This is a genomic window from Haloferax sp. SDI50, from assembly GCF_059802635.1.
Genome location: NZ_JBPULL010000001.1, coordinates 495,842 through 712,210, shown reverse-complemented (window position 1 = coordinate 712,210; position 216,369 = coordinate 495,842). Strand labels below are relative to the sequence as shown.

General features: G+C 67.7%; 236 protein-coding genes, 6 tRNA genes and 1 CRISPR repeat array (2 of these 243 only partly in view). Of the genes, 112 read left to right on the top strand and 130 right to left on the bottom strand.

The window, feature by feature from the left end:
- A protein-coding gene (locus ACSR87_RS03790) for a proton-conducting transporter transmembrane domain-containing protein (protein WP_498529558.1) crosses the window boundary here: on the bottom strand, positions 1-214 show its 5' portion. It extends 1,271 nt beyond the left edge of the window; only the first 214 of its 1,485 coding nucleotides appear in the window; the start codon lies at positions 212-214; its stop codon lies off the left edge, out of view.
- Positions 215-591: 377 nt separating this feature from the next.
- Positions 592-1,077, bottom strand: coding sequence for an Lrp/AsnC family transcriptional regulator (locus ACSR87_RS03785; RefSeq protein ID WP_498529557.1), 486 nt, complete (start codon positions 1,075-1,077; stop codon positions 592-594).
- 413 nt (positions 1,078-1,490) lie between these two features.
- Between ACSR87_RS03785 and tuf the strand changes: the two genes are divergently transcribed.
- Positions 1,491-2,753, top strand: coding sequence for a translation elongation factor EF-1 subunit alpha (tuf, locus tag ACSR87_RS03780; protein WP_498529556.1), 1,263 nt, complete (start codon positions 1,491-1,493; stop codon positions 2,751-2,753).
- Between the two features lie 120 nt (positions 2,754-2,873).
- Here tuf and ACSR87_RS03775 read toward each other — a convergent pair whose 3' ends face one another.
- From ACSR87_RS03775 to ACSR87_RS03765, 3 genes are all read right to left on the bottom strand, one after another.
- Positions 2,874-3,125: a DUF7999 family protein gene (locus ACSR87_RS03775; protein ID WP_498529555.1), complete on the bottom strand. Its 252-nt coding sequence runs from the start codon at positions 3,123-3,125 to the stop codon at positions 2,874-2,876.
- Positions 3,126-3,415: 290 nt separating this feature from the next.
- Positions 3,416-3,703 (bottom strand): hypothetical protein, encoded by a 288-nt coding sequence (locus ACSR87_RS03770; RefSeq protein WP_498529554.1) that lies wholly within the window; start codon positions 3,701-3,703, stop codon positions 3,416-3,418.
- 169 nt (positions 3,704-3,872) lie between these two features.
- Positions 3,873-5,441, bottom strand: coding sequence for a S8 family peptidase (locus ACSR87_RS03765; RefSeq protein WP_498529553.1), 1,569 nt, complete (start codon positions 5,439-5,441; stop codon positions 3,873-3,875).
- A 195-nt stretch (positions 5,442-5,636) separates the two neighbouring features.
- On the opposite strand from ACSR87_RS03765, the gene ACSR87_RS03760 reads away from it, so the two are divergent.
- The 5 genes from ACSR87_RS03760 to hmgB all read left to right on the top strand — a co-directional run bounded on the left by ACSR87_RS03760 (position 5,637) and on the right by hmgB (position 11,941).
- Entirely contained in the window at positions 5,637-6,113 is a 477-nt protein-coding gene (locus ACSR87_RS03760) for an NYN domain-containing protein (RefSeq protein WP_498529552.1), read from the top strand.
- A gap of 106 nt (positions 6,114-6,219) precedes the next feature.
- Positions 6,220-7,068, top strand: a complete 849-nt coding sequence (locus ACSR87_RS03755) for a TatD family hydrolase (protein WP_498529551.1) — start codon at positions 6,220-6,222, stop codon at positions 7,066-7,068.
- A gap of 152 nt (positions 7,069-7,220) precedes the next feature.
- Positions 7,221-7,808 carry a DUF2150 family protein gene (locus ACSR87_RS03750; protein WP_004042306.1) on the top strand — a complete coding sequence of 196 codons (588 nt, stop codon included), beginning with the start codon at positions 7,221-7,223 and terminating at the stop codon, positions 7,806-7,808.
- 57 nt (positions 7,809-7,865) lie between these two features.
- Positions 7,866-10,541, top strand: a complete 2,676-nt coding sequence (locus tag ACSR87_RS03745; RefSeq protein WP_498529550.1) for an Ig-like domain-containing protein — start codon at positions 7,866-7,868, stop codon at positions 10,539-10,541.
- A gap of 62 nt (positions 10,542-10,603) precedes the next feature.
- Complete coding sequence (gene hmgB, locus ACSR87_RS03740) at positions 10,604-11,941, top strand: hydroxymethylglutaryl-CoA synthase (protein WP_498529549.1); 1,338 nt, start codon at positions 10,604-10,606, stop codon at positions 11,939-11,941.
- 102 nt (positions 11,942-12,043) lie between these two features.
- On the opposite strand, the gene ACSR87_RS03735 is transcribed toward hmgB, so the two are convergent.
- Positions 12,044-12,346, bottom strand: coding sequence for a DUF5789 family protein (locus tag ACSR87_RS03735; RefSeq protein WP_115860857.1), 303 nt, complete (start codon positions 12,344-12,346; stop codon positions 12,044-12,046).
- Between the two features lie 134 nt (positions 12,347-12,480).
- Positions 12,481-13,188 (bottom strand): helix-turn-helix domain-containing protein, encoded by a 708-nt coding sequence (locus ACSR87_RS03730; RefSeq protein ID WP_498529548.1) that lies wholly within the window; start codon positions 13,186-13,188, stop codon positions 12,481-12,483.
- 140 nt (positions 13,189-13,328) lie between these two features.
- Between ACSR87_RS03730 and ACSR87_RS03725 the strand changes: the two genes are divergently transcribed.
- Positions 13,329-13,985: a metal-dependent hydrolase gene (locus tag ACSR87_RS03725; RefSeq protein WP_498529547.1), complete on the top strand. Its 657-nt coding sequence runs from the start codon at positions 13,329-13,331 to the stop codon at positions 13,983-13,985.
- Positions 13,986-14,072: 87 nt separating this feature from the next.
- Positions 14,073-14,612, top strand: coding sequence for a GNAT family N-acetyltransferase (locus tag ACSR87_RS03720; protein WP_498529546.1), 540 nt, complete (start codon positions 14,073-14,075; stop codon positions 14,610-14,612).
- A 48-nt stretch (positions 14,613-14,660) separates the two neighbouring features.
- Here the strand turns inward: ACSR87_RS03720 and ACSR87_RS03715 are convergent, their stop codons facing one another.
- From ACSR87_RS03715 to ACSR87_RS03705, 3 genes are all read right to left on the bottom strand, one after another.
- Positions 14,661-15,242 carry a DUF7978 family protein gene (locus tag ACSR87_RS03715; protein WP_498529545.1) on the bottom strand — a complete coding sequence of 194 codons (582 nt, stop codon included), beginning with the start codon at positions 15,240-15,242 and terminating at the stop codon, positions 14,661-14,663.
- A 127-nt stretch (positions 15,243-15,369) separates the two neighbouring features.
- Positions 15,370-16,014 (bottom strand): GNAT family N-acetyltransferase, encoded by a 645-nt coding sequence (locus ACSR87_RS03710; RefSeq protein ID WP_498529544.1) that lies wholly within the window; start codon positions 16,012-16,014, stop codon positions 15,370-15,372.
- Positions 16,011-16,649, bottom strand: a complete 639-nt coding sequence (locus ACSR87_RS03705; protein WP_498529543.1) for a GNAT family N-acetyltransferase — start codon at positions 16,647-16,649, stop codon at positions 16,011-16,013. The genes ACSR87_RS03710 and ACSR87_RS03705 overlap by 4 nt, the downstream gene beginning before the upstream one ends.
- Positions 16,650-16,854: 205 nt before the next feature.
- On the opposite strand from ACSR87_RS03705, the gene ACSR87_RS03700 reads away from it, so the two are divergent.
- The 3 genes from ACSR87_RS03700 to ACSR87_RS03690 all read left to right on the top strand — a co-directional run bounded on the left by ACSR87_RS03700 (position 16,855) and on the right by ACSR87_RS03690 (position 19,989).
- Positions 16,855-17,247 carry a DUF8058 family membrane protein gene (locus ACSR87_RS03700; RefSeq protein ID WP_498529542.1) on the top strand — a complete coding sequence of 131 codons (393 nt, stop codon included), beginning with the start codon at positions 16,855-16,857 and terminating at the stop codon, positions 17,245-17,247.
- A 136-nt stretch (positions 17,248-17,383) separates the two neighbouring features.
- The gene (locus tag ACSR87_RS03695; RefSeq protein WP_498529541.1) at positions 17,384-18,847 is read left to right on the top strand and encodes a replication factor C large subunit; all 1,464 of its coding nucleotides are present in this window, start codon (positions 17,384-17,386) and stop codon (positions 18,845-18,847) included.
- Between the two features lie 80 nt (positions 18,848-18,927).
- Positions 18,928-19,989, top strand: a complete 1,062-nt coding sequence (locus ACSR87_RS03690) for a zinc-binding dehydrogenase (RefSeq protein ID WP_498529540.1) — start codon at positions 18,928-18,930, stop codon at positions 19,987-19,989.
- A 49-nt stretch (positions 19,990-20,038) separates the two neighbouring features.
- Here the strand turns inward: ACSR87_RS03690 and ACSR87_RS03685 are convergent, their stop codons facing one another.
- The 5 genes from ACSR87_RS03685 to ACSR87_RS03665 form a co-directional block, all read right to left on the bottom strand.
- Positions 20,039-20,269 (bottom strand): DUF8106 domain-containing protein, encoded by a 231-nt coding sequence (locus ACSR87_RS03685; protein ID WP_498529539.1) that lies wholly within the window; start codon positions 20,267-20,269, stop codon positions 20,039-20,041.
- A gap of 70 nt (positions 20,270-20,339) precedes the next feature.
- Complete coding sequence (locus ACSR87_RS03680; RefSeq protein ID WP_498529538.1) at positions 20,340-21,068, bottom strand: amino acid ABC transporter ATP-binding protein; 729 nt, start codon at positions 21,066-21,068, stop codon at positions 20,340-20,342.
- Positions 21,065-21,895 (bottom strand): amino acid ABC transporter permease, encoded by an 831-nt coding sequence (locus ACSR87_RS03675; protein WP_498529537.1) that lies wholly within the window; start codon positions 21,893-21,895, stop codon positions 21,065-21,067. Before ACSR87_RS03675 ends, ACSR87_RS03680 begins: the two co-directional genes overlap by 4 nt.
- 44 nt (positions 21,896-21,939) lie before the next feature.
- Positions 21,940-22,857 (bottom strand): basic amino acid ABC transporter substrate-binding protein, encoded by a 918-nt coding sequence (locus tag ACSR87_RS03670; protein WP_498529536.1) that lies wholly within the window; start codon positions 22,855-22,857, stop codon positions 21,940-21,942.
- Positions 22,858-23,145: 288 nt separating this feature from the next.
- The gene (locus ACSR87_RS03665) at positions 23,146-23,937 is read right to left on the bottom strand and encodes a COX15/CtaA family protein (protein ID WP_188148678.1); all 792 of its coding nucleotides are present in this window, start codon (positions 23,935-23,937) and stop codon (positions 23,146-23,148) included.
- A gap of 234 nt (positions 23,938-24,171) precedes the next feature.
- On the opposite strand from ACSR87_RS03665, the gene ACSR87_RS03660 reads away from it, so the two are divergent.
- Together ACSR87_RS03660 and ACSR87_RS03655 are read left to right on the top strand one after the other, a co-directional pair.
- Complete coding sequence (locus ACSR87_RS03660; protein WP_498529535.1) at positions 24,172-25,278, top strand: M24 family metallopeptidase; 1,107 nt, start codon at positions 24,172-24,174, stop codon at positions 25,276-25,278.
- 131 nt (positions 25,279-25,409) lie between these two features.
- Positions 25,410-27,665 (top strand): NADP-dependent malic enzyme, encoded by a 2,256-nt coding sequence (locus ACSR87_RS03655; RefSeq protein WP_498529534.1) that lies wholly within the window; start codon positions 25,410-25,412, stop codon positions 27,663-27,665.
- A gap of 273 nt (positions 27,666-27,938) precedes the next feature.
- Here ACSR87_RS03655 and ACSR87_RS03650 read toward each other — a convergent pair whose 3' ends face one another.
- Complete coding sequence (locus tag ACSR87_RS03650) at positions 27,939-28,628, bottom strand: hypothetical protein (RefSeq protein WP_498529533.1); 690 nt, start codon at positions 28,626-28,628, stop codon at positions 27,939-27,941.
- 178 nt (positions 28,629-28,806) lie between these two features.
- Positions 28,807-29,445, bottom strand: a complete 639-nt coding sequence (locus ACSR87_RS03645; RefSeq protein ID WP_498529532.1) for a ribonuclease H family protein — start codon at positions 29,443-29,445, stop codon at positions 28,807-28,809.
- A gap of 219 nt (positions 29,446-29,664) precedes the next feature.
- Here ACSR87_RS03645 and ACSR87_RS03640 point away from each other — a divergent pair, with 219 nt between their 5' ends.
- The 6 genes from ACSR87_RS03640 to ACSR87_RS03615 all read left to right on the top strand — a co-directional run bounded on the left by ACSR87_RS03640 (position 29,665) and on the right by ACSR87_RS03615 (position 36,880).
- Positions 29,665-31,245, top strand: a complete 1,581-nt coding sequence (locus ACSR87_RS03640; RefSeq protein WP_498529531.1) for an ABC transporter substrate-binding protein — start codon at positions 29,665-29,667, stop codon at positions 31,243-31,245.
- 3 nt (positions 31,246-31,248) lie between these two features.
- Positions 31,249-32,247, top strand: coding sequence for an ABC transporter permease (locus ACSR87_RS03635; RefSeq protein WP_498529530.1), 999 nt, complete (start codon positions 31,249-31,251; stop codon positions 32,245-32,247).
- Positions 32,248-32,253: 6 nt separating this feature from the next.
- The gene (locus tag ACSR87_RS03630) at positions 32,254-33,318 is read left to right on the top strand and encodes an ABC transporter permease (RefSeq protein ID WP_008575652.1); all 1,065 of its coding nucleotides are present in this window, start codon (positions 32,254-32,256) and stop codon (positions 33,316-33,318) included.
- Between the two features lies 1 nt (position 33,319).
- Positions 33,320-34,510 carry an ABC transporter ATP-binding protein gene (locus tag ACSR87_RS03625; protein ID WP_498529529.1) on the top strand — a complete coding sequence of 397 codons (1,191 nt, stop codon included), beginning with the start codon at positions 33,320-33,322 and terminating at the stop codon, positions 34,508-34,510.
- Positions 34,503-35,834: an ABC transporter ATP-binding protein gene (locus tag ACSR87_RS03620; RefSeq protein ID WP_498529528.1), complete on the top strand. Its 1,332-nt coding sequence runs from the start codon at positions 34,503-34,505 to the stop codon at positions 35,832-35,834. The genes ACSR87_RS03625 and ACSR87_RS03620 overlap by 8 nt, the downstream gene beginning before the upstream one ends.
- Before the next feature lie 110 nt (positions 35,835-35,944).
- Positions 35,945-36,880, top strand: a complete 936-nt coding sequence (locus ACSR87_RS03615; protein WP_498529527.1) for a DMT family transporter — start codon at positions 35,945-35,947, stop codon at positions 36,878-36,880.
- Positions 36,881-36,892: 12 nt separating this feature from the next.
- Here ACSR87_RS03615 and ACSR87_RS03610 read toward each other — a convergent pair whose 3' ends face one another.
- Positions 36,893-37,183, bottom strand: a complete 291-nt coding sequence (locus ACSR87_RS03610; RefSeq protein WP_163489472.1) for a DUF8072 family protein — start codon at positions 37,181-37,183, stop codon at positions 36,893-36,895.
- A gap of 346 nt (positions 37,184-37,529) precedes the next feature.
- On the opposite strand from ACSR87_RS03610, the gene ACSR87_RS03605 reads away from it, so the two are divergent.
- From ACSR87_RS03605 to ACSR87_RS03590, 4 genes are all read left to right on the top strand, one after another.
- The gene (locus ACSR87_RS03605; RefSeq protein ID WP_008575661.1) at positions 37,530-37,796 is read left to right on the top strand and encodes a DUF8028 family protein; all 267 of its coding nucleotides are present in this window, start codon (positions 37,530-37,532) and stop codon (positions 37,794-37,796) included.
- A gap of 188 nt (positions 37,797-37,984) precedes the next feature.
- Complete coding sequence (locus ACSR87_RS03600) at positions 37,985-38,968, top strand: aldo/keto reductase (RefSeq protein WP_004042350.1); 984 nt, start codon at positions 37,985-37,987, stop codon at positions 38,966-38,968.
- A 91-nt stretch (positions 38,969-39,059) separates the two neighbouring features.
- Positions 39,060-39,620, top strand: a complete 561-nt coding sequence (locus ACSR87_RS03595; RefSeq protein WP_498529526.1) for a DUF1684 domain-containing protein — start codon at positions 39,060-39,062, stop codon at positions 39,618-39,620.
- Positions 39,621-39,673: 53 nt separating this feature from the next.
- A complete protein-coding gene (locus tag ACSR87_RS03590; RefSeq protein WP_498529525.1) occupies positions 39,674-39,862 on the top strand; it encodes a DUF8178 family membrane protein in 189 nt (62 codons plus the stop codon).
- A gap of 176 nt (positions 39,863-40,038) precedes the next feature.
- Here ACSR87_RS03590 and ACSR87_RS03585 read toward each other — a convergent pair whose 3' ends face one another.
- The 3 genes from ACSR87_RS03585 to ACSR87_RS03575 form a co-directional block, all read right to left on the bottom strand.
- On the bottom strand, positions 40,039-40,509 hold the full coding sequence (locus ACSR87_RS03585; protein ID WP_498529524.1) for a type IV pilin domain-containing protein: 471 nt from the start codon (positions 40,507-40,509) through the stop codon (positions 40,039-40,041).
- Entirely contained in the window at positions 40,510-40,938 is a 429-nt protein-coding gene (locus ACSR87_RS03580; RefSeq protein ID WP_498529523.1) for a type IV pilin domain-containing protein, read from the bottom strand.
- 455 nt (positions 40,939-41,393) lie between these two features.
- On the bottom strand, positions 41,394-44,498 hold the full coding sequence (locus tag ACSR87_RS03575) for an adenosylcobalamin-dependent ribonucleoside-diphosphate reductase (RefSeq protein ID WP_498529522.1): 3,105 nt from the start codon (positions 44,496-44,498) through the stop codon (positions 41,394-41,396).
- Between the two features lie 535 nt (positions 44,499-45,033).
- On the opposite strand from ACSR87_RS03575, the gene ACSR87_RS03570 reads away from it, so the two are divergent.
- The gene (locus tag ACSR87_RS03570; protein WP_004042362.1) at positions 45,034-45,246 is read left to right on the top strand and encodes a DUF8029 family protein; all 213 of its coding nucleotides are present in this window, start codon (positions 45,034-45,036) and stop codon (positions 45,244-45,246) included.
- A gap of 92 nt (positions 45,247-45,338) precedes the next feature.
- Here the strand turns inward: ACSR87_RS03570 and trpG are convergent, their stop codons facing one another.
- Genes trpG through trpD form a run of 4 tightly spaced genes read right to left on the bottom strand, consistent with a single transcriptional unit; the run spans position 45,339 to position 49,189 of the window.
- A complete protein-coding gene (trpG, locus tag ACSR87_RS03565; RefSeq protein WP_498529521.1) occupies positions 45,339-45,959 on the bottom strand; it encodes an anthranilate synthase component II in 621 nt (206 codons plus the stop codon).
- Positions 45,956-47,530 (bottom strand): anthranilate synthase component I, encoded by a 1,575-nt coding sequence (trpE, locus tag ACSR87_RS03560; protein WP_498529520.1) that lies wholly within the window; start codon positions 47,528-47,530, stop codon positions 45,956-45,958. Before trpE ends, trpG begins: the two co-directional genes overlap by 4 nt.
- The gene (trpF, locus tag ACSR87_RS03555) at positions 47,527-48,192 is read right to left on the bottom strand and encodes a phosphoribosylanthranilate isomerase (protein WP_498529519.1); all 666 of its coding nucleotides are present in this window, start codon (positions 48,190-48,192) and stop codon (positions 47,527-47,529) included. The genes trpE and trpF overlap by 4 nt, the downstream gene beginning before the upstream one ends.
- A 1-nt stretch (position 48,193) precedes the next feature.
- Positions 48,194-49,189: an anthranilate phosphoribosyltransferase gene (trpD, locus tag ACSR87_RS03550; RefSeq protein WP_498529518.1), complete on the bottom strand. Its 996-nt coding sequence runs from the start codon at positions 49,187-49,189 to the stop codon at positions 48,194-48,196.
- Between the two features lie 240 nt (positions 49,190-49,429).
- Between trpD and ACSR87_RS03545 the strand changes: the two genes are divergently transcribed.
- The 3 genes from ACSR87_RS03545 to ACSR87_RS03535 all read left to right on the top strand — a co-directional run bounded on the left by ACSR87_RS03545 (position 49,430) and on the right by ACSR87_RS03535 (position 49,969).
- Positions 49,430-49,504, top strand: a tRNA-Val gene (locus ACSR87_RS03545).
- A gap of 45 nt (positions 49,505-49,549) precedes the next feature.
- Positions 49,550-49,624 (top strand) — tRNA-Val (locus ACSR87_RS03540).
- Between the two features lie 195 nt (positions 49,625-49,819).
- Entirely contained in the window at positions 49,820-49,969 is a 150-nt protein-coding gene (locus ACSR87_RS03535) for a hypothetical protein (protein WP_498529517.1), read from the top strand.
- Here ACSR87_RS03535 and ACSR87_RS03530 read toward each other — a convergent pair whose 3' ends face one another.
- The 3 genes from ACSR87_RS03530 to ACSR87_RS03520 all read right to left on the bottom strand — a co-directional run bounded on the left by ACSR87_RS03530 (position 49,970) and on the right by ACSR87_RS03520 (position 53,313).
- Positions 49,970-50,479 (bottom strand): DUF2062 domain-containing protein, encoded by a 510-nt coding sequence (locus ACSR87_RS03530; protein ID WP_498529516.1) that lies wholly within the window; start codon positions 50,477-50,479, stop codon positions 49,970-49,972. It abuts the gene before it with no gap.
- Positions 50,480-50,570: 91 nt separating this feature from the next.
- Positions 50,571-51,008, bottom strand: a complete 438-nt coding sequence (locus ACSR87_RS03525; RefSeq protein ID WP_498529515.1) for a CBS domain-containing protein — start codon at positions 51,006-51,008, stop codon at positions 50,571-50,573.
- Position 51,009: 1 nt separating this feature from the next.
- A complete protein-coding gene (locus ACSR87_RS03520) occupies positions 51,010-53,313 on the bottom strand; it encodes a methyl-accepting chemotaxis protein (RefSeq protein ID WP_498529514.1) in 2,304 nt (767 codons plus the stop codon).
- Positions 53,314-53,473: 160 nt separating this feature from the next.
- On the opposite strand from ACSR87_RS03520, the gene ACSR87_RS03515 reads away from it, so the two are divergent.
- Entirely contained in the window at positions 53,474-53,767 is a 294-nt protein-coding gene (locus ACSR87_RS03515) for a zinc ribbon domain-containing protein (protein WP_498529513.1), read from the top strand.
- Between the two features lie 46 nt (positions 53,768-53,813).
- Here ACSR87_RS03515 and sucD read toward each other — a convergent pair whose 3' ends face one another.
- The 3 genes from sucD to ACSR87_RS03500 all read right to left on the bottom strand — a co-directional run bounded on the left by sucD (position 53,814) and on the right by ACSR87_RS03500 (position 56,134).
- Positions 53,814-54,683, bottom strand: a complete 870-nt coding sequence (sucD, locus tag ACSR87_RS03510) for a succinate--CoA ligase subunit alpha (protein WP_004062518.1) — start codon at positions 54,681-54,683, stop codon at positions 53,814-53,816.
- The gene (gene sucC, locus ACSR87_RS03505) at positions 54,680-55,825 is read right to left on the bottom strand and encodes an ADP-forming succinate--CoA ligase subunit beta (RefSeq protein WP_004042383.1); all 1,146 of its coding nucleotides are present in this window, start codon (positions 55,823-55,825) and stop codon (positions 54,680-54,682) included. Before sucC ends, sucD begins: the two co-directional genes overlap by 4 nt.
- A gap of 120 nt (positions 55,826-55,945) precedes the next feature.
- A complete protein-coding gene (locus tag ACSR87_RS03500) occupies positions 55,946-56,134 on the bottom strand; it encodes a hypothetical protein (protein WP_498529512.1) in 189 nt (62 codons plus the stop codon).
- Positions 56,135-56,290: 156 nt separating this feature from the next.
- On the opposite strand from ACSR87_RS03500, the gene ACSR87_RS03495 reads away from it, so the two are divergent.
- From ACSR87_RS03495 to ACSR87_RS03465, 7 genes are all read left to right on the top strand, one after another.
- A complete protein-coding gene (locus ACSR87_RS03495) occupies positions 56,291-57,256 on the top strand; it encodes an NADPH:quinone reductase (RefSeq protein ID WP_498529511.1) in 966 nt (321 codons plus the stop codon).
- A gap of 108 nt (positions 57,257-57,364) precedes the next feature.
- Positions 57,365-58,072: an SDR family oxidoreductase gene (locus ACSR87_RS03490; protein ID WP_498529510.1), complete on the top strand. Its 708-nt coding sequence runs from the start codon at positions 57,365-57,367 to the stop codon at positions 58,070-58,072.
- A gap of 258 nt (positions 58,073-58,330) precedes the next feature.
- Positions 58,331-59,668, top strand: coding sequence for a sodium-dependent transporter (locus ACSR87_RS03485; protein ID WP_498529509.1), 1,338 nt, complete (start codon positions 58,331-58,333; stop codon positions 59,666-59,668).
- A gap of 172 nt (positions 59,669-59,840) precedes the next feature.
- The gene (locus ACSR87_RS03480) at positions 59,841-61,259 is read left to right on the top strand and encodes a sodium-dependent transporter (protein WP_008575697.1); all 1,419 of its coding nucleotides are present in this window, start codon (positions 59,841-59,843) and stop codon (positions 61,257-61,259) included.
- 222 nt (positions 61,260-61,481) lie between these two features.
- On the top strand, positions 61,482-63,026 hold the full coding sequence (locus tag ACSR87_RS03475) for an acyl-CoA carboxylase subunit beta (RefSeq protein ID WP_163489478.1): 1,545 nt from the start codon (positions 61,482-61,484) through the stop codon (positions 63,024-63,026).
- Positions 63,023-63,292: a DUF8022 family protein gene (locus ACSR87_RS03470; RefSeq protein WP_498529508.1), complete on the top strand. Its 270-nt coding sequence runs from the start codon at positions 63,023-63,025 to the stop codon at positions 63,290-63,292. The genes ACSR87_RS03475 and ACSR87_RS03470 overlap by 4 nt, the downstream gene beginning before the upstream one ends.
- A 63-nt stretch (positions 63,293-63,355) precedes the next feature.
- On the top strand, positions 63,356-63,658 hold the full coding sequence (locus tag ACSR87_RS03465) for a hypothetical protein (RefSeq protein ID WP_498529507.1): 303 nt from the start codon (positions 63,356-63,358) through the stop codon (positions 63,656-63,658).
- Between the two features lie 15 nt (positions 63,659-63,673).
- Here ACSR87_RS03465 and ACSR87_RS03460 read toward each other — a convergent pair whose 3' ends face one another.
- The 7 genes from ACSR87_RS03460 to ACSR87_RS03430 all read right to left on the bottom strand — a co-directional run bounded on the left by ACSR87_RS03460 (position 63,674) and on the right by ACSR87_RS03430 (position 68,461).
- Positions 63,674-64,330, bottom strand: coding sequence for a glycerophosphodiester phosphodiesterase (locus tag ACSR87_RS03460; RefSeq protein ID WP_498529506.1), 657 nt, complete (start codon positions 64,328-64,330; stop codon positions 63,674-63,676).
- Positions 64,331-64,525: 195 nt separating this feature from the next.
- Positions 64,526-64,714, bottom strand: coding sequence for a 30S ribosomal protein S17e (locus tag ACSR87_RS03455; protein WP_004042417.1), 189 nt, complete (start codon positions 64,712-64,714; stop codon positions 64,526-64,528).
- 24 nt (positions 64,715-64,738) lie between these two features.
- Complete coding sequence (locus ACSR87_RS03450) at positions 64,739-65,455, bottom strand: DUF447 domain-containing protein (RefSeq protein ID WP_498529505.1); 717 nt, start codon at positions 65,453-65,455, stop codon at positions 64,739-64,741.
- Positions 65,452-66,312: a triphosphoribosyl-dephospho-CoA synthase gene (locus tag ACSR87_RS03445; RefSeq protein WP_498529504.1), complete on the bottom strand. Its 861-nt coding sequence runs from the start codon at positions 66,310-66,312 to the stop codon at positions 65,452-65,454. The genes ACSR87_RS03450 and ACSR87_RS03445 overlap by 4 nt, the downstream gene beginning before the upstream one ends.
- A complete protein-coding gene (locus ACSR87_RS03440; protein ID WP_498529503.1) occupies positions 66,312-67,103 on the bottom strand; it encodes a tRNA-dihydrouridine synthase in 792 nt (263 codons plus the stop codon). The genes ACSR87_RS03445 and ACSR87_RS03440 overlap by 1 nt, the downstream gene beginning before the upstream one ends.
- Positions 67,103-68,095 (bottom strand): 2-phospho-L-lactate transferase, encoded by a 993-nt coding sequence (gene cofD, locus ACSR87_RS03435; RefSeq protein ID WP_498529502.1) that lies wholly within the window; start codon positions 68,093-68,095, stop codon positions 67,103-67,105. The genes ACSR87_RS03440 and cofD overlap by 1 nt, the downstream gene beginning before the upstream one ends.
- Before the next feature lie 105 nt (positions 68,096-68,200).
- The gene (locus ACSR87_RS03430; protein WP_498529501.1) at positions 68,201-68,461 is read right to left on the bottom strand and encodes a hypothetical protein; all 261 of its coding nucleotides are present in this window, start codon (positions 68,459-68,461) and stop codon (positions 68,201-68,203) included.
- 125 nt (positions 68,462-68,586) lie between these two features.
- Between ACSR87_RS03430 and ACSR87_RS03425 the strand changes: the two genes are divergently transcribed.
- From ACSR87_RS03425 to ACSR87_RS03410, 4 genes are all read left to right on the top strand, one after another.
- Complete coding sequence (locus tag ACSR87_RS03425; RefSeq protein ID WP_498529500.1) at positions 68,587-69,759, top strand: HD domain-containing protein; 1,173 nt, start codon at positions 68,587-68,589, stop codon at positions 69,757-69,759.
- A 69-nt stretch (positions 69,760-69,828) separates the two neighbouring features.
- Entirely contained in the window at positions 69,829-71,052 is a 1,224-nt protein-coding gene (locus ACSR87_RS03420; protein ID WP_498529499.1) for an HD domain-containing protein, read from the top strand.
- 52 nt (positions 71,053-71,104) lie between these two features.
- On the top strand, positions 71,105-72,118 hold the full coding sequence (locus tag ACSR87_RS03415) for an amidohydrolase family protein (RefSeq protein ID WP_498529498.1): 1,014 nt from the start codon (positions 71,105-71,107) through the stop codon (positions 72,116-72,118).
- Positions 72,119-72,271: 153 nt separating this feature from the next.
- Entirely contained in the window at positions 72,272-72,841 is a 570-nt protein-coding gene (locus tag ACSR87_RS03410) for a universal stress protein (RefSeq protein ID WP_498531027.1), read from the top strand.
- Positions 72,842-72,881: 40 nt separating this feature from the next.
- Here the strand turns inward: ACSR87_RS03410 and ACSR87_RS03405 are convergent, their stop codons facing one another.
- Positions 72,882-74,123, bottom strand: coding sequence for a biotin--[acetyl-CoA-carboxylase] ligase (locus ACSR87_RS03405; protein WP_498529497.1), 1,242 nt, complete (start codon positions 74,121-74,123; stop codon positions 72,882-72,884).
- A 68-nt stretch (positions 74,124-74,191) separates the two neighbouring features.
- Positions 74,192-75,994, bottom strand: a complete 1,803-nt coding sequence (gene pccA / locus ACSR87_RS03400) for a propionyl-CoA carboxylase biotin carboxylase/biotin-carboxyl carrier subunit (protein ID WP_498529496.1) — start codon at positions 75,992-75,994, stop codon at positions 74,192-74,194.
- Between the two features lie 197 nt (positions 75,995-76,191).
- On the opposite strand from pccA, the gene asd reads away from it, so the two are divergent.
- The 3 genes from asd (at position 76,192) to ACSR87_RS03385 (ending at position 78,428) form a co-directional block, all read left to right on the top strand.
- Complete coding sequence (asd, locus tag ACSR87_RS03395; protein ID WP_498529495.1) at positions 76,192-77,226, top strand: aspartate-semialdehyde dehydrogenase; 1,035 nt, start codon at positions 76,192-76,194, stop codon at positions 77,224-77,226.
- Positions 77,227-77,337: 111 nt separating this feature from the next.
- A complete protein-coding gene (locus tag ACSR87_RS03390; protein WP_498529494.1) occupies positions 77,338-77,859 on the top strand; it encodes an HPP family protein in 522 nt (173 codons plus the stop codon).
- A 299-nt stretch (positions 77,860-78,158) separates the two neighbouring features.
- Positions 78,159-78,428 carry a DUF7571 family protein gene (locus tag ACSR87_RS03385; protein ID WP_004042445.1) on the top strand — a complete coding sequence of 90 codons (270 nt, stop codon included), beginning with the start codon at positions 78,159-78,161 and terminating at the stop codon, positions 78,426-78,428.
- A 263-nt stretch (positions 78,429-78,691) separates the two neighbouring features.
- Here the strand turns inward: ACSR87_RS03385 and ACSR87_RS03380 are convergent.
- Positions 78,692-78,762: transfer RNA gene (locus ACSR87_RS03380), tRNA-Pro, on the bottom strand.
- Between the two features lie 173 nt (positions 78,763-78,935).
- Between ACSR87_RS03380 and ACSR87_RS03375 the strand changes: the two genes are divergently transcribed.
- On the top strand, positions 78,936-79,217 hold the full coding sequence (locus ACSR87_RS03375) for a hypothetical protein (protein WP_498529493.1): 282 nt from the start codon (positions 78,936-78,938) through the stop codon (positions 79,215-79,217).
- A gap of 9 nt (positions 79,218-79,226) precedes the next feature.
- Here the strand turns inward: ACSR87_RS03375 and ACSR87_RS03370 are convergent, their stop codons facing one another.
- From ACSR87_RS03370 to ACSR87_RS03355, 4 genes are all read right to left on the bottom strand, one after another.
- Positions 79,227-80,096: an RNA-guided pseudouridylation complex pseudouridine synthase subunit Cbf5 gene (locus ACSR87_RS03370; RefSeq protein WP_498529492.1), complete on the bottom strand. Its 870-nt coding sequence runs from the start codon at positions 80,094-80,096 to the stop codon at positions 79,227-79,229.
- A 2-nt stretch (positions 80,097-80,098) separates the two neighbouring features.
- Positions 80,099-80,677, bottom strand: a complete 579-nt coding sequence (gene cmk, locus ACSR87_RS03365) for a (d)CMP kinase (RefSeq protein ID WP_050459938.1) — start codon at positions 80,675-80,677, stop codon at positions 80,099-80,101.
- 218 nt (positions 80,678-80,895) lie between these two features.
- Positions 80,896-81,813: a DUF106 domain-containing protein gene (locus ACSR87_RS03360; protein WP_498529491.1), complete on the bottom strand. Its 918-nt coding sequence runs from the start codon at positions 81,811-81,813 to the stop codon at positions 80,896-80,898.
- 150 nt (positions 81,814-81,963) lie between these two features.
- Positions 81,964-82,590 carry an adenylate kinase gene (locus tag ACSR87_RS03355; protein ID WP_498529490.1) on the bottom strand — a complete coding sequence of 209 codons (627 nt, stop codon included), beginning with the start codon at positions 82,588-82,590 and terminating at the stop codon, positions 81,964-81,966.
- A gap of 208 nt (positions 82,591-82,798) precedes the next feature.
- Between ACSR87_RS03355 and ACSR87_RS03350 the strand changes: the two genes are divergently transcribed.
- From ACSR87_RS03350 to kynU, 8 genes are all read left to right on the top strand, one after another.
- The gene (locus ACSR87_RS03350) at positions 82,799-82,945 is read left to right on the top strand and encodes a hypothetical protein (protein ID WP_160162996.1); all 147 of its coding nucleotides are present in this window, start codon (positions 82,799-82,801) and stop codon (positions 82,943-82,945) included.
- A complete protein-coding gene (locus ACSR87_RS03345) occupies positions 82,942-83,961 on the top strand; it encodes a YeiH family protein (RefSeq protein WP_498529489.1) in 1,020 nt (339 codons plus the stop codon). The genes ACSR87_RS03350 and ACSR87_RS03345 overlap by 4 nt, the downstream gene beginning before the upstream one ends.
- Positions 83,962-84,052: 91 nt before the next feature.
- Positions 84,053-84,448, top strand: coding sequence for a DUF7975 family protein (locus ACSR87_RS03340; RefSeq protein ID WP_498529488.1), 396 nt, complete (start codon positions 84,053-84,055; stop codon positions 84,446-84,448).
- Positions 84,449-84,639: 191 nt separating this feature from the next.
- Positions 84,640-85,110 carry a universal stress protein gene (locus ACSR87_RS03335; protein WP_498529487.1) on the top strand — a complete coding sequence of 157 codons (471 nt, stop codon included), beginning with the start codon at positions 84,640-84,642 and terminating at the stop codon, positions 85,108-85,110.
- Positions 85,107-87,353 (top strand): amino acid permease, encoded by a 2,247-nt coding sequence (locus tag ACSR87_RS03330; RefSeq protein ID WP_498529486.1) that lies wholly within the window; start codon positions 85,107-85,109, stop codon positions 87,351-87,353. The genes ACSR87_RS03335 and ACSR87_RS03330 overlap by 4 nt, the downstream gene beginning before the upstream one ends.
- A 148-nt stretch (positions 87,354-87,501) precedes the next feature.
- A complete protein-coding gene (locus tag ACSR87_RS03325) occupies positions 87,502-88,452 on the top strand; it encodes an alpha/beta fold hydrolase (protein WP_498529485.1) in 951 nt (316 codons plus the stop codon).
- Positions 88,453-88,790: 338 nt separating this feature from the next.
- Entirely contained in the window at positions 88,791-89,834 is a 1,044-nt protein-coding gene (locus tag ACSR87_RS03320) for an AIR synthase family protein (RefSeq protein WP_498529484.1), read from the top strand.
- A gap of 121 nt (positions 89,835-89,955) precedes the next feature.
- The gene (kynU, locus tag ACSR87_RS03315; protein WP_498531026.1) at positions 89,956-91,191 is read left to right on the top strand and encodes a kynureninase; all 1,236 of its coding nucleotides are present in this window, start codon (positions 89,956-89,958) and stop codon (positions 91,189-91,191) included.
- A gap of 27 nt (positions 91,192-91,218) precedes the next feature.
- Here kynU and ACSR87_RS03310 read toward each other — a convergent pair whose 3' ends face one another.
- From ACSR87_RS03310 to ACSR87_RS03295, 4 genes are all read right to left on the bottom strand, one after another.
- Positions 91,219-91,917: an SDR family NAD(P)-dependent oxidoreductase gene (locus ACSR87_RS03310; RefSeq protein ID WP_498529483.1), complete on the bottom strand. Its 699-nt coding sequence runs from the start codon at positions 91,915-91,917 to the stop codon at positions 91,219-91,221.
- Positions 91,918-92,006: 89 nt separating this feature from the next.
- On the bottom strand, positions 92,007-92,426 hold the full coding sequence (locus ACSR87_RS03305) for a desampylase (RefSeq protein ID WP_498529482.1): 420 nt from the start codon (positions 92,424-92,426) through the stop codon (positions 92,007-92,009).
- The gene (locus ACSR87_RS03300; protein WP_498529481.1) at positions 92,413-92,982 is read right to left on the bottom strand and encodes an NUDIX hydrolase; all 570 of its coding nucleotides are present in this window, start codon (positions 92,980-92,982) and stop codon (positions 92,413-92,415) included. The genes ACSR87_RS03305 and ACSR87_RS03300 overlap by 14 nt, the downstream gene beginning before the upstream one ends.
- Before the next feature lie 69 nt (positions 92,983-93,051).
- Complete coding sequence (locus ACSR87_RS03295) at positions 93,052-93,465, bottom strand: Lrp/AsnC family transcriptional regulator (protein ID WP_004042482.1); 414 nt, start codon at positions 93,463-93,465, stop codon at positions 93,052-93,054.
- Between the two features lie 97 nt (positions 93,466-93,562).
- Between ACSR87_RS03295 and carA the strand changes: the two genes are divergently transcribed.
- A complete protein-coding gene (carA, locus tag ACSR87_RS03290; protein ID WP_008578018.1) occupies positions 93,563-94,645 on the top strand; it encodes a glutamine-hydrolyzing carbamoyl-phosphate synthase small subunit in 1,083 nt (360 codons plus the stop codon).
- A gap of 193 nt (positions 94,646-94,838) precedes the next feature.
- Positions 94,839-95,876: a PAS domain-containing sensor histidine kinase gene (locus tag ACSR87_RS03285; protein WP_498529480.1), complete on the top strand. Its 1,038-nt coding sequence runs from the start codon at positions 94,839-94,841 to the stop codon at positions 95,874-95,876.
- A 48-nt stretch (positions 95,877-95,924) separates the two neighbouring features.
- On the opposite strand, the gene ACSR87_RS03280 is transcribed toward ACSR87_RS03285, so the two are convergent.
- Together ACSR87_RS03280 and gatD are read right to left on the bottom strand one after the other, a co-directional pair.
- Entirely contained in the window at positions 95,925-96,833 is a 909-nt protein-coding gene (locus tag ACSR87_RS03280) for a GNAT family N-acetyltransferase (RefSeq protein ID WP_498529479.1), read from the bottom strand.
- Positions 96,834-96,837: 4 nt separating this feature from the next.
- Positions 96,838-98,085 (bottom strand): Glu-tRNA(Gln) amidotransferase subunit GatD, encoded by a 1,248-nt coding sequence (gene gatD, locus ACSR87_RS03275; RefSeq protein WP_498529478.1) that lies wholly within the window; start codon positions 98,083-98,085, stop codon positions 96,838-96,840.
- A 203-nt stretch (positions 98,086-98,288) separates the two neighbouring features.
- Between gatD and ACSR87_RS03270 the strand changes: the two genes are divergently transcribed.
- Together ACSR87_RS03270 and ACSR87_RS03265 are read left to right on the top strand one after the other, a co-directional pair.
- Entirely contained in the window at positions 98,289-98,498 is a 210-nt protein-coding gene (locus ACSR87_RS03270) for a PLDc N-terminal domain-containing protein (protein WP_498529477.1), read from the top strand.
- Positions 98,499-98,630: 132 nt separating this feature from the next.
- The gene (locus ACSR87_RS03265) at positions 98,631-99,128 is read left to right on the top strand and encodes a DUF8526 domain-containing protein (protein WP_008575768.1); all 498 of its coding nucleotides are present in this window, start codon (positions 98,631-98,633) and stop codon (positions 99,126-99,128) included.
- A gap of 3 nt (positions 99,129-99,131) precedes the next feature.
- Here the strand turns inward: ACSR87_RS03265 and ACSR87_RS03260 are convergent, their stop codons facing one another.
- Together ACSR87_RS03260 and ACSR87_RS03255 are read right to left on the bottom strand one after the other, a co-directional pair.
- Positions 99,132-99,785, bottom strand: a complete 654-nt coding sequence (locus tag ACSR87_RS03260) for an ArsR/SmtB family transcription factor (protein ID WP_004042493.1) — start codon at positions 99,783-99,785, stop codon at positions 99,132-99,134.
- 90 nt (positions 99,786-99,875) lie between these two features.
- Entirely contained in the window at positions 99,876-100,553 is a 678-nt protein-coding gene (locus ACSR87_RS03255; protein ID WP_498529476.1) for a DUF1405 domain-containing protein, read from the bottom strand.
- 134 nt (positions 100,554-100,687) lie between these two features.
- Here ACSR87_RS03255 and gpmI point away from each other — a divergent pair, with 134 nt between their 5' ends.
- Positions 100,688-102,274, top strand: a complete 1,587-nt coding sequence (gene gpmI, locus ACSR87_RS03250) for a 2,3-bisphosphoglycerate-independent phosphoglycerate mutase (RefSeq protein WP_498529475.1) — start codon at positions 100,688-100,690, stop codon at positions 102,272-102,274.
- 55 nt (positions 102,275-102,329) lie between these two features.
- Here the strand turns inward: gpmI and ACSR87_RS03245 are convergent, their stop codons facing one another.
- Positions 102,330-102,962 carry a TVP38/TMEM64 family protein gene (locus ACSR87_RS03245; protein WP_498529474.1) on the bottom strand — a complete coding sequence of 211 codons (633 nt, stop codon included), beginning with the start codon at positions 102,960-102,962 and terminating at the stop codon, positions 102,330-102,332.
- Between the two features lie 90 nt (positions 102,963-103,052).
- Between ACSR87_RS03245 and ACSR87_RS03240 the strand changes: the two genes are divergently transcribed.
- Entirely contained in the window at positions 103,053-103,424 is a 372-nt protein-coding gene (locus tag ACSR87_RS03240; protein ID WP_498529473.1) for a DUF5830 family protein, read from the top strand.
- Positions 103,425-103,457: 33 nt separating this feature from the next.
- Here the strand turns inward: ACSR87_RS03240 and ACSR87_RS03235 are convergent, their stop codons facing one another.
- On the bottom strand, positions 103,458-104,606 hold the full coding sequence (locus ACSR87_RS03235) for a DUF7115 domain-containing protein (protein WP_498529472.1): 1,149 nt from the start codon (positions 104,604-104,606) through the stop codon (positions 103,458-103,460).
- A gap of 128 nt (positions 104,607-104,734) precedes the next feature.
- On the opposite strand from ACSR87_RS03235, the gene ACSR87_RS03230 reads away from it, so the two are divergent.
- Positions 104,735-104,883, top strand: a tRNA-Met gene (locus ACSR87_RS03230).
- A 123-nt stretch (positions 104,884-105,006) separates the two neighbouring features.
- A CRISPR array of direct repeats spans positions 105,007-106,557; the repeat unit is 30 nt; unit sequence GCTTCAACCCCACAAGGGTTCGTCTGAAAC.
- Between the two features lie 217 nt (positions 106,558-106,774).
- Here the strand turns inward: ACSR87_RS03230 and ACSR87_RS03225 are convergent.
- Positions 106,775-107,824: a CNNM domain-containing protein gene (locus ACSR87_RS03225; RefSeq protein ID WP_008575774.1), complete on the bottom strand. Its 1,050-nt coding sequence runs from the start codon at positions 107,822-107,824 to the stop codon at positions 106,775-106,777.
- Between the two features lie 164 nt (positions 107,825-107,988).
- On the opposite strand from ACSR87_RS03225, the gene ACSR87_RS03220 reads away from it, so the two are divergent.
- The gene (locus tag ACSR87_RS03220; protein WP_004042506.1) at positions 107,989-108,459 is read left to right on the top strand and encodes an Lrp/AsnC family transcriptional regulator; all 471 of its coding nucleotides are present in this window, start codon (positions 107,989-107,991) and stop codon (positions 108,457-108,459) included.
- Between the two features lie 416 nt (positions 108,460-108,875).
- On the opposite strand, the gene ACSR87_RS03215 is transcribed toward ACSR87_RS03220, so the two are convergent.
- The 3 genes from ACSR87_RS03215 to ACSR87_RS03205 all read right to left on the bottom strand — a co-directional run bounded on the left by ACSR87_RS03215 (position 108,876) and on the right by ACSR87_RS03205 (position 110,395).
- Positions 108,876-109,667 carry a spondin domain-containing protein gene (locus ACSR87_RS03215; protein ID WP_498529471.1) on the bottom strand — a complete coding sequence of 264 codons (792 nt, stop codon included), beginning with the start codon at positions 109,665-109,667 and terminating at the stop codon, positions 108,876-108,878.
- 153 nt (positions 109,668-109,820) lie between these two features.
- On the bottom strand, positions 109,821-110,117 hold the full coding sequence (locus ACSR87_RS03210; RefSeq protein ID WP_049905074.1) for a DUF8036 family membrane protein: 297 nt from the start codon (positions 110,115-110,117) through the stop codon (positions 109,821-109,823).
- A gap of 2 nt (positions 110,118-110,119) precedes the next feature.
- Entirely contained in the window at positions 110,120-110,395 is a 276-nt protein-coding gene (locus ACSR87_RS03205; RefSeq protein ID WP_498529470.1) for an ArsR/SmtB family transcription factor, read from the bottom strand.
- 285 nt (positions 110,396-110,680) lie between these two features.
- Here ACSR87_RS03205 and ACSR87_RS03200 point away from each other — a divergent pair, with 285 nt between their 5' ends.
- The 4 genes from ACSR87_RS03200 (at position 110,681) to ACSR87_RS03185 (ending at position 113,935) form a co-directional block, all read left to right on the top strand.
- Positions 110,681-110,833 (top strand): HVO_2523 family zinc finger protein, encoded by a 153-nt coding sequence (locus ACSR87_RS03200; RefSeq protein ID WP_390242754.1) that lies wholly within the window; start codon positions 110,681-110,683, stop codon positions 110,831-110,833.
- A gap of 168 nt (positions 110,834-111,001) precedes the next feature.
- The gene (locus ACSR87_RS03195) at positions 111,002-112,021 is read left to right on the top strand and encodes a phytoene/squalene synthase family protein (protein ID WP_498529469.1); all 1,020 of its coding nucleotides are present in this window, start codon (positions 111,002-111,004) and stop codon (positions 112,019-112,021) included.
- Between the two features lie 57 nt (positions 112,022-112,078).
- Positions 112,079-112,810 carry a helix-turn-helix domain-containing protein gene (locus tag ACSR87_RS03190; protein ID WP_498529468.1) on the top strand — a complete coding sequence of 244 codons (732 nt, stop codon included), beginning with the start codon at positions 112,079-112,081 and terminating at the stop codon, positions 112,808-112,810.
- Positions 112,811-112,987: 177 nt separating this feature from the next.
- Positions 112,988-113,935 carry a DMT family transporter gene (locus tag ACSR87_RS03185; protein ID WP_498529467.1) on the top strand — a complete coding sequence of 316 codons (948 nt, stop codon included), beginning with the start codon at positions 112,988-112,990 and terminating at the stop codon, positions 113,933-113,935.
- 52 nt (positions 113,936-113,987) lie between these two features.
- Here ACSR87_RS03185 and cruF read toward each other — a convergent pair whose 3' ends face one another.
- The 3 genes from cruF to crtID are packed head-to-tail and all read right to left on the bottom strand — an operon-like array spanning position 113,988 to position 117,343.
- Positions 113,988-114,869, bottom strand: coding sequence for a bisanhydrobacterioruberin hydratase (cruF, locus tag ACSR87_RS03180; RefSeq protein ID WP_498529466.1), 882 nt, complete (start codon positions 114,867-114,869; stop codon positions 113,988-113,990).
- Between the two features lie 24 nt (positions 114,870-114,893).
- The gene (locus ACSR87_RS03175; RefSeq protein ID WP_498529465.1) at positions 114,894-115,844 is read right to left on the bottom strand and encodes a prenyltransferase; all 951 of its coding nucleotides are present in this window, start codon (positions 115,842-115,844) and stop codon (positions 114,894-114,896) included.
- Positions 115,841-117,343, bottom strand: a complete 1,503-nt coding sequence (crtID, locus tag ACSR87_RS03170) for a bifunctional phytoene desaturase/3,4-desaturase (protein ID WP_498529464.1) — start codon at positions 117,341-117,343, stop codon at positions 115,841-115,843. Before crtID ends, ACSR87_RS03175 begins: the two co-directional genes overlap by 4 nt.
- A gap of 95 nt (positions 117,344-117,438) precedes the next feature.
- Between crtID and ACSR87_RS03165 the strand changes: the two genes are divergently transcribed.
- Together ACSR87_RS03165 and ACSR87_RS03160 are read left to right on the top strand one after the other, a co-directional pair.
- Complete coding sequence (locus tag ACSR87_RS03165; protein ID WP_498529463.1) at positions 117,439-118,131, top strand: SDR family NAD(P)-dependent oxidoreductase; 693 nt, start codon at positions 117,439-117,441, stop codon at positions 118,129-118,131.
- Positions 118,132-118,206: 75 nt separating this feature from the next.
- The gene (locus ACSR87_RS03160; RefSeq protein ID WP_498529462.1) at positions 118,207-119,028 is read left to right on the top strand and encodes a ZIP family metal transporter; all 822 of its coding nucleotides are present in this window, start codon (positions 118,207-118,209) and stop codon (positions 119,026-119,028) included.
- A gap of 34 nt (positions 119,029-119,062) precedes the next feature.
- Here the strand turns inward: ACSR87_RS03160 and ACSR87_RS03155 are convergent, their stop codons facing one another.
- The 3 genes from ACSR87_RS03155 to ACSR87_RS03145 all read right to left on the bottom strand — a co-directional run bounded on the left by ACSR87_RS03155 (position 119,063) and on the right by ACSR87_RS03145 (position 121,804).
- Complete coding sequence (locus tag ACSR87_RS03155) at positions 119,063-120,373, bottom strand: phosphoribosylamine--glycine ligase (protein WP_498529461.1); 1,311 nt, start codon at positions 120,371-120,373, stop codon at positions 119,063-119,065.
- A gap of 61 nt (positions 120,374-120,434) precedes the next feature.
- Positions 120,435-120,800 carry a DUF8060 family membrane protein gene (locus tag ACSR87_RS03150; protein ID WP_498529460.1) on the bottom strand — a complete coding sequence of 122 codons (366 nt, stop codon included), beginning with the start codon at positions 120,798-120,800 and terminating at the stop codon, positions 120,435-120,437.
- Positions 120,797-121,804: a DUF7490 domain-containing protein gene (locus ACSR87_RS03145; RefSeq protein ID WP_498529459.1), complete on the bottom strand. Its 1,008-nt coding sequence runs from the start codon at positions 121,802-121,804 to the stop codon at positions 120,797-120,799. Before ACSR87_RS03145 ends, ACSR87_RS03150 begins: the two co-directional genes overlap by 4 nt.
- Before the next feature lie 163 nt (positions 121,805-121,967).
- Between ACSR87_RS03145 and ACSR87_RS03140 the strand changes: the two genes are divergently transcribed.
- A complete protein-coding gene (locus tag ACSR87_RS03140; protein ID WP_158250835.1) occupies positions 121,968-122,126 on the top strand; it encodes a DUF1059 domain-containing protein in 159 nt (52 codons plus the stop codon).
- Positions 122,127-122,176: 50 nt separating this feature from the next.
- Positions 122,177-122,578, top strand: a complete 402-nt coding sequence (locus tag ACSR87_RS03135; protein WP_004062428.1) for a universal stress protein — start codon at positions 122,177-122,179, stop codon at positions 122,576-122,578.
- A 30-nt stretch (positions 122,579-122,608) separates the two neighbouring features.
- Here ACSR87_RS03135 and ACSR87_RS03130 read toward each other — a convergent pair whose 3' ends face one another.
- The 31 genes from ACSR87_RS03130 to ACSR87_RS02980 all read right to left on the bottom strand — a co-directional run bounded on the left by ACSR87_RS03130 (position 122,609) and on the right by ACSR87_RS02980 (position 141,898).
- Positions 122,609-123,310, bottom strand: a complete 702-nt coding sequence (locus ACSR87_RS03130; RefSeq protein ID WP_498531025.1) for a hypothetical protein — start codon at positions 123,308-123,310, stop codon at positions 122,609-122,611.
- A gap of 101 nt (positions 123,311-123,411) precedes the next feature.
- The gene (locus tag ACSR87_RS03125; protein WP_008575805.1) at positions 123,412-124,653 is read right to left on the bottom strand and encodes an ornithine cyclodeaminase, nickel-pincer nucleotide-dependent; all 1,242 of its coding nucleotides are present in this window, start codon (positions 124,651-124,653) and stop codon (positions 123,412-123,414) included.
- A gap of 100 nt (positions 124,654-124,753) precedes the next feature.
- The gene (locus ACSR87_RS03120; RefSeq protein ID WP_008575807.1) at positions 124,754-125,245 is read right to left on the bottom strand and encodes a hypothetical protein; all 492 of its coding nucleotides are present in this window, start codon (positions 125,243-125,245) and stop codon (positions 124,754-124,756) included.
- 69 nt (positions 125,246-125,314) lie between these two features.
- The gene (locus ACSR87_RS03115) at positions 125,315-126,256 is read right to left on the bottom strand and encodes an alpha/beta hydrolase (protein WP_498529458.1); all 942 of its coding nucleotides are present in this window, start codon (positions 126,254-126,256) and stop codon (positions 125,315-125,317) included.
- Complete coding sequence (locus tag ACSR87_RS03110; protein ID WP_498529457.1) at positions 126,253-126,609, bottom strand: DUF8159 domain-containing protein; 357 nt, start codon at positions 126,607-126,609, stop codon at positions 126,253-126,255. Before ACSR87_RS03110 ends, ACSR87_RS03115 begins: the two co-directional genes overlap by 4 nt.
- A 102-nt stretch (positions 126,610-126,711) precedes the next feature.
- On the bottom strand, positions 126,712-127,440 hold the full coding sequence (locus ACSR87_RS03105; RefSeq protein WP_498529456.1) for a hypothetical protein: 729 nt from the start codon (positions 127,438-127,440) through the stop codon (positions 126,712-126,714).
- A 170-nt stretch (positions 127,441-127,610) separates the two neighbouring features.
- Complete coding sequence (gene secY, locus ACSR87_RS03100) at positions 127,611-129,080, bottom strand: preprotein translocase subunit SecY (RefSeq protein ID WP_004062422.1); 1,470 nt, start codon at positions 129,078-129,080, stop codon at positions 127,611-127,613.
- Positions 129,081-129,083: 3 nt separating this feature from the next.
- Positions 129,084-129,581 carry an uL15m family ribosomal protein gene (locus ACSR87_RS03095; RefSeq protein ID WP_498529455.1) on the bottom strand — a complete coding sequence of 166 codons (498 nt, stop codon included), beginning with the start codon at positions 129,579-129,581 and terminating at the stop codon, positions 129,084-129,086.
- A complete protein-coding gene (locus ACSR87_RS03090; protein WP_498529454.1) occupies positions 129,578-130,042 on the bottom strand; it encodes a 50S ribosomal protein L30 in 465 nt (154 codons plus the stop codon). The genes ACSR87_RS03095 and ACSR87_RS03090 overlap by 4 nt, the downstream gene beginning before the upstream one ends.
- Positions 130,042-130,686, bottom strand: coding sequence for a 30S ribosomal protein S5 (locus ACSR87_RS03085; RefSeq protein ID WP_004042565.1), 645 nt, complete (start codon positions 130,684-130,686; stop codon positions 130,042-130,044). Before ACSR87_RS03085 ends, ACSR87_RS03090 begins: the two co-directional genes overlap by 1 nt.
- Positions 130,683-131,237: a 50S ribosomal protein L18 gene (locus tag ACSR87_RS03080; RefSeq protein WP_004062419.1), complete on the bottom strand. Its 555-nt coding sequence runs from the start codon at positions 131,235-131,237 to the stop codon at positions 130,683-130,685. The genes ACSR87_RS03085 and ACSR87_RS03080 overlap by 4 nt, the downstream gene beginning before the upstream one ends.
- Complete coding sequence (locus ACSR87_RS03075) at positions 131,237-131,692, bottom strand: 50S ribosomal protein L19e (RefSeq protein WP_004042571.1); 456 nt, start codon at positions 131,690-131,692, stop codon at positions 131,237-131,239. Before ACSR87_RS03075 ends, ACSR87_RS03080 begins: the two co-directional genes overlap by 1 nt.
- On the bottom strand, positions 131,692-132,399 hold the full coding sequence (locus ACSR87_RS03070; RefSeq protein ID WP_498529453.1) for a 50S ribosomal protein L32e: 708 nt from the start codon (positions 132,397-132,399) through the stop codon (positions 131,692-131,694). Before ACSR87_RS03070 ends, ACSR87_RS03075 begins: the two co-directional genes overlap by 1 nt.
- Positions 132,399-132,935 (bottom strand): 50S ribosomal protein L6, encoded by a 537-nt coding sequence (locus ACSR87_RS03065; protein ID WP_004042575.1) that lies wholly within the window; start codon positions 132,933-132,935, stop codon positions 132,399-132,401. Before ACSR87_RS03065 ends, ACSR87_RS03070 begins: the two co-directional genes overlap by 1 nt.
- 4 nt (positions 132,936-132,939) lie before the next feature.
- Positions 132,940-133,332 (bottom strand): 30S ribosomal protein S8, encoded by a 393-nt coding sequence (locus ACSR87_RS03060; RefSeq protein ID WP_004042581.1) that lies wholly within the window; start codon positions 133,330-133,332, stop codon positions 132,940-132,942.
- A 3-nt stretch (positions 133,333-133,335) separates the two neighbouring features.
- Entirely contained in the window at positions 133,336-133,512 is a 177-nt protein-coding gene (locus tag ACSR87_RS03055; protein WP_004042587.1) for a 30S ribosomal protein S14, read from the bottom strand.
- The gene (locus ACSR87_RS03050; RefSeq protein ID WP_498529452.1) at positions 133,509-134,027 is read right to left on the bottom strand and encodes a 50S ribosomal protein L5; all 519 of its coding nucleotides are present in this window, start codon (positions 134,025-134,027) and stop codon (positions 133,509-133,511) included. Before ACSR87_RS03050 ends, ACSR87_RS03055 begins: the two co-directional genes overlap by 4 nt.
- Positions 134,024-134,767 (bottom strand): 30S ribosomal protein S4e, encoded by a 744-nt coding sequence (locus ACSR87_RS03045; protein ID WP_008575832.1) that lies wholly within the window; start codon positions 134,765-134,767, stop codon positions 134,024-134,026. Before ACSR87_RS03045 ends, ACSR87_RS03050 begins: the two co-directional genes overlap by 4 nt.
- Positions 134,764-135,120: a 50S ribosomal protein L24 gene (gene rplX, locus ACSR87_RS03040; RefSeq protein WP_004042593.1), complete on the bottom strand. Its 357-nt coding sequence runs from the start codon at positions 135,118-135,120 to the stop codon at positions 134,764-134,766. Before rplX ends, ACSR87_RS03045 begins: the two co-directional genes overlap by 4 nt.
- A gap of 1 nt (position 135,121) precedes the next feature.
- Entirely contained in the window at positions 135,122-135,520 is a 399-nt protein-coding gene (locus ACSR87_RS03035) for a 50S ribosomal protein L14 (RefSeq protein ID WP_004042597.1), read from the bottom strand.
- Positions 135,520-135,864 carry a 30S ribosomal protein S17 gene (locus tag ACSR87_RS03030; RefSeq protein ID WP_013035359.1) on the bottom strand — a complete coding sequence of 115 codons (345 nt, stop codon included), beginning with the start codon at positions 135,862-135,864 and terminating at the stop codon, positions 135,520-135,522. Before ACSR87_RS03030 ends, ACSR87_RS03035 begins: the two co-directional genes overlap by 1 nt.
- The gene (locus ACSR87_RS03025; protein WP_498529451.1) at positions 135,855-136,286 is read right to left on the bottom strand and encodes a ribonuclease P protein component 1; all 432 of its coding nucleotides are present in this window, start codon (positions 136,284-136,286) and stop codon (positions 135,855-135,857) included. The genes ACSR87_RS03030 and ACSR87_RS03025 overlap by 10 nt, the downstream gene beginning before the upstream one ends.
- Positions 136,286-136,498 (bottom strand): 50S ribosomal protein L29, encoded by a 213-nt coding sequence (gene rpmC, locus ACSR87_RS03020; protein WP_004062417.1) that lies wholly within the window; start codon positions 136,496-136,498, stop codon positions 136,286-136,288. The genes ACSR87_RS03025 and rpmC overlap by 1 nt, the downstream gene beginning before the upstream one ends.
- Positions 136,499-137,419, bottom strand: coding sequence for a 30S ribosomal protein S3 (locus ACSR87_RS03015; protein ID WP_498529450.1), 921 nt, complete (start codon positions 137,417-137,419; stop codon positions 136,499-136,501). It lies immediately after the preceding gene.
- On the bottom strand, positions 137,419-137,880 hold the full coding sequence (locus tag ACSR87_RS03010) for a 50S ribosomal protein L22 (protein WP_004042608.1): 462 nt from the start codon (positions 137,878-137,880) through the stop codon (positions 137,419-137,421). The genes ACSR87_RS03015 and ACSR87_RS03010 overlap by 1 nt, the downstream gene beginning before the upstream one ends.
- Positions 137,881-137,883: 3 nt before the next feature.
- Positions 137,884-138,306 (bottom strand): 30S ribosomal protein S19, encoded by a 423-nt coding sequence (locus ACSR87_RS03005; protein ID WP_004042610.1) that lies wholly within the window; start codon positions 138,304-138,306, stop codon positions 137,884-137,886.
- A 2-nt stretch (positions 138,307-138,308) separates the two neighbouring features.
- Positions 138,309-139,034 (bottom strand): 50S ribosomal protein L2, encoded by a 726-nt coding sequence (locus tag ACSR87_RS03000; protein ID WP_004042612.1) that lies wholly within the window; start codon positions 139,032-139,034, stop codon positions 138,309-138,311.
- A 2-nt stretch (positions 139,035-139,036) separates the two neighbouring features.
- On the bottom strand, positions 139,037-139,288 hold the full coding sequence (locus ACSR87_RS02995; protein WP_008575837.1) for a 50S ribosomal protein L23: 252 nt from the start codon (positions 139,286-139,288) through the stop codon (positions 139,037-139,039).
- The gene (rpl4p, locus tag ACSR87_RS02990; RefSeq protein WP_042663554.1) at positions 139,285-140,031 is read right to left on the bottom strand and encodes a 50S ribosomal protein L4; all 747 of its coding nucleotides are present in this window, start codon (positions 140,029-140,031) and stop codon (positions 139,285-139,287) included. Before rpl4p ends, ACSR87_RS02995 begins: the two co-directional genes overlap by 4 nt.
- A gap of 3 nt (positions 140,032-140,034) precedes the next feature.
- Complete coding sequence (locus ACSR87_RS02985) at positions 140,035-141,051, bottom strand: 50S ribosomal protein L3 (protein WP_004062414.1); 1,017 nt, start codon at positions 141,049-141,051, stop codon at positions 140,035-140,037.
- A 4-nt stretch (positions 141,052-141,055) separates the two neighbouring features.
- Positions 141,056-141,898, bottom strand: a complete 843-nt coding sequence (locus tag ACSR87_RS02980) for a putative RNA uridine N3 methyltransferase (RefSeq protein WP_498531024.1) — start codon at positions 141,896-141,898, stop codon at positions 141,056-141,058.
- A gap of 289 nt (positions 141,899-142,187) precedes the next feature.
- Here ACSR87_RS02980 and ACSR87_RS02975 point away from each other — a divergent pair.
- Positions 142,188-142,258, top strand: a tRNA-Gly gene (locus tag ACSR87_RS02975).
- Between the two features lie 12 nt (positions 142,259-142,270).
- A tRNA-Gly gene (locus ACSR87_RS02970) sits at positions 142,271-142,341 on the top strand.
- A 175-nt stretch (positions 142,342-142,516) separates the two neighbouring features.
- Here ACSR87_RS02970 and ACSR87_RS02965 read toward each other — a convergent pair.
- From ACSR87_RS02965 to ACSR87_RS02945, 5 genes are all read right to left on the bottom strand, one after another.
- Positions 142,517-142,807 (bottom strand): hypothetical protein, encoded by a 291-nt coding sequence (locus ACSR87_RS02965; protein ID WP_498529449.1) that lies wholly within the window; start codon positions 142,805-142,807, stop codon positions 142,517-142,519.
- 170 nt (positions 142,808-142,977) lie between these two features.
- Positions 142,978-143,229, bottom strand: a complete 252-nt coding sequence (locus ACSR87_RS02960) for a hypothetical protein (RefSeq protein ID WP_498529448.1) — start codon at positions 143,227-143,229, stop codon at positions 142,978-142,980.
- A gap of 76 nt (positions 143,230-143,305) precedes the next feature.
- Positions 143,306-143,590 carry a DUF7130 family rubredoxin-like protein gene (locus ACSR87_RS02955; protein ID WP_498529447.1) on the bottom strand — a complete coding sequence of 95 codons (285 nt, stop codon included), beginning with the start codon at positions 143,588-143,590 and terminating at the stop codon, positions 143,306-143,308.
- Positions 143,591-143,629: 39 nt separating this feature from the next.
- Complete coding sequence (locus ACSR87_RS02950) at positions 143,630-144,688, bottom strand: YihY/virulence factor BrkB family protein (RefSeq protein WP_115802877.1); 1,059 nt, start codon at positions 144,686-144,688, stop codon at positions 143,630-143,632.
- 92 nt (positions 144,689-144,780) lie between these two features.
- Positions 144,781-144,948: a hypothetical protein gene (locus ACSR87_RS02945; RefSeq protein WP_155821754.1), complete on the bottom strand. Its 168-nt coding sequence runs from the start codon at positions 144,946-144,948 to the stop codon at positions 144,781-144,783.
- Positions 144,949-145,051: 103 nt separating this feature from the next.
- Between ACSR87_RS02945 and ACSR87_RS02940 the strand changes: the two genes are divergently transcribed.
- The 3 genes from ACSR87_RS02940 to ACSR87_RS02930 all read left to right on the top strand — a co-directional run bounded on the left by ACSR87_RS02940 (position 145,052) and on the right by ACSR87_RS02930 (position 146,919).
- Positions 145,052-145,366 carry an MTH1187 family thiamine-binding protein gene (locus tag ACSR87_RS02940; protein ID WP_004062408.1) on the top strand — a complete coding sequence of 105 codons (315 nt, stop codon included), beginning with the start codon at positions 145,052-145,054 and terminating at the stop codon, positions 145,364-145,366.
- 132 nt (positions 145,367-145,498) lie between these two features.
- Positions 145,499-146,431: a methenyltetrahydromethanopterin cyclohydrolase gene (gene mch, locus ACSR87_RS02935; RefSeq protein ID WP_498529446.1), complete on the top strand. Its 933-nt coding sequence runs from the start codon at positions 145,499-145,501 to the stop codon at positions 146,429-146,431.
- The gene (locus ACSR87_RS02930; RefSeq protein WP_498529445.1) at positions 146,428-146,919 is read left to right on the top strand and encodes a double winged helix-containing putative transcriptional regulator; all 492 of its coding nucleotides are present in this window, start codon (positions 146,428-146,430) and stop codon (positions 146,917-146,919) included. Before mch ends, ACSR87_RS02930 begins: the two co-directional genes overlap by 4 nt.
- A gap of 40 nt (positions 146,920-146,959) precedes the next feature.
- On the opposite strand, the gene ACSR87_RS02925 is transcribed toward ACSR87_RS02930, so the two are convergent.
- From ACSR87_RS02925 to ACSR87_RS02890, 8 genes are all read right to left on the bottom strand, one after another.
- The gene (locus ACSR87_RS02925; RefSeq protein WP_498529444.1) at positions 146,960-148,564 is read right to left on the bottom strand and encodes a GTPBP1 family GTP-binding protein; all 1,605 of its coding nucleotides are present in this window, start codon (positions 148,562-148,564) and stop codon (positions 146,960-146,962) included.
- A 142-nt stretch (positions 148,565-148,706) separates the two neighbouring features.
- Positions 148,707-149,297 (bottom strand): J domain-containing protein, encoded by a 591-nt coding sequence (locus tag ACSR87_RS02920; protein ID WP_498529443.1) that lies wholly within the window; start codon positions 149,295-149,297, stop codon positions 148,707-148,709.
- Positions 149,298-149,387: 90 nt separating this feature from the next.
- Positions 149,388-150,185 (bottom strand): orotidine-5'-phosphate decarboxylase, encoded by a 798-nt coding sequence (gene pyrF, locus ACSR87_RS02915; RefSeq protein ID WP_498529442.1) that lies wholly within the window; start codon positions 150,183-150,185, stop codon positions 149,388-149,390.
- Between the two features lie 99 nt (positions 150,186-150,284).
- Complete coding sequence (locus tag ACSR87_RS02910) at positions 150,285-151,481, bottom strand: MFS transporter (RefSeq protein ID WP_498529441.1); 1,197 nt, start codon at positions 151,479-151,481, stop codon at positions 150,285-150,287.
- 84 nt (positions 151,482-151,565) lie between these two features.
- Complete coding sequence (gene nadC, locus ACSR87_RS02905) at positions 151,566-152,372, bottom strand: carboxylating nicotinate-nucleotide diphosphorylase (RefSeq protein WP_498529440.1); 807 nt, start codon at positions 152,370-152,372, stop codon at positions 151,566-151,568.
- Positions 152,359-153,960, bottom strand: coding sequence for an L-aspartate oxidase (locus ACSR87_RS02900; RefSeq protein ID WP_498529439.1), 1,602 nt, complete (start codon positions 153,958-153,960; stop codon positions 152,359-152,361). Before ACSR87_RS02900 ends, nadC begins: the two co-directional genes overlap by 14 nt.
- Positions 153,957-155,114: a quinolinate synthase NadA gene (gene nadA, locus ACSR87_RS02895; RefSeq protein WP_498529438.1), complete on the bottom strand. Its 1,158-nt coding sequence runs from the start codon at positions 155,112-155,114 to the stop codon at positions 153,957-153,959. The genes ACSR87_RS02900 and nadA overlap by 4 nt, the downstream gene beginning before the upstream one ends.
- A gap of 210 nt (positions 155,115-155,324) precedes the next feature.
- Positions 155,325-156,992, bottom strand: coding sequence for an amidohydrolase (locus ACSR87_RS02890; protein ID WP_498529437.1), 1,668 nt, complete (start codon positions 156,990-156,992; stop codon positions 155,325-155,327).
- A 151-nt stretch (positions 156,993-157,143) separates the two neighbouring features.
- Between ACSR87_RS02890 and hmgA the strand changes: the two genes are divergently transcribed.
- Together hmgA and ACSR87_RS02880 are read left to right on the top strand one after the other, a co-directional pair.
- The gene (hmgA, locus tag ACSR87_RS02885) at positions 157,144-158,355 is read left to right on the top strand and encodes a hydroxymethylglutaryl-CoA reductase (NADPH) (RefSeq protein WP_498529436.1); all 1,212 of its coding nucleotides are present in this window, start codon (positions 157,144-157,146) and stop codon (positions 158,353-158,355) included.
- 209 nt (positions 158,356-158,564) lie between these two features.
- Entirely contained in the window at positions 158,565-158,714 is a 150-nt protein-coding gene (locus tag ACSR87_RS02880) for a hypothetical protein (RefSeq protein WP_167344103.1), read from the top strand.
- Between the two features lie 50 nt (positions 158,715-158,764).
- Here the strand turns inward: ACSR87_RS02880 and ACSR87_RS02875 are convergent, their stop codons facing one another.
- Entirely contained in the window at positions 158,765-159,304 is a 540-nt protein-coding gene (locus ACSR87_RS02875; protein ID WP_498529435.1) for a DUF5817 domain-containing protein, read from the bottom strand.
- 140 nt (positions 159,305-159,444) lie between these two features.
- Here ACSR87_RS02875 and ACSR87_RS02870 point away from each other — a divergent pair, with 140 nt between their 5' ends.
- The 3 genes from ACSR87_RS02870 (at position 159,445) to ACSR87_RS02860 (ending at position 161,175) form a co-directional block, all read left to right on the top strand.
- Positions 159,445-159,789, top strand: a complete 345-nt coding sequence (locus ACSR87_RS02870; RefSeq protein ID WP_498529434.1) for a cupin domain-containing protein — start codon at positions 159,445-159,447, stop codon at positions 159,787-159,789.
- 243 nt (positions 159,790-160,032) lie between these two features.
- Positions 160,033-160,536 (top strand): DUF2238 domain-containing protein, encoded by a 504-nt coding sequence (locus tag ACSR87_RS02865; protein ID WP_008575884.1) that lies wholly within the window; start codon positions 160,033-160,035, stop codon positions 160,534-160,536.
- Positions 160,537-160,719: 183 nt separating this feature from the next.
- Positions 160,720-161,175, top strand: a complete 456-nt coding sequence (locus tag ACSR87_RS02860) for a DUF2238 domain-containing protein (protein WP_008575886.1) — start codon at positions 160,720-160,722, stop codon at positions 161,173-161,175.
- A gap of 52 nt (positions 161,176-161,227) precedes the next feature.
- Here ACSR87_RS02860 and icd read toward each other — a convergent pair whose 3' ends face one another.
- Positions 161,228-162,487 carry an isocitrate dehydrogenase (NADP(+)) gene (icd, locus tag ACSR87_RS02855; protein ID WP_498529433.1) on the bottom strand — a complete coding sequence of 420 codons (1,260 nt, stop codon included), beginning with the start codon at positions 162,485-162,487 and terminating at the stop codon, positions 161,228-161,230.
- 118 nt (positions 162,488-162,605) lie between these two features.
- On the opposite strand from icd, the gene ACSR87_RS02850 reads away from it, so the two are divergent.
- The 3 genes from ACSR87_RS02850 to ACSR87_RS02840 all read left to right on the top strand — a co-directional run bounded on the left by ACSR87_RS02850 (position 162,606) and on the right by ACSR87_RS02840 (position 165,186).
- Entirely contained in the window at positions 162,606-163,625 is a 1,020-nt protein-coding gene (locus tag ACSR87_RS02850; protein WP_498529432.1) for an isoaspartyl peptidase/L-asparaginase, read from the top strand.
- An 85-nt stretch (positions 163,626-163,710) separates the two neighbouring features.
- Positions 163,711-164,646, top strand: coding sequence for an oxidoreductase (locus ACSR87_RS02845; protein ID WP_498529431.1), 936 nt, complete (start codon positions 163,711-163,713; stop codon positions 164,644-164,646).
- A gap of 111 nt (positions 164,647-164,757) precedes the next feature.
- Positions 164,758-165,186, top strand: coding sequence for a DUF7522 family protein (locus tag ACSR87_RS02840; RefSeq protein WP_498529430.1), 429 nt, complete (start codon positions 164,758-164,760; stop codon positions 165,184-165,186).
- 65 nt (positions 165,187-165,251) lie between these two features.
- On the opposite strand, the gene ACSR87_RS02835 is transcribed toward ACSR87_RS02840, so the two are convergent.
- The 3 genes from ACSR87_RS02835 to ACSR87_RS02825 form a co-directional block, all read right to left on the bottom strand.
- Positions 165,252-165,884 (bottom strand): DsbA family oxidoreductase, encoded by a 633-nt coding sequence (locus ACSR87_RS02835; protein ID WP_498529429.1) that lies wholly within the window; start codon positions 165,882-165,884, stop codon positions 165,252-165,254.
- Between the two features lie 129 nt (positions 165,885-166,013).
- Complete coding sequence (locus ACSR87_RS02830; protein WP_498529428.1) at positions 166,014-167,825, bottom strand: formate/nitrite transporter family protein; 1,812 nt, start codon at positions 167,823-167,825, stop codon at positions 166,014-166,016.
- A 131-nt stretch (positions 167,826-167,956) separates the two neighbouring features.
- Positions 167,957-168,598: a dienelactone hydrolase family protein gene (locus ACSR87_RS02825; protein WP_498529427.1), complete on the bottom strand. Its 642-nt coding sequence runs from the start codon at positions 168,596-168,598 to the stop codon at positions 167,957-167,959.
- Between the two features lie 166 nt (positions 168,599-168,764).
- On the opposite strand from ACSR87_RS02825, the gene ACSR87_RS02820 reads away from it, so the two are divergent.
- From ACSR87_RS02820 to ACSR87_RS02810, 3 genes are read left to right on the top strand one after another with little or no spacing between them, the layout of a single operon-like run.
- The gene (locus tag ACSR87_RS02820) at positions 168,765-169,799 is read left to right on the top strand and encodes a thiamine pyrophosphate-dependent dehydrogenase E1 component subunit alpha (RefSeq protein ID WP_498529426.1); all 1,035 of its coding nucleotides are present in this window, start codon (positions 168,765-168,767) and stop codon (positions 169,797-169,799) included.
- Positions 169,799-170,839 (top strand): alpha-ketoacid dehydrogenase subunit beta, encoded by a 1,041-nt coding sequence (locus ACSR87_RS02815; protein ID WP_498529425.1) that lies wholly within the window; start codon positions 169,799-169,801, stop codon positions 170,837-170,839. The genes ACSR87_RS02820 and ACSR87_RS02815 overlap by 1 nt, the downstream gene beginning before the upstream one ends.
- Before the next feature lie 31 nt (positions 170,840-170,870).
- Positions 170,871-171,131 (top strand): lipoyl domain-containing protein, encoded by a 261-nt coding sequence (locus ACSR87_RS02810; RefSeq protein ID WP_498529424.1) that lies wholly within the window; start codon positions 170,871-170,873, stop codon positions 171,129-171,131.
- A 36-nt stretch (positions 171,132-171,167) separates the two neighbouring features.
- On the opposite strand, the gene ACSR87_RS02805 is transcribed toward ACSR87_RS02810, so the two are convergent.
- From ACSR87_RS02805 to ACSR87_RS02795, 3 genes are all read right to left on the bottom strand, one after another.
- Complete coding sequence (locus ACSR87_RS02805; RefSeq protein ID WP_498529423.1) at positions 171,168-171,644, bottom strand: hypothetical protein; 477 nt, start codon at positions 171,642-171,644, stop codon at positions 171,168-171,170.
- 73 nt (positions 171,645-171,717) lie between these two features.
- Positions 171,718-173,982 carry a polyphosphate kinase 1 gene (gene ppk1 / locus ACSR87_RS02800; RefSeq protein ID WP_498529422.1) on the bottom strand — a complete coding sequence of 755 codons (2,265 nt, stop codon included), beginning with the start codon at positions 173,980-173,982 and terminating at the stop codon, positions 171,718-171,720.
- A gap of 76 nt (positions 173,983-174,058) precedes the next feature.
- The gene (locus ACSR87_RS02795) at positions 174,059-174,760 is read right to left on the bottom strand and encodes a metallophosphoesterase family protein (protein WP_498529421.1); all 702 of its coding nucleotides are present in this window, start codon (positions 174,758-174,760) and stop codon (positions 174,059-174,061) included.
- A gap of 183 nt (positions 174,761-174,943) precedes the next feature.
- Here ACSR87_RS02795 and map point away from each other — a divergent pair, with 183 nt between their 5' ends.
- The 3 genes from map (at position 174,944) to ACSR87_RS02780 (ending at position 177,510) form a co-directional block, all read left to right on the top strand.
- Positions 174,944-175,834: a type II methionyl aminopeptidase gene (gene map / locus ACSR87_RS02790; RefSeq protein WP_498529420.1), complete on the top strand. Its 891-nt coding sequence runs from the start codon at positions 174,944-174,946 to the stop codon at positions 175,832-175,834.
- A 92-nt stretch (positions 175,835-175,926) separates the two neighbouring features.
- Positions 175,927-176,493 carry an HIT family protein gene (locus tag ACSR87_RS02785; RefSeq protein ID WP_498529419.1) on the top strand — a complete coding sequence of 189 codons (567 nt, stop codon included), beginning with the start codon at positions 175,927-175,929 and terminating at the stop codon, positions 176,491-176,493.
- Between the two features lie 81 nt (positions 176,494-176,574).
- The gene (locus ACSR87_RS02780; protein ID WP_004042686.1) at positions 176,575-177,510 is read left to right on the top strand and encodes a cation diffusion facilitator family transporter; all 936 of its coding nucleotides are present in this window, start codon (positions 176,575-176,577) and stop codon (positions 177,508-177,510) included.
- A 53-nt stretch (positions 177,511-177,563) separates the two neighbouring features.
- On the opposite strand, the gene ACSR87_RS02775 is transcribed toward ACSR87_RS02780, so the two are convergent.
- The gene (locus ACSR87_RS02775) at positions 177,564-178,154 is read right to left on the bottom strand and encodes a S26 family signal peptidase (protein ID WP_498529418.1); all 591 of its coding nucleotides are present in this window, start codon (positions 178,152-178,154) and stop codon (positions 177,564-177,566) included.
- Between the two features lie 91 nt (positions 178,155-178,245).
- Between ACSR87_RS02775 and ACSR87_RS02770 the strand changes: the two genes are divergently transcribed.
- Complete coding sequence (locus ACSR87_RS02770; protein ID WP_498529417.1) at positions 178,246-178,695, top strand: GNAT family N-acetyltransferase; 450 nt, start codon at positions 178,246-178,248, stop codon at positions 178,693-178,695.
- Between the two features lie 57 nt (positions 178,696-178,752).
- Here ACSR87_RS02770 and ACSR87_RS02765 read toward each other — a convergent pair whose 3' ends face one another.
- Entirely contained in the window at positions 178,753-180,042 is a 1,290-nt protein-coding gene (locus tag ACSR87_RS02765; protein ID WP_498529416.1) for a tRNA (N(6)-L-threonylcarbamoyladenosine(37)-C(2))-methylthiotransferase, read from the bottom strand.
- A gap of 276 nt (positions 180,043-180,318) precedes the next feature.
- On the opposite strand from ACSR87_RS02765, the gene ACSR87_RS02760 reads away from it, so the two are divergent.
- The 3 genes from ACSR87_RS02760 (at position 180,319) to ACSR87_RS02750 (ending at position 183,420) form a co-directional block, all read left to right on the top strand.
- Entirely contained in the window at positions 180,319-180,720 is a 402-nt protein-coding gene (locus tag ACSR87_RS02760) for a DUF5518 domain-containing protein (protein ID WP_498529415.1), read from the top strand.
- Positions 180,721-180,877: 157 nt separating this feature from the next.
- On the top strand, positions 180,878-182,203 hold the full coding sequence (locus ACSR87_RS02755) for an outer membrane protein assembly factor BamB family protein (protein ID WP_498529414.1): 1,326 nt from the start codon (positions 180,878-180,880) through the stop codon (positions 182,201-182,203).
- Positions 182,200-183,420: an outer membrane protein assembly factor BamB family protein gene (locus ACSR87_RS02750; RefSeq protein ID WP_498529413.1), complete on the top strand. Its 1,221-nt coding sequence runs from the start codon at positions 182,200-182,202 to the stop codon at positions 183,418-183,420. Before ACSR87_RS02755 ends, ACSR87_RS02750 begins: the two co-directional genes overlap by 4 nt.
- A 51-nt stretch (positions 183,421-183,471) precedes the next feature.
- Here ACSR87_RS02750 and ACSR87_RS02745 read toward each other — a convergent pair whose 3' ends face one another.
- Both ACSR87_RS02745 and deoC read right to left on the bottom strand, forming a co-directional pair.
- Complete coding sequence (locus ACSR87_RS02745) at positions 183,472-184,470, bottom strand: sodium:calcium antiporter (RefSeq protein ID WP_498529412.1); 999 nt, start codon at positions 184,468-184,470, stop codon at positions 183,472-183,474.
- A gap of 105 nt (positions 184,471-184,575) precedes the next feature.
- Positions 184,576-185,214 (bottom strand): deoxyribose-phosphate aldolase, encoded by a 639-nt coding sequence (deoC, locus tag ACSR87_RS02740; protein WP_498529411.1) that lies wholly within the window; start codon positions 185,212-185,214, stop codon positions 184,576-184,578.
- Positions 185,215-185,280: 66 nt separating this feature from the next.
- Between deoC and ACSR87_RS02735 the strand changes: the two genes are divergently transcribed.
- From ACSR87_RS02735 to ACSR87_RS02715, 5 genes are all read left to right on the top strand, one after another.
- Positions 185,281-186,090, top strand: a complete 810-nt coding sequence (locus ACSR87_RS02735) for a DUF63 family protein (RefSeq protein ID WP_498529410.1) — start codon at positions 185,281-185,283, stop codon at positions 186,088-186,090.
- Between the two features lie 120 nt (positions 186,091-186,210).
- Complete coding sequence (locus ACSR87_RS02730) at positions 186,211-187,128, top strand: ATP-dependent ribose-1-phosphate kinase (RefSeq protein WP_498529409.1); 918 nt, start codon at positions 186,211-186,213, stop codon at positions 187,126-187,128.
- Positions 187,129-187,196: 68 nt separating this feature from the next.
- Positions 187,197-187,721, top strand: coding sequence for a hypothetical protein (locus tag ACSR87_RS02725; protein WP_498529408.1), 525 nt, complete (start codon positions 187,197-187,199; stop codon positions 187,719-187,721).
- A gap of 95 nt (positions 187,722-187,816) precedes the next feature.
- Positions 187,817-188,545, top strand: coding sequence for a guanosine phosphorylase (locus tag ACSR87_RS02720; protein ID WP_498529407.1), 729 nt, complete (start codon positions 187,817-187,819; stop codon positions 188,543-188,545).
- Between the two features lie 9 nt (positions 188,546-188,554).
- Positions 188,555-189,979: a universal stress protein gene (locus ACSR87_RS02715; RefSeq protein WP_498529406.1), complete on the top strand. Its 1,425-nt coding sequence runs from the start codon at positions 188,555-188,557 to the stop codon at positions 189,977-189,979.
- A 76-nt stretch (positions 189,980-190,055) separates the two neighbouring features.
- On the opposite strand, the gene ACSR87_RS02710 is transcribed toward ACSR87_RS02715, so the two are convergent.
- Positions 190,056-191,285, bottom strand: a complete 1,230-nt coding sequence (locus ACSR87_RS02710) for an NAD-binding protein (RefSeq protein ID WP_498529405.1) — start codon at positions 191,283-191,285, stop codon at positions 190,056-190,058.
- A 100-nt stretch (positions 191,286-191,385) separates the two neighbouring features.
- Here ACSR87_RS02710 and ACSR87_RS02705 point away from each other — a divergent pair, with 100 nt between their 5' ends.
- From ACSR87_RS02705 to samp1, 3 genes are read left to right on the top strand one after another with little or no spacing between them, the layout of a single operon-like run.
- Positions 191,386-192,597, top strand: a complete 1,212-nt coding sequence (locus ACSR87_RS02705) for a potassium channel family protein (protein ID WP_498529404.1) — start codon at positions 191,386-191,388, stop codon at positions 192,595-192,597.
- Positions 192,597-194,108: a cation:proton antiporter regulatory subunit gene (locus ACSR87_RS02700; protein ID WP_498529403.1), complete on the top strand. Its 1,512-nt coding sequence runs from the start codon at positions 192,597-192,599 to the stop codon at positions 194,106-194,108. The genes ACSR87_RS02705 and ACSR87_RS02700 overlap by 1 nt, the downstream gene beginning before the upstream one ends.
- Before the next feature lie 23 nt (positions 194,109-194,131).
- A complete protein-coding gene (gene samp1 / locus ACSR87_RS02695; protein WP_008575926.1) occupies positions 194,132-194,395 on the top strand; it encodes a ubiquitin-like modifier protein SAMP1 in 264 nt (87 codons plus the stop codon).
- A gap of 258 nt (positions 194,396-194,653) precedes the next feature.
- Here the strand turns inward: samp1 and ACSR87_RS02690 are convergent, their stop codons facing one another.
- Positions 194,654-195,499 (bottom strand): Rieske (2Fe-2S) protein, encoded by an 846-nt coding sequence (locus ACSR87_RS02690; protein WP_008575927.1) that lies wholly within the window; start codon positions 195,497-195,499, stop codon positions 194,654-194,656.
- 212 nt (positions 195,500-195,711) lie between these two features.
- Between ACSR87_RS02690 and ppc the strand changes: the two genes are divergently transcribed.
- The gene (ppc, locus tag ACSR87_RS02685; RefSeq protein ID WP_498529402.1) at positions 195,712-198,405 is read left to right on the top strand and encodes a phosphoenolpyruvate carboxylase; all 2,694 of its coding nucleotides are present in this window, start codon (positions 195,712-195,714) and stop codon (positions 198,403-198,405) included.
- Between the two features lie 67 nt (positions 198,406-198,472).
- On the opposite strand, the gene ACSR87_RS02680 is transcribed toward ppc, so the two are convergent.
- Complete coding sequence (locus tag ACSR87_RS02680) at positions 198,473-198,640, bottom strand: hypothetical protein (RefSeq protein ID WP_155821702.1); 168 nt, start codon at positions 198,638-198,640, stop codon at positions 198,473-198,475.
- A 174-nt stretch (positions 198,641-198,814) separates the two neighbouring features.
- Positions 198,815-199,615 carry an aldo/keto reductase gene (locus ACSR87_RS02675; RefSeq protein WP_498529401.1) on the bottom strand — a complete coding sequence of 267 codons (801 nt, stop codon included), beginning with the start codon at positions 199,613-199,615 and terminating at the stop codon, positions 198,815-198,817.
- A gap of 87 nt (positions 199,616-199,702) precedes the next feature.
- Here ACSR87_RS02675 and ACSR87_RS02670 point away from each other — a divergent pair, with 87 nt between their 5' ends.
- The 11 genes from ACSR87_RS02670 (at position 199,703) to ACSR87_RS02620 (ending at position 209,417) form a co-directional block, all read left to right on the top strand.
- The gene (locus tag ACSR87_RS02670; protein WP_498529400.1) at positions 199,703-200,260 is read left to right on the top strand and encodes a sugar O-acetyltransferase; all 558 of its coding nucleotides are present in this window, start codon (positions 199,703-199,705) and stop codon (positions 200,258-200,260) included.
- Between the two features lie 135 nt (positions 200,261-200,395).
- The gene (gene pyrG / locus ACSR87_RS02665) at positions 200,396-202,045 is read left to right on the top strand and encodes a glutamine hydrolyzing CTP synthase (protein WP_498529399.1); all 1,650 of its coding nucleotides are present in this window, start codon (positions 200,396-200,398) and stop codon (positions 202,043-202,045) included.
- Positions 202,045-202,962 (top strand): glutamine-hydrolyzing GMP synthase, encoded by a 918-nt coding sequence (gene guaA / locus ACSR87_RS02660; RefSeq protein ID WP_004042733.1) that lies wholly within the window; start codon positions 202,045-202,047, stop codon positions 202,960-202,962. Before pyrG ends, guaA begins: the two co-directional genes overlap by 1 nt.
- Positions 202,959-203,279 (top strand): DUF7126 family protein, encoded by a 321-nt coding sequence (locus ACSR87_RS02655; protein WP_008575934.1) that lies wholly within the window; start codon positions 202,959-202,961, stop codon positions 203,277-203,279. Before guaA ends, ACSR87_RS02655 begins: the two co-directional genes overlap by 4 nt.
- 124 nt (positions 203,280-203,403) lie before the next feature.
- On the top strand, positions 203,404-204,138 hold the full coding sequence (locus ACSR87_RS02650; protein WP_498531023.1) for a DUF4397 domain-containing protein: 735 nt from the start codon (positions 203,404-203,406) through the stop codon (positions 204,136-204,138).
- 118 nt (positions 204,139-204,256) lie between these two features.
- Positions 204,257-205,219, top strand: a complete 963-nt coding sequence (locus ACSR87_RS02645) for a beta-ribofuranosylaminobenzene 5'-phosphate synthase family protein (RefSeq protein WP_498529398.1) — start codon at positions 204,257-204,259, stop codon at positions 205,217-205,219.
- A gap of 86 nt (positions 205,220-205,305) precedes the next feature.
- Entirely contained in the window at positions 205,306-206,142 is an 837-nt protein-coding gene (locus ACSR87_RS02640) for an RAD55 family ATPase (RefSeq protein ID WP_498529397.1), read from the top strand.
- 84 nt (positions 206,143-206,226) lie between these two features.
- Positions 206,227-207,150: a hypothetical protein gene (locus ACSR87_RS02635; protein WP_498529396.1), complete on the top strand. Its 924-nt coding sequence runs from the start codon at positions 206,227-206,229 to the stop codon at positions 207,148-207,150.
- Positions 207,151-207,165: 15 nt separating this feature from the next.
- Positions 207,166-207,720 carry a DUF8135 domain-containing protein gene (locus tag ACSR87_RS02630; RefSeq protein WP_498529395.1) on the top strand — a complete coding sequence of 185 codons (555 nt, stop codon included), beginning with the start codon at positions 207,166-207,168 and terminating at the stop codon, positions 207,718-207,720.
- A gap of 87 nt (positions 207,721-207,807) precedes the next feature.
- Complete coding sequence (locus tag ACSR87_RS02625; RefSeq protein ID WP_004062350.1) at positions 207,808-208,137, top strand: transcription factor S; 330 nt, start codon at positions 207,808-207,810, stop codon at positions 208,135-208,137.
- Between the two features lie 629 nt (positions 208,138-208,766).
- Complete coding sequence (locus ACSR87_RS02620) at positions 208,767-209,417, top strand: hypothetical protein (protein ID WP_498529394.1); 651 nt, start codon at positions 208,767-208,769, stop codon at positions 209,415-209,417.
- 286 nt (positions 209,418-209,703) lie between these two features.
- Here ACSR87_RS02620 and ACSR87_RS02615 read toward each other — a convergent pair whose 3' ends face one another.
- Both ACSR87_RS02615 and ACSR87_RS02610 read right to left on the bottom strand, forming a co-directional pair.
- Complete coding sequence (locus ACSR87_RS02615) at positions 209,704-210,789, bottom strand: DUF8127 domain-containing protein (protein ID WP_498529393.1); 1,086 nt, start codon at positions 210,787-210,789, stop codon at positions 209,704-209,706.
- Between the two features lie 105 nt (positions 210,790-210,894).
- On the bottom strand, positions 210,895-211,551 hold the full coding sequence (locus ACSR87_RS02610; RefSeq protein WP_498529392.1) for a dienelactone hydrolase family protein: 657 nt from the start codon (positions 211,549-211,551) through the stop codon (positions 210,895-210,897).
- A 54-nt stretch (positions 211,552-211,605) separates the two neighbouring features.
- Between ACSR87_RS02610 and ACSR87_RS02605 the strand changes: the two genes are divergently transcribed.
- Together ACSR87_RS02605 and ACSR87_RS02600 are read left to right on the top strand one after the other, a co-directional pair.
- Positions 211,606-212,436 (top strand): PspA/IM30 family protein, encoded by an 831-nt coding sequence (locus ACSR87_RS02605; protein WP_498529391.1) that lies wholly within the window; start codon positions 211,606-211,608, stop codon positions 212,434-212,436.
- A gap of 103 nt (positions 212,437-212,539) precedes the next feature.
- Complete coding sequence (locus ACSR87_RS02600) at positions 212,540-213,634, top strand: DUF7972 family membrane protein (protein WP_498529390.1); 1,095 nt, start codon at positions 212,540-212,542, stop codon at positions 213,632-213,634.
- Positions 213,635-213,684: 50 nt separating this feature from the next.
- On the opposite strand, the gene ACSR87_RS02595 is transcribed toward ACSR87_RS02600, so the two are convergent.
- From ACSR87_RS02595 to ACSR87_RS02585, 3 genes are all read right to left on the bottom strand, one after another.
- A complete protein-coding gene (locus tag ACSR87_RS02595; protein ID WP_498529389.1) occupies positions 213,685-214,722 on the bottom strand; it encodes a dipeptide epimerase in 1,038 nt (345 codons plus the stop codon).
- The gene (locus ACSR87_RS02590) at positions 214,723-215,748 is read right to left on the bottom strand and encodes an N-acetyltransferase DgcN family protein (protein WP_498529388.1); all 1,026 of its coding nucleotides are present in this window, start codon (positions 215,746-215,748) and stop codon (positions 214,723-214,725) included.
- A 135-nt stretch (positions 215,749-215,883) separates the two neighbouring features.
- On the bottom strand, positions 215,884-216,369 hold the 3' portion of the coding sequence (locus tag ACSR87_RS02585) for a Vms1/Ankzf1 family peptidyl-tRNA hydrolase (protein WP_498529387.1). The gene runs 444 nt beyond the window's last position; the window shows 486 of its 930 coding nt (coding positions 445-930); its start codon lies off the right edge, out of view; it ends in the stop codon at positions 215,884-215,886.

Sequence of the window (216,369 nt, the reverse complement as noted above, 5' to 3'; positions counted from 1 at the left end):
TCACGACCACCCACAGCAGCACGGTCAGGCCGTCGACGGCGACGACGCCGGGGACCTCCCACGCGCCGCCGAGTCGGAGTCGGGCGAAGAGCACGGCGACGCTCGCGGCGAACAGCGCCCACACGAGCCGCGTTAGTGCGACGGGCGCGAACGGCGAATCCGCCGTCGCGTCCGGGAGTGCTCCGACCGTCGGTTTCGGGCTGTGTCCTGACATCGTTCGGTTCGTCGTTGACCAGACCGGTCACCGAAACGCACTCGGCGTCCGATATTGGTCGTCCTTACGCCTATCCGAGAACAGATTGTCTATTAAATCTACCTACATTCACAAATCGTTCGAAAATTAGCCATTATAGAACATTATGGTTCTGCGGGTACGGGGCGGCGGAGACTGTCGACTCTGAACGGTCGTATCCGCGTCGAACAACTCGTTCGAGGTCTGACGCCCGACAACGTGGCGTGAGCGACCGAATCCGTGCGCCGGCCCGGTCGGTGTCGTCTCGCCGCGGCGACCGGCGACTGCGGTCGCTCGTCGGTCTCAGTGAGCGGTTCGTGAACGCTCCGTTCGTCGGAGGATATCGAGCGCGCGCCCGTTCAGGAGTCGTTTTCGGTGTGCCTCTCGGCATCGAACTCGCCGAACGGTGTCGTCTCGTGCGTGCGGACGAGAACCTCGTCGGCGACGGTGACGCCCATGTCGAGGAGTTCCTGTGCGATAGCCGTGATGTCGTCGTCCGTCTCGCAGACGGCGGTCACGAGAAGGTTCTGTTCGCCGGTGACTAACTCCTGGACCGCCACGACGCCATCCATCTTCAGAATCTCGGGGACGAGTTCGCCCCGCTTGGGAATCGAGGCGGTGCAGTACAGCAGCATTCGGAGCGGATACCCCGACTTCTGATAGTCGACGCTCGCGCTGTATCCCTTGACCACGCCCTCGGATTCGAGCCGCTGGATGCGCTTGCGGACGGTGCTGTCCGAGGTTCCCGTTCGCTTTGCGATGTCGCCGGACGACATGTTCCGGGCGTCCTCCTGGAGTGCGTACAGAATCGCCCTGTCGACGTCGTCGATATCCTCGCCGGACATACCACTCCCTCCGCGAGGAGGACACTTTAGCCTTTGATATCGCGCGACACCCGCTCGCGGCTCGCCCTCGGCGGCAGGTTTATTACCCAAACGATAAAATTAGTTACTATGATTGTTGTAAAATCTAACGCCGATACGTCCGACGCTCACGAGCAGTCCGTTCGCCGCACGGCTACCTTCGCCGACATGGCCGCGACGATGTGCGGGTTCTGAGCCGTCTGCTACCGCTTCGATTCTCCGTCCGATTCGCCCGACGGCGTCGTAACGTGACGGCGTTCCTGAGTTTTCGTGTTTCCTGACAACCCGTTTCAGCGACTCGTCCGAACCGGCGCGAGACGCGTTTCTCGCCGGGAAAACGGATTTACCTTTGGGTGTCATATTTTACCAAACTGGGCGACACCGCCCTGATAGCCATGGCAGACAAACCACACCAGAACCTAGCCATCATCGGACACGTCGACCACGGGAAATCCACGCTCGTCGGCCGGCTCCTGTTCGAGACAGGTAGCGTCCCGGAACACATCATCGAACAGCACCGCGAGGAGGCGGCGTCCAAGGGGAAGTCGGGCTTCGAGTTCGCCTACGTGATGGACAATCTCGCCGAGGAGCGCGAACGCGGCGTCACCATCGACATCGCCCACCAGCGCTTCGACACGGAGAAGTACTACTTCACCATCGTGGACACGCCCGGCCACCGCGACTTCGTGAAGAACATGATTACGGGCGCGTCGCAGGCCGACCACGCGATTCTCGTCGTCGCCGCCGACGACGGCGTCGCGCCGCAGACCCGCGAGCACGTCTTCCTCGCCCGAACGCTCGGCATCGAGGAACTCATCATCGCGGTCAACAAGATGGACGTCGTCGATTACAGCGAAGACTCCTACAAACAGGTCAAAGAGGAGGTCCAACAGCTCCTGAACCAGGTACGGTTCAACTCCGACGACGCGGGCTTCATCCCCATCTCGGCGTTCGAGGGCGACAACATCGCCGAACCCTCGGAGAACATGACGTGGTTCGACGGGCCGACGGTCCTGGAGTCGCTGAACAATCTCCCGGAGCCGTCGCCGCCGACCGACGCCCCGCTTCGCGTCCCGATTCAGGACGTGTACACCATCTCCGGCATCGGGACGGTCCCGGTCGGCCGCGTCGAGACGGGGATGCTCAGGACGGGCGACAACGTCCGGTTCATGCCCTCTGACGCCGGTGGCGAAGTGAAGACCATCGAGATGCACCACGAGGAGGTTCCGGAAGCCGGTCCCGGCGACAACGTCGGCTTCAACGTCCGCGGCGTCGGCAAAGACGACATCCGCCGCGGCGACGTCTGCGGCCCGGCCGACGACCCGCCGTCGGTCGCCAAGACGTTCACGGCGCAAATCGTCGTGATGCAACACCCCTCGGTCATCACGGCGGGCTACACGCCGGTCATCCACGCCCACACCGCGCAGGTCGCCTGCACGTTCGAGTCGCTCGACCAGAAGCTCGACCCCGCGTCGGGCGAGGTCGCAGAAGAGGAGCCGGACTTCATCAAGGCCGGCGACGCCGCCGTCGTCACGCTGCGTCCGCAGAAGCCGCTCAGCATCGAGCCGTCCTCAGAAATCGCCGAACTCGGGAGCTTCGCCATCCGCGACATGGGACAGACGATCGCGGCCGGCAAAGTGCTCGAAGTCAACGAGTAGCGCCCGGTCCCGACCTCGGATTTTCCACGTCGCCGCCGCGACAGCGACCGCGCCGTCCTCGGGGACGGTCGGCGCGACCGACGGTCGCACACGGCGCGCGAGCGTACGTCGCGTCCGGCGTCACTCGTCAGCGCCGGGGTAGAGCGCCGACACCTGCCAGACGTTCGCGCGGACGCCCGCCCTGACGATATCCATCCGGACGCGGTCGCCGGCGTGGTGATTCGCGAGGTAGTCGCGGAAGCTGCTGTTCTCGTAGGAAGTGACGTGGTACGTCGAGCCGTTGTCGCCGCGGAGCGTCGCCGCACCGTGGTCGTTTACCTCGTTTACGATTGTAAACGTATCCGTGCTATTTCTGGACGCTGTCTGAGACATATCCGAATATATGTTAATCAGACACATAAAACCTAGCGTTGCGTTTAGTAAATCATTATAAACTGTATCGTGATTGTCCCCCACGGGAAACTGTCCGTTCGCAGTCGGTCGGTTTTCGGAGAATGGCCCGCGTCCGGTGGTCGATTCGACGCGCCGTGCGCCGGCGGTTGGGTTGCGACCGGCGTGGGACGTGACGCGACGCGGCCACGCTGTCGAGCGCGGCTGGGTCGTCGAAACGAACTGCATCGCGTAAGTACGGCCTCTCGAATCGGGGACGGGGCGCAGTCACCCTAGGCGGTGGAGCCAATTAACCGAATGGCTTGATATATCCGGCTCATTAGTGGCCCGCGGCGGCCAGCCTGCTCGCCGTCGCGTGCTTGTGGACGGTGGAGAGGACGCTTCGCGGGTTTGGGGTCGGGCGCGACGCTCGACGCCAACACCTCGATGCCGTCGCCCCCCTCGTGGGGCCAGAGGGCCTCGTGGCCGAGCGCCGTGACTGCGTTGCTGATGGCCTTCGTCTCGCCGTCGTCGTGGAATCCCAGAATCCTCACCGTGACCGTCGGTTCGTCCCCACCCATGGGTGAGCTACGCGTCTCGGTCGCACCAGCGCATCGCGAGGTCCCGCAGAACCAGAATGTGACACCGCGCGACGCGTCACGGGAGCGTCGCGGACGCGGCGGTCACGTGCTCATGAAGTCGGCTGTCGGCTCGGTCGCGAGGCGGCCTCGCGGGCGGTCGAGGCCCTCGTTACTCCTTTTCGGTGACGGTCACGGTGTAACTGCCACTGCCGGAGTAGCTGTCGACCAGCACCGAGAGGTCGGCCGACGTGTCGGGGTTGTCGATGACGACCTGCTCTTGGCTGTCCGTGCTCCACGAGCGGTAGTCGTACGACCCGGTCGTGGGGCACGTCCCCGAGCCCTCGTTGACGTAGAGGTCGAAGTCGGTACTCGACGGCCCGCTGAGGTCGACGACGACCTGCGACGGCGACCCGTACTCCCACGTGTAGCTCCAGCAGTCGGAGTCGGCCGACGACGACAGCGAGTCGTCGATGGTCGAAGTGGTCGAGTCGCCGCCGTCGCCGCCACCGCCGCCACCGCCGCTTCCCGGCTCGGTCGTGACGGCGTTCGCGGCGTCCACGCGGCCCGCGCCTTGTTCGTTCTCGGAGAGACCGATATCGACCGCGGTATTTTTGAGTTGGCTCCGCAGGTCGGTCGGCGAGAGGTCGTAGACGGCGAGCGCGAGTCCGGCGACGCCCGAGACGACCGGCGTCGCCATCGACGTGCCGGATATCTCTTTGTACTCGGTGTCGGTCGTCCAACACGACAGCACGTTCGTCCCCGGCGCGGCGAGGTCGATGTCGGGGCCGTAGTTGGAGTACGACGCCAGCGTCTCGTCGGGGTCGAGCGCGGAGACGGCGACGCATTCGCCGTAGGCGGCGGGGTACGACACGCTCCCGCTCCCGTCGTTGCCGGCGGCGGCGACGACGAGACTCCCCTGCTGGGTCGCGTACGACACGGCGTTTTTCATCGTGGACGTGTAGCCGCCCCCGCCGAGCGAGAGATTGATGACGTCCGCGCCCTGGTCCGCGGCCCACTCGATAGCGTCGGCGATGTCGCTCGTCGAACCGCTGCCGGACTCGGAGAGCGCCCGCCCCGAGAGGAGCGAGGAGTCGCTGATACCGCCGATACCCTCGCTGTTGTCGGTGGAGCCGGCCGCGATGCCGGCGACGTGGGTGCCGTGGTACTCGTCGGCGAGCACGTCCGGGTACGGGTCGCCGTCGGCGTCGACGAAGTCCTGGCCCTTGTCGGAGCCGAACTGCGCCGAGAGGTCGGGGTGGTCGTACTTGACCCCCTGGTCGACCACGGCGACGGTCACGTCGGAACTGCCGAGCGTGGTGTCCCACGCGGTGTCGGCGTTCACCTGCTGTGGCGCGTACTGACTGCCGTACTGCGGGTCGTTCGTCGTATAGAGCGCCTGATGGGTGACGTTCTTCTCCGCGTACTTCACCTCGTCGCGCTTCGTGACCGCCGAAATGAAGTTCTCGCGGGCGCGGTCGGCGGCGACCGACGGGAACTTGATGGCCACGTAACTGAGGGTCTTGTTCTCGTGGACGACCCTTGCGTTGCCGGGGACGTGCTTCTCGACGGCCTTGCGCGGGCTGTCGGCGGTCTTCGAGACGCCGACGAGAATCTCGTCTTTCTTCGGACCGGGGGACCGTCCGGGCGTCGCGGAGGTCACGCCGGCCGCGCCGGTCAGTCCGGCGGCCGCGGCGAGTTTCAGGAAGGTTCGTCTGTCGAAGTTTGGCGTGCCTGTCATAGGCACACATATCTCGGGAGGCCGTGGCAATATTTGTTATCTTGACTGAAATTTCAATTTCAGCCTGTTCTTCAACGACAGTCCAGAGAAAATCCGTAAACCAAAATAAATCTTCGACAGATTCCAGAATCCTCGTTCGTACTTCGGCCGCACCTCCCTCGAAATTTATAAACCCGAAACCGGGCGAGGTGGTGTATGGACCTCCTGCGGCGGTTGGTCGGCCCCGACGGGCTTCCCTCGGGCCGAGTGGCGCTCTTCGTGGACGGGCCGAACGTCCTCCGCGACGAGTTCGACGTGGACTTAGACGACATCCGGGCGGCGGCTCGCTCGCTCGGCGGGCAGTTGAGCGCGGCGCGGCTCTACCTCGACGAGCACGCCACGCCGGGGCTGATTCAGGCCGCGGAAGCGCGCGGGTTCGAGGTCGTCGTCACGAGCGGCGACGTGGACGTGAAGCTCGCGGTCGACCTCACGCGCTACGCCGTCGAGGACCGCGCCGACGTTATCGCGGTCGCCTCGCGGGACACCGACTTCAAGCCCGCCTTGGAGACGGCCAACGCCTACGGCCTGCGGACGGTCGCCATCGCGCCGGGGAGCTACGGCCGCTCGGACGCGCTTCAGAACGCGGCGACCCACGGGATGACGCTCGACGACCTCGCCGACGGCGACGACTGAACCGGGCGGCGACTGAGTCGGCGGCGACCTGCCCTCTCCGACCCAACCCGACGCCGCACCGACCGCGAACGGTTCGCTTTTTCCTCCCCCGGCCGACCACACGTCCATGCAGGAGTTCGACACGCCGGTCGTGGACAACCATCTCCACCTCGACCCGGACCACGGGCGCGGGCTGGAGGCGGTGAAGGATTTCGCCCGGAGCGGCGGCACGCACCTCCTCGTCGTCAACAAGCCCTCGTGGCTCCTCGGCCACGAGGTCGAGACCGGCGAGGACTTCCGCCCGGTGTTCGAGACGACCGTCGAGGTCGTCCGCGAAGCCTCCGAGATTCTCCCCGGGCGCGCGTGGCCGGTCCTCGGCGTCCACCCCGGCCTCGTCTCGAAACTCGTCGACGACCGCGGCTACGACCCCGAGGCCGCCCGCGACCTGATGTGCGCCGGCCTCGACACCGCCGCCGAGTTCGTCCGCGAGGGCGACGCGCTCGCGCTCAAGTCCGGCCGCCCGCACTACGAGGTCACCGACGCCGTCCGGGAGGCCTCGAACGCCGTCCTCAGACGCGGTCTCGACCTCGCCGCCGACTGCGACTGCGCGCTCCAACTCCACACGGAGTCGACGACCGACCTCTCGGACGTGGCCGAGTGGGCCGACGAGCGCGGCGTCCCCGGCGAGCGCGTGGTCAAACACTACGCGCAGGGCCACCTGACCGGCGGCACGCCGAGCGTCATGAGCGACAAGGACCGCCTCGAAGACGCCGCCGAGCGGGGCGACCCGTTCCTCATGGAGACCGACTTCATCGACGACCCCGACCGCCCCGGCGCGGTGATGGGGCCGAAGACCGTCCCCCGGCGCGTCGACTGGCTCCTCGACGCGGGCCGCGACGACGCCGTCAGGAACGCTCACGTCGAGACGCCCGCGCTGGTCTACGGCATCGACACCGAAGCGACGCTCGACCGATAGCTGGGTGAGGCGGAACAGTCGACGGGTGAGCCGGACCGGCCGCCGAGACCGACGCACGAGCCGAATCGCGCCGTCTCCTCCCACGTCGTCGTCTCACACGGTTACAGGCAGGATAAGAAAGGCATTTGAGTCCGGCACGGGAGGGTGTAGGTATGACCGAGGCCGAGGAACGATACTACTCGCCGGAACGCTGGCAGAACTGGTTGACGCGCGTCGAAGAAGAGGACCTGGACCTCGAAAGCGAGGAGACCGGCCGTCTCCTGATGAACATCCAGAACGACGCGGCCATCGCCATCGCCAAGATTCTGACCGCCTACGACGACGACACGCTGGGCGAAGAAGAGGCGCTCGACGAGCTGTCGACCGTCCACGACATCGTCATGGCCGAACCCGAGTTCGAGACGGAGAACGAGGAGGCCGAAATCCTCGTCGGGAGCGTCCAGACGAGCCTCTCGTGCGCCTTCTTCGCCGCCGAGGAGTTCATCGTCGCCGGCCCCGCCGAACTCGAAGATGACATGGACGCCTACATCCGCGCCGCCGCGGACGCCGAGGCCGCCGACGACCTCGACAGCGCGCTCGGCTACATCGTCCAGGTCGGCACCCGCGTCATCGACGGCGAGGACCTCGACATCGAGGTGCTCGACGAACTCGAATTCGGGCTCGTCACCGAGTGGGTCAACGGTCTCGACAGCCTCCAGAGCGGCCTTTCGGAGCCCGAAGTCGTCGAAGAAGAAGACTGAATCCGGCCTCTCGCTCTTGTAGGAGTCTTTTTCCCGTTTCGGATATCTTCACGTCATATGGACTTTCGGGGGGACGAGAGAGCGGTCACTGTCCAAATCGGCGCAGTGCTGCTGTTCGGTATCATCATCATCTCGATGTCGATGTACCAAGCGACCGTCGTCCCGAATCAGAACGAACAGGTCGAGTTCCTACACAACCAGGAGGTTCACGACCAGTTCGAATCGCTTCGCGGTGCCATCATCGAAAGCTCGTCGGAGACGACCCCCCGTCCGTCGACGGTCTCTCTCGGAACGCGGTATCCGAGTCGGACGCTGTTCGTCAACCCCGGCCCCGTCTCGGGGACGTTGCAGACGCGTGAACTCGGCAGTCTCACCGTCACGAACGTCGAGACGACGGAAGCCGAGACGAGCGACTACGTTAACGGCGGCCTCTCGTACGAGACCAAATCGCTCGAATACCGGCCGGACTACAACGTTTTGCAGTCGGCCCCGACGACCGTGTACGAAAACACCGTCTCGTACAATCGGTTCGACACCGGGTACGAGGGGACGCTCAACGACAGGCAATCACTCATCAACGGCCGGACGATTTCGCTCGTTCTCCTCCAAGGCAACTACTCCGAAAACGGCGTCGGCTCCGCGACCGTCGACGCGCAGGCGGTCAGCCCCGCGACGCGGACCGTTCCGGTGACGGGGGATGCGTCGGGGAACGTGACCATCTCCGTGCCGACGGAGTTGTCCGAGGACGCGTGGCGTGAGCTTCTCGCAGAGGGGAACGACGACTACGTCCACAGCGTGGACCGTTCCGGCGACAGGGTCGAAATCGAGATGCAAGGGGAGGAAGATGGCGACAGCGTGACGTACGACCTCCGCGTCGGAGCGGTCGAAGTGGGGTCGGGAGTCGACGAACCGGCCGCGTATTACCTGACGGTCGTCGACGGAGCCTCGCCTCGAAGCGTCGGGTCGGGAGACACCGAGACGCTCACCTTCGAAGTTCGGGACCGATACAACAACCCCGTCTCCGGAGTCTCGGTGAACTTCTCTGCGAGCGGTGGTTCGGTCTCAATCGACCCGGAGGGACCGACGACCGATTCCGAGGGTCGAATCCGCGTGACAGTGACGGGTGAGTCGGCGGGAACCGCCGAGGTGCTCGGTAGCTTCGACGACGAGACGTTCACCCCGAGTACGCGGCAGGACGCGGCTGTCGAAGTCAGCGTGTCGAGCGGGGAGGCCGCCGAGGGCGGCGTCGCCGGACTCCTCTACGAGAACGACGCGGTCGCCCGCGACGGCGACGACGACTTCTCGACGCCCGGCGGCGTTGAGTTCTCGCTGCGGAACGTCGGTTCCGACTCCGTCGAGCTGTTGAACGTCGTGGTGAACCCGCACGACGACAGCATCGATGGACTCTCCGACAGGGTCGACGCCGGGGACGACGACCCCGGTGAGACGGAGCTGTACGTCGAGTCGCCGAGCGGTGACGCCCTCGTCGACTACCAGATTACGCAGAACGAGTTCGTGGCCGTGCCAGAAGACGGACTCGCGATCGATATCGACGAGGACGGCGATATTGGCGGGTCCAATCCCGTCGTCGGCAGCGGCGAATCCGCGCGGTTCTACGTCTACGAGTTCTACGACACAGGTGGGTTCGGCGGCACGAACGTCGACATGACCGGCGAGTGGCTCTCCGTTCGCGTGACTTACCGCCTCCCGTCGGGCCTCGTCGACGCCAAGACGTTCTCGTTCGAAGCCAACGCCCAGCCGGAAGGCGGCGTGAACGCCCCGCCGACTCCCCGGACGACGGGGCCGTATAGCGTCCCCGAAGGCGAGTCGATACAGCTCGACGGCTCCGGGAGTTCGGACAGCGACGGGTCGATTACCAGTTACAGTTGGTCCATCACCGACGACCCCACGGGGCGGGCGAGCCTGTCGAACCCCAGTTCCGCCCAGCCGACGTTCAACGCGCCCGACAGCGTCTCGGGCGACACCGACGTGACCGTCGAACTAACGGTGACCGACGACGACGGGGCGACGAGTAGGAGAACGACGACCGTGACCGTCACGGATACGGACGGCACGCCGTCCCCCTCTGTCTCGATGCGTGTCGACGACCTCACGGACATCCAAACGAACAACCCCGACTTCGTCGTCTCCTACGACATCGGGGACACGAACGCGTCGTTCGAGCGCGTCGAGGTCAGGGCCGATTCGATGGAGGGTTCCGCTTCGGGCTTCGCACAGCAGTCGACATCGCGCGGCAGCGTTCGGTTCCAGCCCGGATACGGAGTCAGACAGACGTTCGAGGTCACGATTGACGTGATTTACGACGGGCCGAACGGCGAATACGTCGAGAGCTCACGGACCGTGACCGACGTGGCCGACGCGCGGAACCGGAACGGAAACGCCGACCTGTCGCTCGGAAGTAGCGCATCCATCGACGCGTTCGACGTCGAAGACCGGACCAACACCGGGACGAACGCGGTCTGGTACCGCGCCGACTACGCCGTGTCGTCCGGCGACTTCAGTCGGGTCGAACTGGTGGCGCTCAATCTCAACGGCAACGGGGCGACGACCACGACCCAACGTACCGACCGGAGCCGTAACAACGTCGACATCATCGAGCGGCGGGACGGCGCACAGACCGACTATCGGGTCGGAATACTGGTGTACGACGACACCGGTGCCGTCGTCGATATCCAGACCGTCGACGACGTCGCGGACGGGAACGGCCCGTAGTTCGACAACCGACGTAACTCCCCATCGACAAAACCTTATCCCTCGGTTCTGTAACATCGACCATGACTTCCGTCGGCATCGACGCCATGGAGATTTGGACGGGCAAACTCGTGTTAGACCTCCCCAACACCTTCGCGCCGGTGAAGGGCGAAGACCCGGAGAAGTACACGAAGGGGCTGGGTCTCCACACGTCGTCGTTCCCGGACGTGTACGAGGACATCGTCACGATGGGGGCGAACGCCGCCAAGCAACTGATGGACCGAAAGGGCCTGACGCCCGCGGACATCGGCCGCATCGACGTGGCGACCGAGTCCGCGTTCGACAACTCCAAACCGGTGTCGACGTACATCGCCGGCTGTCTCGAGCAGGTGTACGACGGCGACTTCCGCCACGCCAACAAGGGCGAGCGCAAGTTCGCCTGCATCGCCGGAACCCAGAGCCTGGACGACGCCTACAACTGGATTAAGGCGGGTCGCAACCGCGGGCGCGCGGCGCTCGTCATCGCCACCGACACCGCCCTCTACGAGCGGGGCGACCCCGGCGAGGCGACGCAGGGCGCGGGCGCGGTGGCGATGCTCATCGACGAGGACCCGGACCTCGTCGAACTCTCGACCGAGCAGGGCTACGGCAGCATGGACGAGACGGACTTCCTCAAGCCGAACCAGCAGTTCCCCTCGGTGGACGGCAAGCGCTCCATGCAGGTGTATCTCGCTCGGATGCGCGAGGCGCTCGAAGATTACGAGAGCGTCGCGGGTCGCACCCACCCCGACCTGTTCGAGTACATCCCGTTCCACACGCCGTTCCCCGGCATGGTCCGGAAGGCGGCGCTTCTGGGCTTCCGCCACATGACCCGCGACACCGACATCGAAGACGACCTCGAAAGCGAAATCGGCCGCCAGCCCCGCGAGGAGGACTTCGAGACGTGGGACGACTACGAGGAGGCCATCCGCGGCTACATGGACGAACTGAAGACGACCGAGCAGTACCGCGACTGGTACGGTCGCGTCATCGAGCCGACGCTCGACATCTCCAGCCGCGTCGGCAACTGGTACACCGGCTCGGTCCACATCGCCCGGCTGTCGGCCCTGAAGGCCGCCGCGGACGACGGGAAAGACATGACCGGCAAGCAGCTGCTCGTCGGCTCCTACGGCTCCGGCGCGCAGGCCGAGATTCACGCCGAACGGGTCCAAGAGACGTGGCTCGACGAAATCGAGGCCGTGGACGTGGACGACCAGCTCGCGGCCCGCACCGAGATTTCCTTCGACGACTACGAACTCATCCACGACGTGCACAACCACGAAAAGGAAATCGAGGTCGAGGAGTTCACCCAACCCGAAGCCGAGTTCGTCTTCACGGGCTGGGGGCGGATGAACGAGCGCCGCTACGAATACGTGGAGTAGCGGGGACCGTCCGCGAGAGCGAAGCGAGCGCGGAGACGAAGCGCCGTTCGGCGCTTCGGAAGTACGAATACGTGGAGTAGCGGGGAGACGAAGCGCCTCGCGTCAGAACGACCGGGCTTGGTCGGGCAGTATCGACCACGAATCCGCCGGGTCAGCGCCCCGGTCGTCGTAGAACTTTCTGCCGATGTAGTCGTCGCTCACGCTGCCGAGTATCGTGTTGTACAGGTCGGCAGCCGACTCGTAGGTCTCGGTTCCGAGCGGGGCGAGGATGGTCTCGACGGTCTCCGCGTCGTCGACGTTCGGCGCGGTCACCTCGACGTCGCCGGCGCGTTCCAGCACGCGCTCGGTCGTGACCGGGTACTCGAACGCCGTTTCGAGGTGCGATTGGAGGGCGCGAATGTCCATATGGTCGGACATGGTCGCGGCCGCCCTTCGGCTTTTTTCGCCCTCAGGCGGACACTCTGGAAATGCGAATCGAAGGGAGCGAAACGAATCGACCGAATCGGGTCAGACGGACCGAAACGGGTACTACGGCGTTCTCAGGGAAGCGTCCGCAGGTCTTCGAGCATCTCGTCTAAATCGCGGTCGGTCACGGCGAGGGCGAAGCCGTCGATGGTGGCGAGCGCGGGCGCGTGCTCCCAGAGGTCGTCCTCCGAGAGGCCGTGGAGGACGACGGCGTTCGGCGTCGGCGTGACGACGCGCATGGCGACCAGCGGCGACTCGCCGCGGGTGACGCCGGTGAACACGAGCGCCCGACTCGTCGACTGCCCGTAGAGCCGGTAGAACTCCTCGGAGGAGAGCCGCGTGATTGCCTGAATGCTGTTGATGACGGTGTGGCCGCTGATGCGGTCTTGGTCGCCGTCGACGATGGGGGTCGCGCCGATGGCGTCGTAGAAGCTATCGAGCGGAATCGACGTGGGGTACTCCCGGAGGTCCTGGACGATGTCGCTCTCGAAGCCGGCCGAGAGGACGCGGGCGTACTGCCGGATGCGACTGCCGCCGCGGGCCTCGTCGATATCGAGGAGCGCTTCGACCATCCGGCGGATGACGCCGATGCCGGGGCTCTCGCGGCGGCCGCTCTCGTAGTCGGAGACGACCGACGACGACACGTCCAACTGCTCGGCGAGCGCCGTCTGGGAGATGTCGAAGTCGGTCCGCCACTTCCGGAGCGTCGCGCCGGGGTCGTCCGAGAGGGTAATCTCGCCCGCGATGCGGCGGGCGAGGTCGTCGCGCGGTGCCGCGGTCATCGCGAACACCTCGGCCCGACCGACGAGTGAGTCATGGGACAACCTGCGTGAGTATCCCGCAAAAGGATGTCGAAAGTGGTAGTCGTCGCGTGACGAACCCCGTGAGAACTCTGAAGGTCGTCGGCCGACCACTACGCGGTATGCCATCGACCCTCGTCCACGTCGCCGTCGGCGGACTCGTCGGTGCCGCCCTCCTCGGTCGCTGGTTCGACGCCCGGTCGGTCGGCGTCGCGCTCGTCGCCGCCGCGGTTCCCGACCTCGATTCGTTCACCAGCACGCTCCTGCCCGGGAGCCACCGCGCGCTCCTCCACACGCTGTTGCTCCCGTTCGCGCTCGCCGCGCTCGTGGCCTACGACACGCGGATGCGGGACCCCGAACGTTCCGCGATTCGCGGTCGCTGGGGCGCTCGGGGGGTCGCAGTCGCGTGGGTCGGCGTCGCTGCGCTCCTCTGCGGCGGCATCTTCCCCGACCTGTTCACCAACGGCGTCAACGCCTTCTACCCGCTTCACGACGCGTTCTACTCGATTAGCGGGCGCGCCGAGTGGTCGAGCACGCGCGGGTTCGTCCAGACGTTCGTCGAGCTACGGCCCGCGTCGCCGCCGCCGACGACGGAGACGCTCCATTACAGCACCGTGGTCGACCCGTCGCCGGGCGCGGAACCCGAGAACGTCGAGCGGGTCGCCCCGCTCGCTTCGTCGGGGACGGAACTGATGCTCGTCGTGCTCGGGGCGGGCGTAGTCGGCGGACGGCTCCTGTCGGAGCGGCTTCGTGGGCCGGCGGGCGAACCGGCTGAGTGACGGGGTGAGCCGACGCCGAATTGGGGTGAGCCGGGAACGCGGCCGCGACTCCGAGCGTTCATAACCGACGGCGACCCATCCGCGTGCATGAGCGAGACACCGGACGGCGTCGAGGTGCGACCGTACGAACCGGGCGATGCGGCCGCGTTCTGGGAACTGAAACGCGGATTCGAACTCGGTCTCGGCGCGGGGACCGGCGGCGACGACAAGCTTTCGACGTACGAGGCGAAACTCACGGACGACTACCGCGAGCGATATCTCTCGTGGGTCGAGCGCTGTGCGACCGACGACCCCGGCTGCGTCGTCGTTGCCGAAGCGGTGTCGGACGGCGGACAGAGCGGCAAGAGCGAGGATGCAACGCTCGTCGGCTACGCCTTCGTGCTCCCCGAGGAGATGACGTTCATCTGGGACGCGGCCGTGCTCAACGAACTGTTTCTCGACGCCGACTACCGCGGCACGGGCGCCGCCGACGAACTCATGGACGCTGTGTTGGACCACGCGCGCTCGCAGGACCTGCCCTTGGACCGAATCGTCCTCGACGTGGACGAGGCGAACGGTCGGGCGCGGGCGTTCTACGAGCGCTACGGCTTCGACCGCTGGGGCGAGCTGGTCGCGCGCGACCTCTGAGTCGGAAACAGCGCGGAACCGATGAACCGAGCGAGTGGACGCCGTCGCCTACCGGAGCGCCGTGGCTGCGACGCCGCCGACGGTACCGAGAACGGCGGGGTATGCGACGCCCGCGAGGAGCGCTGACGTGACCGGGTCGGGGCTGACGGCCGCGTCGCCGACGGAGACGGTGAAAAGCGCGATACCGGCGAGCGCGAAGACGAGGTAGCCGACCGTGGTTCCCGCGCCGGCCAGCGCGCCATCCCGCGTCGAGGACGCGCCGCTGACGACGGCCGCGAGCGCGCCCGCAGCGAGCAGCGCGACCACGGGCACGACGTAGAGCACCGGCGAGAACGCCTCGACGCCTTCGATGAGGTTCGCGCTGGAGGTCGTTCCGAACAGGCCGGGGAACCGGGTCGTCACGCCGTGGGCGCTCATGAACACCCAACCGACGACCTTCCACGTCGAGATGTCGGAGCCGAGGGCTTCGAGCACCTGACTGGCCGTCGAGTTCTCGATGGTCGAGGAGGAAAGCAGGTAGGTCACGAGGTAGCCGAACAGGGCCGCCCCGAAACCGGCGACGCCGCCGCTGCCGACCGACCGAAGCGTCGATGGTGTGGAACCGGGCGTCGATTCGGGTGTCGTTGACATCGTGTCGGAACCGATTGTCGTTCTCCCGTAAATGTCTCGTGGCCGCCGTGCGTGGGTGTCTCGCGGTACGATGTGGCGAGGGAGGCCGCGAGTCGTCCCGACGAGCAGCGGTGCGGAAGAGCGCGACTCAGCGAACGTCGTCTGGGTCGAGTTCCCAGCGGAACTCGGCGTCGTAGTCGCCGCTCGTCGCCAGCCAATCCCGGCGGGAGACGCTGTAGCGGAGTTCGTCGGCCGGCTCGCCGTCGATGACGATGCTGTTTCGCTCGCGACCGTCGCGGCCGCCGCCGAGCGCCGCCATGTACTTCTCGATAGCGCGCTGGGACTTCCCGTTCGCCGCGACGTGCGACACCGAGACGACTTCGAGGTCGAGTACGTCGAACGCGAGCGCCGCCAGCGCCGCGGCGCGCTCGCCGGAGTAGCCGCGGCCCCAGTAGCGCGGGCGGAGCCACAGGCCGAGTTCTCCGACGCGGCGGTCCCACTCGGTGTGGAGGCCGCCGAACCCCGCAATCTCGCCCGCGCCAGTTTCGCCCTCGCGCGGGATAATCGCGTAGTCGGCGCTCTCCGCGTCGGACCAACTCGACTCCCCGCGGTCGAGAAAGTCCTTCGTCACGTTCGGCGTCTCGTGGCGCGACCACGGCATGTACCGGGTCACGTCGTCCATCTCGGGGGCTGAACAGAGGCCGTAGGCCTCGTGAACGCCGACGTGCTTCGGGCGGCGGGAAACCAGCCTGAGCCGCGGCGTCTCGACGACCGCGGGGTAGAGGTCGCTCACTCACGGCCCTCCCAGCGGAACTCGGCGTCGTAGTCGCCGCTCGTCGCGTCTTCCCACTGCTCGCGGGTCACGGACCAGCCGCGAACGTCGCGCGGGGTTCCGTCGCCGCCGACGGTCTCGTTGGGGAACAGGCCGTCTTCCTGCCCGCCGAAGCGGTCGGTGTACTTCTGGATGGCGCGGCAGGACGCCTCGTTTTCGGGCATGGCGTACGCGAGCGCCACGTCGAGGTCGAGCACGTCGAAGACCGCGGCGAAGAACGCGGCCGCGCGCTCGCCGGAGTAGCCGCGGCCCCAGAACTCCTTGCGGAGCCACATCCCGAAGACGGCCCGGCGCTTGTCCCACTCGGGGTTGAAGCCGGCGGTGCCGGCGAATTCGCCCGCGCCGTCCTCGCCCTCGCGCGGGAAGACGGCGTAGATAGCGTTTTCCGCGGATTCGTGGCCCTCCTCGGCCTGTTCGAGGAACTCCAGCGTCTCCTTGGGCGTCTCGTGGGGGCTCCACGTGACGAACTCGGTCTCCTCCTCGATGGTGTCAGACCGCGAGGCGGCGAACTGCTCGTAGGCGTCCAACGGGTCGACGACCGCCCGCGACAGGGCGCGGAGCCTGAGCCGCGGGGTGACGATTTCGTCGGGGAACATGGAACGGAGTCCACTCGGAGGGCGCTAATAAGTTTTCTGAACATTGACATATGATTGCGTGGAACACGTCCGGGGCGGTCGCCGCTCTCGAACCCGTCGGATTCGAACACGTTCCGGGCGCACACACGTTCTCCCGCGCGAGAACCCGGAGATGCGTATTTGTGGCGGGAGCGCGTCTAGCGAGGACGGAACGGAGTGCAACGAGATGGACTGGGAGCGAACGGTGGGCGGCTACGCGCTCGTCATGGGAGCCGTGACGCTGGCCATCTGGGTGCTGACCGTCGACGGTGGTCCGGTGATGGAACCGCGGACCGACCCGTTTTCGCTGTTCGCGTCGCTCGTGTTGGGCGGTCTGACCGGCGTGTCGCTTCTGGCGACGGGCGTGGGACTCGTTCGAAGCCAGTTGTGGGCGCGGCCGCTCAGTCTCGTCGCCTTCGGCCTGCTTTTCGCCGGCGTCATCGACAGCGCCGGCTACTACGCCGGCGTCGGGCGGGTCGGCGTCGTCGTGGCGCTGTTCGTCGTCTGCCTCGCCACGCTGGCGGCGCTCGGCTGGTCGCTCCTCGACGCCCGGAACCGGGCGCGGCGGTCGGCGTGGTGAGGTGGCGCGGTGAGACGGCGCGGTGGGGCGCCTGAGCCGGTGAGCCGCCCCGGTAGTTCGGGCGCTTCCGGTGGAGCGTCCGACCGGCGCGCGGCGCTCCGCAACCACTAAACGCGCCTCGGTCCTCCTTCCGGTAATGGTAGACTGGACGGAGAAGTACCGCCCATCGACGCTCTCCGAGGTCCGCGGCAACAACAAGGCCCGCGACGCCCTCGCGGAGTGGGCCAAGACGTGGGACGACCACCGGGAGGCCGTCGTCGTCCACGGGAGCCCGGGCATCGGAAAGACCTCCGCGGCCCACGCGCTCGCCGCCGACATGGGCTGGGAGACGGTCGAGTTGAACGCGTCGGACCAGCGGACCGGCGACGTCATCGAACGCTTCGCCGGCCGCGCCGCGAAGAACGCGACGCTCGCCGGCTCCTCCGCGGGCACGTCCACCCGGCAGTTGGTCATCCTCGACGAAGCCGACAACATCCACGGCAACTACGACCGCGGCGGGGCCAGCGCCGTCACCCGCCTCGTCAAGTCGTCGAGCCAGCCCATCGTCCTCATCGCAAACGAGTTCTACGACATGAGCCGCGGGCTTCGGAACGCCTGTCAGGAAATCGAGTTCCGCGACGTGTCCGCCCGCTCTATCGTCCCCGTCCTCCGCGACATCTGCCGCAAGGAGGGGTTGGAGTTCGAGTCCGACGCGCTCGACCGCATCGCCGAGATGAACAGCGGCGACCTGCGGTCGGCCGTCAACGACCTCCAGGCCATCGCCGAGGGCCGCGAGAAAATCACCGAAGAGGACGTGGTCATGGGCGACCGCGACCGCTCCGTCGGCCTGTTCGAGTTCCTCGACGCCGTCCTCAAAGAGGAGTCCGCGCAGGACGCGCTGTACACCGCCTACGACGTGGACGAGACGCCGGACGACCTCACGAAGTGGGTCGAGGACAAGGTGTCGCTCGTCTACGAACCCGACGAACTCGCCCGCGCCTACGACTTCCTCGCCAACGCCGACCGCTGGCTCGGCCGCGTGCGCGCCACGCAGAACTACTCCTACTGGCGCTACGCGACCGACAACCTCGCCGCCGGCGTCGCGGCCTCCCGCGACCGAACCCGCGGCGGGTGGACCCGCTACGGCGGCGCGCCCTACCGCTCGACCCGCGACAAGACCCGCGACACGGTCGTCCGAAAAATCGCGCAGAACGGCGGCTTCAGCATGGCGACCGCCCGTCGCGAGGTCCTGCCGTACCTCTCGGCCATCACCCACCACTGCAAGCCCCGCGAACTGACCGTCGCCATGGCCGCCTACTACGAGTTCGACGAGTCCCACGTCTCTTTCGTCACCGGGAGCGGCGAGACGACGAACAAGGTCCAGTCAATCGTCGAGGACGCGGGCGAACTCCGCGAGGAACTGGTCGAGGAACACGCCGCCGGCGCGTTCGCCGGCATGGAAGACGTCTCCGTCGAGGGCGACGCCGCGGCCGCCGACGGCGACGGTGGCGGCTCCGACGACGTGCTCGACCGGGACACCGACGCCGACGAGTCGGGCGACAGCGACGAGGACGACGCCTCGACCGACGACGGGCAGTCCGGCCTCGACGACTTCTTCTGAGCGGGGCCGAACGCCGCGTTTCCGCCGCCCGCGATTGACGCCACGCGGGGGTTTTTGGGGCCGCCCGACGAACCGCGCGTATGAGAGCCGCAGTCCTCCGCGAACACGGTGAACCGCTCGACGTGACGGAAGTACCCGACCCGACGTGTGACGCCGACGGCGTCGTCGTCGAAGTCGAGGCCTGCGGTATCTGCCGGAGCGACTGGCACTCGTGGATGGGCCACGGCGAGTGGGCCGACGACGCGGTCCCGTCCGGGCAGATTCTCGGCCACGAGCCCGCCGGCCGCGTCGTCGAGGCCGGCGACCGCGTCGAGACGATTCGGGAGGGCGACCGCGTCGCCTTGCCGTTCAACCTCGCCTGCGGTTCGTGCGGCTACTGCCGGACCGGCCACGGCAACGTCTGTACGGGCGACCACCCCCACGCCCTCGGCTTCGAACCCGCCGCGCAGGGCGCGTTCGCGGAGTTGGTACATCTCCCGTCTGCCGATTACAACGCGATTCGACTCCCCGAGAGCGTCTCTCCGACCGACGTGGCCGCGCTCGGCTGTCGGTTCATGACGGCCTACAACGCCCTCGACGCCCGGGCCGGCCTCCGCGCCGGTCAGTGGGTCGCCGTCCACGGCTGCGGCGGCGTCGGCCTCTCGGCGATTCAGGTGGCGAACGTCCTCGGCGCGCGCGTCGTCGCGGTCGACGTGCGCGAGTCCGCGCTCGACGCCGCGGCCGACCTCGGCGCTGACGCGGTCGTCGACGGCTCCGCGGAGGACCCGGTGGACGCCATCCGCGGGCTGACCGACGGCGGGGCGCACGTCTCGCTCGACGCGCTCGGCGTCGCGGAGACCTGCCGGAACTCGGTTCGTTCGGTCCGGCCGCGGGGCTCGCACGTACAGGTCGGCCTGACGACCGAGGCCGAAAAGGGGAACGTGTCGCTGCCGACCGACTGGATGACGAGACACGAGGTGTCGTTCCTCGGCGCGCGCGGGATGCCGCCGACGAACGCCGACGACCTGCTCTCGCTGCTCGCGTCGGACGCGGTCGACCCCGGGTCGCTCGTGACGAAGACCGTCTCGCTCGACGAGGTGCCCGAGCGACTGGCCGCGATGACCGACTACGACACCGTCGGCGTCGAAGTGATGGTTCCGTAAAATCGGGGTTGGGCGGTTCGGACGCTCGTTGACTCGGCTCGGTACCGGGTCAGGGTGTCGGCGTCGGCGCTCGACGCTCTTCAGAGGCCTCATCATCCAGCCCGCGCCAGACGACCGCGCCGCAGTCCGGGCAGTCGAGTCGGACCGTGCGGCCGCCGCGCGTCCGTTCGGGCCACTCGTCGATGCCGGCGGCGCGGCCGCAGGTCTGACAGAAGAGGACGGCTTTGGTGCGTTCGCTATCGGGCGGCTCGTGACTGAATTCGCGGGGAACGTAGTTCATGCCGCAGGAAGCGGCGTTTCGGGGGATAAGCTTGTTGGAAGATTCCGGGTGTGTGCCCGGCTACCCCGGCTCAGAGCAGCTTCGAGAGGAACTGCTTGCCGCGGTCGGTCTTCGGGTTCTCGAAGAACACTTCGGGCGGCGAGTCCTCGACGACCTCGCCGTCGGCCATGAGGACGATGCGGTCCCCGACCTCGCGGGCGAACCCCATCTCGTGGGTGACGACGAGCATCGTCATCCCCTCCTCTGCGAGGTCGTGCATCACGTCGAGCACCTCCCCGACGAGTTCGGGGTCGAGGGCGCTCGTGACCTCGTCGAACAGCATCACGTGGGGGTCCATCGCGAGCGCGCGAGCGATGGCGACGCGCTGTTGCTGGCCGCCGGACAGTTGGTTCGGGTAGGAGTTCGACTGCGCGCCGAGGCCGACGCGGTCGAGTAGGTCGTCGGCGCGGCGCGTGGCGTCTCCTTTCTTGAGCCCTTTCACTTTCGTCGGCGCGAGCGTCACGTTCTCCCGCGCCGTCTTGTGGGGAAAGAGGTTGAAGCTCTGGAACACCATGCCGATGCGCTGGCGCAGGCGGTTGATGTCCGCGTCCTCGGCGGAGATGGACTGGCCTTCGAGGCGAATCTCCCCGCCCTGAATCTCTTCGAGGCGGTTCGCACAGCGGAGCAGCGTCGACTTCCCGGACCCCGAGGGACCGATGACGACGCACACTTCGCCCTCCTCGACGTTCAGGTCGATGTCCTTCAGGACGTGCGTCTCGCCGAAGTACTTGTCAACCCCGTCGAATTCGAGGAGACTCATCGGCGGTCACCTCCCCAGTCGGAGCGCTCCTCCAAGTAGGTCACGAGTCGCATCAGCGGCAGCGTGATCGAGAGGTACGCGATGGCGACGAGGACGAGCGGCGTCCACGGGTCGAACGTCGCGCTGTTGACGCTCCGGAACGCCTGCATCAGTTCGGGGATGGCGATGATGGTGAGCAGCGAGGTGTCCTTCACGAGGATGACCTGGTCGTTACCGATGGCCGCGAGGGCGTTGCGCCACGCCTGCGGGACGACCACCTCGCGCATTCCCTGGATGTAGCCCATGCCGAGCGACCGGGCCGCCTCCATCTGCCCGTCAGGGACGGCCCCGATACCACCGCGGACCGCCTCGCCGACGTAGGCGGCGTGGTTCAGCGTCAGCGCGATGATGGCCGTCGGGAACCCCCAGTTCTGTACCGGGAACGTCCCCGGCCACAGCGTCGGGATGCCGAAGTAGATAACGAATATCTGGAAAAGAAGCGGCGTCCCGCGGAAGAACTGGACGTACGCCGTCGCAATGCCGTTCGTTATCGCCGTCTTCGAGACGCGCGCGAGGCCGACGAACACGCCGGCGGTCACCGAGAGGATACCGCCGATGACGACGATTTGGAGCACCAAGAGGTACGCATCAACGAACTGCGGAAGGATGGTCCGCATCAGCGCGAAGTCGACCTGCGTGGCGACGATGTAGGCGACGAGCGCCAAGACGGCGAGCGCGAACAGACTCGACAGCCCCACGCCGAGCCACTTCAGGCTCGTGTCGTCGATGAACCCGCCGCTCCCGCGGTCGCCATCTTCGGCGGTCGCCCCTGAGTATGTGTCTGCCATGAGTTCGAGTGTCTCTGTCAGTCGATAAAAAAAGGAGGCCGCGTTCAGCCCTCGAAGTACTCGGCGTATATCTCGTCGTACGTCCCGTTCTCCTTGATAGCGGCGAGCGCCTCGTTCACCCGCTGGCGGAACTCGTCGTCTTCCTGACGGAACGCGATCCCGTAGTTCTCGACGGAGAGCGTGAGGTAGTCGGGAGCGTTCTCGCCGGACTCGGCGGCCGCGCCCTCGCCTTGGAGGAAGCGGACCTCTCCTTCGCCTTGGTTGTTAACGAACTCCGCGTTGACGGTGTTGTCGTTGATGACGGCGACGACCTGCCCGTTGACGAGGGCCTGGAACGCGCCGGTGACCTGGTCGTACTGGTTGAGTTCCAGTTCGCCGTCGAACTCCTCCTGTAACTCCTGGGCGGCGTCGGCGCCGGTGGTGCCCTTCTGGACGCCGACGGTCGTCCCGCGGAGGTCCTCTCTGGACTGGATGTCGCTGTCCTGCCGGACGATGACCGTCTGGTACGCGGTGAAGTAGGGGTCCGAGAAGTCGACCTCCTGCGCGCGTTGGTCGTTGATGGTCATCGCGGACATGATGATGCGGAAGTTGTTGTTGTTCAGCGAGGGGATTATGGAGTCGAAGCTCGTCGGCTTGAACTCGTAGTCGATGCCGAGTTGACCCTCGAAGACGGCCTCTGCGATGTCGACGTCGAACCCGGTGAGGTCGCCTTCGGGCGTCTCGTACTCGAACGGACGGTACGGGATGTCCGAACCGATAGTGATCATCTCGGGCATCTCGCTCGCCTCGCCGGACTCGGTAGTTTCGGCCTCGGTCGTCTCGGCCGATTCGGTCGATTCGGTGGTTTCGGACTCGGTCGTCTCGGTCGATCCACTCTCGCCTTCGCCGCCGCCGAGACAGCCGGCCAGCGTGAACGCGGCCGCGGCTCCGGCGGAGCCCTTCAGAAAGGTGCGACGTTCCATAACAGCCCTCAGGTAGCACAGCACCATATAACACTTCTTCGGTCCGCTCCTCAATTCGTATCGATATTGACGAAAAATATCCGGAAATTGTGTGGATAGGTGAGATATATGTCTAACTGAAAAATCTTCACTACACTATCGTTTTCTCGGATTAATCTACAACTATTACGTGTGATGTTGTCTCTGCTGGGGTCGACGGCGGAACCGTTGCCGACGGAACCAACCGAGCTGCCCAAAGAGTGACCGCGAGGAGCCGCGAGGAGCAGTGAGGCGCGCCGATACCCGTCGTCAGTCGGCGTCGTTCAACTCGCCAGCCTGCGGCACGGGGAGGCCGCCGCGGACGAGGACCGCCGCGCCGACGACGAGGACGAGCGCGAGGACGGTTCCGCCGAGGTGGGCGAGTTCGAGCACCGGCCCGTACACCTGCCGGCCGGCGATGAGGAGCGCGACGACCACGACGCTCGCGGGCGCGGTGACGAACCTGAGTCGGCCGTAGGCGTCCGCCCGCGGGCCGTGGGCGGCGTTCGCCCAGAGCGTGACGGCGAGGAGCGCGGCGTAGGTGGCGAGGCCGACGACGTAGTAGACGGCCTGCGTCGTCGGGCCGAAGGAGACGAACGCGTGGGGTGCGAGGACGAGCATGACGGGCGCGCCGACGAGCGCGAGCCTGACCGCGTCGGCGATGCGGGGGACGCCGCGGTCGACGAGTCCCCACGCGGCGGCGGCGACGACGGCGGTGAAGATGGAGGTTGCGACCACGTAGTGGGCGGTGAGGATGACCCACTCGTACTCGGTGACGGTGAGCGCCCCGAGGACGATTTGGAACGGGAGGATGACCGTGGCGACGACGAGCGCGTAGCGGACGCCTTTCGCGACGCCCTCGCGCCACGCCTGTACGGTCGTCCCGAGGATGAGGAAGCCGGTGAGCATGGCGACGAGGCGGTGGAACCATTCGAGGAAGCTGCCCCAGTTGGCCGGGAACAGGCCGAGGAAGCCGTCGCAGAACGGCCAGCGCCCGGCGCAGGTGAGACCCGCGCCCGCGGCGGCGGTGTACACGCCGAGGACCATCAGGACGCCGGTCATCGCGGCGGCCCCCGCGAGGAGGCGGCGAAGCCGAGGTGTCATACGCGTGGGTCAGGACCGCGCGAACTTATATCTCGTCGGTATGGTCCTCGAAGAAGTCTCCGTGCTATCTCCTCGCACGACAGGCCCGGCCGCTTGGCTCGTATCGGACCAGTTCGCCTCGGTCGCGTTGGACCGGTCCGCTCGGGTCGTCCGAGCCGTCCCATTCAAGTCGATTCGGTTGGACGCGCGAACATGGACGAGCGACTCGACTCCCGAGCGGACCGACTCGACGCGTATCTCGCAGACCGCGACCTCGAAGCGGTCTGGTTCGCCCGACCGAACTCCTTCGCGTGGCTCCTCGGCGGCGACAACGTCGTCGACCGCGACTCGCCGTTGGGCGTCGCCGCCGCGGGCTACGACGGCGACGAGTTCCACGTCGTGACTGACAACATCGAAGCGACCCGCCTGCTCCACGAGGAACTGCCCCACGAGGACGTTCGCGTCCACCGCTTCCAGTGGTACGAGGGCTCGCTGGCGTCCGGCGTCGAGTCGGTCTCACCGACCCCCGCCGCCGCCGACTTCGACGTGCCCGGCTTCGCTGACGTGGATGCCTCGGCGGTCCGCCAGCCGCTTTCCGACGCCGACATCGAGGCCTACCGCGAACTCGGCCGCGACGCGGCGAGCGCGGTCGAGCGGGTCTGTCGCGAACTCGCGCCGGGCGACACCGAACACGAGGTCGCCTCCGGTCTGAAAGTCACGCTCAGCGCGATGGGTATCGAAGCGCCGGTCGTGCTCGTCGGGGGCGGACGACGCGCCCAGAACTACCGCCACTACACGCCCAAACAGGAGGAACTCGGTGACTACGCGCTCGTCTCGGTGACGGCTCAGCGCGGCGGCCTCTACGCGAGTTGCACGCGGACCGTCGCGTTCGACGCGCCCGAGTGGCTCGAAAACCGCCACGAGGGGGCGATGCAGGTCGAGACAGAGGCGCTTGCGGCGACCCGAAAAGCGGCCGTCGAGGGCGGCACCGCGGGCGACGTGTTCGACGCCATCCGCGACGCCTACGACGCGGTCGGGGAGTCCGAAGAGTGGCTGAACCACCATCAGGGCGGCGCGGCCGGATTCGCGGGCCGCGAGTGGTTCGCCACGCCCGACGCCGACGACGAAGTCCGCGCGCCGATGGGCTACGCCTACAACCCGACCATTCAGGGGGCGAAAAGCGAGGGCACCGCGCTCGTCACCGAAGGCGGCGTCGAACCGCTGACCGCGACCGGCCGCTGGCCGACCCAAACCGTGACCGACGCCGACGAGACAATCGAACTCGAACGGCCGGAAATTCTTCACATCGAACCGGAGTAATTTTTCGAGCGGGGCAGCGTCGATTCGTCGCCGCGACCTCGCCGCCGTCCGCCGGAGGTTCGACTATTGTCGAAGTCAAAATTCGACGTTGTTGAATAGCTTTTTGCCCCCTGCGTGAGGACGTGTGGTTCATGGGACTGGACGACGACTCACGGGAATATCACAGACAGGACCCGCCCGGAAAAATCGAGATTGCGACGACGAAGCCGACGAACACCCAGCGCGACCTGAGTCTGGCGTACTCGCCGGGCGTGGCCGCGCCGTGCCGCGACATCGCGGAGGACGAGAACGCCGCCTACGAGTACACCGCGAAGGGTAATCTGGTCGGCGTCGTTTCCAACGGCTCCGCCGTCCTCGGGCTGGGGGACATCGGGGCGCAGGCGTCGAAGCCGGTGATGGAGGGCAAGGGCGTGCTGTTCAAGCGCTTTGCCGACATCGACGTGTTCGACGTCGAACTCGACATCGCCGACGTGGACGACTTCGTGGCGGCGACGAAGGCGATGGAGCCGACGTTCGGCGGCATCAACTTGGAGGACATCAAGGCCCCGGAGTGCTTCGAAATCGAACGACAGCTCCGCGAGCAGATGGATATCCCCGTGTTCCACGACGACCAGCACGGCACGGCCATCATCTCCGGGGCGGCGCTTTTGAACGCCGCCGACATCGTGGACAAGGACCTCGACGAACTCGACATCGTCTTTTCGGGGGCGGGCGCGTCCGCGCTCGCGACGGCGCGGTTCTACGTCTCCCTCGGCGCGAAAAAGGAGAACATCACGATGTGCGACTCCTCGGGCATCATCACCGAGTCGCGCGTCGAGGACGGCGACGTGAACAAGTACAAAGCCGAGTTCGCCAAGCCGGTCGACGAGGGCTCGCTGTCGGACGCGATGGAGGGTGCGGACGTGCTCGCGGGGCTCTCGGTCGGCGGCATCGTCAGTCAGGAGATGGTGCGGTCGATGGCCGACAACCCGGTCATCTTCGCCATGGCGAACCCGGACCCCGAAATCACCTACGAGGACGCGAAGGAGGCCCGCGAGGACACCGTCATCATGGCCACGGGCCGCTCTGACTACCCGAATCAGGTGAACAACGTGCTCGGGTTCCCCTTCATCTTCCGCGGCGCGCTCGACGTGCGCGCGACCGAAATCAACGAGGCGATGAAGCGCGCGGCCGCCGAGGCGCTCGCTGAACTCGCCCGACAGGACGTGCCCGACGCGGTCGTCAAGGCCTACGGCGACCACCCGCTCCAGTTCGGTGCCGACTACGTCATCCCCAAACCGTTGGACCCCCGCGTGCTGTTCGAAGTCGCCCCCGCGGTCGCGCAGGCGGCGATGACCTCCGGCGCGGCCCGCGAGCGCCTCGACATGAACGCGTACCGCGAGCGCCTCGAAGCCCGCCTCGGGAAGTCCCGCGAGATGATGCGCGTCGTCCTCAACAAGGCGAAGTCGAACCCCAAGCGGGTCGCCCTCGCGGAGGGCGAAGACGAGAAGATGATTCGCGCCGCCTACCAGATGCAGGAGGAGGGCATCGCCGAACCCATCCTCGTCGGAGAGACGACGACGATTCTGCGCAAGGCCGAAGAGCTGGGTCTCGACTTCGACCCGACTATCGCCAACCCCCGCGACGGCGAGTGGGACCACTACGTCGACCGTCTCTACGAGCTTCGACAGCGGAAGGGCGTCACGAGCTCCGAAGCCGAGGAGCTCGTCCGCCGCGACTCGAACTACTTCGCCAGCGTGATGGTCGAAGTCGGTGACGCGGACGCGATGCTGACCGGCCTCACGCACCACTACCCGTCGGCGCTGCGCCCGCCGCTCCAGATTATCGGCACGGCCGACGACGCCGACTACGCCGCCGGCGTCTACATGATGACGTTCAAGAACCGCGTCGTCTTCTGCGCCGACACGACGGTCAACCTCGACCCCGACGAGGAGGTTCTCGCGGAGATTACGAAGCACACCGCGGACCTCGCCCGTCAGTTCAACGTCGAGCCTCGGGCGGCGCTGCTCTCGTACTCCAACTTCGGGAGCGTCACGAACGAGGGCACGCGAAAGCCCCGCGACGCCGCGGCGCTCCTGCAGGACGACCCCGAGGTCGACTTCCCGGTCGACGGCGAGATGCAGGCCGACACCGCCCTCGTCGAGGACATCCTCGAAGGAACCTACGACTTCGCTGAGCTCGACGGCCCCGCGAACGTCCTCGTGTTCCCGAACCTCGAAGCGGGTAACATCGGCTACAAACTGCTCCAGCGGCTCGGCGGCGCGGAGGCCATCGGCCCGATGCTCGTCGGCATGGACAAACCCGTCCACGTCCTCCAGCGCGGCGACGAGGTCAAAGACATCGTCAATCTGGCGGCGACGGCGGTCGTGGACGCGCAGGAAGAGTAACGGACCCGAGCGGAGCGAGGGCTTTTTTTGGTCCAGCTTTTTGCGGAGAGGGCGAGCGGAGCGACCCCGAACCGCAAAAAGGTGGTCGTTCGATCTGGCGGCGACAGCGGTCGTAGACGCGCAGGAAGAGTAACGGACCCGAGCGGAGCGAGGGGTTTTTTGGCCCAGCTTTTTGCGGAGAGGGTGAGCGGAGCGAACCCGAACCGAAAAAAGGTGGTCGTGGACGCGCAGGAAGAGTAACGCGAAGTTCGCCGTCGGTTTTTCTTCGAATCCCTACCCGAACTCGGCCCACGCGACGGCGACGCCCAGCCCGACCGCCGGCGGGGTCGCGTAGAGCGCGAACGTCGTCGAATCCGGCGGCGAGAAGCACGCGGCGAAGGCGACGAGACAGAGGAGCGACAGCCCTCTCGTCCGCCCGGCGAGTCGCCGCGAGAGCGCGCCGGCGCGGCGTAACCCGAGCAGAAGCGGGGCGACGGCCGCGCCGCCGCCGACCGCGACCGGGAAGAACAGTTCGAGTTCGAGCGCCGACTGGCGGGAGTCGGCCGCGACGCGGCCCCAGCCGACCAGCACGTCGACGAGGCCCGGCGCGAACTGCCGCGCGGCGACGGTTCCGACGAGGAAGCCCGCGGCGGCGAGTGCGAGCCACCCCGAGGCGGCGCGGAGGTCGACCGCCGGGTCACGGTCGACGAGGGCGACGAGCGAGACGCCGGCGGCGAGAGCGCCGGCGAGCGCGCCCAGTTCGAGCCGGACGAGAAAGTTCGGGCCGACGACGCCGACGACAGTTGTCGAAACACCGGCGGTCGGTGAGAGGAGCCCCGGGTCGCGGACGGCGGCGACGACGACGACGGCCGTCAAGAGTGCGGTGATGACCAGTCGGCGCGCGTGGCGGCGCGCGGTCGCACCGAGCGGCGAGAGCCCGCGTCTCCGAGGGTCGAACGCGCCGACGGTCTCCGCGGGGTCCATACGTCCGGCGTCGTCGCTCCGTGTTGTCAACTTTTTGATGGAGAAGTGACCGGCCGGCGACGGGACGGTCGCCCCGATGGTAGCGGCCCGGAACGGCGACGCTCCGGTGGGACTGCTCGCGCTCGGCGGCCCACTCGATGGACGGGGCGAACAGGGGGTCGTCGGCGACGGCCTGCGTTCAGTCGCTCGCGCGCCCTTCGAACCGCGAGGGCGGGAGGTAGCTCACGTCGGTGCCGGAGTCGGCTTCGAACTCCGGGGGTTCGGGAAGCACGCAGCGGTCTGCCCGCCGGTTGACGTGTTCGTACTCGTTCGGCGCGTTCGCCAGCGGGTGTGCGGGGTTCTCTCGGCTGTCGATTCGCGCGGCGCGAAGCTCTCCGAAGCCGGCGATACGGGCCTGAATCCCCCGCCAGTGGTGTTCGCTGCCGGCGGGGACGACGATTCGCTTCGGTGACTTCCAGTCGGGGTGGTCGCCGGCGAGGACGGCGTTGTTGACGTTCGCGGCGAGGTCGTCGTGGTCGACGAGGACGCCGACCCGAGCGCCGGGCGGCGCGCGATGGGCGAGCACGTCCAGTCCGAGGTGAAGTGCGCGATACTCCGAGACGTTGTTGTCCGGCGGCACGTCAGGGAGTGCGATACGGGCGACTCGCTCGCCGTCGCGGGTCTCTATCACCGCACCGAGTCCACCGCCGTTCGGGCGATACGACCCGTCCGTCGCGACGTAGAAGTGCCGTTGATGCGTGCGCGGCGGGTGTGCGATGTGAGGCGTCGGCGACTCGTCGAACAAGTCCCGAAGTGTGGGACGGCCGGTCACGGCCATACGAACGTTTCGGAGATGGGTCGTAATAAACGTACCCCGTATCTGGGGGGCGATGCACCCGTGTCAGAAGTCGATGCCTCAGCGGGATAACTATCTGTAATATATTCTCAGAACGCTATACGAAGTCGGGGGACAGGCAATGGATATAAGAACGGTCAACTCAATGTGCCTTCGATGGCTGACAACACTTCGCATACTAGTCGGCGTTCATACATTAAGTTGGCAGGCGGCGCGGCGGCGGCAGCGGCGCTCGCGGGCTGTACCGGTAACGGCGGGGAGGAGTCGGAGACCACGGAGACGACGACCGGCGGAGACGAGACGGAGACCGCCGAGACGACGACCGAGGACAGCGGTTCGTTCGACGTGACTATCACGCAGGGCCAGATGCCCTCCGGCCTCGACCCCCAAGACCACCGCGAGACGTCGACGGATATCGTCGTCCTCCACGCGTACGAGGGCGTGTTGACCCGCGACGCGGCGGGGTCGATTCAGACCGCGCTCGCGACGAACTACGAGCGCATCGACGGGGAGAACGCGGTCCGCTTCGACCTCCGCGAGGGCGTCACGTTCCACAACGGCGACGAACTCACCCCCGAAGACGTCGCGTACAGCATCAACCGCGTCGTCGACGAGGAGGTCGGCTTCGCCAGCCCGCAGAGCGACCAACTCGCCGGCGTCTCCGGCGCGGAGGTCATCGAGGGCGAGAACGCCGTCAGGGTCAACAACGCGTCTCTCAACCCCATCGTGTTCTCCGAGTTCGCGACCTACCTCGACGTGATGCAGCGGTCGTGGGTCGAGGAGAACGACAAGGCGTACATCAGTCAGCACATGAACGGTACGGGGCCGTTCCAACTCGACTCGTACACCGAAGACGAGGAGGTCGTCCTCACGGCGTACGAGGACTACTGGCGAGAGCCCGCGGCGGTCGACACGCTCACCTTCCGCGCCGCGTCCGAGGCCAGCACGCGCGTCAACCAACTCTTGCAGGGCGAGACGGACCTCGTCGTCAACGTCCCGCCGCAGGAGGTCCAGCGCGTCACTAACTCCGACAACGCCCGCGTCGCCGCGTCCCCGTCGACCCGCATCATCTACAACGGGATGCGCTACGACGTTGAGCCGTTCGACTCGATGGAGTTCCGGCAGGCGATGAACTACGCAATCGACCTCGAAAGTATCGTCCAGAACGTCCTTGAGGGCTTCGGCACGCAGACGGGCCAGCCCACCCTCCCCGAGTTCGTCGGGCACAACCCCGACCTCGACCCCTACCCGTACGACCCGGACCAAGCCGAACAGCTGGTCGAAGACTCCGGCTACGCCGGCGCGGAAATCGAGCTTCACACGCCGGTCGGCCGCTACCTGAAGGACCTCGAAGTGGCGCAGGCGGTCGCGGGCTACATCGACGAACTCCCGAACGTCACGGCGACGGTCCGCCAGCGCGACTTCGGCTCGCTCGTCGACGAACTGCTCGCGGGCAGTATCGAGGCCCGTCCGCCGTGGTTCCTCATCGGCTGGGGCGAGGCGACGTTCGACGGCGGCCTCGTCATGGAGGCGCTTCTCTCCTCCGACGGGACGCTCACGACGTGGCAAAACGAGGAGTTCGACGCGCTGCTCGAACAGGCCGGCAACCAGTCCGGCGAGGAGCGCGAGGCGACCCTCCAGGAGGCGAACGCGATGGCCCACGAGCAGTGCCCGTGGATATTCCTGAACCAGCAGTACAGCGTCTACGGCGTCAACGACGCCATCGCGTGGGAGGCCCGCTCCGACGAGCGCATCGACGCGTACGCGATGAGCCAGCAGTAGTCGATGTCGCTGTCGAGGTTCCTCATCAAACGCTCGCTCCAGGGGCTGTTCGTCATCTGGGGGGTCATCACGGTCGTCTTCGGCCTCCGGTTCATCTCGCCGGGGGACCCGGCGAACGTGCTGTTGCCGCCCGATGTCGACCCGGAGGTCAGAGCGCAGGTCATCGCCGAACTCGGGCTGAACGAGCCCCTGTACGTGCAGTATTGGGAGTTCATCTCGGGCATCCCGTTCGGTGACCTCGGCCTGTCGCTCGTCACCCGGACGCCGGTTTCGGCCCGCGTCGTGGCGAGGCTCCCGGCGACGCTGGAACTCGCCATCGCGGCGACAGTCGTCGCCGTCGTCATCGCGATTCCGCTCGGCGTCCTCTCTGCCACGCGGCGTCACGAGCCGGCGGACTACGGCGCGACCGTGTTCTCGCTGGTCGGCATCAGCACGCCAAACTTCTGGCTGGGCGTGATGCTCATCCTCGTGCTCGCGGTGCAGTTGGACGCGTTCCCGACCAGTCAGCGCCCCATCGGCCTCGACGGCGTCGCGGTGCTTCTCGCCGGCGGCGACGTGGGCGCGGCGATACGCGGCTTCGGGACGTGGCTGTGGCATATCACGCTCCCCGCAATCACGCTCGGGACGTACTTCACCGCGCTCATCACGCGGCTCACCCGCAGCGGAATGCTCGACCAACTCGGACAGACCTACGTCCGCGCGACGCGGGCGAAGGGGCTCCCGGAGACGCTGGTCCGCTACAAGCACGCGCTTCGGAACACGCTCATCCCGGTCATCACCGTCATCGGACTCCAGCTCGGCACCCTCATCGGTGGGGCCGTCATCACGGAGGCCGTCTTCGCGTGGCCGGGACTCGGGTCGCTCATCATCAACAGCATCAACGCCCGCGACTGGCCGGTCTTACAGGGCTCGCTCATCGTCGTCGCGGTCGGGTTCGTCCTCGTGAACATCCTCGTTGACGCCCTGTACGCCTACGTCAACCCGCAGGTGGCCTACGATTAACGCTCTATGATATCGGAACGCACACGCAGAAACCTTCGCCGGGAACTCAGACGGAGTCTCCTCGCGAAACTCGGCATCGTCGTCGTCGTCCTCATGGTGGCGATGGCCATTTTTGCCCCGTTTATCTCGCCGTATAGCCCGTCTCAACAGGACCTCGACAACGCCCGGCAACCGCCGCTCGGATTCAGCACGACGGAGACCAGAGAGGTGACGCAGATGGAAAACGGGAGCGTCGTCATCGAAGACGGGCAGGTCGTCACCGAGACGCAGACCGTCTACACGAACGCGACGCTCGCCCACCCGCTCGGCACCGACGGCAACGGGCGGGACATCCTCTCGCGCATCATCTACGGCGCGAGAACGTCCATCCTCGTCGGCCTGTTCGGCACGTCGCTCGCGGCGCTCATCGGCGTCCTCGTCGGGCTGTCGGCGGGGTTCTATCGCGGCCGCGTGGACGACGTGCTGATGCGGAGCGCGGACATCATGCTCGCGTTCCCCTCGCTCGTCCTCGCAATCGCCCTCGTGGGCGTCTGGGGGCAGGCGCAAGCGCCAATCCCCGACCCGTTCGTCGCCACCGGGCTCGCCCCGGCGTTCCGCTCGGCGGTCGGGTTACCGACGGGAATGCCGGGAACGGTCGTCCTCCCGGGGACGGTCATCGTCGTCGTCGCGCTCGTCAACTGGGTGTGGTTCGCCCGCGTCGCCCGCGGCGAGGCGCTCTCCATCCGCGAGGAGGAGTACGTGAAAGCCGCGAAGGCGCTCGGCGCGAGCGACGGGCGGACCGTGCTCAGACACGTCCTCCCCAACGCCATCACGCCCATCCTCGTGCTGGCGACGATTCAGGTGGCCGCCATCATCCTGCTCGAATCGGCGCTGTCGTTCCTCGGCTTCTCCGGGGCCGACGTGTCGTGGGGCTTCGACATCGCCCTCGGCCGGCAGTACCAGTCCACCGCGTGGTGGATTTCGACGATGCCCGGCCTCGCCATCGTCGTGACGGTCATCGGGCTGAACCTCGTCGGCGACTGGCTCAGAGACGCGCTCGACCCCGGCATCGAAGGGGAGGGGGGCGTCTGAGATGGCCGACACGATTCTCAGCGTCCGCGACCTCTCAACCCGGTTTTTCACCGAGGAAGGGCAAGTCAACGCGGTCGAAAACGTCTCGTTCGACGTCGAAGACGGCGAGATATTCGGCATCGTCGGCGAGTCGGGGTCCGGCAAGTCCGTGACCGCGCTGTCGGTCATCGACCTCATCGAGTCGCCCGGTCGCGTGACCCAAGGCGAGATATGGTACCGCAACGCCGACCTCGCCGAGGAGTTCCGCAAGTCGAAACCGGACGCCGTCGACGGCGACCTCGTCGACATCCGGCGGCTCCCGGAGGGCGTCCGCCGGTCGCTCCGCGGGCCGTCGTTCAGCATGGTGTTTCAGGACCCGATGAGCAGTTTTAACCCCTCGATAACCGTCGGCGAGCAGATAGCCGAGGCGGTCGAGGTCCAGCGCCGCGCCCGGTCGAACCCGCGGAGCACGCGCTCGCGCACCCAGGGCTACGGGCTCGCGTCGCTCATCAGGGACTCGCTTCTCCCCTCGAAGAGCTACGTCGACGACGAGAGCATGGACCGCGCGGTCGAACTGCTCGACCAAGTCGGCATCCCCGACCCCGAGGACCGCGCCGAGGAGTACCCCCACCAGTTCTCCGGCGGAATGCTCCAGCGCGCGATGATTGCGCAGGCGCTCGCCGGCGAACCGGACGTACTCATCGCCGACGAACCGACCACCGCGCTCGACGTGACAATTCAGGCGCAGATTCTCAACCTCCTGCGCGACTTGCAGGAACAGGAGGGGATGAGCATCCTGATGATAACCCACGACTTGGGCGTCATCGCCCGGATGTGCGACCGCGTCGGCGTCATGTACGCCGGCGAGGTCGTCGAGCGCGGCCCCCTCGCCGACATCTTCGACGACCCCGTCCACCCGTACACGCAGGGACTGTTGGGGTCGATTCCGGACGTTGACGACCCCTCGGGCCGCCTCGAACCCATCTCGGGCAACGTCCCGAGCCTGCTCGACTCGGAGATGCCCGACGCGTGTTACTTCGCCGACCGGTGTCCCAAAGCCATGACCGACTGTCTGACCCGCATCCCAGAGTACGAACTGGACGGCCGACACAGCGTCCGGTGCGTCCTCGCCGAACAGGAGTACGACCCCGCCGACGCCGTCGATTCGGTCGACGGGGGCGAGGCGGCCGGGGAGGTGAGCGCCGATGACTGAGCCGCTCCTCGCGGTTCGGGACCTCCAGAAGTACTACTTCGAACAGGATTCGTTCGTCGACAGCCTCCTCGGGCGCGACCCGACGAGCGTCAAGGCCGTCGACGGCATCTCCTTCGAGGTCGAACGCGGCGAGACGCTCGGCCTCGTCGGCGAATCCGGCTGCGGGAAGTCCACGACCGGAGAGACGCTGCTCCGACTCCGTGAGGCGACCGGCGGCGCGGTCACGTTTGACGGAAAGAACGTCTTCGAGATGGACGACGACGAACTCAAGACGTTCCGCCGGGACGCCCAAATCGTCTTCCAGGACCCGTTTTCGAGTCTCGACCCGCGGATGACCGTCGGCGACATCGTCGCCGAACCGCTGAAGATTCACGGGATTCCCGAGTCCGCCGGCGACGAGTCCAAACGCGAGTGGCGGCGCGACAGGGTCACGGACCTGTTAGAGCGGGTCGGCCTCTCAGCGAACCACTTCGACCGCTACCCCCACGAGTTCTCCGGCGGCCAGCGCCAGCGCGTCGGCATCGCTCGCGCGCTCGCGCTCGAACCGGAGTTCATCGTCCTCGACGAGCCGGTGTCGGCGCTCGACGTGTCCGTGCAGGCGCAGGTGTTGAATCTGCTCGACGATTTGCAGGAGGAGTTCGGGCTGACGTATCTGTTTATCGCTCACGACCTCTCCGTCGTCCGCCACATCTGCGACCGCGTCGCCGTGATGTACCTCGGCAACATCGTCGAACTCGGTCCGACCGACGACCTGTTCGAGTCGCCGAAACACCCCTACACGAAGGCGCTGTTGGAGAGCGTTCCCCGACCCTCCACGGCCGAACACGGCCGACGGGTCGAGGCGCTGCCGGGTGACGTACCGTCGCCGCGAAACCCGCCGTCCGGCTGTCGCTTCCGGACTCGGTGTCCGGAGGTCATCCCCCCGGACGACCTCGCCATCGAACAGGGGAGCTACCGCGCCGTGATGGACCTTCGGGACGCTCTCGCGGTCGGTGACGTGAACCAAGACCATATCTGGGACGCTGCCGACCCCGACCGGGAGGACACGGAGGCGTTCATCGAGGAGGCCCGCGCGCGACACGTCGACGACGAACTCCGCGACGAGGTCGCGAGCGTCGTCGACACGGCGCTCGGCCACCTCGCGGAGGGCGAGGTCGACCGCGCCGGCGAGACGCTTCGGAACCGCTTCGAGAGCCCCTGTGAGACGCGACGCCCCGGCGTCGGTGACGTGCTGCATCCCGCGGCCTGCCACCTCTACGAGGGTTCGGACGAGGTGATAGTCGTCGAGACGAACGCCGGCACGGCCGCCGAGGCCGACGACTGACACGGGTCCAGCGGGCGACGAGTGCTGGCCTCGGCCGACGCCACCCTCGCGGCACCGGCGAAACCGCCCCGTAACGAAACGTTCAGGCCCCTACCGGGCGCACCATCGCTGTGACACGGTATCGAAACGTCGGTCTGTTCGTCGTCCTCGCCGCCGTCTGGGGGTCCGCGTTCATGGCGATCAAAGCCGGGCTGGAGTTCTTCCCGCCGGTGCTGTTCGCGGCGCTCCGGTACGACGTGGCGGGGGTCGTGATGCTCGCCTACGCGCTGTACGCCACCGACTCGCCGCTCCCGCGCGGCAGAGCCGAGTGGACCGAAGTCGCCATCGGCGCGGTGTTCCTTATCGCCGCGTACCACGCGCTCCTGTTTATCGGCGAGACCGACCCCACCGTGACGAGCGCCGCCGCCGCCGTCATCGTGAGCCTCAGTCCGGTGCTCACGACCGGATTCGCGCGACTCCTGCTCCCGAGCGAGCGACTCACCGCCCTCGGCGTCGTCGGCCTCCTCCTCGGACTCGTCGGCGTCGCGGTCCTCTCGGAACTCGACCCGAGCAACCTCCTCGCCGGCGGTACGGTCGCGAAACTCCTCATCTTCGGCGCGGCCGCGGCCTTCGCCCTCGGCTCCGTCCTGACACGTCGGGTCGACTCGGAGCTGCCTATCGAGACGATGGAGGCGTGGTCGATGCTCCTCGGCGCGGGTCTGATGCACGTCGCGTCCGTCGGCCTCGGCGAGCGCCCCGGGGCGGTCGTCCTTAACGTCCAGTCGGTCGCGGCGCTCGCGTATCTCTCACTCGCGGCGAGCGCGCTCGGCTTCCTCATCTACTTCGACCTGCTCGCCCGCCTCGGTCCCATCGAAATCAACCTCGTCTCGTACGTCGCCCCCGTCTTCGCGGCGCTCTCCGGCTGGGCGTTCCTGAGCGAGGTTCCGACACCGTCCACGGTCGGCGGGTTCTCCCTCATCTTCCTCGGGTTCGTCCTCCTGAAGCGCGGGGCGATTCGGCGCGAACTCCGCTATCGGTTCGGTGACGGTGCCCGCGCGACCGACTGAATGGGCGCGCGGCTACGCGTCCGTCGCGTCAACCCGCTCGACCGTCTCCACTTCTCCGATCATCGTCCAGCCGTCTTCGCCGGGACGCTGTCGACCGACGACGACCGCGTCGTTGTGCTCCGTCGTCGCGAACCGATAGACTGCGTCGTCGCCGTCGAGTCCGCCTTCGGCCTGAAAGTCGGTCTGGAAGAACTCCGCGCTCTCCAGCGTGAACGTGCCGTCTATCTCCTCGCCGACGACGAGGCGCATAGCGTTCGGGTGGATGTTGTACATGCGCTTTGCGACGCGATTGAGGTCAGGCATACCCCGACAGTTGCGCCCGCGGGCTAAATCCCTGCGGGAGCGACGCCGACCGAACCATCCGTCGGACCGCGGGCGACGTGTCGGGCTCCCGACCGTATCGAGCGCCGCGTTCGAACCGGAGAAAACCCGCGGAAATTCAGGGTTCGACGACCGTTCAAGAACGCACGACTATTCCGTGAATAAAAGAGTTAGAGGAACTTATGAAGAATTAGACGGCCGCTCGTCTATCGATGAAACTTCACATTTACCGGATAGTCGTGGGTAAACGAGTATGAAACGAGTCGAATTCTCGCACCTAATTATGACCCCTCCGCTCCATGTTGTAGTCGTAGGTGCCCCCCAACCAATGTCGAACTCCCCATCCACGGTCCCCCGTGAACGCCTCTCCCAACTCCGTGAGGTCGTAACGGAAGAACGGCCGCTCCGCCTCGGCTTCGAACTCGTCGCCGCACCGCTTCGGTTCGTCGGCTTCTGGGCCGCAGTCGCCCTCCCGTTCCTGTATCTCCCCTTGCTGTTCGGCGGCCTCGAAGCCAGCGAGTTCACCGTCTTCGGAGCGCTTCTCGCACTCAACGCGCTCGCGCTCGTGATTGGCCACAACTACGCCCGTTCGTAGACGCGGTCGTACACCGGCGCGGGTCGTGGTTTGCGACAACGAACTGCGTTTTCCCTCCATCTCCGCGGCCGTCCTCTCGTTTCCCGTCTCTCGGGCTCTGTGCGGCCATCCGGTCACTGCCGCATGTCCCTCACGTTCGACCATCGGGAACCGAGTTGCTTTACCGCGGTCCGGTCTTCGGAGTCAGTATGTCGCTTTCGATGGTTCCACTGGGACGGACCGGAACGACGGTCTCCGAGCTCGCGTTCGGGACGTGGCGGTTCGGTCGGCAGAACGACGACGGCGCGGTCGAGGTCGGACGCGACCGCGCCCACGAGCTGCTCGACGCCTACGCCGCCGCCGGCGGGAACTTCATCGACACCGCCGATATGTACGGCGATGGGGCCAGCGAGACGTACATCGGCGAGTGGCTCGGGGAGCGCGACCGCGAGGAGTTCGTCGTCGCGTCCAAGGTTTTCTGGCCCACCCGCGAGGACGCCAACGGCCGCGGGCTCAACCGGAAGCATCTCCGCCGCCAGATAGACCGCATTCTCGACCGGCTCGGCACCGACTACGTCGACCTGCTGTACATCCATCGGTGGGACGACGAGACGCCGGTCGAGGAGTTCATGCGGACGCTCGACGGGTTCGTCCGCGACGGGAAGGTGAACTACCTCGGCACCTCGACGCTCGAACCCAACGCCTGGAAAGTCGTCAAGGCGAACGAACTCGCCGACAAGCGCGGCTACGAGCCGTTCAAAGTCGCCCAGCCGCGGTACAACGCCGTCAACCGCGAGATAGAGGGGAACTACCTCGATATGTGCGCCGACTACGACATCGGCATCGTCCCGTGGTCGCCGCTGGCCGGCGGCTTCCTCACGGGCAAGTACGCCCGCGACGAGCGCCCGCCCGCGGACTCTCGCGCGGCGAACGACCAGCGATTCGCCGACTCGTATCTCACACCGGCGAACTTCGACGCGCTCGAACAGGTCGAGGAGGTCGCCGAGGCGGTCGGCGCGTCGCCCGCGCAGGTCAGCCTCGCGTGGCTCATGCATCACCCGCAGGTCACCGCGCCGATTGTCGGCGCGCGAACGGTCGACCAGCTCGGCGAGAACGTCGTGGCCGCGGACATCGACCTCACGCCCGACCAGTTCGAACGCATCTCGGTCGCCAAGCGTCACTTGTCCGCGTAACAGCTTCGGAACCGACCCCGAACCGTCAGGTGTAGGTCAGAAGCGGCCCCGAACCGTCAGGTGTAGGTGTCGTCGGTGGGTATCGGCGCGTATGACCGACGACGCGTTCGACGCCGACGCCTACGTCTCCGAGCTCCGGGCGAAACGCGAGGAGAAAGACGACTTCTTCGGGTCGCACCCGCAGTCACCGATTCCGCCGGAGGAACGGGACGACTTCGACGGCCTCGACTACTTCGACCCCGACCCCGAATACCGCGTGACCGCGTCGGTCGAGACGCACGCCGACCCCGAGCCGGTGACGATGGACACCTCGACCGACGGCGAGGTCCGGTATCTCCGCGTCGCCACGTTCCACTTCGCACTCCGCGACACCGACCTCACTCTCGGCGCGTATCGTCAGGAACACGACGACTCGCCGACGCTGTTCGTCCCCTTCCGCGACAAGACGACGGGACAGCAGACCTACAACGGCGGTCGGTACATGGAACTCACGCCCGACGCGCCCCTCGACGAGTTGGAGGAGGTCGTCGTCGACTTCAACCTCGCGTACAACCCGTTTTGCGCGTTCACCGAGGCCTTCGAATGTCCGCTTCCGCCGGAGGAGAACTGGCTCGACGTGGTCGTTCCTGCTGGCGAACGGGACTACGAGTAACCCGGCGAATCAAAAGCGCAAGTTCCATATCGGACGCTTCCGGAGAGACCGACATGGGACTGCTCAGTTCGAAGAAAGCCGTCATCGGGATGGTGCTGATGATCGTCGGGACGCTCGCTATGCTGCCGGGAACGCTGCCGAACTCCGCGCAGGTGATGTCCTACGCACTCGTCGTCGGTGCCGGCGCGCTCACCCTCGGAACGTGGATGGTCGGCACGTCCGAGGACGGCCGCCCGGTCTGAGACCGGCGCGTTCCCCGTTGTAACGGCGAAGAATCGTCTGTTCTCGCGACGGCGTAGTTTGTCCGTCTGATCGGGTGTCAGCGACGCGGCCGGACACGCCCGCAGGAGTCGAGTCAGCCGCGGCTCGGTGGGTCGGACAGTCGGAAGAAAACGATGCCGCGAAGGCTGTGTCGCGTTCAGGCGTCGGGGCCGGACCAGCTCTGGAGGGTGGCAGAGTTACTGCCACTCTCGGAGGTCCAGATGACTCGAACAGTCGCGGTCGAGAGGTCGTCGGCGTTCTGCTCGACAACCGTCACTTGGCTCCCGGCGGTAATCTCCGAATCCGAAGATATCGACTCCCAAGTGCCGGTCGTCCCGCTCGACCCGGCGAGTTCAGTTCCCGTGGAGTCGTTCAGGGCAACCGAAGAGGAGATGTTGACCTGCCCGGCGTCAATGGACGAACCGCTCTCGTGGGTAACCGTGAGGGCGGTACCGTTGTAGTCGAAGCCGAAGCTCGCCTGCGGAGCAGTGTCGCCGACCTGGTCGCCGAGGCCGAGGACGAACGTCCCGATGACGGCCGCGAGAATCACCGTGATTGCGACCATGAGGATGACGCCGATGACCGGCGACACCGCGTCGTCCTCGGAGAGGAGGTGTTTGCAATTCATCTATCCGTTGTAGGTCCACTGCTGGAGCGTAGAGGAGGTACTGCCGCTCTGCGAGTTCCAGACGACGCGAACGGTATCGCCGTCAGCGAATCCACCGGAGTTGTTTACCACGGCGGACCCACCTGCGGTGATCGGGTCGGAGCCACCGTAACTGGTCCAGTTATCACCGGAACTGGAGAAGTTACCGGTTATCGTGACTTGGTTCGCGGCAATCTGTTCGCCGCTCTCGTGGGTGATGGTCAGGTTGTCGGTGCCGTCGTAATCGAAGCTAAAGCTCGCCTGCGGCGACGTTTCGCTGACTTGGTCGCCGAGACCGAGGACGAACGTCCCGATGACGGCCGCGAGAATCACTGTAATCGCCACCATCAGGATAACCCCGATGACGGGACTGACTGCACGGTCTTCCGTGAAGAGATGTTTGAGTTGCATGCGTTATGTCCGACACCCGGACGGTATCGCTCGCCGAAGACGCCGGTGGCGCGGTCGTCGCTGCGCGACCAGCATCCCTGCCCGGCACCCGTCGCGGTGTGTCCACCCGACTCGTATCCCCGGGATAACTTAAATCTACGTACCAGATTAATGGTCAATTTCGCCCTCCAATTTGAGCATTAATATAGTGTTTATATTGTGTTTAAGTTCCTAACCATACCCTTCGAGAGAGAATTTTAAAGAACATCTGACACGTTCTCGGGGGTTTCTTTTCTATCCCGGTGTTCGTCGTCGTGCTGACCGGTCGGTCACGACCGCGGCTGTCCCCGTTCACGACCGCGTCGAACACGGCGACGAGAGACGGGATAGTACGAACTCGCGGAGCGGAGAACACAAAAGAAAAACGCGGAAGGAACGTGACGAGACCGCGACTGCGGCGAGGTACTACCTCGCGTTCAGCACTCGGACCAGCCGCAGTTCTGGCAGGTCTTACAGCCTTCGGAGTAGTAGAGGTCCATCTCGCCGCACTCGGGACACTCGGGGCTCTCGCCCGCCGCGAGCAGGTCCGCGACGGCGTCGGAGTTGTCGGAGCCGTCGTCGACGGCGACGCCGCCGTCGGTGTCCGCGTTGGCGTCCTCGGCCGCGACGGCCTCGGCTTCGACCTCGGTCAGGTTCTGCTGTTGCGGGTAGCCCTTGTCGATGTCGCCGTCGAGATACCGCCGCATGGCGGTGCCGATGGCGTCCGGGATGGAGTTAATCTGCTCTCCTTTGTCCCAGGCGACCTTCGGGCTCCGGATACCCTTGAGTTCGTTCGCAATCTCCTCGGGGTCGACGCCCGAGCGGAGCGACGTCGAGACGGTCTTGGCGAGCGCCTCGGTGAAGGAGGCGGTGAAGCCGCCGGAGTTACCGATGTTGGCGAACAGCTCGAACGGCTCGCCGTGTTCGTCCTCGTTGATGTTGACGTAGAGCTTCCCGTAGCCGGTGTCGATGCGCTGGGTGACGCCGTACAGCACGTCCGGGCGGGGGCGCTTCTTGCCGACGTCGCTCGGGGAGTCGGCAAAGGCGAGTTCGAGTTCGCTGCCGATGAGGTCCGAGACCTCCTCGGATTCGAGGAACGCCTCCACGTCGCCGAACACGTCGCGAATCTGCGAGACGATGGCCTCGGCGGCCTCCTCGTCGTCGGAGAACTCGGTGTTCTTCGCGCGCGTGGTGAGCACCTGCTTCGAGCGGGTGCCGTCGCGGTAGACGGTGACGCCCTTGCCGCCGTGGTCGTAGATGTAGCGGTAGACCTCGTCCATGTCCTCTTTCGAGGCGCTGTTCGGGAAGTTACAGGTCTTCGAGATGGCGGAGTCGACGCCGCTCTGGAGGGCGCACTGGACGCCCGCGTGCTCGATACCCGCGAGGTCCGAGGTCACGACGAACAGTTCGGAGATAGCGTCCGGAACCGTCGACAGCGAGGAGAGGCCGTCGAACTGGTTGCTCGCCATCTGCTCCTGTGCCTCCTCCTTTACGGCCTCGACGTCGATGTCGTTGGCCTCCAGCACGCGGAGGAAGTAGTCGTCGAACTCGACGAGCATCTCGTCGCCCTGCACGTCGTCGGAGACGTTCTTGTAGTAGGCGACGTTGTAGATGGGCTCACAGCCGCCGGTGGTGTTCGACACCATCGACGTGGTGCCCGTCGGGGCGATGGTCGTCGTGTTGTGGTTGCGGATGGGGTAGCCGTCTTCCCAGTCGTCTGCCGACTCGCCGGTGTGGTGTTCGAACCACTCGCGGTACTCGGTCGGGTTCGCGTACTTCGAGTCCTCCCACGCTTCGAACGGGCCGCGTTCTTCGGCGAGTTCGTGGGACGCCCGCTTGGACCCGTGGTTGATGTGGGTCATGAGCTGCTGGGCGATTTCGTTGCCCTCGTCGGAGCCGTAGCGGACGCCGAGCTGGATGTACAGCTGAGCGAGGCCCATGATGCCGAGCCCGATTTTGCGGAGTTCGCGGACCTTCTCCTCGATTTTCTCGACCGGGAAGTCCGACATCGTGACGACGTTTTCGAGGAAGCGCGTGCCGCTTTCGATGCGGTGGTTGAACTCCTCCCAGTCGACGGCGTCTTCCAGGAACGCCTCCGTCGCGGCCTCCAGCGAGTCGTACTCGTCGCCGTGGGCGTCGTACCAGACGCGCCAGTCGGGGGAATCCTCCGCGACGAGCGTCGAGAGGTTGATGTGACCGAGGTTACACGCCTCGTACTCCTCCAGCGGCTGTTCGCCGCAGGGGTTGGTGGCGAGAATCTGGTGGTCGGGGTGTTTCTCGACGTCGAAGGAGTGCTGCTTGTTCGCGCGTTCGAGGTAGACGACGCCGGGTTCGCCGTTCTCCCACGCGCCCTCGATAATCTGGTCCCAGAGTTCCTTCGCGGGGACCGAAAGCACCTCGCCGACCTCGACGTACTCGCCGAGACCGAACATGTCGTAGATTTCCTTCGTCTGCGGCGTGGCGACGTGCGGCTCTTCGGTGCGGGGGTTCGTGAAGACGAACTCCTCGTCGTTGTACAGCGCCTCCATGAAGCCGTCGGTGATGCCGACGGAGATGTTGAAGTTCGAGAGGTGGCCCTCGACGGCGTTACGGAGGTGCTTGGGGACGCGGCCGTCCTCGTCGATGAGTTCGCGCGCCTCGTCGAGCGCGTCGACGAACTTGGTGTGGGTGAAGTCGTCGGGGTCGTTCAGGCGGAGCGTGTGCGCGAGCGACACGTCCTTGTTCTTCGCGTGGAGGAACTGGATGACGTCGGGGTGGCTGACGCGCATGACACCCATCTGTGCGCCGCGGCGCGCGCCGCCCTGCGCGATGGTCTCGCACATCTGGTCGAACGTCCGCATGAACGTGATGGGGCCGGAGGCGATGCCGCCGGTCGAGCCGACCGCGTCGCCGTAGGGGCGGAGCTTCCAGAAGGCGTAGCCCATGCCGCCGCCGGACTGGAACACCTCGGCGGCCTCCTTGGCCGTCTGGTGGATGTCCGTGATGTCGTCGGCGGGTGAGTCGACGAAACAGGCCGAGAGCTGTTGGAGTTCGTCGCCGGCGTTCATGAGCGTCGGCGAGTTCGGCATGAAGGAGAGCTGTTCCATCAGCTCCTCGAACGTCTCGCGCTTCTCGACGACGACCTCGCGTACCTCCTCGGGGAGTTCGGGGACGAGGGTGTCGTAGGCGAACTTGTTGACGTTGTAGACCGAAAGCGTCGTCTCGGCCTCGTCGTCGTCGGCCGTGACGCCCTTGCCGAAGACCTCCGCGGCGAGTTCGTCGCGGCGCGGGTGGTCCGGCTTGATGAGGTCGGGCGTGACTGTGAGCTCGATATCGCGTTTTTCGGCCTCGAAGACGGCTTCCGCGAGCGCGATGTTCTTCGCGACGCGGGGGAACAGGTCCTCCTGCGTCTCGACGAGGTCGCCGTCGGCGTCCTTGCGGAGGTAGCGGGCGGGGAGAATGTTGTTGTAGGCGTTGCCCGTCATCCGCGCTTCGAGGGTCTCGCCTTCGGTCCGCTTGACCGGCAGCACGAGTTCGTCCGTCGAGAGGTTCGCGTCGCTCATCTTACTGTCCCTCCCGCCCGAGCCGCGTTCGGGCGAGGTCGCGTCGATAGTGTCCGAAAATTCCGCTCATTGGTAACGATATTGGTGTGTGTTGCGTGGTTGGTTAAGGGCTTCGAACTCGGAGGTTCGACCGCCGAACGTATCATAATTAGTTCAATTACGACGACGGCCGACGACCGGGTCCGAACTGCACGGATTCATAGGACGGACGGAAACCACATAACCGTAGGTAGAGCGGAGTGGAAGTGAAATTGTGACGCCAAAAATCGCAAGACATAGCGGTGATATCCAGTAGAACGTGAGGGGGGAGCCAGGGCGTCTGAAACCGTCACATGGTGAACTGTCCCGCATCACCGGAGAGGATATAAAGGAATCCCGGACAGTCGACAGCCACACAACTATCAGAATTCGTATGTTCAAATTTCGCAGTCGCTCAGGGGTGCCGAAATCGGTCGTTTCGGCGGGAAAATCACACCGGAACCGCGCGACGAGACCGCCCACAAGCTTATCCGCTCTACGGATGTCATATCGGGGTATGGTGCTGACTCCCCTCGCGCTCACCCCGTTACAGCTCGGCGGCCTGCTGTCCGGGCCGCTCGGTCAGATGCTCGTGGTGCTCGCGGCCGTCGCCGTCGTCATCCTCGTCGGCCGGCTGTTCCTCAAAATCGCGTGGCGACTGGTCACTATCGCCGCCATCGTCGTGGGCGCGCTGCTGTTGCTCTCGTTTTTCGGCATCAACGTCCTGTAATCCGAGCGTGCGACCGTCGCCGCGGCCGACACGGAGTGGTCGCGGGCGCGGCGCACGCCTCGCTCGGCGCGTCTGACCCGACCCGACCCGACTCAGGCCACGTCGAAGCCGGCGACCGCCGTGAGGAAGTTTCTGACGACACCGTGTCCCGACCCCGTGAGCACGCTCTCGGGGTGGAACTGGACGCACTCGATGGGGTAGTCGCGGTGGCGGACGCCCATCACCAGCGCCTCGCCGTCGTGGTCGGTCGTCGCAGAGACGTCGAAGCAGTCGGGGACGTCCGTGGCGACGAGCGAGTGGTAGCGTCCGGCCGGGAAGCCGTCTTCGAGGCCGGCGAAGACGCCCGCGCCGTCGTGGTCGACGGGGAACGCCTTCCCGTGAATCGGCTCCGGCGCGTGGCCGATGGTCCCGCCGTAGGCGTACACCGCGGCTTCGAGGCCGAGACAGACGCCGAGGGTCGGAATGTCGGTCGACAGCTCCGTGAGAACGTCGTTGGTCACGCCCACGTCGCGGTCGTTCTTCGGGTGGCCCGGCCCCGGCGAGACGACGATGGCGTCGGGGTCGAGGTCGCGTATCTCGTCGAGCGACGCGGTGTTCTTGCGCACCTCGATGTCGAGCGGTTCGCCCTCGACGGTCTGCTCGGAGAAGTACTCCACGAGGTTGTACGTGAACGAATCGAAGTTGTCGACGACGACGAGCCGAATCGCCGTCATTGCGACGCCTCCTCGGTCCCGTACTCGATGCGGCGGACGGCGTCGAGCACCCCGCCCATCTTCTGTTCCGTCTCCTCGTACTCCGCGGTCGGGTCGGAGTCTGCGACGATGCCGGCACCCGCGCGGACGGTGATGGCGTCGTCCGCGCCGCCGGAGTCGACCGTCGCGGTTCGGATGACGATGGCCATGTCGGCGTCGCCGGTCCACGAGTAGTAGCCGACGCCGCCGCCGTAGACGCCCCGGGGCTCGTCTTCGAGGTCGTCGATAATCTCCATCGCGCGGACCTTCGGCGCGCCGGTGAGCGTTCCCGCGGGGAACGTCGCTCGCGTGGCGTCGAAGGCGTCGGCGTCGGGGTCGAGCGTCCCCGAGACGGTCGATTCGATGTGCTGGACGTGGCTGTACTTGATGATGCTCATGAAGTCCTCGACGCGGACGCTCCCGGGCGTCGAGACCCGGCGCACGTCGTTGCGGCCGAGGTCGACGAGCATCGTGTGCTCTGCGCGCTCTTTTCCGTCCGCGAGGAGTTCGCCGGCGAGGCGGCGGTCCTCGACCGGGCCGGAGCCGCGCTGGCACGTCCCCGCGATGGGGTTGACGACGACGCGGTCGCCCCTGACGGAGACGAGCGTCTCGGGGCTCGCGCCGACGACGCGCCGGTCGCCGTGCCGGAGCAGGTACATGTACGGCGAGGGGTTCACCTCGCGGAGCGAGGCGTACAGGCCGACCGGGTCGACCTGCCCGTGGAGCGTCCGCGTGCGCGAGATGACGCCCTGATAGATGTCGCCGTCGCGGACGTGTTCTTTCGTCTGTCTGACCGCGGCCTCGTAGTCCTCGCGGGAGCCGGCGTCCTCGCCGGTCCGCTCGAAGCCGCCGGGGGCGGGGTCGTCCGCCGCGCGGAGCTTTTCCGCGACGCGCTCGGCTTCGGCGACGACGCCGTCGTACACCTCGCCGGGGTCGTCGTCGGGCGAGACGACGGGGGTACAGACGAGGCGGACGGCGTCCTCGCGGTGGTCGAACGAGAGCGTCCGCGTCGTGAGGACGAACTCGGCGTCCGGGTCGTCCGTGTCGGGGCGCTCGCGGCCGACCTCGTCGAGCCAGAGGTCGTAGACGGCCTCGTAGGCGAGAAAGCCGACCAGCCCGCCGGTGAGCGTCTGGCGGTCCGTCTCGGGGAAGTTGACCCGCGGGAGGTCGGGGAGCGCGCCGCGCAGGGAGTCGAGCACGTCGCCGTCGCCCGCGCCGACGAACTCCGCGGCGGGGCCGCCGAGGTCGGTCACGTCGACGCCGTCGGGGCCGACCGTCACGACCGCTTCTGGGTCGTAGCCGACGAACGAGAAGCGCGCGTGGGAGTCGGCGGCCGTCGCGGGCGCGGAGAACGCGCCCTGCGGGTTGCTGGAGGAGACCTTCTCGGCGCTCTCCAGGAGGAAGCCGTAGTCGCTTCGGTCCGCGAGCGTCGTGTACGCGGCCAGCGGGTCGACGGACACGTCGAGGTCGGTCACGAGGTGGGTCACGACCGGTCCGTCCGCGTCGCCGACGAGGGAGACGAACTCCTCGCGGTCGGTGTCGGGGGCCGTCACGAGACGACCTCCTCGTGGTCGTCGACCGCTCCGCGAGCCGTCTCCGCCGCGGCGACGAACGCGCGGACCGCGTCGTGGTCCTTGACGCCGCCGGACGACTCGACGCCGCTCGCGACATCGACGCCGTAAGGTTCGACGGTTCGAACCGCCTCGACGACGTTGTCTGGCGTCAGACCCCCCGCGAGAATCACGGGCGCGTCGACCGCCGCGACGAGGCCGCGCGAGGCGTCCCAGTCGTGGGTCTCGCCGGTACCACCCGCGCCGGAGTCGGAGGGCGTGTCGACGAGGATAGCGTCGACGACGGGCGCGAGGTCGCGTGCGCGGTCGAGGCCGGTTGCATCGACGACCGGGACGACGCCGACGCCCGTCGCGCGGAGCGAGTCGAGGTCGTCGGCCGCGAAGTCGCCGTGGAGTTGGAGCACGTCGGGGCCGACCTCGCGGGCGAGGTCGCGGGCGTGGTCGATGGAGTCGGGCATCGTCACGAGGGTGGTCGTGAGGAACGGCGGCGCGGCGGCGAACAGTTCGCGGGCGCGCTCGCGGGAAATCTCGCGGGGCGTGTCCACGGGCACGTCGCAGATGGCACCGACCGCGTCGGCACCGGCCGCGTCGACGGCGGCGAGGTCGGTTTCGTCGGTGACGCCGCACACTTTGACGCGGGTCATCTCACGCCTCCCGAAGCGCGTCGAGTTTGGCTTTCGCAGCGCCGGAGTCGATGGCGTCGCGGGCGACGTCGACGCCCTCCTCCAGCGAGTCCGCGAGGCCGGCGACGTAGATTGCCGCGCCGGCGTTGGCGAGGATGAGGTCGCGCTTGGGTCCGGTCACGTCGCCGGTGAGGATGCCTTCGAGGTCGTCGGCGTTCTCCCGCGGCGTGCCGCCGGCGACCGCCTCGATGGGGGCCCGTTCGAGGCCGAGGTCGGCGGGCGTGAGGGTGTACTCGGTGATTTCGTCGCCGTCGATTTCGGCGACCGTGGTCGCGTCGTGGAGCGCGATTTCGTCCATGCCGGAGCCGTGGACGACGAGGGCGCGCTCGACGGGCATGTGCGACAGCGACTCGGCGATGACGGGGACGAGGTCGGCGTCGTAGACGCCGAGGACCTGCGCGTCGGCCCCGGCGGGGTTCGTCAGCGGGCCGAGGACGTTGAAGACCGTCCGCATGCCGAGTTCCTTCCGCGGGCCGATGACGGCCTTCATCGCGGGGTGGAACACGGGCGCGAGCATGAATCCGACGCCGTTGTCCTCGATACAGGCCTCGACGGACTCGGGTTCCGCCTCGACGTTCACGCCGGCGACCTCCAGCACGTCGGCGCTCCCAGAAGACGAAGAGACGGAGTAGTTGCCGTGCTTGGCCACCGCCGCGCCCGCGCCGGCCGCGACGAGCGCGCTCGTGGTCGAGACGTTGATGGTGTTGTAGTCGTCGCCGCCGGTGCCGCAGGTGTCGACGAGCGGCCCGCGGTCGGGCTCGATGGTCAGGGCGGCGTCGCGCATCCCCTGCGCGAACCCCGCGATTTCGGCCTCGGTCTCGCCTTTCGCCCGGAGCGCGGCGAGGAGCGCGCCGATTTGCGCCTCGGTCGCGCCCTCGAAGACCGCCCGCGCGGCGTCGCGCGCCTCCTCGACAGTCAGGTCCGCACCGCCGGTCACACGTTCGATATAATCCTGCATTGGTAATCACCGATGTACTTCTTCGGGTTACGATGTACAAATTCGTACATCGGCTTAAGCGTGTCGGGCTGGCGAAAATCGCCGGCATCGGACGGTCGGCGCGCGGGGCGAATCGACCGCCTCGGACGGCGGGACCGCGCTGTGACCCGAATCGCCGCACGTAGTCCGATTCGAAAGCTTAAATTGTAACCCCGGACAACGGAGAGATACGTCCGAACGGACGCGGGAAGCACCGTAACCGGGTTGGTGGTCTAGTCTGGTTATGACACCTCCTTGACATGGAGGAGGCCGGCAGTTCAAATCTGCCCCAACCCACTCCTCTTCCCGCGTTTCGACGTTCGACGATGTTCGCAACACACCGGGTTGGTGGTCTAGTCTGGTTATGACACCTCCTTGACATGGAGGAGGCCGGCAGTTCAAATCTGCCCCAACCCACTTCTCTCCGACGCCACGACCGCGAGAGACCTCTGTGTCTCTCGCGTCGGCGTCGTGTACGTGGTTCCGGGCAGATTTGAACCAGCGAGCGAACGCAGTGAGCGGGTGAGGTTCACGCGAGCGAAGCGAGCGTGTCTCCTGATACAGCCTCCCGCACCACCCAACCACTATGCCGTCCGCCCGCGAATCCCGCCCATGGCCCTCCTGCAAATTCCCGGCGGCCCCGAACTCGTTATCTTGGCGTTATTGCTCCTCATCCCGCTCGCGGCCGTCTATCTCGGCTACAAGCTCATCCAGTCGCTCCGGGCGTTCGAGGATGGCAGAAACGAGCGCTCACAGCGGTAGTCACGACGACGCGTCGGACCGGGCGTCGTCGCTCCGGGCGTCCGTGGCGCGAACGGGCGTCGCCGACCGCTGTCGTCGGTGGTGCAGACGCGCCAGTTGGAGCGTCACCGCGTAGCCGACGACGGCGAGGACGGCGGCGAGAATCGTGTTGCCGACGAGCTGTCGGAGGAGGATATCGAGGCCGGAACTGAGCGACACGTCCGCGACCGAGGCCCCCGAAACCGGCCCGAGCAGATGCGAGCCGAGCCAGAAGCTCGCGCCGTAGACCGCCCACTTGACGGGCGGGTTGAACACGACGAGCGTGGCGACGAGCGCGAGTCGGCTCGCCCGCTCGACGAAGTAACCGACGAGGGCGAACAGCGCGAGGGCGGTCCCTGCGGTCGGCATGGCCACGAAGAAGACGCCGAACGCGAAGCTGGCGGCCACCTCGTGAGGTGTGTGGTCCGCCGCGAACGCTCGTTCGAGGCCGGACCTGACGCGGGGACGAATCGACGCGAGACGGTCGTACACTCGACGTGACTAGATGCGAGACGGCGTAATCAACGCTTCGCCGGTACCTGTTCGATGCTACCAGTCACCGCGGGAGAGCGGCCAGCGACGGTCAGCGGAACCGGCGGTCCGACTCCCACTTGTCCTTGAGTTCTACCATCTGGCCGACGCCGCGGGCCACGTCCGAGAGGTGGAAGGCGATGTCCGTGGCGGTCACGATGCCGACCATCTCCGAGCCGTCGACGACGACGAGCTTTTTCACCCGCGTTTCGCGCATCTTCTCGGCGGCCACGCGCGTCGTGGAGTCCGGTCGAATCCACTTGATGGGACTCGACATGACCGCGCGGGTCGGGACCGCCGAAAGCGGCTTCCCGCTCGCCACGCCGGCGCGGAGCGCGTCCGATTCGGTGACGATACCCGCGGGACCGCCGTCGGCCATCACGACGACGCTCCCCGCGCCCTCGCGGAGCATGGTCTGCGCGCAGTCCGCGACGCTCGACCCAAGTTCGACGGTCGCCACCTCCTCGGTCATGATGTCGTCGACGCGCATCTCAGTCGTCCGCGGGCGAAGGTTCTCGCTCGGGGCGCGGCTCGGATGCGGTGCGGGCCCGGTCCGAGTCGGTGGCCGCCTCCGCGTCCGCCTCGTCGCCGAGCACGTCGTCGACGGTCGCGGCCACGTCGCCGCCGTCGTCGACCTCGAACGCGTCGAGGAGGTTGTCGAGGTGACTCACGTGCGACGAGAGTTCGCGCACGTCCCCGTTGACGTCGACGAGCGCGGCGCTCTGTTCTTGTGCGGTCGCGGAGACGTTCTCGGCCTCCGCGGCGGTTTCCTCGGAGATGCCCGCGATTTCGTCGGTCATCGAGAGCACCTCTTGGGAGGAGTCGGCCTGACTGCCCGTGGCGTCGGAAATCTCGTGGACGCTCGCGGTCGTCTCCTCGACGCGCTCGACGATGCCGTCGAAGGAGGACAGCGCCTCGTCGACCGAGGTGGCGCTCTCTTCGACCTGCGCCCGCATGCGCTCGATGCGGGAGACGACGGCGTCGCGCTGGGTTTCGATTTCGACGACGAGCGACTCGATGTCGCCCGCCGAGGATTTCGTCTCCTGTGCGAGCTGTTTGACCTCGTTGGAGACGACGGCGAACCCCTCGCCGGCCTCGCCCGCGCGGGCGGCCTCGATGTTGGCATTGAGCGCGAGGATGTCGGTCTGCTCCGCGATGTCGGTGATGACCTCGACGATGTCCTCGATTTGGGCGAGGCGGTCGTCGAGTTCGCGGACCTCGTTGACGGTCGCCTCCGTCTCGGCGCGCACGGCGTCGATGTCGTCGAGGGCGTCGGTGGCGGCGGTCTGTCCGTCGAGCGAGCGGGCCTCGGCCTCCTCGGTGAGTCGGACGAGTTCGTCGGCCGACGAGGCAATTTGCTGGATGGACGCCGAGAGGTCGTTTATCTCGTCGGCGGCGGCGACGAGACTGTCGGTCTGCTCGCTCGCGCCCTCGGAAATCTGCTGGACCGACGCCGACACCTCCTCGCTCGCGGCGGACACGTCGTCGGCGCGGTCGGCCACGCGGTCGGCGAGCGTCGCCACGTCCTCGCCGAAGGTCTTGACCGTGCCGACGGTCCGTTCGATGTCGTCCATCATCTCGTTGTACGCGGCGGCGACGGTCGCCATGTCGCGGCTCTCGGAGTCGGTCGGGAGGCGGACGCGCAGGTCGCCGTCGGCCGCGCGGGTCATCGCCTCGCTGTAAGCGCGAGCGTCGGCGCGCTGGTCGCGGAGGTCGTCCCGGAGGTTGTCGATGCCGCGGACGACCTGTCCGAACTCGTCGGTGCGGTCGGTCTCGAGTGCCACGTCGAGGTCGCCGTCGCGGAGCGCGGAGACGGTCGACGCGAGGTCGACGAGCGGGCGCGCGGTGTTCCCGCGGACGATGAGCGCGAAGACGACGAATCCGAGCATCGAAAGCGCGAGCAGCGTCGCAATCCCGAGACCGACGCTTCGGGAGAGCGCGAAGACGCTGCTCGCGGGGGCGTGCAGGAGGAGCACGCCGCCGGAGACGGGGACGTGCGCGACGACGTGCGGCGAGGAGACGAAGCCCTCGACGGGGGCGAGGCGGGTGACGCCCGTCTCGCCGGCGAAGGCGGCGTCGAGTTCGGACGCCTCGGCGGCGGGATAGGCGACGTTCGACCGGCCGCCGCCGCCGTCGTAGAGGACGTTCCCGTCGGTCGTGACGAGTTGGGTGAAGCCGCCGTCGATGTGGTTCCCGTCGAGCGCGGCCCCGAGCGAGGACGCCTCGGCGACGAGGACGATTGCGCGGGGCTCGATGGACGGGAGCGGCGCGACGAAGCCCATGTAGGCGACGCCGTCTTCGACGTAGACGGTCGTTCGTTCGACGCCGTCGTCCGAGAGGTCGGCGCTCGCGGGGAGCGGAAGCGACCCGTCGTCGAACAGCGTCGTCCCGACCGCGCCCTCCTCGGACGAGCCGATGACGGTCGTCGTCTCGGTGTTGACGAAGTGGAGCGCGGCCACGTCCGCGGGCATATCTTCTTTCGCGGCCGTCAGCGTCGTCGAGGAGCGCCCGTCGAGCGTGCTGCCGGCGGAGGGGTCGTCGGCGACGATGCCCACGAGGCGTTCGCGCTCGTCGAACCAGGTGTTCACCTGCAAGGCCTCGCGTTCGGCCTCGGTGAGCAGATCGGCGCGGGCGTCCGCGTCTATCGTGGATGCCGTCTGTTGATACTGGACGATTCCGACGCCGGCGACGAGGACTGAAACGAGCAGCATCGCGGCGACGAGTCGCCGCGTGTAGCTCTCCGTAATCGCATCAGGAAGCCGTGATTCGACCTCCAAAACGAGATTCTCGGCCATTACCGTACCGACCCGAATGCGATGCATAAATCCGCGCGTCCGAGTATCAAACGGGATAATAGACCGTCGCGGCGCGGCCGAACAGACGCCGGCGGCCGCGGACTGGGGGCCGGGTCAGCCCGAGCGTCAACCATACGACTGTTGGACGCTAACAACCCGCATGGAAACCGAGTTCCGCCTGCTCGTGGCGGGCTTCTGCATCGTCGCGCCGTCGCTGTTGTTCGTCGGCTTCGTCAGACTGCTCGACGCCATGCGCGAGGACGCCCTCGTCGAGCGCGTCCTCGACAGGGTCGACGAGGGCGGCGAGTCGGCGGGGACGGCGCTCGACCCGACGACGTTCCTGCGGTCCGCACGGGAGCAGTCGCGTCGGCGGATGGCGGTCTGCCGGGAGTGCGGCGCGCCGACCGCGACCGACGGCGGACGCTGTGGGCTGTGCGGCGCGGCGTTGCGATAGCGCGCGAAAACGAACTAAAAGGCCGAAACCCGCGTTCGCGGCGGGCTTAGAGGAAGTCTTCGATGTGGTCGGCGACCTCGTTGGGGGTGTCGCCGACGGGGACGCCCGCGTCGTTGAGGGCGGAAATCTTGGACTCTGCGGTGCCCGTGCCCGACCCGGAGACGATAGCGCCGGCGTGACCCATGCGCTTGCCCGGCGGTGCCGTGCGGCCGGCGATGAAGCCGGCGACGGGCGTGTCCATGTTCTCCGCGATGTACTTCGCGGCCTGCTCTTCGTCCTCGCCGCCGATTTCGCCGCACATGACGACGGCGTGCGTGTCGGGGTCGTTCTCGAACGCTTCGAGGGCGTCGACGAACGACGTGCCGATGATGGGGTCGCCGCCGATGCCGATGGCGGTGGTCTGGCCGATACCGCGCTCGGTCAGGTTCGAGACGACCTGGTACGTGAGCGTGCCGGAGCGGGAGACGAGGCCGACGTTACCCTCCTCGAAGATGTTGCCGGGGAGGATGCCGAGTTTGGCCTCGCCGGGCGTGATGATGCCCGGGCAGTTGGGGCCGATGAGGCGCGTATCGGTCTCAGACAGGCGCTTGTTCACCTTGGCCATGTCCTGCGTCGGGACGCCCTCGGTGATGGCGACGACGAGGTCGAGGTCCGTGTCGAGCGCCTCGAAGATGGCGTCGCCGGCGAACGCCGGCGGGACGAACACGACGGAGGCGTTGGCGTCTTCCTCGTCGACCGCTTCCTCGACGGTGTCGTAGACGGGGATACCGTCCACGTCCTGACCGCCCTTCCCGGGGGAGGTTCCGGCGACGACGTTCGTGCCGTATTCGACCATCTGCCGGGTGTGGAACTTGCCTTCGCCACCCGTGATACCCTGTACAACTACTCGCGTGTCGTCGTCGACGAAAATGCTCATTGGGACACCTCCTGTGCGTTCTCGACGGCACGCTGGACGGCGTCCTCCAGCGTCCCTTCGACCTGTACGAGGTCCGTGTTCAGAATCTCCATGCCCTCCTCGGCGTTCGTGCCCGCGAGGCGGACGACGACCGGCTTGGGAATCTCGTCGAAGCTCTCCAGCGCCTCGTTGATACCCTTGGCGACCTCGTCGCCGCGGGTGATGCCGCCGAAGATGTTGAACACGACGGAGTCGACGTTCTCGTCGGAGAACACCATGTCCAGCGCGTTCGCCACGCGCTCGGCCTTCGCGCCGCCGCCGATGTCGAGGAAGTTGGCGGGTTCGCCGCCGAAGTAGTCCACGAGGTCGAGCGTCGTCATGACGAGCCCGGCACCGTTGCCGATGATGCCGACGTTACCCGACAGACGGACGTAGTCGAAGCCGTACTCGCCGGCCTTGGCTTCGAGGTCGTTCTCGTAGGCGTCCTCTTCCATCGCCGCGAGGTCGTCGTGACGGAACAGGGCGTCGTCGTCGATGTTCATGACCGCGTCCGCGGCGACGATGTCGCGGTCGGACGTAATCATGACGGGGTTGATTTCGATGTCCGAGGCGTCGTTCGACTCGTAGAGGTCGTACAGCGTCGTGAGGAACGAGGCCACGTCGAAGGCCACGTCGCGGGGGATGCCCGCCTCGAAGACGACCTTGCGGGCCTGATAGGGGTGCAGACCGAACGCGGGGTCGATGTGCTCGCGGGCGATTGCGTCCGGGTTCTCCTCTGCGACTTCCTCGATGTTGACGCCGCCTTCCGTCGAGACCATCGCGACGGGCTTGCCCTCGCTGCGGTCCATCGTGACGCCGACGTACAGTTCGTTCTCGAAGTCGACGCCGGCCTCGACGAGCACCCGGTCGACCGTGTAGCCCTTGAGGTCCATCCCGAGGATGTCCTCTGCGGCCTGTCGCGCCTCGTCCTCGTCCGTGGCGATTTTGATGCCACCGGCCTTGCCACGCCCACCGACGTGTACCTGCGCCTTGATGGCGGCGGGGTATCCGATCTCCTCGACCGCCTCCATGACCTCCTCTACCGACGACGCGAGACGGGACTCTGGCACCGGAATCCCAGCCTCTGCGAAGATATCCTTCGCCTGGTATTCGTGAAGCTTCATTACCATGCGTGGGAGGGAAAGGCACGCGCTTAAATCCCATTCATCTACGTTCAGGCACAACCGGGAACACTCGCCGCGGGACGTTTACTCGCGGTTGAATTAACGATTCTGCGCGGTCGCTCACTCGGCGTAAAACCGGATGAGTCCGCAGGACTCGCAGACGTACGCCTGCACGTACGACCCGCGGAGGTCGAGCGCGCCGAGCAGTCCGCCGTCGGTGTCGACGCGGAGGCCGTCGCCGTTGTACGTCGTCTTGTGGCCGACCGACACCATCGACACGTCGCAGTCGGGGCACGTTCTGGAGGGCACGAGGCGACGTTGCCCCGGGCGGCGAATGTGTGTTTCGGTACCCGCGAGGGCCGTTTCGGCACCCGCGAGGACTGACCGACCCGGCCGCCGCGTCGAAACGCTGCGATTCTCTCCGAGGCGTCCGAATTTATCACCCGCCCGAACCCATCGTTCGCCATGCGCGCTGTCAGATTCCACGACCACGGCGGACGCGACGTGCTTCAGGTAGACGACATCGACACGCCCGACCCGGCGGCGGGCGAGGTCCTCGTCGAAGTCGCGGCCGCGGGCGTCAACCCCGTAGACACGTACTTCCGCGAGGGCTCGTACCAGCCGTTCGCGATGCCGATGATTCCCGGCGTCGACGTGGCCGGGACGGTCGCGGCGGTCGGGGCCGACGTGACAGGCTTCGCGGAGGGCGACTGCGTCGTCGGCACCGGCATCGGCAAGGACCACTACGGCGGCTACGCCGAGTTCGCGGCCGTCCCGACCGACCGGCTCGCGGTCCTCTCGGACGACGTGGACCTCGTCGCGGCCGGCGGCGCGGGCGTCGCCGGCGTCACCGCGTGGCGCGCCCTCGTCGACCACGGCGGGATGCAGCTCGGAGACACGGTGCTGATTCACGGCGGCTCCGGCGGCGTCGGCCACGCCGCGGTCCAACTCGCCGCCGCGTCCGGGGCCCGCGTCATCGCCACCGCCGCGCCCGACTACCACGACCGGGTGGCCGAACTCGGCGCGGACGTGGTCCTCGACTACGACCGCGACGACCTCGCGGACGCCGTCGTTGCCGCGGCGACGGGCGACGGCGTGGACCTGACGCTCGACCACCGAATGGACGACTACCTCCAGTTCGACGCCGACGTGGCCGCCCACGGCGGTCGCATCGTCGGCATCGGTGAGAACGACCCCGAAGTCGGCTTCGACCTGTCGTCGTCGGCCCGGGGGAAGGACCTCTCGCTGACGATGATGAGCATGTTCAACACGCCGGACCTGTCGGCCCCGCTGCGCGAACTCGCCGGCCAGATGGGCGCAGGCGAGTTCGAGATCGACGTGGCGCGGACCTACGACCTCGACGAGGCCGCCGAGGCCCACCGCGCCGTCATGGAAGACAGCGTCCTCGGCAAACTGGTCATCACGCCCTGACGCGGCCGCCGACGCGGAAAGTGAGGACGAAGCCCACCACCGCGCCCGGTCGCCGGCGGGCGCACAGCCGCGACCGAATTATGTCCCGCGCGAACCTATTGCACGCTCATGGACGTGACATTCGATTTCGACGGAACCGTCGCTCTCGTGACCGGCGCGAGCGGCGCGCTCGGCGGCGCAATCGCTCGCGCGTTCCACGAAGCGGGCGCGTCGGTCGCGGCCGCGGACGTGGTCGAGCCCGACGACGAAGACGACTTTTTCGAGACCGAAGGAGTGCGGTTCTACGAGGGCGATTTCACCGACGAGGACGACGTGGCGCGCGTCGTCGACGAGGTCGTCTCTGACTTCGGCCGCCTCGACTACCTCGCCAACATCGCCGGGACGTGGCGCGGCGGGACGCCCATCGACGAGACCGACGCCGACACCTTCGACTTCCTGTTCGACGTGAACCTCAAGACGATGTTCCTCGCGTCGAAACACGCGATTCCGCACCTCCGCGAGGCCGAGGGCTCCGTCGTGAGCGTCTCGGCCCGCTCGTCGCTTTCGGGCGGCGAGGGCGACGGCGTCTACCGGGCGTCGAAGGCTGGCGTCCGCCTGCTCACCGAAACCATCGCCGAGGAGAACCGCGGCGACGTGCGCGCGAACGCGGTGATGCCGAGCGTCATCGACACGCCGATGAACCGCGAGATGATGGCCGACGCCGACTTCGAGAAGTGGGTAAAACCCGAAGAAATCGCCCGGACCGTCCTCGCGCTCTGTTCGGACGCGACGCCCGTGACGAGCGGTGCGGCCGTCCCGGTGTACGGCGAGGCCTGACCCGACTCCTCTCTGATTCGTGGCAACATCCGCCACGATAAGGGGTGGCATTCGTTTCGGTGCGCACGAATTTTTACACGGTACGCAAGTGATTCACGAACACGACACTCGTTAGAAAAATGAGGCTATTCGGGGGTCAAATTCGGACGAACGAACCATATATTATAGTTGGTTAGAGAATTGTGTCGATTTTTGCTCCGATATGCGACGGCATACCGCGTCATTTATCACACCCACATCGGCAACAGGGTGATAGACATGACCGAACGTGAAACGTGGGCAACCAGGGCAGGGTTCATCCTCGCGGCCGTCGGCAGCGCTGTCGGCCTCGGGAACATCTGGCAGTTCCCGTTCAAGACCGCCCAGTTCGGCGGTGCCTCCTTCCTGATCGTCTACATCGTCGCGGCGCTCGGCATCGGTCTCCCGGCCATCCTCGCCGAGTTCGTCATCGGACGCAAAGCCAACCTGAACACCATCAGCGCCTTCGAGAAGCTCGGCTACAAGGAGTGGCGCGTCGTCGGCGCTATCGGCCTGTTCACCGGCTTCTGGATTCTGTCGTATTACAGCGTCGTCGGCGGCTGGGTCCTCCGGTACATCGGTGGCAGTCTGACGGGCGCGTACTTCGCCGCCCCCGCGGAGTACTTCGGACAGGTGTCCGCCGGCATGGAGGCGCTCGCGCTCCACGCCGTCTTTATGGCGCTCGTCGTCGGCATCGTCGCCGCCGGCATCGAAGACGGCATCGAGAAGGCGACGAAGCTCATGGTACCGAGCATCGTCGTCATCCTCGCCGCGCTCGCCGTCTTCGCCTTCACGCTCCCCGGCGCGTCGGCGGGCTATGCGTACTTCCTCTCGCCCGACTTCAACGCGCTGTCGGAGAACTTCGCTGAAATCGTCCCCTTCGCCGTCGGGCAGGCGTTCTTCTCGCTGTCGCTCGGCATGGGCGCGATGATTACCTACGCCTCCTACATCGACGGCGACCAGAGCCTGTTCGGCGACGGCATCACCATCGTCTTCCTGAACAGCTTCGTCGGCATCCTCGCCGGCCTCGTCGTCCTTCCGCTCCTGTTCGCGCAGGGCATCGACCCCAACACGAGCGGCGCGGGCACGGTGTTCATCAGCGTCGCCGGCGCGTTCGGTGACATCCCCGGCGGCCAGATAATCGGCTTCGTCTTCTTCGCGGTCGTGCTCATCGCGGCGCTCTCGTCGGCCATCAGCCTGCTCGAAGTCGTCGTCTCGTGGGCCATCGACAACTACGACGTGTCCCGCCCGCAGATGGCCATCGGCCTCGGCGGGATCATCTTCCTGCTCGGCGTCCCGTCGGCTATCGACTCCGCGTGGCTCGGCTGGTTCGACACGCTCGCCTACCAGCTGCTCCTCCCGCTTTCGGTCCTCGGCATCCTCGTCTTCGCGGCGTGGGTCTACGGCGCGCCCGCCATCGACGAACTGATGAAGGGCAGCGGACTCGGTGAGGGCGTCGGGTTGACGTGGCTCTGGCTCGCCCGCACGCTCGTCATCGTCGCCGTCGTGGCGACGCTCGCCCTCGGCCTCCAGACGCTGTTCCTCGGCGAGAGCCCGGCCATCGTCCCGCCCCTCTGAGGCGGCGAACGCTCCCGCTTTTCGAGCGGTTAGGAATCGTCGGTAGCGACGCATTTTCCTCGACTATTCGACGGCAATTTTCACGCGTAGACCACTCAAAACCGTTAAATTGCTCCGATGACGTATCGTCGGTTCGAAAGCCCTTTTACCGGTGGGCTGCCAATGGGTGGCAATGACACGAGAAACATGGGCAACACGGCTCGGGTTCATCCTCGCGGCCGTCGGCAGCGCGGTCGGCCTCGGGAACATCTGGCGGTTCCCGTGGCAGACCGCCGAAAACGGCGGCAGCGCGTTCCTCGTCGTATATCTCGGTATCGTCCTTCTCGTCGGCGTCCCCGGACTGCTCGGCGAGTTCGTCATCGGCCGCCGCGCGAAGAAGTCGCCGGTCGGCGCGCTCCGTGACCTCTCCGGGTCGAAAAAATGGGGCGTCGTCGGCGCGTTCTCGGTCGTCACCGGCATCTCGCTGCTCTCGTTTTACAGCGTCGTCGGCGGGTGGATTATCCGCTATCTCCTCGAAAGCGCGGCCGCGCTCGCCGGCGGCAACCCCGCGTACTTCACGAATCCGGGGCAGTACTTCGGCGGCGTCTCCGCCGGCGTCGACGCGGCGCTCTACCACCTCCTGTTCCTCGGCTTGACCGCGCTCATCGTCTTCGCGGGCGTCCGCAAGGGCATCGAACTCGGCACGAAAGTCATGATGCCCGCCGTGCTCGTTCTCCTCGTCGGCCTCGCCGGCTGGGCCGCGACCCAGCCCAACGCGGCCGCGGGCTACGCCTTCTTCCTCCGATTCGACCCCTCGGTCATCACCGAGAACTTCTTCGCCATTCTCGGTCCCGCCGCCGGACAGGCGCTGTTTACCCTCTCGCTCGGCGCGGGCACGATGATAACGTACTCCTCGTACCTCGGTGAGGACCGCTCGCTTCCCTTCGACGGGAGCGCCATCGCGGTCCTCAACACGAGCGTCGGCGTCATCACCGGCCTCGTCGTCTTCCCGCTTCTGTTCTCGCAGGGCATCAACCCGACTGAGACCGGAACCGGCCCGGGCGCGCTGTTCGTCGGCCTCGCCGGGGCGTTCTCGCAACTCCCCGCGGGGACGCTCATCGCCACCGCGTTCTTCGGCGTCGTGACGCTCGCGGCGCTGTCGAGTTCCATCAGCATGCTCGAAATCCCCGTCGCGTTCCTCGTCGACGAGTACGGCGTCTCGCGCCGACGCGCCGTTGCCGGGATGACTGCGTTCGTCGCCGTCACCGGGACCGTCTGCGCGTTCAACCCGGGCATCTTCGGCTTCGTCGCCGGGCCGCTCGTGAACGTCCTCCTGACCGCCGGCCTCGCCGCGTTCCTCCTGTTCGTCGGCTGGGTCATGGGCCGCGAGGCGCTCGAAGAGTTCGCCGCCGGCGCGGGCGAGTTCTCGAAGTCCCTCGGCACGCCGTGGCTCTTCGCCGTCGGAGTCGTCCTCCCGCTGTTCCTCGTCTTCACGCTCCTCACGCACTTCGGCGTGGACACGACCATCGGCTTCTGGCCGACCGTCGGCGTCGCCGTCGTCGGGTCCGCCGCCGCCTTCTTCGGCCTTCGACAGCCCGATTCGGTCGTCTAACCGGCGACCGCCCCGACGCATTCGAGCGGTGAACCGACCCCGTTTCCTCCGTTTTCGGCCGACTCGACCGTCACGAGTCGTTCCACTCCACGCCGCTGTCTATGATGATTGTTCCATCTATTATTCGACAACTGTCGAAGTAAGGGTTGCCGGATTGCGGAACTCCTTTGACCGAGGACTGCGGACCGACGAGTCAATGAGCGAAGGTGGTCTGGCATGACGATGGAAGACCGGATCGACGAACTCCGCGAGAAGCGCGAGAAAGCCCTGAAGGGCGGCGGCGAGGACCGAATCGCCTCGCAGCACGACAAGGGCAAGATGACCGCCCGCGAGCGCATCGACTACTTCCTCGACGACGGCACCTTCCGGGAGTTCGACCAGTTCCGAACCCACCGCAACCACAAGTTCGGGATGGAGGAGACGAAGCTCCCCGGCGACGGCGTCATCACCGGCTACGGCGAGGTCGACGGCCGAACCGTCTTCGTCTTCGCCCACGACTTCACCGTTTTCGGCGGCTCGCTCGGTGAGGTGTTCGCCGAGAAAGTGTGTAAGGTGATGGACAAGGCGATGGAGGTCGGCGCGCCCGTCGTCGGCCTCAACGACTCCGCCGGCGCGCGGATTCAGGAGGGCGTCCAGTCGCTCGGCGGCTTCGGAGAAATCTTCCGCCGCAACACCGAGGCGTCGGGCGTCATCCCGCAGATTTCGGCCATCATGGGGCCCTGCGCGGGCGGCGCGGTGTACTCCCCCGCGCTGACGGACTTCACGTTCATGGTCCGCGACACGAGCCACATGTTCATCACCGGCCCGGACGTCATCAAGACGGTCACGGGCGAGGAGGTCACCTTCGACGAACTCGGCGGCGCGACGACCCACACCTCGACGAGCGGGGTCGCCCACTTCGCCACCGACACCGAAGAGCAGGCGCTCGACGACATCCGCCACCTGCTTTCGTACCTCCCGCAGAACAACGTCGAAGACCCGCCGCGCGTCGAGCCGTGGGACGACCCCGAGCGCGTCGACGACGACCTCGCCGAGGTCGTGCCCGACCAGCCCCGCAAGCCTTACGACATCCACGACGTGCTCGACGGCGTCCTCGACGAGGGCTCCTTCTTCGGCGTCCAGGAGGACTTCGCCAAGAACATCGTCGTCGGCTTCGGCCGCCTCGACGGCCGCTCGGTCGGCATCGTCGCCAACCAGCCCCGCGTGAACGCCGGCACCCTCAACATCGAGGCCTCCGAGAAGGGCGCGCGCTTCATCCGCTTTTGCGACTCGTTCAACATCCCCATCCTCTCGTTCGTGGACGTGCCCGGCTTCCTGCCCGGTACGGACCAAGAGCACAACGGCATCATCCGCCACGGTGCGAAGCTCCTCTATGCCTACTCCGAGGCGACGGTCCCCCTCATGACCGTCATCACGCGCAAGGCCTACGGCGGCGCGTACGACGTGATGGCCTCGAAGCACCTCGGCGCGGACGTGAACTACGCGTGGCCGACCGCCGAAATCGCCGTGATGGGGCCGCAGGGCGCGGTCAACATCCTCTACCGCGACGAACTCGAAGCCGCGGACGACCCCGACGCCCGCCGCGACGAACTCATCGAGGAGTACCGCGAGGAGTTCGCCAACCCGTACACCGCCGCGGACCGCGGCTTCATCGACGACGTTATCGAACCCGGCGAGACCCGCGAGCGCCTCATCTCCGACCTCCGGATGCTGAATTCCAAGCGCAAGTCCCAACCCGACAAGAAACACGGCAACATCCCGCTATGAGCGGAGAGTTGCTGTCTGGGCTGTCGATTCCGGACGACGCCGACGACGAGGAGGCCGCGGCCATCGCCGCCGCCGTCGGCGCGCACCTCCACGACCAGTCGGTCGCCGCGGCCGCCGCGGCCGCAGACGACGGCGAGGAGACGTGGAACGAGGAGCGCTGGCGGTACGCCGGCCGCCTCGAATCCGTCACGGGCTGTGGCCGCCGCGTCCCCGCCGGCGCGCCGACCGACGCGTGGGCCGCTTCGGGGCGTACCGACCGGTTCTAAATCGGAGGCCTGCGGTTTCACGACAGAACGCTTACATTCTCGCCCGGCGTCAGTCGGTCCAACATGGGCCAATCTGCGCTCGTCTGGCTGTTTCTCAACGCCATTCTCGCCGGCTTCGCCGCCATCGCTGTCGCGGCACACTACGCCGACGAGGGCGAACCCGACTTCGTCTCCGCGGCGCTGGCCGCCGTCTTCGCCGGGACCTGCGTCGAACTCGGGATGGCGAACGGCTACTTCCCGAATGGGGTTCTCCCGACCGCCGTCGTCGGGGGCTGCGTCGTCGTCGCGCTCGTCTCGTTCGCACTCGGCGTGACACGGGACCAGACGGCGTTTCAGGCGTTTCGCGGCGGCGCTCGGACTCGGTAGCCGGAGGTCGGTTGCTCACTCCGCGAGTGCCGGGTCGTCGACGACGACGCCGTCGACGCCGTACTCCCGGAGCCGCCGAACTATCTCGCGGTCGGGGACCGTCCACGCGTTGACCTCGAAGCCGCGGTCGTGCGCCTCCTCGACCCGCGACGACGAGAGCAGGTCGTAGTGCGGGTGGACGGCCGCGCAGTCGAGGTCGACGGCGACCGATAGTGACTCGTCCCAGTCGGCCGCGAAGAGGAAGGCGACCGGGAGCGCGGTCGTCTCGCGTACCTCACGGAGCGCGTCGGCGTCGAACGACGAGACGAGTATCTCGTGTTCCGCCTCGCCGGCGACGGCCGCGAGGTCGTCTGCGAGCCGGGTCTCTTTCAGTTCGACGTTGACCGAAACGCGGTCCGGCAGGGCGTCGAACACCGCGGTGAGCGTCGGAATCGACTCGTCGGAGCCGCCGACCGTGAGTGCCTGCAACTCCGCGAGTCTCGTCTCGTCGACGCGGCCGGTCGCGCCGGTCACGCGGTCAAGCGTCTCGTCGTGGACGACGACGAGTTCGCCGGAGCCGCAGCGTCGAACGTCGAGTTCGACCCAGTCGAGTCGCTTCGCGGCCGCGTCGAAGGCGGCGAGCGTGTTTTCGGGGGCGAGGGCGGGACAGCCGCGGTGACCGATGACGCGCATGTCGGTACGTCGCGGGAGGGCGGCCTAAACGCTTCCTCCGGACCGGTCGAAAGCGCTCGGGAGCGGTTCGTTCGGGTATAGTGGACTGGGGACCGAGCCGCGCGGGGGTCGCGCGCTCGTCGCGCACGAACCGGCGCGGCCGCTCCGCGCGGGCTGGAGAAGATGTGTTCGCAGAGAGAATCGACTGACTCGAACTTACGCGCCCTGGCCGCCCTTCTTGCGCGTGATGTAGCCGGCGATGCGGTTACGGACGCCCTTCGACTCGACCGTGGTCAGTTCCTCGACGCTGTCCTTGTTCGTCTCGAAGTCCGTGTTGAACGCCTGCGGGTACCGCTCCAGCAGGATGTTACCAAGCTGCTTGACGTACTTGGGCTTGATTGCCATGTCGGAAGATTCCCCGGACGAACACTAAAACGATTCGTTCCGTCTCGCGGCCGCCCGCTCGCGCCAGCCCGTCAACTCGTCGATTCGCGCGAACGCCTCGCGCTCTCGTTCCCCGCCGCATTTCTCGACCGTCTCGGCGAAGTAGTCGAGTCGGGCCAACAGGTCGTCGGTGTCGAAGGCGGGCACGTCGAGCCGCGAGGCCGCAACCGTCGCGTCGATGACCGCGCCGAAGCCTCGGTTGATAGTGAACGGCCGGGTCCGCTCGACCGCGGCATCGACGGGCCGGAGTTCCCACGATTCCCACTCGGTTCCGCCGTCCTCGCCTGAATCGACCGGCGTCGCCTCGACTTCGGCCCACGCGTCGGCCGCATCGAGGACCGGCGACTCCCGTTCGTAAATCGTCATCGCGGCTTCGACGAACGCCCGCGGGTCGGAGACGAACTGGACCACCCCGCCGCCCTGTCGGTGGAAGTTCCGGCGGGTTCGGGTGTTGCCCCACGTCGTCGCGGTCGCTGGGGGCGAGGGCGTGCTGGCGGGTGCATCGCCATCTTCGTCGCCGTCGCCATCGCTGTCGTCATCGCCGCCGGCCGCCGGCGCGTGGACGCCGAGCGCCGCGAAGTTCCACCGGTCGTTCGGCCCGAGCGTGGCGACGACTGACTCGGTGACGCCGCGGAGTTCGACGGGCCAGTCGGTCGCGGATTCCGGTTCGGATTCGGGCTCACGCTCGCGCTCGTCGCTCACAGCGGCACCCCCCGCTCCAGCGCGACGAACGTCGCCGCGCAGACGATGTCGGCGGTCGTCCCGGGGTTGATGCCCTCTGCGACGAACGCCTCGGCCAGCTCCTCGGCCCCGTCGAGGTCCGAAACGTCGGCCGCGCGGGCCATCACGTCGCGGGCGACGGCTTCGCCGTGGTTCGTCGCGACGAGCGTGTCAGGTTCCTCCGCGAGGAGGTCGAGGAACGCGCGAGCGACGCGGTCGGTGACGGGGCCGTCGTCGTCGAGGATGGCTTCGGCCGCGCGGAACGTCCGGGCGAAGCCGCCGGTCCACTCGCGGGCGTTGGCGTCGCGGTCGGCGCTCAGGTCCATCACGTCGTACAGCGTGCATCCGCGGTCTCGGAGCGCGTCCGCCGCGTCGCCGCCGCGCCGAACGTCGAGGTCCGGGGCGTCGTCGGGCACGTCGCCGACGGCCACGTCGACGTGTTCGAACGCGCGGTAGAACCCGACCGCGTCGGCGACGGTGGTCGACTCGACCACGGCGGTCGCTCCGGCGGGCGAGAGGCCGCGGCCGTCGTCGGCCGCCGCCCGGACGAGCGGGACGAGAAGCAGGAGACAGCCGAACTGGGTGTTGCCGCCGCCCTGTCGGCTCATGCCGGCGACCGCCTCCTCGAACGCCTCGCCGACCGGCGCGCCCGACGCGGCGCGTTCGAGGCCAGTCGCGGAGCCGACCGCACCCGTGAGGAACTGTTCGAAGCGCAGGTCCGAGAGGTCGCGCCGGCGGTCGACGTTGCCCGGCTTGGGCGTGCCGGCGACTTCGAGCAGGAGCGCGAGTTCGGCGTGTCGCGCGGGGCCGAACCCGCGGTCGGAGACGGGCCCGACCATCAGGCGGACACCTCGCTTTCGTCGCCCGACTCGGCGGCGTTCTCGCGCCCGGCGAACCAGTCGTCCACGGCGGTTCGGACCCGGCGGAGGACCCTCGGATTGTCGCTCGGCCGCCCGACGCTCACGGCGTCGGCCCCGTAGTCGAGGTACTCGGTCGCCGTCTCGCGGTCGCGGACGCCGTTGTTGGCGACGAGAAAGAGGTCGGGCGCGGCGGCGGCCACGTCGGCAATCACGGCCTCGGAGTCCATCGCGTCGACGTGGAGCCAGTCGGCCCCCGCGTCAGCGAGCGCGACTGCGAGACTCGGGAGGTCAACGCCGTCGATTTCGGCGCGGACTTTCGCGCCGACGGATGCGCCCGACTCGGTGGCCGCGGCGACGTAGGCAGCCAGCCGGTCGGTATCGCGCAAGAGCGTCTCGCCGCAGCCGACGGCGCAGAGTTCGTCCTGTCGACAGTGGGCGTTTATCTCCACGCCCGCGCCGCGGTCGGCGCAGACGGCCGCGACTCCCCGAATCGGGTCGGGCGAGGTCGCTCTGACGTTGACGGCGACGAACCGGTCTCCCCCGCCGAACTCGTCGAGGGAATCCAGTTGGGCGGCGACGAAGGCGACCGGGTCGTCGGCGAGGAACTCCGAGCGTCCGCGGGCGACGAGGTCGCGGGCCGCCGCCTGTGCGGGCTCGTCGAGGGCGACGCCGCCGAGGAACGCCGCGCCGACGTGGGGGGCCGCGGCGTCCGCCCACGCGGCGTCGGACTCGCCGCTGAGGCTCGCAACGGCGACCCGCGGGGCGAACATCACGACACCTCGCTGAGCGCCTCGGAGACGGCGCGGGCGACGCGTTCCGCGTCCTCGGGCCCGTCGATTTGGGTGTCGGTTCGGACCACCGGGCGGTCGAGGTCGGTTCCGTCGTCAGTGTCGAGGACGAACGCGTCGGCGAAGGGGTAGGCCTCCGCAACGCCCGCGGTCGAGGGGTCGTAGCCGACGCCCGCCATGAGGTCGGCGGCGGGCCCGGAGAACACGGTGTCCTCGACGAACGGCGAGACGGCGACGACCGGCGTGTCGTCGAGGGCGTCCGCGAAGCCGTCGATGGCGAGCATCGGCCCGATGCTCGTGACGGGGTTCGAAGGGCCGACGACGACGGGTTCTGCGAGGGCGTCGGCGACTTCGTCGGTGATGTCCGCATCGTCTGCGCCGCGGAACTCCACGTCGCGGACGGCGGGGTCGGCGCGGCGGTGGACCCAGTACTCTTGGAAGTGCATCATCCCCTCGTCGGTGTGAATCAGGGTCGCAACGGGGTCGTCGCTCATCGGGAGGAGCGACACGTCGAGGTCGAAGGCGGCGGCGAGGGTTCGCGTGACCTCGGTGAGCGTGTCGCCCTCGTCGAGGAGCGAGGTGCGGGTGATGTGGACCGCGCGGTCGCGGTCGCCGATTTCCATGAACTCCGCGACGCCGGAGAAGCGCCGCCAGCGGGTGATGTCGCGGCCGGCCGTCTGGGCCGACTCGGGGAGGTAGCGCGGGCCGGATTCGAGGCCGGCCGCGTCGGCGAGGCGGTGGAGTTCGTCGTCGGTCGCGGTGGTGTCGCCGGCGACGCCCCACCAGCGGTCGGTGTCGAGGACGCCGCCGCCGGCGAAGAGGACGGTGTCCACGTCGGGACAGACGAGGTGGCCGCCGAGTTCCACGTCGTCGCCGGTGTTGGCGACGACGGTCGTCTCGGCGGGGTCGAACACCCCGGCGGCCCCGTCGAGGAGTTTGGGGGTGCCCGTCCCCCCGGCGAGAAACGTAACCATGGTGCGCCGTACGGCGAGTGTCCGTTTGAAAGTTCCTTCACCGGAGACGCCGGCCGGTCGCGGACCACGAGCGCGGTACGGCCGCGGAAACCGGCGAAACCCCCGTCAGCGACCGCCGCGATAGGCCACCGATACGTCGAACGCCGACGGCATCACCTGTCCGGCGACCGCCTTCCTGACGAAGTAGCCCGAAAAACCGGTCGTCACAGCCGCACCGAGGCCGGAGACGACGAACATCGCGCGCCCGGCGGTCGCGCCGGTCAGGGCGCTCACGGCGGCCCAGTACCCCGCGAAAGCCACGGAGAGACAGGCGAAGCCGAGGAGCGCGTAGCCGACGGCGTTTCCGAGGACCGACCGGAGAGTCATATCGGCGTCTCGTCTCCCCCGCGTGAAACGGTTTGTGGGCGGTCGAACGCGAGTCGGTCCACCTCTCGCGCCCCCGCGGCGACCCGAATGCTCGGCTATTTGATGCCTCTCGCACAACACCCGCTATGACCGCCGTCAAGGACAGCGTCCACGACTACATCTCGCTCGACCCCGTGGCCGCCGAACTGGTCGATACGCCCGCGTTCCAGCGGCTTCGGCACATCAAACAGCTCTCGACGGTCCGGCTCGTCTACCCCTCCGCGAGCCACACGCGGTTCGAACACAGCCTCGGCGTCTACCACCTCGCCTCCCGCGCTCTCTCGCATCTCGGCGTCGACGGCGACCGCGCCGCCCACGTCCGCGCCGCCGCGCTCCTCCACGACATCGGTCACGGCCCCTACGGCCACCAGACCGAGGACCTCATCCGCCGGCGGACCGGCCGCGACCACGACGAGATTCACCACCTGCTCGACGGGACCGCGGTCGGAGACGTGCTGACCGACCACGGTCTCGACCCGGACCGCGTCGCCGACATGGTCGGCGGCGCGGGCGGCCTCGGGCAGTTGGTCTCCGGGGAGTTGGACGTCGACCGGATGGACTACCTCGTCCGCGACGCCCACCACACCGGCGTCCCCTACGGAACCATCGACCACGGCCGCCTCGTCCGCGAACTCCGGTACCGGGACGGCGAACTCGTGTTGGCCGAGGGGAACGTCCAGACGGCCGAATCCCTGCTTCTCGCCCGGGCGCTGATGAACGCGACCGTCTACCGTCACCACGTCTCCCGCATCGCGGGCGCGATGCTCGAACGCGCCTCCGAGCGCCTCGTCGACGACGGCGTGCCCATCGAGTCGTTCGTCCGGATGGCCGACCACGACCTGCTCGTTGCCCTCGGCGGGCGCGTGCCCGACCTCGGCCGCCGAATCGAGCGCCGCGACCTCTACAAGCGGGCCGTCTGGGCACCAATCGACGCCGTGCCGACCGACGTGGTCGAACTCGACTTCGAGGCGACGCGGGCGGCCGAGCGCGACATCGCCGACGCCGCCGACGTGCCGCCCGAGTCGGTCATCGTGGACGCGCCGTCGCGGCCGCGAATCAAGGAGTCCCGGTCGCGCGTCGTCGTCAACGGCGTCGTCCGACGCCTCGAAGACGCCTCCGAACTCGTGGGCGCGCTCCGGTCGGCCGAGCGGACGCAGTGGCGACTCGGCGTCTACGCGCCCGAGGCAGTCCGCGACGAGGTGGCCGCGGCCGCCGTGGACGTGCTCGGACTTCCGGTTCGCGTGACGACGCCCGTCTGAGGCGCGAGAGCGCCGGCGACCCGTCGGCCGCCCGACCCTTTTTCACCGCTGGCGGTCGATTCACCCACGATGACGACCATCAAGGACAGCGTCCACGACCACATCGAGGTCGAGGGCGCGGCCGAAGCCCTCCTCGATACGCCGGAGATGCAGCGGCTCCGGCACATCAAGCAGTTGGGAACCGTCCAGCTGGTCTACCCCTCCGCGAACCACACGCGGTTCGAACACAGCCTCGGCGTCTACCACCTCGCCTCCCGCGCCCTCTCGCACCTCGGTATCGAGGGCGACGCCGCCGCCCACGTCGAGGCCGCGGCACTCCTTCACGACGTCGGCCACGGCCCGTACAGCCACAACATCGAGGACGTGACCCATCGCCACACCGGCAAGTACCACGACGACGTGGAGGAACTCGTCGCCCGCGGGACCGTCGGCGAGACGCTGGAGGACGAGGGGCTGGACCCCGAACGCGTCGCCGCCTTGGTCGAGGGCGACGGCGAGTTCGGCCAACTCGTCTCCGGTGAGTTGGACGTCGACCGGATGGACTACCTCGTCCGCGACGCCCACCACACCGGCGTCCCCTACGGCACCATCGACCACGAGCGCCTGATTCGAGAGCTGACGTTCGTCGACGGCGAGTTGGTCCTCGCGGAGGGGAACGTCCAGACCGCCGAGTCGCTGCTTCTCGCCCGCGCACTCATGAACCCGACCGTCTACCAGCACCACGTCGCGCGCATCTCGAAGGCGATGCTCCGGCGCGCGTCGGAGCGACTGCTCGACGAGCCCGACATCGACGCCGAGGAGCTACGCCGGATGGACGACCCCGACCTGCTCGTCGCGCTCCGCCTCACCGATTCGACGAGCGCCTTCGCCGAGCGGCTGGCCACCCGCGACCTCTACAAGCGGGCCGTCTGGGCGGAGCTGCCGAACGTCCCCGACTCGATTATCGACGCCGAACACGACGCGCTCGCGGCGTTCGAGCGGGATATCGCCGCCGCCGCCGACGTGTCGCCCGAATCGGTCATCCTCGACGTGCCCTCGCGCCCGTCGATGACCGAGTCGTCGTCGCGGGTGATGGTCAACGGCGAGATTCGGCAGTTGGAGCGCGAATCGCCGCTCGTGCAGGCGCTGCGGACCGCACAGGAACAGCAGTGGCGACTGGGCGTCTACGCCCCGCGCGAGGAGACGGAGCGGGTCGGTCGCGCGGCCGCCGACGTGCTCGGCCTCGACGTGGACGGCGCGCTCGTCGCCGAGGTCAGAAGCGGCCTCAACGCGACGCTCGACGAGTTCGAGTAGCCGCCGTCCCGAGACGGGAGGTTCAAGCACCGCCGAGACGCAGTCGAGAGCGATGCAACTCGAGGGTACGATACTCCGCGGCCGCGACTTCGACCCGGTCGAGGGGCGGGTCGTCGTCGAAGAGGGCACGATAACCGCAATCGAGGAGACGGCGACCGAGTCGACGGACATCATCCTGCCCGCGTTCGTCAACGCCCACACCCACCTCGGTGACTCCATCGCCAAGGAGGCCGGCGAGGGGCTGTCGCTCGACGACCTCGTCGCGCCGCCGGACGGGCTGAAACACCGGCTCCTCCGCGCGGCCAGCACCGAGGAGAAAGCCGCCGCGATGCACCGGTCGCTCCGCATGATGGAGGCCGGCGGCACGGCGGCCTGTCTGGAGTTCCGCGAGGGCGGCGTCGAGGGCGTCGACGTCATCCGGCGGGCGCTCGACGGCCGCGACATCGAAGCGGTCGTCTTCGGCCGCGAGACGGCGGACGCGATGGAAATCGCAGACGGATTCGGCGCGTCGGGCGCGCGAGACGGCGAGTTCGGCGCGCTTCGGAACGCGACCGAGGCCGCCGGAAAGCTGTTCGGCATCCACGCGGGCGAGCGCGACGCCCACGACATCAACGCCGCGTTGGACCTCGACCCGGACTTCCTCGTCCACATGGTCCACCCCGAAGCGCTCCACCTCGAACGCGTCGAGGACAGCGAGATACCCATCGTCATCTGCCCGCGGTCGAACCTCGTCACCGACGCGGGCGTCGCGCCGATTCGCGACCTAGTCGACCGCACGACCGTCGCGCTCGGCACGGACAACGTGATGCTCAACAGCCCCTCGATGTTCCGCGAGATGGAGTTCACCTCCAAGCTGGCGGACGTGTCGGCCGCCGAAGTCCTCCGCATGGCGACCGTCAACGGGGCCGACATCGCCGGGCTGAACTACGGCCTCGTCGAGGAGGGCCGCGACGCCAAGCTTCTGGTCCTCGACGGCGACACGGACAACCTCGCGGGCGTCGAGGACGTGGCCCGCGCCGTCGTCCGCCGCGCCGGGCAGGCGGACGTGAAAGACGTGTATCTCTGAGTCGGGCGGCGGACACATCGCCGGCTCGCGACCGCCGACCCGCGACCGTCGGCCGTCGGGCCGCGGAACGCTCACGAACGCCGACCTATTCTCGCAGTACTCCTCCCGTAGCAAAGGGTTATTACCGACCCCGGGAATATGTTATCAAGTGTCATGGTGTTGTACGACCGAATCATCGTTCCCATCGACGGTTCCGCCGGCTCCGAGCGCGTCGCGGTCCACGCGGCGGCGTTAGCGGCCGTCCACGATGCGGAACTCCACGGGGTGTACGTGGTGAACGCCGGGAGCTTCGCGGGGCTCCCGATGGAATCGTCGTGGGAGGGGCTCGACGACATGCTGCGCGCCGACGCCGAATCGGCGCTCGATAAAATCGAGCGCGCGGCCGAGTCGCAGGGGGTCCCCGTCGAGACGCACGTCCTCGAAGGGACGCCGAGCCGCGAAATCGTCGAGTTCGCCGAGCGCGGCGAGTGCGACCTCATCGTGATGGGGACCCACGGTCGCGGCGGCATCGACCGCCTCCTCCTCGGCTCGGTCGCAGAAAAGGTCGTCCGCGCGTCGAAAGTTCCCGTCCTGACCGTCCGCATCGAGGGCGGCGACGACGCGGGCGAGCACGCCGTCGAGGTACCGGGCGAGACCGCGGCGGAGACGCCCATCGATTCGCCCGCAGAGGCGGAGGCGGACGCGCCCGCCGATTCGACGGCGACCGCCGACGGCGGAGAGTAGCGGAACAGCAGAAACAGCGGTGCGCGGCTTCGGTCGCGTTTCAGCGCCCGTCGTCGGCCGGGCGCAGGTGTTCGCAGTCGCCGGCGTGGACTCGTTTTTCGCCCGCGTCGGTGCTGACGACGAGCGTGCCGGGGTGTTCGATATCGACGGCGTCGCCCTCGATGACGCCGCTCGCGGTGTGGACGCGGACCCGCCTGCCGAGCGTGTCCGCCCGCTCGCGCCACGCGGGGAGGACGGCGTCGAGGTCGCCGCGCAGTTCGTCGAAGCGTTCGAGCACCCGCTGGACGAACACGCGACGCTCGACGGGGCCGGCCTCCGCGGCGACGCTCGTCGCGCCCTCGGGGAGCTCCGCGGGGTCGAGGTTGACGTTGATTCCGGGGCCGATGACGAGCCACGAAACGCGGTCGGCCTCGCCTTCCATCTCGGTGAGGATGCCGCAGAGCTTTCGGTAGCCGCGGTCGTCGGGCGCGTCGGTGTCTACGGGCGTGTCGGATTTCGAACTGCCACTCGCTTCGCTCGCGGGGATACCGTCTGCATTCGCAGACGAACCACCACTCGCTTCGCTCGTGGCAACGCCACCGGCGTGAGCCGGTGAACCTCCGCTCGCTTCGCTCGCGGGGATACCGTCTGCATTCGCAGACGAACTGCCACTCGCTTCGCTCGTGGCAACGCCACCGGCGTGAGCCGGTGAACCTCCGCTCGCTTCGCTCGCGGAGACACCGTCGGACGCTGACGCGCCCGACGGGTTATCGTTCGCTTCGCTCACGATAACGTCGTTCGGCCACTTGATGCTCGCGTCAACCCCGGCCTCGCGCGCCGCGTCGCAGACGGCGACGGCCATCGCCAGCGTGTACAGCGGGGCGTACGCCGGCGGTTCGTCGGGGCGCACGAGCAGGCTCATCCAGACGCCGCCGTCGGGCGCGGACCACTCGCGGTTCTTCCTCCCCCGGCTGGCGGTCTGCTCGCGGGCGACGACGACCACGTCGCTCGCGCCCTCGGCGGCGAGTTCGCGGGCGCGGTCGTTCGAGGAGTCGAGCGTCTCGTGGAACTCCACGTCGTAGTCGGCGTCGAGGCCGTACTCGATTGCCGGGCCGCCGTACTCCGGCACGTCGGTGACGACGTAACCGTCGCCGGCGCTCTCGACGCCGAACCCCTCGTCGCGGAGCGCTTCGACGTGCTTCCAGACCGCGGCGCGGGAGACGCCCAGTCGGTCGGCAAGATCGGGCCCGGAGACGGGACCCGCAGCGAGTGCGTCGAGGAGGGTGCGTCGCGTGTCGCTCATGGTGGTCGGTACCGGCGCACGGGAAAAGAGGTTCGCGGTTCAGCGTTGGGTTCGATGCCCCGAGCCGACTAGTCGAGGACGAGCAGCACGTCGCCCATGTCGACGCTGTCGCCCTCGGAGACGAGCACCTGCGAGACGGTGCCGCCGCGCTCGGCGACCACGTCGTTTTCCATCTTCATGGCTTCGAGGATGCAGACGGTGTCGCCGGGTTCGACCTCGTCGCCCTCTTCGACTTCGACGGAGAGGATAGTCCCCTGCATCTCGGCGGTGATGGACTCGCCGTCGCCCTCGATAATCTGCTGGGAGTCGTCGTTTCCGCCGTCGTCGCGGCGCTTGCGCGGGCCGGAGGAGTTGGATGTGCCCGCGGAGGCGTTGCCGACCGGGATGGCGGGCGCGCCGCGCTCTTCGAGGCTGACCTCGAAGCGCTTGCCGTTGACCTCGACGGTGAAGGTCCGCTCCGTGACCTCGTCGTCGTCGTCATCGTCGGCGACGGCCTCGGGCGACCAGCGCTCGACGGCGGCCTGGATGCGGTCGGGGTCGAGCACCTCGTCGAGATACTTCGTCGTGTGGCTCCCCTCGCGGAACGCCTCGTCGGTGAGCATGAGGCGGTGGAACGGGATGACCGTGCGGAGCCCCTCGATGTCGAACTCGGCGAGCGCGCGCTCGGCGCGGGCGAGGACCTCCTCGCGGTCCGAGGCGGTGACGATGAGCTTGGCAATCATCGAGTCGTAGTCGCCGCCGATTTCGTCGCCCTGGCGGACGGCGTCGTCCATGCGGACGCCGATGCCGCCCGGCGGGTCGTAGGTCGCGAGCGTGCCCGTCGCGGGCGCGAACTCCTTTTCGGGGGCCTCCGCGTTGATGCGGAACTCCATCGAGTGGCCCTCGATTTCCACGTCGTCCTGCGAGAAGTCGAGTTCCTCGCCGGCGGCGACGCGCAGCTGCCATTTCACCACGTCGAGGCCCGTCACTTCCTCGGTGACGGTGTGTTCGACTTGGATGCGCGTGTTGACCTCCATGAAGTAGAACTCGCCGTCTTCGACGAGGAACTCCACGGTGCCGGCGTTGGTGTAGTCGGCGGCGCGGACGCCGCGGCGGGCGGCCTCGCCGATGCGCTCGCGGAGGTCGTCGGAGAGCGCCGGCGACGGGGCTTCCTCGATGACCTTCTGGTGGCGGCGCTGGAGCGAGCAGTCGCGCTCGCCGAGATGGCGGACGTTGCCGTGCTCGTCAGCGAGAATCTGCACCTCGATGTGGCGCGGCGATTCGAGGTATTTCTCGACGTAGACGGAGGCGTTATCGAAGTACGCCTCGCCCTCGCGCTTTGCCGTCTCGAACTGCTCGTCGACCTCGTCCTCGGAGTGGACGACCTTCAGGCCGCGGCCGCCGCCGCCGCCCTCGGCCTTGATGGCGACCGGGTAGCCGAACTCGTCGGCGACGGCCTTCACGTCGTCGGCGGAGTCGGCGGGCTCGGTCGTGCCGGGGACGACCGGCACGTCGGCGTCCTGCATGAGCGCGCGGGCCTTCGTCTTCTCGCCGAGGCGCTCCATGGCGTCGGCCGACGGGCCGACCCACGTGAACTCGGACTCCTCGACCTTCCGGGCGAATTCGGCGTTCTCCGCGAGGAAGCCGTAGCCAGGGTGGATGGCGTCGGCGTCAGCCTTTCTCGCGGCCTCGATGACCGACTCGTGGTCGAGGTAGGAATCGGCCGCGCGGGCGGGACCGATGTTGTACGCCTCGTCGGCGTACCGCACGTGCCCGCCGTGTTTGTCCGCCTCGCTGTACACGGCGACGGTCCGGACTCCGAGCTCCTCGCAGGCGCGCATGACGCGCACCGCGATCTCGCCTCGGTTGGCGACGAGAACCTTGCTGAACATTTGCGGTAGTCTTTCAGGGAACCGCACGTTATTCTATCGATTTTCCCAACGCACGTCGGTGGCCGATTCGACAGACGACGATTTACGTGTTCGACCGTGAAGGAACGGCCGAGCTTACAGTTCTCTGGCACTATACGCCGCGAATACTGGTTCAAATCCAAACGGCCTTATGCGTGTGCCACACTACGACACGGGTAATGGCAGTACGAGTCGGCATCCTCGGTGCAACCGGCGCAGTCGGACAGCGATTCATCCAGCTTCTCGACGACCACCCGACGTTCGAACTCGCGGCGCTGACCGCGAGCGAAGAGAGCGCGGGCAAGCGATACGACGAGGCCGCGAAGTGGCGCGTCAACACGCCCATCCCGGACGACGTGGCCGCGATGGAAGTCGGCAGCACCGACCCCGCGGCCGTGCCCGACGACATCGACCTCCTGTTTTCGTCGCTCCCGTCGTCGGTCGCCGCCGAGGTCGAGCCCGCGTTCCTCGAAGCGGGCTACGTCGTCTCCTCGAACTCCTCGAACGACCGCATGGCCCCCGACGTGCCGCTCACGATTCCGGAGATAAATCCGGAGCACCTCGATCTCATCGAGGTCCAGCGCGACGAGCGCGGCTGGGACGGCGCGCTCGTGAAGAACCCGAACTGCTCGACCATCACGATGGTCCCGACGCTCGCCGCGCTCGACCAGTTCGGCCTCGAACGCGTCGACGTCACGACTCTCCAAGCCGTCTCCGGCGCGGGCTACGACGGCGTCACCTCGATGGAGATTATCGACAACGCCATCCCGCACATCGGCGGCGAAGACGAGAAGATGGAGACGGAGTCCCGCAAGCTTCTGGGCTCGTTCGACGGCGCGGAGGTCGCGCTCCACGGCGCGGAAGTCAACGCCTCGTGTAACCGCATTCCGACGCTCGACGGCCACCTCGAAAGCGTCTTCGCCGACCTGGCCGACGACGCCGCTCCCGAGGACGTCGCCGCCGCGATGCGCGAGTACCCCGGCGTCGACCTCCCGAGCGCGCCCGAACAGCTCATCCACGTCTTCGAGGACGAGTTCCGCCCGCAGCCCCGCCTCGACCGCGACCGCGGCGACGGGATGCAGATTTCCGCCGGCGGCATCCAGTCGACCGACCACGGCGTGAAGTACAACTGCCTCGCGCACAACACGATTCGCGGCGCGGCCGGCGCGTCGGTCCTCAACGGCGAACTGCTCGCCCAAGAGGGCTGGATTTAGGCTCTCCTCGCCCGTCGGCGTCGCTCCCGGGCCAGCGCTCGGCGTCGCCGCCGACGCTGTTCCCGCTCGAATTAGACAGCGTTTTCACGCGACGCCGACAGAGCGTGTCGCATGTCTCGTCGCGGCCTCGAAACGGGGCTCTCCGCCGGCCTGCTCGTCGCCGCACTCGGCGGTGTCGCGTGGGCCACCGGCCAGCCGTTCGTCTTTCCGAGCCTCGGCCCCACGGCGTTCGCGCTGGCGTTTCGGCGGCGCGGCACGCGGCCCCGCTCGACTCGCATCGTCGGCGGCCACGTCGTCGGTGCCGTCGTCGGCTTCGCGGCCTACGCGCTCATCGCCTCCGGCGTGACGATTAGCCCGTCACTGTCGGTCGCGTCGACCGACACGTTGCGGCTTGTCACGAGCGGTGCCATCTCGGTTGCCGCGACGAGTTGGGGGATGGTCGAACTCGACGCGGTCCACCCGCCGGCGTGCGCGACGACGCTCATCGTCTCGCTCGGCCTGCTCTCGACGCCGCAGGCGGTCGCGACCATCGTCGCGAGCGTCGTGATTCTCGTGGGGACACATCAGGTGGCGGACGCGATGCTCGCCGAGATGTACGGAGACCACCCCAGCGACATGGGCGCGAGGAGTTGAACTTCGGTCCTCGGAGCCGGTACGCGAACCAGTAGATGCGGGAGAATGGGTGTGTGGTGGGTGACTGATTCCGTTCGCCACTCCTGATGTGCCTCTGACAGCAGCAAATAGTAACTCGTCACCGAGTTACTTATGAATTCTGTGAAACACGTTCGCACCGGGCGCGCTAGCGTCGCTCGCGCGTACTCGTGACAGTATCCGGACTCGGAGACGTTCTCTCACGACCGACGTTCCGCGACAAGAGACACCGGCGACGACAGGTATATGTGTCATGGTCTCAATTGACACGCTGTATCGCTATGAAGCCGTGCCACAGTTGTCAGGCGGTTATCGACGAGTACATCTTGGACAAAAAGCTCGAAGTGCTGCGCGACCTCACGGTTGACGACTTCAACCTCTGTGCGGACTGCACCACAGTCGTCGCCGATGCGTGCGTGGAATGCGGCGGCGGCGTCTATGTCCCGCGAGGCGAAACGACGGTCCCCGACTACTGTCCGGCGTGCCGCGCGGACCTCATCCGGCGGACGGGGAGCGACCCCGGCTGGACCTGCGATGCCGTCTCGACCTGATTAACGGTTCTCGGCCGATTTTTTGCGGTTGTTGCTGGGTGTAACAGGAAGTCACACCGTGTCAAGCCTGGAGTCACCACGAGATTTTTGTCCGCCGCCGTTTGGTTACTGCACCGCAAGGCGAGCGAAGCGAACCCTCGTGGGACGTTTTTGGTCCAGATTTTTGCGGGGAGACTGTCGCTCTCCGAGCGACCCGACGCGGTGACTTCGCCCGCCGGAGTCCTGACGGACTCACGGCTCGTCGTGTTGCGTCGGGAAAAGTATGGGACCGCTGAGAGTCGAACTCAGGTCCTACCGACCCCATCGGCAGAGGATACCACTACCCCACGGTCCCGGGGTGCATTCAAAGCGATGCGTGTCTCGCTGTTAAGCCCTTCGTTTCGTCGCGGCGACGCGACGGACTGGCGTGCCACGGTATCGCACCGTCGTCGTGCGGTTCGGACACCGCCGAGAGGCCGACACCCGGCGGCGAGTACACTTTTGCCGCCTCGTGAGTAATGACAACGTGTGCTCACGTCTCTCCAGAGCGTCCTGCTCGTCCTCCCGTTCGTCGCGATGCTCCTCGTCCTCATCGCGTTAGGCGTTGCGGCCGCCCGATGGTGGTCGATACGCCGCGGGAGCGAGTCCGAACCGACTGCGGACCGCTCCGAGGAGTCGCACGGCTACCCGCTGGCGTCGTGGCGCTACGTCTACGACCTCGACAAATCGGACGCCAAACGGGAGGTCGCGTCGGTCAACGAGCAGGCGGAGACGCTCGCGAACGCGGAGCAAAAGCGCCGGAGAAAGTAGTATTCCGCTTCAGGCTACCACGGCTTCGAGCGAGACGACCTCGCCGGAGTCGGCGTCGACGTCGCCGACGAGTTCGCCCAGACAGACGGCCGAACCGTCGTCGGTGAAACAGGCGACGAGGTCGCCGCGGGAGGCGTCGGCGTCGACATCGAAGATGCCGGGGGCGTAGACGGGTGCGCCGTTGGCGACCTCGCGGGCCGCGCTGTTGGCGATGGTCACGGACGGGAGGTGCGACAGCGCTCGCTCGGCGGGCGAGACCACGTCGCGCAGCCACGACTCGTCGCCCTCCGCGGCGAACGCGAGGGCGTCTTTGAGGTCGTGGAGCGTCACGAGGTCCGCATCGTCGAAGGGGTCGGTCGCGGTCCGGCGGAGGTGGCCCATGTGGCCGCCGGTGCCGAGCGCGAGGCCGAGGTCGTGACACAGCTTGCGGATGTACGTGCCCGACTCACAGCGGATGCGCAGGAGCGCCTGTCTGTCTTTCACTTCGAGGAGGTCGAGGTCGTAGATTTCGCGGACGCGAAGGCGGCGCGAGACGGCGGACTTCCGCGGGGGCTTCTGGTAGAGCTTCGATTCGAACTCGGTGACGGTCGAGTCGATGTCGGCCGGCGCGGGGCCGTGGAGTTCGAGCACGGAGACGTACTCCTTCGAGCCTTCGAGGAACACTTGCGCCATGCGGGTCGCGTCGCCGAGGAGCGTGGGCAGACAGCCGGTCACCTTCGGGTCGAGCGTCCCCGAGTGGGCGGCGCGGTCGACGTCGGCCATGTCGCGGACCCAGCCGGTGACCTGGTGGGCCGACGGCCCCGGCGGCTTGTCGAGATTGACGACGCCGAACGAGAGCAGGTCGTCGACGCTGCGGTGTTCGGGCGGGTCTCGGAGCATGGTCAGAAGTCGTAGCGGACGCCGTCGACCGGGTATTTGCCCTCGTCGGCTTCGGGGTCGTAGGAGTCGACCGCGGCGATGCAGACGGCCGTCACCTCGTCGGGGCCCCAGCGGGCGGTGTTGAGCGCGATATCGTAGATAGAGAGGTCCGTGATGTCGATGTCGTAGTAGGCGTCGTACCGCTTGGCCTCGCTCGCTTCGCGGGTCGTCGTCTCCTCGCGGGCGATGTCGGGCGCTTTGTCCTCGCGGTCGGCGATGCGCTCGGCGCGAACGTCGACGGGAGCGTCGAGCCAAAAGCGGAGGTCGGCGGCGTCGCCGGCGAGCCAGCCGGCGAGTCGGGATTCGAGGAGCACGTCGTCGCGGTCGAGGGCGATGTCGCGGAGGCGACGGTCGAGGTCGCGGTCGATTTGGTCGTCCTCCTCGGCGAGTTTGTTGAACTCGACCGCGGTCATGTCGCGTTCGGCGGCGAGCTCGCGGAAGATGTCTCCGCCGCTTATGTGTTCGAGGTCGAACGCCTCGGCGAGCGCGGCGGCGGTCGTACTCTTTCCGCTGCCCGGTGGTCCGGAGACGGTCAGTAACATATCCATGCTGGGTGCGGTCGGCTAAAAGGTGTTATCGTTGCCGACGACCCCTGCGGAGAGTTCTCACGGGTTCGGGCGGAGCCTCGCGGCGGCGCACCGAGGGAGCATCCCGCGGCTGATGCGCGGCTGGCGAGCGTCGGAAACGGAGAGAGAAACGAGGTTGCTTCGAAGCGGGTCGATTCGACTCGAATCGCCCGGGTCTACTGTCGCCCAGTTGCTTACGACGCCGACGGCGACATGTCGATGTTCAGGCTCTTGCGGATGATCTGGGTGAAGCCCATCGAACAGAGGAAGTACCAGACAATCCACGCCTGCATCGGCCCGATGACGCCCTGCTTCCACTCGACGGAGCCGACGAGCGGGAGCACGATGCTGTCAGTGATGATGTGCGCTTCGGAGCCGCCGCCGACGCCGATGGCCCAGTACATCCAGAGGAACACCGGGATGGTGAGGAACATGATCCAGACCATCGGGCGGAACTGCTCTTTGAACATGCCCATCTGGTCGCCCATCGCCTCCATCTGTTCTTCCTGAATCTTTTCGAGCTCCGCGTCGTCGCCGCGCTCCTTGGCGTCTTTCTGTCGCTGTTGGATGTCCTTCATCCGCTCTTGGTACTTCCCCATCTTCTCCATGTCCATGAGGTTCGCCTGCAAGAGCGTGGAGTAGAGGCCGGTCGCGAGCGCGAGGACCATCACGACGGCGTAGAACGGGAGCATCTCGGCCAGCGGGCCGAGCGCCGCGTCCATCACGCCGCCGATGAGGTTCCGAACCTCGGAGACGGAGTAGCCGAGGAACAGGCCGACGGTGACGACGGCCGCGCCCTTGTCGTACTTCGACCACGACGAGTCGCCGGTGTCGACGTCGGTCGACGAGGACGACGAGCCGCCGGAGCCGGACGTGTCGTCTTCGAGGCCGGCGCGGGTCTCCGCCGCGTCGGCGAGCCGGAACCCCTCGTCGCCGTCGACGAGGATACCCTTCTCGATGAGGCGACCCCACTGGCCGCTCGTGAGCTCGTCGCGAACGTCGGCCCACTCGACTTCTCCGTCGTCCGCCCGGTCGAGGACGGTTTCGACGGCGGCGCGCATGTCGGCGTCTGAGCCGACGAGGTCGCGCACCCGAGATTCGATTCGTGCCATTACCGGCTCTTTAGCAACCGGCTGTTATCAAGGTTTTACTCTGCGGACGACAGCGAGCGCGCCGGCGGCGACGCTGGCGCTCCCGTTTCGTCGGTGAAAAACGTCGCACCGAACTGCGTCGATGAGGCGGTTCGCGCGTCGAGTCCGCGTTTACGCGTCGTCGACGACGGACTGAATGTCCTCGAAGACCTCGTCGGGGGTCTGTTCGCCGTCGACTTCGACGAGGACGCCTTCGTCGCGGTAGTGCTCGATGACCGGCTCGGTGTTCTCCTCGAACACCGACAGCCGCTCGCGGACGGTCTCTTCGGTGTCGTCGTCGCGCTGGACGAGTTCGCCGCCGCAGTCGTCGCAGACGCCCTCTTCGTCGGGCTGGTTGAACTTCACGTGGAAGTTCGTGCCGCAGTCGTCGCAGACGCGGCGGCCGGTGAGGCGCTCGACGAGTTCGGACTCGGCGACGCTCAGGTAGATGACCGCGTCGAGGTCGGTGATTTCGGTGAGGTACTCCGCCTGCGAGAGGTTCCGCGGGTAGCCGTCGAGGACGTAGCCGTCGGCGTCTTCCAGCGCGGCCTCGACGATTTCGTTGACGACCGCGTCGGGGACGAGTTCGCCCTTCTCCATGAACGAGCGGGGCGTCCCGTACTCGGTCTCCATGTCCTTGTTCGCGCGCAGCGCGTCGCCGGTAGTGACGTGTTCGACGCCGTAGGTCTCGGCGAGTCGCTTCGACTGTGTGCCCTTACCTGCGCCCGGCGCTCCGAGCAAGAGGATGCGCTTTGCCATATCTGACCCCATCCGGCGAGAGCATATAGTGTTGAAGATACGTACTGAGTTCTGCGACGGCGACGGTCAGAGGAACAAGAAAATGTTGCTCGTTGTTAGCCGGTTTACAACACACAGGGCCAGACTATCTCCGTTTTTGGAGAATTTGTTGCCGGTTTCGCAGACGGAAGCGACACGTTCAACGGCGCGGCCCTCGTGACTCCGGCAAATGCGCGATTCGTCCCTCATGCGCGACGCGCTCGGCGCGACCGCCGTCGAGCGCGCGTACAGGCTGTGGTGTACGCTCGAACGCGGCTGGCGCGCGACCGCCCTCGGACTCGTCGTCGTGACCGTCCTCGCGGCGCTCGGGCCGTGAGCGCCGGGGAGAACTCGGCCGCCGGCGTCGGCCGGCTCGCGCGACTCGCCCCCGGCGTCGGCGTCCTCGTCGCCCTCGCGGGGGCGGCCACGCTCGTCGCCGGCTTCGTCCCCGGCGTCAACGCGCTCCTGCTCGGAGTACTGTTCGGGGCCGTCGTCGCCAACACGGTCGGCGTCCCCGACTGGGCGCGCCCCGGCGTCGACACGCAGAAACTCCTCCTCGAAACGGGTATCGTCCTGCTCGGCGCTCGCATCGCCATCGACGAACTCGTCGCCTCGGGGCCGGTGCTCGTCGCGCTCGTCGTCGTCACCGTCGCCGCGGGCGTGCTCCTCGTGGAGGCCGTCGCCGGGCGGGTGTTCGGCCTCGCCGACAAGACCGGGTCGCTCCTCGCGGCCGGCGCGAGCGTCTGCGGCGTCTCCGCAGCCACCGCCATCGCCGGCACCATCGACGCCGACGGCGAGTCGCTCGCCCACGTCGTCGCCGCGGTCCTCCTGTTCGACGCGCTCACGCTCGCCGTGTTCCCCATCGCCGGCGACCTGCTCCCTCTGTCCGGCCGCCAGTTCGGCATCTGGGCCGGCCTGAGCATGTTCAGTACCGGCCCCGTCACCGCGGCGGGCTTCGTCCACTCCGACGTTGCGGGCCGCTGGGCGACCGTCACCAAACTCGCGCGCAACTCCATGCTCGGCTTCGTCGCCGTCGCCTACGCGGTTCGCTACGCCGGCCGCGCCGAGGAGGCCGCGACCGGTCTACGGGCCGTCTTCGACGGTGTCCCGCGGTTCCTCGTCGGCTTCGTCGCCGTCGCCGCCGTCGCCAACCTCGGCCTGCTCTCGGACGCGACGCTCGCCACCGTCGGCACCGCCAGCGACGCCCTGTTCGCGCTCGCGTTCGTCGGCCTCGGCCTCGACGTTCGACTCGACGCGATGCGGCGGACGGGCGCGGCCCCGCTCGCCGTCCTCGGCGTGCAACTACTGACCGTCAGCGCCCTCGCGCTCGCCGCGGTCCTCGTGCTGTTCTGATGCGCCGGTGGCCGTCTCGGTCGCCGTCCGACTGACGCCGCACCCGCCCCGACGCGGGTCGCTTTTGTACCGCGCGGCTGTATCGACCCGCATGACTCGATTCGAGGCCGACACCGCCCGCGAGCGCCGGAAACTCTTCGCCGACGCCGTGTCGGCGCACCGCGACCGCGGCAGCGCCTTTCTCACCATCGAGGCCGAGCGCCTCGACGACGTCGACGGCGAGGGTCCCGGCCCGTGGATTCAGTTCGCGGACCAGACGTTCAACATGGACGTAACGGAAGGCGAACTCGACCGCCTCAAGACGCTCCTCTCGGAGTTCCCCGAGTTCCGCATCGACCAGTTGGAGAGCCCCGAGGAGGCCGAGGGGACGAACGTCCGCATCACCGCCCGCTCGGACGCCAACCGCCTCGCCGGCTTCGCTGACCGCGTCTTTCAGGCGGTCTACGGCCGCGACGAGGGCTACCGGGCGTGGGTCACCGCCGTCTGAGGCCTCCGTCTCTCCCGCGTCGGTTCGCCCGACACCGTACCCCGGTTTGCGAACTTCTAAACCGATTGGCGCACAATCCCGGCACATGAATTCCCGACGGTCACGTTGTGAATCGGGCGCAGCCGTCCCCGCACAATCCCGTTCCGCCGGGCGGAACCGCTTTTGTCACACCACACCCGTGGATTCGACAGATGACTGAACACGTCGAACCGCTGTTTTCGCGTCCCCTGCTGCCGATTGCGAACGCGGACGACGCCGAACTCACCTGCGCCGCGGCGTTCCCGCGCATCGCCGCGGCCGGCGGTCGGGCCTCCGTCGTCCACGTCATCGAGAAGGCGGGCGGCGCGCCGGACAAAGCCAGCGTCGAACAGCGCGAGGAGGTCGCCGACGAACTGTTCGACGTCGCCCGCCGCGCCGCGGACGACGCCGGCATCGACCTCCACACCGACCTCCGGTTTGCGACCGATGTCGGCGACGCCATCCTCGACGCCGCCGCCGAGGCCGACGCGACGGCAATCGTCTTCACCCCGCGCGGCGGTCGCTCGTGGTGGGACCTGTTTTCGGGCGCGGTCCGCGACCAACTGGTCCGGCACAGCGACCGGCCCGTGGTCGTCCTGCCGGCCGGAGCGGACGACGACGGCGACGCCGGGGGTGAAACATGACCGACGAGGAACTCGCCAAAGACCTCGGTCCCGTCGCCGCGCTCACCATCGGCGTCGGGACGATGATCGGCGCGGGCATCTTCGTCCTCCCCCGCGAGGCGTACGGCATCGCCGGTCCGGCCGTCGCGCTCTCGTTCGTCGTCGGCGGCGTCATCTCGCTTTTCACGGCGCTGTCGGCGTCCGAACTCGGCACCGCGATGCCGAAAGCAGGCGGGAGCTACTACTACGTCAACCACGCCCTCGGCCCGCTTTTCGGCTCCATCGCGGGCATGGGGAACTGGATGGGGCTGGCGTTCGCCTCGGCGTTCTACGTCATCGGCTTCGGTGACTTCCTCGTCAGCGTCGTATCGATACCGGCGGTGAGCCTCGGCGTCGTCTCCCTGTCTGCGGTGCAGGTGGCCGCGATACTCGCCGGCCTCCTGTTCATCGGCGTCAACTACGTCGGCGCGAAGGAGACCGGCGCGCTCCAGGTCGTCATCGTCATCACGCTCGTCGTCATCCTGACCGCCTTCTCGATACTCGGCTTCCTCGAAGCCGACCTCACGACGCTCCGCCCGTTCGCGCCGAGCGAACTCGGCGGCTACGGCGCGGTGCTCCCCGGCACGGCGCTCGTCTTCGTCTCCTTCCTCGGCTTCGCGAAAATCACGACCGTCGCCGAGGAGATAAAGAACCCCGGCCGCAACCTCCCGCTCGCGGTCGTCGGCTCGGTCGTCATCGTCACGACGATGTACGCCATCCTGATGATCGTCATGGCGTCGGTCAAGCCGTGGCAGGAGCTGTCGGCCGCCGGTGCCGACCCCGTCGTCGAGGTCGCGCAACTCTCGTTCGAGTCCGCGCTCGGCCTCGGCGGGCTCGGGGCGGGGCTCATCATCTTCGGCGGCCTCCTCGCCACCGCGTCGAGCGCGAACGCCTCTATCCTCGCGTCGTCGCGCATCAACTTCGCCATGGGTCGCGATAAACTCGTCACGGCGTGGCTCAACGAGATTCACCCCCGGTTCGCGACGCCCTATCGCTCCATCGCGGTCACGGGCTTCATCATCGTCTTCTCGCTCGTCGCCGTCGACGACATCAAGGTGCTGGCGAAGGCCGGTAGCGCCCTCCACCTCATCGTCTACGGCCTTCTCAACCTCGCGCTCATCGTGATGCGCGAGTCCGACGCGCCCGAGTACGACCCCGAGTTCACGGTTCCGCTCTACCCGATTACGCCGATTCTCGGTGCGGTGTTCTCCTTCGGACTCATCGCCTTCCTCGACCCCATCGAAATCGGGCTGTCGGTGCTGTTCGTCGTCTTCGGCATCGTCTGGTACCTGTTCTACGCCCGCGAGCGCACCGACAAGCGGGGCATCCTCTCGCGGTACGTGCTCTCTCGGTCGGGCGAGATGCCCGACGCCGCGGTGTCGGCGGCTTCGACGGTCCAGCCCGACGGCGGCTACCGCGTCATGGTCCCGCTTGCGAACCCCGAAAGCGAGCGCGACCTCGTGTCGCTGGCCGGGTCGGTCGCCAAGGCAAACGGCGGGACGCTCGTCGGCGTCCACATCGTGAAGGTGCCGGACCAGACCGCCCTCGAATCGGCCCGCGAGGAGTACGACTTCGCGGAGGCCGACCGCCTGCTCGAACAGGCCCGCGTCGACGCCGACGAACTCGACGTGGACATCGAGACCCACACCGTCCTCTCCCACCGGTCGTTCGAGGAGGTGTTCGACGCGGCGGAGACCTACAACGCCGACCTCGTCGTCATGGGTTGGGGCCCCGACAGCCACGGGTCGCCCGGCCGCGCCGAGAGCGCGGTCGAGGAGATGACCAACGCGCTCCCCTACGACGTGTTGGTGCTGAAGGACCGCGGCTTCGACCCCTCGCACGTGCTCGTGCCGACCGCCGGCGGCCCGGACTCCGACCTCTCGGCGTCCATCGCCTCGGTCCTCCGCGAGTTCTGCGACGCGGAAATCGAACTCCTGCACGTCGCCGACGACGCGGCCGAGGGCGAGCGTTTCCTCCGGGAGTGGGCCGACGAACGCGGCCTCGGCGACGCCACGCTCACCGTCGAGACCGGCGACGTCGAGGCGGCCATCGAGTCCCACGCGACCGACGCGTCGCTGCTCGTCGTCGGCGCGACGGAACGCGGCCTCCTCTCGCGGCTCGTCGGTGGAACCGTCGTCATGGACGTCGTCGACGACGTGGAGTGTTCGGTGCTCATGGCCGAACAGAGTCGCACTCGGAGCATCAGAAAGCGCCTGTTCGGGTAGTCCGCTCCGCTCCGCCCCGCCCCGTTCCGCACCCCTCTCACCGCCCTTCGCCGCCCCGTCAGCCCCACGGAACCGACTCGCTTCTCGCGGACGACGGCGGTCACCAGTCGCCGCGGTACATTTGTCCCTCGCCGCCGTAGCGAGGGGTATGGCGAAGCAATCGGGATTGTCGTGGGACGACGTGGAGCCGTCCGTCGAGGCGACGAGCCGCCGCATCGACGCGGGCGAAGTCACGCTCCACGCGGTCGAAGCCGGGCCGGAAGACGGCGAACTCGTCGTCCTCCTCCACGGCTTCCCAGAGTGTTGGTACGCGTGGGCGGACTACCTCCGCCCGCTCTCGGAGGCGGGCTACCGGGTCGTCGCGCTCGACCAGCGCGGCTACAACCTGAGCGACCGTCCCCCGGGGGTCGAGTGGTACAGCATCGACGAACTCGCCGGCGACGTGGTCGGCGTCGCGGACGCGCTCGGTCACGAGACGGTCCACGTCATCGGCCACGACTGGGGGGGCGCGGTGGCGTGGTGGACCGCGCTGCACCACCCGGACCGGGTAAGCTCGCTCACCGCGATGAACCTCCCGCATCCGACGGTGCTCGCCCGACACCTCAGACGCGACCCGGCCCAACAGCTTCGGAGCTGGTACGTCCTGTTCTTCCAACTGCCGAAGCTCCCCGAACTCGTCGCCCCCGTCGGCGACTGGGCCGTTTTGGAGCGGGCGATGACCGGCTCCGCGCTCCCCGGCACGTTCTCGGCGACTGACCTCGACCGCTACCGCGCCGCGTGGTCGGTGCCCGGAGCCTACGGCTCGATGGTCGATTGGTACCGGGCGGTCGTCCGCGAGCGCCCGCGACCCCGGGCGGAGACGGTCGACGCGCCGACGCTCGTCGTCTGGGGGAGCAGAGACCGGTTCCTCCGGCCGAAGATGGCGCGCGAGAGCCTCGCGTTCTGCGAAGACGGCCACCTCAAGGCGTTCGAGGAGGCGACCCACTGGGTCCACCACGAGGAGCCGGTCGCCGTCGCCCGCGCGGTCGTCGAACACCTCGACGACGCGTGGCGGACCCCGAACAACACCCCCGACGAGGCGGGCCACCGACCGGTCTGACCGCCGGAAGGCGATGTTCCTAAAGCGGCTATATTCTCCGCATCCTCAATGGAGCTATATAGGTCCATCGAGGGAACTTAGCGAGGTTCTTGTACGTCCGGCGTTCAGGTCGAACCGACGCGGGAGCAGTCCGGTGGTGGGACTTTCCATGCCCCTTCGAACCGTCTCCGCGTCTCTTCATGAGCAGGGACGGGGGACCGTCCCACCTTTCGACCGGCGAGCGGCCGCGCCGACCAACCGGGCGAGCGCGACCCGCGCCGAGACCGAAACCGCAATTCGTCCCGGCCCCGCCGGCGACGGATGAGTACGTTCTTACTCGCGGCCCCCGGAGGTCGCGTATGACCGACCTCGGAAAGGTCGACCGCGAGTTCTTCGACGAGTACATCTACCCGCGGTTGGGCGCGGCCCGCGACGACGTGGCGCTCGGCCCGACCCACGGCGTCGACTTCGGTCTCCTCGATATCGACGGCACCGCGGTCGCCATCGCGACCGACCCGCTCTCCGTGCTCCCCGCGCTCGGCTTCGAGCGCGCGGGGCGGTTCGCCATCGACATCGTTCTCTCGGACATCGCCGTCTCCGGGCTGGACCCCTCGCATCTCGCCGTCTCCTTTACGCTCCCGCCCGAGATGACCGACGACCAGTTCGCCGAACTCTGGGGGGCGATGCACGACGAGGCCGACGACCTCGGCGTCAGCATCGTCACCGGCCACACCGCCCGCTACGCCGGCTGTTCGTACCCGTGGGTCGGCGGCGCGACCGCCCTCGCCGTCGGCGACCACGACGACGTGGTCCGCCCGGACGGCGCGAAACCCGGCGACGACGTGCTCGTGACGAAGGGGCCGGGCGTCGAGGCGACCGGCCTCCTGACGACGCTGTTTCCCGACGCCTTTTCCGACCTCGACGCCGACGTGCTCGCCGCGGCGCAGGACCGACTCGACGAGACCGACGCCGTCCGCGACGCGATGACCGTCTCGGCCGCCGGCGGCCGCGGCGTCCACGCCATGCACGACGCCACCGAGTGCGGCGTCCACGGCGCGCTCAACGAAGTCGCCGAGAGCGCGGGCGTCCAACTCGAAATCGACGAGTCGAGCGTCCCGTTCCGTCCCGGCGTCCGCGAGACCTGCGAGTACCTCGGCATCGACCCGTGGCGCTCGACCACCGCGGGGTCGCTCGTCGTCGCCACGGACCCCGCCGTCACGGACGACGTGGTCGCCGCGCTCGACGCCCGCGGCACCCCCGTCGGCGTCGCCGGCACCGTCGTCGCGGGCGAGGGCGTCGTGGTCGACGGCGAGCGCATCGCACACCCCGACGTGGACCCCTCGTGGGCCGCCTACGAGCGACTCGCCCGCGAGGCCGAGCAGTCGGACTCGGCCAGCGAATAAGGGGCCGGTCCAGTCCTCACACTACTTGTCGCGCGGGCGCTTCAGGTCGCGTGTGACTAACCCCGGCGACTCCGACGCCCCCAGCGACTCCAGCGACCCCGCCGTCGACGCCGCCCGCGAGATGGACGCGGCGGACCCGCTTTCGGACCTCCGCGACCGCTTTTTCGTCCCCGCGGGCGAACTGTACTTGGACGGCAACTCGCTCGGCCCGCTCTCGGTCGATGCGGAGGCGGCGCTCGACCGCGTCGTCGACGAGTGGCGCGACCTCGCCATCCGCGGGTGGACCGACGCCGACCCCGAGTGGTTCAGCTACGGCGAGCGACTGGGCGACCGACTCGCCCCGCTCGTCGGCGCGAACCCCGAGGAGGTCGTCGTCGCCAACTCCACCACCGTCAACATCCACGCGCTCGTCGGCACGTTCTACGACCCCGCCCGCGGCGAGAAAATCGTCGTCGACGACCTCGATTTCCCGACCGACCACTACGCGATTCGCGCGCAACTCCGGCGAGCCGGCCGCGACCCCGACGAGGCGCTCCGCGTGGTCGAGAGCCGCGACGGGCGGACCATCGAGACCGAGGACGTGCTCGACGCCGTCGACGACGACGTGGGGATGGTGTTTCTCCCCTCGGTCCTCTATCGGAGCGGCCAACTGTTCGACATCGAGGCCATCACCGAAGCCGCTCACGAGGCCGGTGCGCTGGCCGGTTTCGACCTCGCGCACTCGGTCGGCGCGGTCCCGCACCGACTCTCCGAGGTCGGCGTCGACTTCGCCGTCTGGTGTCACTACAAGTATCTCAACGCCGGCCCCGGCTCCATCGCGGGGCTCTACGTCAACGAGCGCCACTTCGGCGTCACGCCCGCGCTCGCCGGTTGGTGGGGCAACGACAAGGAGACGCAGTTCGACATGGCGATGACGTACGAACCGGCCCAGTCGGCCGGCGCGTTCCAGTCGGGGACGGTCCCGGTGCTGTCCGCGGCTCCCCTCGACGGCGCGCTCGACGTCGTCGAGGACGCCGGCGGCGTGGCCGCCCTCCGCGAGAAGTCGCTGGCGCTCACGGACTATCTCATCGACCTCGTGGACGACAGACTGCCCGAGTGCGAGGTCGGCACGCCGCGAGACCCCGCGGCCCGCGGCGGCCACGTCGCGGTCGAACACCCCGAGGCCTACCGCGTCAGCCTCGCGCTCAAAGAACGGGGCGTCGTCGTGGACTTCCGCCAGCCCAACGTCGTTCGCGTGGCTCCCGCGCCGGCCTACGTCGGCTTCGAGGACGTGTACCGGGCGGTCGAGCACTTCCGCGAGATTCTGGACAGTGGCGAGTACGAGGCGTTCGAAAAGCAGCGCGGCGGCGTGACGTGAGAGTCGCTTCGGCGGGGCGTCGGTCGCTTACCAGTCGATGACTTCCTTGTCGCGCCAGAACTTCCCCGAGGGCGCGCCGGGCTTGAACGTCGCGAGCCACGTCGGCGTCTCCGCGCCCTTCTCGACCGGTCGGTTCGCCTCCTCGCCGCCCATGTCGGTGCGGACCCAGCCGGGACACACCGAGTTGGCGATGAGGCCGTCGTCGCCGTACTGGCCGTCGAGGTAGGCCGTGAGGCCGTTGAGGCCGGTCTTCGAAACGCGGTACGCGGGCGACCCGCCGGACTGCTCCTCGCCGAGCGCGCCCATGCCGGACGAGACGTTGACGACGCGGCCGCCGTCGGACTGGAGGAGCAGGGGAACCGCGTGCTTGCACAGGAGCATCGGCCCGCGGAGGTTGACGCCGAGCGTGCGGTCGATTCGCTCGGTCGGTTCGGCGACGATGTCCTCGCCCTCGCCGCCGACGCCGGCGTTGTTGACGAGGACGTCGAGGCGGTTCTGGTCGGCGAAGATGCCGTCGACGACCTCCTCGATGTCGCCCTCTTGGGTCACGTCGAGGAGGACGCGTTCCGTGCCCTCGGGCGTCTCGTTCGTCACGCTGCGCGACCCGGCGTACACCGTCGCGCCGCGGTCGCGGAGGTTTTCGGCTATCCGGCGGCCGATGCCGCGGTTCGCGCCGGTGACGAGCGCGACCTGTCCGTCGAGGTCGTCGTAGCGGTCGGGTTCCATGGCTGCGTCTGTGAACTGAGAAAGGATATTCTCACCGAAGCGTGTCGGCCGCGGGTTGCGCGCGAGCGACCGGTCGGAGGGGCCGCAGGTCACTCGACGGCGACGGAGAGTTCGCGGAACTCGTCGCCGGTCCACTCGTGGGCGGACAGCCGGCCGTCGGGCGAGCAGATGAGATAGACGTACCCCGGCCACGAGGCCTGTTCCCGGTCGGTCGCGCTCGGCACGGGGTCGGACTCGGGATGCGAGTGGTAGAAGCCGACCGCGTCGTCGCCGGCGGCCTCGACCGCTTCGAGAATCGAAACCGTCTCCTCGGGGTCGAGTTCGTAGGCGACCCGCGGCTCGGCGGCGACGTTCGAAACGGGGTGGACGACGGTGACGGTGCGCGCGTCGCTGTCGCCGGCGAGGACGCCGCAGACCTCCGCGGGCGGGTCGCGGGCGGCACCCTCGCGGGCGTGCGAGAGCATCGCCGCTCGCGCGTCGGCTGCGAGCGAGAGCCTACTCGAAGTCACGGCGCATGGCGATTTCGAACCACGGGCAGAGACGCAGTTGGCGGTACCACTCGGGGTTGTCGTGGAGGTGCTCGTAGTCCGCCCAGAGCATGCCCGCGATTTCCTCTTCGTCGGGGTCGAGGGAGGTGTCTTCGAGCGTGACCTTCAGGACGGCACAGACCTCCCATTCGAGGCCGGCGCTCTCGTAGTAGCGCTTGTACTCGAACTTGTCCGTGACGCGGAGGTCGGAGTACTGGTCGGGCGAGATGCCGAGTTCCTCTTCGAGGCGCTCTCGGGTGGCTTCCTCTTGGGTCTGTCCCTCGACGGGGTGGGAGGCGACGGTGCCGTCCCAGGAGGTGTCCCACAGGCGCTTGTTGGGGGCGCGCTGGGCGAGGAGAATCTGGCCCTCCTCGTTGAACACGAGGCAGGTGAAGGCGCGGTGGCGGATGCCGTCGCCCGTGTGGGCGTCGAGTCGGTTGACCGTCCCCTCCGCGTTGTCGTCGGAGTCGACGGCGATGACGTCCTGCGCTGCGTTCTCGTGGAGTTCAGTAGCCTCGTCGGCCGCTGCGTTGCTCATGTGCCTTCCGTCGGAGTCGGGGGTCAACTAAGCTTCGATGCGAATCGCGGACCACGCGGCGGCGCGGCGTCAGCCGAGGCGCTCGTCGAGAATCAGGCGGGTTTTCGTGCTCTTCACGTCGTCGTGCTCGCGGGCGCGGGTGATGAGGTCGTTGACGGCGCGGGTGTCGGCGGCGTCGACGACGAGGACGATGTCCTCCTCGCCGGAGACCTGCCAGACGAAGTCGACGTCCTTCCAGTCGGCCATCAGCTCGGACACGTCGTTGGTGTCGACGTCGACCGCGACGGTCACCTCTATCATCGCCTTCAGGTTCCCCGTGCGGGTCGAAATGGTAAAGCGCTCGATGACGCCCTCCTCGACCAACCGCTCGACGCGGTTTCTGACGGTCCCCTCGGAGGTCCCGACCTCGGCCGCAATCTCCGTGTTGGGGGTCCGAGCGTCCCGTCGAAGGATATCGAGAATGCGTCGGTCAAGCTCGTCCATACACCACGTGCCCACCCCAGCGACTTACCGATTACGAATTTCGTAACTCGACTTCGAAAGTAACACTTATGCACCCGTGTTCCGTTCGTTTCTCGTAATGTCGGACGCCTATCTGGCGCTGGAAGACGGACGCGTGGTCGAAGCGCGTGGCCGTGTTCCGGGGCGCACACGCGGTGAACTGGTGTTCACAACCGCATATACGGGATACGAAGAGAGTCTGACCGACCCCTCGTACGAAGAGCAAGTTCTCACCTTCTCGTACCCCCTCATCGGGAACTACGGCGTCCGAGCCGAGCGATTCGAGTCCGACCGGGTCCACCCTCGGGCGGCCGTCGCACGCGAGTTCACCGAGGAGGTCGTCGAGTGGCTCGCAGACGAGGGCGTTCCGGCGGTCGACCACCTCGACACGCGCGACCTCGTCACGTCCATCCGCGAGGAGGGCGCGATGAAGGTCGGCATCGCCGTCGGCGAGGACGTGACGCCGGAGGACGCGAAGGAGGAACTCGCGCAGTGTAAGGGTATGAGCGAGCACGTCGACATCGGCGCGCAGGTCACCACGACCGAACTGACGACGTTCGAGGGCGACGGCGACACCACCGTCGCGCTCGTCGACTGCGGCGCGAAGGGCTCCATCGTGGACTCCCTCGTCGACCGCGGCGCGACGGTTCACGTGCTCCCCTACGACGCGGACGCCGAGGACGTGGCCGCGCTCGACCCCGACGTGCTGTTCATCTCGAACGGCCCCGGCGACCCCGAGAACTACACCGCGACGCGCGACCTCGTCGAGGAGTTCGCCGGCGAGGTCCCGCTGGCGGGCATCTGCCTCGGCCAGCAGATCGTCGCCAGCGCGCTCGGCGGCACCACGGAAAAGATGGCCTTCGGCCACCGCGGCGTCAACCAGCCCGTCCGCGACCTCCAGACCGGCAAGGTCGTCATGACGACCCAAAATCACGGCTACACCGTCGCCGACCCCGGCGACAAACTCGACGTGACGCAGGTCAACGTCAACGACGACACCGCCGAGGGCCTCGCCAGCGAGGAGCTGAGCGTCATCACGCGCCAGTACCACCCCGAAGCCCACCCCGGCCCCCACGACTCGCTCGGCTTCTTCGACGACGTGCTCGCCATGGCGGGTACGGAGGGAAACGAGCATAAGCCCCGAGCCGTCGCCTCGGACTGACCACCGCGACCGCAACCGCGACTGCGACCACAAGCGCAACCGCAACTGACCCGATTCCAGACGCCCGGTCGACTGCACCACGACCGCCGGCGGCCGAACACCGCTTTTCGAATATCTCACGCCGCGAGCGGGCTGTTCGTCGTTCCCCGACGTGGTAGAAACTGTCAAACGGTTTCCCGGCGTACGCTCTGTGATGGACGACGTATCGCTCATCGAACGCGGCTTCGAGGAGTTCCCGGCGACGATTGCGCTCCTCGACAGCCACGGCGACATCGTCTACACGAACCGGTCGTGGCGGGCGTTCGCCGACGCGAACGACTACGCGGACGACCCCGATTCGACGGGCGTCAACTACCTTGCAGTGTGCGACGCGGCCCGCGAGACCGACGAAATCGCGGGCGTCGTCGCCGACGGCATCCGCGCGGTTCTCAGGGGTGACCGCGACCTCTTTACCGCCGAGTATCCGTGTCACTCGCCCGCAGTCTACCGGTGGTTCGCGCTCCGGGTCGTCCCGATAGACACGCCGAGACACGGGAGCTTCGCGCTCGTCTCCCACTTCGACATCACCGACAGGCGGCTCGCGGAGCTGCAGGTCAACGAGAAAAACGAGCACCTCGCGGCGCTCGTCAGCGTGCTCGCCTCGGAGCTCAAAGCCCGGCTCGCGTCGGCCACCGCGTCCGCCGAGCGACTCGCCGCGGTCGACGGCGACGACGCGGTGGCGCTCTCCGAAAGCCTCTCGCGCATCGACTCGCTCGTCGAGTGGGGTATCGCCGTCGCCGGGCAACCGAGCACGCTCGACCTCGGGGCGGTGGAGTTCCGCCCGCACGTCGCGCAAGCGCGGGCCCTCGCGTCGCCCGATGGCGGGGACGGCGCTTCGCTCCGGGTCGTCGGCGACGGGTCGCTCTTGGCCGACACCCACCTGTTCGGCCTGTTTCTGGTCGCGGTGCTCACGAACTGCTACGAGCGGAACGCGTCGTCCGGTCCGTCGTCCAGCGTCGTCGTCGGGACGACCACCGACGGGTTCTACGTCGACGACGACGGCCCCCGCCCGTCACCGGAAGAGCTCGCGGCGGTGACCGCGGAGTCGAACCAGCTGCTCGGCGTCGATTACGACGCCACGCATCTCTCGACGGCGCGGCGAATAGCTGACCTGCACGGCTGGCAGTTCGACGTGGGCGACTCGGAGCTCGGCGGGGCGCGCTTCGAAGTCCGCGGCGTCGACTGGAGCTGACCGGCGTCGGCGGTCGGCGGTCGTCGAAAGCGCGCACTTGCGCGCCCGTCAGGAGAGGTCGGCTTCCATGACGAACGTCGGCTCCTCGGCGAGGTCGCTCCGAGCGAGTGCGGCGTCGGTAATCCAGTCGATGCGCTCGGGGAACAGGACACGCGTCCGGTCTGCGCCGACCGAAGCGGCGTCGCGTCGAATCGCGTCCAACAGCGACTCGCAGGCCGACGGGTCGTCCCACGCGGCGACCGCGTACTCGGCCCACGTCACCTGACCCTCGCCGTCGCGTTCGCGCGAGTAGGTCCGGTTGCGATAGGTGAATCCGGTCGCGCGGTCGTCCCCGACGACGAACAGTCGGTCGTCGGCCGCGGCGTCGTGGAGGCGGTCGCGGGTCAGCTCGGAGAGCGCCCACGACTCGACTGGGTCGAGCGCGAGTCCCGACAGCGCGGTTCGTGCCTCGCTCCCGCTCCAGTAGGTCCACGCGGCGTCGGCGTCGTCGCGAATGGCTGCCGCCGGGTCGGCGGTCGCGTCCGGGTCGGGCGTCGCCCAGCGGAACTCGATGCCGGGGTCGAACCCGACCGTGCGGGCGTTGGCGAGGCTCGGGACGTTCCACGAGTGAATCATGTTGCGGACGCGGCGCGCCCCCCGCTCGCGCGCCCAGTCGAGAAGCGCGCGCGACAGTCGGCTCGCGAGACCCTGTTCGCGGTAGTCGGGCGCGACGCGCATACCCTGCGCCCACCCCTCGTACTCCGACAGCATGACGACTTGCGCGATGGCGGCCACCTCGTCGGAGGGCGTCTCCTCGCCCATGTCCACGAGGAGCGTCGCCTGCGCTAACTCGCCGGGGGAAATCCAGTCGTGGTAGATGTCGGGGATGTAGTCCGACCCGCCGCGGTCGGCCCACGTGTCGCGGGTGAACGCGGCGACCGCGTCGTAGTCCTCGGGTCGGGCGGGTCGAATCTCCATCAGTTCACTCCCACGGGACCGAGCGCTGGGTCAGTTCGCCTTCGAGGTTCCGACCCATCGCGTCGGTCGGGTCCGCGACGTTGGCGAGCGCCCACATGAGCTTCACCTTCGCGGTGCCGGGGAGCGTGTCGCCGGCCTCGACGACGCCGGCGTCGAGCAGGTCGCGGCCGGTGTCGTAGACGCGGTCGCAGACGCGGCCTTCGAGACACTGCGAGGTCATGGCGACGACCGTGCCGCCCTCGACGAGTTCCTCGAACCGCGGGATGAGGTCGGTGTGGACGTGGCCGAGGCCCGTCCCCTCGATGACGACGCCGGCTTTCTCGTCGAGGTAGTCGAGCGCCGCGGGGTCCATCCCCGGCGTGAACTTCACGAGTTCAACCTCGGACTCGATGTCGGCGCGGAGCGCGAGGTCGGCCTCGCCGCGGGGGGCGTAGTCGCGGCGGAACGTGACCTCCTCGGCCTCGTAGTCGACCTCGCCGAGCGGCTTCGCGCCGACGGTCTCGAACGCGTCGCGCCGGGAGGTGTGGTTCTTGCGGACGCGCGTCCCCTCGTGGAGCGCGCAGACGTCGTCGGACTCCGAGGCGTGCATGCAGATCATGACCTCGGCGGCGTCGGCCTTCGCGGCCTCGACGGCGCAGACGGCGTTCATCACGTTGTCCGAGGAGGGACGGTCCGCCGAGCGCTGACTGCCCGTGAAGACGATGGGGACGGGCGTGTCGAGCATGAACGACATCGCCGACGCGGAGAACTGCATCGTGTCGGTGCCGTGCATGACGACGACGCCGTCGGCTCCGGCCTCGATTTCCTCGGCGACGGCCTCGGCGAGGTCGACCCACACGTCGGTCGTCATGTTCTCCGAGAGGATGTTGGCGACGACGCGGCCGCGGTAGTTCGCCCGCCCCGCGAGGTCGGGGACGGCCCGGAGCACGTCCTCGGCGTCGAACTGCGCGGTCACCGCGCCCGTGCGGTAGTCGACCGTCGAGGCGATGGTCCCGCCGGTCGAGATGAGCGAGATGGTCGGGAGGTCGTCGTCGAACTCTATTTCCGAGGTGCCGTCGCCCTCGGACTGCGCGTCTTCGATGTCGTACACGTCGGTTTCGAGCACGTCCACGTCGGCCCCCTCGCGGGCGATACCAACGTTGTACCCGCCGTCGAGCTTGACGACGAGGTGGTCCTCGGTGGAAGACGGCATGAGCACGCCTTCGTTCGTGACGTCCGCGCGGGTGACGCGGACGCGGTCCCCTGCGTTCATATCGCGGGATACCGCGGGGGCAGACTTCAAACCCACCATTCCACCTTTTTCCTCCTCGGGGTCGCGTAGCGAACCGCTCGGTGCGATTGCCGGCCACGATTAGCACAGATTTATCCCCGATTCACGAGCGTGACTGAGTGGATGTTAGCTCCACCGACATAACGAACACAAGACATTTTACCCGACCGTCCGTCGGCCAGCGTGTGTTCCCCACGATACTCCTCCAGTCGGGCGGTGCAGGCGCGCTCGTAATCGGCCTGCTGTTTTTCCTCCTGTTCCTCGGGATGGTAGTGTGGACGTACAGCGACGCGCGGCAAAACAGCAGTCACCCGGCGTTCCTCTGGGCCGTCGTCGTCTTCCTCGCGCCACTTCTGGGACTCGTGTTGTACTTCATCCTCGGCCGCAACGCGTAGGACCGAGACGACCGGCGCACCGTCGCGCGCCGGAGCACTCACCACGACCGGCTCACCGTCGCGCGCCGGAGCACTCACCACGACCGGCTCACCGGCACAAGAGCCATCAGGCTCGCCCGCGACCCTGTACGCATGCAACGGTCGGACCAACGGGAGTCTGAGCAGTCCGTCGACGACCTGCTCTCCGGAGTGAACCGCGAGCGCGACGAGGCGATGCAGGCGGAGCGTTCCGCCTCGTCCGGCGGCGGCGGTCGCCTCGGCGGGCTGTTCTCCCCGCGCGTGTTCCTCGCGGCGCTCGTGCTCTCCATCGGCGGACTGCTCGTCGGCGGTGCGATTCCCCTTGTCGGCTTCATCGGTCGGTTCGTCGGCATCGCCGCCGCCGGCTTCGTCCTCGGCGCCGTCGGCTCGAAGCGATACTACACGGAGGTCGTCCTCGCCGGTGCAATCGCCGCGGGCCTCGCGTTCGTCCTCTCGACGCTGTTCGCCGTGTTCGCGCCCTTCGCGGTCCAACTGCTCGCGGACTACGGCGTCGCTATCGCGGGCGTCGGCGCGGCGAGCGGCGGGCTCGCGGGGTTGGTCGGTCACTACTTCGGCCGCGACCTCAGAAACGGGCTGACCCAGGAGCTGTAAGCGTCAGTCGATTCGCCAGCGGTCGCCGTTGTGGGCGACGAGGCCGCCTTCGGCGAGGTGGTGAAGCGCGCTGTCGACGACCGCGGGGTCCGCGTTGAGTTCCTTTGCGATGCCGCGGACGGTGTTCGACCCGTTGGCGAGCGCGGCCAGAATCTCCGCGTAAAAGCGGCTGTCGGCGTCGACGCCGAGGCGGTCGTTGAGGCGGTCGAGCACGTCGGTGATGCGGCCCTGCACCCACCGCTGGGCCAAGGAGAGTTCGTTGTCGAGCTCCTCCAGTTTCCCGAGTTCGCGCGCCAACTCGGAGACGTCGTCGGTGCCGGCGTTCTCGACTTCGAGCGTCACGTGCGGACAGCGCCCGGCCATGTCGAGGCTCGGACTCGGCGGGTAGGCGCTCTTCGCGCCGAAGCCGTACGGCGAGACGTTCACCTCCAGTCGGAGATTTCGAGAGATGTGGAAGTACTTGCGCCGCTGGTCGTCGGTGCGCGACTCGATGAGCCCCGCGTCCTCCAGCTTTCGGAGGTGGTCGATGACGGCCTTGGGGCTGACGCCGAGGTACTCGCTGATCTCGGTGACGTAGCACGGTTTGTGCGAGAGCAACCGCAGGATGCGCCGGCGGTTTTCGTTCCCGAGTAGGTCGAGCAGTACCGCGGAGTCCATTACGAGGTCATAGACTGCCGGTGGGGAAAAGCCTGACTCATGTGATACTCCGCGCCGTCGTGCGATTAGCGATTGTGACTCGCGGGGCCCTCACGGGGCGGTCTCTCGCGACTCCGGGAGCCGGTCGAACGCCCGCGACGCGAGGACCACCGCGAGGAACGAGAGGGCGACGGTGATACCCGCGAGGAGCGCCCCCGCCTCGTACTTCAGCGGCGGGTAGTAGCCGAGGCCGTAGTCGAACACGTCGTTGACGAGCGCGAGCGTGAGGGCGAATCCGAGCGCGCCCTTCGTGGTCGCGCCGTACCGCGGCACGACGAGCGCGAGCGCGAGAAAGCCCGCGTGAGTGAGCATGATGCCCCAGTAGTCCCACAGCGCGGCCCCGGAGAAACCGACGTAGAGGTCGGGTCGGAGGTTGAGCGCGACGACCGTCCAGACGCCGTATTTGACGAGCCAGACGAACGCGAGCGTGTGGAGGTACGCGAGCGGTCGGTTGACGGGTGCGTCGGCGACGCGGCGACCGAGGTTCGGAAGCAGCGTCGCGGCCGACAGCGTCATCAGCGCGAGGGCGGCCGGCGAGTCACCGAAAAGCGGGTAGAGAAACGTCGGCAGGTCCGACAGCGCGGGGTCGGAGTGGACGTAGAAGCTCACCCCGACGAGGAACGCGGCGGCGTTGAGGACGAGGAAGACGACGAGGCTCGGGCCGTTTCCGAGGTAGTACTCCGTCCAGTCGTCGACCGCCGCGTCGAGGTCGAAGTCGCGCAGACCCATCGCCGAGTCGGACGGCGCGCCGAAAGAAAAGACCGTCGGGGTGACACCCCGGGGTCGATGGCTCCGTACGCGACACGTTGTCATCCCATGTCGGGAGCAAAGGACAGTTAGCCCGGCGCGCCGAACGGCGACGTATGGACGCAGCACTCATCATCCTCGACGGGTGGGGACTCGGCGACCACGACCGCCGCGACGCAATCAAGGCGGCGGACACGCCGAACTTCGACCGCTACCGCGACGCGGGAGCCTTCGGGACGCTCATCGTCGACGGCCGGCGCGTCGGTCTCCCGGACGGCCAGATGGGCAACAGCGAGGTCGGCCACCTCAACATCGGGGCCGGCCGCGTCGTCAAGCAGGCGTACACCCGCATCGGCGACAGCATCGACGACGGCTCGTTCTACGAGAACGACGCCATCACGGCCGCCTACGACCACGCCGACGAACACGACGGGCGCGTCCACCTCATGGGCCTCGTCTCCGACGGCGGCGTCCACTCCGACCAACAGCACCTCCACGCGCTCATCGAACTCGCCGCCGACCGCGGCGTCGAGGCCGTCACCCACGCCTTCACCGACGGCCGCGACACCAGCCCCACCGGCGGCGAGGAATACCTCTCGGACCTCGAAGCCGTCGCCGACGAGCAGGGTACCGGCGGGGTCGCCACCGTCTCCGGGCGCTACTACGCGATGGACCGCGACCAGAACTGGGAGCGCACCAAGCGCGCCTACGACGCCATCGTGGAGCGCGAGGCGGAGTGGACCGCCGAGACGGCCGTCGACGCCGTCACCGAGTCGTACGACCGCGGCGACACCGACGAGTTCGTCGAGCCGACCGTCGTCGACGACGCGCCCGCGCTCGACGACGGCGACTCGGTCGTCTTCTTCAACTTCCGCGCCGACCGCGCGCGACAGCTCGTGCGGATGCTCTGCGACATCGAGCCCGTCTGGGAGTTCGAGACGACGCCGCCGGAGCTTCTCATGACGACGATGACGCAGTACGACAAGACGTTCGACGTGTCCGTGGCCTACCCGCCGGAACAGCCCGAAGACACGCTCGGGGAGGTGCTCGCCGGGGCGGACATGACGCAGTTGCGCATGGCCGAATCGGAGAAGTACCCCCACGTCACCTACTTCCTCAACGGCGGCCGCGAGGTCGAGTTCGACGGCGAGATTCGGAACATCGTCGAGAGCCCGGACGTGCCGACCTACGACCTCCAGCCCGAGATGTCCGCGAGAGAGCTCACCGACACGGCCATCGGTATCATCGAGTCCGACGACCCGAACGTGATGGTGCTCAACTACGCCAACCCCGACATGGTCGGCCACACCGGCGACTACGAGGCCGCCATCGAAGCGGTCGAGGCCGTCGACGAACAGCTCGGGCGGCTCGTCGAGAGCGTCCGCGCCCACGGCGGCCACGTCTGCATCACGGCTGACCACGGCAACGCCGACGACATGGGCACCGAAGACGACCCGCACACGGCGCACACGTTCAACCCCGTTCCGTTCGTCTACCTCGCGGCCGACGGCGACGACGAGGCGGCCGCGGAGAACGGCGGCGAGGGCGAGCACGCCGACCTCGACCTCGACCCCGACCACCCGCTTTCGGGCGGCCGGACCGTCCGCGAGGGCGGCTCGCTGTGCGACATCGCGCCGACTATCCTCGAACTCGTCGGCGTCGACCAGCCGGCGGCGATGACCGGCGAGTCGCTGTTAGAATAGGTCGCAGTCGGTCGCGCTCGCCCGCTCGCGCGCCCCGCTCGATTCGCATGTTCTCCTACGCGCCCGACCCGCTTCGGTAGCGACGGTACGCGGTCGGGACGAGCATCGACACGCCTGCGATAGCGGCGAGGACGACGAACTCCGGGCGAACGGCCGCCGCGAGCGAGTCCGTCGTGAGCGTCTCGACGGACGCGCCGGCGACGACGCCCGCGACGGCCCACGGAAGCTCCCCAGCGGCGGTCCCGAGCGCGAACGCGCCGAGTCGGACGTTGGCGACGCCCGCCGCCACCGACACCACGTCGGAGGGAATCGGCAGCAGACGGCTCGCGGCCACGCCCTTCACCGACCCCGTCTGTTCGACCGTTCGCTGGCCGACGTCGGCAAATCTGGTCGCCCCGCGGTAGCGCCGCGCGAAGAGGAACGGCGGGACGCTCGTGAGGACGATAAGCGCCAGCGCCAACGGCACGCCGACCGGCCCGAGCCCGTAGCCGACGACGAGCGCGAGGAGCGTCGTCGGCCACGCGAGAAGCGGGCGCACGAGCGCGAGCGCGCTCACGACGACGACGAGTCGGACGGGGTCGGCGGCGACCCACGTCGCGTGCGCGATGACGGCGTCTGGCGACGCGAACAGGAGACCGGCGATGACGGCCGCGAGCGCGAGGCCGGCGGCGAGGCGCGGACGGGGCACGGAAGCTCTGCGGTCCGTCGTCGCGCCGCGACCAAACGCTTTGTGCTTCGGAGGGCTTTAGCCCGCGCCGGTTCGATTGGCTTCCGAACCGTGACCGAGCCCACACGCGACGAGCGCGTCGAACTCGCGCTCGACCTCCTCGCGCACCTCGAAGCCGACGAACTCTCCCTCGCCGAGGTCGTCGACCGCATCGAGACGGTCACCACGGACCCGACGCTCACCCGCGACATCCTCGACGCGGCGGAGCTTCGCGGCATCATCGAGCGCGAGGGCGGCCGCATCCGTCACAACCGCGGCGGCACGTTCGTCAGGTTCGAGAGTCAGGTCGTCCAGCGCGAGGGAGACTTCGACTGCCGCCGCTGCGGCGCGTCCATCTCGACGGGCCACTTCGTGCGGTTCGAGTCGGGCGAACTCGGGCCGTTCGGCTCGTCGTGTGTGAGAAAAGTACTCGGGCGGGAGTAGGTCGCCGCGGTCGCCGTCGGTCGCGCGACCGCGTTACCGCCCGCGGCGGAGTTCTTCGATGAGCTGTTCGACCAGCTCCTGCTGGTGGCGAATCTGCTCGCTTTGGGCCTCGACGACCTCGCGGAGCGACTCGACTTCGGCAGCGAGAGCGGCGTAGTCAGCGTCCGAACCGGCACCTCCGGCCGCCTCGGACTCGGCGGCCGATTCGAAGCCCGACCCTTCGAATCCGAGGTCGTCGGCGCCGGCGACGTTGCCGGACGACTGCTCGGCGGCCGGCGATTCGGCGGCCGACTGGGTCGTCGCGGCCTCGGCCGCCTTCGCTTCCGCCACCGCGCCGGTCGCGGCGGCAGCCTCGGCGGACCCGGTGGACTGGTTCCGAGCAGCCTGCTGGGTCGGCTCGGCGGACGCGGCGTCCTCGGAGCGGGTGGCGTTCGCCGGCTCGTCGGATAGCTCGCCGGGGTTCGCGCTCAGCGGGTCCGGCCCCGCACCGAAGTCGGTGTTGTCGCGCTCCGTGTCGGCGCCCTCGGCGGCCGCCTGTGCCTGCTCCATCTGGACGCGGAACTCTTCGAGACTGCCGACGCTGTGGTAGTCACACAGCGCCCGCGCGAGTTTCTCGCGAACGAGCCGCGCCTGTTCGTTGGGAATCTTGAACCGCTCTTGGCGGCCGCTGACGGTGAGTACGACCGTCGTGGCGACGCTTCCCGACTCGAATTCGAGGTCGGTCACGTCAGCGAAGCGGTACGCCTCGTAGTCTTCGTCCCAGACTGCGCTCCCGATGTGTCGGACGACGCGGGCGTCGGTGATGACGAACGTGAGTTCGCTGAACCGGAACGCCTGAACCAGACGCTCGCCGTCTTCGTCGGTCACGCCGGCGGCCGACAGGACGCCCTCGACGATGGGCTGGAGCGCGTCGTCGAGGCGCTTCGTCGACAGCGAGAACGTCTCGCTCCCGTCGAGACCGTAGTCCAGCGATATCTTCGCTTTTCGTCGCCCCTCCTTGACGGACAGTTGCTCGGCAGCGTGCGAGAACTCGTCGACGGACTCGTCCGAGAGGAGGCCTTCGGCCCGATAGACGAGCGTCCGCGTCGGAGTTACAAACAGTTCGTCCTCGCCCCCGAGGTGGACGCGGGTCACCACGTCTTCCTCTCCGAGGACGGACTGGACGATCTCCGGTTGGCTCATGCGTGTGTGCACCCGGTGTTGGGACATAAATCCGCGGGTGATGACTCGAATCGAGTGCCGTGGTGACTCGTCCCGCGGTCGTCGGAGATGAGAAGCTTAAATACAACCAGCACACAACGGGAAGTTGAGCCCGGGTGGCTTAGCTGGACATAGCGCCGCACTCATAGGGTTTCACAATCGGTGCGGAACGCCTTGGAAGCCTCCGCCCCTCGCGAGGTCATGCCGGCCTCGCACCTGGGACATGCGGAGATCGTGGGTTCGGAGCCCACCCCGGGCATTCTTCGATTTCAGTACGTGATTGACTAATACGTGCATCGCAATGCCGTCGCCTGATTCTTCACTTCGATACGGGTTCGTCTGAAACCAAGTAGCTTATCGCGACTACCAGCGCCAAGATCGCGCTTCAACCCCACAAGGGTTCGTCTGAAACCATAGATGCCGTCCTCGCCGTCCTCGATTTCGCCGGTGCTTCAACCCCACAAGGGTTCGTCTGAAACATCTACTGCCGCAGCTGCATGAGCGCGTATGACAAGCTTCAACCCCACAAGGGTTCGTCTGAAACACGACTGCACCAGAGGTCCGACCGGGATCTTTCCAGCTTCAACCCCACAAGGGTTCGTCTGAAACTTGGAGGCTCATGTCCTCCTGCGTGACTTTCGAGCCGCTTCAACCCCACAAGGGTTCGTCTGAAACTCCACGACATCAAGGAAGCGTTCGACTTCATCTCGGAGCTTCAACCCCACAAGGGTTCGTCTGAAACGGTTACCCCCGCAGACCACCCGGCACCGCTACCGACGGCTTCAACCCCACAAGGGTTCGTCTGAAACTCGGCGACATCGTCGGCGACGGCTTGGACCTCCGTCGGCTTCAACCCCACAAGGGTTCGTCTGAAACGGTCGTCGTCGGCCTCCTCAAGCCACTCCTGGTCGCTTCAACCCCACAAGGGTTCGTCTGAAACTCGTCTGGGGGTCATCGGCCGGGCCGGGGGAGGTCAGCTTCAACCCCACAAGGGTTCGTCTGAAACGCGTGAGAGACGGCGGCCGCCAAATCGACCAAGGCGCGCTTCAACCCCACAAGGGTTCGTCTGAAACTCTCCGTCGGAGAGATTTGGGACCGCTTCGAGGAGGCTTCAATCCCACAAGGGTTCGTCTGAAACCCCTCCACGCGCGTCGAGTTCGTGGACAAGCGCGTCGCTTCAACCCCACAAGGGTTCGTCTGAAACAGTTGGGACACGAGGGGCGGTCGGCGTTCCCCGTGTAGCTTCAACCCCACAAGGGTTCGTCTGAAACCCGCCGACGACGTCGACAACTGAGTTCATTTTACCTCCGCTTCAACCCCACAAGGGTTCGTCTGAAACACCGCCTCTTTCCACGAGAGGGGCATGTTGAATCCGCTTCAACCCCACAAGGGTTCGTCTGAAACACATCTGCGAGAACGGCCACGAGCGCGACACGCACCGCTTCAACCCCACAAGGGTTCGTCTGAAACGACCGCTACCACGTCGTCGTCGTCGGAGACAGCGGGCTTCAACCCCACAAGGGTTCGTCTGAAACGTGCATTCAGCGGGGGAGACGGCATCGTTGTCATGTCGCTTCAACCCCACAAGGGTTCGTCTGAAACTGCCTGACCAAAGGATAGCGCCACGTCCATGACCTCCGCTTCAACCCCACAAGGGTTCGTCTGAAACCGTCAGCACGGAACGGTTCGTCGTCCTCCTGCTCGCGCTTCAACCCCACAAGGGTTCGTCTGAAACCCAGAGGGTCGAGCCTCCGATGAGACCGACCACAAGGCTTCAACCCCACAAGGGTTCGTCTGAAACATTGACATCGACGGCGGAGAGATGACGCTCACGGTTGCTTCAACCCCACAAGGGTTCGTCTGAAACGGCGTTCATATGACCGACTACGTGCGGACGACCGACGCTTCAACCCCACAAGGGTTCGTCTGAAACCATCCCGAATTCACGGGTACAATGACGTGCATCACCCGAATTCAAAAGAGTGTTTCCGTCGACCCTCAATTCACCCGCAACCCCCGGGGGGTCGACGAAAACGTCGGTTCGTCACTAGCGGTGTCGAGAACCACTCTCTCGGGCAGTCGTCACGCGGTCGGCCCGTCCGCGGGGCGCGGCCGCACGCCGAAAAATTCGAGGGGGAGCGTCGAGAGCGCTAGTCGAGCGGGTCGTCGAGTTCGCCCATGACCGCTTCGAGGGCGTCGGTCGCGGTGAGGAGGCCGACGACCTCCCCGTCCCGCAGGACGAGCGCGAGTTCCTGGTCCTCGGCTTGGAACTGGTCGAACGCGTCGCTGACGTTCGTGTCGGCGGCGAGCGTCATCGTCGGCGCGGCAATCTCGTCGAACGAGCGCTCGCCGGCGCGGAGCGCCTCGAAGTTGTCGATGATGGAGGGCGCGTAGACGACGCCTCGGAAGTCGGTGAGCGACTCACCGACGAGCGGGAAGCGGGTGTGGGGGGTGTTCCGAATCCGCTCGAAGTTCTCGCCGGGCGTCGCGGTCGTCGAGAGCGCGACGATGTCGTCGCTTGGAATCATGATTTCGCTGATGGAGAGTTCGTCCACGTCGAGCGCGTTGAGCACCTCGTCGCGGCGCTCCTCGGGGAGTTCGCCCTCCTGAAGCAGCGAGTCCAGGCGCTCGCGGAGTTGGCCGCGGGATTCGATGACGTCGGTCTCGGTTTCGAGCCACGCGCCCGTCATCTCGATGCCGAAGAGCTTGAGCGTCCATTTGGCGACCCAGTCGCCGAACTTGATGAGCGGCGAGATGGCGACGTAGAACCAGTGCAGCGGCGTCGCACCGTAGCGACAGACCATCCGGGAGCGCTCGACGCCGAGGTACGTCGGCGTCTGCTCGCCGTGGGTGAGGTGCAGGAGGTTGATAATCAGGTAGGCGATGAGCGCGCCGGCCCCGATGGTCGCGAGCGTCGTGCCGGCGAACAGCGGCTCGAACAGCGCCGCCAGGGCGGGCTCGGCGACGATACCGACGGCGATGCTCGACGCCGTAATCCCGACCTGACAGGTCGTGAGATACAGTTCGAGCTCTTGGGTCATCTCCCAGGCGCGTTCGAGCCGAGAGTCGCCGTCGACGAACTCGGACTCGGTGAACTGTCGGGCGCGCGTCAGCGCGAACTCGATGGCCACGAAGAAACCGTTCGCGAGGATGAGGAGTACCCCCGCGACGAGTCGTATACCGATCTCTGTTGGGTTCATCTGTGTCGGTGTCCCGTCCGTTCGAGCGCGACCGGTTAGAAAGCATCGGTCGTCCGAATATATATGTAACCAGTTGTCGGGAGTTGGTTATACGTTGAGAAAAACTGCTGTTCTGATAATCTTGTCGGGAAGGTTAATGTCGCGGCCGACAGACGACCACGTGAATGACGAGTCGAGAACTCGACGCGCTGGACAGGCGGATACTGTACACGTTGCAGGCGGAGGCGCGCCGCACGTCGTCGACCGACATCGCTGACTCGCTCGACGCCTCGGCGAGCACCGTCCGGAACCGCATCCAGCGGCTCGAAGCCGACGGGGTGCTCCGCGGCTATCACGCCGACGTGGACTACGAGCGGGCGGGCTACCAGCTGTACACACTTATCGTCTGTACGGCACCGATTCCGGAGCGCGAGGAACTAGCCGAGGCCGCCGCCGCGGTTCCGGGCGTCGTCGAAGTACAGGAGGTGATGACCGGCGAGCGGAACGTCATGGTCCGGGCCATCGGCGTCGACGGCGACGACCTCAGCCGCATCGGCGAGGAGTTAGACGAACTGGGCCTCCGCGTCTCCGACGAGGATCTGATTCGGAACACCCACCGGAGCCCGTACGCGAAGTTCGGGGATGGCGACGAGTGACCGACTGCACGAGCGGCGACACGCCGTCTCACGGGGGAGTTCGCCTCGTTTCGTCTCCGGTGACGCGGTTCCCGAACCACCGGTACAGCTTTGATAGGTGATAACGAACTGGTAATCGCCGTTGTCAGAGACCCTCCCGTTCGCGTCGGTCTCTCGCCGACCGAATGCCCCCCACCACCACCATCACCACCAGAGCGGTTCAACGCGCTCCGACAACGGGTAGACGCAGCTGCAACAGCATCGCGCGGTTGAGGTCCCCGCACTCGCCGCGTGGTACGCTACGTGGTTTCACCGGACGACCGCCCCCGGTCGTTCGCTTCCGACGGCGTCCACGCCTCGGATTTTCGTTCTCTAACGCCGTTTGTGACTCGTGAGCGACAGCGTTTCAGCGGTCGAGAAGTCAGGTCGCGACCGACTCAGTCGAGTCGCTCGACCTGAACCAGCGCGACGGGGTCGTCCCAGCCGTAGACGGCGGGGTCGAGGTCGCCGTCGCCGATGATACCGGCGTGGGGCGTGACGACGCCGTTCTCGGCGAGGTCCGGGTCGCTCATTCCGGTTCCGTCGGTCCCGGAGTCGATGCCGTAGAGGGCCTGTGCAGGGGGGACCATGTCGCCGTACGCCTCGGTGTTGACCTCGGTTCCGGCGTCGTAGCTGGCCGCGAAGTACGACCGCGACTCGTTGACCCGCTCCGGGAGCGGAACGGTGTCGAGGCCGGCGAAGCCGTCGTTCGTGCCGATGAGCATGCTGACGAACGAGAGGTACGCGCCGCTGGCGTCGGTCTCCAGTTCGAGCGTCGCGGCCGCGGGGAACATCTCGCTCGCCGGGAGTTCGTCGGGGACGAGCGGCGTGTCGCCGACCGCGACGCCGCGAACGTCGTCGGTCTCCTCGGCCAACTCGCCGAGCGGGCCGAGGTTCCCGTTCTCGGCGACCTCCCTGATGGCGTCGCTCGCCGGGTCGCCGACGGCGAACAGTTCCACGCTGGCGCGGTGGGCGACCACCGCGGGTGGGGTGAACGGCTGGCCGGTCGTGAGGTTCGCCACCGTCACGCGGTAGGTCCGTGCGGACTGTCCGTTCCCGTCAGTCCCGTTTCCGGCCGATTGGCCCGGCAGGCTCGCACTACCCAAACAGCCGGCGAGGGCGGCCAGCGCGCCCGCGCCGGTCAGTCCGAGTACGGTTCGTCGCGTCGTCGGAGTCGTCGTGTCTCTCATTGGTCTCACGTGTGGTCGGTTCCACGAGAACCAAGACGCGAGACCGGCTAAAGGCGGTTTTTCGAGATTCGGGGTGACTCCGTGACGAATCGGGGTCGACTCTGTACCAAATTCGGACCGGGCGAGGGCCGAAGGTCGAGACCGCCGGGCCGCTCACCGGACCGTCACGTAGGTCAGGAACGCCAGCGCGACGAGTTGGAGGCCGCGGAGGACCAACACGGCCTGCTGGACGTGGGGGTCCCCGGAGTAGAGGCTCTGCATGGTGAAAAAGAAGTAGAGCGCGACGGCGTTCTCGACGAGCATGACGACGGCGAACGCGAGCAGGCCGAGGACGAGCGAGGTGCGGAACGTCCGGTAGTTGCGAATCCACACGGCGGTCAGCGCCGCGAGGAAGACGATGTTCGCGCCCGAGAGGGCGCTCGCCGCCATAATTTGGGTGTCCATTGCCATGGTCAATCGAGGTGTGTCGCGATTTCTTCGAAGGTGTCGCGGTACCGTTCGAACTGGTCGGTGAGGAAGTACAGCCGTCCGTACTTGTCGCCGCCGGCCTCGACGACCCCGTGGGATTCGAGGGCGTCGAGGTGGTGTCTGACGGTCTTGTAGCCCACGTCGAGCTCGTCGGCGAGGCGGTTCGCGTTCTGCGGGCGCTCCGAGAGGGCGCGGATGATGCGGACGCGGTTCTCACCGCCGCGAGTCGCCGTGAGCAGATACCAAAGCGCCTTCTCCATCGACTGTTCGTTTGGTTGATTGGTCGAGCGCGGTAATATTCTCGCGGGTGCCGTTCGACGCGACGAGTTCGACTCGGCGACGACCGTACATGAGCGTTGTTCCAGTTCCGTACCAAATTCGGGTGGAGTGTCCGGACGCGTCGAGTCGGTCGGTGCCGCCGCCCCGACGGCGCTCGCCGGTGTCCGAGACGGAATCGACTCGGCCTCACCAGCGGACCGATTCGAACCGGCGGGACCCCCCGACGGCAGTAAGGGATATGTCGGTCGCGTCCTACGAACCCTCGTATGGACGACGACGCCGGACGGAACGCGTGCGCTATCGAATCCCCGAAGGGCAGACCCTGCCCCCTCTGCGGCACGTCGATGGACCACCGCCACTGCAAGTACGTCTGCCCGGAACACGGGGTCGTCTACGATTGCAGCGACACGTTCTGGTAACGAAAACTGACAGAAGCCGCCTGAGATGGAACCGTCGCGAAGTCGGGGGATTCGTGGGTTGATTTCACGACGGCACGAAGCGTTATGTCGGCGGCGGCCTAACAAACGGCCGTCCTCCCCGGTCAGTTCAGTTGGTCCCGAGTCGGACGCGCCCACGCACACGAAACGATGCTCAACGAATCACAGGTCGAGGCGGGAAAAGACATCCAACAGCGGACGGGAAAGACGTTTTACTTCGCGACGCGGCTCCTCCCGGAGCGCGTCAGACACGCCACGTACGTCCTGTACGCGTTCTTCCGCGTCGCCGACGAGGTCGTCGACGCCGAGGAGACCGCGCCGCCGGCACAGCAACGCGACCGGCTCGAACGCCTCCGCGCCGAGGCGCTCGGCGAGGTTGAGACCGACGACCCCGTCCTGTCGGCGTTTGCCGAACTCAGAGCGCGCTACGGTATCGACCCCGACGACGTGAACGTCTTCATCGACGCGATGGAGTCGGACATCGAGAAGGACCGCTACGAGACGTACGCGGAGTTAGAGACGTACATGGACGGGTCGGCCTCGGCGGTCGGCCGGATGATGACCGCCGTCATGCGGCCCGACGACCCCGAGGCGGCGCTCCCGCACGCGACGGCGCTCGGGCAGGCGTTCCAGATGTCGAACTTCCTCCGCGACGTGGGCGAAGACGTGGTCGAGCGCGACCGGGTCTACCTCCCGCAGACGACGCTGGACCGCCACGGCGTCGACACCGAACAGATTCTCGACCTCGACTTCGACGAGCGCGTCGCCGACGTGATGCGCGACGAACTCCGCCGCACGGAGTCGCTGTACCGCGACGGCGTCGCCGGCATCGAGTACCTCCCGGCGGACTGCCAGTTCCCGGTGTTGCTGTCGGCGGTGCTGTACGCCGACCACCACCGGTCGATTCGAAAGCTCGACTACGACACCCTCACGACGACGCCCGAACTCGGCTTCGGCCGGAAGCTCGCGCTCCTCGCGAAGACCGCGGCGTACTGGGCCGTCTGGCGCGACCCCGTGGCCGTGTTCAAAGCCGTCAGCGTCGTCCCGTACCCCGACGACGACGAACTCGACGCGGAGTTCGGCCCCGGCTCGACGCCGGTCGATCACTCGCGGCGGAGCGGGCGCGTCTCGGGGTGGCTTCGGTCGCTGAGCCGCTGGGGCTCGGACTGACGGCGTAATTTCTCCGCGAGTGAAACGATTTACTGGCTGGCCGACAGAGCCCACGACATGCATCGCGTCACCCTCGACACCCGGTTAGACGACTGTCCGCTGGGACGGGTGACCGCCGCGCACGACGTGACGCTGACCACGCCGTACTGGAACCTCTCGCCGGAGACGGGTCGCTGTGACCTCTGGGTCGAAGCCTCGTCGCCGGGGCGGCCGCAGTTGGAGTCCAGCATGCGCGCGCTCAGAGACGCCGACGGCGTCGACCGCTTCGAACTGAAGCGGAAGCGCGGGTCGAACGCGACGGCCCACGTCGTACTCGAAGAGACGGCCGCCATCGAGACGGTCATGGCCAACGGCGGCGCGGTCATCGCTCCGTTTCGCGACAGAGACGGCTGGGAGCGGTGGCACCTCGGCTTCGCCGAGCCTCACGCCGCGGCCGCAACCCTCGACTCGCTCGACCGCCGCTACGAACTCGCCGTCGTCGAGCAAGCGCCGCTTGGCGGGTCGGTCGCGGCCGACGTCTTCCGGAACTTCGACGAGGCCGCGACGCTTCTCGACGGCTGTGCCCGGCTCACCGAGACCGAGTCGCGGGTGCTCCGAACGGCGGTCGAACACGGCTACTACGAGACGCCGCGAGGGGAGTCGCTCGCATCCCTCGGCGACCGATGCGGCGTCTCCGACGTGGCCATCTCGAAGACGCTCCGGCGCGCGGAGCGAAAGCTCCTCGGGGCCGCCGTCTCCGCGCTCGCCGACCTCGACACCGACCGGCTGAACGTCGGGGGCGGCGACTGACGTTAGCATACTAACCGTCGGCTACTCCGGGGTCGCAGGCGTCGGTTTCGGTGATGAGCGCACACGCTGACGCACCGCGTTCGACCGCTGACGTGCCGAGAGTGATTCCCGACGCGCCGCCACGAACCGCCGACTCGACCGCGTCCGCAACTCCGGTGTGTCCCAGTCGCCCGCGCCATGGTCGGTGAGTCGCTCCTCGCCGGTCGGTATCGGGACGCCGCCCTGTTCGTGCTCTTGGCGGCGATTTGGGGCGGGACCTACCCCGCGGTGACGGTCGGGTTGGCGTCGTTCCCCCCGATTCTGTACGCCGCACTCCGACTCGACCTCGGCGCGGCGCTCCTGTTGCTGTACGCGGGGTGGCGCACCGACTACTGGCGACCCCGCACGCGACGCGACTGGGCGGTCGTCGCGGCGGCCGGTCTCCTGACGCTCGGCGGGTACGGCATCCTCCAGAACATCGGCCAGCAGACCGTCCCGAGCGCGGTCGCGTCGGTGCTCGCGGGGCTGATTCCGATACTGACTATCGGGTTCGCGAAACTGTGGCTCCCCGACGAGCGGTTCGGGGCGGTCGAACTGCTCGGCGTCGGCGTCGGCTTCCTCGGGCTGGTCGTCATCACCGACCCGGACCCGTCGAACCTTCTCGGCGGGAACGCCGCGGGGCAGGCGATACTGGTGCTCGCCGCGGCGTCCTTCGCGCTCGGCGGCGTGCTCACCCAGCGAATCGAGAGCGAGCTACCGTTCGCCGCGCAGACCGCGTGGGCGATGGTTGTCGGGGCCGCTTTGAGCCACCTCGCCAGCGCCGCGAGTCCGACGGAGTCGCTGGCGCAGGTTGACGTGTCGCTCGCGGGCGTCGCCGGTCTCGTCTACCTCGGCGTGTTCGTGAGCGCGGTCGGCTATCTGCTGTACTTCTCGCTTCTCCCCAGACTCGGCTCCGTCGAACTCAACCTCATCACCTACGTCGTCGCCGGTTTCGGGACCGTCTACAGCTGGTTCCTGTTTACCGAACCCGTGACCGCGACCACGCTTCTCGGGTTCGGCCTCGTCCTCCTCGGGTTCGGCCTGCTCAAGTGGGAGCGAATCGGGGCCGTCTATCGAGGCCGTCGTCGCGGCGTCGAGTCGGACTGAGAACAGAACAGAACAGAACAGAACAGCCGCTGGAGAACACCGACGCTCAGAATCAGGAGCGCCACGGCAACCGCCGCGGAAGCCGCAGGAGCCGCGAGTCGAACCGGTCCGTCTTGAGGAGTCCGACGCCGAACAGCGCCGCGACCCCGACGGGTATCCAGTTGCCGAACCACGCGTTGATGCCGCCCCAGAGGATGACGAAGCTCACCAGGTCGTCGAGCATGAACTCCGTGCGGTCGAGTCGGGCGAGAAGCGCCTCGCGGTCGAACGACCGGTCGAGCGCGACGACGGCGACGGTCGCGCTGACGACCCAGCCGGCGTAGTTCGAAAGCGGGACGCCGTAGAACAGGCGCGCGTCGTCGGCGAGGCGGTAGTACTCCCAGAAGCCGAGCGCGACCGCGCCGGGGTCGAGCACCACGTCCATGGCGAGGACGGCCGCGATGACGACGCCGAGGCGGACGGCCCCGTTGCGGGCGCGGTCGCCCAGCAAGAGCAGACACAGCAGGTAGGCGTTCATCACGAGCGGGATGAAAAACACCGGTAGCCCGACGGGAACCCCGGCGACCGTCGGCCCGAGGTCGACGCCGTAGTGGAACCAGCCGTAGGGCCAGCCCGTGGTGACGCCGGTGTACTCGATGGCGTAGGCGTAGGCGGTGAGCGCGCCGACGCCGAGGGCGGCCCGGCGCGTCACGAGCGGGAGGACGCCAACGACGAGCGGCGAGCGCATCACGAGCGTCCCGAGGAGGATGAGAAACGCGTTGAACGCCAGCGGGTCGGGGAGCCACCCCATCGCGCTGGCGACGAGGAGCACCGCGCCGTTCAGCGGGAAGAACACTGAGATGGTAAAGCGGTTGTCGCGCACCAGCCGGTCGAGCGCCGCCTCCGCCTCGCCGCGGGTGGATGGCAGCCGTGCTCGCAGGTCGCTCTCGCTCACGGACGCACCTCCGGGAACTCGCCTTCACCCATTGACGAGCCTCCAGAGCGCCCCGAGGGTGATGAGCATACCGACGACAGTGTTGATGACGGGGTACCACCAGTACGCCCGGTCCACGTCGACGCCGGCGGCGACGATGCCGAGGACGACGACCGGATAGGCCGCCAAGAGCGCGCCGAGTCGGAGGTCGACCGCGGCGAAGGCGAGCGCGGCGAGGCCCCACGTCGCGGCGCAGTACCAGTAGGTCCGGCGCTCGCCGAGGGCCGTCGCGGTCGTCCGAATCCCGGCCTCGCGGTCGGGTTCGATGTCGGGAATCGCGGAGAACGTGTGCATCCCCATCGTCCAGAGCCACGCGCCCGCGACGGCGAGCATCGGTGGGTTCGACCCCGAGACGGCCGCGTAGGCGGCGACGCCCGGCAGGACGTACAGGCCGTTCGACACCGAGTCGAGAAGCGGCGTCGTCTTGAACCGAAGCGGCGGCGCGCTGTACTCGACGGCGAGGAAGAAGTGCGCGGCCAGCCACGGCCACGCGACCCGCGGGACGAGGACGAACAGGCCGAGTCCGAGCAGGCCGCTCGCGGCGACGACGGCGGTGTTCACCGGGTCGCCGCGCCAGCGGGCCTCGCGGTCGTCCTTCTTCGGGTTCGCCTCGTCCACGTCGGCGTCGAACACGTCGTTGACGCCGTAGAGAAAGACGTTCGCGGGGACGAGGAAGTACGCGAACAGTGCGACCGGTTCGAGGGCGAACAGGTCGGCCGGGGTGCTCGCGGCGGCCGCGACGCCGACGACGACGGGGCCGGCGAGGTAGAGCCAAAACCGGGGCCGCGAGAGGACCGCGAGGTAGACGAGCCGGTCGCGGAGCCCGCCGTTCTCGGGTCCGCTACCGCCGGGTGCGCCTCCCTGGCGGTCCTCGCGGTCCTCGCGGTCCTCACCGCCTTCACCGGCCTCGGTCCCTGCGGCCATGTCGGCGCTCACCTCGCGTCGTCGGCCATCTCCTCGGCGGTGAGCTGGCCGCTGATGAGACACATCGGGACGCCGATGCCCGGGGTGGTGAACGAGCCGGTGAAGTAGAGGCCGTCGACCGCGTCGGAGCCGTGCGGCGGGCGGAGCAGCGCCGTCTGGAACAGTGTGTGCGCGAGACCGAGCGCGGTCCCCTGCGTGCTGTTGTAGCGCTCCTTGAAGTCGTTCACGCAGAACGACTCCTCGACGACGATTCTGTCGCGGAGGTCGACGCCGGTATTCTCGGCGATGTCGTCGAGGACGAGGTCGCGGTAGCGCTCGCGCTGTTCGGGCGTGTCCTCCAACCCGGCCGCGATGGGGACGAGCGCGAACAGATTGCTGTGGCCCTCGGGTGCGACCGAGTCATCCGTCTTCGACGGCACACAGAGGTAGTACGCGGGGTCGTCGGGCCACGCGGGGTCGTCGAATATCGTCTCGAAGTGGTCGTCCCAGTCGGTGGGCAAGACGAGCGTGTGGTGGGCGAGTTCGTCCACGTCGCCCTCGACGCCGAGGTAGAGCAGGAACGCCGAGGGGGCGTACGTCCGTGAGTCCCAGTAGTCGGCGTCGTACTGGCGCTTTTTCTCCGGGAGGAGTTCCTGTTCGGTGTGGGCGTAGTCGGCGTCGGAGACGACCTGGTCGCAGAGGAACTCGCGGCCGTCTTCGGTGCGGACGGCGAACCCGCCGCGGCGACCGGCGATTTCGGCCACGGGCGAGTCGGTGTGGAACTCGACGCCCAACTCCTCGGCGAGGTCGACGATGGCGTCGACGACGCCCGCGAGGCCGCCGTCGGGGTAGTAGACGCCCATGTTGAAATCGACGTGGCTCATGAGGTTGTAGAGCGCCGGCGTGTTGTTCGGCGCGCCGCCGAGAAAGACCAGCGTGTACTGCATTATCTGCTGGAGCTTCGGGTGGTCGAAGTAGTTCTCGACGTGGTCCTGCATCGACCCGACGAGCGACAGTCCCCACGAGTACCGGAACACGTCGAGGTCGATGTAGTCGGTGAGGTCCGGGCGGTCGGTGTAGACGAAGTGCTCCATCCCGATGCGGTAGTTCCGCTCGGCCTTCCGGAGGTAGTCGTCGAGCCTGTCGCCCGCGCCGGGCTCGTAGGACTCGAAGGTGGCCTTGTTGGCCGCCACGTCGGGGAGCATATCGACCCGGTCGCCGTCCTTGAAGAAGATGCGGTAGTGGGGGTCCAGCTGCGTCAGTTCGTAGTAGTCCTCGGGCCGCTTGCCGAAGTAGGCGAAAAAGCGCTCGAACACGTCGGGCATGAGATACCACGACGGCCCCATGTCGAACCGGAAGCCGTCGCGTTCGAGCGTGCTGGCTCGGCCGCCGAGCTGTTCGTTCTTCTCCAACAGCGTCACGTCGGCACCGGCGTCCGCGAGATAGCACGCCGTCGAGAGGCCGCCGAAGCCGCCGCCGATGACGACGACGGACTCGCCGGCGAGAGAGTCGAGAGCCGAGACAGAATTCATGTCCGTTCGTACGGACGTTGAGGGCATAAATCGACTGACCGAATCGACCGCAGTCGGGGGGTAGCTTTAGGCTCGGGCCCTCCCTACGGCCCCGCATGAACGACACCACCGCGGTGGTCACGGGTGCGAGTTCCGGCATCGGCGCGGCGGTCGCGCGCGCCCTCGGTCGCGCCGGCGCGACGGTCGTCGTCTGCGCCCGCGACGGCGACGCCCTCCGGGCTGTCGTCGACGATATCGAACGCGGCGGCGGCAGCGCCAGCGCGGTCCGCGCCGACGTGCGCGACGAACTTGACATGGAGCGCCTGATGGAGACGGCGGCCCGCGCCGGCGGACGCATCGACGTACTCGTCGCCAACGCCGCCGTCGCCCACGGGACGCCCGGCGAGATGCCCGCGCCCGAGGACTCGTACGCGGCGTTCGACGACACCCTCAGGACCAACGTCCGCGGCGTCTTCGCGGCGGTCAAAGAGGCGCTCCCGCACATGGCCGACGACGGGCGAATCCTCGTCCCCTCCGGCTCCGTCGCCCGCGAGGCGAAGCCCGGAATGGGCGCGTACGCCGTCTCCAAGGCGGCCGCCGAGGCGCTCGTCCGACAGTTCGCCGCCGACTGCGACCGGACCGTGACGGTCGTCGACCCGGGCCTCGTCGCCACCGACCTCACCGGCGGGCAGGGCCGCGACCCCGACGACGTGGCCGACCTGTTCGTCTGGGCGGCGACCGACGCCGACCCCGCCGAGTTCGACGGCGACATCGCGGACCTCAAGGCGTGGAAACGGGCGACGCGCTGAGGCCTCCCACCGTTTCGACCCACCCGTTCCGCCGGAACCGCGACCCTTATTAATACCAATCGGTTCGTTCACAATATGAACCGTTCGACGGCCATCGGCGCGGGGAGCGTCGCGGCGCTCGTCGCGCTCTCCGCGTACGCCGCGAGCGTCGAGGCGTGGAATCTCCTCGTCGTCTCGTGGGCCGCCTTCGGCGCGATGGCGTTCGCCGCCCCCCTCGGCGCGCGGAGTCGGACCGAACACGCCGAGGGCCTCGTCTGGGGCTACGGCCTCGCCAGCGGCGCGATGGTGACGAGCGCCGCGGTGTTTCTGGTCCCGCAGGCGCTCGGCCATCACCCCCAGTTCGGCGGCTTCGGCATCGCCTTCGGCATCCTCGCGGGCTTCGCCGCCCACACCGTCGGCCACCGCTTCGCCCACATGGAGTTCCCCGTGGACCGCACCGTGACCGAACTCTCGGCGCACGCCATCTCCGCGGGCGCGATTATCGGTATCGTCTACGGGAACATCGACGTGGGCGTCGGCCTCGGCCTCGCTATCGTCTCGCACAAGGGACCGGCCGGGTACGCGGCCGCCCGCCGGCTTTCGGGTCGGGGCGAGTCGGTCGCGCCGTTGCTCCTCCCCGCGGCGGGCCTCGGTATTGCCGCCATCATCTCCAGCGCGGTGTCGCTCCCCGCGACCGACGCCTTCCGCGGGGTCGTCTTCGGCTTCGCCTCCGGCGTCTTCCTCCACGTCGCCATGGACTTCCTCCCGCGCTGTGAAATCGGCAGCGAGATTCACGAACTGCTGTCGGTCGAAGACGGCCACGCCCACGCGATTCTCGACCGCCTCCGGGTCCACGCCGCGCTGAGCACCGGCGTCGGCGGCCTCGCCGTCTTCGCCGCGTGGCTGGTGCTCACCTAACCGACTCCCGACGAACCGACGCCCGACGGCTCCACTATTCGCCGGCCGGCCCGAGGTAGCCCCACGCGAGCAGTCGGTCGCCGTCGCCGGCTATCCAGCGCTCGCCGATGTCGTCGCGGTAGTACAGGTTCGGGATGACGATGTCGTCGACGCGGTCGTACGCCTGTTTTCTCGCCTCCTGCATCGTCTCGCCCTTCCCGGTGACGACGAGCGGGATACCGCTTTCGCCGGCGGCGCGCCACTGTCCGTCGACGAGTTTCGCGTCCTCGATGTGGACGCCTTCGCGGCTGTCGGTCTCGAAGACGACCGCCGCGTTGCGGGAGTTCTCGTCGTAGGTTTTCTCGTCGGTGAAGGGGAACGGCGGCAGGACGATGCGGACCGCGATTTGGTAGCCGCCGTGGACCGAAAGCTCGGGGTTGTTGCCGTGGGCGAGGTCGAAGAAGAACTGCGCGGTCGACGACTCGAACGACTCCTCTTGGAGCGTAATCGTCGGGTAACCGAACCGCGGCGTGAACTCCAGCGGGTAGATACCGTGTTCGTTGACGATGCAGTTGATGTCGATGCTCCCGACGTAGCCCTCCGCGGCGAGCCACGGTTCGAGCCGGCCCAGCGTCTCCTCGAACAGTCGGTTCCGCCCGGCCCAGAACATCGACGTGCCCATCTCGCCGGTCGAGGGACCGATGTTGCCCGGAAACAGCTTCTTGTGCTCGAAGTTGAAGTTCACCGGGTCGACGAACGACTTCCCGTTGAAGAAGCCGCAGACGGCGATTTCGACGCCTTCGACCTTCCGCTGGAGCTGAAAGCCCTTCATCCGGTGGCCCCACGCCTGCTTGTACGCGCGGAGCACCTCGACCACGTCGCTGCCGTCGTCCTCGTTGCCGACGTAGAGGAGGCGCTTGACGTTCTGCACCTCGCCGAGCGGCTTTATGACGTAGGGCGCGCGGTTCCGCCGGACGTACTCGATTCCCTCGTCGAAGTCGCGGAAGACGCGCTGTTCGACCGTGTTGACGCCGTGTTCTTCGAGCACGTCCATCGCGTAGCCGCGGTCCTCTTCGAGGCGGTCGGTGTTCGGCGTCCCGCCGACCACGGCGTGGCCCTCCTCGCGGAGCTCCTGAGCGAGCGCGCCGGTGCCGATGTCGGAGCCGACCCAGATGTCGTCGAAGACGATGACGTCGGCCCAGTCGACCTCCGCGCGCCAGTCGTCGGTCTTCGGGACGAAGCCGTCGCCGATTTCCGCGTCCTGCCCGGCCTCGATGTAGTACCGTACGTCGTGGCCCTCTCTGCGGACCTGCCACGCGAGGTCGGTGATGAGCGCGGCGTCCGCCGACACGAAGAGGAAGTTCATATCTCTCGACTCGGGCGGCGGCCTGAAAACTGTGTTCGTGGTGAGAGGTAGCGCGGGCCGCTCAGTCGCTCGCCAGCCGGCGAAGCTGAACGGAGACGCCGAGCGCCGCCCCGAGGAGCAACACGAGGTTGAACGCCATCTGGAACGGCGCGCGGTACTCGGGGTTCACCCACGTCGTGATAGTCTGGCTGGCGTTGAGGTAGAACTGTAACGCCGCGATAAGCGCGAGCAACAGCAGTCCCGCGAGGACGGCGTAGTCGAGGAAGCGGCGCATCCGCTCCGCGAACTCGCGGTTCTCGCTTTCTTCCTCGTCGGTCGGCTCCGGGGTGGGCTCTCGAAGCCTGTCGGCCCCGGGCGCGTCGTCGTCGGCCGTCGGTGGCTCGTCGGTCGTCGACTGCGCTGTCTCCGTCGGCGTCTCGTCGCTCATTTCGACCACCTCCGTGCGGCGAAGACGGCCGCGAGCAGTCCCACGACCGCCACTATCGGTCCGAATCCGGGTGCCTGCGAGGAAGTCTCGGTCTGCTCGTAGTCGGTTCGCTGCGGCACGTCGCCGTCGCCGTTCTCGAAGTCTTCGACGCGGAGTTCCACGTCCTCTCTGGTCTGGTTCACGCTAATCGTCCTCGTTGGGTTCAGGTTCGCCGCGCCGCGGGCGGTGTCGATGACGACTCCGTCGCGGAGCAACACGGCGTCGATGTAGTAGTTGTAGTCGTTCGGGACGCTCGCCGACGCGTCCACCGTCTCGGTTCGCCCGGCTTCGATGGTCCCCGCGTCGACCGTCGTCCGAGAGGCCACGATGTTGGACTCGGCCTGCCGGAGGACGAACAGCACCGAGAGGTCCTCGGCCGGGTCGTCGCCGGCGTTCGCCAGCGTCGCCGTCAGGTCGAGCGTCGTCCGGTCCTCGCCGGTCTCCGCGATGGCGAAGGAGACGGGCGGAAGCGCCTCGCTGTCGGTGAACGAGGTGGTCGACTGGAGGTACGGCGGCTTGATAGCCGAGACGCCGCGGACGCTCTTTCGCGCCTCGTCGACCCGCTCGTCGTCGCTGTATAGGACGACCTCGACGTCGTAGCCGCCTTCGCGGGGGACCGTGAGGTTGGTCGTCGTCGCCGTCTCACCGTCCTTCGAGAGCGTCCCCACGTCGAGTTCCTGCGTCGTCGTCAACAGCCCCGACTCGGCGTCGACGGCGCGGACGAGGACGCTCACGTTCTGCGTGGGATTGCCTCGGTGGTCGATTCGTGTCTCGATTTCGAGGGTGACCGTCTCCCCCGTCGCCTCCCCGGCCGCGATGGAGACGCCGGCGACGTCCACCGGACCGGGACGGACGGGCCCGTCGTCGGTGGGGTCCGCGATGACCCCCGGAACGACGGCGGCGGCGACGAGCGCCACGACCACGACGCCGACCGCTCCGGCGGTAAGGAGGGCGTTTCTTTCCATACCCGACTGACATTTACGATTGGGTAAATGTTTTGTCCCCGACAGGGTGACGGCGCGGGCGACGCGACGGAGACGCCGCGGCCGCGGGAACCGCCCCGCCACCGAGAGTGTCATGGTGAGTGTGAACACAGGCTTTGCCATCGGAGCGCGTATCTGTACTGCTATGTCGAAGGCGATGCAGCAGGCGACGTGTTCGTGCGGGTTCAGCGTGACATCCGAGAACAGAAACGAGGTGGTGAAAGTGATTCAGGAACACGCCCACGACGAACACGGAAAAGAGATGACGAGAGACGACGTGCTGGCGATGATGAAGCAGGCCTGACGAGCGCGGTCGGGCGTGGATTTTTATAGGACGGCGTAGCGATATGGGACATGGCAACATACGTTATCGGGACGAACTCGGTCCACACGAGCGCCGAAGTCTGCGACTACCTCTCACGGCGCATCGACGCCGGCGACGTGGTCCACGTCGTCAACTCCCACCCCGGCGGCGACGACACCGACAGCGAGGACGTCCGCGACGGCGAAGACGCGCTGAACGTCGTCGTCTCCCGACTCGGTGACCTCGTGGACGTAGAGACCCACCAGTACATCCGCGGCAACGACGCCGCCGACGACGTCCTCCAGTGCGCCGACGAACACGACGCTGACGAAATCGTCATCGGCATCCGAAAGCGCAATCCGACCTCGAAAATCGTCTTCGGGAGCACGGCACAGGACGTGCTGTTACACTCGAACATCCCGATGGCGGTCGTCCCGCTCGAAAAAGTCTGAGTGGCGCGCCCGAGACTGGCCGCGGCCGGCTCAGTCGCCGGCCCGGTACTCGACGAGTTCCATCTCGAACGCCGGCGTGTCGTCGCCTTCCTCCTCGTAGAACGCCACGTAGCCCGGCAGCGGGCTCTCCGGGGTGACGCAACTCTCCCAGAAGACGCTCCCGTTCGTCCGGACGACGAACGCTGCACACTCTAAGCCGGCGTAGGTCGATAGCGCTTCGACTTCGAAGCTGACGGTCCCGTTGGGGCCCGAGGACTCCCAGCTGTCGCCGACGCTGAGGGTCTCGCCGTCGACGCCGTTGTAGTACGGCGAGTCGAATCCGAGGGTGGCGACCGACCCCGACGGTGTCCCGGCGAGTTCGCCGTACACCTCGTCCGGCGGCGCGGTCACGGTCTGTTCGGTCGTCCCGTTGGGCGTGACCAGTTTCGTCCGAACCGTCACCTCGTCGTCGGTCGCGGAGACGACCTCCCACTCGTAGGTCGCGGTGCCGTCGATACTCCGACTCTCGATATCGTAGCGGTAGTACTGCCCGGCCCGGTACCGCTGGTCCCACGTTTCGTTGAACGTGACTGAGGTGCGTTCGGCGGCGTTGCCGCTCTGGTTGGCCGACTCGCCGTCGGCGGTCGTCGTCGCGTCTGTCGCGTCTGTCGTCGGTTCGGTCGCGGCCGTGGCGTCGCCGCCGACGCCGCCCCCGCACCCGGCGAGGAGAACCATGACCGCGGCGAGGAGCACTCGCGCTGCTTTGGGTTGCATACAGGACACGAGAGACCACCCGGGGTCATAATAGACACGTCAGACGGCGCGCCGCGGCGGAACGGGCGGGGGCGACCCGGTCAGTTGTCGTCGTCGGCTTCGAGCACCTTCTCGGCGAGCGTCGGCACGAACGTCCCGATGTCCGTGACCATCCCGATGGCCTGCGAGGAGCCGCGGTCGAGCAGTTGCGTGACGGTCGCGGGGTTGATGTCCACGCAGACGGTCTTGGCCGTCGACGGCAGGCAGTTGCCGACGGCGACCGAGTGCAGGAGCGTCGAGAGCATCAGCACCATGTCGGCGCGGTGGGCCTGCTCGCGGATGGCGTTCTGGGCCTCGATGGTGTCGGTGATGGTGTCCGGCAGCGGGCCGTCGTCCCGAATCGACCCCGCGAGGACGTACGGCACGTCGTGTTTCACGCACTCGTACATCACGCCTGACTCGATGAGTCCCTCCTCGACGGCCTCGGCGATGCCGCCGGCGCGGATGACCTCGCTGATGGTGTAGATGTGGTGTTTGTGGCCCTTTCGGGGGTGTTCCATCGTCTCCATGTCCATCCCGAGGGAGGTGCCGTACAGCCCGCGTTCGATGTCGTGGGTGGCGAAGCCGTTGCCGGCCGAAATCATGTCCACGTAGCCCTCGCGGACGAGTTCGGCGAGGGCGTCGCCGCCGCCGGAGTGGATGAGCGCCGGCCCGGCGACGACGAGGACGTTCCCGCCGTCGGCTTTGGTCTCGCGGAGCGCCTCGGCGACCTCGCCGATGAGCGACTCCGAGGGGCGCTCCGAGGAGACGCCGCCCTGCATGAACCCGAAGGGACCGGAGGCGTCGCGGGGGCGCTCCGGCGGCTTGACGCGAATCCCCGCCTCGTCGGTGACGACGAGGTCGCCCTCCTCGATGCCGTTGAGGACCTTCGTGTAGGCCCGCGGGCCGTCGTCGGTCTCCTCGACGACTATCGCACAATCCATCTCGATGTCCTCGACCGGGAGCCACTCGCCTTGATACCGAACGTCGGTCGGGTGGTTCGTCGTCGAGTAAAAGCCCACGGGGACGACCCGGTCGGCCGGCGAGGCCTCGACGCGGGCGTCGACGGGGTCCGTGAGGTTCGCGCCGATTTGGTGGAGTTCGTGCAGTATCTCCTGGAGCGTCTCGCGGTCGTCCGCGGACACCGACATCCGGCAGTAGGAGGGCTCGTCTTTCTGCCGGCCGACGTCGAACTGCTCGACGTCGAAGTCGCCGCCGAGGTCCATCACGATGCCCATGGCCTGTTGCATCATCCCCGAGTCGATGATGTGACCGTCGAGTTCGACCGTGCGCGTGAACGTCATCGATAGAGAGACGGGGAAGGCGGCAAAGTGGGTTACGGACGCGCGGACGGGGCGACGCTGAGAAAAGCCGGGGTCGGTCGGCGTTCAGTTCGGGTCGGGCTCAGAGGAAGAAGCTCTTGAACGTGTTGGCGACGGTCCAGACGACCTGGTCGACGGGGTGGCCCCGCTCGCCGTTGACGCGGATGCGGTCGTCGGAGAGGGCGCTTCGCACCTCGGCCATCGGCTCGGGCGACTCGGCGATGGTTTCGAGCGTCTCTCGGTCCGTCGTGATTCGGGTCGACGCCTCGCTGTCGGGGCCGGTCGACAGGTCCTCGATTCGCATGTCGTCTCGCACCGACGCGGAGAACACCCGAGTCTCGCCCCCGTCTTCGACGTAGACGTTCACCGTTCGCCCCGCGACGAGACTCCGGGCGAACGAGACGTCTAACTCTTCGACGTTGTCGTTGTACAGCGCGACCCCCTCTTCGAGGAGCCGTTGTGTGTCGGCGTCGCTCGGCGTCTCCGACTCCTGTGCGACCACCGGCGCGGACGCGGCCACCGTGACGAGCGCGACGGCGAGGAACAACGAGACGAGACGGGTGGATGTGGACATTTCTGTGTGGTATAGGCCTGCCGAGGTCATAATGGTTCGCGCGAGCGTTCAACGGATTGACGACTTCCGTCAGCGAACCGTTCGGAGGAACGACAGGAGATGGCCGAACGTCTGTTCGAACGCCCGGTCGTAGTGGTCGAAGTGACCCACGGGGAGTTCGACGAGCGTCGCGTCCGGAAGTTCGTCCGCGAGGGCGGCGACCGCGTCGGCGGGCGCGAGGTCGTCGCGAGTTCCCGAAACGAGGAGCGCCGGGCAGGTGACCGCGTCCGGGTCGGGAAGCGCTCGGTAGCGAAGGAACGAGAGGAACAGCCGAGCGGGCGTCTCGTCGCGCCACGCGCTCCCCGGGGGCACGAGGTCGCGGTAGGCGGCGCGCACGCCGGGGTCCTCGAAGACGGCCATCGACGAGCCGTCGCCGACGACCGGGACGCGATACGGACCCAAAAGCCGCGACTGGAGTCTGTCGCGGACGCCGGCCGCGAGTGCGGCGAGCGCGCCTTTGACGCCGCGTCCCCGCGTGACGGCTTTCCCGTCGAGCATCGGATTCTGGGCGACGACGGCGGCGACGCGACCGTCTTCGGCCGCTGCGCGGAGGGCGTAGCCGCCGGAGAGCCCCGCACCCCAGAGGACGAGCGAGCGGGAGTCGATTTCGTCGCGCCCGCGGAGCCCCGAGAGCGCGGCGTGCCAGTCGGCAATCTGCGAGTCGGGGTCGACGAGGTTCCGGGGCTCGCCGTCGGAGTCGCCGGTGTGTCGGTAGTCGAAGAGGAACGCCGCGTAGCCAGCCTCGGCCAGTCGCTCGGCGTAGGGTCGAAGTCCGAAGCGACGCTCCGCGGCGAGTTCGCCAGCCATGACGACTACCGGCGGCGACTCGACGCCGTCGGGTCGGTAGAGCCAGCCCGCGCAGTTCGTCCCCTCGCTCTCGAACGTCAGCGCGACGCGCGAGTACTCGAAGTGCGAGGGCCGACGCGGGCCGCGCGCGGCTGGCGGCTCGCCGCGGTGACGCCACGCGCTCACGCGTCGCCCTCCTCGTAGAGGCTGTCGAGGACGCGCTGGGACAACTCCTCGTCGTCGAGCGCGTAGCCATTGTACGCTCGAATCCAGTCGGCTTCGAGCGTCCACGTCGCCTGCACGTCGCCCTCGCTTCGGAGCACCGTCGCCTCGACGGTTCTCGGGTCGAACTCGTCGTCGCGGGCGAGTTCGAGGAAAGCCGTGACCGCGCGGCCCACTTCGCCGTGATCGGGTTCGACGTCCGGGAACGCCGTGAGATACGTCAGCGAGACGGCGTCGTCGAGCGAGACCGATTCGACGCTGATGCCGTTGCCGCGGAGCGCCTCCTCGACGGCGGTCGCCGGTTCGAGGTCGTTCATACCACGCGATACGACTGCCGGCGGCTAAACGTTTGCCGCGAGACAGAACGACGTGCGGGTCCGACCGACGGCGTCGCGCCGGGTCGACAGGGACGAACCGGGTCAGTCCGCGCTCGCGTCGGCCCGGCGAAGCGCGTCGTGGAGCGAAAACAGCGGCTCGATGTCGCCGGCGGCGTAGTCGACGAGGAGTCGAGTGAGTTCGGCGTGCGTCCGCGTGTGGTCGAGTTCCGCGACGACGCCCTCGACGTACGCCTCGCCCAGCGCCTCGCCGACGTGCGCGCCCTTGACGTGGTCGGCCTCGACGCCGAGGCGGTCGAGGTAGCCCGCCGGGAGGTCGTAGTCGTCGTACCAGACGGTCGGCTGGTCGACGCCCGCCTCCTTGCACGCCTTCCACAGCGCCGGGATGTCGCGGTTCGGCCGGACCGCCTCCGGGTACGCCTCGGCGGCGAGCGTCCCGAGGTCGACGTGGTCCGCGAACAGCGCGTCGATTCGACGCGGCGCGTCCGTCCAGACGCCGGCGTCGGCGACGCGGTCGGCCCACGCGCGGAGGTGGTGTTCGTCGAAGTACTCGCCGTTGTAGGTGACGACGCCCTCGCCGCCCGCGCCGCGGGCCTCGCACCACTCGACGACCCGCCGGAGGAGGTCGGCCGTGTGGGCGAGCGACCAGTCGCCGTCGCGGAGGAGCACCTCGACGTCGACGGTAGCGTCGTCGCCGGCGCGGTGGCCGAGACCGACGGCGACCAACTCGAAGTCGTCGGTGTTCCGGAAGTCGCTCGGCTGACCGTTCGGGCTTGCCGTCTCGATGTCGACCGCGAGTCGCCCCTCGTGCATACCCCGCTGTTCCGCCGGCGGGAGTCAAAAGTGGCCGGATTATCCGGCAAGCCGGGCGGTCCGAGACGAACGCGCCGCTATCCGGTCGAGCGCGGCAGAAATGAAGTGAAGTGGAAGTGACGTTCGCCGCGGGTGTGCGGCGGCAGTCGAGCGCGTCGGGACCCGGCTCGCTACTCGGAGCCGAACATGTTGCGCATCATCGGGTGCATCTCCATGAGCTGTTCCTCCGCGATCTCCTCGTACAGCTTGTACGTGATGGAGACCGTAAGGAGCAGCCCCGTCCCGGAGACTGCGCCGATGGTGCCGAGCATGTTCGCCATGACGGCGAGCAGGCCGACGAGCGCGCCACCGATGACGGTCACCTGCGGGATGTACCGCTCCATGACCTTCTCGATGACCTGCGGGTTACGGCGGAAGCCGGGAATCTGCATCCCGGAGTTCTGAATCTGCTGCGCGGTCGATTCCGGACCCATGCCCGTCGTCTCGACCCAGAAGATCGCGAACACCGCGCCACCGACGATCATGAAGATCAGGTCGATGAGCACGCGGATGGCGATATCGAGCGGGTCGGCCGACGTGAGTCCGAGGAACCACATCCAGTCGGACCGCGACTGGATGGGCGCGAGATAGTAGAACAGGCCACCTGTGACCTGTCCGCTCGTGTACTGGCCGAGCCACGCTGGCATGCCGACCCACGAGGAGTTGAGGAAGCGCCCGAGGAACTGGATGTTCGCCTGCAGGGCGCGAACGAGGATCATCGGCAGGACGCTCGCATAGATGAGCTTCACCGGGAAGCGGCCGCGGGCACCCTTCACGCGGGCGTGCGAGAGGGGAATCTCGACGCGGACGCTCTCGGCGTAGACGACGATGCCGAAGATGAGCAACGTCGTAATGAGCGCGAGCAGCTGTCCCTGACCGAGGAAGACCGTCGATAGCAGGTCGGTCGGCGAGGCCGGCAGTTCGATGGCACCGGTGATGATGCCGATCCACGTCGCGAAGAAGCCCGACGTGCCGCCGAGGCCCTGCCAGCTGAACAGCCCGCCGACGAGCTGTTGGCTGACGCCGGCGATAATGAACAGGCCGACCCCGGAGCCGACGCCCCACTTGCTGACGATCTCGTCCATGAATAGGATGAGGACGCCACCGACGGCGATCTGCGCGAAGATGAGTCCCTTCACGCCGACCGTGCCGATACCGAGCGATGTCGCTACGGCCTGGTCGGCCGGCAGGAAGTTGCCGGCGAACACCATCGGCAGGCCCGTCAGGCAGATCATGACCCCGACGAGCAGCTTCTGCAGTCCCTGATAGAGGACCTGATCGCGCGGGTTGTTGTCCGTGTCGAGCCCGAGCAGGTCAGCACCGCCGAGCAGTTGTAGAACGATGCTCGCGGTGACGATGGGACCGATGCCCAGCTGGAGCACCGAACCCTGCTGGCCGGCCAAGATGGACCGGAACTGACCGAACAGGTCGTTCGCGGTCGCGGCGTCGAGGCCGAACAGCGTCACGTTCGTCAGGAAGAAGTACAAGACGAGAATGCCGCCGGTCCACCCGAGCTTCCGGCGGAACGGAACGTGTCCCTCCGGTCGGGCGACTGCGGGCATCCGCGAAAGCACTGGTTCGGCGGCGTCCTTCCATCCCATGATTTATTCCTCGTCGTCTTCGTCGGCGTCGGCCGATTCCTCGGCTTCAGCCGCTTCTTCCGCGCGTTCGGAGAGTTCGGCGTCGCCGCCGGCCTCTTCGATGAGTTCGACGGCACCGGCCGTGAAGGCGTCGGCGACGACGTGCAGTTCGTTGCGGACCTGCCCGCCGCCGAGCACCTTCACGACGTCCGCTTCCCAGCCGTCCTCGGCCACGTCGCGGGCGTCGATGACGTAGGTGTCGCCGTCCTTCTCGGCGACTCCGTCGGCCGCGAGGAGCGCCGCGTCCTCGTCGAGCTTCTGGACCTTGACTTCAGCGATGTCGTCCTGCAGGACATCCGGTCGCTTGAAGCCGTGCTTGCCGAGCGGCTCGTAGTTGTGGAACTCGTGTTTGTCGCGTCCGGCGCGGCCGCGACCGCCGCGGTGACCGGCACCGCGTCGGTTCTTGTGCGTACCGCCGCTGTGCGTGCGGGAACCGCGTTGGCGTCGCTTCTTGGACGTCATCGCATGTCCTCCAGGAGTTCGTCGATCTGTTCGGTGCTGTGCTTACCGAGCTGGCCGCCTTCCTTGGTGACGTGCTTCTGTCCGCGGTGGCCGCCGCGCGGCGGGTGCAGACGGAGCACGGGGGAGACGCCCTGCTCTCGCAGCGTCGTCTCCTCGTCGACGATGGCCTGCGCGAGCGCAGCCACGTCGTCGTAGTCGGTGTTCTCGGAGACCCACTCGTCGGTGATGTCGCCGTCGCCCTCCTCGGGCTCGGCGCGCGTGCTGATGAGGGTCTCGACGACGTCGACGCTCGGCTCGCCGTGCGCGACGAAGTCGTTGACCTTCGAAATCATCCCGCGGTAGGCGTCGGTCTCGGGCACGAACGTCGCGTGGTTCACGCGGTGGATGTTGAGCATCGTGAGCGTGTCGCGGATGTCCTGTGCGATGTTGACCTCACCGCGAAGCTGAACGATAGCCTGCATTATTCGCGCACCTCCTGACGGACTTCACGAGCGCGCCGCGGCGTGCGGGACTGCGACGCATTCTTGAGCGCGTTGTAGGTCGCCTTCGCGAGGTTGACCGTGGTCCGGGTGTTCCCGTCGCTCTTGGTCCAGGCGTCCTGGACGCCGGCGAGTTCGAGGATGTTCCGGACGGTCTCTGCGGCCGCGAGGCCGAGACCCTGCGGGGCGGGGATGATACGGACCGTCACGGAGCCGGCCTTCCCCTCTGCCTTGCGCGAGAGGGAGTTGAGGCCGCCTGCGCGGTCTTCCCACGACCCGGAGCCGCGGTCTACCTTGATGATGTTCAGTTTCGCCACCTCGATGGCTTTCTGGATGGCACCGCCGACCTGGTCGTCGCGGGCCTCAGCGTAGCCGAGGTAGCCGTCACGGTTCCCGACTGCGACGACACACCGGAACTTCACCCGGCGGCCGGAGTCGGTCATGCGCTGGACCATGTTGATGTCGAGCACCTCGTCGTCCAGTCCGGGAAGGAGCTGGTCGACGAGCTGGGGTTCCTTGAGCGGAAGTCCCGTCTCGAGCGCCTGGTCCATCGACGTGACGTCGCCGTTCTGCACCATGCGGCCGAGCCGCGTTCGCGGCTCCCAGCCGTTGTTATTGCTGCTCATTCGTCCTCCTGAAGGTTCCCGAGCACTTCGTCGAAGTGGTCGGGGAGGTTCGTGGCATCGAACTCTCCACTGTAGAGCGGCTCGTCGAGCTGCTCTGCGTACTCTGCGATGTGGACACCGCGGTTGCGGTCCCAGTCAGCGAGTACTGCGTCGTTGTGGGGAATTTCGAGGCCAGCGTCGATAGCACCCTCCTGCACCGCGAAGACCTTGTTTCCGGGCGTGGCCGTGTTGAGGCCGATGTCGAGGACCGCTTCCTCGACGCCGGCGGCCAGCGCCCGCTTACCTGCCAGATACCCCGTGAGGTACGCGCTCGGGAGGTTGCCCGTGGGGGCTTCCCAGCCGTACTCGTCGAGGTCGGCAGAGGTCGCTGCAGCGTGGGTCTCGTCGCCCTGCGGGCCCGGAGTGACCAGCTGCGCCCTGACGTGCTTGTTGCTCACGCGAGCGACAAGGCGGGGCTTGCCCGATTTCAGCAGGCGCAACCTTTGATGGTAATCGGTCCGGACTTCGCGGCGACGCCGCATCGGAACCTTGTATCGTGGTCCGGTCGCCATTATTGAATCTCCACCTGGTAGTTGTTCTGAATGTATGCTTCGAGCCGGTCCACGCTATCGAATTCGCCACCGGACGCCTTGTTGTAGAGCGTGCGGTACTGGGAACGGTCGAGCGTTCCGTCCTCGCGAAGCTCCTTCAGGCGACGGCGCTGGGCGCGGATTCGGCTGACCCATGCGTCTTTCTTGTTCTGTCGAGCGCCGGAACGACCCTTGCGGGAGCCGGCACCCTTGCGGTGGCCGTAGGAACGCTTGGCGGCGCGCTCGCGTGCGCGACCTTTCGAGTTGCCCTTGGCGTCCTTGGCGCGAATCGTGCCCTCGTCGACGAGTTCACGGATGTCTTCGCGCGTGATGGCCTCCGCGATTTCGGCCTGTTCTTCGGGGTCGAACCACACTCGGCTCTTGCCGACGTCGAGGACATCGGCCGCCATTCGCTTCTGCGCTTTGAGGTCCGTCATCAGTTATCCACCTCGACTTCGACGTAGGTGGGGTTGAGGACGCGAATCTCGCGGTCCTCACACGCTTCCTCGATGCGCTCGCGCTTGCGCGCGCCGACCGAGGAGGCGATACGAACTGCCTGCGTATCGCCGTCGATGCCTTCGAGGTCGTCCGTGTTGAACACGCGGACCTCTTCGAAGCCCGACGGGTGAAGGCCGCGGGCGGCCTTCGGCGTGCGGTAGCCCGCCTCGACCTTGGCGCCCTTGCCCTTGATTCCGATACGCTGTTTGGAGAGACCACCACGGGGGCGACGCCACGACGTGGGCGTGCGCTTCTTCTTGTGGTAGTCCTGCCGGTTGAACTGCGGCTTGCCCTCGCGGCGCTTCTGCGCCAGGGCTTCCGCGGTTTCGTCGTCGAGCTGGGGCTTCTTGTCCGCGTGACCGCGGGGCTGAAGCTCCGTCTCGACCTCTTCGGCTTCCTCTTCCTCAGGCTCGGCTTCGGACTCGTCTTCGACTTCGGCCTCGGCCTCGTCGGAGACCTCGAGGCCACCGACATCGGCTTTGATACGCGCGGCGAGCGCGTTCCCGATGCCGTCGACCTCGGCCAGTTCGGACTGGCTCGCGGCCTGTACGTCGTCGACGCTCTCGAAGCCGGCTTCGCGGAGCGCGTCGGCCTTCGACGGGCCGACGCCGCTGATGTCTTCGAGTTCGGTGATTTCTTCCGACATTAGGCATCACCAGTCTGCGGTTTCTGGGTGATGTACACGCCGTCGGTGAACACGCGAGTGTCCTTGTCCTTGACGCGGGTGAGTTGTTCGATGTCGGCGGCGGTCTGCCCGACGTCCTCCTTGTTGGAGCCCGTCAGGGTGAGTTCTTCGCCGTCGACCTGTACGTCCGTGTCGCCGCGAATCTGCGCTCGTCGCGGGGACTTCTCGCCGAGGAAGTTCTTGATGACCACGTCGCTGCCTTCCACGCTGACCTGCATCGGGAAGTGAGCGTAGTGGACTTCCATCTTGTACTCCCACCCCTCGGTCGCGCCGTGAAGCATGTTGTTCACGTGGCTCTCGAAGGTACCGATGGTCGCGTTGGTCTTCGCGTTCTCGACGTCGCTCTCGATGACGACAGCGCCGTCTTCGGCAGAGACCGAGACGTTCGGGTACCAGAGGCGCTTGGTGACGCTTCCGTTGGGGCCCTCGATGGTGAGCTCGAGGTTTTTGACCTCGGCGGATACCTCGTCCGGGATTTCGATTTCTATTCGGCTCATTGTACTAGTAGACGTAGGCGATGATCTGGCCACCGATGCCCTTCTCGCGGGCCTCGTAGTGGCTCATGACGCCGTGGCTCGTCGTGACGATGAGCGCGCCGTAGTCACGGGCGGGGAGGAATCGCTTCTCCCATTTCTCGAAGTCGTCGGCTCCGGCGGAATACCGGGGCTTGACGACGCCACAATCGTTGATTGCGCCTTTCAGTTCAACCTCGAACAGACCGGCCTTGCCGTCGTCGACGAACTCGAAGCCGTCGATGTACCCGCGGTCGTAGAAGACCTCGAGGACGGAGCCGATGATGTTGGAGGCGGGCTGGATCTCGTGGGACAGGTGTCCGACGCTCTCGGCGTTGTCCACACCGGAGAGCGCGCTACTGAGTGGGTCGTTGTCAGCCATTGCTTATCGGTACTTCTTGAATCCCATCTCGCGGGCGATCTCTCGGAAGCACTGGCGGCACAGGTTGATGTCGTACTTGCTGACAAGTCCCTGTTTTCGACCGCAGCGCCGGCACTCGTTCTCCTGGCCGGTGCGGCGGGACGCGTGCTCGCCCGTCTGTTCTGTTTCGCTATCGCTCATTCTTCAACCTCCACGTCGAACGTGGACTCGATGAACGCGACGGCGTCCTCGACGGTCATCCGGTGGGACGACGGAATCTGTCGAGAGTGCTTGTCGCGCTTTTTCACTCGGTAGCCGGGGCGGACGAGGTTGACCGTCACGTCCAGCCCGTAGATACCGATCTGCGGGTCGTACTCCTGGCTCGGGAACTCCGTGTGCTCTTCGACGCCGAAGCCGAAGTTACCGGTCTCGTCGAACGACGAGACAGAGAGGTCCGCGATGGGGAGTGCGGTTTCGAGGAACTCGACGGCGGTGTCACCGCGAAGGGTGACCTTCGCGCCGACGGGTTCGCCGCGGCGAACGCCGAAGTCCTGGGAGGCGCGGCCGGAGATCGTGCGAACGCTCTCCTGACCGGTGATCTCTTCGAGGATGTCTTCGGCCTTGGCGAGTTCGCGACCACCTTCGCCGACGCCCATGTGGACGACGACCTTCTCGATGCGCGGGTCGCGCATCTCGTGGAAGTCAGCCTCGCTCATTCGTCATCACCGCCGTCAGCAGCCTGACGTGCTTCGGACTCGTCGTCCGAACCCGTGAAGTTCTCGTCGATGACGACGACGTACTGTTCGACCGTCTCGAACTCGCCGTCTTCGGTCTCGACGACAACGGAGTTGTTCCCGCTGCCGGGCGTGACGATAATCTCGGTGATTTCGCCGATTTCGCCGGAGTGCCGCCCGTTGACGGCCGTGACGAGCGCGCCTTCCTCGTAGGGGAAGTGCGCGACGACGTCCTTCGTCTCGTTGTCGACGACGATGGAGTCCTTGCCGCTGTACTCCGAGGCGTCCTCGACGACGAGGGTCGCACCGTCGTGGAGCGTCAGCTGGAAGTCACCGCCGGTGACCTGCGTCTTGCTCACGATCTTGCCGAGACGGCTGGATGCCGAGTCGGCGTCGATGGGCGTCAGCGCCAGGCGGCCTCCCTCGTCGGGGAAGACGCGGTAGTACTCTTCTCGCTGGACGAACGCCAGGATGTCGAACATCCCGATGGGACGGCGGACGTCGGAAGCCACGTTGCCGTTGACCAGAATGCTCTGGTGGTTGAGGGCGTACTGGGCCTCCTTCTTCGAGTCCACGTAGCCGAGCACGTCGCGCAGGACGATGAGGAGGGGAACCCCCTCTTCGCCGTGCGGACCCGCTCCGGCCTTGACCGTGAACGTGCCTGTCTTGCGCTCGACCGGCCAGGACTTCGGTACGGACAGTCGCTTCTGGTGTCGAGTCATTCGTTATCCTCCTTGAGTCGGGCCTCGCGCACGTCGTCTTCGAGGTCCAGTTCCGTCACGCGGACGTTACTGGCCTGAAGGGGGCGTGGGACCTCCTCGCCGTCGGCTTTCTCAACGACGACACCGTCGACGTAGATGACGGCGTCGGTGAGGTCGACCTCGGTGACTTCGCTTTCTTCGCCGGCGAAGTCGCCGCGGAGCACCTCGACCGTGTCGCCCGCGTTGACGCGGACGTTACGGCTGCCGTACTCCTCGCGGAGGTCGGCCGACAGCGGTGCGCGGACCTGCTTTTGCCGCTCGTGGAGCGGCGCGTCGCGAATCTGGGTTCGCTGTTTGCGCGGTTGTCGAGTCATACTATACAATCATCGTAGCCGTCGATGCGATACTCCCGAAGCGCTCGGCGACTTCGCGTGCGACGGGACCCTTGATTTCGGTCCCGCGAGGCTCTTCCATCTCGTCGATGATGACGGCGGCGTTGTCCTCGAACTTCACACGCGTGCCATCGGGCCGGCGGATGGATTTCCGCTGGCGGACGATGACCGCTTCGAGCACCTGGCGGCGCATCTCGGGGGTACCTTTGGTGACCGAGACGGTCACCTTGTCCCCGATGCCTGCCTTGGGGTGGCGGTTCTTCGTGCCGGAGTAACCCGCGACGCTGATAATCTTCAGTTCACGAGCGCCGGTGTTGTCGGCGCACGTGACAAGCGAGCCACGGGCGACACCCTTGGTGATGTCCGCTTTGAGCGCTTCCATCACTCGTCACCTCCCATAATCTCGACGACGACGTGAGATTTCGTCTTCGAGAGAGGTCGGGTCTCCGCAATCGTTACTTCGTCACCGACAGCGACGTCGTCGAGCACGCCCGGCACGTGTGCCGGGATGCGGGAACGTCGCTTCATGTAGCGGTCGTACTTCGGAACGAATACGTCGTACTCCCGCTCGACGATGACGGTCTTTGCCATGTCCGTCGAGACGACTGTCCCCTCCAGGGTCTGACCCCGGACGGAGAGCGAGCCGTAGAACGGACATTTTTCGTAGTCGTAAGCCTCGGAATCGTCAGGTTCCGGAGGCATTGGAACGTCAAGTCCTATCGCCATTTCGAGTCACCTGTAGTTTCGGTGCGCAGGGCGGGTCGTGAGAGCAGTTGTGCGCCATCCACCGTAACGTAGGCCACGCCCTCGCAATTCCCCGAAGGGGAAGCCGCCGATGATGAGTCGGCGAGCCGATCAGACTGACTGGCATCAAATCCGCCAGTAGTATCCGACCGAAGTTTGGACGCGGTCCCCGACGCCTTCGTAGCGTCGGCGGCTTCATCTGTACGCGGAATCGCAAATTCGAAGGTCGCCCCTCGCTTTGGCACCTGCCGCACCCGAGACCCGTCGTCGACCATGAACGTGTGCATCGTCTCGACGACGATGCGACCGGCTATCCCGACGAGGTCGGGGTTCGCCGCGTCGACGACCTCCACGTGGAGGCCGTTGAGTTCGTGTCGCGTGAGGGTCTCGGGTGTCAGTGGCATTATTCTTCGTCGAGGTCGCCTTCTTCGCCCTGAATCGTCTTGATTCGGGCGATGGTCTTTTTCAGTTCAGAGACGCGGCCGGGGTTCTCCGGCGCGCCACCCGCGGCCTGCACGGCCTTCGCGTTGAGCAGCTCCGTTTCGAGCTCTTCGAGCTCGGCGGTGCGCTCTGCGGGCGTCATGTCGCGAATCTCTTCGGTGTAGAGGATCGCCATTTATTCTTCCTCCGTTTCGTCGTCGTCTTCGTCTTCCATCTCCGCGACGAGGTCGGCCGCCTCTTCGGCGACGTCTTCGTCGAGTTCTTCGTCGTCGTCGACGACCTCCTCGACTGCTTCGTCTTCCTCGTCGTCGGCTTCGTCGTCGACGACTTCTTCTTCGACCGCTTCGGCGGCCGCTTCCTCGACGACGTCTTCGTCGACTGCGTCCGTCTCGGCGTCGGCGTCGGCGTCCTCGGAGACGTCCGGAACCTCTTCCGGCTCCTCTTCGAGGAGGTCCTCGACGCTCTCGGTCTCTTCGATCTGTTCGACCGCGTCGGGGTTGGCGTCTTCCTCGACTTCGAAGTCGTCGGGGAGTCGCGCACCCGGCGGGATGATTTTGACCGTCACGCCGATGGTGCCGAGCTTCATGACTGCGACGCCCTGGCCCTCGTCGACGATCTCCTGTGCGGGCTCGCCGTTGTGCTTGATGTAGCCGCGGTTGAACTTCTCCACGCGGGAGCGAGCGCCCGTGACCTTGCCGGAGAGGACGATTTCGGCGCCGAGTGCGCCGGCGTCCATGATGCGGTCGATGGTCGTGTGACCCGCCTTACGGAAGTACCAGCCGCGCTCGAGCGCGTTGGCGAGGCGGTCGGCGACGATTCGGGCGTTGAGGTCCGGCTCGTCGACTTCCTGCACGTCGATCTGGGGGTCGTCGAGGTTGAATCGCTCCTCGAGTTCGCGGGTGACCTTACGGATGTTCTTCCCGCCTTTCCCGATGACCATCCCGGGCTTTTCGGCCTTGAGCACGATTTGGGTGCCCATCGGCGTCTTGGCGACGTCCATGCCGCCGTAGCCCGCTCGACCGAGCTCTTCCGCGAAGAACTCGTCGATTTGGGACCGCTGCAGTCCGTTCTCGATGAATTGGTGTTCGTCAGCCATTATTCCTCGACCTCTTCGATGATGAGTTCGACGTCACAGATTGGGGTGTTCCACGGGTCCGCCCGACCGAAGGCGCGGGGCTTGCGACCCTGACGCTCGCCGACCTTGTGGGCGGCGACGTGCTTGATCTCCATGGCCGGTCCGTCGAAGCCCTGTTCGGTCGCGTTGTTGCGAACGTTTTCGAGGAGTTCGAGGAACGCCTTGGACGCCTTCTCGGGGTACCGTCCCGCGTCCCAGCCGTCGATGTCGCTTCGGTGACCGACGCCGGAGTTGTGCTGCTTGAACGGAACCGACCGCTCGCCGTCGATGACGGCTTCGAGGTACTCCTCTGCGTCGGCGACGGGCATCCCCTTGATGGCGCGGGAGATGGCCTTGCTGTGCTTGATGCTGATGGGCCGGTCCCGGAGCATACCCTTGGCCGTGGTGTCCGGGTCGGCCTCGACGCTGTAGTTGATTCCCATGGTTTACTTGAGGGGCACGAACTTCGAAGACCGGGTCGCGCCGATACCGGCCTGACCGTGCTCGACCGAGCTACGGGTCAGCTGGAACTCGCCCAGGTAGTGGCCGATCATCTCGGGCTGAATCTGGGTGCGCTCGAACTCCTGACCGGTGTAGACGGCGAAGGTGAGACCGACGAATTCGGGGAGAATCGGCATGTCGCGCAGGTGCGTTCGAATGGGCGCGTTAGCCGTCTCCTCTTCCGTCTTGTCCTGAGCCTTCGCGAGCAGCTTCTCGTGCTCGGCCGACAGGCCTCGGGTGATGGTTCGCCGCTGACGAGCGGGGAGCAGTTCCGCGACCTCGTCGAGCTCCATCTCCTGCAGCTCGTCGAGCGTGTAGCCGCGGTAGGTGAACTCACCTTCGCGGCCGGTGCGGTATTGCGTACTCATGGTTACTTACCTCCCTTGCCACCGCGACCGGTGCGTTTGGAGGCGATGTCACCGACCTTCCGGCCCGGCGGAGCGTTCCGCGAGACGGACTTCGGCTGACCGGGGTGCTGCCGGCCGCCGCCACCGAACGGGTGGTCGACGGCGTTCATAGCAACACCACGCACGCGCGGCCACTTGATACCGCGCGCTTTCATCTTGTGGTACTTCTTCCCTGCCTTGACGAACGGCTTCTCCGTGCGGCCGCCACCGGCGACGACGCCGATGGTGGCTCGACAGTTGGGGTTGAGGCGCTTGACCTCGCCCGACGGGAGCTTCACGATAGCGACCTTGCGGTCGTGCGAGAGCAACTGCGCGCTCACGCCGGAGGCGCGGGCGAACTTCCCGCCGTCGCCGGGCTGGTGCTCGACGTTACAGACGGGAACACCCTCGGGAATCTCGGCGAGCGGCAGCGTGTTGCCGGGCTTGATTTCGGCGGAGACGCCGATCTGAAGCTCTTCGCCGACGCTGATGCCCTCGGGCGCGAGAATCATGCGCTGTTCGTCCTCGAACTCGACGAGGGCGATGGGCGCGCTGCGTGCGGGGTCGTGCTCGATGCCGACGACCGTTCCCGAGATGGTGTCTTTGTCTTCGGACTTCTTGTGCGACAGTTCGGCCTTGTAGCGGTGCGACGGCGCCCGGAACGTGGACGTACCGCGACCGCGACGCTGGCCCTGAATTCGGCGTCCCATGGTTAGAACACCCCGATACGCGACGCGACTTCCTGCGCGTCGTCGTCTTCAGAGAGACGAACTGTTGCTTTCTTTTTGCCTTTCATCGTGACCTGCGTGTTGACCTTCTCGACGGCCACGTCGTAGCGCGACTCGACTTCCGACTTGACGTCGGACTTGGTCGAGTCGATGTGGACGATGAACTGGAGCTTGTTGTCGAAGTCCATCTGGTTCATCGCCTTCTCCGTGACCAGCGGGTGTTCGATGATGCTCATCGTTCTGCGACCTCCTCGAGCGCGCTCTCGGTGAAGAGGGTGAGACGACCGGCGTGGGTGCCGGGCGCGAGGTCCTCGGCGGAGACGTTCGCCGCGGTGGCGACGTCGACGCCGGCGAGGTTGCGAGCCGCCTTCGAGGGCTCGTCGGCCGTCACGAAGAGGATGGACTTCGGACGGGTGTACTTGCGACCGCGGAGCTTGCCCTGGCCGCTCTTGACCTTCTTGTTCTCCTCGGAGCGCTCGATGTCGTCGTAGACGCCGAGCGACTGCAGGAGGTCGACGACCTCCTGCGTCTTGACGAGGTCCTCGAAGTCGTCGGAGACGACGAGGGGGAGCTCGACGTCGTCGTCGAAGCGGTGACCGCGCTCGGCGACGAGCTCGGAGTCCGTCGTGGCGGCGAGCGCCGAGCGGACGGCGAGCTTACGCTCCTTCGTGTTAATCTCCTTCCCCTGGTCCTTCTCGGCCTTCGGCGGGTGAGCGCGACGGCCGGAGACGGCGTGCGGGACGCGTCGGGCGACGCCGTTCTGGCGTGGGTCGTGGGACATCCCACGGCCGCTGCCCATGGACTCTGCCGGGGTTCGAAGTCCGGCGTAGGGGTCGGCACCGTACGGCTGTTTTCGGTTTGCCTGCGCGGCGATGACGGCACGCTTGATGAGGTCCGGACGGTAAGCCGTCTCGAAGACCTCGGGCAGGTCGATGCTGCCCGCGTCGTCGCCGTTCAGGTCTCGGATAGTTGCCTGCATGGTTTAACCCTGGTTCGATGCGGTAGAGACGTAGCGCACCTCGGGGTCGAGGCGCGGCTGGTCGTTCGGCCGGATGGCCGGGCGGAACCGCAGAAGGCGCTTGTTGGGGCCCGGCAGCGAGCCCTTGATGAGCGCGTACGAGCCGTCGACCTCGCCGTAGTTGACGAAGCCACCTTCGACGGAGGCGTCGTCGCCCTCACCGAGGTCGATGAGGCGCTTGTTGAGCTCGGTGCGCTGGTGGTAACCAGTCTGGCCGAGCTGCGGAACCGTAGAGCGGACACGGGACGGGTTCCAGGGGCCGAGGTTGCCAATACGGCGTCTCCAGCCCTGGCGGGCGTGCTTGCCCTTACGCTTCTGGACGCCCCATCGCTTGACGGGACCCTGCGTACCCTTACCCTTCGTGACACCCGCGGCGTCGAGGTACTCGCCGGCGCGGAACACGTCGGACATCTCGTGTTCGCCGCCCTCGGCAACGAGGTCGAGGGCGAAGTCGGCGCGCTCCACCATGGAGCCGCCACCGACGCGAGTCTCCATCACGTCGGGCTTCTTCTTGGGCACGTTCGCGAGCTCGGAGGGCACCGTGTGCGTGATGACGCGGAGGTCATCGACTTCGCCGGCCTCGACGGCCTCGCGAAGCGCGTCGGCGTCCGAGTCGAACGTGTCTTCTGCCGGCAGGTCGAGGACGCGGTCGAGTTCGTCGTGGAACTCGCCCGCCCAGACCTCGGTCTGCGGCTTCATACCGTACGGCGTCTGCTCGTAGGCGCGAAGGGCGACGGCGCGCATCGGCGGCGTCTCGACGACGGTCACCGGGACGGACTCCTCCATTCCTTCGCGGGGGGAGTCTGCCTCGTCGTTGACCATCATCACGTGGGTCATACCGGCCTTGTAACCGGCGAAGCCCTGCAGCGCGGGGGAGCCGTCGTCGGACGGCCACGACTTGATGCGTGGAACCTCCTTGACTGCTCGCTTGCGCGGGCTGAAGCCCATCGAGCCTTTTCGTGGTCTGCTTGGTTGTGGCATGGATTCACTCCGTGAGTGTCAGGGGAGAGAGGGAGGCGAACATCGCTTCCTCCGTTCGCACGACCTCGCTGCCCTGTCGCGGAATCGTATTGAGCCAGAGGTCGAACCCCGGACCAACGGAAGGTTCGACGTCTGCAACATCCTCGGGAGACATCCCGAGCATGTCCGGAAGCCCACGGCCCGGCGACCCGAAGACGACGGTCATGCCGCCGGCATCGGTGATGCGGGCCGTCAGGTCGTCCAATGTGGGGACCGACAGCGGTTCGCCATAGCGAGACGTGGCGATTCGCACGCCCGCATCCGGCCTGCCGAGTGCTTCCGTGAGGTCCATGCGGGATACGTCGAAGCCCGGAAGGGGCTCGTCGACGATCCGCGCACGGACCGGTTCTCGCGAAGAGATCCTGACAGCGACGCGCTCTCCCTCTGTGAGGTCCATCCCGGGAGGGACGAACAGGGAGATCGGGTGTTGCATTCCGCAATTGACCCGAACGCGGTCGTCAGGTCCGACCTCGGTCACGATTCCTTCTCGCAACGCGGGCGACTCGTCGGAGTCGTCCGCGGTCGTAGACGCCACGAGAACGGGCGGCAGGATACCAGCGTAGCGGAGTTCGTCGCGCTTGCCCCAGACCTCCTTGCGGAGGTAAGGAGGCGTCGCGGCGTACCGAAGTACGGTTTCGACGAACTCGCCGCCCCAGTTGTTCTCGCCGTCTTCGTCGGGGAAGACGACGAGTTCGTTCGCCCGGAAGACCGCCGCCGCGCGGGCGACGTAGCCGAGTTTGCGAGTTGCCTCGCGTTTGTCTTCGGCTTCCCGGACGAGTGAGGACGGCACGAGTACGCTGAGTTTCATGCCGGGTTCATCCTCGTCTCGTCTAGACTGTGGCGTTTCTACCGGGGGCCTACCTAAAAGAGTAGCGAATCCATTCTGGGGTGATAGAGCGTCCCACGACCCAGTTTGCGGGGGATTGGCGAACGTCGCGTGGTACATAATTACACGGCCGGCGACAGGTCGTCGAAGGCGAATCTCACGTGGTAGCAGGTGGCGCGCCGTCGCCCGATTTCTCCCCCGTTTCGCAAGTCTTATTTATCAACCCGACACTATCGAGTAACGCAGCAGCACGCCACGATACACACGGACTGCGCTGGTAGTGTAGTGGTATCACGTGACCTTGCCATGGTCACAACCTGGGTTCAAATCCCAGCCAGCGCACTTCCACCACATGCGTCGGTAGTGTAGTGGTATCACGTGACCTTGCCATGGTCACAACCTGGGTTCAAATCCCAGCCGACGCACTTCTACCGAACACGAACCTCCGAGGGACCGCTGTGTCTCTCGGTCTCGTGAGGTTGTGTGTGAGCCGCTGGGATTTGAACTAGCGAGCGAACGCGAGTGAGCGAGTGGAGTTCAAATCCCAGCCGACGCAGTTCTCTGACCTCAACTCAGTCAGCGACGCGCCCCCGGAAACTCTCACGATTCGTCCCGCGCCCGCCACCACCAGACCATCGCTCCCACGCCGACGACGAGGACGACGACGGCGAGCGCGTCGAGAGCGTAGTTAAGAGGCGTGCTCGTCGGCACGGTCCCGGACTGGGTCACCTGCAAGAGGGCGTACGAGAGCCACGTGAGACACATCCCGACGAGGAGAACCGTCCGCGTGCCGGAGAGCTTCCCGCGCCGATACTGTACGGCCGTGCCCGCGAGGAGCAACAGGTACGCGACGAGCAGGGGAACGCCCCCGAGGTCGGCGAGCACGCTCATCATTCGGTCGGGAACGTCACGAGGGCGATGCGGTCGGCGGCGACGACACCGGTCACACGCGCAGTTCGGGAGGGCAGACGAACCATACGTCACGTCCGCAGGGAGTCTACTAAGTAGTTGACACTAATGCCCGAGCGGACCGTCCCGGCCGCGCACGCGTGGGCGAAGAATCAGTACCCGAGCGTGTCGACCGTCTCGATTCGCTCGATGCCCTCGAGTTCGCAGAGGTCGGAGACGGCCGACTCGGCGAGCGAGACAACGACGCCGCCGAACTGGAGTTCGCGTTCGAGGCTGCCGCCGAGGGACTCGACGCGGCTTTCGAGCGCGGTACGGGCGTCGTCCGCGGGTTCGACGCGGAGTGCCGCGACCTCGTCGTCGAGCGGGTCGTCGCGCATGCGACGGACGGGGTGAGAGAGATACATACCCGCGGGTCGTCGCCCGGCGGGAAAACGGTCGCGGTCGGCCGGTGGCCGGCCGCCTTCGACCGAGGGAAGCGGGTCAGTCCTCGGTGAAGTAGAACAGCGCCTCGCGGCCCGCGCCACAGTCGGGACACGCCGCCGGGAACGCCGTCAGCGACCCGAGTTCGCCGCAGTCGTCGCAGCGCCAGACGAGTCGCGCCTCGCCGAAGTCCTTCTCGGGCAGTCGCTGATGTTCGACGACGGTCGGCGGTCGAACCGCGCGAGACGCCGTTTCGGCGGTCGTCTCGACGGCCTCCCACCGCGCTCGTTCGTCGTCGAGCGGTTGCGCCGGCTCGGTCGGTCGCGCAGGTGTCTTTATTGCCATAGTGTCGCATACGCACGCCAGTCGCATAAACGCCCGTCGTCACTCCTCGTGACTGTCAGGCCACGAGGACCATCTGAGTTCCAGTCTGACGGGTCCCTCCGGGAGGAAACGGCTGGTCTCGGTGTCGGTGACGACCCGCTCTGGGCGGGGGAGCGTGACGGACTCGTCGCCGACGCGGAGCGTCAGGTCCTCGTCGGGAGCGGCCGCAACGAGGCGGTCGAGTCGTTCGATGGCCGCGGTCACCTCGCCGCGAGTCACCGCATCGGTCTGCGAATCGAGGGGGACGCCGCCGAACAGCGGGCGGACGTTCACGTCGCGCGAGCGGTTCGACAGCACCGCGTTGACGGCCGCGCCGAGGAGGATGACGAGCCCGCTGAAGTAGAGCCACGTCAGGAGGACGAGGATGCCGGCGACGACGCTCGACTCGGGGGCGCGGCTACTGAACTCGACGTAGAGCCGGAACAGCGACTCGAACGTCGTCAGCCCGACGGCGGCGACGAGCGTTCCGGGAACGACTTCGAGGGAGGTCACGTCCTCGTCGGGGAAGATGTAGTACATCGGGTAGAACGTCACGAACAGGACGGCGACGAGGAGGCCGCGGTAGACGACCCAGCCGAGTGCGCCGTCGAGCGCCGGGAGCGCGGACTCGATGAGCGCGCCGGCGACGACGGCGAGCGAGACGGTGACGAGCACGACGATGCCGTCCGAAAGCTGGTCGGCGAAGGTGTTGGCCGCCTCCGACTCGTAGATGTCCGAGAAGGCGGTGTCGAGACCGCGGAAGATGCGGAGCGTCCCCCACACCAACACGAGCGCCCCGACGACGGAGAGGCTCGCCAGTTGGGTCGACGACTCCAGTTCGGCGACGATAACGTCGCCCGCGCCGGGGGTCAGGACGGACTGGATGACGGCGATGACGCCCTCGCGGAGACCGCTGTCGCCGGTGGCGGAGACGGCTGCAAGGACGAGCAGAAACAGCGGTAACAGCGAGACGAACGCCCCGTAGGCGATGCTTCCCGCCATGAAGGTGAGCCGCTCGGTGCGCACCTCGTACACGATAGCCCGGCCGAGCGTGAGCGCTCTCGTCATGCGCGGATTCATGGGCGCTGATACGTCGGCAGACGAGAAAAGCGCGCTGCGCGGTCGGGTCAGCGGTGGCGGCTGTCGGTGGTGGCGGCCCTCGGCGGTGGGAGCTACCGACGGGCGGCGAAGACGGCGACCGCCAGCCCCAACACGGCACCCGTCACGGTCCACTCCACCGCGTAGCCGACCGCTCCGCCGATGGCCGAGCCGAGAGTCACCCCGCCGGCGACGTTCGCTCCCGCGACGAGCGCCATCCGAGTGAGTTCGCTCTGGAACATATCGGAATCTGTGGCTGTTCGAGGGGATAGCCTCGTCGGTTCCGTCGTCGATTCGGCCGACAGGTCACCCCGTTTTACTACCGCGTGGCGCGTTGGTTCGGCCATGACAGTCATCGCCATGTTGAGCGTCGCACCGGTCGTCGAAGGGAGCATGTCGGGCGAGGTCGCCAAGGCCGTCGCGGCCCTCGACGACTTCGAGGTGTCTTACGAGACGAACCCGATGGGGACGGTCATCGAGGCCGACGACATCGACGAACTGCTCGCGGCGGTCGGCGCGGCCCACAAGGCGGTCGACGGCGACCGCGTGAGCACGTTCCTGAAGATAGACGACAAGCGCACGAAAGACCAGACGGCCGCCGACAAGGTCGACGCCGTCGAAGCCCATCTCGGACGGGAAGCGAGAAGCGACCGCGAGTAGCGTCGCGGCTCACGGTCACGGCCCGCGGACCCGCCGCGCGGGTCCGGCGTTCGAGACACGAGACACGTCCACGCGACCCGCAGCAGTGGGTGACTGACAAACCCTTTAGCCGAAGGCGCGCAATCGCCTCGCATGGACAGCATCAATCGGATGGCCATCGAACTGGTCGACGAGGCACTCGACTTCGCCGGAGAGCTCGGCATCGAGGGCTACGAACTCGACTCGGGTGCGACGGTCATCGACTTCGGCGTCGACGCCGACGGCGGTGTCGAAGCGGGGATGCTCCTCGCGGAGATTCAGACCGCGGGTCTCGCCACGGTACAGACGCGGATGAGCGAGGTCGCCGGCACGCCCCGTCCGCACGTCGAACTCTCCACCGACCGCCCCGCGCTGGCCCTGCTCTGTTCGCAGAAGGCCGGCTGGGAGCTCACCTTCGACGACTTCGACGGCCTCGGCTCCGGACCGGCGCGCGCGCTGGTCGGCGAGGAAGAGGAGTTCCACCACCTCGGCTACTACGACGAGTTCGACCTGACGGTCCTCGCCGTCGAGAGCATCGACCTCCCGACCGACGAAGTCGCGGAACACGTCGCGGAGACGACCGGCCTCGAACCGAGCGCCGTCTTCCTGCCGACCTACGCGACCGGCTCGCTCGTCGGGAGCGTCACGGGCGCGGCCCGCGCCGCCGAACTCGCCGTGTTCAACCTCTTCGAAGCGGGCTACGACCCGACGAACGTCCTCTCTATCAACGGCTCCGCCCCGCTCGCGCCCGTCAGCTACGACGAGAGCGTCGCCATGGGCCGGACGAACGACGCCGTCGCCTACGGCGGGCGCGTCCACGTCACCGTCAGCGAGGACTTCGACGAGTTCGACCGCGCGATTTCCACGGCCGGCCCGGACTACGGCGTCCCGTTCGAACAGCTGTTCGAGGACGCCGACTGGGACTTCGGCGCGGTCGACCCCGACGTGTTCGGCCCGGCGCAGGTCACGGTCGACGTGGTCAACGGCCCGACGTACACCCTCGGCGAGACCGACGAGGACGTGCTCGCCGACTCGTTCGGGCTGTGAGGCGCAAGCCGGTCCCGCCCGCGCCGGACGCCCTCGACCGGCTGTGGGACGCCCACCGCGCCGTTCCGCTGATTCCGGGCTCCGAAGACGACTGCTGCGGCCGAGTGGCGACCCGACTCGACGTGACGCCCGACGAGGGGCGCGACTGGCTCGTGTTCTGTCAGTCGCTCGGGCTCGCCCGCGAGGTGAGCCGCGGCTTCGAGCGCGTCCGCGACGACCCCGACCCAGACGACCTGCGGCGCGCGTTCGAGGAGAACGTCTTCGGCGCGCGCGAGGTGCTTGACGCGCTCAACGACGAGTCGATGTCGGCGGACGCGGTGTTCGACGCGTTCGAGCCGACCGTGCCGAACTGGGAGCGCCACCGCGACCCGGAGGGGTGGGAGTCGCGCTGGCGCGACAGAGTCGCCCGCCTACTCGACTGGGCGGTGCTGTTCGACGCGGCGGCGAGAAAACCGGACGGCTACGCCGCGGTCGAGGAGTCAGTCTGACCGCCAGCGGGGACGAACTCGAATCGCCGCCCGTGCGATTCTAGTCGACTTTCGTCACGGTGCCGACGCCCTTCGACCGGCCCTCGCGGAAGACGAATCGCTGGCCCTCCTCGACGAAGTACGAACGGAATTTGAACTCCACGCGAGTCGTGCCGGTGTCGCCCGGCAGGAGTCGTCCGCCGTCGGGGTGGAAGACGGCCGCCTCGGAGATGGTTTCGAGGTGGACGACCGGCTCGTAGCCCTCCTGAATCCGCGTCGGGTGGTTGAGCACCATCACGTCGGCCTCGAACTCGCGGACCGCCGTGGGCTCCGCGTCGGCCGGGAGGAGCACCATCCCGCGTTCGATTTCGGACTCGCGGACGCCCTTGAGCGCGATGCCGACGATGCGGCCGGCGTTGGCCCGGTCGACCCGGTGGTAGTGCATCTCGATGGAGCGGACCTCGACCTCGCGGAACTCGCCGTCTGACATCGGCCCCAAGAGGAGTTCGTCGCCGGCCTCGACAGCCCCGGAGTTGACCGTGCCGGAGGCGACCGCGCCGACGCCCGTGACCGAGTAGGTCCGGTCGATGTACATCTTGAAGTCGCCCTCGGCGGCGCTGCGCTTCGGGAGCGACTCGAACAGCCGGTCGAGGTCGCCGAGGCCGTCCATCGTGACCGCGCTCGTCGGGAACAGCGGGACGACCGACTCGCTTATCTCCTCGACGGCGGCCTCGACGCCGTGGCGCTCGACGCTCAGGGGCGTCCGGCCCACGTCGCGGAGGAGTCGCTCGACCTCGCGTTCGACCTCGGCGGCGCGCTCCTCGGAGACGGCGTCGATTTTCGTGATGGCGACGACCGTCGGCAGCTCCATGGCGAGCAGGATGCCGAGGTGTTCGCGGGTCGTTCTCGTCGGGCCGTCGTCGGCGGCGACGACGAGCAGGCCGTAGTCGAGGCGCTGGCCGACGAGGCCGCGAATCGTCGTCCGGAGCCACGGTTCGTGGCCCACGGTGTCGACGAACGACACCAGCCGGTCGGCCTCCTGGACGATTTGCGCCCGGTCGGACTTCCGGTGAGGGTTGCGCATATGGACCGGGCCGTCGTCGGAAAAGCCGTAGACGGCGTACGAGAGGTCCGCCGACAGGCCGCGTTCGACCTCGTGGGGTTGCACGTCGAGGAACGACCGCGTGCTTCCGTTGCCGTTGTCGGCCTGTCCGGTCACGAGCGACCCGACGAGCGTCGATTTGCCGTGGTCGACGTGCCCCGCGGTGCCGACGACGATGTGGTCGTCGTCAACGTCGAGCATCGCGCCCTCGCGGACGGTCGCCACGCCGACGAGGCCGCGTTCGGCCGAGTCGCCGACGCCCCACGTCTCCACGTCTTCGATGTGCGCCCCGGCCTCCTCGGCCAGAAGCGACAGCACGTCCATGGTCTCGGAGAAGTCGTCCGGCGGGATGCCGGCGATGCCGCCGTCGTCGGTGACGCCGACCACGTAGGTCGCCACGCCGTCGCCGGAGAGCACTCGGTGTCTGAGTTGGGCCGCGAGCGACTCCATCCGGCCGTCGGACAGGTGAACGGCGCGGGTGAGGCGTTCTTTGAACTCGACGTTTCCGCCTTCTTCCTCACCGCGCTCGAGGGCCTCGTCCAAGAGAGCCCGATCCGCGCTCATGGAAGCGGGTAGGAAACCGACCGTGAAAACGCTTTCCGCGGTAGCGATTGTCATGAGAACGTACCGCAATCGAGACGGCGTCGGGCGCGGACGCGACCGTCGAGGCCCATGAGGGTCGAATGCGAACGAAACCGAGCCACGCTCAGTCGGTCAGACGCTCGTAGGCGCGGTTGACGCGCTTGAACGCCTCCTCGTCGCCGGTCTTCGAGTCCGGGTGGGTCTCCTTGACCCGCTCGCGGTAGGCCGCTTTCACGTCGTCCGCGGAGGCGTCGCCGTCGAGGTCGAGCGTGTCGAGGGCCTGCTGCCGACTCATGCCGCGCCGCGGCGGGCGGACGCTCGGCCCGTCACCGCGGGTTCGCTGTCGCCGGCGGCGGTCGCCGTCGAATCCGCCGTCGGGACCGGCGTTAGGGCCGAACCGCCCGGCACGCGGACCCTCTTGTGGGTCGCCGCGCGGGCCAGCGCCGAAGCCACCGGTCTCCCGGCGGTCGCCTCGCCGTCGCTCCGACCGGAAACCGAACCCGCCGCGTCCGGCGTCGGCGCGGACGCGCGTCCGGCGGAACCGCTCGTGGAGGCGGCCGCTGACGTGGGCGTACATGAAGTACGTCGTCGCGCCGAAGGGGACGGCGACGAACAGCAACAAGAGCTGTCGGTAGGCGAACGCCAACACGACGAGGAGCATAGTGATGCCCGCGAACACCGCCGCGAGCCCCATGACGAGTCGGTCTCGGTCCACGGGCGCAGTTAGGGGGCCACGGTGGTAAACGTCTCGCCGGGCGGCGACCGCCGGACGATTCGGCCGGGAGAATCGACCGCCTGCGTCGCCTCAGCGGTACTGGTTCAGCCGCTTTTTGAGGCGCTTTGCGGCCTGTCCGGCGGCCTTGTCGAAGTCCTCGCCGCTGTCTTCGCCGGCGAAGATGATGCCGCGCGAGGAGTTCACGAGGCCGACGCCGTCCGCGAGGCCGAACTCGACGGCGGCCTCGGCGTCGCCGCCCTGCGCCCCCACGCCGGGGACGAGGAAGGGCAGGTCGGGCACCTGCTCGCGGAGGTGTTCCAGCTCCTCGGGGCCGGTCGCGCCGACGACGAGGCCGACGTTCCCGTGTTCGTTCCAGAGGTCGCAGAGCGCCGCGACGCGCTCGTAGAGGGGTTCGCCCGAGTCGAGTTCGAGCGACTGGAGGTCCGCGCCGCCGGGGTTCGAGGTGCGACAGAGGACGAACACGCCCTTGTCTTCCCGCGAGAGGAACGGCTGGATGGAGTCGCGGCCCATGTAGGGGTTGACGGTGATGGCGTCGGCGTCGTCGAGCAGGTCGGCGTACTTGCGGGTCGTGTTGCCGATGTCGGCGCGCTTGGCGTCCAAGAGGACCGGCACGCCCTTGCCGTGGGCGTAGGCGATGGTCTCGCGCAGGGAGCGCCAGCCGTCTTCGTCCTCGTAGAACGCCGCGTTCGGCTTGAACGCCGCGGCGTGCTCGTGGGTCGCGTCGATGATGCGGCGGTTGAACGCCCAGCGCGGCAGGTCCTTGTCGAGCAGGTGGTCGGGGATGCGGTCGATGTCGGCGTCGAGGCCGACCGAGACGACGCTGTCTGTCGCCTCGATGCGGTCGCGGAGGTCGTCGAAGAAGCCCATTGCCCGCGAGTGCGACGACCGACAGTAAGGGGTTTTCCCTTCGGCGTGGGCGGCGGGCCTCCCACGAACCGAGCGCGCTGGCCGCCCCACCCCGAACCCTCAGACGGGTCGCTCGACCGTCCAGAGGAGGCCCGCGCCGACGACGAGCACCCCGCCGAAGAGCGCGAGCGCGCCGGCCGGCGAGAGGGCGTCGGCGACGACCCCGCCGGCGAGTTCGAACGGGACGACAGCGAGCGAGTAGAGCATCCCGGCGGCCGAGAGGACGGTTGCGCGGCCGACCGAGTCCACCCGGTCGTTGACGTACTGGTTCCCGAGGACGGACGAGACGTTCGTGACGCCGCGGGCGACCGCGAACGCGGGGAAGGCCAGCGGCCCGAAAAGCGGGACCGACGCGTAAGCGACCGCGAGCACGAGCGGCGAGGCGAGGAACCACCGGCGGACGCCGACGCGGGATTCGACCCAGCCGGCGCGGAACGTCGCCGCGGCCGCGACGAGCGAGAACAGCGCGTAGGAGGCGCTGACGGCGGTGTTCGTCGCAGACGCGGGGACGCCGAGGTCGAGCGCCACGTCGCGGAGAATCGGCTGGTCGAAGATGTACACCATGTTGGCGACGCCGAACAGGAGCGCGAAGTAGGCGACGAAGCCGCGGAGCGGGGGGCGCGAGAGCTTCTCGCGGATGACCCGAAGCGCCGTCCGCGGCGTGAAGTCGCCGCCGTTGGCTCCGGTCTCGGGGACCGACAGCAGAATCGGGACGCCCAGCGCCGTCACCGCGGCGGTGGCGAAGAAGGGGACCGCGTAGTTCGTCGCGTCGGCGAGGAGGCCCCCGGCGAGGGTCGTCACCGCGCCGATTGCGAGGCCGACGCCGGTGGCGCGCCCGCGGACGGCGGCGAACTCGTGGGTCTCGTCGGTCTCGGCCAAGAGGTCGTAGAGCCACGCGTCGTCGCTGCCGGACCGGAACGTCTGGCCGACCGCCCACGCGCCGTAGACGACCGCGAGTTGGAGAAACGTCTCCGACAGGCCCATCGCCGCGGTCGAGACGGCGATGACGGCCGTGCCGAGGGCCATCGCGCTCCGGCGGCCCAGCCGGTCGCCGAGGTAGCCGGTCGGTATCTCGGCCGCGACGAGCGCGAGCCACCAGACGCTGTTGAGCGCGCCCACTTCAGCGAACGAGAGGCCCCGCGAGCGGACGAACAGAATCCAGATGGCAGTCGTGAACGAGACGAACTCGGTCGTCTTGTAGGCGTAGTACTTCGCGACCGGAGAGCGCAGCCGGGCGGTGACGGGCCACGAAGTCATCGTCCCATGGTCTCGACACGACGCAAAGAACGTGTGGATTCGACCGGCGGCGGCGGTGTCCGGGTCGAGCGAAACGCCCGCCGCTCACCCGGTTCGGAAGGAGACGTCGGCACTCGGCGCGCTGTGGGTGAGCCACCCCATCGACACCACGTCGACGCCGGTGTCGGCGTAGGCGGGGAGCGTCTCCGGCGTGATGCCGCCGCTGGCCTCCGAGATGACGCCTTCGGGGAGTCGGGAGACGCCCTCGCGGACCGCCTCGGGCGGGAGGTTGTCGAACAGGACGATATCGGCCCCGGCTGCCGCGGCGCGCTCGCCCATCTCGGGCGTCTCGACTTCGACTTCGAGTTTCGTCGCGAACGACTTGCGCGCGGCGAAGCGGCGGACGGCCGCCTCCAACCCGAGTTCGGCGATGTGGTTGTCCTTGACCATCACCATCCCCGAGAGCGTGAGGCGGTGGGTGTCGCCGCCGCCGGCGACGACGGCGCGCTTTTCGACGCCGCGGAGGCCGGGGGTGGTCTTGCGGGTCGCGGCGACCCGAACCGAATCGGAAACCTCGCGGGCGGCGGCGACGGCCTCGCGGGTCGTGGTGGCGACGCCGGAGGCGTGGCCGACGACGTTGGCGGCGACGCGCTCGCCGCGGAGGACGTTCCGGGCGTCGCCGTCGACCCGCAGGACTTCGTCGCCCGATTCGACCGCGTCGCCGGCCGCGACCGCTTTCTCGGCCTCGACGCCGAGGGAGTCGAAGACGGCGACGGCGGCGTCGAGACCGGCGGCGACCGCCGGCTCTTTGGCCACGAGTCGCCCGGTGGTGTCGCCGGGCACGTCGTTCGTCACGTCGCGGTGGCCGACGTCCTCGGCCAGCCAGCGCTCGACCGTCTCAGTCGTCAGCACTCGGCGTCACCCCCCGTCCGGCGTCGTCGCTTCCGTCGCTTCCGTCGCCCCCATCGCGTCCGTCCGGGTCGACGAGCGAGTGACAGCCGGCCGATGGCGCGTCGGCGGCCGCGCGGGCGACGAGGAGCGACGAGACGCAGGCGTTCCGGAGTTCGTAGACGGACCGCGAGACGCGGGTGCGGGCGTAGGCGTCGACCTCGCCCTTCAGGCGACGGAGTCGCGCTCGGGCGGTGTCGAGGCCGTCGGGCGTGCGCTCGATGCCGACGAGCTCGTCCATCGTCCGCCCGAGGCGGTCGAACTTCGCGTCCGCGAAGGCGTCGGGGAGCGCCGGGTCGGAGTCGCGCGGCGGCGCGTACTCGACGGTCTCGGCCTCGTCGCGACCCCGGTCGGCCGCCGTTTCGCCGGCGCGGACGCCCCAGACGAGGCCTTCGAGCAGGCTGGTCGAGGCGAGTCGGTTCGCGCCGTGGACGCCGGTGCGGGCGCACTCGCCGGCGGCGAACAGCCGAGGGAGGGAGGCCCTCCCGCGGTCGTCGACGGCGACGCCGCCGCAGAGGAAGTGCTCGCTCGGCGCGACCGGGATGCCGGCGTCGAGGTCGACGCCGCGGTCGTCGCAGAGCGCCGCGAGGTCGGGGAACTCATCGCGGAAGTCGAGGTCGGACACGTCGAGGACGACGCGGCCGGACCGGTCGCGGGCGCGGGAGACGGCGCGGGCGACCACGTCTCGGGGGGCGAGTTCGGCGTCGTCGTGCACGTCGGGCATGAATCGGCGGCCGTCGGCGTCGCGCAGGGTCGCGCCCTCGCCGCGAACGGCTTCGCTGACGAGGAACGGTCGCGCGTCGTCGTCGGCCCGTGGGTCAGTCCGGGGGTCGTACGCGGTCGGGTGAAACTGCACGTACTGCATGTCCGAGACGGTCGCGCCGGCGAGCGCGGCCATCGCCACGCCGTCGCCGGTCGCGCCTGCGGGGTTGGTCGAGCGGGCGTAACAGTCCCCGATGCCGCCGGTGGCGAGGACGGTCGCCCCGGCGAAGACGGGTTCGACCTCGCCGTCCGCGAGGACGGTCGCGCCGCGGACGACCCCCTCCTCGGTCAGGAGGTCAAGCGCCATCGCGTCCTCCACGATTCGCACGCCGTCGCGGGCCGAGAGGTGCTGAAGGAACGGCCGGAGGACGTGCGCGCCGGTGCTGGCGTCGACGTGGAGGATGCGGCGGCTGGAGTGGCCCGCCTCGCGGGCGAGGTCGAAGGTGTCGGTGTCGGCGTCGGCGTTGGCTTCAGTACCGTCTCTCGCCGCGTCGAACTCGACTTCGAGCGTGTCCAACAGCACGTCCTCGACGACGGCGCGGGACTCGGAGACGAGCGTCTCGATCGCTTCGGGGTCGGCGGTGTCGTCGCTCGCCCGGCGGATGTCGGCGGCGAACTCGTCGGGCGCGGACTGAGTGACGGCGATGCCGCCCTGCGCCCAGTCGGACGCGGCGTCCTCGGGTTCGGTCGCCTTCGTGACGACGAGCACGTCGGCCCCCTCGCGGGCGGCGGCGAGGGCGGCGGCACAGCCGGCGATGCCGGAGCCGACGACGAGCACGTCGGCCTTCATAGTTCGAGCATGCGGTCGAGCGCGACCGCGGCGAGTTCCTTCTCCTCGGGCGCGACCTCGACGACGTTGGGTTCGCGGCCCGCGGCGAGCTCTTCGAGCACCCACGTCAGGTAATTCGGGTCGACCTGTCGCATGGCGTTGCAGTCCATGCAGGCGTCGCCGCAGAGGGGCCGCACGTCGACCTCGGGGTGCCAGCGCGCGAGGTGTCGGGCGAGGTGGACTTCGGTGCCGATGGCCCACGTCTCGCCGGGGTCGGCGTTCGCGACGACGTCGCAGATGTGGCTGGTGGAGCCGACTTCGTCGGCGGCCGCGACGACGCTCGGGCGGCACTCGGGGTGGGCGACGACCTTCGCGCCGTCGGCCTGCGCTTCTTCGACGTGGTCGAGGCGGAAGCGCTCGTGGACCTGACAGTAGCCGTCCCAGAGGATGACTTCGGCGTCACCGAGCTCCGGGATATCGGGGTCCACCTCGCCGGCAGCGCCCATCGACTCGGCTACGTCGCCGGCCCACGGGTCCCACTCGACCACCTCGTCGATGCCGAGGTCGTCGGCCGTGTTGCGCCCGAGGTGCTTGTCGGGCAGGAACAGCACGGCGTCGCCGCGCTCGAACGCCCACTCGAAGGCGTCGGCGGCGTTCGAGGAGGTGCAGATGAGCCCGCCGTGGGAGGCGCAAAAGGCCTTCAGGTCGGCGTAGGAGTTCATGTACGTCACGGGGACGATGTCCTTGCCGCCGGACTCCTCGACGAGCGTCTCCCACGCGGAGTCGACCTGCACGGCCTCGGCCATTCCGGCCATCGGACACGACGCCTCCATCGACGGGAGAATCACCGTCTGGTCGTCGTCGGTGATGATGTCCGCGCTCTCGGCCATGAACGTCACGCCGGCGAAGACGACGTACTCGGCGTCCGACTCGGCGGCGCGCTTCGAGAGCTCGTAGGAGTCGCCGACGAAGTCCGCGTGCTCGACGATTTCCCGGCGCTGGTAGTTGTGTCCGAGCACGATAACTCGGTCGCCGAGCTCCTCGCGGGCGGCGGCGATTCGCCGGGAGCGGGCGGCCTCGTCGAGGCCGCGGTGGCTCTCCGGCAGCTGTTCGAGCGTGTCGTATTTGAACAGGCTGAGCTCCGACTCGAACCCGACCGACTGTAATTCAACCACGATTGGTCACCACGGTGGAAGTCCAATCATCGGGCCTTATTGAAAAATATTTTTCTTCAATACTCGCTACTCACGCGTAGATATTCCCTACAATACTGATTCGCCGGTGGTAAATGCACCTGATGAGCCATTAGAATTCGAACACGGTCGTTACCCGTCCGAAGAATAATTTTATTCAAAAGTACACCGCCGTCGGTGGCGATTACCCGTTCAGTCGCGTTCGAAGACGACGCGACCGTCCACGACGGTCATCGAGACGGCGATGTCCCGAATCGAGTCGGCCTCCCACGGCGACTCGTCGAGGACGACGAGGTCGGCGGCGTTCCCGACCGCGACGGTCCCCAGTCGGTCCTCGTCGAAGCCGGCGACCGCCGCGCCGGAGGTGTACGCCCGAAGCGCCTCGGTGACGGTGAGCGACTGGTCGGGGTTCGGGTGGTCGGTGGCGAGGTCGACGCCGAGAAGCGGCCCGAGGGGCATGCAGTCGCTCCCGAACGCGAGGTCCACGCCCGCGTCGAGCAGGTCGCGGTAGCGGTTGGTCCGCAGGCGTCGCTCGCCGAGCCGGGCGTCGTAGAGGCCACCCTCGTCGGCCCACTTCAGGAAGTTCGGCTGGACCGAGGCGACGACGCCAGACTCGGCGAACCGCTCGATTGCCTCGTCGGACGCGAGTTCGACGTGTTCGACCCGGTGGCGGGCCGCGCCGGGGTCGTCGGTCGCCTCGTACGCGCCGAGCACCGCGTCGATGGCCGCGTCACCGATGGCGTGTGCGGTGAGCTGATACCCCGACTCGTCCGCGTCGGCGACGAGGTCGCGGAGGTCCTCGGGGGCGACGACCCACTGGCCCGTCTCGTCGTCGGCCGCGTCGGGGTCGGCCGCGGCGTCGGCGTAGGGTTCGGTGAGCTTCGCGGTCCGCCCGCCGAAACTCCCGTCGGTGAACGTCTTTATCCCGCCGACGGTGACGAGGCCGCCGCGGCTTCCGCCCCCGTGGTTCGTCCGCAGGCCGACCTCGCGGAGCGCGTCGAGGTGGTCGGACCAGTAGTTGATGCGGACGCGGAGCGCCAGTTCGCCGGCCTCGTCGAGGTCGCGGTAGACCTCGGGCGCGCGTGAGCCCCGGACCATGTCGTGGACGCCGGTGACGCCGCGGGCGGTCGCGTACGACTGCGCCGCGCGGACGAGGTCCGTCATCTCCTCGCGGCCCGGCTCGGTCGCCTCGCGGAGCACGTCGACCGCGCCTTCGACCACGACGCCCGTCGGCTTGCCGGCGGTGTCGGCGTCATCGTCGCCGCCGTCATCGGCGTCTCCGTCTTCGGCGGTCTGCACGCCCTCGTCGGGCATCTCGTCGGCGTAGCGGTCGAGGACGACCGAGTTGACGCCGGCGGTGTGGAGGTCCTCGCGGAAGGCGACCACGGGACGCGACTCGGAGACGGCGTCGAGGTCGTCGCGGGTGAGGTATCGAGAGTCGTCCCACGTGCTCTCGTCGTAGCCGTAGCCGAGCACCCAGTCGGTCCCGCCGTCGCCGCCGGTCTCGTTGTCGTCGACTCCGTCGCCATCAGCTCCGTTTTCGCGTTCGACCTCGGCGGCGCGCTCGCGGAGCAGTTCGACCGCCTCCGCCGGGGAGTCGGCGGCCGAGAGGTCGGCGTGGACGAGCGAGCGGCCGACCATCGGGAGGTGCGTGTGGGCGTCGATGAAGCCGGGGAGGACGACGCGGCCGCCGCAGTCGACGACCCGCGTCTCGACGCCGGCGAGCAGTTCCACGTCGAACGCGCGGCCGACGCGGACGACCTCACCGTCGCGGACGGCGACGGCTTCGTGCGTCTCGTCGGGCGACCCGAGGGTGTGTACCTCCGCGTTCGTCAGTACGAGGTCCGCTGCCGCGGTCATACGTTCGACGCCGACGCGGGAGGGCAAAACGGTTCGGGAGGCGGCGGGGTGGCCGGGCGGCGGTCGGTCGTCGCGGGTGGCGCCGGCCGGGTCGGTGGCGGCCGTTGGAAGAACCGGAACGCGTTAGGGCCGGCGCGGGAAACGTCGGAGCATGACAGACGCCGCGTCCCTCGCAGACCGCGTTCGGGAGGGCGACCTCCGCCTCCACGAACTCGAAGCGCACGCCGACGCCGACACCGCCGCCGAGGCGCGCCGACTGCTCGTCGAATCGCAGTCCGGCGCGTCGCTCGACGCGGTCGGGAACTACGGCTTCCCCGCCGAGGCCGCCGAGTCGGCCATCGAGAACATGGTCGGCGCGATTCAGGTGCCGATGGGCGTCGCCGGCCCCGTCAGCGTCGACGGCGGCTCCGTCGCCGGCGAGAAGTACCTCCCGCTCGCGACCACCGAGGGCGCGCTTCTCGCGTCGGTCAACCGCGGCTGTTCGGTCATCAACAGCGCCGGCGGCGCGACCGCCCGTGTCCTCAAGTCCGGGATGACCCGCGCGCCGGTGTTCCGCGTCGCCGACGTGGCCGAGGCCGAGGCGCTCGTCTCGTGGACCCGCGACAACTTCGCGGCGCTGAAGGAGGCCGCCGAGGAGACGACGAACCACGGCGAACTCCTCGACGTAACGCCGTACGTCGTCGGCAACTCGGTCTACCTGCGGTTCCGCTACGACACCAAGGACGCGATGGGGATGAACATGGCAACCATCGCCACCGAGGCCGCCTCGGGCGTCGTCGAAGCCGAGACGACCGCCTCGCTCGTCGCCCTCTCGGGCAACCTCTGTACCGACAAGAAGCCCGCCGCCATCAACGCCGTCGAGGGGCGCGGCCGGAGCGTCACCGCCGACGTTCGCATCCCGCGCGAGGTGGTCGAAGAACGCCTGCACACCACGCCCGAAGCGGTCGCGGAGCTCAACACCCGAAAGAACCTGGTCGGCTCCGCGAAGGCCGCGAGCCTCGGGTTCAACGCCCACGTCGCCAACGTCGTCGCCGCGATGTTCCTCGCCACCGGACAGGACGAGGCGCAGGTCGTCGAGGGCGCGAACGCCATCACGACCGCCGAGGTGCAGGACGGCGACCTCTACGTCTCGGTCTCCATCGCCTCCCTCGAAGTCGGCACCGTCGGCGGCGGGACGAAACTCCCGACGCAGTCCGAGGGCCTCGACATCCTCGGCGTCAGCGGCGGCGGCGACCCCGCCGGCTCCAACGCCGACGCCCTCGCGGAATGCATCGCCGTCGGCTCCCTCGCGGGCGAACTCTCCCTTCTCTCTGCGCTCGCCTCGCGGCATCTCTCCAGCGCCCACGCCGAACTCGGCCGATAACTCGAACGGTTTTAGTTTCACCACCACCGGAACTGGCTGAATTGCTTTTCTTCGCGTCTCTCCGGCCTGTCCTAGTAGATTCGCTCGTCACTCTCCACTTTCACTTTCACTCCGCGCCCGTGGCTCGCGTTTATTCCGGTTCCGCGGAAACGATGAAAATGCGTCCGTCGGGGAGCACCCGCGGGCGTGTCCACACCCTATCCCCTCCCATGCCACTCCTCACACGCGGTACCGACCCCGAATCGCCCGACGAGTACGACGACGCGCGGCGGGTGGCGCTCGCGCTCAGGCTGGTGAAGCTCGCACTCGGCGTCGTCGCCTCCGCGCTGACCGTGGCGAAGCTCCTCGGCGCGCTCTGAGGTGCTCGCGCTCGCGGACCCGTTGGCCGGTCGCTCGCCCGCGCCGAATCTCAGACCAGTCGGTGTCGCCCGCGCGACTCGGACACTTCGCCGCGCCGCCGGAGTTTGTCGAGCAGGTCGCGGGCGCGGTCCGCCGGGACGCCCCGTTCGACCGCGGCCGCGACGATTTCCTCTTCGGTCGGCCGGTCGCCGTCCCGTATCGCCTCGCGGACGACCGTCAGGCGGTCTGGCGACCCCGACGACGAGTCTCGCCCCCGCGCGGCGGCCTCGCCCGCCTCGAACACCTCGTCGGCGTCGAGCCCCGAGCCTTCGAGGTACTCGCGGTCGTCGATACCCGACTCCTCGACTCGCCGGTCGAGTTCCGAGACGTGTTCGACCTGCGCGAACGCCTCGCTGTCGCCGTGTTTCTTCGCCAACAGCGCCGACCGCGCCTGTCGCGCGGCGTCCCTGTCGTCGGACTCGAAGAAGCGCCGGAGCTTCTTCGTCTGGTGTCGCCTGCCGCACCGCGGGCACGTCGCCGTCTTCGACCCGTCGGGGTCCGAAAGCAGCCACATGTTCGCGCAGTCCGTACACCCCACGACCGCGTACATACGTCGGTGTTCCGCGGCGGCGGATTTGAACGTTCGGGAGCACGAGCGACCGCGGACCCCGACGCGGTGCCGACCCCCGCGGAGTCTCCCCGGCGGCGTCTCCCCAGCGGATTTATCTTCGCTCCCCGTGGCGTGTCACCATGGACCGAGTTTCTGTCGACGACGCGCCGTCCGCCGAGGCGGCCGACAACGTGTTCCTCTCGCTCCTCGCGGGCGGCGAGGAGATGAACGTCCAACACTTCCGCATCGAACCTGGCGCGGCGGTCCCGGTGCACGACCACCCCCACGAGCAGGTCGGCTACATCGTCGCCGGCGAACTGACGTTCCTCGTCGGCGACGACCGCGAGGAACTCGTCGTCGGCCCCGGCGATTCCTACTCGCTCGCGGGCGGCGAACCCCACGGCGCGGAGAACCGCGGCGACGAGACCGTCGTCGGCATCGACGTGTTCTCGCCGCCGCGGGCCAACCCGCCGTGGCTGGACTGAGCCGAGCGCGAACCGCCACCCGGGCTAGAATCTCCGTGCGGTGCGTTTCGGAGGTTTGGAGCCTCTCGAACGAGTGGCTTGGGTCGGCTCAGCCACGACGTGTAAGGAGAAAGCATTTATCAACCCCGTGTCATCACTCAGTAGACGGTAGTCCCTAACTATGCCCTCCCCACGCGTACTCTCACCATGGACAACGTACGGCGCGCCGAACACCCCGGTCAGCACGTCGAGCAGCGGGCAACGATGAGCCACTCGAAGCTCGCGCGCGAGCCGTGGCTGTGGGCGTTCGTCGGCGTCTGGGCCGCGGTCGTCAGCGCGCTCCACTTCGGCGGGCTCGCGTACGACATCTACACGCGCATCTGGTGGTGGGACGTGCTCACCCACTCCCTTTCGGGCTTCGGCGTCGCGGGCGTGTTGTTCCTCGTGTTCCCGCAGACGTTCCGCGGCCCTCGCGCCCCGGCGGTCGTCGCGGCCACCCTCCTCGCCATCGGCGCGGGATTCGAAGTGTACGAGTACCTGTTCAAGGACTTCTGGTGGGGCTGGTCGATGGCCTACTACGCCGAAGACACCGCGATAGACCTCGTGGTCAACGTGGCCGGCGGCCTCGGCTTTTTCGCCTTCGTCGAAGGTATCTTCTGGTCGCGGGGGCAGGCGGACGCCCGCCGCGGCGACTCGCCGCCGCGCTCAACTCACGTCCGCTCGGACGGCGGCGAGTCGCCGGACGACGACCGCCGCTCGAACCGCTGACTCGACTGCGGTGCCCCCGTCGGCGGGGTTAATTTAACCCCAAACGTGTTGCTCCGTCGAGATAACGTACATATCGATGATGTCCTATCTCTCGTCTATGCGTCCGCTCGCAGGAGATACGGCACAGCACCCCGCCACCGCAGTCGACCCGCCCCGCCTACCGCCCCGTCTACCGACCCGCGCATGCTGAGACGAACGTTGAACGAGACGGTGTTGGCCGGCTGGGAAGAACGCCCCCGAGAGATGGCTGCCGTCGCCGTGTTCGGGAGCGTCGTCACCGTGACGCACTTCACGAGCATGGCGCTGTTTCTCTACACGCGCATCTGGTGGTGGGACATTCTCGTCCACGCCGCCTCCGGGTTCGGCGTCGCGGCGATTCTCTACGTCCTCAATCCCCGCCTGCTCCACTCGCGGCTCGCGCTCCTCGTCGTCCTCCCGATGGCCGTCGCCGCAATCGGGACGTGGTTCGAGGTGTACGAGCGTCTCTTCACCGGCTTTTGGGTCGAGTGGCCCCGCTCGGTCTACCTGGAAGACACGGCCGTCGATATCGTCGCCGACACCGCCGGCGCGGTCGTCTTCGGCGTCGTCAGACCGCTGTGGAACCGGATTCGCCGCTGGCGGGACCCGAATCGACTGTAAGCGGCGCGAAACGAGTGCGGCGTCGGTGCCGCGAGAGAAGTCGTGTGTTCGCTTACGCGAGTTCGTTGATGTTCTCGACGACCTTGTCGGCGTACTCGCTCGTGGCGAGTTTGTTGCCGCCCTCGATCTGGCGTTCGAGGTCGTAGGTCACGTCGCCGTCCGAGATGGTCTTCTCGACGGCGTCGCGGATGAGCTTACCGGCGTCCTTCCAGCCCATGTACTCGAACATGAGACGGCCGGAGAGAATCATCGCGGTCGGGTTGACCTTGTCCTCGCCGGCGTACTTGGGTGCGGAGCCGTGGACGGGCTCTGCGAGACAGAGACCTTCACCGAAGTTCGCACCGGGGGCGATGCCGAGGCCGCCAATCTGCGCGCCGGCGGCGTCGGACATGTAGTCGCCGTTGAGGTTCATCGTGGCGATGACGTCGTAGTCGGCGGTGCGGGTCAGGAGCTGCTGGAGCATGTTGTCCGCGATGCGGTCCTTGACGACGACCTTGTCCTCGGGCTTCTCGCCGTCGTACTCCTCCCAGAGCTCGTCTTCCGTGATGGTGACGTCTCCGAACTCCTCTTCTGCGAGTTCGTAGCCCCAGTCGCGGAACGCGCCCTCGGTGAACTTCATGATGTTACCCTTGTGGACGAGGGTCACGGAGTCGCGGTCGTTTTCGAGGGCGTACTCGATGGCCTCGCGGACGAGGCGCTTCGTCCCGAACTCGGTGATGGGCTTGATGCCGATGCCGACGGGGCCGTCGTGGATGACGTCGTCCGCGCCCATCTCCTCTTCGACGAACTCCTTGACCTGCTGGACCTCGTCGGTGCCGGCTTCCCACTCGATGCCGGCGTAGACGTCTTCGGTGTTCTCGCGGAACGTGACCATATCCATCGCCGAGGGGTTCTTCACGGGCGACGGGACGCCGTCGAGGTGGTAGGTCGGGCGGACGTTCGCGTAGAGGTCGAGCTTCTTACGGAGCGCGACGTTGAGCGAGCGGAAGCCGGCGCCGACGGGCGTCGTGAGCGGGCCCTTGATGGCGACGCGGTGGTTGCGAATGGCGCTTACCGTGTCTTCCGGGAGGTTCTCGTCGTACTTGTCGCGGGCGGACGAACCGGCGTAGACGCGCATCCAAGAGACAGAGCGGCCGGTCGCCTCGGCGGCGGCGTCGAGGACCTTCTGTGCGGCGGGGCCGACGTCCGTTCCGATTCCGTCGCCGTGGATGATCGGAATAATCGGATTGTCGGGGACGGAGAGCTCGCCCGTCTCCTCGTCGACCGTGATTTTCTCGCCGTCGTCCGGAACCTCAATCTGGTCGTAGCTCATGAACATTTTGGGTTTTCCAGTGCGGTGTAAAAGTCCTGCCGTTATCGACGGCGAACTGCAAGTATCGCTCCATTCGGCGGTCGATACGTTTACACCCGCGCTCGGGAGACACTCGCGTATGCGAATTATCCTTCACGGCGGGGCCGGCGGCATCCCCGGCGAACCGGAGCCCAGACAGGCCGTCTTGGACGACGCGGCCGACGCGGGCGCGAGCGAGTCCGACCCGCTTTCGGCCGTCGAGACCGCGGTTCGAGTCCTCGAATCGGACCGGCGGTTCAACGCCGGCGTCGGCGGCGCGGTCCAGTCCGACGGCGTCGTCCGCACCGACGCGGGCGTCATGCTGAGCGACCGACGCGCCGGCGCGGCCGCCGGCATGGAGGGCGTCGAACACGCCGTCTCCGTCGCGCGGGCGGTCCTCGAAGAGACGCCGCACATCCTCCTGAGCGGTGAGCCGGCGGTCGAGTTCGCCGCCGACGCGGGCGTCGAGACCGGCGTCGACCTCTTCACCGACGAGACCCGCGAGCGCTGGGCGAACGCGGACGCGCCCGAGGGGTCGCCCAGCGAACACCTCGCGTGGCTGGCCGACCGATTCGGCGGTAGCACGAGCGACCCGACGGCCGAGGCGGGCGACGGTTATCTGCCGGCCCGCGAGGAGACCTCAGCAAGCAGTGACCGCTCGGCTCACGACGTTCGCCTGCCCGGTCACGACAATTCTGAGGGAACCTCAGCAAGCAGTGACCGCTCGGCTCACGATGTTCGCCTTCCCGGTCACGACACGGTCGGGGCGGTCGCCACCGACGGCGAGACGTTCGCCTCCGCGACCTCGACCGGCGGCCGCTGGTTCGCTCTCGCCGGTCGCGTCGGCGACGTGCCGCAAATCGGCTCGGGATTCTACGCCTCCCCGGCCGGCGGCGCGTCGACCACGGGAGCGGGCGAAGACATCGCTCGCGTGACGCTCGCGCGCCGCGCCGTCGGCCACCTCGAACGCGGCTGCGACGCCCAGACCGCGGCCGACCTCGCCATCGCGGAGTTCGGTGAACTCACCGGGTCGTCGGCGGGCATCATCCTCCTCGACGACGAGGGCTTCGGCTCGGCGTACAACTCCGACGGGATGCAGACCAGCACCGCGTCGAACTGAGGTCGTCGCGGCCGACGGTGACCGCGTTCCGGTCGCGCTGACCGTCGCCGCCACGGTTTACTCGATTCAGGCCGTTGAATCCCTCATGAGCGATTGGACCGCGGCCGACGTTCCCGACCTCTCCGGGAAGACCGTCGTCGTCACCGGCGCGAACAGCGGTCTCGGCTTCGAGGCGACGCGCGCCTTCGCCGAGAAGGGCGCGCACGTCGTCATGGCCTGCCGAAGCCTCGACCGCGGCGCGGACGCGATGACCGACATCCGCGACTCGGTGCCGGCGGCCTCGCTGACGCTCTCGGAACTCGACCTCGCAGACCTCGACTCGGTCCGCCAGTTCGCCGACGAGTTCGCCGCCGAACACGGGTCGCTGCACGTCCTCTGCAACAATGCCGGCGTGATGGCGATTCCCCGGCGGGAGACCGCACAGGGCTTCGAGACGCAGTTCGGCGTCAACCACCTCGGTCACTTCGCCCTGAGCGCCCGTCTGTTCCCGACGCTCCGCGACACGCCCGGCGAGACGCGGCTCGTCACGATGTCGAGCGGCCTCCACGAGCGCGGCCGGATGGAGTTCGACGACCTGCAAGGCGAACGCGACTACGACGAGTGGGACGCCTACGCCCAGAGCAAGCTCTCGAACCTGCTTTTCGCGTTCGAACTCGACCGCCGGCTGACCGCCGCGGGCATCGACGACGTGCTGAGCGTGGGCGCGCACCCCGGGTACGCGGCCACGAACCTCCAGTTCCGCGGCCCCGAGGCGTCCGGGTCGACGCTCCGGTACTGGCTGAGCAAGCTCGGTAACGCGATATTCGCCCAGTCGGCCGCGATGGGCGCGCTCCCGCTTCTGTACGCCGCGACCTCGCCGGCCGTCGAAAGCGGGGAGTACGTCGGCCCGCAGGGGCTGTTCGGCATGCGCGGCACCCCCGGCATCGCGGAACCGAGCGACCGCGCCAGAGACCCCGAGACCGCCGCCCGGCTCTGGGACGTGTCGGAGGAGCTCACCGACACGCGGTTCCGACTGGCCTGACCACGAGCCGCCTCGGACGAGCGGGAGGGGCGGGACGGTCGTGAGAGGGCGGTGGCATCGGCCGTGCCGGGAGGCGAGACGGCCAAATACTGCGGCGTGCTATCTACGCCCGTGACCGAATCAACGCCGACAATCACCGGGGGCGTCGCCGACGCAATCGTCTCCACCTGCCGAACGACCCTCGGGGACTCCCTGCGGAGCGTCGTTCACTTCACCCGCGACGACTTCGACGTGCTGTACGTCCGACGGGACCTCTACGGCGGCGACGAGGCCGCGGCGCGCGCCGCCACATCCGAACTCGTCGAGAGCGAGCGCACCGGATTCGGCCCGCGAGAGACCTACAACGCCGACGGGAGCGTTGCGACCCCCGACTTCGGCGAGTACGAGTTCACGCTCCGCGTCTTCTCGGACGGCTTCGTCGGCCGCGTCGTGGGCGGCGACCGCGGCGTCATCGTCACCACCGACGAACTCGAACTCTCGGAGTTCGAGGAGATGGAAGTCGCGCTCCGCCGGATGCTCGAAACGACCACCGCCGGGTGAATCGACTCGCCGGCGGGCGCGACGACTCTTCGAGCGCCGTCGGTCTCGGTTCCCGCTCGTCCGGTCTACGTTCCTTCGACGAGTCGCTCTAGTTGCTCCGGCGGCACCGCTCCTCGCGCGGCGTAGCCCTCGTACGCGAACGTTGGGACGCCGGTGACGCCGTGCTGCTGGGCCTCGCTGAATCGTTCGCGCACTTCGGCCCGAAGCGTTTCGTCGTCGAGCGCGGACGCGACTTCCTCGCCGTCGATGCCCGCCGATTCGGCGAGTTCGACGAGCACCGCCTCGTCGCCGATGTCTTTGCCGTCCTGCCAGAGCGCCTCGAAAACCGACTCGTCGAACGCGAGCCACGTCTCGTAGTCGGCGTGTCCCTTCAGGTAGTACGAGACGATTTGCGCCGGCAGCGAGTCAACGTCGGTCCCGAGGTCAAGCGTCATCTCGACATCGTACCGTTCTTGTAACCGACGGACCCCCTGCTTCGCTTGCTCGTAGTAGTCTTCGTCTTTGCCGTCATCGACCGAGAAGTCGATGCTTCCATCGGGGCGACGCTTCTGACTCCGCAGGTCGAACGGGTGCCAGTCGATATCGAGCTCCTCGTCTCTCGTCTCTTGATACTGCGACAGGGACTGTCTTCCGAGGTAACAGAAGGGACACACGTAGTCCGAGTAGACCGTTATCGTCTGGTCGGCGTCTGAACTCATGCGTATTTGTCTCTCCTACGGTTACAAAAACGGCGCGGTCGCCGGCGACACGTTCGGATACCGTCGCGACTGATACCGTCGCGACTGAGAGCAGGGCGGAAGCGCCCGCGAGGAGAGAATCCGACCGACTCAGCGTCCGAACAGACGCTGTCTGAGGCTTCGTTCGGTGGCGCGCTCCACCAAGAGAACCGAGTGGTCGGTGTCGTTGACCGCGTCGAGGTGCAACGAGTCGGTCAGAAGTCGAGTGAGGAGACCCCGTTCGGTCGCGCCCATCAGCACCATCGAGTGGCTGTCGGCCCGGTCCGTGATGGCTCGTTCGATGTCGCCGGTGTCGTCGACGATCCGCGTCGCGTCCTGAAGGTCGTGTTCGGTCGCCCAGTCGGAGAGGAACGCCTCGCCCCGTTCGCGCTCGTCCGGACCGTTGACGACGTGGAGGAGCGTCACCTCCGACCCGACGACCGAGCGGAGGGATTTCGCGACCTCGGCGCTGAGCGCCGAGTGGGGACTATCGACCGTCGGCAAGAGGAGTCGACTGGTGTCGTAGTTCCGGTCGTTGAGGACGAGGAAATCACAGGGCAGGCGACTCGTCAACTCGCTCATCGTCCGTTCTGCACGCCCTCCCGACCAGATTCGGTCGTTGCTCCAGCCCATGACGACGAGGTCGGCGTCTTTGCGGCTGGCGACGGTGAATATCTCCTCGAACGAGCGGTGTGAGACGACCGTCGACGTCCGGGCTTCGATGTCGTAGCCGGCGACGCGTTCGCGGGCGTCTTCGAGCTGTTCGTTGGAGTGTGCGATAATCCGTTGGTTCTGTGCGGCACCGTAGCGTTGCGAGACGCGCGAGGGAACTTGCACCACGTGGACGATATCGACGATGGCGTCTTCTTTCGACTTCGCGAGCGCACAGGCGAGTTCGACGACGTGCGACTCGGTCCGCGGGTTCGAGATGGGTACGACGACCCGGTAGGAGTCCGTGTAGTCGTCGGTTCCCTCTTCGGTCTCGATGAGCGGGACGTACGACCGACCGGCGAGTCCGCCCAGCGCCCACTCACGAATCGAAAGCTGGCGTTTCGCGCCCTCGAAACGAGCGGATTCTAACCGGTTTTCCGTCGTCTGGAAGTAGTTGACGACGGTGACGAGGACGACGCCGCCGAAGGTGTTGCCCAACAGCACGGGGATGACGAACTCGGTCAGGCCGACGAGGAACGCCAGCTGGCCGTTCATCACGAGGTAGACCATCTCGGTGTAGGAGACGACGACGTGGAAGAGTCCACCCAGCGGAACCGCGAGGAACGCGAGGTAGACGACGACGAGACGAGAGATGGTGTCGCGGGCGGCGAAGGTGACCCAGACGACGCCGGCGACGATGAGGCCGGCGAACGCGGCCTTGAAGAAGAGACTCCACCATGGCGTCTCGACCCCCTTCTGAGCGAGTTCGAGCGCCGCGCTCGCGGCTTCCGGCGAGAGGACGCCGCCGAAGGCGAGGGCGGCCGCACCGAGCGTCCCGCCGAAGAGGTTCCCCGCGAGGACGACGACCCAGTTACGCAAGAGCGCGGGGATACTGGCCAGCCGCTCAAGCGTCAGCGCGACCGGCGGGAGCGTGTTCTCGGTGTAGAGCTGATAGCCCCCGATAATGATGTAGATGAACCCGAGCGGATAGAGCATCGCGCTTAACACCGGGTCGCCGCCGGTCGACGCTTTCATCGAGACGTAGAGGAGGAACGTAATCGTAATCGCGAACCCCGCGGCGAGGGCGCTGAAGAACAGTTCCCGCGCGCCGGAGGTAATCTCCTCGTCCGCGGCCGCGACGATGCGCTGGAACACCTCGTCGGACGAAAACCGGTCGCGAACCACCGAACCGACCGCCGGCGCACCGCTTCGTGACCGTTCGACGGCCTCGCGAACGGATTCGTCGAGCTCCGTCGACTCGGGGTCTGTCATTGGTGCGGTGGTTTTCGAACAAACCGTTCTAAACGTACCGATTCAGGCCGTCTGCAACAGTTCGGCCGCGTCGGAAGTGGGTAGTCATCTATGCTCTGCGGCCGCGATTTCGGCACCGGTGAGCGACGCGCTCACCCGAGGTGCGTCTCGAACCAGTCGGCGGCGAGGTCGGCCACCGCGTCCAGTTCATCTGGTCCCTCGAACAGGTGGCCCGCGCCGTCGACGACTTCCAGCGACTTCTCGCAGTCGAGTTCCGCGAACGCGTCGCGGTTCAGACTCAACACCGGCTCGTCGGCACCGCCGACGACGAACAGCGTCGGCGCGGTCACGTCACCGAGCCGCGACTCCGCGAGGTCGACGCGCCCGCCGCGGGAGACGACCGCGCCCGCGTCGTCACCGAGGTCGGCCGCCGCGAGGAGCGCCGCCGCCGCGCCGGTGCTCGACCCGAAGTAGCCGTAGTCGAGGTCGGCGGCGGCGTCGCGGCCGCGGAGCCACTCGGTCGCGCCGAGCAGTCGGTCGGTCAGAAGCGGGATGTCGAACCGCGTCTCGTACGTCTCGTCTTCTTCCTCGGTGAGCAGGTCGAACAGGAGCGTCCCGACCCCGCGGTCGCGGATGACCTCGGCGACGAAGTTGTTCCGCGGGCTCTTCCGACTGCTGCCGCTGCCGTGGGCGAACACCACGAGTCCCGACGCGCCGTCCGGAATCCGAAGGTCGCCCTCCAGCACCGCGTCGCCGACGGGTATCGAGACGAGATTCGGCGTCGTGTCGCTCATGCGAGACGATACGTCGGACTGCGGCTTAGGCCTGTCTCGACCCGTCGATTCGCGTGAATTCGCAGTCCGCTCGTTCTGATGGTCATGACTTACACAATTAATGTTAATAGATTCTCGAGAGTACACCCGAACACCAACCATGGTGAGTGTTACCGACCTACGGACAATGTACGAGCAGATGGTGACCGCTCGACAGTACGAGGAGCGACTGGTAGACGAGTATCTCGTCGGCAAGCAGCCGGCGTTCGACATCTCGGCGGGGCCGATACCCGGCGAACTGCACCTCGCGGCGGGCCACGAGGCGTCCGGGGCGGGCGTGTGTATCCACCTCCGCGACGACGACACGGTGACCGCGCCGCACCGGCCGCACCACATCGCCATCGCGAAGGGCGTCGACCTCAAGCGCATGACGGCCGAGATTTTCGGCCGGAAAACGGGGCTGTGCCGCGGGAAGGGTGGCCACATGCACCTGTTCGACCCCGACGTGAACTTCGCGTGTTCGGGCATCATCGCGCAGGGCTGCCCGCCGGCGGTCGGCGCGGCGATGGCGGCGAAAAAGCGGAACACGGACGCCGTGGCCGTCGCCTTCCTCGGCGAGGGCGCTATCGACCAGGGCGGCTTCCTCGAATCGCTGAACCTCGCGGCGGTCCACGACCTCCCGGTCGTCTTCGTCGTCGAGGACAACGACTGGGCCATCAGCATGCCGAAAGACCGCGTGACGGACGTACAGAACGGCGCACAGCGCGCCGACGGCTTCGACCTGCCGGGCGTCCGCGTCGACTCCGACGACGCGATGGCGGTGTACGAGGCCGCGGGCGAGGCCGTGATGCGCGCCCGCGACGGCAACGGGCCGACGCTCATCGAGGTGCAGGTCCACCGCCGGATGGGCCACTTCATGGGCGACGCGGAGGGGTATCGCCCGGAGGCCGACATCGACCGCGCGAAACAGCGCGACTCCATCGAGCGACTCGCGGAGGACCTGCGCTCGCACGGCGTCACCGACGACGAAATCGACGAGATGCGGGAGCGCGCCCACGAGCGGGTCGAGGCGGCGATTTCGTGGGCGAAAGAACAGCCCGATCCAGACCCGGAGGAGGCGTACGAGAACGTGTTTACGAACCCGCCGGCGAAGGCGGCGACGGACGGCGGGGCCGCGGTAGACGCGCCGGGTGACAACGGCGAGACGGGAGGTGACAACTGATGGCGACCGAATCACGAGACTACACGGAAGCGACCGAGACGGACCGCGAACTAACCATGAGCCGGGCGATGGTCGAGGCCATCGCGTGGGAGATGCGCGAGAACGACGACGTGTTCTACATGGGCGAGGACGTGGCCGACTACGGCGGCATCTTCTCCAGTACGACCGGCCTCTTGGACGAGTTCGGCCGCGACCGCGTGATGGACGTGCCCATCAGCGAGACGGCCTACCTCGGGGCGGCCGTCGGGGCCGCACAGGCCGGCATGCGCCCGATTGCCGAACTGATGTTCGTCGATTTCTTCGGCGTCGCCATGGACCAAATCTACAACAACATGGCGAAGAACACCTACATGAGCGGCGGCTCGTTCTCCGTGCCGATGGTGCTGACCACGGCCGTCGGCGGCACCTACAACGACGCCGCCCAGCACTCCCAGACGCTCTACGGGACCTTCGCCCACCTGCCGGGGATGAAAGTCGTCGTCCCCTCGACGGCCTACGACGCCAAGGGGCTGATGCACAGCGCCATCCGCGACGACGACCCGGTCGTCTACATGTTCCACAAGCGCCTGATGGGTCTCGGCTGGATGCCGTCGCCCTCGGGCCCGAAGACCGGCGTCCCCGAGGAGGACTACGCGATTCCGTTCGGCGAGGCCGACGTGAAGCGCCCCGGCGACGACGTGACCGTCGTCACCCTCGGTCTGCACGTCCACCGGGCGATGGAGGCCGCGGAACAGCTCGACGACGACGGTATCGACGCCGAGGTCATCGACCTGCGGACGCTCGTCCCCCTCGACACCGAGACGGTGCTCGACTCGGTCCGCAAGACCGGGAAACTCCTCGTCGTGGACGAGGATTACCAGTCGTTCGGCGTGACGGGTGAAATCATCGCCCGGGCGGCGGAAGGCGCGCTGGACGACCTCTCGGCTGTCAAGCGACTGGCCATCCCGGACGTGCCGATTCCCTACGCCCGCTCGCTCGAAGACGAGGTCAACCCCGGAACCGACGATATCGCGGCCGCCGTCCGCGAACTCCACGAATGAAGGGAGCATTGGAACCAAACGGAGGCGGCCGATGAGCGACGCGGTCGACGTGAACTCGGCCGATTCGTGGCCCGACGACGCCGACGACGTGGTCGAGGGCTACCTCGCTAACTGGTTCGTTCGCGAGGGCTCGGCCGTCGATGAGGGCGAGACGCTCTGCGAGATACAGGTCGAGAAGGTGAGCATCGACGTGGCCGCGCCGGCGACGGGGACGGTCACGGAGCTACTCGTCGCCGAGGGCGACGACTTCGACCGCGGCGACGTGCTCGCGCGGGTGCAACCCAGCGCTTGAGGACGACTTTTTTGTGCGGTAGGCACTCTGTTCGGGTCAACAGGGGGAGACGTTGTCACCGCTGGTGCGTTCGACGTCCGTCTCGGTCACGAGGTAGAACGCCTCCGAGGACGAGTCCGCTTCTTCGCCCTCTTTGCCGTACCAGTACGGATGTGTCACGTCGACGACGACGCCGTCAGCAGAGCGTTCGACGACCATCGCTTCTTTGCTCGCCGTCGTCGGCGTCGTTCCCCAACTCAGGAGACAGGTGGCGTTCTGCAAACGGTTTTCGAGATAGGCTTCTTCGGCGGCGAGCGCTCGGGCTTTGGCGTCCTCGTCTGAAACTTCGGTGAGTGGAACTGCAGTTTCAGATTCCGGTGTTGCCGTCTGGTCATCGGTCGTCTCGGGGTGAGCCGTGGTGGGTGAGCCATCACCAGTCGGTGTGTCGGCGAGACATCCTGCGAGACCGATTCCGAAGACGAGAACGATGCCGGTACGCTGGAGGATACGTCTTCGGTGGTGAGGAGAGTTCATAGGCTCGTCTGCGACGTGGGGCAGAATATGTCTTCTGTCCAACTAAACGTGCGGGCCAGTCGTGTCGGGCACGCTACGACTCGCGGTCGCCGTTCTTCGACCGGTGGGTCTCCGCCAGCGCCCGGTTCATCAGGACAGTATGCGCCTCGACTTCCTGTGCGTCGTCTGCCGGGCGGAGTTGCTGGTACCGACCGTCGGCGTCCATCACCCAGCGCCGGCGGTTGTCCGACAGGAGCGCGTCGAGGACGGCGTCGAGTTCGGCGCGGTGCTCGGGGTCTTCGACGGGCGCGACGGCCTCGACTCGGCGGTCGAGGTTGCGGGTCATCCAGTCCGCGGAGCCGACGTAGTAGTCGGGGTCGCCCGCGTTCTCGAAGTAGAAGATACGCGAGTGTTCGAGGAACCGGCCGACGACGCTCGACACCGAGATGTTCTCCGAGAGGCCTTCGATGCCGGGCCTGAGCCGGCAGATGCCGCGGACCACGAGGTCGATGTCGACGCCGGCCATCGACGCCTCGTACAGTTCGCGGACCATCGCGGGGTCTTCGAGCGCGTTCATCTTGGCGACGATGCGGGCGTCGCGGCCGGCCCGGGCGTGGTCGGCCTCCCGGCGGACGAGTCGGGTCATCTCCTCGCGGAGGTTCGTCGGCGCGACCAGCAGTTTCCGGTACGCCTCCTGCCGCGAGTGGCCGGTGAAGAAGTTGAACAGGCGAACGAGGTCGTGGCCGATGTCCGGGTCGGCCGTGAACAGCCCGAGGTCGGTGTAGAGCTTCGCCGTCTGAGAGTGGTAGTTGCCGGTGGCGACGTGGGAGTAGAGCCGCACCTCGTCGCCCTCCTCGCGAACGACGAGCGCAGTCTTCGAGTGGGTTTTCAGCCCGATAGTACCGTAGGCGACGTGGATGCCCTCCTCTTCGAGGCGGCGGACCCACCGGAGGTTGTTCTCCTCGTCGAACCGCGCTTTGAGTTCGACCATCACCGCGACCTGCTTGCCGTTCTTGGCGGCCTCGATGAGCGTCTCGATGACCTCGGAGTCCGGCGCGGTCCGGTAGATGGTGGCTTTGATGGCCAGCACGTCGGGGTCGGCCGCGGCGGCCGCGAGGAACGTCCCCACCGTGCCCGTAAACGAGTGGTACGGGTGGTGGACGAGCACGTCCTTCCGAGCGATTTCGGTGAACACCGAGTCGGGGTCGTCGGCGGAGCGACCGGCGAACCGCGGGTGGGGCTGGGGCGTCCACGGCGCGACTTCGAGTTCCGGCCGGTCGAGGTCGAAAAGCGACGCGAGCGCGCCGTAGTCCAGCGGCAGGTCGCGCTCGAACACCTCGCGGTCGTCCACGCCGAGCTGTTCCGCGAGCAGGTCGCGGACGGCCTCGGGCGTGCCCGACTGGACCTCCAAGCGGACCACCGTGGCGAACCGGCGCTGGCGGAGCACGTCCTCTATCATGGCGATGAGGCCCTCTGCGACCTCCTCGTTGCGGCGGACCTCGGCGTTCCGCGTCACCTTGAACGCTGAGGTGTCGACGACCTCGACGTTCGGGAACAGCAGGTCGATGTTGCGCTCGATGACGGCCACGAGCGGGACGTATCTGACGGGGGCGGAGGCGGCGGACGCAGAAGCGGTGTTGGAGTCGCTTGCGCCATCCGCACCGGCGACGCGCTCGTCCACGTTGACGAGTCGCGGGCGGTTGCCGGGGACTTTGACCCGCGAGAACTTCGTCGGCTCCTCTGGGCCCTCGGTCGTGCGGACCGCGAGCGACAGCGAGAGGTTCGAAATGAACGGGAACGGATGGGCCGGCTCGAACGTCAGGGGCGTCAGCGTCGGCAGGACCGACGCCTCGAAGTAGTCGCGGAGGGCCGCCCGCTCGTCGGGCGCGAGGTCGTCGTAGTCGACGATTTCGATGCCGGCGTCGGCGAGCGCGGGTCGAACGAGGTCGCGGAAGCAGTCGGACTGCCGGTCGAGCAGGTCGCGGGCGCGGTCGAGGACGAGCGACCACTGCTGGCTCGGGGTCCGGCCGTCGGGTGAGAGTTCGCTCACGCCCGCGGCCATCTGCTGTTTCAGCCCGCCGACGCGCTTCATGAAGAACTCGTCGAGGTTCGAGGTGAGAATCGAGAGGAAGTTGACGCGCTCGAAAAGCGGGTTGCGGTCGTCTCTCGCCTCGTGGAGGACGCGCTCGTGGAAGGCGAGTTCGCTGAGTTCGCGGTTGAGATACAGCGCGGGGTCCGCGAGGTCGGCGTCGGCCGGATTCGACTCGTCGTCGTCGCGGTCGCGAACGCGGACCGGCGCGGTCGTCTGACCGGCGTGTCGGGCCTGCGAGTCGCCGCCGCGAACCTCGTCGTCGGACATGTGCTGCGTGGAGATGGTTCGGCGGCGACCTTTAGTTCGCTGCCTCCGTCGTCGCCGCCACCGTCGCCTCGTGGGCTCAGACCAGCGCGGGCTGGCGGGGTTCGAGAATCTTCGAGTCCTTGCGGGACTCGTGGGTGACCTCGGAGTCGACGGCGACGAGTTCGTCGGCGTGGAGGTCGTACGCCGTGAGCGCGCCGCCGTAGACCGCGCCCGTGTCGAGGCCCATCGCGTGCTCGAAGACGGCAGGGTGGGCCATCACGGTGTGGCCGAAGAAGACGCGCTGTGGCCCCTCGTAGTACTCGAACCAGAAGGGGCCGTCGTAGCTGTCGCCGGGGTTCATCGCCCGGGTGTTTTCGAGTTCGTCCACGTCGTGTTCGTCGAGCGGCTTTTCGGGGTGAATGCCGCCGTGGACGACGATGGCGTCCTCCCACGTGATGGCGACCGGGAGGTTCGACATCCATTCGAGGTCGTCGTCGGTCAGCGCGTCTAGCTCCTTCGTGCCGCGGATGAGCTTTTCTTCGTTGTTGCCGCGGACGGTCAGAAAGTTGTCGCGCTCGCGGACGAAGTCCACGACGCCCTTGCTGTCGGGGCCCTTCCGCACGAGGTCGCCGACGAAGACGACGAGGTCGTCCTCGGAGGGGTCGAGCCGGTCGACGAGGCGTTCGAGCGCCGGCAGACAGCCGTGTACGTCGCCGACGACGTACACGTCGTCCCAGTCGTCGATGTCGACTCGAAGGTGTTGCTCGGCGACGTCGGGGTGGAAGGATGGGACACTCATTGGAAACGTTCTCTCCTCTGTCTGAAAACGGCTACCTAAGAAAGGGTTGCTAGTTTCGAACTGTTGTGCTATATAGACATGGCTGCGTGTCTCACGCACGCCGCGCGAGCCGCCGGCGACGACCCGCCCTCTGTCGCCGGCCATCCCGCAATCGCTTTCCGGCGCGGCCGCGAAGTCGCGGCCATGAGCATCGGACCCCTCGACGACGAGACGGTCGAGAAGTATCGAGAGGCAGGGGAGGTCCTCCGCACGGTGTTGGACGAGTCGGCCGAGATGGTCGAACCCGGCGTCACCCACCTCGAAGTCGCTGAACACGCCGAAGCGCGCATCCGCGAACTCGCTGATGGCTGTGCGTTCCCGGTCAACATCAGTATCAACGAGGAAGCGTCGCACGCCAGCCCCGGCCGCGACGACGATACCGTGTTCGGCGAGGACATGGTCTGTCTCGACGTCGGCGTCCACGTCGACGGCTACATCGCAGACTCCGCGGTGACCGTCGACCTCTCGGGCAACGACGAGCTCGTCGAGTCCGCCGAGGAGGCGCTCGACGCCGCCCTCGACATGGTCGAAGCGGGCGCGCACACCGGGAAAATCGGCGCGGAAATCGAGGACGTGATTCGCGGCTACGGCTACACGCCGGTCCTCAATCTCTCGGGCCACGGCGTCGAGCAGTGGGATGCCCACACCGACCCGACAATCCCGAACCGCGGCGCAGACCGCGGCGTCGAACTCGAAGTCGGTGACGTGGTCGCCATCGAACCGTTCGCCACCGACGGCACGGGCAAGGTCACCGAGGGGTCGAAAAACGAGATTTACAGCCTCGTCAACGACCGCTCGGTCCGCGACCGCATGTCGCGCAAACTGCTCGACGAGGTGCGCGAGGAGTACAAACTGCTCCCCTTCGCGGCCCGCTGGTTCGAGGGCGGCCGCTCCGAGATGGCCATCCGCCGGCTCGAACAGCAGGGCATCCTCCGCGGCTACCCCGTGCTGAAAGAGGAAGACGGCGCGATGGTCGGACAGGCCGAAGACACCATCATCGTCACCGAAGACGGCTACGAGAACCTGACGCGGTAATCGGACGAAGTCGGGGTCGGCGTCGGGTTCGGGGTCGGCACCGACCGCTCCGAGACCGAAACGGCTTGCACGTCCGGGTCCATTGAGCCGCCATGGACCAACTGTTCGCCCCGTGGCGCATCGAGTGGGTCGCCCGCGACGACGACCAAGACGCCGACGCCGACGACCCGGACGACGACCGCTGTCCCTTCTGTGCGCTCCCCGAGCGCGACGACGACAGAGAGAGCAAAATCGTCGCCCGCTCGCCGCACTCGTTCGTCCTCCTGAACAACTACCCCTACGCGCCGGGCCACGTCATGGTCATCCCGCACCGCCACACCGGCGAGTTCGCCGGCCTCTCGGACGCGGAACTCCTCGACCACGCGCGGCTCAAGTCGAAGACGCTCGCCGCGTTGGACGCCGCCTTCGACCCCGACGGCTGCAACGCGGGCGAGAACCTCGGTGGCTCGGCCGCCGGCGGCTCCATCGACGACCACCTCCACACCCACGTCGTCCCGCGGTGGAGCGGCGACACCAACTTCATGCCGGTCATCTCCGACACGAAAGTGCTCGTGCAGGCGCTCGACGACTCCTACGACCAGCTTCACGAGGCGTTCGCCGGCCTCGACGGCGCGGTCGTCGACGGCGACGACGACGCGGTTCGATTCAAATTAGACTGACTCTAAAACTCACGTCGAGTGCGTCTAATAGCCTGCTCCGGCCCGAAGCGCATTTGAACCCCTCTCCCGAAAGCCACGGTAATGGAGCGAAAGCGGGCCATCCGTCGGGTCGGATTCGTCGTCCTCGCGGCGAACGTGCTTCTCGTCGCCGGGAAGGCCGGCGTGTGGTGGACGACCGGGAGCCTGGCCCTCGGGTCCGAGGCGGTCAACAGCCTCGCGGACGCGGTTTACAGCACCATCATCCTCGGCGGCCTCTACCTGACGACGAAGCCGCCGGACTGGGAACACCCCCACGGCCACGAGCGCATCGAGCCGTTCATCTCGCTTTTCGTCGCGGTCGGCATCTTCGCCGCCGGCGGGGCGATTCTCTGGCAGAGCACGTCCAGCATCCTCGCGGGGACTTACGGCGGAGACGCGGGGACGCTCGGCGTCGTCGTCCTCGTCGTCGCGGCGGCGGCCAAGTACGTCCTCTACCGCTACTGCTACTCGGTCGGCCGCGAGCAGAACTCGCCGGCGCTCGTCGCCGCCGGCGTCGACAACCGAAACGACATCCTCACCGCCGGGGCGGCGCTCGTCGGCGTGGTCGGCGGGCAGTTCGGCTACCCCATCTTGGACCCGCTGGCCGCCATGGTCGTCTCCATCGGCATCGTCTACACCGGCTACGAAATCGTCCGCGACAACGTGAACTACCTCGTCGGGGCCGCCCCGCCGGAGTACCTCCGGGCGCTCATCGTCCAGACCGCCCTGTCGCACCCCGACGTGTACGGCGCACACGACGTGGTCGCCCACTACGTCGGCCCCGAAATCGACGTGAGCCTCCACATCGAGGTGGAAGGCGATATGACGATTGCCGAGGCCCACGACATCGAGACGTGGGTCGTGCAGGCGATTCGGAACATCGACGAGGTGGACGACGTGTTCGTCCACATCGACCCGAAGGAACTCGGCGAGTGGAAGGAAGACGACGAGACCGAGCGCTACACCATGTTCTCGCCCGACGGCGGCGACGACCGCTGACGGCCACTAACTGCCACTAACGGACGCTGACGACCACTGACGCGTCGGGTTCCTCAAAGTAGCTTCTGGACTTCCAGCCGTAGCTCCCCGAGATACGGCACGTGGAACTGGCCTTTCGCCCGCACCCAGTCGGGTCGGACGGGCGTGGCGATGCCCCGCGCCTGGTCGTAGTAGTCGTTGTCGTCGCCGCGAGTGACGTAGCCGGCGTGCGGCGCGGGGCAGTACAGGAGTTCCGCACAGGAGTCCGCGCCGTCGACGTAAGACGTGTTGGCCCGGTCGTACCAGTTCTCTCCGTCCTCGACCCAGAAGACCGCGCGATGGATGATGGGCGAGCCGTCGCGCGACGGCGTGTCGTAGACGACGACATCGCCCGGGCCGCCGAGCCGGCCGTAGCCCTCGCTCGCGTTGGCCGTGACCACGCCGTAGTCGTCGGCCGCGGGGCCGCCGTAGCGACCCTCCGCGGTCACGACGACGAGGTCGCCGCGTTCGAGAGTCGGTTGCATGCTCCCGCTCTCGACGGCGACCATCGGGGGCCACACGCCGCTCACCGCGAACAGCACCGCGCCGACCGCGACGACGACCGCGACCGCCTCCAGCGCGTCTCTGGCGAACGCTCGGGCCTCCGATTGATTGTCGTCGGACACGGGTACTGTCAGCCGTCGCGTCGCTATCAATCTTGTTGCCGGCGTCGGCGTGAGAGAAACCGTTAGGGCCGGGTGGCGCGACGGTCGAGTCGTGAACGACGACTACCACCTCGTCCCCGAGTTTCCCGCCCCCGAGGCGTACGTGTCCCTCCGCGACGCCGCGGGGATGGCTCCGCGCTCCCTCGCGGCCGCCGAGCGCGGCGTTCCGAACACGATTTTCGGCGTGCGCGTCGTCTTCGAGGGGGCGACCGGCGACGAGATAGTCGGCATGGGTCGGCTCGTCGGCGACGGCGGCACCGTCTTTCAGGTCGTCGACGTGGCGGTCCACCCCGACCATCAGGGCCGCGGGCTCGGCACCCGCGTGATGGACGCGCTCGTGGACTACCTCGACCGCGAGGCCCCGCCGTCGGCGTTCGTGAACCTTCTCGCCGACGTGGACGGCTACTACGAGCGCTGGGGGTTCGAACCGACCGCGCCGGCGTCGAAAGGGATGTTTCTCCGGGTCGGCGAGGACGGCGTTCGAGGGCGCGACGAGAACTGAGAACCGAGCGGAGTGTGAATCGGCGGAGCGACGTGTCTTCGGCGCGCAACCGACCGCTCAGGCGGCGGTCGGCTCGCGCGGTTCGGGCTGTGCCTCGACCGGTTCGGCGAAGGCGTAGACGGTCTGGTGGGCGGTCACCGTCACGCGGGTGAAGTCGCCGGGTTCGAGGCCGTGTTCGGTCGCGTTCTGGACGATTATCTGGCGGTAGGCCTCGTCGCGGCACTTCACGGAGTCGCCGGTACCCTCCTCGACGACGAGCACCTCGCGCTCCGTGCCGACCATCTCGTCGTAGGCGGCGGCGACGATGTCCATCTTCGCCTCGGACATCTCCTTGGAGCGCTCCTTTTTGAGCGTCCCGCCGAGGCCCTTCAGGTCGGCGGCGTCGGTGCCGGGGCGCTTCGAGAAGCGCGTGACGTTGACCTTCTCGGGGCGAATCTCGCGGAGCAGCTCCATCGACCGCTCGTGGTCCGCGTCGGTCTCGGTCGGGTAGCCGACGATGAAGTCGGTCGAGAGCGTCCAGTAGTCGAGTTCGCGGTCGAACGTCTCGACGATCTCTCTGAACTTGTCGACGCGGTGCTGGCGACGCATGTGTTCGAGCACCTCGTCGGACCCCGACTGCACCGGCGCGTGGATGAAGTTGTAGAGCTTGTCGTGGCGGGCGAACACCGCGGCGAGTTCCTCGCGGATGCCGTGGACGCCGCCGGGGTTGGCCATGCCGACGCGGACGCGGAACTCGCCGTCGATTTCGGTGCAGATGCGGTCCAGTAGCTCGGGGAGCTTCCGGTCGCCGTTGTCCCAGCCGTAGACGCCGGTGTCCTGGCCCGTGATGCGGAGTTCCTTCGCACCGGCGTGGACGAGCGCCCGCGCCTTCTCGACGTTCTCGTCGACCGAGGGCGAATCGACCCGGCCGGTGGCGAACTTCGTGATGCAGTACGAGCAGTTCGACATACAGCCGCGGGCGATGGGCAGGATGCCGACAACGCCGTCCAAGACGGGCTCGACGCCGGGGCCGGGGGTCGGACACTCGCCGTTGGTGACGGCGGTCGGCACGTCGTCCCAGTGGAGAATCTGGGCGTCGATACCCTCCTCGCGGAAGTCGTTGCCCTGCGCGAGCGCCATACAGCCCGTGATGATGAGGTCCGCCGTCTCCGCCTCCAGCTCTTTGGCCCGACGGAGCATGTTCCGCTCCGTCTTCTCCACGACCGTACAGGTGTTCATGATGGCGACATCGGCCTCCTCGGGCCCGTCGACGCGGTAGTGACCGGCGTCTCGGAGCGCGCTCTCGATGGCGCGGCTCTCGCCGCGGTTCGAGGTACAGCCGTATGTCTCGATGTGGTATCGGGCCATTCGGTTATCCCACGTACCGGGTCAGCGGGCAAAAACGCCGCGGTCTCCCCCGAGACTGCCGGCGTCCACGGGCCGAGATATCGTCTCTCAAACGCCACCGCCCGCTCGACGTGGATGCCGACGCCGACGCCGATGCCGACGCCGATGCCGACGAACACGGCGGGCGGAGCGTCGCACCGGCCGGACGCTCCGTCGTCGATGAGTCTCGCGCCGGCCGTATCATCCGCCCGAGGACGAATATAATTCATTACCTCAAGCGCTGTATTTAGATTCGCTATGAAGTTCAACGTGCGCGCCATCGCCTACGGGTTCATCGCCACCGTGGTCGTCGGCATCCTCAGCGGCTTCGCGGCCCCATTCACGAACGTCACCCTCCCCACGGTCGGCTACGTCCTCACGGGTATCATCGGCGGCCTCGTCGCCGGCTACCTCGTCACGACCGGCATGGCAGACGGGGCGCTCAACGGCCTCGTCGGCACGACGCTCGGCGCGATTATCGTCGCCATCGGCCTCGTCATCATGAACGTCCTGTTCGCGGGCGCGTTCTTCGGTCTGACCGTGTTCGCCGCGTCCGTCGTCATCATCGCCCTCGCGGGCATCCCCGGCGCTATCGGCGGTGCACTCGGCAGCGTGCTGCACGACCGCTCGGCCGCCCGCCGCACCAGACCCGCGGCCTGAGCCGACTCGGCCCCGGTTCCTGTTTTTCGCCCGTGTTTCGCCTTCCGCCCGAACCCTCACGTATCCACTCACTACCTCTCGCTCCCTCTCACTTGCGCGCCCTCGCCACCGCTCCCGGCGAAAAGTTACTTGTCACGGTGTTGTGCAGTTGTGATAGATGCGTTCCCGCAGGACACCCCCCGGTACGCCCTCCGACCACGACTCGGGCTCGACCGACAGCGACGCTTCGTCCGCCGCTCGCAGTTCGCCTCCGCCCGCCGCCGGTACCAGCACCCGCCGCGACGTACTCCGACTCCTCGGGTCGGGTGCGGCCGTCGGTCTCACCGGTTGCCTCGGCGGCGACGAACAGACCGACGACGACTCCGCCGAAGGCGTCCGCTTCGAAGACGGCTGGCGGACCTACGCCCACGACGACGCCAACACCGCGTTCCGCCGCGAGGGCACCCCCATCTCCGAGCCGACCATCGAGTACGAACCCGACTTCGGGATGGGCTCCACCGAGCCAGTCGCCGCCGACGGGGTGGCTTACACGCCCAGCGACCCGATGCGGGCAATCGACCCGGCGGCCGGCGAGGAACTGTGGGCCGCGCAGGGAGAGGAGTGGACCGCACCGGTCGTCCTCGACGGCGTCGTCTACTCGCTCGGTGTGACGGTCCACGGGCCGAACCGACTCGCGCTCTACCGCGCTCGGACCGGTCGGCTGTTCCGGACTATCGAACTCCCGGGGCGTCCACAGACGCCGCCGGCGTTCTCCAACGACCGCGAGACGCTGTTTCTCGGCCTCGACGACGAGCGCGTCTGCGCGGTCGATATCGACGCCGCCGAGGTCAAATGGACGCGGTCGCTGTTCGGCGCGGTCCGGCGACCCCTCGCGGTCAATCTCGGCGCGATATACGTCGTCACGGAAGGACAGCGCCTCTACTGCCTCGGCGCGAACGGCGGAGCCCGCTGGCAGGTCTCGACCGAGACGGTCGAGGCCGTCGCGCCGGTCGTCGGCGACGAGCGGGTGTACCTCGCGGGCTGGGACCGCATCGCCGCGCTCGAACGGCGGAACGGCGACGTGGTCTGGGAGGACGACCGCGGCGTCCACGAGCGCCTCGCGTTCGACGGCGAGCGCCTCTACGCGGTCCGCGGGTCGCTCCGGGCGCTCGACAGCGCGACCGGCGAGGAGCGGTGGCGCTACTACCCGGACGAGACCGTCTCCGCCGCGAGCATCGTCGGCGACGCGGTGTACGTCGGCACCGGAGACGGCGACCTCGTCGCCCTGAACCGAACCGGCGACGGCGGCCTGTTCGGTGACCGCGAGCGCTGGTCGGTTTCGCTCGGTCGCAACGTCGGCCACTCGCTGGCCGCGACCGACCGCCGGGTGTTCTGCCCGGTCGTCCGCGACGACGGCCTGCCGAGCATGACTGTCGTCGGCGATGCCGCCGCCGACGGGTCGAGTGCGGGGACGACCGCGGACGCCGGCGGGTCGGAGTCGTGACGAACCCCGACGCGAGACTATCGAGACGGGCGTTCCTCGGGACTCTCGGAACCGGCGCAGCCGTCGGTCTCGCGGGCTGTGTCGGCGGCGATGAGGGCTCCACGGGCGACGGAGGGGGCGACTGGCCGCATCCGTACTTCTCCCCCGAGGGGACGGGCTACAACCCCCGTGCGACCGGCCCGGCGTCGAAGCCGAGCGAGTCGTGGGGCATCGAGGTGAACGGCCTCGAACTGGCGCGCCCGGTCGTGTTCCGCGAGACGGTGTATCTCGCGACCAGCGAGCGCCTCCGGGCGTTTTCGGTCGCCGATGGCACCGAGCTGTGGTCGGTCGAAAGCGACACTCAGAGCGGCTTCCGCTCGTCGGTGACGGTCGATTCGGAGCGCGTCTACGTCGGCCACGTCGGAGCCAGAACCGGCGTGCTCGCGTACACCCACGACGGCGAGGAGGCGTGGCACGCACCGACCCAATCGAGCGTCCGCGCCCCGGTCGTCCGACCCGAGCAGGACCGCGACCACCTCTACGCCGCCGACACGGCCGGGAACGTCTATCGAATCCGCGGCAGTGACGGGACCGTCGAGTGGCAAACCGAGGTGTTCGGCCCGGTTCGTTCCCTCGCGGCTCGGTACGACACCGTCGTCGCCGGCACGGAGGGCGGTGAGGTGGTCACGTACCTCGACGAAGGGGCGGGCCGCGACCCGACCGGGCTGTGGCGGACCAAACTCCCCGGCGGCGTGCAGGCGCTCGCGGTCGCCGGGTCGGGCGACGTGTTCGCAGGCTTCTTCGGCGCGGGCGTCGCCAGACTCAGCGGCGGCCTCCGCGCCGGCGCGGTGGCCTGGCACCAAGAAGACCCCTCGCCGCACGGCTCGCTCGTCGTCGGCCCCCGGCGGGTCTTTTCGACCGACGGGGCCGGCCTCGACGCCTTCGACAAACGTTCCGGCTCCCCCTCGTGGGCGGCCGGCGACGATTTCTTTGCCCCGCCAGCGGGTGCCGGCGACACCGTCTTCGTCTCGGATACGAGCGACGACGGCGGCGTCGTCGCCTACGACGCCGGGGGCGGCGTCGGCCTCGACGACACCCGCATCGGGGCCGAGCGCTGGCGCTACGACCTCACGGGGCGCGCCTTGACCGGTCCGACGCCGGCGGGCGACGCGCTGTTCGTCGTCGAATCCGGCGGCGACGACGGGGCGCGGCGGCTCGTCGCGCTGCGGGCCGGGTAAAAGAGCGATTCGGGGGGCGCTCGACAGGGTCGTCTCGGGAGACCGCGACCCTCAGATGAGTCCCAGTATCCACCGCGTGACCTCGGAGGTCGCGAAGAAGGCACCTTCCACCCGGGAGAAGACCCTCCCGGTCCAGAGCGCGGCGACTATCAGGAGGGTGACCACGACCAGCCACGCGAACGTCCCGAGCGCCGAGGCGCTCACCGCGAGCGGGCTGGCGACCGCCGCGACGCCGACGATGCCGGTGATGTTGAGGATGTTGCTGCCGACGACGTTGCCCACCGAGACCCCGAGGCTCCGCTGTCGGAGCGCGACGAGCGAGACGGCGAACTCCGGCGTCGACGTCCCCGCCGCGACGATTGTGCCGCCGATGACCCACTCGGAGATGCCGGCCCCGCGGGCCAGCTCCGAGGCGGCGAGCACCATGTAGTCGCCGCTCACCAACACCAGCGCCAATCCGCCCGCGAGGAACACGGCGTCGCGGCCGGGGAAGCCGATTCGGTCGGTTATCGGGCGGGTCACGCCGCCGTCTCCGTGCGACTGGTCGGCCGATTGCTCAGTCGATTGCTCGGTTGCTCCACCGGCCTCAGTCTGAGAGCTACGGAGCAGGTACGCCGTGTAGGCGACGAACGCCCCGACCAAGAGCGCGCCTTCGAACCTCGTCACCCGGAGGTCGAACAGAACCAGTCCGCCGAGGAGCGTGCTCGCCAGCAGGGCGACGCCGTCGCGGGAGACGAGCGACTCCGCGACCGGAATCACCCGGAACAGCGAGATGACGCCCAACACGAACGCCAAGTTGTAGATGTTCGAGCCGAGGACGTTGGCGACTGCGATGTCGCCCAACCCCTTGTACGCGGCGTCGACCGCGACCGAGAGCTCCGGCGTCGAGGTCCCGATTGCGACGATTGTCAGCCCGATGGTGAGCTCCGAGAGGCCGAACCGCCGAGCCGACCGAACGGCGGCGTCGACCAACAGCCGCGCGCCGACCCAGAGCCCAAGCACTGACACGAGAATGACGGCGATTTGAACGACGGGTCCGCCTCTGAGCATGGTACTGGGTTCTCGGGAGTCGGATAATCAATGTTGGGCGCGCGGCGTTCACAATCTATCGACGACCGCGAGGCTGCGAGGCTGCAAACCCCCCAGACTGCCGACCTACTCCCCGGGGGCGCCGGAGACGATGTCGACGCCCGACGACGCGCCGATGCGCTCCGCGCCGGCTTCGAACATAGCGACCGCTTCGTCGTAGGAGCCGACGCCGCCGGAGGCCTTGACGGGCAGGTACTCGGCCATGAGTTCGACGTCTTCGACCGTCGCGCCGCCGTCGGCAAAGCCGGTGGCGGTCTTGACGAAGGCGGCGTCGGCCTCGGCGGCCGCCTCGCAGGCGCGGTGTTTCTCCTCCTCGGTGAGAAGCGCCGTCTCGATGATGACTTTCACGGGAACCGGGACGGCGGCGACGACCTCCGAGATGTCCTCGGTCACGAGTTCGTCGTCGCCGGCTTTGAGCCGACCGACGTTGATGACCATGTCCAGTTCGTCCGCGCCGGCCTGCCACGCGTCGACGGCCTCCTCGCGCTTGGCCGTCGTCGTGTGCTGACCGTGGGGGAAGCCGACGACCGTCGCCAGCAACACGTCCGGGGCGTACTCGCTCGCCTCGGCGACGTAGCACGGCGGGATGCAGGCGTTCATCCCCCACTCGGCGGCGTCGTCGAGGACGGCCTCCACGTCGGCCATCGTCGTCTCGGGTCCGAGGACCGTGTGGTCGATGCGGGCGGCGAGGTCGGCTCGGTTCATACCCGGTGGAGGCGACCCGAGGCTAAAGAACGTAAGGCTTTCACGCCGCCCCGCCGCGCCTCCTGCATGGCCATTCTCCCCGAGGGGTTCGCGCTCCCGCCGCTCCCCTACCTCGTCGCCCTCGTCGCGGGACTCGTCGGCGTCGGCGTCGGACTGCGTCGCACGCGACCGACGGTCACGCCCGCGCACGTCCTCGCGCTCGTCCCGTGGATGGTGTCGGGGTCGGCGCTGCACGTTCTCTACGTCGTCGGCGCGCTCCCGCCCGCGGTCGAACCGCTCGCCGGCACGCCAGCGGTCTACCTGTCGGTGGCCGTCGTCGCCGGCGCGACGTGGCTCGCGCTCGACGCGGCCGACCTCGCCTCGCCGCAGACGCTCGCGGCTCCGGGGTTGCTCGTCGCCGCCGGCCTCGCCGGCTTCGCGCTCTTCGCCGGCCTCGCCGCCGGGACCCTCTCGGTCGTCTGGCCCGGTCTCGCCCTCGTCGCCGCGGTCGTCGTCACCCCGCTGACGTGGCGGGTCGTGACGCGACTCGCCCCCGAGGCGGCCGCCGCGGGGTCGCTCGGCCTGCTCGCACTCTTCGGGCACGCCCTCGACGCGCTGTCGACCGCCGTCGGCGTCGACGTGCTCGGCTTCGGTGAGCGGACGCCGCTGTCGCGCGTCATCCTCGACGCCGCCGCGGCGCTCCCGACCGCGGAGGTCATCGGCGTCGGCTGGCTGTTCGTCCTCGTGAAACTCGCCGTCGCCGGCTTCGTGGTCGCCCTCCTCGCCGGCTACGTCCGCGAGGACCCGACCGAGGGGTCGCTCCTGTTGGGCCTCGTCGCCGCCGTCGGCCTCGGCCCCGGCGTCCACAACCTCCTGTTGTTCGCCATCGCCGGCTGAGGCTGCGACCCTGTTTGGGCCGCCTGCCTGCCGGCCTCCGCCTGCCCGCTGTTGCGCCGCGCTCCGTAGTCGCCCGACCCGGGAGAGTTATCCCACCGGCGAACCGACCTACGGGGACGCATGTCCCGTGTCATCTGCGCCGGCCACGTGAACTGGGACGTCACCCTCCGCGTGGACGCCCTGCCGGAGCCCGACGGCGAGGCAACCGTCGAGTCGCGGGTCGGCGCGGGCGGCGGCAGCGCCGCCAACGTCGCCAGCGGCCTCGTCGGCCTCGACGTGCCCGCCGCGCTCCTCGGGAGCGTCGGCGACGACGAACACGGCCACGCCGCCGTCGCAGAACTCGCCTCGAAGGGCGTCGACTGCCGCCACGTCGTCAGCGTCGACGGCGGCCCGACCACGGTCAAGTACATCGTCGTCGACGCCGCGGGCGAGGTGTTCGTCCTCGGCTCGCCCGGCGTCAACGAGGCGTTCGAGGCGACCGACCTGCCGACCGACCCGCTCGCGGCGGCCGACCACCTCCACCTGACGAGCCAATCGCCCGACACGGCCGCGACGCTCGCCGGACGGGCCCACGAGGTCGAAACGACCGTCAGCTTCGACCCCGGCCGGCGCGTCGGAGACCGGGGCTACGCCGACGCGCTCCGCGAGGTGGACTACGTCTTTCTCAACGACCGCGAGGCCGCCACCGCGCTCGGTGAAGCGGCGGTCCAGCGTGGACGAGACGCCGCCGCAGACCCCATCTCAGACGTGGCCGCGGCGCTCGCGCAGACGACGCTCGTTCTCAAACACGGCCCGCGCGGCGCGGAGGTCAGAGACGGCGACGACCGACACGTCCACCCCGGCTACCCTATCGACGCGGTTGACACGACCGGCGCGGGCGACGCCTTCGCCTCGGGCTTTATCGCGGCCCGCCTCGACGGGGCGACCTACGAGCGGGCGCTGGCGGTCGCCAACGCCTGCGGCGCGCTCACCGCGGCCGAGCCGGGCGCGCGGACGCAACTCAGTTGGCGGCGGCTGGACGACCTCGTCGAGGGCTGAGCCGCCGCGTCCACGCCGCTCGGCGCCGACCCCACCAGTTTTATCCTCACCAGCCATTCGTCGGGACGATGTTCGACCAGCTCCCGGCCGTCGTCGCCGCCCTCGACGCCGCGTCGAGCCTCGGCGCACTCGCCGGGCGACTGCTCCTCGGCGCGGTCGTCGGGGTCGCAGCCGCGGTCGTGATGGCCATCCCGATGTGGCGGCAGGACGACGGCTTCACGCCGGCGTACGTCGCCGCGGCGGTCGTCCGCCGAACGACGCCGGACGAGGTGAGCTTCGGCGACGCGAACGTCGCCCACCACGCCGCCGGCGCGCTCGCCGGCGTCCTCTACGCGGTCGTCTACCTCGTCACCGACGCCCTCGCGCCGGACCTCGCCGTCGCCGGCATCGACCTCCCCTCGCATCTCGTCGCGACCGCGGTCGTCGTGGCGTTCATCTACGTCGCGTTCGCCCGATTCATCTTCCCCCGCGCCGGCCGGCGCATCTACGAGGAGCGCGCGACGGCGGTCCGCGGGCAGTGGCTCCGCTCCTCGCTCGTGTTCGGGGCGACGCTACTGGTCCTCGCACCGGCGATTTTCACCGGGTTCGCGTGACGGCGACCCGGTCGGTTGGCTGGTCGTTCCAGCCGACCGCTCCCGCCCCCGGTCGAACCGCGTCGTTTTTGCCCGCGACCCGAGTGGGTCGGTACATGGCGAAACAGCCCCACCTCCTCGTCGAAGAAGGCGACGTGAACGATATCGCGCTCATCCCGGGCGACCCCGGGCGCGTCGACCGCATCGCAAAGCAGTGTGACAACGTCGAGGAAGTCGCGCAGAACCGCGAGTACAAGGTCGTCAACGCCGAGTACGAGGGCGTCCCGCTCACCATCTCCTCGACCGGCATCGGCTGTCCCTCGGCCGCCATCGCCATCGAGGAACTCGCCCGCGTCGGCGTGGAGACGTTCATCCGCGTCGGCACTATCGGCGCGCTGCAAGCGGACATCGAAGTCGGTGACATGATCGTCGCCACGGGCGCGGCCAAGGAGGAAGGCACCTCGAAGCGCTACGAGTCCGAGGTGTACCCGGCCGTCCCCGACTACGACGTGCTCACGTCGCTCGTCGACTCGGCCGAGGCCAACGACGAGGACGTCCACGTCGGCCCCATCGTCTCCGACGACGCGTTCTACAACGAGTCCGACGAGTACGTGGACGACTGGAACGCCGCGGGCCTGCTCGCCATCGAGATGGAGGCCGCGACGGTGTTCTCGCTCGCCCGCCGGAAGGGCCTCCGCGCCGGCGCTATCTGCACGGTCGACGGCAACCTCGTCGCCGGCACCCAGAAGGGTGCCGACTCGGACGAGGAACTCCCCGAGAAGGCGAAGAACAACGTCGAGCGCGCCATCTCCATCTCGCTCGACGCCGTTGCCGACCTCGCGTAGACGACAGCCGTGGACCCTCGCCATCTCGCGGCCCGCGCGGTCGCACGCGTCGGCGCGCTCCGCGACCGGATTCGTCGGATAGAGCGGCGCGAGATGGTGGCGTTCGGCCGCTGGATAGAGAACACGAACAACCTGCTTCACCTCTCGATTCTCCTCATCATCCCCGTGCTCATCGCGGTGGTGACGCTCATCTCCAACTCGGTCAGCACGCTGTCGTTCCTGCTGTTCCCGCCGCTCGCGTCCGGGTCGTACACGCTGTTTTCCGACCCGGAGGGGCGGTACGCCTCGCCCGTGAAGTTCGTCGTCGCCCTCACGGTCGGCGCGCTCTGCGGCCTCGTCGCGGTCGGCTTCACCGGCTGGGCGTACGGCCCGACCGGGACCGCACTCGTCCACCCGTCGGCGGCGGCGCTCGCCATCTTCCTCGCGGGCGCGACGACGTGGGCGTTAGACGTGGAAGCGCCGTCCGCGTTTTCGACGGCGCTCTTGACGCTCGTCACGGGCAACGTGAACCCCGAGGAGTACGTGGTGAGCATCTTCTTCGCCAGCGTCGTCATCGCCATCGCGTTCACCATCTGGCGCGAGCAGTTCTACGAGCGGCGCGCGGAGTACCTCTACGGGACCGTCCGCGGCGACGACCACGTCCTCGTCCCGATGCGCGGCGAGACGGCGACCCAGACGGCCTTTTTCGCCGCCCGACTCGCCGCCGCCCACAGCGCCGGCAAGGTAGTCCTCCTCGACGTGCTCCCGGCGACGCCGGCCGACGAGAGCGACGCGGCCCCGGATACCACGGCCGACGGCGAACTCGACGCCGACGCCGACGCGTCGGTCGAGCGCCTCGAATCCTGCGCCCACAACCTACGGACCCAGTTGGGCGTCCCCGTGGAAATCGCCGTCGCGCGCGGCGACCCGCTGACGGCGACCACCGAGGCCGCGGCGAACACCAACTCCGACCTCGTGGTGACGCCCTACGAGGAGGACCGCGGCCTGCTTTCGGACTACATCCGCGGCCTGTTCGGCGGCTCGTACGACACCGTGGCGTTCCGCTCGACCGGCGAGACCTACCGCTGGCGGCGCGTCCTCGTCCTCGTCGCGCGCCCCGGCGACGCCGCCCACGCGATGATAGACTTCGCGACTCGCCTCGCCGGGAAGACGGGGAGCGTGAGCGTCACGACGTGCATCTCCTCGGAGGTCGAACGCCGGCCCGCGGAGTCGAAGCTCGCCAATCTGGTCGAGACGGCCGACGGGAACATCGAGACGCGGGTCGCCCGCTCGGAGGTGACGGCGTTTATCGCCTCCAACGCCGCCTCCTACGACCTCGTGGTGCTCGGCTCCAGCGGCGACCGCTCGCCCGCCTCGCGGTTCATCTCGCCGCCGACGTTCGAGCGCATCCGCGAGATAGACTGCGACGTGGCGGTGTTCGACCGCGGGCACTGAGCGCCCAGAGAGAGAGCGACGCGGAGCGGCCGGCGTCCGAATCGGCTCGCGCTTGCGAGCGGCGTCGCCGGGTTTGTCAGTTACGGTCGTCCGTCCCGGGGTCGTCCGCCTCGACCGTCCCGTCCGCCTCGACCGTTCCGTCTTCGGCCGGCTCGGTGGGCTGTTCGTCGAGCAGCCGTTCCTCGATGGTTTCGAGGCCGCTCCCGCCGACGGCGGACTCCGCGAGGAAGTGGCCGCCGAGCGCCGCGGGGCTGATGACGGTGTTGGCCCCGGCACGGCGCAGTTTCCGCTCGTTTTCCCGCTGGGTCGCCGCCGCGACGATGTGCACGTCGGGGTTGAGCTGTCGCGCCGTGAGGATGGCCAGCGCGTCTTCGGCGTCGTTGTTCGTGGCGACGACGACGGAGCGAGCGGCGTCGACGCGGGTCCGCTGAAGCGCCTCCTCGTCGCTCGGGTCGTCGGTGACCACGTCGTAGCCGCGGTCGGTGAGGCGCTTGGCGCGGCCCTCGTCGGGCGTGACGATGACGACGCGGGCGCGGTCGCCGAGCTCTTCGAGAATCGGTTCGGTCAGTTCCCCGTAGCCGAGGACGAGGACGTGGTTCTCCAGGATGTCGAGTTGTGATTCGGTCATGCGTCCGAGTGCCTTGGTGAGTCGCGCTTCGATTGCGGGCGTGAGCAGGACACCGAGCGCCACGGCGAACGTCGCCACCGTGATGAGGAGCGCCGATATCCCGAACAGCCTGGCGATGGCGGTCTGCGGGTAGATGTCGCCGTAGCCGACCGTGCTGCCGGTGACGACGCCGAAATAAAACGCGTCGAACAGCGTGTCGATGCCGTTGAACTGCTCTCTGAGCGCCCACGCGCCGGCGGTCGTGTAGGTCTGTGCGCCCGCGATGGCGAGCAGCGCCGACAGCTGCGTCGCCGTCAGGTCGAGGTCGCGGTCGAACGCCCTGTGGTTAAACACCAAGAGCGCGAGGCTGATAAGCGAGAGGCCGACGAGCGGGGCCGCCCGCTCGGGCGACTGGATGAGTCCCTGTGCGGCCGTCACCGGGAGCAGTATCGCGGTCGAATACCACGCGGCGCGGTAGCGGCGGCGGAGCCCGAAGACGCTCGCGAGGAGCAGAAAGCCCGTCAGCGTCCCGGTGAAGCCGGCGGTGATGCGGACCGCGTCGGGAATGTAGGGTGCCAGCACGCCGCCGGCGACCGGGGAACTGATGTTGAGGATGCCGATGGCGACCGAGAGGACGGCGGCGACGAACACCGTCCCGATGGTCGCGCGGGCACCGATCCACTCGCGTACCGAAGCCATGTCTCTCGCAGTTCTGGCGTCCGAGGCCAAAAGCGGTCGGGTATCGGCCCGTCACGGGTGCGTCGTCACGTCTTTATCGCGTCGGTGAGTGTACCGGCGCATGGCTTCACTCCCCGTCGAAGTCGTCTACGGGCTGTACTTCGGCGTCCTCACGGGCCTCGTCCCGGCCGCCGTCGCGTGGCTCCTCGGCTTCGGCTTCCGCTACGTCACCGGCGTCACCGTGCCGGGCCTCGCCGTCGTCGTCCTCAGCGTCGCCATCGCGGGCGCGAGCGGCGGCCTCATGGCGCTGGCCGACCCGACGATTACGCAGTCTGAGAGCCAGGTCAGGCTGACGGTCGCGCTGTTGGTCGTCCTGATGGGGTCGTTGTACGCCCACAATCGCGGCGACGCTTTCGCCAACGACATCCCGCGGAAGATGTCGCTGCGCAAGCTCACCGAGCGGTCGCTGTCGACCGACGTGGTCGAACTCGTCGGCGGCCGCGGGCAGGTCAGCGTCACCGTCACCGGCGAGGTCGGTGACATCGAGGGCTACCCGCCGGTTCCGCTCGACATCCGCACCGGCATCCGAAACGGGGAGTGGACGTTCCCCGCCGACATCCCGCTCGTGGAACTCGAATCGCGGTTTGCCGACCGCCTGCAAAACGAGTTCGACCTCGCTGCCGTCGAGGTCAGACTCGACGAGCGGGCCCGCGCCACCGTCACCGCCGCGGCCCCGGTCGGCGGCCTCTCGAAGCGCCTCCCGGCGGGCAAGCGCGCGGTGTCGGTGACGGCGCTCGTGCCGACGGGGCTCGCGCAGGGCGACGACGTAGTCGTCGTCACCGACGGCGGCACGGTCTCGGCGACCGTCGCCGGAGTCGACTCCGTCGCGGAGGTCCCGAGCGAACCCGACGACGATGACGACGACGCGGACGCCCCGAAGGCCGCGCCGCGCGCCCCCACGGCTGTCGGCGGCGAGGGTCGCGTCACGCTCGCGGTCGACCGGGGGCAGGTCGAACCGCTCCTCACGAGCGACGTGGAGCGGCTCGTCGTCACCTCCCGCGGCGTCCGTCGGGAGTTCGAACTCGTCTCACTGCTCCGCCGCGCCGGCAAGCGCTTCTCTCGGCTCTCGGTTCGGTCCGAGAGCCCGCTCGACGGCGTGACACTCGGCGAGGCGGGCGTCCGCGACGCCTACGGCGTGGCCGTCCTCGCGGTCCGGCACGGCGGAAACTGGATGATTGCGCCGCGCGGGGACCAAGCGGTCTCCGCGGGTGACACGCTCTACGCGGTCGGGTCGAGAACCGACCTGACCGGCTTCGAGGAGGCGGTGGCGTGATGTCGGCGCTGCTCTCCGCGTTCGCCTCGGCCGCCGGCGCGGGCACCGCCGTTTCGGTCGCGCCCGCCGCCGACCTGTTCGCGGCGGTCGGAGGGTCGCCGGCCGCCGCCGGGCAGGTGTCGATTCCGCCGGCCGACGACTCGCTCGTCCTGCAGGCGCTCCGGCTCGTCGGCCTCGTCGTCGGCGCGTTCGTCGTGTCGGCGGTCGCCTCGCTGCTCTATCGCTGGTACACCCGCGAGATAATCCCGCGGGCGCTGGCGGTGCTGTTCGGCGGCGCGGTCGTCGCGCTCTACCTGAACACCATCGGTCTGTTCGGCGCGTTCACCACCGGCACCGAGACCGAGGTGTTCCAACTCGACACCGTGATTTTCAACGTCGCGTCGCTCGCCGGCGGGGCGCTCGTCGCGCCGGTCGGACGGGTCGCCGGCGACCGACTGGCGACGGACGTGTTCGCCGTCGCGGGCGCGAAGGAACTCGACGCCGACGTGAGCCGACTCGTCCGGACCGTCGGCCGCGTCACGTCGGTGACGCTCCCCGAAGACATCGGCGACATCGAGGGCTACGACCCGGTCGCCGAGGCCGTCAAGACCCAGCTGAGCGGGAAGACGCTGCTGTTTCCTCGGCGGCTCGGCGAGGCCGAACTCCGCGACCGACTCGCCACGCGCATCAAGGACGACCACGGCGTCGGCCACGTCGACGTGGAGTTCGAGGCCGGCGGGAGCGAGGTGTCCTACCTCGCGCTCGGCAGTCGCGCGGCCGGCCTCGGGCCGACGCTCGCGCCCGGCACCGTCGCGGTCGCGATTCGCGGCGACCCCGGCTCCGGCGCGGCCGCCGGCGACCCCGTGCAGGTCTGGTCGGTTCCGAAGCCGGACGCGGACGACGACGACGACGAGGACGGGCCGTCAGACGCCGCCGTCGCGGGTGCGTCCGACCCGACCGATGCGCCCGAGTCCACCGGCTCGACCGAGACGCCCGCCGGCGGGCCCGACGCGGGCTCGCTGTCCGACGGCGGCACCGACGCGCCGGCCGCGCCGACCCGCGTCGCCTTCGGCGAACTCCGGGGCGTCGCCGACGACGTGGCGACCGTCGCCCTCGACGAGGAGGACGCCGACCGCCTGACGAGCGGCGAGGCGTACCGGCTCGTGACGCTCCCCGCGGACCCCCACGTCGACCGCGAGTTCGCGTCGCTCCTGCGGAACGCCGACGAGACGATGGCGGCCACGACCGTCGCACCCGGTGCCGACCTCGACGGACTGACAGTGTCGGACGTGGACACCACGGTCGTCGCCATCCGGTCTTCGAACCGTCCCGTGGACGCGATTCCCGGCCGGGGACGCGAACTGGCGGCCGGCGACACGCTCTACGTCGTCGGCCGGCCGGAGGTGCTCCGGAAGGTCGAACGCCGGGCGACGACCGACACGGGCCGCACCGACGGCGGCGACGACGACGGAGCCGACACCGGCGGGTCCGACGGCGACGCCCCGCGGTCGTCCGGGGCGCAATCCTCATGAGCGCCGGGCGACGAGACGGGAGTATGGAGTGGAAGCTGTTCGCCGACCTCGCGGAAGTCGCCGGCTCGCGCACCGTTCGGGTCGATGTCGACGGCGACGCGACCGTCGGCGACGCGCTCGACGCCCTCGTCGGGGCGCATCCGGCGCTCGAATCGCGGGTGTTCGGTGACGACGGCGAACTGTACGACCACATCAACGTCCTCCGGAACGGCGAGGCGGCCGCGCTCGGCGAGGAAGCGGATACCGGCGACGAACTCGCGTTGTTCCCGCCGGTCAGCGGCGGCTAGCGCGCGGTCGTCGCCCTGACGCGGCGACGGTCATCGGTTCTCGAAGCCTGACGGACGACCCGCGAGCGGCCGGTCTGTCAGTACGCGGGACGGGAGACGACGGCACGAGATGACACTGGGTGAGATAGAACGGAGGGACGGGAGAGAGCTGGGTGAGATAAAACGGCGGGGCGGAACGCGAGAGAGAACGGAACGGAGCGGAACGGAGAGACGCGTCGCGGTCGGTCGCGAAGCGGGAAGGCGAGTACCGAGTCCGAGTTACTCGCTCGGGCGCGGCAGCGCCGTAAACAGCGTCTCGACGATGGAGAAGGGGTCGTAGACGGACTGGTGACACTGGCAGTAGACGCCGTCTTCGCCGCCGAACGTGGCGGAGCTGGCCGCCTGCTTGTAGCCGGGGACACAGCAGAAGTGCGTACACTTGTTGAGCCACGCGATGACGCCCTGGTCCGTCGAGGCGGCGAGCCACTCGTTGTCCTGTGCGGCCTCCTCGATGCGCGTCGAACGGAGCACCTGAATCGGAATCGTGTCCTCGGTGTCCTGGGAGCGCCACGTGCCGGTCGCGGGCTGTCCGAGCCCGGCCTGTCCGATGCCGTTGCCCCACGACTCGTACTCGTCGAAGTCGTTGACGTTCAGGCGGTCGCCGGCGCTGTACGCCTCGGACTGCCAGTCGTAGGCCCCGTTGTCCGAGCGGAAGTAGTTGTCAGACTCGAACGACGGGGAGAGCGCCTCGTAGGACTGCACGCCGCAGTACTGGAACCAGTCCTGCGAGTAGGTGACGCCGGTTCCCTGATAGTCCTCGGTGATGGCGAGTTCGACTTCCACACCGTTCTGGGTGACGGTCTGAACCTCGGGCCAGACGCCTCTGATGTAGCCCTCGTCGTCGATTTCAATCGGAATCTGGGGCATACCGCGCGGTGCGGGACCGCCGGTGTTCTCGATGGCGTACGCCTGCGTCGGACCGCCACCGGACCCGGTGGACGACGTTGCGCTGTTGACGGCGGCCGCGCCTGTCGTTCCCACGCCCGCGAGCGCCGCTCCCCCGACGACGCCCTTGACGAACCGACGGCGACCCGAATCGGCGGGGTACTTGTCGCTATCGCTCATACACTCACCTTCGACCCAGCCAGTAAAAGCGTGACGAATCAACCGTGTTAGTGCGCCCGACGAACCGGCCGCCCGCGAGGGGGTGCGGCCGGCCGAGCGACCGAGTGAAAAACTGGACGAACCATTAGAAACGTTCGTTGAGGAATCGTCTCCGGGCAAATTTTCGGCGTTACTCGTGGCCTTTTAGAATGTGGTACTCGTATTCGAGTAGGATGCGATTGCACACCAGAGACGTGCGGCAAGACGTTCGCGAGCTGGGGGCGCTGCTCGGGGACGTGCTCGAAGCGCAGACGTCGACGGCGTCGTTCGAGACGGTCGAAGAGCTTCGACAGGCGGCCATCGCCTACCGGAAAGGCGAATCCGGGTCGCGCGAGCGGCTCTACGACGTGGTCGGTGACCTCGAACCGGAGCGCGAGAGCGTCGTCGCCCGCGCGTTCACGACCTACTTCGAACTCATCAACCTCGCCGAGGAGCGCGAGCGCGTTCGCGTCATCCGCGAGGCGTCACAGGAGGGGACGCTCGAAGACGGCATCCTCGACACGCTCGACGCGCTGGACGACGAGGAGGTCGACGAGGAGCTTCTGGGACGGGTCCTCGAAGACGTGCTCATCGAGCCGACGTTCACGGCGCACCCGACCGAGGCCCGCCGGAAGACGGTGAAGTCGAAGCTCCGCTCCATCGCCAACCGGCTGGAGACGCTCGACGAGCGCCGCCTCACCGACCTCGAACACGACCAGGAGTGGCGGCACGTCGTCGCCGAGGTGACGAGCCTCTGGCAGACCTCGCAGGTCCGCGACCGCCGCCCGGAGCCGACCGACGAGGCCCGAAACGTCCAGTGGTACCTCGAAAACACGCTGTTCGACGTGGTCGGTGAGGTGTACGAGGAACTCGAAGAGGAGCTCCGCGCCGAGTATCCCGGCCTCGACGTGCCGAAGCTGTTCGAGTTCCGGTCGTGGGCCGGCTCCGACCGCGACGGCAACCCCTTCGTCACGCCCGAGGTGACCGAAGACACGCTCGAACGCCAGCGAAGCGTCGCCCTCGAAAAGTACAGCGACGCGCTCAAGCGTCTCTCCGGTGTGCTGAGTCAGGACGCGACGCGAATCGACCCGGGCCACGAGCTCGAACGCTCCCTGAAGGCAGACCGCGAGCTCCTCCCCGTCGTCGCCAAGGAGGCCGACGAGCGCTACCCCAACGAGCCGTACCGCCAGAAGCTCAAGCTGATGCGCGAGCGGCTCCGCCGCGTCGAGGACGTTCGCCCGAACGGCTACGCGGACGAGAGCGAGCTACTGGCCGACCTCGAAGTCATCGACACCAGCCTCCGGCGGACCGGCGCGGAACAGGTCGCTGATGTGTACGTCGAGCCCCTGATGCGACAGGTCGACACGTTCGGATTCACCCTCGCCAGCCTCGACCTCCGCGACCACCAGGAGAACCACACCGAGGCCGTTCACGAGGCGCTGGCCCACGAGGGCCTCGACTACTACGGCAGCTCAGAGGCCGAGCGCGTCGAACTCCTCACGGACGCGATTCTCCAGGAGGAGCCGGTCGTCGACCTCGAAGACCCCGGCGACGTGTCCGAGACGGCCGAGCGCGTCCTCCGCCGCTTCCGCAAGCTCGGCGAGTGGCAGCGCGAGTACGGCGTCGGCGCTATCGACACCTACTGCATCTCGATGACCGAGGAGCCGTCGCACGTCCTCGAAGTGCTGTTCCTTGCCGACCAGGCGGGCGTCGTCTCCCTGCCCGACCACTGCGGCATCGACGTGGTCCCGCTCCTCGAAACCGAGTCGGCGCTCAACGGCGCGCGCCGCATCATGGGCACGCTGTTCGAAAACGAGGCCTACGGGACGGCGCTCGCCGCCCGGAACGACGTCCAGGAAATCATGCTGGGCTACTCCGACTCCAACAAGGAAAACGGCTTCCTCGCGGCCAACTGGGACCTCTACAAGAACCAGCGCCGCCTCGCCGACATCTGCGACGACTTCGACGTGACGATGCGGCTGTTCCACGGCCGCGGCGGCTCCATCTCCCGCGGCGGCGGCCCGATGAACGAGGCCATGCTCGCGCTCCCGAACGAGACCGTCACGGGGCAGATTAAGTTCACCGAGCAGGGCGAGGCCATCGCCGAGAAGTACGCCAACCCGCGCATCGCGGAGCGGAACCTCGAACAGATGCTCAACGCCCAGATTCGCGCCCGCCTGCAAGCGATTCGGACGCCCGAGGAGGAAGTCCCCGACCGCTGGGTCGACGCCATGGACACCATGGCGGCCGCCGCGCGCGAGGAGTACCGCGACCTCCTCGAATCCGACGGCTTCGTCTCCTACTTCGAGCAGGCGACGCCCATCACCGTCATCGAGGAACTTAACCTCGGCTCCCGGCCGGCCTCCCGGTCCGACGAGCGCAGCGTCGAGGACCTGCGGGCCATCCCGTGGGTGTTCTCGTGGACCCAGTCGCGGTGTATCCTCCCCGGCTGGTACTCGCTGGCCGCCGGCGTCAACGCCTTCCTCGAAGACGGCGGCGACATGGACGACCTCCGCGAGATGTACGACGAGTGGGCGTTCTTCCGGAGCACGTTCGACAACGCCGCGATGGCGCTGGCGCGCACCGACCTCGAAATCGCCACGGAGTACGCGAACCTCGCCGACGAGGAGCTCCGCGAGGAGTTCTTCACCCGGCTCACCGACGAGTACGAGGACGCCGCGGACCTCATGCTCGACATCAGCGAGCGCAGCAGCCTCCTGAAGCGCGAGTGGCTCGAAGAGAGCCTCCGCCGCCGCAACCCCTACGTCGACCCGCTGAACCTGCTGCAGACCCACCTGCTGTCGCAGACCCACCGGACCGACGAGGAAGAACAGACCCTGCGGCTCACCGTCAAAGGCATCGCCGCCGGGATGAAGAACACGGGATAACGCGAACGCGACACCGACGCCCTCGGCCACCCGCCGAAGTCGTCGTCGCCGTCACCGTCGGAACCGACTAGGCCCGACGGAGGTCGTACGGGTTCGAGCAGACCGGACAGGTCTGCCGCGCGACGCGATACTCGCTTTTCAACCGCTGTCTGACGCCGTCGAAGTCGGCGTCGCCCTCGTATCTCGATTCCACTTGCTGTCCGCAGTGCGGGCACACCACCACCACCGTTGCCATATTCGACGGTACGGGCGAGTCCATCATATATGTTCACCCTGTTTGTGTCGGGGTCGCACGTCGCACTCAGACGAGGCCGCCGGTGGCAACGAATACGAGATACAGGGCGGTCGAACGCGGTGAAAACGAGGGTTTCGTCGGCATCGTCGTCCGCCGGGTGCGGACCGGCTCAGCTCAGACCTGGTTCCACGGCGCTTCCTCGAAGTCGACGATGCGGTGGGTCGAATCGAGGCCGTCGATGGCGGCCACGTCCTCGTCGTCGAGGTCGAGGTCGAGCGCGGCGAAGTTGTCGCGGATGTGGTCGGGCGAGGCGGCCTTCGGGATGGGCGTCGCGCCCTTCTCGATGAGCCACGCGAGGGCGACCTGCGCGGGCGAGGCGTCGTGCTTCTCGGCGATGTCGACGATGACCTCCTCGTCGGCGACTTGGTTGCGCGCGATGGGCGAGTAGGCGACCAGCCGGTGGTCGTGTTCGGCGGCGACCTCGCGGAGTTCGGTCTGTTGGAGCATCGGGTGCATCTCGACCTGGTGGGCGAACACCGGCGCGTCGAGCGTCTCGATGGCCGATTCGAGCTGGTCGGGTCGGAAGTTGCTCAGGCCGACGCGGTCGATGACGCCCGCCTCGACGAGTTCGTCGAGGGCCGCGAGCGTCTCGTCTTCGTCGTAGCTGTCGATTGGCCAGTGGACGTACAGCAGGTCGATGGTGTCGACGCCGAGCTTGTCGGCGGACTCGCGGGCCGTCTCCAGCACGTCGTCGTAACCGAGGTTGTCGGTGTCGAGCTTCGTCGCCACGAACACGTCGTCGACGTCCACGTCGGATTCGGCGAGGCCCTCGCCGACGTACTCCTCGTTGTGGTACATCTGGGCCGTGTCGACGTGGCGGTAGCCGGCGTCGAGGGCGGTTTTCACGGCCTCGACGCACTCGTCGCGGTCTTCGAGCTTGTACGTCCCGAAGCCGAGTTGCGGGAAGTCCTTCATGGGCGGACGATTGCGGGCTGGCGAGTCAAATCCTGCGGTTGCGGAAGCCGTGGATACACTTACCATCGGCCCGCCGGTGGTTGGGGTATGCCCTCCGAGAAGGAGAAGATGCTCGCGGGCGACTCGTACGACGCGAGCGACCCGGAACTCGTCGCGGAGCGAAAGCGCGCGCGCCGGCTCACGCGCCGATTCAACGAGGCCGACGAGACCCAAATCGAGCGCCGCGAGGAGCTGATTCGGGAGCTGTTCGGGGCGGTCGGGGAGTCGTTCGAAATCGAGCCGCCGTTCCGCTGCGATTACGGCTACAACGTCCGCGTCGGCGAGGAGTTCTTCGCCAACTTCGACTGCGTCTTCCTCGACGTGTGTCCCATCACCATCGGAGACAACTGCCAACTCGGGCCGGGCGTCCACGTCTACACCGCGACCCACCCGGTCGACGCCGCGGAGCGAATCAAGGGCCCGGAGTCGGGCGAGCCGGTGACAATCGGTGACAACGCGTGGCTCGGCGGCCGCGCGGTCGTCAACCCCGGCGTCACCATCGGTGACGACGCGGTGGTCGCCTCCGGCGCGGTCGTCACGGAGGACGTGCCCGACTCGGTGGTCGTCGGCGGCAACCCGGCGCGAGTCATTAAAAGGCTGGACTGACCGGGGACGCGCCGCCGAGTCGGCGTCGCCGCCGCGTCGCCGTCGCGCGATTCTCGCGGATTCGGGTGCGTGCGGTGCTCTGGCACACGATGTTCCCTCCGAAATGGTTTTGAAGTACGCTCGCACACGGTCAGTATGCCGACGGACGAATACGACCCAGAGATGGGGCGCAAGTTCATTTTCGTAACCGGGGGTGTCATGTCCGGCCTCGGGAAGGGTATCACGGCCGCGAGCACCGGCCGACTCCTGAAGAACGCCGGGTTCGACGTCACCGCGGTCAAGATAGACCCGTACCTGAACGTCGACGCCGGGACGATGAATCCCTACGAGCACGGGGAGGTGTACGTCCTGAAAGACGGCGCGGAAGTCGACCTCGACCTCGGGAACTACGAGCGGTTCCTGGGCGTCGACATGACCGCCGACCACAACATCACGACGGGCAAGACCTACCAACACGTCATCCAGAAGGAGCGCGACGGCGACTACCTCGGGAAGACGGTCCAGATTATCCCGCACGTCACGGAGGACATCAAACGGCGCATCCGCGAGGCGGCCGAGGGCACCGACGTGTGTATCGTCGAGGTCGGCGGCACCGTCGGCGACATCGAGTCGATGCCGTTCCTCGAATCGCTCCGCCAGTTCGCCTCCGAGGAGGAAGACGGCGACGTGCTGTTTACGCACGTCACGCTCGTCCCCTACTCGAAGAACGGCGAGCAGAAGACGAAGCCCACCCAGCACTCCGTCAAGGAGCTTCGGAGCATCGGCCTCCAGCCGGACATCCTCGTCGGCCGCGCCGACGACAAACTCGAACCGGCGACGAAGAGTAAAATCGCGCAGTTCTGCGACGTGCCGGACGCCGCGGTGTTCTCCAACCCCGACGTGCCGGACATCTACCACGTCCCGCTGATGGTCGAAGAGGAGGGCCTCGACGAGTACGTCATGGAGCGGCTCGGCATCGCCGACGAGGCGCTGCCGAAAGCAGAGCGCGACAACCGCTGGCGCGAACTCGTCACGGCCGACCGAACCGGCTCGGTCGATATCGCGCTCGTCGGCAAGTACGCCCTCGAAGACGCCTACATGTCCATCCACGAGGCGCTCAAGCACGCGGGCATCGAGTGCGGCGTCGACGTGAACATCCTCTGGGTCGACTCCGACGAGATGCTCGACAAGCACGAAGAGCGCCTGAAGGACGCCGACGGCGTCGTCGTCCCCGGCGGCTTCGGCTCCCGCGGAACCGGGGGCAAAATCGAGGCCATCCGCTACGCCCGCGAGAACGACGTTCCCTTCCTCGGCCTCTGTCTGGGCTTCCAGATGGCCGTCGTCGAGCAGGCCCGGAACGTCCTCGGCCACGACGAGGCCCACTCGGCCGAACTCGACCCCGACACGCCCTACCCGGTCATCGACCTCCTGCCCGAGCAGTACGAGGTCGACGAGATGGGCGGCACGATGCGCCTCGGCGCACACGACACCGACATCGACGCCGGCACGCTCGCGGAGGCGGTGTACGGCGACACCTCCTGTACGGAGCGCCACCGCCACCGCTACGAGGTGAACCCCGAACTCATCGACGAACTCGAATCCGAGGGGCTCCGCTTCTCCGGCCGCGCCGAAAACCGCATGGAGATTCTCGAACTGACCGACCACCCGTTCTTCTTCGGGACGCAGTTCCACCCCGAGTTCCGCTCTCGCCCCGACCGCGCGAGCCCGCCGTTCCTCGGCTTCCTCCGCGCGGTCCTCGGTGACCTCGACGCGCGCGAACTCGGCAACGAAGAGGTGACAGCATAATGGTAAACGTAGACGAATTCATCGAAGACGCGACCGCATCGATTCGTGACCAAATCGGCGACGAACACGCCATCATCGCCCTCTCGGGCGGCGTGGACTCCTCGGTCGCCGCGACGCTCGCCTACGAGGCCGTCGGCGAGCAGCTCACCCCGGTCTACGTCGATACCGGCCTGATGCGCAAAGGCGAGACCGAGCAGATTGCGGACACCTTCTCCTTCATGGAGAGCCTCCGCGTCGTCGACGCCCGAGACCGATTCTTCGACGCCCTCGAAGGCGTCGTCGACCCCGAGGAAAAGCGCAAGGTCATCGGCGAGCAGTTCATCCGCGAGTTCGAGCGCGAGGCGAAGGAGACCGACGCCCAGTACCTCGTGCAGGGGACCATCTACCCCGACCGCATCGAGTCCGAGGGCAACATCAAGTCCCACCACAACGTCGGCGGCCTGCCGGACGTGGTGGACTTCGAGGGCATCGTCGAACCCGTCCGCGACCTCTACAAAGACGAGGTCCGCGAGGTCGCCCGCGCGCTCGGCCTCGAATCCATCATCGCCGAGCGGATGCCGTTCCCGGGGCCGGGGCTGGCGGTCCGCGTCCTCGGCGAAGTCACGCCCGAGAAGGTGCAGGTCGCCCGCGACGCGTGTCACGTCGTCGAAGACGAGACCGAAAAGCACGACCCGTGGCAGGCGTTCGCCGCCGTCATCGGCAAGGGCACCGGCGTCAAGGGTGACAACCGCGTCCACGGCTGGATCGTCTCCGTGCGCTCCGTGGAGTCGCGCGACGGCATGACCGCCCGCGCGCAGGAACTGCCGTGGGACACCCTCCAGCGCATCCAGTCGCGAATCACCGGGACGAACGAGAACGTCGCCCGCGTCGTCTACGACGTGACCCACAAACCGCCGGCGACCATCGAGTACGAATGACGACGGCAGTCGTCGCGGGGGCGGACCCCGACGGACTCGGTGAAGCGCTCGAAGACGAGGGCGCGACAGTCGTCCGCGTCGCCGGCATCGCCTCCGCCGACTCCCTCGACGAGGCCGGCATCGAGGACGCCGACCTGCTCGTGCTCACCGACATGGACGACGCGACGGCCATCGCGGTGGCCAAAGAGCAGAACCCCGACGTGCGCGTCGTGACCTACGCCTACGACACCCTTCCGGAGTTCGCCAAGGGGCAGGCCGACCTCGCCATCGACCCGAACCTGCTCGCGGTCGACGTGGTCGCCGAAGAACTCGTCTGAGACGGTCAGGAATCCCTGACCGTCTCGACACGCGGACTTTCTTTCAATATTCTAGTTGTGCAAATATTGATATCATCACGGTCCTTCATGATAGTTGCAGATGTCGTCCCTCTCCCGACGAACGATGCTGAAGAGCCTCGGCGCAACCGGCCTCCTGCTCGCAGGCGGCGCGACGACCGCGGCGGCACGCCCCGGCGGCGTCGCCGCGGGTGACGCGCGGTTCCGAGTCGGCCACTTCTCGCCCGACGCGCCCCCCGTAGACGTGTACGTAAACGGCGACCCCTTCCCCGGCTTGCAGGGCGTCCCGTTCGGCGTGCTCTCCGACTATTTCACCGTCCCCGCGGGGACGTACCAGGTCGAGGTGACGCCCGCGGGCGACGCCTCGACGGTGGTCATCGACGCCGAGGTCACGCTCCGGCGCAACCGCGATTACACCGTCGCGGCGACGGACGTGCTCGACGCTATCACGCCCGTCGTGCTCACGGACACGAACCGCCCGGCACCGTACGACAAGGCCAGCGTCCGCGTCGCGCACTTCTCACCCGACGCGCCCGAAGTCGACATCGTCGTCAAAGACGGCCCGACGCTGTTTTCGGGACTGGCGTTCGGCGGCGTTTCGCAGTACGAGACGGTGCCCGCCGGGACGTACGACCTCCAGGTCGTCCTGTCGTCGAACGGGGCGGTCGTGCTCGACCTCCCCGGGACGACGCTCCCCGGCGGCCGGACCATCTCGGTGTTCGCCATCGGGTTCGCCACCGGCGGGTCGCCCGGCTTCAGCGTTCTGCCCGTGGTGGACGCCGTCTCGCCCGCTCGCAAGCCCAAGCCACCGTCCGGCGGCGACGTCTGTCGCGTGGGCTGAGTCGATACCGGTCGCCGCCCGCCGCGAGAGTCGAAACCGCCCGACTGCGGCGGGTGACTCCGGCCCGCGTTGCCATGGTCGAAACCCCCTTTTGGCGTCCCCGCCGATAGCCGGTGACATGGTTCGGGTCTCGACCGGCGCGCGCATCCACTTCGGGTTCCTCAATCTGAGCCTCGCCCGCGACCGCCTCTACGGCGGCGTCGGCGTCGCGCTCGACGAGCCGCGGGTGGTCGTCGCCGCCGAGCCCGCAACCGACGTTCGGTGTCGCCACCCCGCCGCCCGCGAGTACGCCGAACAGGCGGTCGACCTCCTCGGCGTCGAGGGCGTCGACGTGTCGGTCGAGCGCACCCTGCCGCGACACGCCGGCCTCGGCAGCGGGACGCAGCTCGCGCTCGCGGTGTTGCGGTCGGTCGCGGCCGCCACCGACCGCGAGGCCGACGTACGCCGGTTCGCCCCCGAGATGGGCCGCGGCGGGCGCTCCGGCGTCGGCGTCGCCACGTTCGAAGCCGGCGGGGCCGTCCTCGACGCGGGCCACCCGACCGCGCGCTTCACCACCGACAGACCGGAAGACGGCTCGTGGTCGGTTCCGGCGGTCGCCGCCCGACACGAGGTGCCCGACCGCTGGCGGTTCCTGCTCGTCGTCCCCGACGCCGACCCCGGCCGCAACGGCGCGGCCGAGGAGTCGAGCATGCGCTCCGTCGTCGAGCGCGCGGACGCCCAGACCGGCGACCGAATCGCCGGCATCGTCACGCGCCGACTGCTCCCGGCGCTCGCGGAGGGGTCCGCCGAGCGATTCGGCGAGGCCGTCGAATCCGTCGGCCGGCTCAACGGGACGTGGTACGCCGACGAGCAGGGCGGCGTCTACCGGCCGCCGGTCGGCGCGCTCGTCTCGTCGCTGTCGGAGTCGCCCGTCGTCTACGGCGCGGGCCAGTCGTCGTGGGGACCGACCGTCTACGGCGTGACCGACGCCGACCACGTCGACGAGGCGGTCGAGGCGGGCCGCGCCGCGCTGGCCGACGCCGACATCGAGGGCACCGTCTCGGTCGCCCGCGGGCGGAACCGCGGCGCGCACGTCGAGTGACGGGGCGGCGCGACAGGCGGCAGGGCGGCGGCAGCCGGGTCGCACTCCCCGAAACGCCTAACCGACGCGGCCGAGTCGGGTTCGATATGTCTCAAATCCCCTTCGGCGTCTCCCGCCTCGACAGCCTCATCGGCGGCGGCGCACCCCCGGGGAACGTCGTGCTCCTCGCGGGGGAGTCCGGCGCGGGCGCTCGCGAGTTCCTCTACACGAGCGCGACGATGAACGCCCTCTCACACACCGACGAGGAGCTGTTCGACCTCCACTACGGCTCGCTCGCGGACACCGCGACGCCGCCGCCGGAGATTCACTACGTCTCGTTTACCGCCGGCGAGGAGTACCTGTGCCGCGAGATGGGGTACACGATGGACGACGAAGTCGTCGAGTCCGCGGTCGAACACATCGAGTTTCACGACCTCTCGCCGGAGTACTTCCAGCTCAGCCCGATTCCGCGCGAGTGGTATCTCGGCCAGCCGACGAAGTTAGAGGACCTCGGCCACCGACACAACCGCGAATCCGTGTTGGGCGCGCTGGGGAGCACCCTGAGCGAACACGCCGCCGGGAACCTCGTCGTCATCGACTCCCTGACCGACCTCGTGGCGAGCCAGTCCGACGAGATGACGTGGTCGGACATCGCCATGGTCATCAAGGGACTGGAGAAGGCCTCCTACCAGTGGGGCGGGCTCATCCTCGTGCTCGCGAGCACCGAGGCGCTCTCGAAGACCGAACTCGGCGTCCTCAAGGGCGCGACCGGGGGGACGCTGCTGTTCGAGTGGGAGTCCGGCGGGTCGAAGCGCGCGCGGACGATGGTCGTCCAAGAGTTCCGCGGCGTGCTCGCCCGACTGGAAAGCGAGAACATCGTGCAGTTCGAGACCGAAATCAACGAAAGCGGCCTCGACGTGAGCGACGTGCGGAAGATTCGCTGAGCGACCCGCCGCGACGGGGACGCGATGAACTGTCGAGAATTCGGGGATAGTTCTTAAGGCCACAGGGACAAACTGGGCACGAAGATGCAAGGGGAAGACCGGGCGTCGCTCCCAGACGACCTCCGCACGTGGGTCGAAGCGCGCGCCGACGAAGAGGGCGTCGACCCGGAGACGGTGCTCGCGCGGGCCCTCGGGACCTACCGGCTCGCCGTGAGCGACGCGGGCGAATCGCTCGACGGCGACGCGACGGTCCCCGAACGCCTCGACGGGGTCAAAGGGCGCGTCGAGGCGCTCGAAGGCGAACTGGACGAAAAAATATCCGACGTGCGGACGCGCGTCGTGCAGGTCAAACGCGAGACCGACGAGAAAGCGCCGCGCGACCACGCGCACCCGGAGCTAGACGCCGAACTCGACCGACTGGCCGACGACGTGCACGCGACCCGAAACCGCATGGCTGACCTCGACGAGCGGGTCGACGCCGGCTTCGAGAACTTCGAGGAGATTCTCACCTATCTCGACGAGACGGCCGCGACGGTCGACGAGAACCTTCGGACGGTCGCGCGGACGCTGTTGGACCTCCGCGCGAGGGCGGCGGACCTCGAAGCCGCCGAGCGCGAACGGACGGCGCTCTCGGAGCTCCTCCGGACTGCGAACGCGACCGGAGAGAAGAAAGCCCGGTGCGAAGACTGCGGCGAGACCGTCCACTTGGACCTGCTCGCCGAGCCCCGGTGTCCGTCGTGTCGGACCCCCTTCCGCGACCTGTCGTCGTCGCCCGGCTTCTTCGGCTCGGCGACGCTCCACACCGGTCGCCCCCCCGCGCTGGAGTCGGCCGATTCGGCCCGCGCGACCGACGCGGTCGAAGACCTGCTCGACGAGGCGGTCACCGACGTGGTCGACGACGACCCCGCGACCGGCGACGCGACCGACCGCGACCGACCCGCGGCTCCCCGAGAGGAGGAGTCGCCCCAGCAGGGCGCTGCGGCGGGGAGCGAACACGGTGACGACTGACACCCCACGAGGACGATGACCGACGACAACGACACGGACGACGAGGCGAGAGACGAGCCGAGAGACGAGCCGTTCACCCTCGGTGACCGCGACGACGGACGACCCGAGCGCTCCGACCCGACGGACGGCGTCTCCGACGCCGAGAACACCCCGGGGCAGGACCGTGACGGCCGCGACGACGATTCGGCCCCGCTTTCGGACCTCGCGGGCCGCGTGGCCGAGCGTCGCACCCGCTCGCACGTCTCCGACCAAGGCGACGACGTGGACGAACTGTTCGAGTCGGTCGAAGTCGGGGAACTCGACCGCGACGACGTGTGGACGTCGCTCGTCGAGGGCGGCGACGACGTGGAGGCGGAGGGCGTCGGCGTCGGCGCCGAGGCCACCCCGGTCGACGACGGCGAGGGCGTCGCGGACCACGTCGTCCCCAAGACCGAGTTCTGCCAGCGCTGCGAGCACTTCGCCGAGCCGCCGAAACTCGCGTGCCACCACGAGGGGACGACTATCGTCGAACTCGAAGACAACGACCACTTCCGGGTGCGGAACTGCCCGATGGTCGAGAAAGACGACTGACGGCGGTCACGCGGCGGGCCGGACCCGACTCTTCCCGCGACGGCTCGGAGTGACAGCTTCTTTGCCCTCGGTCCGCTACCGGCGGGTATGCAGTTCTGCGACGAGTGCGGTTCGATGATGGTGAGCCAGAACGGCGCGATGACCTGCACGAACGACGACTGCGGGGGCACCGCCGAGCGCGACGAAGAACTCGCGGCGGAGTTCGTCTCCACCGAGGCGCAGTCGGGCGACGAACTCATCGAGACCGAAGAGGGCGCTGAGTTCGAGGGCAAGCCGACCGCGAAAGACGTGCACTGCGACGAGTGCGGCCACACGAAGGCGTGGTACACCATCAAACAGACCGGCTCTGCCGACGAACCGCCGACGCGGTTCTTCAAGTGCCAGGAATGTGGGTATCGGTGGCGGGAGTACAACTGAACCCCAGCCAAACTGTATTTTTAGCAGAGTTGAGATTCGGGGCTCAGCAAAGATGCATCGGTGAACTACTTCTGGATTGATGGTTGGCCTACTTTCGAGGATTTTGAGCGGGTCGTGGAGAATGTTCGCTCGCACCAGATGATGGCCGTAGCAATCGTGCGAGTGAGGGTGCGCTAACACTCCAGTACGAGCAGGAACTAACGGAGTCTGGCGAGACAGCAGGGAGTCGGTACCTAGCCACTCAGTTGCCTCACATCGGCTATATCGAGCAAATGGCAGACACCTCTCGACTGGGGTACGGTCGCCCACTCGACGTCGAGACAGCGGTGGGTTGTTCGTATATGTCGAGGAGCGCTATTGAGTGAGTTTTTCGAGTAGTGCCAGAGTTGTCAATCGCTCCTCAATCGAGGCTCCTTGTCGGAATATTAGAGCAGTAGCGGGCCACTCCCCCGTGCTTAGATTGACTTTGCCATCTATGGAGCGACTCTATCTTGCGGATTCTCTCACCGCTCAATCGAACAGAGATGGCAAAACGACCCTGTGAACGCTGATACCCGCCTTACAGGGCCCGCTTGACGAATAGTCCCCCTAGACTTATGATGATGTGCGGCATAGCGGCATAATGAGAAATGGCGGTGACATCCAGAATGGACAAGCGGCCTCCGAAGCAAAGCGTCGATAAGGGCACGTACGCACTCTGCGTGTCCGACGAACAGTTCACGCTTCTTCAGTACGATACCGTGAGTCCTCTTCGTTCCAAGGCAGACTGGAAAGAAGTGGACGAATTCGGTCGGGAAAGCGCCCCACCGTTGAATCTAGATGGAGCCGAGTTCGTTCCCGACAACAACGGTCAGGTATGGGTCTTTGCTCACTCCATCGAGGCAGAACACGAGATCGAGGAATCAGAGACGGACCAGACACAGGAAGCAGGTGAGAAGACGACTCAAGCTCGTCTCGGTAAATATGCCATCCGCTTCGACAACGACCAAGAAGTCATGGGAAACTCACAGGCTGAGGTGATGGTCAAATCAGTTGATATGATGATAAAAGGGTATGATTTACTGGAAAAAATTACCCTTCCGTACATGTCTGGTTACAAGAACGCCCTCATCAACAACAAGCCAGAACATCCCGACGGTCGCCCCATGGAGCGGGAGTTCAAAGTGACTGGTGGATACTACATTCCTACGAAAATGTCGGGCTCTCAGAAGAAGGAATATCTCGAAGAACTCGCAGATGAGTGTGGGGCCGGTATCGAATTCGTGAAGGGTTGGGATTAGGACTCGGTTTTTGGAGATCTTGCCCCGTGTATCTCAGAGGCACCTCAGTACCTCCTCTCGTCTACGTTGTGCCGCCTGTGCGTGTGTGGGAGAGTCATTGAGGTATCTCGACCGATGGCTCTCGCTGGAGTAAATGCCATATAAGATTTGCCAACCATTATAAGCAAACCTCGGTATCCCGCATTCCTGCAAGTGCCAAGAGTGCGGCTACCGATGGCGCGAGTACAACTGAGAGACTGACTGCCCCTCTTTCTCCACGCTCACGCACCAAATCCCGAGAGCCGAATCACCCCTCTCCCAACTCCGCGGCCGTCACCGCCCCCGGTCCGTCTTCGACTTCGTCTTCGGGGTCTGCCGCGAGCGCGTAGCCGTAGGGAACGAGCAACAGGCTCCCGAACCAGCCGACGACGAGTCCCAGAGCGCCGAAAACCGTCCCGACGATGCCGATGGCGACGGCGTCGGCCGCGACGACGACGACGGCGAGCGCGACGCTCGACCCGGCGAGGGACTTCCACGACCCGCGACGGATGCAGAAGCCGGCGAACAGGCCGAAGGCGGCCACGACGCCGATGCCGGGGATGAGGACGTAGCGCATGCCGAGCGACCCCGAGTTGGTGAGCGTCGTCGCCAGCCACATGGCGACGAGCGTGCCGGGGACGACTAGGACGGCGGTTCTGCGGTCCAGCGGGCGGGCGCGGCGTCGAACCCGGAGCGCGCCGAGGAGGCCGAGGCCCGCGACGGTGTACGCCCAGCCGATGGGGTTGAACAGGAACCCGCCGATGAGGGCGAGGAAGTTCCCGAGAATCTCGCCCTCGTTCGCCGGGTGGACGAGGTAGTGCGCGCCGCCGCGCTCGTAGAGCCCCGGCACGACGAAGGTGCTGTTGGTGACGGTGCCGCCGTCGATGGCCTCGCGCACGTCGGCGCTGGCGTTCGCGGCGGGCGACGACGCCCCGGCGGCGACGGTCTCCCAGTCGGTCGGGTCGAGTTCGATGGTCGCGCGAACCGGGTCGCCCGAGACGTTCAGCGAGAACCGATAGTACCGGCCGTCGTAGACCGCGAACGCGGCGTCTTCGTTCACGTCCGAGAGAGTCATGTACGCCTCGGGTTCGATGTCGCCGTCGTACCGGCCGGTGCGGGCGGCGGTGGCGACCGGCTCTCGGAGTTGCGGCGTCTCGTTCACCGTCTCGTCGAGGTTGACCACGTCGGGGTCGTAGTGGGCGACGCGACCGGGCGGCGAGTCGGCGGTCACCGACTCGGCTTCGTACGTCGATTCGAGCGACGAAGTGGTGGTTGCGACGGCGAACGACTGACTCAGTGCGATGCCGACGAGGAGAAGGGCGACGACTGCGGCGAGTCGCTTGCGGGGGACCATAATCCCGGCTTCGGAGTCGAACCAAAAATGTCGTTCGGTCGAGTTTTCGTCGGTCGGTTCGTCGCAGGTCGCTGACGGCGGCGACCCAGTCGCTCAGTTCCGTTCTCACTCGACGCCGAGGTTCGGGAGGAGGAAGTCAGCGACGGCGGCCGCGACCTTGTCTTCCTGTCCGACGAAGAAGTGGTCGGCCGCGAACTCGACGACCGGATGGTGGTACTCGCGGGCGCGCTCGACGACGGGCTTCCAGTCAGCGATGTCGTCGCGGGTGCCGTAGACGACCTGCACGGGGACGGGGATGCGGTCGAAGGCGGCGACCGCGTCGAGGTCGTCGGCGAGTCGCCCGGCGGGGCCGAGCGCGGAGACGGCTCCCACGTCAGCCCCCTCGGCGGCCGCGAGGAGCGCCATCGCGCCGCCGAACGAGAAGCCGAACAGGCCCACGCGGTCGTAGCGCTCCGCGGCCCACTCGACCGCCCGAAGGGTGTCGGCGCGCTCGCCGTAGCCCTCGTCCCACGCGCCGTAATCGAAGCGGAGACAGTCCACGCCGCGGGCGGTGAGCGCATCGCTGACGGCGACGAGGCGGGCGTCGCCGCGGTGACCCTGCTGTTGCGGGTGGGGTGGACAGGCGACGACGACCGCGTCGCGTCTGGCCGCCGCGTCGGCGGTATCGTCAGTCTCGTCCGCGTCGTCGATACCGTCCCCGCGGGCGCGGTCGAGGGTCGCCCGCACGTCGCGGCCGCCGGGCACGAGAATCGTCTCGGTCATGGGGACAGGTTGCGCTGGTGAGGTTTTAAGCCGAACGTCGCGTAGTAATGGGGTATGGGAATTCTCTCTCGCACGTCGTACGTCATCCGGTCGAAGATAAACTCCCTCCTCAACCGTGCGGAGGACCCGACGGAGACGCTCGACTACTCCTACGAGAAGATGCGCGACGAGCTACAACAGGTCAAACAGGGTATCGCCGACCTGACCACCCAGAAGAAGCGACTGGAGATACAGAAGCGTCGCCTCGAAGAGAACGTCGAAAAGCACAACGACCAGGCCCGCGAGGCCGTCCAGCAGGACCGCGAGGACCTCGCGCGCAAGGCGCTCGAAAAGAAGCAGGCCAAGATGAACCAAATCGAGGAGCTGGAGACGCAAATCGCCAGCTTGCAGGAGACGCAGGACCAACTCGTCAACAAGAAGGACGAACTCCAGAGCCGCATCGAGGAGTTCCGCACCAAAAAGGAGACGATGAAGGCCCGCTACGAGGCCGCCGAGGCGTCGAGCCGCGTCTCCGAGGCGATGACCGGCGTCGGCGACGAGATGGCCGACGTGGGGCGCGCGCTCGAACGCGCCGAGGAGCAGACCGACGACATGGAGGCCCGCTCGGCCGCGATGGACGAACTCATGGACTCCGGCGCGTTCGACGACGCGCTGTCGGACAAGGACTCCATCGAGCGCGAACTCGAAGCCGGTCGCACCAGCGCCGAAGTCGATACCGAACTGGAGACGCTCAAAGCCGAGATGGGCAAGTCGTCGGGGTCGTCGGGGTCGTCGAGTGAGAGTTCGGCCGACGCCGACGTGGACGTCGAGACCGACGTGGCCGACGAGGAGGTCGAAGCCGAACTCGAAGAGCTGAAGAACGAAGACGACTCCTCGTCCTCCTGAGCGCGCCCGCCCGAACCGACGCCGTGCAGTCCCCCACGGCCCGCCCGCTCCCGCGACTCGCCCGCCAGTACGCACTTGACCCCACCCCGCGATAGCTTCGGCCATGTCGAACACCGGCGGGCCGTCGGCCGGCGAGCCCGACGACACGATGCGGGAGCGCGGGACGACGAGCCGCGCGAAACTCCGCGCCCTCCTCGACGCGGACCGCCGCGTCGTCGCCGCGGCCCCGCTCGTCGTCGTCTTCTGTAGCGTCGTCGTCCTCGGCCAACTGGACCCGACCCCGCTCCGGGTCGCCGTCGAGTCGTCGGACCCAATCGAGACGCTCGCGCAGGGGCTTCTAACCGCGATTATCACGGGCGTCACGCTCGTCGTCACCATCAATCAGCTCGTGCTCTCGCGCGAACTCGGGCCGCTGGGCGACCAGCGCGACCGGATGGAGGGGTCGATGAGCTTCCGCGAGGACGTGGCCGACCTGCTGGACGCGCCGGTCGCGCCGCCGGAGCCGTCGGCGTTCCTGCGCGCGCTGGCCGAGGGCATCGCGTCGCGGGCGCGGGCGGTCGAAGACACGCTCGATGCGGGTGGGAACGGGGACGCCGGCGAGAGCGACGCCGCGGCCGCGAGCGACGCCGACCCGACGACCCGCGTCCGCGAGTTCGCAAGGGAGGTCGAGTCGAACGCCGAGGCGGTCGCCGGGCGGCTGGAGGGCCGGCAGTTCGGGACGTTCGCGGTGCTGTCGGCGGCGCTGGACCTCAACTACTCGTGGAAAATCTATCAGGCGGCGCGGCTCCGCCGCGTCCATGACGCCGACCTCTCGGCGGAGACGAAGACGGCGCTGTCGGAACTCCGCGACGCGCTCGAACTGTTCGGCCCCGCCCGCGAACACGTCAAGACGCTGTACTTCCGGTGGGAGTTGGTCAACCTCTCGCGGACGATGTTCTACGCGGCGGTCCCCGCGCTCGTGGCGAGCATCGGTGCGATTCTCTTTCTCGACGACCCGACCACGATTACGGGCGCGACGCTCGGCGTGTCGAACCTGCTTCTCACCGTGGCGTTCGTGGTGGCCGTCTCGCTCGCGCCCTTCGCGGTGCTCGCGGCCGCGGTCCTCCGCATCTCGACGGTCGCAAAACGGACGCTCTCCATCGGGCCGTTCGTGCTCCGGTCGGAGACCCGCGAAGACGACCTCGACTGGGAGTCCTGACAGGGGTTCGGGTCGGCGTCGCCGCGCGTCGCCGCGTTACCGCGCCCGCCTTACCGACGCTGCGCGCCGGTTCCCGGTCGGTCGAGCGCGTCGAGGTCGATTTCGCCGTTCGGCATCGGGACGCCCTCGTAGGGGTCGTCCGCGAGGAGGAGCGAGCCGTCGAGGTCGGCGTAGTCGAGCAGCGGCGCGAGGTGACAGCCCGCCGCGATGGCGGCGTTCGACTCTATCATGCAGCCGAGCATGACCTCCAGCCCGTGGGCGCGGGCGGCGTGGATGGCGCGTTTCGCCTCCGTGAGGCCGCCGCACTTCATCAGCTTGAGGTTCGCGATATCGACGCGGTCAGCGATGCGCGGGATGTCGGCGGCGGTGATGCAGGACTCGTCGGCTGCGATGGGGAGCGCGCCGCGGTCGTAGACGAACTTCAGGCCCTCGTGGTCCTCGGCGGGGACCGGCTGTTCGACGAACTCGACGCCGTGGTCCGCGAGGAACGTGGTCATCTCGACGGCCTCGCGAGGCGTCCACGCCTCGTTGGCGTCGACGCGGATGGTCACGCCGGGAGCTTCGTCGCGGACGGCCTCGATGATAGCTCTGTCGCGGTCGGTGCCGAGTTTGACCTTGAGCACGTCGTAGCCGGCCTCGTAGGCCTCGGCGGTCTTCTCGCGCATCGTGTCGAGGTCGTCGAGACCGACGGTGTACGACGAGGTGGGCGTCCGCGAGGGGTCGAGCCCCCAGAGGCGGTACAGCGGGACGCCGAGGCGCTTGGCCGCGAGGTCGTGCAGCGCGATGCTCACGGCGGTCCGCGCGGCGGGATTGCGGCGGACCGTCTCGGCCATCTCGCGCTCGATGCGGTCGATGGCGTGGGCGTCCCCGACCGCCTCGACCACAGACAGCAGGTCGGGAAGCACGGCCTCGACGGTGTCGGCTGTCTCGCCGTAGTGCGACGACGGGGCGGCCGCGCCGACGCCCGTCATGCCGCCTTCGTCCTCGATGCGGACGACGACGTTCTCGGCGTCGGTCTGGACGCCGCGGGCGATGCCGAACGGCTCCGCGAGCGACATCGAGACGCGCTCGAACTCGGTCGCGAGCATCTAGAACACCTCGTCGACGAGGTCGGCCGAGCCGAACCGCACGGGGTCGACCGCGGGGACGCCGAGTTCGTCCGCGAAGGCGTCGACGGCCTCGGCCGCCTCCACGTCGTCGTCGACGTGGGAGGTGTTGAGCATCCCGGCGACCACGTCGGCCTCGTGGACGGGGTCCGCGAGGTTCTCGTACAGCGAGACGTACTCCGAGAGGTCGGGCAGGGCGAACTCCTCGTAGCCGTGAATCGCCTCCCGGGTGGCCTCGTGACAGAGGACGAGTTTGTCGGCCATCGCGCCGTGGAGGATGCCGCAGGTGACCGCCGAGTACGCCGGGTGGACGATGCTCCCCTGGCCCTCGACGAACAGCACGTCGTGTTCGTCGCCTTTCTCCAGAATCATCTCCTCGACCGCGCCGGCGGTGAAGTCGCTGACGACGCGGTCGACGGGGTTACCCCAGCCGGCAATCATGATGCCGGTCTGGCCGGTCGGGATGAAACCCGCGTCGATGCCGCGCTCGCGGGCGGCCTCGACGAGTTCGAGCGTCGCGGTCATCTTGCCGACCGAGCAGTCGGTGCCGACGGTGAGGACGACTTCGGCGTCCACGTCGGCGGATTTGCCCTGGGCGACCCCGAGGCCGTCGTGGGGCTTGCGGACGTCGTTGATGTCGCAGCCGTGTTCGTCGGCGAGGCGGGCGAACTCCTCGTCTTCGGCGAGGAAGTAGTGGAGACCGGAGATGAGGTCGCAGCCGCGTTCGAGGGCGGTGCGAACGTCGTCGCGCCACGTCTCGTCGAACGCGCCGCCGATGGGCGAGATGCCGACGAGGAGGGCGTCGGCGTCGGGCGCGTCGGCCATCGAGGCGACGACTGGCACGTCGGGGAGGTCCCGGCGGTGGTCGGCGGCGGAGGTGCCGGGGTTGTCGCGGTCGAGGACGGCCACCACGTCGTAGTCGGCGTACTTCAGGACGCCCGTGGCGGTCTTCGCGCGGTCGGGGAACTTCTCGTGTGCGAGGACGACGACTCGCTGTGGGTCGTTCATACAGGGTGTCACTACGTGCCACCCTAAAAGGGGAGGCGATTCGGCGGCGACTGCCGGGTCGCGCCGCCGAATCGTCCGCGTGTCTTCGGCGTAATCGGAGAGTCGCGGGCGAACATCCGCGGCGTCGCCGCCGGCTCAGAGCCGGTAGAGCCGCGTGGTCCAGAACTCTCTGGACGCCTCCGTGAGCGCCGTCTCGGGGTCGCCGCTGGCGTCGACGGTCGCGGTCAGCGCGGCTCGGTCGCGGAACTCACCGAGGACGGTCCGCTCGCCGAGGACGACGAGGTCGGCGTCGCCGGCGGCTCTCTCGCCCGCGTCGGCATCGCCGCCGAGGAACTCGTCGAGCGCCTCGTGACAGCGGTCGAGGTGGTCGTCGATTTGGCCCTCGCGGATGCGCTCGAAGCGCGCCTGCGAGAACCCGCCCTTCGAGTGGGCCGATTTCACGTCGCTCTCGAAGCCCTCGACGAATTCGAGGTCGCCGTCCTCGTAGCGGCCGAAGGCGAACAGGTCGCCGCGGACGAGCGCGACGGCGGTGGTCTCGGTCGGGTGGAACCACGCCGGGTCGAGGTCGAAGCCGTCGCTCCAGCGGTCGAAGTCGTCGGGCTGGCGGGGCGGCGAGAGCGC

What these genes read in the sequence shown, in the direction of transcription:
- ACSR87_RS03785 (WP_498529557.1), bottom strand. Translation starts at nt 1,077, where the DNA reads ATGTCCGGCGAGGATATCGACGACGTCGACAGGGCGATTCTGTACGCA.
- tuf (WP_498529556.1), top strand. Translation starts at nt 1,491, where the DNA reads ATGGCAGACAAACCACACCAGAACCTAGCCATCATCGGACACGTCGAC.
- ACSR87_RS03775 (WP_498529555.1), bottom strand. Translation starts at nt 3,125, where the DNA reads ATGTCTCAGACAGCGTCCAGAAATAGCACGGATACGTTTACAATCGTA.
- ACSR87_RS03770 (WP_498529554.1), bottom strand. Translation starts at nt 3,703, where the DNA reads ATGGGTGGGGACGAACCGACGGTCACGGTGAGGATTCTGGGATTCCAC.
- ACSR87_RS03765 (WP_498529553.1), bottom strand. Translation starts at nt 5,441, where the DNA reads ATGACAGGCACGCCAAACTTCGACAGACGAACCTTCCTGAAACTCGCC.
- ACSR87_RS03760 (WP_498529552.1), top strand. Translation starts at nt 5,637, where the DNA reads ATGGACCTCCTGCGGCGGTTGGTCGGCCCCGACGGGCTTCCCTCGGGC.
- ACSR87_RS03755 (WP_498529551.1), top strand. Translation starts at nt 6,220, where the DNA reads ATGCAGGAGTTCGACACGCCGGTCGTGGACAACCATCTCCACCTCGAC.
- ACSR87_RS03750 (WP_004042306.1), top strand. Translation starts at nt 7,221, where the DNA reads ATGACCGAGGCCGAGGAACGATACTACTCGCCGGAACGCTGGCAGAAC.
- ACSR87_RS03745 (WP_498529550.1), top strand. Translation starts at nt 7,866, where the DNA reads ATGGACTTTCGGGGGGACGAGAGAGCGGTCACTGTCCAAATCGGCGCA.
- hmgB (WP_498529549.1), top strand. Translation starts at nt 10,604, where the DNA reads ATGACTTCCGTCGGCATCGACGCCATGGAGATTTGGACGGGCAAACTC.
- ACSR87_RS03735 (WP_115860857.1), bottom strand. Translation starts at nt 12,346, where the DNA reads ATGGACATTCGCGCCCTCCAATCGCACCTCGAAACGGCGTTCGAGTAC.
- ACSR87_RS03730 (WP_498529548.1), bottom strand. Translation starts at nt 13,188, where the DNA reads ATGACCGCGGCACCGCGCGACGACCTCGCCCGCCGCATCGCGGGCGAG.
- ACSR87_RS03725 (WP_498529547.1), top strand. Translation starts at nt 13,329, where the DNA reads ATGCCATCGACCCTCGTCCACGTCGCCGTCGGCGGACTCGTCGGTGCC.
- ACSR87_RS03720 (WP_498529546.1), top strand. Translation starts at nt 14,073, where the DNA reads ATGAGCGAGACACCGGACGGCGTCGAGGTGCGACCGTACGAACCGGGC.
- ACSR87_RS03715 (WP_498529545.1), bottom strand. Translation starts at nt 15,242, where the DNA reads ATGTCAACGACACCCGAATCGACGCCCGGTTCCACACCATCGACGCTT.
- ACSR87_RS03705 (WP_498529543.1), bottom strand. Translation starts at nt 16,649, where the DNA reads ATGTTCCCCGACGAAATCGTCACCCCGCGGCTCAGGCTCCGCGCCCTG.
- ACSR87_RS03700 (WP_498529542.1), top strand. Translation starts at nt 16,855, where the DNA reads ATGGACTGGGAGCGAACGGTGGGCGGCTACGCGCTCGTCATGGGAGCC.
- ACSR87_RS03695 (WP_498529541.1), top strand. Translation starts at nt 17,384, where the DNA reads ATGGTAGACTGGACGGAGAAGTACCGCCCATCGACGCTCTCCGAGGTC.
- ACSR87_RS03690 (WP_498529540.1), top strand. Translation starts at nt 18,928, where the DNA reads ATGAGAGCCGCAGTCCTCCGCGAACACGGTGAACCGCTCGACGTGACG.
- ACSR87_RS03685 (WP_498529539.1), bottom strand. Translation starts at nt 20,269, where the DNA reads ATGAACTACGTTCCCCGCGAATTCAGTCACGAGCCGCCCGATAGCGAA.
- ACSR87_RS03680 (WP_498529538.1), bottom strand. Translation starts at nt 21,068, where the DNA reads ATGAGTCTCCTCGAATTCGACGGGGTTGACAAGTACTTCGGCGAGACG.
- ACSR87_RS03675 (WP_498529537.1), bottom strand. Translation starts at nt 21,895, where the DNA reads ATGGCAGACACATACTCAGGGGCGACCGCCGAAGATGGCGACCGCGGG.
- ACSR87_RS03670 (WP_498529536.1), bottom strand. Translation starts at nt 22,857, where the DNA reads ATGGAACGTCGCACCTTTCTGAAGGGCTCCGCCGGAGCCGCGGCCGCG.
- ACSR87_RS03665 (WP_188148678.1), bottom strand. Translation starts at nt 23,937, where the DNA reads ATGACCGGCGTCCTGATGGTCCTCGGCGTGTACACCGCCGCCGCGGGC.
- ACSR87_RS03660 (WP_498529535.1), top strand. Translation starts at nt 24,172, where the DNA reads ATGGACGAGCGACTCGACTCCCGAGCGGACCGACTCGACGCGTATCTC.
- ACSR87_RS03655 (WP_498529534.1), top strand. Translation starts at nt 25,410, where the DNA reads ATGGGACTGGACGACGACTCACGGGAATATCACAGACAGGACCCGCCC.
- ACSR87_RS03650 (WP_498529533.1), bottom strand. Translation starts at nt 28,628, where the DNA reads ATGGACCCCGCGGAGACCGTCGGCGCGTTCGACCCTCGGAGACGCGGG.
- ACSR87_RS03645 (WP_498529532.1), bottom strand. Translation starts at nt 29,445, where the DNA reads ATGGCCGTGACCGGCCGTCCCACACTTCGGGACTTGTTCGACGAGTCG.
- ACSR87_RS03635 (WP_498529530.1), top strand. Translation starts at nt 31,249, where the DNA reads ATGTCGCTGTCGAGGTTCCTCATCAAACGCTCGCTCCAGGGGCTGTTC.
- ACSR87_RS03630 (WP_008575652.1), top strand. Translation starts at nt 32,254, where the DNA reads ATGATATCGGAACGCACACGCAGAAACCTTCGCCGGGAACTCAGACGG.
- ACSR87_RS03625 (WP_498529529.1), top strand. Translation starts at nt 33,320, where the DNA reads ATGGCCGACACGATTCTCAGCGTCCGCGACCTCTCAACCCGGTTTTTC.
- ACSR87_RS03620 (WP_498529528.1), top strand. Translation starts at nt 34,503, where the DNA reads ATGACTGAGCCGCTCCTCGCGGTTCGGGACCTCCAGAAGTACTACTTC.
- ACSR87_RS03610 (WP_163489472.1), bottom strand. Translation starts at nt 37,183, where the DNA reads ATGCCTGACCTCAATCGCGTCGCAAAGCGCATGTACAACATCCACCCG.
- ACSR87_RS03605 (WP_008575661.1), top strand. Translation starts at nt 37,530, where the DNA reads ATGTCGAACTCCCCATCCACGGTCCCCCGTGAACGCCTCTCCCAACTC.
- ACSR87_RS03600 (WP_004042350.1), top strand. Translation starts at nt 37,985, where the DNA reads ATGTCGCTTTCGATGGTTCCACTGGGACGGACCGGAACGACGGTCTCC.
- ACSR87_RS03595 (WP_498529526.1), top strand. Translation starts at nt 39,060, where the DNA reads ATGACCGACGACGCGTTCGACGCCGACGCCTACGTCTCCGAGCTCCGG.
- ACSR87_RS03590 (WP_498529525.1), top strand. Translation starts at nt 39,674, where the DNA reads ATGGGACTGCTCAGTTCGAAGAAAGCCGTCATCGGGATGGTGCTGATG.
- ACSR87_RS03585 (WP_498529524.1), bottom strand. Translation starts at nt 40,509, where the DNA reads ATGAATTGCAAACACCTCCTCTCCGAGGACGACGCGGTGTCGCCGGTC.
- ACSR87_RS03580 (WP_498529523.1), bottom strand. Translation starts at nt 40,938, where the DNA reads ATGCAACTCAAACATCTCTTCACGGAAGACCGTGCAGTCAGTCCCGTC.
- ACSR87_RS03575 (WP_498529522.1), bottom strand. Translation starts at nt 44,498, where the DNA reads ATGAGCGACGCGAACCTCTCGACGGACGAACTCGTGCTGCCGGTCAAG.
- ACSR87_RS03570 (WP_004042362.1), top strand. Translation starts at nt 45,034, where the DNA reads ATGGTGCTGACTCCCCTCGCGCTCACCCCGTTACAGCTCGGCGGCCTG.
- trpG (WP_498529521.1), bottom strand. Translation starts at nt 45,959, where the DNA reads ATGACGGCGATTCGGCTCGTCGTCGTCGACAACTTCGATTCGTTCACG.
- trpF (WP_498529519.1), bottom strand. Translation starts at nt 48,192, where the DNA reads ATGACCCGCGTCAAAGTGTGCGGCGTCACCGACGAAACCGACCTCGCC.
- trpD (WP_498529518.1), bottom strand. Translation starts at nt 49,189, where the DNA reads ATGCAGGATTATATCGAACGTGTGACCGGCGGTGCGGACCTGACTGTC.
- ACSR87_RS03535 (WP_498529517.1), top strand. Translation starts at nt 49,820, where the DNA reads ATGGCCCTCCTGCAAATTCCCGGCGGCCCCGAACTCGTTATCTTGGCG.
- ACSR87_RS03525 (WP_498529515.1), bottom strand. Translation starts at nt 51,008, where the DNA reads ATGCGCGTCGACGACATCATGACCGAGGAGGTGGCGACCGTCGAACTT.
- ACSR87_RS03520 (WP_498529514.1), bottom strand. Translation starts at nt 53,313, where the DNA reads ATGGCCGAGAATCTCGTTTTGGAGGTCGAATCACGGCTTCCTGATGCG.
- ACSR87_RS03515 (WP_498529513.1), top strand. Translation starts at nt 53,474, where the DNA reads ATGGAAACCGAGTTCCGCCTGCTCGTGGCGGGCTTCTGCATCGTCGCG.
- sucD (WP_004062518.1), bottom strand. Translation starts at nt 54,683, where the DNA reads ATGAGCATTTTCGTCGACGACGACACGCGAGTAGTTGTACAGGGTATC.
- sucC (WP_004042383.1), bottom strand. Translation starts at nt 55,825, where the DNA reads ATGAAGCTTCACGAATACCAGGCGAAGGATATCTTCGCAGAGGCTGGG.
- ACSR87_RS03495 (WP_498529511.1), top strand. Translation starts at nt 56,291, where the DNA reads ATGCGCGCTGTCAGATTCCACGACCACGGCGGACGCGACGTGCTTCAG.
- ACSR87_RS03490 (WP_498529510.1), top strand. Translation starts at nt 57,365, where the DNA reads ATGGACGTGACATTCGATTTCGACGGAACCGTCGCTCTCGTGACCGGC.
- ACSR87_RS03485 (WP_498529509.1), top strand. Translation starts at nt 58,331, where the DNA reads ATGACCGAACGTGAAACGTGGGCAACCAGGGCAGGGTTCATCCTCGCG.
- ACSR87_RS03480 (WP_008575697.1), top strand. Translation starts at nt 59,841, where the DNA reads ATGACACGAGAAACATGGGCAACACGGCTCGGGTTCATCCTCGCGGCC.
- ACSR87_RS03475 (WP_163489478.1), top strand. Translation starts at nt 61,482, where the DNA reads ATGGAAGACCGGATCGACGAACTCCGCGAGAAGCGCGAGAAAGCCCTG.
- ACSR87_RS03470 (WP_498529508.1), top strand. Translation starts at nt 63,023, where the DNA reads ATGAGCGGAGAGTTGCTGTCTGGGCTGTCGATTCCGGACGACGCCGAC.
- ACSR87_RS03465 (WP_498529507.1), top strand. Translation starts at nt 63,356, where the DNA reads ATGGGCCAATCTGCGCTCGTCTGGCTGTTTCTCAACGCCATTCTCGCC.
- ACSR87_RS03460 (WP_498529506.1), bottom strand. Translation starts at nt 64,330, where the DNA reads ATGCGCGTCATCGGTCACCGCGGCTGTCCCGCCCTCGCCCCCGAAAAC.
- ACSR87_RS03455 (WP_004042417.1), bottom strand. Translation starts at nt 64,714, where the DNA reads ATGGCAATCAAGCCCAAGTACGTCAAGCAGCTTGGTAACATCCTGCTG.
- ACSR87_RS03445 (WP_498529504.1), bottom strand. Translation starts at nt 66,312, where the DNA reads ATGGTCGGGCCCGTCTCCGACCGCGGGTTCGGCCCCGCGCGACACGCC.
- ACSR87_RS03440 (WP_498529503.1), bottom strand. Translation starts at nt 67,103, where the DNA reads ATGTTCGCCCCGCGGGTCGCCGTTGCGAGCCTCAGCGGCGAGTCCGAC.
- cofD (WP_498529502.1), bottom strand. Translation starts at nt 68,095, where the DNA reads ATGGTTACGTTTCTCGCCGGGGGGACGGGCACCCCCAAACTCCTCGAC.
- ACSR87_RS03430 (WP_498529501.1), bottom strand. Translation starts at nt 68,461, where the DNA reads ATGACTCTCCGGTCGGTCCTCGGAAACGCCGTCGGCTACGCGCTCCTC.
- ACSR87_RS03425 (WP_498529500.1), top strand. Translation starts at nt 68,587, where the DNA reads ATGACCGCCGTCAAGGACAGCGTCCACGACTACATCTCGCTCGACCCC.
- ACSR87_RS03420 (WP_498529499.1), top strand. Translation starts at nt 69,829, where the DNA reads ATGACGACCATCAAGGACAGCGTCCACGACCACATCGAGGTCGAGGGC.
- ACSR87_RS03415 (WP_498529498.1), top strand. Translation starts at nt 71,105, where the DNA reads ATGCAACTCGAGGGTACGATACTCCGCGGCCGCGACTTCGACCCGGTC.
- ACSR87_RS03410 (WP_498531027.1), top strand. Translation starts at nt 72,272, where the DNA reads ATGGTGTTGTACGACCGAATCATCGTTCCCATCGACGGTTCCGCCGGC.
- ACSR87_RS03405 (WP_498529497.1), bottom strand. Translation starts at nt 74,123, where the DNA reads ATGAGCGACACGCGACGCACCCTCCTCGACGCACTCGCTGCGGGTCCC.
- pccA (WP_498529496.1), bottom strand. Translation starts at nt 75,994, where the DNA reads ATGTTCAGCAAGGTTCTCGTCGCCAACCGAGGCGAGATCGCGGTGCGC.
- asd (WP_498529495.1), top strand. Translation starts at nt 76,192, where the DNA reads ATGGCAGTACGAGTCGGCATCCTCGGTGCAACCGGCGCAGTCGGACAG.
- ACSR87_RS03390 (WP_498529494.1), top strand. Translation starts at nt 77,338, where the DNA reads ATGTCTCGTCGCGGCCTCGAAACGGGGCTCTCCGCCGGCCTGCTCGTC.
- ACSR87_RS03385 (WP_004042445.1), top strand. Translation starts at nt 78,159, where the DNA reads ATGAAGCCGTGCCACAGTTGTCAGGCGGTTATCGACGAGTACATCTTG.
- ACSR87_RS03370 (WP_498529492.1), bottom strand. Translation starts at nt 80,096, where the DNA reads ATGCTCCGAGACCCGCCCGAACACCGCAGCGTCGACGACCTGCTCTCG.
- cmk (WP_050459938.1), bottom strand. Translation starts at nt 80,677, where the DNA reads ATGTTACTGACCGTCTCCGGACCACCGGGCAGCGGAAAGAGTACGACC.
- ACSR87_RS03360 (WP_498529491.1), bottom strand. Translation starts at nt 81,813, where the DNA reads ATGGCACGAATCGAATCTCGGGTGCGCGACCTCGTCGGCTCAGACGCC.
- ACSR87_RS03355 (WP_498529490.1), bottom strand. Translation starts at nt 82,590, where the DNA reads ATGGCAAAGCGCATCCTCTTGCTCGGAGCGCCGGGCGCAGGTAAGGGC.
- ACSR87_RS03350 (WP_160162996.1), top strand. Translation starts at nt 82,799, where the DNA reads ATGCGCGATTCGTCCCTCATGCGCGACGCGCTCGGCGCGACCGCCGTC.
- ACSR87_RS03340 (WP_498529488.1), top strand. Translation starts at nt 84,053, where the DNA reads ATGACTCGATTCGAGGCCGACACCGCCCGCGAGCGCCGGAAACTCTTC.
- ACSR87_RS03335 (WP_498529487.1), top strand. Translation starts at nt 84,640, where the DNA reads ATGACTGAACACGTCGAACCGCTGTTTTCGCGTCCCCTGCTGCCGATT.
- ACSR87_RS03330 (WP_498529486.1), top strand. Translation starts at nt 85,107, where the DNA reads ATGACCGACGAGGAACTCGCCAAAGACCTCGGTCCCGTCGCCGCGCTC.
- ACSR87_RS03325 (WP_498529485.1), top strand. Translation starts at nt 87,502, where the DNA reads ATGGCGAAGCAATCGGGATTGTCGTGGGACGACGTGGAGCCGTCCGTC.
- ACSR87_RS03320 (WP_498529484.1), top strand. Translation starts at nt 88,791, where the DNA reads ATGACCGACCTCGGAAAGGTCGACCGCGAGTTCTTCGACGAGTACATC.
- kynU (WP_498531026.1), top strand. Translation starts at nt 89,956, where the DNA reads ATGGACGCGGCGGACCCGCTTTCGGACCTCCGCGACCGCTTTTTCGTC.
- ACSR87_RS03310 (WP_498529483.1), bottom strand. Translation starts at nt 91,917, where the DNA reads ATGGAACCCGACCGCTACGACGACCTCGACGGACAGGTCGCGCTCGTC.
- ACSR87_RS03300 (WP_498529481.1), bottom strand. Translation starts at nt 92,982, where the DNA reads ATGAGCAACGCAGCGGCCGACGAGGCTACTGAACTCCACGAGAACGCA.
- ACSR87_RS03295 (WP_004042482.1), bottom strand. Translation starts at nt 93,465, where the DNA reads ATGGACGAGCTTGACCGACGCATTCTCGATATCCTTCGACGGGACGCT.
- carA (WP_008578018.1), top strand. Translation starts at nt 93,563, where the DNA reads ATGTCGGACGCCTATCTGGCGCTGGAAGACGGACGCGTGGTCGAAGCG.
- ACSR87_RS03285 (WP_498529480.1), top strand. Translation starts at nt 94,839, where the DNA reads ATGGACGACGTATCGCTCATCGAACGCGGCTTCGAGGAGTTCCCGGCG.
- ACSR87_RS03280 (WP_498529479.1), bottom strand. Translation starts at nt 96,833, where the DNA reads ATGGAGATTCGACCCGCCCGACCCGAGGACTACGACGCGGTCGCCGCG.
- gatD (WP_498529478.1), bottom strand. Translation starts at nt 98,085, where the DNA reads ATGAACGCAGGGGACCGCGTCCGCGTCACCCGCGCGGACGTCACGAAC.
- ACSR87_RS03265 (WP_008575768.1), top strand. Translation starts at nt 98,631, where the DNA reads ATGCAACGGTCGGACCAACGGGAGTCTGAGCAGTCCGTCGACGACCTG.
- ACSR87_RS03260 (WP_004042493.1), bottom strand. Translation starts at nt 99,785, where the DNA reads ATGGACTCCGCGGTACTGCTCGACCTACTCGGGAACGAAAACCGCCGG.
- ACSR87_RS03255 (WP_498529476.1), bottom strand. Translation starts at nt 100,553, where the DNA reads ATGGGTCTGCGCGACTTCGACCTCGACGCGGCGGTCGACGACTGGACG.
- gpmI (WP_498529475.1), top strand. Translation starts at nt 100,688, where the DNA reads ATGGACGCAGCACTCATCATCCTCGACGGGTGGGGACTCGGCGACCAC.
- ACSR87_RS03235 (WP_498529472.1), bottom strand. Translation starts at nt 104,606, where the DNA reads ATGAGCCAACCGGAGATCGTCCAGTCCGTCCTCGGAGAGGAAGACGTG.
- ACSR87_RS03225 (WP_008575774.1), bottom strand. Translation starts at nt 107,824, where the DNA reads ATGAACCCAACAGAGATCGGTATACGACTCGTCGCGGGGGTACTCCTC.
- ACSR87_RS03220 (WP_004042506.1), top strand. Translation starts at nt 107,989, where the DNA reads ATGACGAGTCGAGAACTCGACGCGCTGGACAGGCGGATACTGTACACG.
- ACSR87_RS03215 (WP_498529471.1), bottom strand. Translation starts at nt 109,667, where the DNA reads ATGAGAGACACGACGACTCCGACGACGCGACGAACCGTACTCGGACTG.
- ACSR87_RS03210 (WP_049905074.1), bottom strand. Translation starts at nt 110,117, where the DNA reads ATGGCAATGGACACCCAAATTATGGCGGCGAGCGCCCTCTCGGGCGCG.
- ACSR87_RS03205 (WP_498529470.1), bottom strand. Translation starts at nt 110,395, where the DNA reads ATGGAGAAGGCGCTTTGGTATCTGCTCACGGCGACTCGCGGCGGTGAG.
- ACSR87_RS03200 (WP_390242754.1), top strand. Translation starts at nt 110,681, where the DNA reads ATGGACGACGACGCCGGACGGAACGCGTGCGCTATCGAATCCCCGAAG.
- ACSR87_RS03195 (WP_498529469.1), top strand. Translation starts at nt 111,002, where the DNA reads ATGCTCAACGAATCACAGGTCGAGGCGGGAAAAGACATCCAACAGCGG.
- ACSR87_RS03190 (WP_498529468.1), top strand. Translation starts at nt 112,079, where the DNA reads ATGCATCGCGTCACCCTCGACACCCGGTTAGACGACTGTCCGCTGGGA.
- ACSR87_RS03185 (WP_498529467.1), top strand. Translation starts at nt 112,988, where the DNA reads ATGGTCGGTGAGTCGCTCCTCGCCGGTCGGTATCGGGACGCCGCCCTG.
- crtID (WP_498529464.1), bottom strand. Translation starts at nt 117,343, where the DNA reads ATGAATTCTGTCTCGGCTCTCGACTCTCTCGCCGGCGAGTCCGTCGTC.
- ACSR87_RS03165 (WP_498529463.1), top strand. Translation starts at nt 117,439, where the DNA reads ATGAACGACACCACCGCGGTGGTCACGGGTGCGAGTTCCGGCATCGGC.
- ACSR87_RS03160 (WP_498529462.1), top strand. Translation starts at nt 118,207, where the DNA reads ATGAACCGTTCGACGGCCATCGGCGCGGGGAGCGTCGCGGCGCTCGTC.
- ACSR87_RS03155 (WP_498529461.1), bottom strand. Translation starts at nt 120,373, where the DNA reads ATGAACTTCCTCTTCGTGTCGGCGGACGCCGCGCTCATCACCGACCTC.
- ACSR87_RS03150 (WP_498529460.1), bottom strand. Translation starts at nt 120,800, where the DNA reads ATGAGCGACGAGACGCCGACGGAGACAGCGCAGTCGACGACCGACGAG.
- ACSR87_RS03145 (WP_498529459.1), bottom strand. Translation starts at nt 121,804, where the DNA reads ATGGAAAGAAACGCCCTCCTTACCGCCGGAGCGGTCGGCGTCGTGGTC.
- ACSR87_RS03140 (WP_158250835.1), top strand. Translation starts at nt 121,968, where the DNA reads ATGTCGAAGGCGATGCAGCAGGCGACGTGTTCGTGCGGGTTCAGCGTG.
- ACSR87_RS03135 (WP_004062428.1), top strand. Translation starts at nt 122,177, where the DNA reads ATGGCAACATACGTTATCGGGACGAACTCGGTCCACACGAGCGCCGAA.
- ACSR87_RS03125 (WP_008575805.1), bottom strand. Translation starts at nt 124,653, where the DNA reads ATGACGTTCACGCGCACGGTCGAACTCGACGGTCACATCATCGACTCG.
- ACSR87_RS03120 (WP_008575807.1), bottom strand. Translation starts at nt 125,245, where the DNA reads ATGTCCACATCCACCCGTCTCGTCTCGTTGTTCCTCGCCGTCGCGCTC.
- ACSR87_RS03110 (WP_498529457.1), bottom strand. Translation starts at nt 126,609, where the DNA reads ATGAACGACCTCGAACCGGCGACCGCCGTCGAGGAGGCGCTCCGCGGC.
- ACSR87_RS03105 (WP_498529456.1), bottom strand. Translation starts at nt 127,440, where the DNA reads ATGCACGAGGGGCGACTCGCGGTCGACATCGAGACGGCAAGCCCGAAC.
- secY (WP_004062422.1), bottom strand. Translation starts at nt 129,080, where the DNA reads ATGGGATGGAAGGACGCCGCCGAACCAGTGCTTTCGCGGATGCCCGCA.
- ACSR87_RS03095 (WP_498529455.1), bottom strand. Translation starts at nt 129,581, where the DNA reads ATGACGTCCAAGAAGCGACGCCAACGCGGTTCCCGCACGCACAGCGGC.
- ACSR87_RS03090 (WP_498529454.1), bottom strand. Translation starts at nt 130,042, where the DNA reads ATGCAGGCTATCGTTCAGCTTCGCGGTGAGGTCAACATCGCACAGGAC.
- ACSR87_RS03085 (WP_004042565.1), bottom strand. Translation starts at nt 130,686, where the DNA reads ATGAGCAGCAATAACAACGGCTGGGAGCCGCGAACGCGGCTCGGCCGC.
- ACSR87_RS03080 (WP_004062419.1), bottom strand. Translation starts at nt 131,237, where the DNA reads ATGGCGACCGGACCACGATACAAGGTTCCGATGCGGCGTCGCCGCGAA.
- ACSR87_RS03075 (WP_004042571.1), bottom strand. Translation starts at nt 131,692, where the DNA reads ATGACGGACCTCAAAGCGCAGAAGCGAATGGCGGCCGATGTCCTCGAC.
- ACSR87_RS03070 (WP_498529453.1), bottom strand. Translation starts at nt 132,399, where the DNA reads ATGTCGGAAGAAATCACCGAACTCGAAGACATCAGCGGCGTCGGCCCG.
- ACSR87_RS03065 (WP_004042575.1), bottom strand. Translation starts at nt 132,935, where the DNA reads ATGAGCCGAATAGAAATCGAAATCCCGGACGAGGTATCCGCCGAGGTC.
- ACSR87_RS03060 (WP_004042581.1), bottom strand. Translation starts at nt 133,332, where the DNA reads ATGGCTGACAACGACCCACTCAGTAGCGCGCTCTCCGGTGTGGACAAC.
- ACSR87_RS03055 (WP_004042587.1), bottom strand. Translation starts at nt 133,512, where the DNA reads ATGAGCGATAGCGAAACAGAACAGACGGGCGAGCACGCGTCCCGCCGC.
- ACSR87_RS03050 (WP_498529452.1), bottom strand. Translation starts at nt 134,027, where the DNA reads ATGAGCGAGGCTGACTTCCACGAGATGCGCGACCCGCGCATCGAGAAG.
- ACSR87_RS03045 (WP_008575832.1), bottom strand. Translation starts at nt 134,767, where the DNA reads ATGACTCGACACCAGAAGCGACTGTCCGTACCGAAGTCCTGGCCGGTC.
- rplX (WP_004042593.1), bottom strand. Translation starts at nt 135,120, where the DNA reads ATGACTCGACAACCGCGCAAACAGCGAACCCAGATTCGCGACGCGCCG.
- ACSR87_RS03035 (WP_004042597.1), bottom strand. Translation starts at nt 135,520, where the DNA reads ATGGAAGCGCTCAAAGCGGACATCACCAAGGGTGTCGCCCGTGGCTCG.
- ACSR87_RS03030 (WP_013035359.1), bottom strand. Translation starts at nt 135,864, where the DNA reads ATGGCGATAGGACTTGACGTTCCAATGCCTCCGGAACCTGACGATTCC.
- ACSR87_RS03025 (WP_498529451.1), bottom strand. Translation starts at nt 136,286, where the DNA reads ATGCCACTGACACCCGAGACCCTCACGCGACACGAACTCAACGGCCTC.
- rpmC (WP_004062417.1), bottom strand. Translation starts at nt 136,498, where the DNA reads ATGGCGATCCTCTACACCGAAGAGATTCGCGACATGACGCCCGCAGAG.
- ACSR87_RS03015 (WP_498529450.1), bottom strand. Translation starts at nt 137,419, where the DNA reads ATGGCTGACGAACACCAATTCATCGAGAACGGACTGCAGCGGTCCCAA.
- ACSR87_RS03010 (WP_004042608.1), bottom strand. Translation starts at nt 137,880, where the DNA reads ATGGGAATCAACTACAGCGTCGAGGCCGACCCGGACACCACGGCCAAG.
- ACSR87_RS03005 (WP_004042610.1), bottom strand. Translation starts at nt 138,306, where the DNA reads ATGAGTACGCAATACCGCACCGGCCGCGAAGGTGAGTTCACCTACCGC.
- ACSR87_RS03000 (WP_004042612.1), bottom strand. Translation starts at nt 139,034, where the DNA reads ATGGGACGCCGAATTCAGGGCCAGCGTCGCGGTCGCGGTACGTCCACG.
- ACSR87_RS02995 (WP_008575837.1), bottom strand. Translation starts at nt 139,288, where the DNA reads ATGAGCATCATCGAACACCCGCTGGTCACGGAGAAGGCGATGAACCAG.
- rpl4p (WP_042663554.1), bottom strand. Translation starts at nt 140,031, where the DNA reads ATGCAGGCAACTATCCGAGACCTGAACGGCGACGACGCGGGCAGCATC.
- ACSR87_RS02985 (WP_004062414.1), bottom strand. Translation starts at nt 141,051, where the DNA reads ATGCCACAACCAAGCAGACCACGAAAAGGCTCGATGGGCTTCAGCCCG.
- ACSR87_RS02980 (WP_498531024.1), bottom strand. Translation starts at nt 141,898, where the DNA reads ATGAAACTCAGCGTACTCGTGCCGTCCTCACTCGTCCGGGAAGCCGAA.
- ACSR87_RS02965 (WP_498529449.1), bottom strand. Translation starts at nt 142,807, where the DNA reads ATGAGCGTGCTCGCCGACCTCGGGGGCGTTCCCCTGCTCGTCGCGTAC.
- ACSR87_RS02960 (WP_498529448.1), bottom strand. Translation starts at nt 143,229, where the DNA reads ATGTATCTCTCTCACCCCGTCCGTCGCATGCGCGACGACCCGCTCGAC.
- ACSR87_RS02955 (WP_498529447.1), bottom strand. Translation starts at nt 143,590, where the DNA reads ATGGCAATAAAGACACCTGCGCGACCGACCGAGCCGGCGCAACCGCTC.
- ACSR87_RS02950 (WP_115802877.1), bottom strand. Translation starts at nt 144,688, where the DNA reads ATGAATCCGCGCATGACGAGAGCGCTCACGCTCGGCCGGGCTATCGTG.
- ACSR87_RS02945 (WP_155821754.1), bottom strand. Translation starts at nt 144,948, where the DNA reads ATGTTCCAGAGCGAACTCACTCGGATGGCGCTCGTCGCGGGAGCGAAC.
- ACSR87_RS02940 (WP_004062408.1), top strand. Translation starts at nt 145,052, where the DNA reads ATGACAGTCATCGCCATGTTGAGCGTCGCACCGGTCGTCGAAGGGAGC.
- mch (WP_498529446.1), top strand. Translation starts at nt 145,499, where the DNA reads ATGGACAGCATCAATCGGATGGCCATCGAACTGGTCGACGAGGCACTC.
- ACSR87_RS02925 (WP_498529444.1), bottom strand. Translation starts at nt 148,564, where the DNA reads ATGAGCGCGGATCGGGCTCTCTTGGACGAGGCCCTCGAGCGCGGTGAG.
- pyrF (WP_498529442.1), bottom strand. Translation starts at nt 150,185, where the DNA reads ATGGGCTTCTTCGACGACCTCCGCGACCGCATCGAGGCGACAGACAGC.
- ACSR87_RS02910 (WP_498529441.1), bottom strand. Translation starts at nt 151,481, where the DNA reads ATGACTTCGTGGCCCGTCACCGCCCGGCTGCGCTCTCCGGTCGCGAAG.
- ACSR87_RS02900 (WP_498529439.1), bottom strand. Translation starts at nt 153,960, where the DNA reads ATGAAGGCCGACGTGCTCGTCGTCGGCTCCGGCATCGCCGGCTGTGCC.
- ACSR87_RS02890 (WP_498529437.1), bottom strand. Translation starts at nt 156,992, where the DNA reads ATGACCGCGGCAGCGGACCTCGTACTGACGAACGCGGAGGTACACACC.
- hmgA (WP_498529436.1), top strand. Translation starts at nt 157,144, where the DNA reads ATGACAGACGCCGCGTCCCTCGCAGACCGCGTTCGGGAGGGCGACCTC.
- ACSR87_RS02880 (WP_167344103.1), top strand. Translation starts at nt 158,565, where the DNA reads ATGCCACTCCTCACACGCGGTACCGACCCCGAATCGCCCGACGAGTAC.
- ACSR87_RS02875 (WP_498529435.1), bottom strand. Translation starts at nt 159,304, where the DNA reads ATGTACGCGGTCGTGGGGTGTACGGACTGCGCGAACATGTGGCTGCTT.
- ACSR87_RS02870 (WP_498529434.1), top strand. Translation starts at nt 159,445, where the DNA reads ATGGACCGAGTTTCTGTCGACGACGCGCCGTCCGCCGAGGCGGCCGAC.
- ACSR87_RS02865 (WP_008575884.1), top strand. Translation starts at nt 160,033, where the DNA reads ATGAGCCACTCGAAGCTCGCGCGCGAGCCGTGGCTGTGGGCGTTCGTC.
- ACSR87_RS02860 (WP_008575886.1), top strand. Translation starts at nt 160,720, where the DNA reads ATGCTGAGACGAACGTTGAACGAGACGGTGTTGGCCGGCTGGGAAGAA.
- icd (WP_498529433.1), bottom strand. Translation starts at nt 162,487, where the DNA reads ATGAGCTACGACCAGATTGAGGTTCCGGACGACGGCGAGAAAATCACG.
- ACSR87_RS02850 (WP_498529432.1), top strand. Translation starts at nt 162,606, where the DNA reads ATGCGAATTATCCTTCACGGCGGGGCCGGCGGCATCCCCGGCGAACCG.
- ACSR87_RS02845 (WP_498529431.1), top strand. Translation starts at nt 163,711, where the DNA reads ATGAGCGATTGGACCGCGGCCGACGTTCCCGACCTCTCCGGGAAGACC.
- ACSR87_RS02835 (WP_498529429.1), bottom strand. Translation starts at nt 165,884, where the DNA reads ATGAGTTCAGACGCCGACCAGACGATAACGGTCTACTCGGACTACGTG.
- ACSR87_RS02830 (WP_498529428.1), bottom strand. Translation starts at nt 167,825, where the DNA reads ATGACAGACCCCGAGTCGACGGAGCTCGACGAATCCGTTCGCGAGGCC.
- ACSR87_RS02825 (WP_498529427.1), bottom strand. Translation starts at nt 168,598, where the DNA reads ATGAGCGACACGACGCCGAATCTCGTCTCGATACCCGTCGGCGACGCG.
- ACSR87_RS02820 (WP_498529426.1), top strand. Translation starts at nt 168,765, where the DNA reads ATGTACGAGCAGATGGTGACCGCTCGACAGTACGAGGAGCGACTGGTA.
- ACSR87_RS02815 (WP_498529425.1), top strand. Translation starts at nt 169,799, where the DNA reads ATGGCGACCGAATCACGAGACTACACGGAAGCGACCGAGACGGACCGC.
- ACSR87_RS02810 (WP_498529424.1), top strand. Translation starts at nt 170,871, where the DNA reads ATGAGCGACGCGGTCGACGTGAACTCGGCCGATTCGTGGCCCGACGAC.
- ACSR87_RS02805 (WP_498529423.1), bottom strand. Translation starts at nt 171,644, where the DNA reads ATGAACTCTCCTCACCACCGAAGACGTATCCTCCAGCGTACCGGCATC.
- ppk1 (WP_498529422.1), bottom strand. Translation starts at nt 173,982, where the DNA reads ATGTCCGACGACGAGGTTCGCGGCGGCGACTCGCAGGCCCGACACGCC.
- ACSR87_RS02795 (WP_498529421.1), bottom strand. Translation starts at nt 174,760, where the DNA reads ATGAGTGTCCCATCCTTCCACCCCGACGTCGCCGAGCAACACCTTCGA.
- map (WP_498529420.1), top strand. Translation starts at nt 174,944, where the DNA reads ATGAGCATCGGACCCCTCGACGACGAGACGGTCGAGAAGTATCGAGAG.
- ACSR87_RS02785 (WP_498529419.1), top strand. Translation starts at nt 175,927, where the DNA reads ATGGACCAACTGTTCGCCCCGTGGCGCATCGAGTGGGTCGCCCGCGAC.
- ACSR87_RS02780 (WP_004042686.1), top strand. Translation starts at nt 176,575, where the DNA reads ATGGAGCGAAAGCGGGCCATCCGTCGGGTCGGATTCGTCGTCCTCGCG.
- ACSR87_RS02765 (WP_498529416.1), bottom strand. Translation starts at nt 180,042, where the DNA reads ATGGCCCGATACCACATCGAGACATACGGCTGTACCTCGAACCGCGGC.
- ACSR87_RS02760 (WP_498529415.1), top strand. Translation starts at nt 180,319, where the DNA reads ATGAAGTTCAACGTGCGCGCCATCGCCTACGGGTTCATCGCCACCGTG.
- ACSR87_RS02755 (WP_498529414.1), top strand. Translation starts at nt 180,878, where the DNA reads ATGCGTTCCCGCAGGACACCCCCCGGTACGCCCTCCGACCACGACTCG.
- ACSR87_RS02745 (WP_498529412.1), bottom strand. Translation starts at nt 184,470, where the DNA reads ATGCTCAGAGGCGGACCCGTCGTTCAAATCGCCGTCATTCTCGTGTCA.
- deoC (WP_498529411.1), bottom strand. Translation starts at nt 185,214, where the DNA reads ATGAACCGAGCCGACCTCGCCGCCCGCATCGACCACACGGTCCTCGGA.
- ACSR87_RS02735 (WP_498529410.1), top strand. Translation starts at nt 185,281, where the DNA reads ATGGCCATTCTCCCCGAGGGGTTCGCGCTCCCGCCGCTCCCCTACCTC.
- ACSR87_RS02730 (WP_498529409.1), top strand. Translation starts at nt 186,211, where the DNA reads ATGTCCCGTGTCATCTGCGCCGGCCACGTGAACTGGGACGTCACCCTC.
- ACSR87_RS02725 (WP_498529408.1), top strand. Translation starts at nt 187,197, where the DNA reads ATGTTCGACCAGCTCCCGGCCGTCGTCGCCGCCCTCGACGCCGCGTCG.
- ACSR87_RS02720 (WP_498529407.1), top strand. Translation starts at nt 187,817, where the DNA reads ATGGCGAAACAGCCCCACCTCCTCGTCGAAGAAGGCGACGTGAACGAT.
- ACSR87_RS02710 (WP_498529405.1), bottom strand. Translation starts at nt 191,285, where the DNA reads ATGGCTTCGGTACGCGAGTGGATCGGTGCCCGCGCGACCATCGGGACG.
- ACSR87_RS02705 (WP_498529404.1), top strand. Translation starts at nt 191,386, where the DNA reads ATGGCTTCACTCCCCGTCGAAGTCGTCTACGGGCTGTACTTCGGCGTC.
- ACSR87_RS02700 (WP_498529403.1), top strand. Translation starts at nt 192,597, where the DNA reads ATGTCGGCGCTGCTCTCCGCGTTCGCCTCGGCCGCCGGCGCGGGCACC.
- samp1 (WP_008575926.1), top strand. Translation starts at nt 194,132, where the DNA reads ATGGAGTGGAAGCTGTTCGCCGACCTCGCGGAAGTCGCCGGCTCGCGC.
- ACSR87_RS02690 (WP_008575927.1), bottom strand. Translation starts at nt 195,499, where the DNA reads ATGAGCGATAGCGACAAGTACCCCGCCGATTCGGGTCGCCGTCGGTTC.
- ppc (WP_498529402.1), top strand. Translation starts at nt 195,712, where the DNA reads ATGCGATTGCACACCAGAGACGTGCGGCAAGACGTTCGCGAGCTGGGG.
- ACSR87_RS02680 (WP_155821702.1), bottom strand. Translation starts at nt 198,640, where the DNA reads ATGGCAACGGTGGTGGTGGTGTGCCCGCACTGCGGACAGCAAGTGGAA.
- ACSR87_RS02675 (WP_498529401.1), bottom strand. Translation starts at nt 199,615, where the DNA reads ATGAAGGACTTCCCGCAACTCGGCTTCGGGACGTACAAGCTCGAAGAC.
- ACSR87_RS02670 (WP_498529400.1), top strand. Translation starts at nt 199,703, where the DNA reads ATGCCCTCCGAGAAGGAGAAGATGCTCGCGGGCGACTCGTACGACGCG.
- pyrG (WP_498529399.1), top strand. Translation starts at nt 200,396, where the DNA reads ATGCCGACGGACGAATACGACCCAGAGATGGGGCGCAAGTTCATTTTC.
- guaA (WP_004042733.1), top strand. Translation starts at nt 202,045, where the DNA reads ATGGTAAACGTAGACGAATTCATCGAAGACGCGACCGCATCGATTCGT.
- ACSR87_RS02655 (WP_008575934.1), top strand. Translation starts at nt 202,959, where the DNA reads ATGACGACGGCAGTCGTCGCGGGGGCGGACCCCGACGGACTCGGTGAA.
- ACSR87_RS02650 (WP_498531023.1), top strand. Translation starts at nt 203,404, where the DNA reads ATGCTGAAGAGCCTCGGCGCAACCGGCCTCCTGCTCGCAGGCGGCGCG.
- ACSR87_RS02645 (WP_498529398.1), top strand. Translation starts at nt 204,257, where the DNA reads ATGGTTCGGGTCTCGACCGGCGCGCGCATCCACTTCGGGTTCCTCAAT.
- ACSR87_RS02640 (WP_498529397.1), top strand. Translation starts at nt 205,306, where the DNA reads ATGTCTCAAATCCCCTTCGGCGTCTCCCGCCTCGACAGCCTCATCGGC.
- ACSR87_RS02635 (WP_498529396.1), top strand. Translation starts at nt 206,227, where the DNA reads ATGCAAGGGGAAGACCGGGCGTCGCTCCCAGACGACCTCCGCACGTGG.
- ACSR87_RS02630 (WP_498529395.1), top strand. Translation starts at nt 207,166, where the DNA reads ATGACCGACGACAACGACACGGACGACGAGGCGAGAGACGAGCCGAGA.
- ACSR87_RS02625 (WP_004062350.1), top strand. Translation starts at nt 207,808, where the DNA reads ATGCAGTTCTGCGACGAGTGCGGTTCGATGATGGTGAGCCAGAACGGC.
- ACSR87_RS02620 (WP_498529394.1), top strand. Translation starts at nt 208,767, where the DNA reads ATGGCGGTGACATCCAGAATGGACAAGCGGCCTCCGAAGCAAAGCGTC.
- ACSR87_RS02615 (WP_498529393.1), bottom strand. Translation starts at nt 210,789, where the DNA reads ATGGTCCCCCGCAAGCGACTCGCCGCAGTCGTCGCCCTTCTCCTCGTC.
- ACSR87_RS02610 (WP_498529392.1), bottom strand. Translation starts at nt 211,551, where the DNA reads ATGACCGAGACGATTCTCGTGCCCGGCGGCCGCGACGTGCGGGCGACC.
- ACSR87_RS02605 (WP_498529391.1), top strand. Translation starts at nt 211,606, where the DNA reads ATGGGAATTCTCTCTCGCACGTCGTACGTCATCCGGTCGAAGATAAAC.
- ACSR87_RS02600 (WP_498529390.1), top strand. Translation starts at nt 212,540, where the DNA reads ATGTCGAACACCGGCGGGCCGTCGGCCGGCGAGCCCGACGACACGATG.
- ACSR87_RS02595 (WP_498529389.1), bottom strand. Translation starts at nt 214,722, where the DNA reads ATGCTCGCGACCGAGTTCGAGCGCGTCTCGATGTCGCTCGCGGAGCCG.
- ACSR87_RS02590 (WP_498529388.1), bottom strand. Translation starts at nt 215,748, where the DNA reads ATGAACGACCCACAGCGAGTCGTCGTCCTCGCACACGAGAAGTTCCCC.